The sequence below is a fragment of the Colwellia asteriadis genome (assembly GCF_039523295.1).
Lineage (GTDB): Bacteria > Pseudomonadota > Gammaproteobacteria > Enterobacterales > Alteromonadaceae > Colwellia > Colwellia asteriadis.
The window spans coordinates 1-230,686 of the sequence record NZ_BAAAFA010000003.1 but is presented as its reverse complement, the minus strand read 5'-3'; the positions used below and the strand labels follow the sequence as shown (position 1 = coordinate 230,686).

The window sequence follows — 230,686 nt, the reverse complement described above, 5'->3', positions numbered from 1 at the left end:
TATGGAGCAAGCCGCTGATTCTTTTTATGCCGAAAATCAGCAACAATCACATAACGTTGCAAGTACCTTAGTAAAGTTTACTAAATTGGCTGCGAGCTACTCTATTCATCCACAATATAATAGTGAATTATTTGTTCATTTCTGTCGTCATTCTATTGAACAAAGAGTGCTTCATTTGCTTAGTGATAAACAGTTCAGACCATTTCCCACGGGAGGTGTTGTGATTGCAATACCCCTCTTAGTTCTAATTTCAACAACGTCTGTAGATAGCCTACATCACGTTATTGAAACGCTTTTTACTCATTAACCGCTAATTAAAATCTTACTCTAAGGTACTGATAATGAATCTTTATTTTAATATATGCTCTTACAAAAAACCGACTGGCGGTCGGTTTTTTGTAAGGATTCGTCGGAATGTTTTATTGGTGCTGATGCCATTCATACCAACAATTGCATTTGCCCAAGAAGTTCCTTTGCAAACGGTTGATTTGCGTTCAGCTATTGCACAGACAATAGATATGCATCCTGAGCTAAAATCATTTGCCATTCAAGCCAAGATGTATTCTGGCTATGCTCAACAGGCAGGGGTTCAATCTAGACCACAAATTGGTTTTACCATTGAAGATGCTTTAGGTACAGGGGAGCACAGCGGCTTTAAGAGTGCACAATCAACACTTTCTATTTCTTGGTTATTAGATGGTGGATTGGTACAGAGTAAAATAAAAGCAGCTAAACAATATGGCTCTACAGTCGCTTTAGAGCGTGAAGTTAAAGCTTTGGATTTAGCTGCACAAACGGCACGTTACTTTATACAAGTTCTTGTCAATAATGAGCGATTGAAGTTAGCTCAATTTAGTCTTAAGCAAGCGAATAATTCATTTGAAGCAATAAGTAAACGCGTAAAAGCAGGGAAGTCCTCTTTAGTAGATAAATTAAAGTCTCAGGTTGAGGTAGCTAATCGTGAGTTGATAGTTGAGGATTTAACTCACGAAGTTGATGCAAGTAAGTACCAATTATTTGCACAATGGGGTGAGAAAATTAAAGGAGTAAATCAAAATAATAGGCATAAGAAAAGTATGATAGTGGGTTCATTATTATCTTTACCAAGTGTAACCAATTTTGATTCTTTATTTACGAAACTTAGACAAACCCCCTCAGTGAATCTTTTTGCAACAAAACAGCGAATTGCCCAGTCTGAGATAGAGCTTGCACGCATTGAAAGCAAACCATTATGGCAATTTTCAACAGGCTTACGTCGATATGAAACAACTGATGATTTCGGCTTAGTTGCTGGAATTTCAATTCCTTTTGGTGATGGGAATCGAAATGAAGGAAAAATAAAAGCCTTGCGAGCCTCTCAAAGTCAATTAGAAACAGAGTCGTTAGCGTTAGTTCATAAGCTCAATACTCAGTTATATGTTCTTATCGAACAATTGAAGCATAGCCAACATGTCATTCATGCGGTATCTGACAATATTATCCCTGTTTTGGAGCAAGCTTTTAAAGAGGCAGAAAAAGCATATAACGTTGGTAAATATAGCTATACCGAATGGATGAACACCCAGAAAGCCCTACTCAATGCTCAATCTGATTTGATAGCTGCTTATCAAAATGCACATTTAAAAAATATTGAAATTGAACGTTTAACCGGAACGTCCATTTTATCCATTAATAAAGACAAGAAAGAGAAATAATCATGAAACCAACATTTCAAATATTAGCCTTAATAAGCACCGTCTGGCTTGTTAGCATAAGTGCAAGCTTCCCAAGCTTTGCGGTTTCAGAGCCGAAGGTAGAAGAAACCGAACCTGAAAAAGGTCCCAACCGTGGACGAATGTTGCGTGATGGTGATTTTGCCATTGAACTCTCAATCTTTGAAACAGGCGTCCCTCCTGAATTTCGTGTATGGGCATCAACAGACGGAAAAGCAATTGATCCGTCAAAGGTTGACCTTAATGTAAAGTTGACTCGATTGGGTGATGGCATAGACGATATAAATTTCTACCAAGAAGGCGAATATCTTCGAGGTGACATGGTTATCTATGAACCGCACTCATTTATGGTTTCACTCACTGCAAAATATCAGGGTAAAACCTTCAACTGGCAGTATGACAACTTTGAAGGTCGGACAAAAATTGCTGAAGATGTAGCAAAAGCAATGGAAATCTCGACTGAAATTGTTGGTCCATCAACATTTCATGAAACAGTTCAAGTCTATGGCAAGTTAGTTCTACCTGCTGATGCAACGAGTAATGTTTATGCTCGCTTTGACGGGTTAGTTAAAAAAGTTAATGTAAAGCTAGGAGAGTCAGTTAAGAAAGGTCAATTACTACTCACGGTTGAAAGTAATGAAAGTCTTCAGTCGTACAAAGTATTTTCTGCTCAAAATGGAATTGTTAGTACCGTTAACGTTACCTCAGGCGAACAATCTAAAGGCCGCTCCCTGCTACAAATTACCAATGATGAAACATTAATTGCCCAGTTAGCTGTTTTTCCAAAAGACTTACCAACCGTGCGTCTTGGTGCAAAAACCACGATAACGATTAATGGTGTTGAAGAAAAGCAGGTAAGTACGGTTGAGAGCCGTATTCTAAAAGTCAGAGATGATCAGGCGAAGCTATTTCGTGTAGTCGTTAATAATGCTGATTCTGCGTTGTCAGAAGGAGCATTTGTTAGTGCCGCGATTGAAATTGGTTCATACGATGTACCTATGGCAGTAAAGCGCAGTGGATTACAAAGCTTCCGCGATTTTACTGTTGTATATGCCAAAGTCGGAGATGAATATGAGGTAAGAATGCTTGAGTTAGGTCGAGCTGTAGGTGAAGAAATTGAAGTGCTAAGTGGTATTTCCTTAGGCACTGAATACGTGACTGAAAATAGTTACATCCTCAAATCTGATGTTGAAAAGTCTGGCGCTTCACACGATCATTAAGGATTGATTATGCTCGAATATTTACTTAGATTTTCTATCCGTAGAAACTCAATCATTATGTTAGCCGTGCTTGCGTTAGCAGGTTTGGGTATTTGGAATTTTACCAAGTTACCTATTGATGCTGTACCTGACATAACTAATGTGCAAGTCATGATCAATACGGAAGCTCCAGGCTATACGCCACTTGAAGTTGAGCAACGGGTTACTTATCCGTTGGAGACTGCGTTAGCTGGCATACCTAACTTAGTGAGTACAAGATCAGTCTCACGTTATGGGCTGTCACAAGTGACAGCAATCTTTAGCGATGACACGGATATTTATTTTGCAAGACAGCTTGTAAATGAACGATTAGTTTCAGCTAAATCTGATTTGCCGACTGGTTTAGAGCCTGAACTTGGCCCAATTGCAACCGGGTTAGGTGAGATATTCATGTTTACTGTTGATGCTGAGCCTGAGGCACTTAATGATAAAGGTGAACGAATCACGGCTACGGACCTAAGAACTGTACATGACTGGATTATTCGTCCTCAGTTAATGCAAGTGCAAGGCGTAGTTGAAGTTAACCCTATTGGTGGTTTTAAGCGTGAAATCTTGATCGCTTTTGAGCCTAAAAAATTATTAGCTTTTGGTGTTACTCAACAAGATGTTATCCAAGCAATTGAAAATAATAATGATAATAAAGGTGCTGGTTTTATAGAAAAAAATGGTGCTCAGTGGCTGCTTCGTATTCCAGGGCAAGCAAAAACGATAAGTGATCTATCTACAATCCCTGTTAAAACGACTGACGGTAGCGTGATCCGTATATCTGACGTTGCCAATGTAAAAGAAGGGAAAGAGTTAAGAACAGGTGCAGCGACACAAAACGGTAGAGAAGTGGTGATGAGCACGGTCTTTATGCTCATCGGGGAAAATAGCCAAAAAGTCGCTAAAGCAGTTGGGTTAAGACTTGAAGAAATAAAACGAAGTTTACCGACAGGTATCACTGTTACTGCTGTTTATGATCGAACTAAGTTAGTTGAAAAAACCCTCGATACGGTAAAAACAAATCTGTTCGAAGGCGCATTGCTCGTTATTGTCGTGCTTTTCCTTCTACTCGGTAATATGCGAGCAGCATTACTTACGGCTGCTGTCATTCCTTTTGCCATGTTAATGACTATCACTGGCATGGTACAAACAAGAGTGAGTGCAAACCTAATGAGTTTAGGAGCACTTGATTTTGGCTTGCTCGTTGATGGTGCAATTATTATCGTTGAGAATTGCATGAGACGACTGAGTGCTGCCTCTTCAAATGGGCGTTCAATGGAGTTAAATGAACGTTTATCACTGGTATTTGATGCGACTAGGGAAGTTATTCGTCCAGCACTATTCGGTGTCTTCATAATTACAGCGGTGTATTTACCTATTTTTGCACTTACAGGTGTTGAAGGGAAAATGTTCCATCCTATGGCCATTACTGTCGTGATTGCTTTGTGTTGTGCAATGCTTCTATCTGTCACTTTTGTACCTGCTGCAATCGCTATTTTATTTAAAGGCCCAGTGAAAGAAAAAGAAAATATTATTATGAAATCATCACTTGCGGTGTATCGTCCTACGCTAACTTTTGCGCTTAAAATTCGTTGGTTTGTCGTGATGTTAGCTGTTGCACTTGTTGGTTATGCAGGATTTTCCGTAAATAAATTAGGGAGTGAATTTGTACCTAACTTAGATGAAGGTGATATTGCTATGCATGCCTTACGTATTCCAGGTACATCACTAACACAAGCCGTTGCACTTCAAAAAGTTTTAGAAGAAAAAATTACGCAGATGCCTGAAGTAGAACGTGTATTTGCAAAAATTGGTACAGCAGATGTTGCCACTGATGCTGTTCCTCCAAGTGTTGCTGATAATTTTATTATATTAAAACCACGTAGTGAATGGCCTGATCCTACAAAAGCTAAAGCCCAATTTGTAGAAGAGTTAGCAGCAGTAGTAGAACCCATTCCCGGTAACAGATATGAGTTCCTTCAACCAATACAAATGCGTTTTAATGAGCTACTTGCAGGTGTAAGAGCTGAACTTGCCATTAAAGTATTTGGTGATGACTTTGAAACACTAACGGCATTAGGTAAAAGCATTAACACGGCCATTGCTAACGTTGAAGGAATTGCTGATGTTCAAGTTGAGCAAACAACAGGTTTGCCAATGCTTACGATCAATCCTAATCACGAGCAATTAGCAAAATATGGCGTTAGCATTAAAGCCCTACAAGACCAGCTTGCTACGGCCTTAGGTGGAACAAGCGCTGGTAAGTTTTATGAAGGTGATCGAAGAGCAGATATTGTTGTTCGTCTTCCTGAAAATCTTAGAAGTGATGTTGATGCGTTGGCTCACTTACCCATACAAATACAAGCTGACCAGTATGTACCTTTGCAAGAAGTTGCTGAACTTGAATTAGTAGAAGGGGCAAACCAGGTTAATAGGGAAAATGGTAAACGTAGAGTTGTTGTTACCGCCAATGTTAGGGGAAGAGATTTAGGTTCTTTCGTTAAAGATATTCAAGCTTCAATAGAGAGTTCAGTTGAAGTGCCTTCAGGGTACTGGATTGAATATGGTGGCACTTATCAGAAGCTTCAATCTGCTTCTAAAAGGCTATCAATTGTCGTGCCTATTACACTGATCATGATCATTGGCTTATTATTCTTAGCACTTGGCTCTTTCAAAGATTCAATGATCATCTTTACGGGTGTTCCTTTAGCGTTGACTGGCGGTATTTTCGCTTTATTAATACGGGATATTCCCTTTTCAATTTCGGCAGCCGTTGGCTTTATCGCATTGTCAGGCATAGCAATATTAAATGGTTTAGTTATGGTGTCCTTTATCAGAGAACTTCGACGAGAAGGTGTTGCATTAGATACCGCCATTATTGATGGTGCGCTGACTAGACTTCGACCCGTATTAACTACAGCGCTGGTTGCATCGCTAGGCTTTGTACCAATGGCGCTTAACACAGGAATTGGCTCAGAAGTGCAACGCCCACTTGCTACAGTGGTCATTGGTGGGATTATATCATCAACAATTTTAACGCTATTTGTGCTTCCTGCTTTATATCGTTTATTACATAGCCACAAAGAAATCTTTACTAAAACACCCCACACAAAGGAAACTGTTAATGTTTAATTATTCCCAGCGATACGGCTTAATCAGCCTTATCGCTCTAATTTCCATATTGTTGCCCGTGGGAGCATTTGCTCATGGCGTAGATGAAACAACGCGTGCTTTTTTACAAAGCAATACTGGAGTGCAGATCATTCCATTTTTATATATAGGTGCAAAACATATGGTTACTGGGTATGACCACCTATTGTTCCTCGTCGGTGTGTTGTTCTTTTTATATAAGAGTCGTGATGTCTTGCTCTATGTCAGTATGTTTACCTTAGGGCACAGCCTAACATTACTTTTTGGCGTTATTAATGACATTCAGGTAAATGCTTATTTAATCGATGCCATTATTGGACTTTCTGTTGTCTACAAAGGTTTTGATAACTTAGGCGGCTTTAAGAAAACAATAGGTTTTACGCCTAATCCCAAAACTGCGGTACTGATTTTTGGCTTATTTCATGGTTTTGGTTTAGCTACTAAACTTCAAGAATTTCAATTACCGTCAGACGGATTAATTGCCAATTTAATTGCTTTTAATGTTGGTGTTGAATTGGGGCAGTTCAGTGCATTAGCATTTATTTTATTATTGATAAACTACTGGCGAAAGCACAATAGTTTTAATCGCTTTGCGACCAATACCAACTGCTTATTGATGAGTGCTGGGTTTATGTTGATTGGCTTTCAATTAACAGGCTACTTTATCAGCTAAACGAAATTTTACAGTCAGTTAATTAACGAAAATAAAGAATTAAGAGAAGAGAAAAACATGCAACAAACTAACACTCAAGCAGTAAATACGCAGGAAGTAACATTGACCAATAGTAAATTACTTAAATACACAATATTTAGTTTTGTTTTTGCTGTTATCACATTAATCACAGTGATATTGCCAGCAGAATATAATATTGACCCAACGGGCATGGGTAATAAGCTTGGTTTAACCGTATTTAATAATGCACAAGCAACGACTTCAACTGAGCCATCAACTACCACGAGTAAGGCTACCACTGAAACAATTGAGGTTGTTGTTCCTGCGGGAAGAGGCGTTGAATACAAATTTACGATGGAGCAATATCAAAAGTTGACTTATGAATGGATAACCGATGGCTCTGTTTTGTATTTCGATTTACATGGTGAGCCAAAAGGGGACACCACTGGGTATTTTGAAAGTTATGCCATAGCAACATCAGATGAAATGAAGGGGAGCTTTACCGCACCATTTGAAGGCTCACACGGTTGGTATTGGAAGAACACCTCAGATGCTCCTGTAAAGGTCCAATTAATAGTTAATGGTGAATATGTTGAGCATGGACTCAAATAATCATCTTTTATTATCAGTGTTTATTTAGAAAGTTTAGTGGAGTCATAAATGAAAAATTTAATCGTAATGCTATTTGTCGGTTTAATGTTAAATACAGGAATAGCATTTGCGCATGGTGATCACAAAATGAGCAGTGCAAAAGACGCGATACAAGTAGCCATCAAAGTAACGCAGAAACTCACCTTTAAGGATTTGGGCTACAAGGTTGGTAAGTTAGATGAAAGTTGGAAGGCTCTAACTACGGAAGAATTTAAGCTATATGCAGCTCAGGATAATCGCTACAAAGTCAGTGCATTTAATAAAGACAACAATAAAGTAATTTATTTCTTGATGACGATGAGTGGTGAATTGCTACAGGTTAACTCAGAAGCTAAGTTTTGAATTGTAATATTAAAAACATACATGAGCACAGAGAAATTATTTTCAGAGATTATTATGTTTAGACGTTAAGCTTCAATTTATTGGATTGCTATAAACCTCAAAGTATATTTTAAGTCGCTGACTACACTTGGCAGGCATTGATGGTTATGAATTAGTTCACGTAATGAAAACTATCTGTAAACTTTTGAGAGGGAAATATTTTAGAAGCATCAAATATCTATGATAATCGTAGTCTTATGATCGGATATTAAAGACTTTAATAGAATTAATGTTTTCTTGTAAGTGGCTACCAAGTCATTCACTTTTTTAAAATTAATTTGTTGAAAAATAGAGCTTGTTATGCGAGTATGTAATTAATTGAAATATTTTGTTGGTTAGCTGTGAATTCTAATTTCTCTAAAACATTAATGGTACTGCTAGTCTGTTTGACCTTTGTTGGTCAAGCGGTTGCGTCTACTGTTATGTCTTATCATATGATGAGTATGAAGGGAAATAGTGGGCAGGAGCAAATGCAAAATATGTCAATGATGGACCATAGTGACCATTCAATGATGAGTCATTCATCTGATGATTCAGATGAAGCAGAAGATGACTGTTGTGTGAAAAGTTGTAGTTGTTTTACTGGGGGTTGCTCAAGTATCGCTACACTAATGAAAGACACAGGTGACAGTCTCTTTATTGATTTATCATCAAAAATATTCTCATATTCAAACTTGGCTCAAAGTCAATCATCATCATCTCTATATAGACCTCCAATACTAAGCTAAATACAGAATAATTGTGCCTAAAATTTGGCTCACTTATATGAAAATTATCTGTATTAGGCTTTTTGATCTCTGCGTTTAAGTATTTTTAAGCAAAATCAAGAATAACCTAATCAATTCAAATATTAATTGATATCCCTTTGGGGGGGTTATGTTTTCCAAAAAATTCACGTTAAAGGCTGTTGCAGCCTTTACTTTAGTCATTGCTATTGCAAGTTGTTCAAAAGAAGAAGTTTCAGTGACTTCATCTAAAACACAAAATGCTAAACCTCATCCTATTCTTTTAGAGGTTTATAAGAGTCCTACATGTGGTTGCTGCAAAAAATGGGTTAGCCATATAAATGAGCAAGGGTTCGAATCAAAAGTCCATAATTATCAAAATTTTACAGCGGTTAAAGAAGAGAAAGAAATAGAGCCTCGATACCGTTCTTGTCATACCGCTATATCAAAAGATGGTTATGCATTTGAAGGGCATGTTCCTGCCAAATTTATTCATAAATTTTTAAAAGAAAAACACGCTGACGATGTTATTGGATTATCTGTTCCTGCAATGCCAGCGGGAACTCCCGGTATGGAAGTAGGGGATAAATTTCAACCTTATAAAGTGTTATTACTTAAGAAAGGGGGCGCTTATGAGGTCTATGCCAGCGTTCAATCTTATGAGGAGCAGTTTTAATGAATAAATTAAAAGATATCAGAAGTTTAAGCGTGAAATGCTGTGCAGGTATGTTAGCTCTTACAGTGCTAACTGCAAATTCTGCTGATATTCCTACTATTACTTCTAGTTCAGCCTTAACTTTTGAAAAAGCTATCAAGTCTGCGCAGAAGAATGACCCATGGTTAACGGGAAATATTCATAAGCAAGCTGCTATTGAAGCGATGAGTACAGCCGTAGGTACATTACCAGACCCAAAAGTTTCGCTTGGTTTAGCAAACTTACCTGTTAATGGGTTTGATTTCGGGCAAGAGGGTATGACTCAAGCGAAAGTGGGTATATCTCAAATGTTTCCTCGTGGGGATACATTATTGATTAAGCGAGAACAACTCAAGATTGAAAGTGAATCATTCCCGTATCAACGAAAAGATCGAGAATCCAAAGTAGCTGTTACTGTTGGTAGCCTTTGGTTGAATGCATACAGAGTTCAAGAAAGTATTGCTTTAATTGAAAAAAACAGAGCGCTTTTTGAACAGTTAGCGGATATTGCAGAAGCAAGTTATTCGTCTGCTTTAGGTAAAACAAGACAGCAAGATATCGTAAGAGCGCAATTAGAGCTTACAAGGTTAGAAGATCGGTTAGATGTTTTAGGTCAACAACAAAACCGCTTTGAAGGTATGTTGTCTCAATGGTTAGCAGAATTTTCTATTGAGAATAATTCTCAAAGTGAAACTTATGTAGATGATGATTTTCAGCTCCATAATATTGTTTTGACTAAGCAATTGCCTCAGATTGACTTAGTAAATAGCAATATAGTTCTAAATAATAGCTGGTTACGCCCTAGTGAACTGGCTAAGTATATTGCTAACCACCCTTCACTTGTTGCAGTTGAAAAGAAAATTAAATCAACAAAAACTGGAATCAAATTGGCAAAGCAAAAATACAAACCTGAGTGGGGAGTAAATGCTAGTTATGGTTACCGTGATGATGATCCAATGGGAAATAGTCGAGCGGACTTGTTCTCTGTAGGGGTTACTTTTGACTTGCCGCTTTTTACAGATAATAGACAGGACAAAGAAGTTAAGTCAGCTATTTCAAAAACAGAAGCAATAAAAACTGAAAAACTATTATTGATGAGAAAATTACTCGCATCATACTCCAGTGCCAAAGGGCGCTTACTTCGATTGAAAGATAGACAGAACTTATACAAAGACAAGCTACTGCCTCAAATCCACGACCAAGCTGAAGCTTCGTTAACAGCCTACACCAATGATGATGGTGATTTTGCCGAAGTGGTTCGTTCACGAATCGCTGTATTAAATGCGGAAATAGATGAGTTAACGCTTAATGTAGAAGAGCAGAAGTTATTACTAGAACTTAATTACCTTTTTATAGGCAGCATAGATCCTGTCGTTAGTAACAATAATATGAATTTATCAAATAATAGTGGTTTCACTGTTATTTCGGGAGAAGAAAAATGAACAACAATATTAAGCCAATAGTAATTGGCATGGTTATCGGTGGCTTTTTAACATTTGGGGTTTATAGTTTTATGGCCCCGACAAATAGTGGAGAAGCAAGCTCTGTTGTAACGGCTGAAAAGAAGCCGCTTTATTGGGTAGCTCCAATGGACGCGAACTACAAAAGAGATAAGCCAGGGAAATCACCAATGGGTATGGATTTAGTACCTGTATACGACGATGGTGGTAAAGGACCTGATGAAGGTCCCGGAACCATTCGTATCTCTCCTGATGTTGTAAATAACCTCGGTGTAAGAACGGCAATAGTTAGTTATAAATCATTGCACACCGAAATAAATACAGTTGGCTATGTTACTTATGATGAAGATAAGTTAGTTCATATCCATCCACGAGTACAAGGATGGATTGAAAAGCTATATGTTAAGGCTATTGGAGATCCTGTTAAGAAAGGGCAACCCCTTTATGAAATTTATTCCCCTGAATTAGTTAATGCCCAAGAAGAATTATTATTGGCATTAGATCGTAAAAATAGCCGATTAATTAGTGCTGCTGAAAATCGATTGTCAGCATTACAACTTCCAAAATCATCAATAGTAAAACTTAAGAAAACAAAGAAAGTACAGCAAACAATTACTTTTTATTCTCCACAAAATGGCGTGGTGGAAAATTTAAAAATACGTGAAGGATTTTTTGTTAAGCCTGGCTCTACTTTAATGTCAATTGGTGATTTATCGGAAGTGTGGGTTGAAGCTGAAGTCTTTGAACGCCAAGCGGGTCAAGTCAAAACAGGCACCCCAGTAACCATGACTCTTGATTACTTACCAGGAAAAAAATGGCAAGGACAAGTTGATTATATTTACCCAACACTAGATGCAAAAACTCGTACTGTGAAAGTACGTCTTCGTTTTAAAAATGAAGAAGGCGAATTCAAACCAAATATGTTTGCTCAAATTGCGATTCACACAACAGGTGACGAACAAGCTTTATTGATCCCTAAAGAAGCACTTATTAGAACAGGAAACCAAGATAGAGTTGTTCTCGCCTTAGGTGAGGGGAGTTTTAAATCGGTTGCAGTATCTGTAGGTCGATACGATAGCGAAAGTGTTGAGATACTTGAAGGGGTGCGTGATGGGGAAAAAGTTGTTAGTTCTGCACAGTTCTTATTAGATTCAGAATCGAGTAAATCTTCAGACTTCAAGCGAATGAATAGCGATGTTGATGAAGCGGATGCTTCAATGCCTTCTTCTGTTTGGGTTCAAGCTTCTATAGAGAGCATGATGGCAGATCATAAAATGTTAACTTTAGCTCATGAGGCGATACCTGAATGGGAATGGCCAGAAATGACGATGGATTTCATAGCATCGGACAGTGTCGATTTCTCATTACTTAGTGAAGGAATGAGTTTACATGTTGAAGTGACAAAAGAAGATAATGGTGATTATAAAATTAGCAACATCCATGTTCCTGACGACATGAGTGAAAGTGATACAAGCCAAGTAACTGAAGAAGTGTCAGATGACTCGTCAGCGACAGTTACTGGAACAATTAATTCGTTAATGATTGATCATGGAATGGTTAACATTAGTCGAACTGCTATTGAAAAATGGGGGCGACCTGCGGCTACTTTAGATTTCATTACAGGGCACAATGTTAGCCTTGAAGGACTTTCTGAGGGGATGGAAGTTAAGTTTACTTTTGAAGTGCGTGGTGAACATTTTGTAATTTTTGAAATTGCCCCACTAGGGCAAGGTGATGAACAGGGTGAAACTTCTAGATTAGAAGCACCTGTTGTTGATCATTCAAACCACTAATATAGGAGTTAGATTATTATGATTGCTTCTATAATACGTTGGTCCGTTGGTAATCGATTTTTTGTATTACTCGCTACCTTTTTACTCGTAGGCATTGGTTTATATTCTGTTAATAAAACGCCTATTGATGCACTGCCTGATTTATCTGATGTGCAAGTAATTATTAAAACAAGTTACCCTGGTCAAGCCCCACAAGTTGTTGAAGACCAGGTTACCTATCCGATGACTACTGCAATGCTGTCAGTTCCTGGCGCTGTAACTGTTCGAGGTTATTCTTTTTTTGGTGACTCTTACGTGTATGTCATCTTTGATGAAGATACAGATTTGTATTGGGCGCGTTCGCGAGTACTTGAATATTTAAGTCAAGTAGCCCCTAGCTTACCCAGCAATGCACGACCGCAATTAGGACCTGATGCTACAGGCGTAGGTTGGGTATATTTATACGCCTTAGTTGATAAAACGGGTCAACAAGACTTAAGTCAATTGCGCAGTTTACAAGATTGGTTTTTAAAATATGAATTGCAAACTGTCCCTGGCGTATCAGAAGTTACTGCACTTGGCGGTATGGTTAAGCAATACCAAGTAAGAATTAATCCTGAAAAATTAAGAGCATTTGGGATCCCTCTTTCACATATTCAAATGGCTATTAAGCAAGGTAACCAAGAGATCGGGGCATCTGTTGTTGAAATGGCAGAAGCCGAGTACATGGTTAGAGCAACTGGCTATCTCAAAAGTGTTGAAGATTTAGAGAATATACCTTTAGGAGTAAATGAAAATGGCACACCTCTATTACTAAAAGATGTTGCAGATATTGGGACTGGCCCACAAATGCGTCGAGGTATCGCTGAGCTTAACGGTGTAGGAGAAACTGTTGGTGGTATCGTCGTTATGCGCTTTGGAGAAAATGCTCAGCAAGTCATTAATGGTGTTAAAGAAAAGCTAGAGCAACTGAAGAAAGGTTTACCTGAAGGGGTTGAAATTGTTCCTGTTTATGATCGCTCTGCATTAATTGAAAGGGCTGTTGATAACTTAGCTTATAAGCTATTAGAAGAATTTGGCGTTGTGGCGCTAGTTTGTATCATTTTCTTATTTCATGTCCGCTCGTCACTAGTCGCCATTGTGAGTTTACCTGTAGGGATATTGACGGCATTTATCGTTATGCATATGCAAGGTCTTAATGCGAATATTATGTCGCTAGGAGGGATTGCAATTGCGATTGGTGCCATGATCGACGGTGCTATTGTAATGATTGAAAATATGCACAAGCACATGGAAAAAACACCGTTAACTAATGAAAACCGCTGGAAAATAGTAGTGGAGTCGGCCAGTGAAGTTGGTCCTGCTCTATTCTTTAGCTTGTTAATTATTACGGTGAGTTTTGTTCCTGTTTTTACCTTGGAAGCTCAAGAAGGGCGAATGTTTGCTCCACTTGCCTTTACTAAAACGTATGCAATGGCAGCATCAGCGGCATTAGCGATTACATTAGTCCCTGTACTGATGGGGTATTTTATAAGGGGTAAGGTTTTACCTGAGCATAAAAACCCGGTGAATCGCTTTTTAACCTTTATCTATATGCCTGCTCTAAAAACGGTATTACGTTTTCCAAAGACAACTTTAGTAGCAGCATTGGCAGTTCTTGCTATTGGTATATATCCACTTGACAAGATTGGTAGTGAATTTATCCCTCCACTTGATGAAGGTGACTTAATGTATATGCCTACAACTTATCCTGGTATTTCGATAGGGCAAGCACGTCAACTGTTACAACAAACGGATAAGCTGATTAAAACAGTTCCAGAAGTTAAAACTGTGTTTGGTAAAGTAGGTAGAGCGGAAACTGCTACTGATCCAGCGCCTTTAACAATGATTGAAACTTTTATTCAATTAAAGCCTCGTTCAGAGTGGCGAGAAGGTGTTACTACTGAGAGTTTGAAAAAAGAGCTAGATGGTTTAGTTAAGCTCCCTGGGGTAACTAATGCGTGGGTGATGCCAATAAAAACACGTATTGATATGTTAGCTACGGGTATTAAGACACCTGTTGGTATTAAAGTCGCAGGACCTGACTTATCGGTAATTCAGGACATCGGTAAACAATTAGAAGTTATTTTGAAAGATGTACCTGGAACAGCATCAGTATATTCAGAGCGTGTAGCTGGTGGGCGTTACGTTAAAGTTGATATACAACGCGCTAAAGCAGCTCGTTATGGTTTAAATATTAGCGAAATTCAGCAGGTTGTTGCTACGGCCATTGGTGGTATGAATGTCACCAAAACTGTTGAAGGCTTAGAGCGCTATCCAGTGAGTTTACGTTACCCACAAGACTATCGTGATTCGCCTGAAACATTATCTTTGCTACCAATAGTGACACCAAATGGGCAAAGGATCTCATTAGGCGATGTTGCGAATGTGCTCGTTGAAGACGGCCCTCCGGGAATAAAGTCAGAAAATGCAAGATTAAATGGTTGGGCATTTGTCGATATTGAAGGTGTGGATGTTGGTAGTTACGTTGTTGATGCACAAAAGGTTGTTGAAGATAAGCTAAAACTTCCTGCTGGCTACTCAATTGCGTGGGCTGGTCAATATGAGTATATGCAACGTGCCAAAGCTAAATTGACTTATGTAGTGCCGTTAACCTTGTTCATTATTATTATTCTACTTTATCTGAACTTCAGAAATGTTATTGAAGTGGCAATGATCATGGGAACTCTACCTTTGGCTATGGTGGGTAGTATTTGGTTGATGTATATCCAAGGCTACAACTTCTCTGTCGCTGTAGGTGTTGGTTTTATCGCGCTAGCGGGGGTTGCTGTTGAGATAGGTGTGATTATGTTGGTTTATTTGAATCAGGCTTATCACGAAATGATTAATGATCATCAGTCAAAGGATATTTCAACAACGAAGGCTGATGTGCTTCAAGCGGTGTTACATGGTGCAGGCTTACGTGTACGTCCTGTCATGATGACCGCAGCAGCTATAATCGTTGGCTTATTGCCAATATTATATGGCACAGGTACTGGTTCTGAAGTGATGAGTCGTATTGCAGCACCTATGGTTGGTGGAATGCTAAGTGCGGTGATTTTAACTTTACTTGTTCTACCTGCATTATTTTATTTGTGGCGTTCGTCATCGATTAAAAATGTTTCGAGCAAGGCATAGATCATGAAAACGTTGAAGGTTAGCCGGAAACTTCATCGGTGGTTGATGTTGTTTTTAGGCTTGCAGTTTTTGATTTGGTCGATATCAGGTGCCTATATGGTTATTTTTGATATTGACTATATTCATGGTGATAGTTTGGTGGTTAATCACCAAACTAAAGTTAATGTGGATGAAATTACTTACCCATTATCTGCATTAGCTAAGCAATATCCTGACGCAAAAAACATTGCCGTAGAAGTTTTTATAGACCAAGCCGTTTATCGTTTTACAGAGCATGACGAAAAATATGTTGTAAATGCTAGTAATGGGGAGAAGATTTCTCCCTTAAACAAAGTCGTAGCTATTAGCGCTGCAAAACACTATTACAGTGGTGATGGTGCGGTCCTTGAGTCTGAATTGATTACAGAAAATCCACCGTTTGAATTAAGCCGTCGAGCATTACCTGCTTGGCGGGTTAACTTTGATGATTTTGGCAGTCCGTCGATATATGTTTCAGCTCAAACAGGAAAGCTTGTCAGTAAGCGACATGAATTTTGGCGAATCTTTGATTTGATGTTTAGTTTGCATGTCATGGATTACGAAGAAGAAGATCCAAGTAATAAACTACTTTTTTGGTTCATACTTTTTTCTATTTTTGCGGCAATTACTGGTGGTGTATTGAGTTACTTTGTTATTTTCAAAAACAGAGCAAAAAATACATTAGATAAAAGTATGGGAGTAGCTAGATAATGTTATTCCTTAAAAAGTTACATAAGTGGCTATCCTTGTTGGTTGGCCTACAACTACTAGTATGGTTAGGAACAGGCTTATATTTTAATTTGATGGATCATCAAAAGGTTTCAGGAAATCAATATAAACAAACTCCCGTTGTTGCCCAAGTTGATATTAATAGGTTAGTTGAACCACAGCTTGTCTTATCTCAATCAAAACAAGTCGTATCGTTAAAACAAATATCACTATTAGAGCACCCTTACTATTTGTTAACTCATAATAAAGGTTTATATAGCCATTTTGACAATGACTACTCTTTGGTTGATGCGTACACCGCTGAGCCAGTCGTTATTGATGAAACTATGGTTAGAAAACTGGCCCAATCTTCCTACAATGGTAAAGGTGTGATTAAAAATGCAGTTAAATTATCACCTCCATATGAAGATATACCTCGTGAGCAAAATGAAGTGTGGCAAGTTAACTATGCTGATTATATTCAAACTAGCGTTTATATTGATGCTGGTTCTGGTCGAATAATTAAACATAGTAATGATGATAAACGGTTTGTTGATATTTTCTTTATGCTTCACTTTATGGATTATGGCACTGAAGGAAGCTTCAATAATGTTCAAATCATTTTATTTTCTCTTTTCACGCTTTTCTTTTCCTTAACTGGCTTTATTTGGACTATTGAGCTGCTCTTTAATGGTCAATACAAAGTTCGCTTTGGCAACAAAAGTCGAACTTTGGCGCTATTTGATAAAGATCTGGAGCCTATCGGGGAATTCGATTTAACTACTAATACCAACTTACTTGACGGTTTAATTGATCATGATATTGCTTTGTCATCAACCTGTGGCGGTGGCGGGACTTGTGGCCAATGTAAAGTACGTCTTGATAGCAGTGTTAAAGTCACTTCAGCAGAGCATGTACTTTTAACAAAGGAACAATTGCAACAAGGTTACAGATTGGCTTGTCAACATGATGCAACAGAAACTAAGAGGTTAACATTAATTGACGTTACTAAAGCCAAAAAATACCTTCTTGAATTAACGCATAGTGAGTTTATTAGTCCCTATATCAAAGAGTTACGTTTTACAGTGCTTGGTGGTGAGAAATTAAAATTCAAAGCAGGTGCTCATCTTCGTTTCTATATACCACCAGCTAAAGGAATATCTATACCAGCGCGTCTTCCTGACGCTTTCAAATACTATTGGCGTGATATTGAGTATTTAGAGTATGAGCATCAAGCTTGTAGTCGAAGCTATTCTCTAGCTAATGGTGATGGGCAGATTGAAGCTGGTACTAACGAGTTAAAGTTTACCGTCAAAATTCAAAATGCTCCAAATAAAAGTATATATCCCGGTGTAGGTTCTAGCTACATATGCAATTTGGGGCTAGGGCAAACAATAGAAGCGGCTGGTCCATTTGAAGATTTTCACGCTAAACCTTCAAGTAATAAAACAATGATGCTTATCGGAGCAGGCTCTGGAATGGCACCATTGAAATCATTGATTGAAGAGCAATTGTGCTTCCACCAAAAAGAAAGAAAGGAAACTAGAGGTATATATTTTTTCTATGGTGCTAGAACTGAGGAAGACTTGTTATATAAAGATGAGCTTTACAGGCTTTCTAGAAAATATCCAAACTTTTATTACTACCCTGTTTTGTCTAGGCCGCATAAGAACTGGTCAGGAGCAAAGGGGTATGTTCAAGATTTACTCACATCAAATATTAACAAAATTTGTCAAATTGATGGTGTTGAATTTTATCTATGCGGCCCACCGAATATGATGTCGGCAACGATAAATCTTTTGAAAACTAAGAATGTTGATGCAACTAATATTGCATTCGATGAATTTATATAAATTAACCTTAATCACTAACGTAGGAGAAAACCATGAAAACTAACTTTATTAAAACTGTAGGCAAAATCGCTTTGATATTAGTACCAGCAATTACTTTATCAATGAATGCATCCGCTCATGATCCGAAAATGCATGCAAAAAAAGCAGAAAAAGCTGATTGTAGCAAAATGGATCATAGCAAGATGGATATGAAAGACCCTGTTGCAGTTGCAATGATGAAAAAGTGTATGAAGCAATCAAAATCTTCAATGGAGAAAATGGATCACAGCAAAATGAAAGAAATGGATCACAGTAAAATGAAAGGAATGGATCACAGTAAAATGGAAAAAAAGGAAAATAAAAAAGCTAATAATGATGATCACCAGAACCATTAATTAAATATTAAAAGTCACTTAATTGAAGCTCGTATTAAGTGACTTTTAAAGTAAGGAATTGTTATGAAAGCTCTTAAAATTCTATTGATATTATTGCTATTGGGAGGAGCTAGTGCAGCCACTGTCATGTATTCAGGGATAGTGAATGTAGCCGCAGATGAACCTCACAGTGATATTGTTTATTGGCTTCTTGAAGAAACTAGGGAGGCATCCATAAAGAAATCGGCTCAACATATCAAAGTACCTGATTTGGAAAGTCCTGAGTTGTTGTTAATGGGAGGAGCAGATTATGAATATATGTGCTCAAGCTGTCATCTAAAACCTGGATTAGAAGAAAGTGATATGAGCATTGGGCTGTATCCTCAACCACCTAATTTAAGTATTTCGCATGAAACTCATCAACACGGTACTGATGAAGAGCTTGCAAGGCAGAATTTTTGGGTGATTAAACACGGCATAAAAGCTTCAGGGATGCCAGCTTGGGGTAAAACTCACAGTGATGAAAGAATATGGGCCATGGTTGCTTTTATTAAGCGATTACCGACTTTAACGCCTGAGCAATATCAAGTACTAACAGCCATAGATTAATGAGGAAAGACAGAAACAAAATGAAAAAAATTTCAATAATGCTAACCACAGTTTCGTTAATGTTCTTAACCATGAGTAATGTTGTAACCGCTCATAAAAGCGAAGGAAATAGTGCGAATAAACGTGATGAATTGCCTGTGCTAACAAGTAGTGCAGGTAAGGTTGTTATGCAATTTCATCAAGCTATACAGGCCAACGATAAGAGTAAAGCACGCGGATTTTTAGCTGATAATGTCATCATTTATGAAGGAGGTAGAGTTGAACGCTCAGCCGATGATTATGCAAACCACCACATGCTGGCTGACATGAAATATTTGGCTCAACTTGAAGTAAAAATACTTGAACATGAAGTAAGAGAGGTAGGACAGACAGCTTTTTCTATGTCTAGAACAAAGTTGACTGGAGAGTTTAAAGGAAAAGAAGTGAACAGTGAAGGCATGGAAAGTATGGTGCTTTTGAAAAAAGATGGGAAATGGAAAATAGCTCATATCCATTGGTCCCATTAATTTAAACTTAATAATTCAGAGGTTAAAAATGAGAAAATTTATTGCAACTTTTATTGCACTTATCATCAGTATATCGGCTGTGGCTCATGATGATAGAGATCATAGTAATAAAGACAAAAAGGCGATTGTTGATGTGATTAAAAGCATCAAGTATGGCTGGGAAAATGGTGATGGATTGCCGTTTCGACGTAACTTTTTAGATTTTGAGGGGGCACGTTATATCGAAGGAGGAGGACAAAATGCAGGGTTAGATTCGCTAGTAGAGCATCACGTAGAGCCTGAAAAGGATGCTTTGGAATACTTAAAATTGAGTTTTAGTGAAATAGAAGTTCACTTTGAGGGCGATGATAAATCTTTTGCGTGGGCAATTGCTGACACACGTATAAAGGGCAAAGTGAATAAAAGTGGCAAAACATTCGACAAAAAAGGATTTCAAACATTCTTATTTCGCAAAATAAATGGTAACTGGAAGGTTGTGCATACCCACTCGTCTAGTAGAGATAATAAGTGATAATTGTTTAAAACTACACGGCATGATGACTGGTTTGTTTAAGCCTTCAAATGAATGGAATAGGACTTTTAAGTGAAAAAAATAGAGAAGAAAAAGTACTCAGGTTTTTACGAGTTTAACGTCACTTTAGGTCCTATTGATAATTATCACACCGTTTTTTTTGAGTTGAGGTTCGGATTATGAGAATAGTTTACTTTGGCAATAATATGTTTTCTTCGTGCTTAAAATATTTAATTAAGGACGGCTTTGAAATTGAAAGAGTTTACATTAACTCGCCCGATTTTACGTCTTCGGCTATATCAAAATTGTGCGAAACACATCAAATTCCCTTATTCAAAAATAAGCCTATGAGTGAAGAGCTTGAACATTTGATTTCTATGGGTGTAGAAATGTTCATAGTAGCTGAGTATCTGCATATATTACCTGAAACAGGTGTTAAGTATGCGATTAACATACACCCATCAAGGTTGCCAAAAGGCAGGGGGCCAACTCCATTACCGTACTTATTAAAGTATCCAGAACATTCAGGTGTATCAATTCATAAGTTAACGAATGTGGTAGATGGTGGAGACGTGATTCTTCAGTCTGATGTCCCCATTCAAACAAATGAATCCATCACAACTGTAATGGTCAAAATGCATATTGAAGCTGTCAATTTGATAAAGACCTTTCTTTCGGATGTCGAATGTCATTATAAAAATGCTAAGCCTCAAACTGATTATTCATATTTTCCACGAATAGATATAGGAGAGCGGTTACTAGATTGGAAGCAACCAACATTAGACATTAACAGCAAGCTTCGCAGTTTTGGTTTTTTGGGTTTAATTCTTAAATTAAATAACCTCTTTTGGAATGCCAAACATATAGAAGCCGTGGAGTGCGTTCATCTTTATGAAGCAGGAGAGGTTATATATGAAGATGAATTTTTACTAGTTGTTAGTTCATATGACGGAATTGTTTGCGTCCACAAATATTCATTATCTTTGGTTGCATGATGCTATTGGAACTGGATGATGCAGCATGATTATTAAAATGAAACCGTTAAAGAAAGTTGCACTTACCGTTGTGGTGTTCTGGACAATTATTGTTACAACGCTAACTGTAAACTTAATCATATCATCAAAAAAAAGTGCGGTTAAAAATGCTAAAGATGATGCTTTTTCTGCAATTGAACACATTGATGCGACGATAAAACTATTAATAAGTGACTACCAAATTAACGATATGAGCTTATCAAGACAATTTGATTTAAAAGGACTTGAATCTAATAGTGGCGTCGTATCTATTGAACTTGGTATAGAGAAACCAAAAGTTTCTCTAGTCTTTGTACAAGAAAATTCAAATGTTAGTAACCAAAATACTTTTTTAGATGAATGGCAAAAAAAACTACTCGGTGTCTTAATCGATAGAAACGAGACAACTTATTTTATTGATGAGAAAGGTCAAAGCTCATTTTTAAGAGCTGTAGAGCCAAGAGCTGTAGATCAAGACTGTCAAATTTGCAGTCTAGTAGGACTTGAGAAAAAGGGTGGTTACTTTGGAGGTGTTTTTGTTTCGGTGAATATGAATCAATATCTTTCAGAAGCGTATTTACACGCATGGACTATGATTCGAAACATAGGAATAATTTGGGTATTAGGTATAGCTGCAATCATTTACGGCTATAAAAAAACCAGTAGTGCAGTAAGTAAAAAACTAAGAAGTTATGAAGAAAGTGTTTTTAATTTAGTCGATATAATAGAGAAACGAGATAGCTATACCGCTGGTCACACCCGAAGAGTTGCAAAATATGCGATGTTACTTGCTGAAGAGCTAAATGTTTCGAGTATTAAAAAAGAGCTACTTTACAGAGCATCGATGCTACATGACATAGGTAAAATATCTACGCCAGACTCTATTTTATTAAAGCCGGGTAAGTTGAGTGATTTAGAATATAAAATTATTAAAAACCATGTAACAACCAGTTATGAAATTCTCTCTAAAGTATCTATCTATAAAGATTTAGCAGAAATAGTTCGACATCATCATGAATATTATGATGGTTCTGGCTATCCCCAAGGTTTAAAAGGAGGTGAGATTCCCTTCTTATCTCAAATTCTCACGGTTGCTGATGGCTTTGATGCCATGACCACAGATAGAATTTATAAAGGTAGAAAATCTGTACAAGAAGCAATTCAAGAAATTTCTAAACTAAGTGGGCAGCAATTTAACCCTGTAATTGTTCAGTCTGCGATTAATGTCTTATCTAAGGTTAATACCGATCGCAAGATATCTCAGCTACCAGAGTCGGATTTACAGCATGAACGTTTCTCATATTTCTATAAAGATAATGTGACACATGCATACAATCAAAGGTACTTAGAGCTTTTATTGTCAAAACAAAAACAAGAATTAAAAAAATATCGGTATGCACTGCTAATTAGAGTACATAATTTTTCTAAATATAACTCAGAACATAGCTGGAATAAGGGTGATGAGAAGCTTATAGAAATTGTAAATTCTCTTCAAAAATTTGAAGAAAACCACCTTGTATTTAGGCTATTTGGAGATGACTTTATTCTGTTGCTCAAAAGGAAAATTGATTCTTCTGAAAGGGAAGAGTTATTGAGGAAAGAAGTAAAGGGAACATGCTTATATTATTCAACACGTTATATAGATTTACCAGAAAATAAATTGATAAATATGGAAGAGCTGGAAAAAATTATGCACATGCCTGAATAGATTATTTTTCTTCAAAATCATTTAAATAAAAAAGTTATGAATCTAGCACTAATGGAGTACAAAAATGAAATTTACTAAATATAAAATATATAATTACATTGGAATTATTTTTATTCCCTTGTTGCCTTCATGCATAAGTGCAGCAGAGCCAACTGTAGAAAATCAATCAAAGAGTTATCAAGATAAAAACTTTACCAGCATTCAAAAGTCACTACAGCAAATGGATAAAAATTTACAAACTTTGCCTAGCAGAGAAAACGTTAAATTAAGTACTTCAAATGCTATTGAAACAATCGGAGATAATCAGGGTGATACCGCTAGTAGCCTTAACCAAAAAATGGGGCGAAATAAAATGGGTATGATGACCAAGAAAAAAAACTGTATGGGCAGAATGTGTAAAATGATGATGAAAAACAAATCAATGATGGGGACCAAACCTTTACCAGAAAAACAAGGCTCGTTATCTACCAAGACTGATGTTTTACCTGGCTATCAAGATGCAGCACACCTATATCACCTTGGTGAAACCGACTTTTTTTTAGATTATGTATCTGAACTTGAACTGACTTCAGGGCAGGTTGAACACTTGTTTAACATAAAGCAGCAATGGGGAATTACCCAACGAGAAAAAGTTACTCTGCGTGAACAACTCGAAAAGCGTTTGTGGAAAGAGACCGCTTCAGGAATGCCTAATTTAAATGAGGTTAGAGATACTCTTTCAGAAATAGAATCTGTCAATTCAGCACTACGATTATCATTTATCGAGATGGTAGGTCAATCTGTAGACGTTTTATTGCCGCAACAAGTGGAACTTATTAAAAAAATAAATATATCAAAAGAATTTGATAGTAAGGGATAGGTCTATAATGAATTTCTTTTTTAATAAAACAGTTATTACTTTATCACTTTGGGTTACTTTATATTTCTATTGCTTAGTATCATTTGCCCAGCAAGGGAAAGATGAACATGCGAGTCACCACCCAAAGAATTCACAAATTGCATCGGTTTCACCAACTCAAAAAAATATTGTCGTAGCTAATAATGACGGTGTGAGTAACTTATCTGTTGATAGTGTTGGCCAAACACAAACCTCTGTTATGTCTAAAGGCCCAGGAATGGGTAAAAAGATGAACGGAATGATGGAGCAAATGGGAGCACCTAAGCCTAAAGATCTCTACCCTACATTAATGCGTCTATCGAAACTTCCTCCTCACTTGGCCGATGAAGTACTTCAAAAAGCCATAAATAGAATGCAAAAAGGTAATCAAATAATGGTAGACGGCTTTATGTCGTTAGCTAATGCCGATGGTCAGCAAAACTATTCTGAAATGCAATCTTCTATAGAAAAAATAGAGCAAGGTTTAAGTCAATACAATAGTGGTTTAGCTACCAAAAGGGCGATAGCAGAAGGGCAGGAACCAAGACGAGTGGCTCTTCAATGGTTTAAAAGTCAAATGAACCTATTACCAACAGTGCCTAAAAGCGAGCAATCAAATATATTCGGAATAAGCATACTTCACTTTGGTGTTATGACTATTTTGTTTTTATTTGCGTTTGTTTTTATTTGGGTATACGCCTTTAAAATGAAAAGAGCATCTGCGCTGTTAGAAGAATTAAAGGTAGCTCCAGTCAAGGAGCCTCAAGTGATAGACAATGAAAATAAGAAAGAAGTTTCTGAAAATATAAACAATAGCCCCACGTTTGATAAGTCTAGTGAGTTGAATGGAGCATTGGTTACTAGTAATGAATCTACAAATTTCGCTTCAAAGAAAAAGGGCGTTTTCAAAGGTACTGTATATGTCATCGGAATATTTAATGAAACACATGATGTAAAAACAATTAGATTGGCATCTTTAGCTGGGGAACCTCTGCCATTCAATTATGAGCCAGGTCAGTTTGTTACTTTTTCTCTCAATATCCCTAATCAGCCTAAAGTAATAAAACGCTCTTATACCATTGCCTCGTCACCCACTCAGAGAGATTATTTTGAAGTAACAATAAAGAGAGAGGAGCAAGGCTTAGTCTCTCGCTTCATGCACGATAACGTTTACATAGGAGATGCGCTTGAAATAAAAGCACCTAATGGTAAGTTCTACTTCAACGGAAATAATGAAGAGAACATTGTCTTAGTATCTGGTGGCGTTGGGATTACCCCCATGATGAGTGCTGTCAGATACTTAACCTCTACATGTTGGAAAGGAAATATCTATTTTCTTTTTTGTGCGAGAACATCAAATGACTTTATTTTCGAACGAGAATTAAGGTATTTACAATCTCGTCATAAAAACTTACATGTCTTAGTAAGCATGACACGAGTTGAAGGAACTGCTTGGATGGGACCTCAAGGTAGATTTACTTCTCAATTGGTAAACGACTTTGTTCCAGAGCTATCGGAAAAAACTGCTCACATCTGTGGGCCTCCACCGATGATGGATGCTATGAAAAACATGCTTATTGAGTTAGGTATGATGCCTGAAAGAGTGAAAATTGAAGCTTTTGGTGGTAGTACCCCTGTGAAGAAAGAAAATAAACAACAAAGTCCTATCAAGAGGAATTTAGATAAAAATACCAATATCAAAGATAAGGCAATTAATAATGGTTTTGAAGTGTCCTTTACTCAGTCAAATAAACATGCAAAAGCAGCCGAAGGAGAAAGCATTCTTGATGTTGCGGAAAATTTAGATGTTGATATTGATAGCTCTTGCAGAGCAGGAAGCTGTGGCTCATGTAAAGTCAAGTTACTCGAAGGGCAAGTAGAAATGGATGTTGATGATGGCCTAGAGGATGATGATAAAGAAAATGGTTACGTATTAGCTTGTCAATCAATACCCAAAACCCCTGTAAAGGTAGAGGTATAAAGTGATGGCAAATCAAGAACGGACAATTGTCGCCAGTTTAGTGTTACTGATGATCGTGTTATGGGGGGGATTTGTTTGGCACAGTTCACCACGTTTTCCAGGCAGTTTTAGTGGAAGCATGCTCGGAATAATAGCCGCCTTTTTGTTGTTTTTTCCTTTGATTTACCTAGTGATCAAGAGAAATAAATCAATAAAAAGCTGGGTGACCAAGAAGGTTTCTATGTCAACACTATTGGTTTGGCATATCTATGCTGGAGTGATAGGACCAATCATAGGATTACTACATAGCGCTCACCGTTTTGATAGTTTACTTGGTATTTTATTGGTGCTCTTAATGATGCTAGTTGCGATTAGTGGTTTCATTGGACGATATATACTTAGCTTAATATCGTCAAAATTAAAAGATAAGAAAAAACTAAAAGAAGAATTAAAAAATGAATTAAAAGATGAACAAATTGAACTGCATGAACGATTTTGTTCGAAACATATTAACGCTATTCCAAGTGATTTAAACTCACACTCTCCATCACTCTTTTCATCTAGTCTTGGCTTAGGTCGAACTAGCAATGAGAGAAGAATTTTGCGATTGGTCGATGCAATATCAGATATTGAATATAGCATTCGTATTCATGATACAGCGAAGCTTTGGTTCAAACGGTGGTTAAAATTTCATATATCTATTTCCATGATCTTATATGTGCTCATAATTTTTCATATAACTGCTGAAATTTATTTTGGCTTGAGGTGGTTATGATCAAATATATTTTTGGTGGAATTATAGCAGTGATTATAGCTGCGTTGGTAAGTCACTATTACCATTCGAGTGAGTTACCCGATGTAAATTGGGAAATGACCGTTATCCCTGGAGATTTAAGTGAAGCCCATTCCTTTTTAGAAGATGATTGTCAAAGTTGCCATACGCCAATAACGGGGGTTACGCGTGAAAATTGCGTTGTTTGCCATGCCAATGATACTCAAATAATCCAGCGTCAGCCTACTTTGTTTCATGTCGATATAGCCGAATGTAATTCATGTCATATGGAACATCAAGGAAAAGCAGCACGCATATCTACAATGGACCATGAGGCACTCTCTGATATAGGTTTACGTATGTTACCTGAAGATAATACCCCGTTTGATCAAGGTACGGCAGTGCAAAAACTTTTTAAAGAAATGTTAACGGATAATCGAAAAGTGGATCCGCTTCTTATTAATTCGCATGTTAGTACAAAAGAAGCGTTGCTTAATTGTGCTACTTGTCATGCTAATGATGATAGGCATTTTGGGTTGTTTTCAGATGATTGTGTTCAATGTCATAACACTGAACAGTGGTCTCTATCTTCATTTGTTCACCCATCAAACAAGTCAAACGACTGTAATCAATGCCATGAGGCACCACCTAGCCACTATATGAAACATTTTAAAAAGATATCTGCAAAGGTTGCAGGGGAGCACAAAGCACCTGTAGAAGAATGTTTTGCTTGTCACCAAAATACCTCTTGGAATGACATTAAAAAAGCTGGCTGGTATAAACATCATTAATCTTAGGAGTATGAAGTATGTTGCATAACGGTATTGCAATTTTCTTTTCATTAGTTGTAGTTATAGTTTTGTTTAATAAACGATTTCGCTTATCGCAACAATGGAGGGCGACCGTAACTCCTTTAGCCTCAATCATTGGCAGTGGATTTTTAATTGTTGCACCACTACTGCATGCCACTATGGGAAAGTGGGCATTAGCTGGAATTGTAGTTTTATCACTGTTTTCATTAGCTTTGGGAGCTACTATTCGCTTCAACATACTTCATGCTGAGCAATATTTAGTTGAAAACCCTAATGGATCTATTGCAAAGCTAGAACAGGTTGGTCAATGGTTTCTTGGAGGGGCATATGCAATATCTGTCGCTTTTTATATCAGTCTGTTTTCTGCATTTGTTTTTGACCGCCTTGGTATTGAAAATTTGTATATTGTAAGGGTTGCCACAACTGCGGTATTACTTTCGATAATGGCTGTAGCTTGGATTAGAGGTGCGAAGGGTTTAGAAGCTATAGAGCTTTATGCAGTGACCATCAAACTTTCTATTATAGTTGGTGTATTGGTTGCTTTGTTTACTTATGACATATCGACAGGTAAGGCTTGGTTTGAACATTCAGCTACTCAGAGTTTAAGTAAATTCGAAATAATTAGTATGCTGGCTGGAATGCTGATGGTTACACAAGGGTTCGAAACAACTCGTTTTATGGGGGCAGAATATTCAGCAACTCAACGTATAAAGGCAGTCAAATATTCACAAGGGATCGCAATCGTACTATATGTCATTTTTATAGGTTTAACCTGTCCAATATTTTTAGAATTTCCTATTGTTGAATTAAATGAAACTACGATTAGCCATACATTAGGCAAAGCTGTTTGGGTCTTACCTATTCTGCTTTTAATTGCTGCAACAGCAAGCCAACTAAGTGCTGCACTAGCCGATACAATCGGTGGTGGAGGTCTAGTTAGAGAGCTTCTCAAGTCTAAAATTTCTACTAATATGGGATACATGTTAGTGGTCATTTTAGCAATTATTTTGGTCTGGACTTCGAATGTTTTTGAAATAATTAACTTCGCTTCTAAAGGATTTGCTCTTTATTACTTAGTCCAGACGCTAATTACAATAATGCTATTGCTTAAATACCAGAATAAAACAGGGAGAGTATGGCTAAAAATCATTGGGAGCGCGTTCATAGCTGCTTCTCTCGTATTTGTAATTCTCTGGTCTGTACCTGCACCACATGGTTAATTGGATGATGAATGAGAGTAACCATAATTATTTTAAGGGATTGTTTGAATGCTTGATTTCAATCAATATTACCAGAATAAATATGCTATAAGTTTATAGTGAAGTAACATACTAGTGAGGATAAAACTGTCCATGGGGCAACGTTTGAATTGGCTATTTTATATTTTGATATATTTGTCTGTAAATGGACAAGTATTTGCTACAGCTATTCATTTGTGTTCTGAAATGGCCATAACTTCTAATGCACTAACATCTCTAAACAATACTGTTAATATCCATGATCATCATGATGGTGGGCACCAAGAAAAATCTGAAAGTAATCATGCTAATCATGACTCAAAAACAATGGATAATTGCCACTGTATAGATTGTGATTGTATGCCAGATTATACAGGGCAGGCAAACTCTTCATTAGTTCAAGATATTAATATATCAGGTTTTCTACCTGTAATTTCGAAGGCTAATAAAAGCTTAATTCAAAACTTTATATCGCAACCTCAATCTAACCCGTATCGCCCTCCAATATTCGCTTAATAGGGATCAGTGTGCCTATTTTTAGGTAACTGACTTCCATTAATTCAAAAAAAGTTTAGAGCACCATGAAAACTAAGATGGCTTTGACTAAAAGCAAAGTGTGTTCTTTTTGCTCTATAACTAATTCTTATTTTTTAAATTAACTCAGTGTGAGAAATAACTCACGCCTAAACAAAATATTAAGGTGATACCATGAAAAAGGTACTTCTCCAATCGGCTGTTGCAGCAGCCATTTCAATGTCTTTGATGACAACTGCTACCGCACAAGAAAGTTCTGCTTTAGACATTGGTCGTTTAGCATTGGCTGGTTACGGTGACGTAACTTATGCATACCAGCCAGATATGAAAGATGAAGAAGGCAATGATATTCAAAATAATGTTGTTGCACGGTTTGTTCCTATTTTCTTGTTTCAATTATCTGAAAAGATTCATATCGAAGCAGAGTTAGAATTTAGCACTAATGCTGAAGGGGAAACTGAAACAGAACTTGAATATGCAAATATGCATTATTTCTTTAATGATAATACCATTATTACTGCGGGTAAGTTTTTACTACCTTTTGGTCAATTTGGTGCAAATTTACATCCTAGCTGGATTAATAAAGCGGTGAGTAATCCGGGAATTTATGGCGGACATGGAGGCAACGGGTCTTTAGGTGGAGTGACTAGTATCATGAATGATACGGGAATTAATGTCGCTAATACCTGGATCTTAGGTGATGCAGGACGAATATTTACTGATTTCTACGCAGTAAGCGGACCACGCCAGGAAGAAGGAGACCATGGTGGCGGTGTCGAAATTGAATCAAAAAAAGGTGATAACAATGACTCTATGGCATTTGGGGGAAGAATAGCCTATGCGTTTTTACCTGAATGGGAAATAGGGATGTCTTATTATAGTGGGGCGTATAGTGACGATGGAGATCTAAATTATAGCGCATATAACATAGACTTTAACTGGGTTGGAAGTTACTCCAGTGTGAGAGGAGAAATCTTTGGCTCTACCGCTGAAACCGAGGGAGAGGAAGAAGGCGAAGAGGAAGGGCATGGAGAAGAGTGGGTTAAAGACTTCGATAAGAGTGGATGGTACATTCAAGGAACCTGGCAGGCTAGACAACTAGGTAAGTCGTGGTTAAACCCTGTTGAATTTGTTGTACGTTACTCTGATATTGAATCTGATTTCGATGGCAGTATTGAACATGATTTTGAAGAAGATGGAGGGAAAACCGGAAGTCGAATTTACTACGGTGTAAATTATTGGTTAGAACCTAGTGCAGTATTAAAGCTAGGTGCGGAAAGTACTTCAATTGAAAACGAAGAAGCTAGTCATACATCCGTACCTGATGACCGAATTTTCTTACAACTAGCTTTCGGATTTTAAGGAGAACCATTATGAAATCAATTAAATTTGTGTTCACAATTATTGTATTAACTACGAGTGCTTTTTCTATTAAGGCACAACACGTCAATGATCCTTCTCTAGTAGCAAAAGGAGCTAAGGTTTATAGCGAAAATTGTGCTCGTTGTCACAATGCACGTCCCGCTGAAGAGTATTCTAAGAAAGAGTGGTCAGTGGTTATTCCTCATATGAGAGCGAAAGCGCATATGACTGGCAAAGAAGCACTTGCTGTAGAAGCCTTTTTAGCCAGCACATTGACAGCGGATGTTAGAAATGCTGAAGAGTATACAAAACCTAATGCTCCCAAAAAGTCGGGAGAGGAATTGGTTACCCAATTTGGGTGTCAAGGTTGTCATCAAATCAAGGGAGAAGGTGGTAAGTTGGGTCCAGCATTAGATGGAGTCGTCGCAAGTAAAGGAGAATCGTTTGTTTTGAAAAAACTAATAGATCCGAAATTTAACAATGCGGCTTCAGCTATGCCTAAATATCCGATGAATAAGGACGATATTAAGGCAATTATAGGTTTTTTAAAGGAGTAAAAACTTAACTATAGCTGTTGAATAGTTACGGTAAACATATTGTTTTTAAATATGTTTACCGTTTAATTAAGCTGCAAAAAAGAATAGACATTTATACTCATGAAATAAGACTTAGGTCTAATACAATTAATTGATCTAAAACATGACAATTATTGGGAAATAAGCTAGTATGAGGGGTGTGAGAAATTTAAGTTATGGTAAATAAATAGTGTTCAATTTTAGAGGTGTTATAGCGATTGTTATAATTTTGTTGTTTAGTCAACAAAGTTTAGCTTCGTATGCGCCAATGGATTGTGAAAACATGAAAAAGCCCATGATTTCTGATAATAGCTCTCACATTGCTAGTCAAATGGCTATGCACGATCACAATAGCATGTCAGTAGATAAACAATCTGCACATGAAGAGTGTGATACTTGTAATGCAGGTGACTGCGTTTGCCCCAATATCGGGGGATGCTTTAGCTCTAATATATCTACCTCAACTCAGCCTATAGAACAAAGCCTTATGCATTTCGCTGATAATGGTAAGAGATTTCTTTCTCAAAACGAACATCCTGATTCAGGTGTATATCTACACCTATTCAAACCACCTATTCACATTTAATCCTTAGGATCAGTGCGTCTTAAATACGCATATCGATTCAACCTTTTTAAGCTGTTAAGTCTAATTTTGGTAGTTAATTCTCCCATTGTTAGCTATTGCATCCTAGGCTTAGCAGTTTTTTTTAATCCTTTTAGATTATGACTTGACCTGTGTCTTAGACACAGTCGTAAGCTAAACATAGGTTTTAGAAATACCCTGTTTATATATTTGAATAAGGAATGATGGGATGAAAGTATCTCAGCTTGCAAAAGTCTTGAATACCACGCCTGATACGGTCCGCTACTACAGTAGGATTGGACTTATCATGCCTATTAAGAATACTGAAAATGGTTATAAGAGTTACAACCAACAAGCTCAACAGCGACTGAAATTTATTCTTAGTGCCAGACAATTAGATTTCTCAGTTGAAGAGATCAAAGAAATCCTGTTAGTTGCTGATAATGGCAGGACAGCTTGTCCTTTGGTTCGGGAAATCGTTGAGCATAGATTGGCTGAAACAGAGAAAAAATTTAATGATGCATTAGCATTGAGGAATGTCTTAAGAAATGCAATTGATGACTGGAAGAGTAAACCTGATAAATCACCTACAGGAGATATGCTCTGTCATTTAATTCAAGGAGGTAATGATGAATAGCATAGAGAGTAGTATTAAAGACACCAAAGCTCAAGAGTTGATTATTGATGGAGCTGGGTGTGCAAGCTGTGTAGGAAAAATAGAAACAGCATTGAAAAACGTTACTGGCGTAGAAAATGCTCAGATGAACTTTGCATTGAGGACTGTTGTTGTTGATGGAGAAGTTGATTCAGAGGATCTTGTGCAAGCCATAGAATCAATAGGTTACAACGCAAGGAGTGCAGAAGATACAAGTGATGATGAACTATTAGATGAGAAGGAGATTGCAGACCAAAAATACTATACAAGTCTAATGAGACAAATGTGGATAGCCTTGGGCCTTGGCGTACCGTTAATGATTTATAGTATTGCAGGTGGCCCAATGACTGTTGAAACTACGTTGGAACGTGGTATTTGGTTATTTATAGGGATCTTATGTGCAGCCATTATGTATTTTGCAGGTAAGCATTTTTATGTTGGTGCTTGGAAATCTTTTGTAAATCATAGTGCAAATATGGATACGTTAATTGCTCTGGGAACAGGTACTGCATGGATTTATTCTATGGTAGTTGTTTTCTTTCCCATGGCTGTTCCTGAAATGGCAAGGCATGTTTATTTTGAAGCTACTGCAATGATCATCGGATTGATTGATTTAGGGTTAGCATTAGAAGTAAAAGCGCGAGGAAGAACAAGCGAAGCAATTAAGCGTTTAATTGGGTTACAAGCAAAAACAGCACGAGTAGTTCGTGATAAGAAAGAAGTTGATATTGCTATTGAGCAAGTTTTATTAAATGACATTGTTCGAGTACGCCCAGGAGAAAAAATTCCTGTAGATGGCCTAGTCATTGAGGGGCACACGTCGATAGATGAGTCCATGTTAACAGGGGAACCTATGCCTGTCGCAAAAGAAGAAGAAGATGAGGTCGTTGCAGGAACACTAAATAAGACGGGTTCAATTCTTTTTAAAGCGACAAGAGTAGGTAAAGATACTGCGTTAGCACAAATTATTAATATGGTGAAAAGAGCACAAAACTCTAAGCCACCAATTGGGCGCTTAGCAGATGCTATATCTGCCTATTTCGTGCCTGTTGTTATGATCATCTCTATTATTAGCGCTTTGGTATGGCTTAACTTCGGTCCTGATCCCGCGTTAGCCTTTGCGGTTGTCTCTGCAACCACGGTTCTAATTATTGCCTGCCCTTGTGCTTTAGGTTTGGCTACACCAATGTCAGTGATGGTCGGTGTAGGTAAGGCTGCCGAAGCTGGAGTTTTGATTAGAAATGGAGAAGCGTTACAAACAGCATCAAAAATTACCGCGATGATTCTCGATAAAACGGGGACTATTACAGAAGGTTCTCCTACGGTAACCGACATTCTCGTTGCTGATAAATCCTATACAGAAAAATATATCTTAACGATAGCCTCTAGTATTGAAAGCAGATCTGAGCATCCACTTGCACAGGCTATTGTTGATTCCGCGATAGCACAAGAGATCGATCCTGAAGATATAAGTGATTTTCAAGCTATAGCTGGACACGGTATAGAGGCAAAACTTGAAGATCATCATTTACTCTTCGGTAATCAAAAGTTGATGTTTAAAAAAGGCGTGTTTTTAGGAGAATTTGTCTCAAAAGCACAAAAATTAGCTGATGAAGCTAAGACACCAATGTACCTCGCTATAGATAATAAACTTGCAGCAATTATAGCTGTATCTGATCCAATCAAAGAAGACTCTATTGAAGCAATCAAAAGGCTACAAAACAGTGGTATCAGAGTAGTTATGCTTACTGGCGATAATAGAGCTACTGCAAATGCAGTAGCAAAAAAAGTCGGTATAAAAGAAGTGTTTGCTGAGGTCCTTCCAGAAGATAAGTCAAATAAAGTGGCGGAATTACAAGCCCAAAATGAAATCGTTGGTATGACAGGAGATGGTATTAATGATGCCCCAGCATTGGCATTGGCCAATGTTGGATTCGCCATTGGTACTGGAACCGATGTGGCAATTGAAAGTGCTGACATCACCTTGATGAGAGGATCACTTCATGGCTTAGCTGATGCAATAGCTGTCAGTAAAGCAACGCTTAGAAATATCAAACAAAACCTGTTTGGTGCATTTATATATAACGTTGCAGGAGTTCCATTTGCAGCAGGTCTACTTTATCCATTTTTTGGATTGTTATTAAACCCAGTAATTGCAGGTGCTGCAATGGCTTTCTCCTCACTAACGGTTGTGAGTAATGCAAATCGATTGAGATTGTTTAAGCCGCAAGAACATTAAAGAAAAGGAAGAAATGACATGATGATCATTAATTTATTTGGGTTGGTACTTATAGCGTTAATTATCTGGTGGTTTTGGTTATATAAACCAGCAAAAGCAATTGATTCTACTATGGAAAGTGTAACCGTTATCGTAAACAACGGTGTTTATGACCCCTCTAGAATAATAGTAGCAAAAGGTAAAGAAACGACTCTCAATTTTCTTCGAAAAGACGGGAGTCCTTGTGCAGCAACAGTCATTTTTCCTGATTTTGAAGTCAGTGAAGAGTTACCTGTTGATGAAAATAAAGCGATTGAATTACCTTCTATGGCACCGGGTCAGTATCCGTTTCATTGTCCAATGAAGATGTATAGCGGCACTTTGATCGTTGAGTAGGAATATTTGGAGGACGAACATGAGCAATAAACAAAAATCTTTTTGGTCAACACCTACAGGATGGGCAGCACTTGGTTTAATAGGGGCTGCTAGCTACTTCTTATTAGTTGAGCATCAGCAACACTTCTTTGAATATTTACCATTCTTAATTCTTTTATTGTGTCCTTTAATGCATGTCTTTATGCATGGCAGTCACGGACATGGTGACCATAAAGGTCATGAAGAAGAAGCTTCAGCACCAAAAGAGCCAGAAACATTTCAAGAGCTGACAGATAAAAATGAAGCTTACAGAGATGGGTATTTGGAAGGATTAAAAACAGGTAGAGAAGAAAGTATTAAGACGGAGAGTGACAATGAACGGTGAATCTGATTATGGCATGTGGACATTAGTGATTTTGAATTCAGCAATTTTTATCTTTTTTGCATTTAGTTTTGCAAAGCCACAAACAAAAACTGATTGGCGAACTTTAGGTGCTTTTTCTGCATTCATCGTTGCTCTATTTACAGAAATGTATGGATTTCCATTAACTATATATTTTCTATCAGGCTGGTTGACTGAAAACTATCCAGGAATAGATTTTTTAGCTCACGATAACGGTCATTTGTTGCATACCATTTTTGGCTTTGAAGGCAATGCACATTGGGATCCTCTGCATATTGCAAGTAATATCCTAATTGTTTCTGGATTTTTTATTCTTTCATCTGCATGGAACGTACTTCATCAAGCTCAAAAGACTGGCACGTTAGCTGTGTCAGGTTGGTATGCACGTTGTCGTCATCCCCAATATGTCGCCTTTATTCTAATCATGTTTGGTTTTCTACTTCAGTGGCCAACAATACCGACCGTAGTAATGTTTCCAATATTACTCGTAGTATACATTCGACTTGCCAATAAGGAAGAAGCCAAGGTTATCAGTGAATTTGGTGATGAATACTTGAACTATATGTCTAAAACTCCCGCTTGGATACCCAATTTTTCAAATAAAACACAAGGAAAATCAAATGAAAAAATTAGTTAATTTAGTCGCTGTTATAAGCATTTTGTCTACCACTATTGGTGCTTCAGCTATTGGTGCAGAGATGAAAAAAGGCATGCATAACAATATGGCAATGTCCCATGAAAATATGGAAAAAATGCATAACAACATGCTTGCGATGAAGCAGCAAATGTTATCAGTAAAGCAAGAAAGTGATCCTGAAAAGCAGCAAGAGATAATGCATAAGCATCGAAAATCTATGATTAAAATGATGCAAATAATGCACAGAAGAATGGCTGATAAGCCCATTGAGCAACAAATAAAGATGGCAGAACATCATCTTGAGATGATGAGCAATATGATGCCTAAAATGGGGTCAAGCAAAATGTCTGGTAAGAAATCAACAAATAAACACAACCACTAAAGGAGGCCGTGATGACGGATTTAGATCGTAGAGTTGGAGTTAGAGAAAATAACTTGGTCGTTAGAAACCTGAAACTATCAAATGTAACTAGTGAAAATATTGATGCTTTGATAGAAGAAATAGATCAAATGTTCGGCCTAGACGAAGTTTCATTCAATAGAAAAGAGGAAGAAATTCATTTGGCTTACGATGCTGTCAATTTGGACCTTGATGGTATAGAGGAAGTCATCAGAAAGCATGGTGTAGATATACACGATGATTGGTGGACTCATACAAAGGAAAGTTATTACAAATTTTGTGATCAAAATGTAAAGGATAATTTCAAACATGAGCCATGGAGTTGTCATAAAACTCCTCCAGGTTCAATTAAAAGAAAACGTTAATCTTAAACTTAAAAAGGAAAATATCATGTTAAAAAATATATCTAAAAAAATAGCTTTAGTTGCTTTTGCAATTGTACTTACGGGCTGTGCAAACAGTAATTTCTCACATAATTACTTAATGAGAGGTCAAGTTGTTTCATCGTCAACTGATAATATGGTTGTATGCCTTGGCTTAGATGATGGAGCAGAAGTTGGACAAGAATTAACTGCCTATCGATTTTTTGAAACAGGTAACATTGGGGAAGGAGATGAGACTGTCGAAAGAAGAAATATTGGCAAAGTTAAAATTGAAAAAATTATTAATGAACACTATGCCAAAGTAAAAGTGATAGAAGGAAATGTAAAAAAACACGATATGGTGCAATTAAACAAATAGAAAATGTAGTTTGTAAGTAATCTTGTTTTTATTCATTTAAATAGTATCGAATTAAATAATAATTCGATACTAATGACCAAATAAATAAAAGGAAAATAATATGTTAAACAAAATTTCTAAATTAGTTGTCGTTGTAGTTTTTGGCTTGATTGTTTCTGGTTGTGCAAATAGCGATTTTTCGCATAGGTATCTAATGCGCGGCCAAGTAATCTCTGTAACTGATGGGGACATATATGTTTGTGTTGGCCTAGATGATGGTGCACAGGTGGGGCAAATTTTAGAATCTTACAGTTATGTAATGAATGACGATAATGACGAAGGAGCTGATTTCTTCAAACGGCAAAAAACAGGTCAGGTAAGAGTTGAAGAACTTGTTGATGATCACTTTGCAAAAGTTAGCGTGTTAGAAGGTGTCGTTAAGAAACACGATTTAGTCTTGTTAATTCAATGATGAATATCCTATTACGTGGTACGAGTAGTTTGGTGCCACGTTTTTTTATTTTCACACCTTACTAGGAGTCTTGTTATGGAAGGTTTATTTTCATTTTTACTATTCGCTGGACTTTTTTATTTCATGATGCGTCACGGCTGTGGTGCTCATATGGCCCACGGTCATCATGAGGAAAAGAACATAAATGATTCTTTCGTAGATCCTGTTTGTGGCCGTAAAGTTGGAGATGATCAAGGTTATGGAAAACTCCAAGATGGGCACTTATATCGTTTTTGCTCTAAAGATTGTCTTGATACTTTTGACCTTGAACCTGAAAGATTTATTAAAGAGCGTAATACTAATGCAGAAAAATCAACGGAGAAAACTAATGAACCATAAGATCTCACTATCTGCATTTGGACATGCGACAAGTTCATTTATAGCCATAAGTTTTACCTTGTGCGTTATTTTTGATTTGCTCTTTCCTCAACACGCAATGTACTCAACTTGGCTAAAGTTATTGCCAGGGTTTGAATGGATAAGTTGGAAAAGTTTCTTTTTAGGTCTGCTAGAAAGCTATTTATACGGTTGGTATTTCGCATTGATTTGGGTGCCAATTTACAATTTTGTAGGAAGCAAGAGTAAATAGTTTATAAAATATAAGAATTAAACATAGGATTAACTCACACCTTAGTTGTTGATTTTTAAGGGTTTAAATTTGTTGTTGGCATTGTAGTTGCAAGAACAGAAGGACCTATGACGACATATTGACACCTGAGAAATAATCATGACCACCATAAATAATTCCCTTTTGGCCCAGATGCAGAGCATGTCTCTTGAAGCCATAGCAAAGCCACAAAACAACGATAATATTGTTAACAATACAACCAATAATTTTGGTGACTTATTGTCAAACGCCCTCAATACTGTAAATGATTTACATAAAGATGCAGGAAAGAAAACTACAGCATTTGAATTAGGGGATAGAAGTGTAACGTTAGCAGATGTAATGATTGCAAGATCTAAAGCTGGTATAGGTTCAGATGCGGCTATTCAAATTAGAAATAAGGCAATTGAAGGTTACAAAGAGATCATGAGTATGCCTGTTTGATTCTGCTTAGTATTGAAGCTAACAAGTTCATTATTCAGTACTTGGTTTTAAGTGTCTTATGAATTAACAATATATCCGAAAGGACTTTACCTTTGCTAGCATTAAACGAAAGTGAGTTATCACAAAAAATATTTGAATTTTCTAATGATGGAATTTTCATTCTTTTATTAGATGAAAATAGGATTATAGATGTGAATCCTTCAGCAACGAAAATGTTGGGTTACTCCAGAGATGAGTTACTTACAATGAGGATTTCCGATATCCATCCTAAAGAGATGGACTTGTTAGAAGAGTTTGCAAATCAAGTCTTGGCAAAAGGAGCTGGCTGGTCAAATGAATTAACGTGCAAAACCAAAAAAGGAGAGCTACTTTTTGTTGAAGTTTCTGCTTCAATGATAACGATTGATGATCAAAAATATTTGATTTCTATGGTGCGTAATATTAGTTGTCGAAAACAGATAGAAGCACAGTTGCGGATGTTTTCTTTTACAGATGGACTTACGGGGTTAGCTAATCGACGAAAGCTTGATGAGTACATGGACATCGAGTGGCGTAGAGCTATGCGTAATGAATTACCAATATCTATTATCATGATCGATATAGATTACTTTAAATTGTTCAATGATACATACGGTCATTTAGAAGGGGATAGTTGTTTAAAGGCAGTCGCTAATGTAATTCAAAATTCACTCGTGAGACCTGGTGACTTGTGTGCTAGGTATGGAGGTGAGGAATTTATTGTTCTATTGCCTAATACTGATAAAGATGGCGCTCTTCATATTACAAATATAATTGAGAAAACTTTAGCTAGTGAAAGAATTGAAAACATTAACTCTGATATCAATTCTTTTGTCACAGTCAGCATGGGAGTGGCATGTATAGTCCCCAACTCAAAAGTCACTAGCTCTCAGCTTATTTTCAAAGCTGATCGAGCACTTTATAAGGCAAAAGGGGAAGGAAGGAATAAAACTATTTGTTTTTTAGACAGTGAAAACCACTAATAAGTAAGATAGAAATTTTCAGCTACAACAATAAATAATAAAAGCTTAATTTTTTATTTCTTTATTCTTCAAATCCATCAAAAGTACGAACCAAGTGCATATTCTCAACCCCGTATAATGCCAACCTATTTTTAAGTTTAAGACGATAGTAGTGCCCCTCTTCTAGAGAGCTTGAATCTTTGGAGCAATCCACATATAGCTTTTGTAGAAAATATCCTACGGATGAAGCTCTAACTGAGCGATTTAAAACACCACCGTTCATATTAAATTCAGATATGACAGCTTCAGGATGAGGATAATCAGGGTGTGGAATAATTTCTAAGTCTACTATTCTATTCCATTGATTATCAAAAGAGTTGTATTCGTGCTCTAAAACATCTTCGTCGATATTTTCTAGTTTTCGAAACCTAGAAATGAGAAAGTCTGCAAATCTAGATTTAGATCTATCATAAGCTCTTACATGCCATCTTGAACCATTATTAATATAAGCATGAGGTACTAATAATTTACTACTAAAACCACTAGAATTTGAAAAGTAATCAACTTGAATTACTTTTTTATTATATATAGCTCTGGATAGTGGAGCTATGATATCTACTTTTGGTTCATCTATTACATCTAAAATATCATTTGGAATATACGAACGATTATTGCTTTGTACAGTTCTACCTGTTAATAAATTTAGAACCTCTGAGGACCTAAATTCGAATAAAGATTCCCAAGACTTATCTAGTGCAAAGTTTTTAGAATTAGAAGAGTGGCTGAAGTTTTGAGGGGCTTTTTCTTTATATAAAGAAATATCTCTGCTCGCAGCAGCAGTTCCTATATTAAATTTATTGATTAGATCTGACCTAGAAAATGCCCCTAAAAATTTTAAGCAAAACTCTATATAACGTAACCTCTCAAGTTGTGAAGCAGGAATATCTTCTAAATTAGCCATTTTTACATTCATCCATCTTAAATCTTAATACACCCTATATACCACAATCACTAATTAAGTACAATCATGAGATTCATAAATAAACCTCATGATCCTTAATTGTTCCATAAAAATATATTGACTGTATCGTGAGTATACAATAGTATAGTTACTGTACTAACACTGAATAATAAAAGTTCAATTAAATAAATAGTGGAGGGCAGGAATAATAATGAATAAATAGGATAAAAGTATGAAAACTAAGTTATACAATGAGAATTTTGCAGCATTATCTACTAAGCAACGAACGTTATTTACTGAGTTACTTGAGTATGCTTGCCAATCCTTAGAACCATCTAAAACAAAAAAAGAACTTGCTGAGCAACGATATATGTCGGTAGGAAAATGGCTCGCTGACAGTGATGACCCTATGTTTGAAGGTGTTGAAATTTACCCTCAAGGTAGCCAAAGGATCGGGACTACTTCAAAACCAGTCTTTAGAGCAGAGTTTGACTTGGACTTTATTTGTTATTTACCTAACGCTGAAGGAAGCCACCCAGATATATGCCGACAAAAGGTTATTGCCAGAATAAAAGAAAATGGCAACTTTGAAGATCTAGTCAGCGAACTAAACCGGGGGTGTCGATTAAATTATGCTGACGAGTTTCATCTAGACATTACTCCGGCTATTCCCGATCAAAACAATGCTAATGAATATGGCGCTATTTCAGTGCCAGATAAAAAATTAAAAGAATGGAAAGCATCTAATCCCAAAGGGTATGCGGAAGATTTTGATCTCATAGCAAAACTTGAACCCAAATACATCGGCTTTTCAGACAGAATGTTTGCTAATGCAGCACTTGAAGCAAAAAATATTGAAGAGCTACCAAAGCAAACTCTGTTTAAGGGAATACTGAGGCGAGCTGTTCAAATCATGAAGCGCCATAGAGACTTATTATTTTTTGATAATAATAACTACGATGGTAAAGCGCCAATATCAATAATTATAACAACGTTAGCAGCAAGCGCTTATAAGGAACTAGTGATTCAACAATCGTTTAATAACGAGCTTGAAGTACTGCTAACAGTTGTGGAAAGCATGACTGGTTACATTGAGACCAAGGTGGTAAATGGCAAAATTGAAATGTGGGTAACAAACCCTAAAAACCGACATGAAAATTTTGCTGAGAAATGGAATGTTGACTCCAAACGTGTTGAAGCTTTTCATTATTGGCACAGTGATTTTGTCGAAAAACTGAGAGAACTTGCCAGTGTTACCTTATTACCACTAATTAAAGAAAAATTAAATACGTTACTTGGTGAAGGCTCTTCCTCAAAAGCCATTGAAAAACACTTTGAGGTGCTTAATGAAACCAGAGAGAGCAATAATTTGTTCATCAAAAAGACAGGGGCAATCTCAACTGTAGCAACAGCAACCCCTGTTAAAGCTAATACATTTTTCGGTAAATAATGATGAAGCAATACATTAATACGGCAATAACCTTAAGCCAGCAGTTATATTTCTTAAATGCTAAGTTCCCTCAAGGGAAGGGCTTTATTAAAAAGGGGAAATTGGTTTGGCATTGCCAGTTAGATCTGGACGAATTATACGGTAGCTACAAGATTAAAGTTCTCTATGACATTAGAACTTCACCACAGGTTTATGTAATAGATCCAAATTTATATGAAATTACTGGTGGTGTTGAGCCACCTCACATTTACATTTTTAATGAGTCAACAACCAAGTTATGCCTTTACTTACCATCTTCAGATGAATGGACATCGAGCAAATTTCTTAGCGATACGATTGTCCCTTGGGCATCACTTTGGTTTATGTATTTCACTGGTTGGTTAGCTACGGGCAAATGGTACGGTGGTGGTGAGCACCCTGAACCTGATGAAAGTTTTGTTAAAGGAAAGGTTTTATAAAATGATGAGAGTATTACAAGTAGTTCTTAGTTTTTTTCTGCGATGTTTAGAGGCTTCTAGGAATCCGACTTTAAATGGTATTGCCAAAATAATCTTGATTGCATCTATAGGTGGACTTGCAGTGATTAGTGCAAATCTAAACATACCGACACCATGGGGGCCTATAACTCTGACGTTAGGAGGAGGGGATACAATATTATGCTCGATCTTACTAGTTACTTCTTTATCAATGGTTTTCTATTCAGAATATCAAGATAGAAAAGAAGCTGAAGATTCTCAATTAATTAAAATACGTCACATGGGGTTGATTGATCACAGCATAGGTGATGTTAAAAATTATATGCCGCGAAATTTAAAGCGTATTAAAGCTCAGCCTTTTGATATTGAATTTGATAATAGCCATAAGACAACCAATATTGATGAATTAAAACAACAATTAGAACAAGTAAGTCGATTACCTTTATTTATAAAGGATAGTGGACGTTCGTTGAATAACGGCAAAAAACATTTAATTTATGGTGGTGTTGCACCAGTTCCTATGCTCGCGGCAGCGGGACACCTTATTAGCAATATGCAAAATACACACGTGGCTGATTGGGAAAGAACAAAGAAAAAGTGGCATTTTAACGAAGAGTTAGATGATGGAGAAAAACTCAAGTTTGAAGTTATCGGTCAGAGTGACAATGAAGCTACCAGTATTAACCTTGGTATTTCGCTAAGTTTACCTCTGCGTTTAGATGATATATCCAATGAATTCCCCGATGCCGTGCTTTATAAGGTGATGTTGGAATCCGGAAAGCTTGGTTATGACAAGTTATGTAGTGAAGTAAAGCAAGGCAGGTTAGTTAAAAGCATCTTAGAATTTATTAATAATGATCTTAGACCTAATTATCCAAATCTAGAGCAACTTAACTTCTTTGTTGCAGCTCAAGCATCCTTTGTTTTTAGACTAGGCTCCAGTTTAAATCAAGGGCACTTACCCAAAATTGTCTTCTATCATTTTAATCCTGATCATGACGTTAAAACCCATCCTTGGGGTGTAGTGCTTAATGGAGACAATGGCTATGAGGTTGTTGCATGAAATTAGTTAAACATTTTAATGAATTTTTAATAAATGAAGTTAACTTAAATCAACACCGAGTTGATACCTTGGAAAAGCGAGTTGCAACAATAACAAGTTTTATACAAGGCAGTGATAATTTTAAATCGTCATTTATAACGGCTATTCCTCAGGGGAGTTATTCGCATAGGACGATAATTAAACCTACCGTAAAAAAAGCAATTTTTGATGCTGATGTAGTTGTCTACCTTAAACCAATTAAAGGCTGGGAGCCTAAAGACTACATTCAAAAAATTTATGAGCTATTCAATAGTTCTTCGCTATACAGAGGAAAAGCGTCAAGGCAAACACGGTGTGTAAAATTAAATTATGCTGGTGAATTTCATATTGATGTTGTGCCATGTATTCACAAAGGTGGTTTACTAGGCCATCAAGAATATGTTTGCAACAAGCTAACTAACAAACTTGAGTCATGCTCTAGTGTTGAATATAGCGATTGGGTTAAAGATAACAATAAAGTTGTTGCGAACAACAATCTAATTAAATCAATAAGACTATTTAAATATTTAAGAGATCACAAACAAACATTTTCAGTTAAGTCTATTTTATTAACGACATTGGTTACTTCGCAGGTTACCTGGACAGATAAATATTGGGGAACTGACGATTTTAAAGATCTCCCAACTACCTTTAAGAATTTCTTTAATCGACTAAATGATTGGTTAGATGAAAATGAATCAATGCCCATAGTAAACAACCCGGTAGATGATGATGAAAATTTTAATCGCCATTGGGATGAAAATAAATATCAAAATTTTAAATCTCAAGTTAGCAAATATAATTCATGGGTAAATGATGCCTATGCTGAAATGGATAAAGCCGAATCCATTAAGAAATGGCAAAAAATATTTGGAGATAAATTTGCTAAGGCTAAGTCAGTAGAAAAGAAAACAACGGCAAAACTTCCTAGTCATTGCGAAGCATTACGCTGGCCATTATCATCTTACGCATCAAAGCTAAATGTTAAGGCTGTAGTACAAAAAGATAAAACGTCAGTTGCATTAGGTGATTTGGCTTCTTATAAAGCGGTCCCGAAGTCCCATTGGATAAGATTCGTTGTTAAAGATCACTTATGTAATGAAACACAGATTTATTGGCAAGTTGTCAATAATGGCAATGAAGCGTTGGAAAGTAAGTGTCTTAGAGGTGATTTTTTTAGGGGTGCCTCTATACATAAAGAAGCTACAGCCTACAAAGGACAACACTGGGTTGAGGCTGTAGCAGTTAAAAATGGTCAATGCATCGCTAAAAGCGGCCCTGTTTTTGTCAATATAATGTAGATCTATAAGGAAATAAATTATGGTTTTTATTGAATTATTTGGAGCCGTTATTTCAGGGGCCGTACTTGGCGGTTTAGCGTACTTTCTTGTCACAGCGGGTGTATTACAGCTAACTGAACAAATTGATTTACTATCACCTGCCGTACTTTCCGTTATGCTCTTTGGATTACTTATTGGTTGGAAGTTTGACTATTCTCTAACTGTTTTTTTCGCTAATACCACCTCAGAAGTTACCAATGTCCAAAGTGCCGTGTCATCAATTACAGATAGGTTGAGGTACGTGTTTCTAATTATTGGTTACATTTTGGGTACTAAAGTTAGCTATTGGTCCGTATCAAAGTAAAGTCATTATAATAAAGGTCAACAATGAAAAATAGCAAGTTTACCCAACTCATTGCACGGTATAGAGGCGTCGATGATGCCCAGCAATACCAAGATTATATTCTTGATAATCCACAGCTCCTACTTAACGTTGCTCGTGACATCATGAGAAATGTTCCCCCTACATTTGGTGCTTGTGCAATGTTGAGTTCAATGTGGGCTGGTTATTTAAAAGACCATTACTCTATACCAGCAATGGTAGTCGCAGGGGATTTAAAAATATCAGGTAAAACCATTTTTAAATGTAAAAAGAATTTACCCGAACCGACTAAATCAGGCAAAGTGATATCTTCATCTTGGAGTGGTCATTGCTGGATAGAGGTTGATGGTTGGATTGGTGATTTATCCGTTTTTAGAACTGCTTATCAGGTAGAAGGACCAAGTGTTTTGAAAGATTTCATTATTTCATCATTTGGCCAAAATCGCGGAGCATTACTTTGTCAGCAACAGGATTTACCTCCAGGGATGAAGTATGTGCCTAAATATGTTTTAAAAGACAATCAAATTGATGGACTTATTTCTGGCCTAGCACATAGTATGAATTTAACTTAAATACCCCATTCTTTATTCATATCGATAGCGCTCCATTTGGAAGAGGCATTCTTTTCAATACTATAAGCTAAAGCTTCTGGCCCTAAAACCATCAGAGTTTTATGTCTGTTTTCTTTTGTAGGACCTTTGTTAGTGCTTTTCTTCCAATACATCCAAGTATTAAAGTAAGGTCTATCCCTTTGCTCAGTAATATCTGGACGTAATATAATTATTTCACCAGCGCTAGGCTCTCTTTTCTTAGAAGCTTTTGTAGGTATTTTACTATTTAAGTTCTCTAAAAATTCCTTTGGCATTAATTTGTTCCCAGTATTTTTACCTGTGCGAAGTGCTGCGGCTAGTTCATCGTAAAAATCACCGAAATAGGGGGTTATCCAGTAGCCAGGCTTAACTTGAAACAAAAAGAATTTCGGGTGCTCTCCTCTTAAAGTTAGCGATAAAATATAATGTGGGGTATCCCTAGTAGAAAATAAGCAATCAAAACTAATAGCACCAACAGTAATTTGAAATTGTTGCATTTCACTGCCAATCACTAGCATGTTTTTATGCAATAGTTGTAATGATGTCATTTTCATATTTTATTTAACTTAAAATATTTTAGAAGAAATTATAAAGACCAGTAGTGTTTAGAGATGGATATTATACAAATATTCATCTCTAAGATTGGATTTGCTAGCTATTGCAAGCATCCTTCAATGCTTTACCTGCCTTAAACGAAGGTACTTTAGCGGCAGCTATTTGGATCTCTGCACCTGTTTGAGGATTACGGCCTTTGCGAGCAGCTCGTTCGTTAACTTTATAAGTTCCAAAACCAACTAAAGCAACTTCACCACCTCCTGACAACTCTTCTGTTACAGATGTAAGAAAGCTATCTAAAGCACGACCAGCAGAGGCTTTTGATATGTCTGCACCTTCAGCAATTTTTTCAATTAATTCAGCTTTATTCATTTTATTATTCCTTTTAGATTAAAATTTTTACTGAGTGAATAATACTGAATTGTAAAGGAAGGGCAATAGGAAAAGTGCTCACCACTTTGAATTGTGCAGTTTAGTTTTTATAAATTAACCATAAGAACCAAAGAAATCATTTGTTGCGCCAGACCTTAATGTTTTAACTACACCTTCAATATACTCAACTTCATCTGAGCTACGTATCATTCCAGGAAAATAGCCATATAGTGTGATGTTTACTTCCTTTATTCCTTGCACGTTCATTTTTGCTATATGCCCTTCGAAGTATGGAAAAATACCAATGCTGTCATCGTTTAGTACCACGCTAACGTCATGGTCTAAATATTCATTACGACAAGTAATTTGTACTTTTGAGCGACCATCTTCACATGTACCTATATTTGCATGTTTAAACTTTTCGACTTCTGCTAATTCACTAAGGTATTTATTAAGTTTTTCATCAATAGCATTTTCAATTTCTGACATCGGCATCTCTTATTATATTTAAAATAATAATCTTATGAAAAATGCTATGTGAATTAAAGTGATATAAGGAATACTTTTAGCTAAATTTTTTCGTAAGATGGCTTTTATATTCGTACATGTACGTAAATGTTTTCGTTGACTTTCGTACAATATTTTTATAAGGTGTACGAAAGGTGTAACTTAAGTACGGTTTCATATGAAAGTGGGTTTTGCCAGGGTTTCGACAAAAGAACAAGAATTAAACCTTCAACTAAAGCAGTTGAATGATTTCGGTTGTGAAAAAATATTTTACGGCAAACAAAGTGGTGTTTCAGTTAAAAATGATGAAAAGCTGAAAGAGTTGATAGATTTTATTCGAGAAGGTGATCAAGTGATTGTTTGTCGCCTTGATCGGCTAGGCCGATCACTAAAGTCTATTTTAAATGTTATTGATAGCATCCATCATAAAAAAGCTTGTTTGAATATAATTGATGGTTCTTTAAATACAGGTAATGATAATCCTTTCTCTAATGCCATGATCAATTTATGTGGCGTATTCGCTCAACTTGAAAGAGATCTTATTAAAGCTAGAACAGCAGAAGGGCGAGCTGAAGCAAAGGCACAAGGACGACATCTTGGAAGAATGCCTGCACTATCTGATAAGCAAGCTACAGAATTATATAAAGCTAAATTAAATGGTGAATCTGTTTCCGCACTAGCTAGAAAATATAGTGTTAGTAGGGCAACAGTGCATCGAACTTTTGAAAGAATAAATAATAAAGAGAAATAGTTTGATTTAATTCAACAAGGTAGATATTAAAGCTTGTTTTAATTACTTAAACTAAATACATAACAGATCCGCCTTCAGATCATGTGATAGTATCGAAGGATATATGTAAAGGGAGTTAACATGTGGTCAGATAAAGAATCAGAAATCGATTTTTTAAATTTCAACGAAACAGCACAATCAATTAAAGATCTAATTACCGAAAAAGATTTAATGCCTATCAGTGTTGGTATTTTTGGTGATTGGGGAGCTGGTAAATCAACAATACTTGAATTAACCAAAAAGTCTTTAGAAAGCGATGAACAGGAATATATTCAAGTGCATTTTGATGCTTGGATGTTTCAAGGTTATGATGATGCTAAGGCAGCATTATTAGAAACAATTGCGTCGAAACTGATAAAGCAGGCTGAAAGCGATAAAGGCTTAACACAGAAAGCCAAAGAATTTGCAGGCCGAGTGGATAAGATACGTCTCATGGGGCTTTTGATGGATGGTGGCTCTGCTTTGGCTGGTATTCCTACAGGGGGTGGTTTTCAAAAAATCTTTGGATTGCTTAGCGATGATGAAGACGATGATATTGATGCTGAAGATCTAAAAAAAGCCGCTCAAGGTGTTCAGGATGTTGCTAAAAAGAATAAAGGACTAGTAAAGGCTAAAAAGGCATTTTCTCCACCGAAAGAAATTAAAGAATTTCGCAAAGCATATTCCGCATTACTCGAAGAGTTTGATAAGCCATTAATCGTTTACGTAGATAATTTAGATAGGTGTTCACCCTTTAATGCTATATCTACGTTAGAAGCTATCCGGCTGTTTTTATTTTTACCTAACACTGCTTTTGTAATAGCGGCTGATGAAGACATGATCCGTCTTGCTGTACCAGAATACCATAAGGGTGTTTCACAGCGTCATCAAACGGATTACCTAGATAAGTTAATACAAATACCTGTGCATGTGCCGCGTCCAGGCCCAGTTGAAATTCGTGCCTATTTAATGATGTTGATAGCTCAAGATCATGGTGTAACTAAAGAACAACTGGAAAGTTTAAGAGCTGCTTTAGAAGAGTCACTTAAGTTGTCTTGGAAGCAATCACCCATAACCATTGATGAGTTACTTGAGGTTCAAGACATCGATAACTTACCTGATTTAAGAGGTAAATTCATCGTTGCAGAGCAACTAGCCCCATTATTGGCCGAGTCCTCAAACATCAATGGTAACCCTAGAATCGTTAAGCGCCTTTTGAATCAAGTAAAAATGAGGAGAAAAACGGCCTTAAGGCGAGGGATGCAACTGAATGAAAAGACAATTACTAAACTCGTCATTTTTGAACGCTGTTTAGGAACACAAGCTACGAATAAACTTTACGAATTAATTGATCAGGAAAATGGTAAGCCAAAAATTTTGGCAGAATTAGAAGATCCAAAAATAGAGTTTTCTGACATCGACTTACCTGAGGAATGGCAAGCCGATCCTGACTTTATTGAGCAATGGTCAAATCTTTCACCTCAATTTACAGAGATTGATTTAACTCCAGCAGCGTACTTAAGTCGTGAAAGTATACCAATGGGCGCTGTTAATTCAGTTATGTCAGGAGCTGCTCAAAAGTTAGTTGATGCATTAATGAAGCAAAAAAATAGACTCAGTGGTGTAAATACCGAATTGCTCAAAACCACGCCAAAAGAAGAATATATGGCGGTAATGGATGGGTTAATTGAGAACTTTAAATCAATTGGTGACTGGAGCGAAATGCCAATAGGTATCTATGGTGCAAGATTATTGGCTCTTGAAGATCAAAAATGTAGGGCTAGTTTTCTTACATTTTTAAATAACATTCCTAAACATAAATGGATGTCTCGAATTAAAAAAGAATTAGAAGGAATTAAATAATGGGTACTTCGGCTTCATCGCTTGGACCAAATAATCAAAGTCCACTTGTTCCACCATGGGCAGAGCAAGGGGACAGCATCACAATAGAGCCTGCATCAGGTACTGATGGGGATATAGATACAGATCAGAATGGCTCGGATGGATCGCAAGATAGTGAGCAAGGAAATGACAATAATGAAATTGACAACAGTCAGGTTCAAAGTGAAATTCCCGGCCCTGCACATATAGAAGCAAAACCCAATCGTTTCGCTAGTGCCAGACAAGCCTTTGGTAAATATGCACAATCTGGCGGTGGTACTTCTCAATTACGTAAATCTTTAAAGAGCTACGCTAAGAAATCTTCTGGTGGTGGCAAAGGAACGAGTAGGCGGCTAGCAAGTGGGATCACTGCTGGTACTGGATTACTCGGTATCATGCGTGGTGATAATGTCACGGTAAATCACCAAACACTATCACTTGGTGACCTAGAAGGTTTAACTACTGATCAAGCAATTGATAAAATAGCATCACATCTTGCACCAGATAATGCTGATTCTGATGCGGTTAGAATCGCGTTAGATTATGCACTGGAAGAGGCGCTACCAGATACAAATGATTTCGAACCTGAAAGTTTTACTGATGATGTGATCCAAGAAGCTATTTCTTGCTATCTAACAGATCTTATTTTTCAGGACGTTGTAACAGGTATGGGAAGGGCTTGGTTTCATGTCGAACCCGCAAGTAAACACCATAGGATGGAAGAAGAATTAAGGGAGCTAATTAAAGTGATTGCACAAGAACAACTAGAAAATGTTACACATGGTAACCCAAGCAGTATAACAAGAGACAATATTACAAAAATTCAAATTGATGCTATTACCATGACAGTTGATGAGTGGGAGAGTTTCGATGACTAATTTTTATTTTAATAACGATCCTGCAAAACTTCCTGAGTTTTCTGAAGACTGTCACCCAGTTCAAATTTATCACACGCACCAATATGATAGTACCAAGCATAGTTTAGCTTCCAGAGCACTATTAGAAACAATACGTGGCTTAGGTGTGTACGTTGATGCTGATGCGATAGATCTAGTTACTATTGCTACTGCGGTTACCGCAGCAGATACCTTTGAACTTAGAGATAAAGCGTCAAATGCTTGGTCTAGGCAAATGCACCTGCATATCCCTGTAACAGATGAAAATATGTGGGACTTTTTGGCACCTGAGTTAAGCTCAATTTTAAATTTCTTAACTGGCGATCAGTGGGACTTTACATTCGAAAAAACAACGATGGTTATGCCAAAGCCTAAAAGAAGTGACAAAGCTAAAGCAAAAGCTAGGAGCTTAAAGGGGGTAAATGCAGTTTGCTTATTTTCTGGCGGCTTAGACAGTGCAGTAGGTGCCATAGATATACTGAATGGAGATTCTGACTATAAACCATTACTAGTAAGTCATGCTTACCGTGGTGATGGTGCTAAACAAGAAGAGATAAAAACATTGCTAACCCCGCCATTTGGCGAATTATCCTATTCAATTTCTCCGCATCTTCTTGACAGGCTGAGGGATAAAACTGATGTAACAATGCGAGGGCGCAGCTTTAACTTTCTTGCTATGGCAGTCCTTGGGATCTCTGCATTAAGAAGTGCAAATAATGACTCCAGTATCTCGACTATTATCGTGCCTGAAAATGGGTATATATCAATAAATCCACCTTTGACTCGAAGACGAATAGGTAGTCATAGCACTCGTACTACTCACCCTAATTTTTTAAATCGTTTGGAATCACTTCTAGAAGATGCTGGATTTCATGTGAAATTCGTTAACCCGTATCAATTCAAAACAAAGGGTGAAATGTTAGCAGAGTGTGCCGATCAAAAAGCAATAGAAAAGGCTATTCCGCTAAGTGTGTCATGTAGTCATTGGCACCGAGATAATAAACAGTGTGGCCATTGTGTTCCATGCATTATTAGAAGGGCTTCTGTACATCATGCTGGGTTTACAGTTGATGCGCCTTATAAAACTAAAAGACTTAAAGGCTTAATTAAAGAAAAAGATACACGTGATGATCTTCAAGCCTTATCAACCGCTATTATCAGGCAAAATAAAGCAAAAAGTTATAAATCTTGGCTACGACAAAGTGGACCTATCCCTGAAGATATAACGATAAGAAATCAATTAGAATCAACTATAGAGCGTGGCTTAAAAGAAGTTGATACATTTTTAAAATCGGAAAAATCATAATGATGGATCTGCATTGTCATGTTGATTTATATCCGGATCACCAAGAGATATTAAACAACATAAAGCAATCTAATTACTATGTTTTGTCTGTTACGACAGTGCCTTCTGCATGGGAAGGTACTGTAAAATTAACAGAAGGGTTGAAGCACTGTAAAACTGCTTTAGGGTTGCACCCACAATTGGCCCATCAAAGAAAAAATGAATTGCCGTTGTTCGACAAATTAATTGGCGAAACAAGATATATCGGTGAAATAGGGCTTGATGGTTCTAGTGGTTATAAAGATCACTTAGATGAACAATTCTTGGTCTTCAAACACATTCTAAAAAAATGTGAAGAATTTGATGATAAAATTTTAACTATCCATAGCTTAAATGCAGTTGATCAAACATTGGATTGTCTTGGTGAATTCCCAAAGTCTGGCACACCTATATTGCACTGGTTTCTAGGAACAAAGAAACAAGTATCAGAGGCCGTCGAATTGGGTTGCTACTTTTCTATTGGGCCAGCAATGCTGCAATCAGCCAGGGGGAAGAAAGTTATTTCTTGGCTACCAATAGATAGAATATTGCTCGAAACGGATGGGCCGTTTGCAAAGGTTGATGGTGAGGTTTTATTCCCTTCTAGTGTTGATATGGTTGTAGATTACTTGTCTAAAAGTTTGGAAGTAGAAAAACAAAACATTTTGGAACAACTAACTGTTAACCTTCGCTTATTAGTTTCTAAATAATAGAAATATAAGCTTAATATTTGATATGATATATACCTTCTGAAATTAGGATAAATCTTGACGGAAGCGTCATTTTGTTATATCTTTATAAACACAAGCGAAACGTGGGACTCGAATGAGTACGTTTGTGTCTACCAGAGATGGTCGCTGGCCGAGCCGTGATAATCATGTAAAAAGACCTCCACCTCCATTATATTAAAAGCAGCTATTTAGCTGCTTTTTTATCGCCTTCTTTTTCTTTCTAGCTTTCTGCCGTCAATCCTGGCATCGACTATTTTAAAAAACCTAAACCAACCTGAACCACCTACTGAATCGCTTCCCGGCCTAGGCTCGTAAGCTGAAACCACTTTAAGTCTAATATCGCTATTAGTGTGGTTTGATTTTGAAACCTCAATAAACAATCGATAGTCGGTATTATTATAATGCTCTTCTAAATAATAAAATTGTTCTCTATGCTCATTAAATGTCAATTGCATGAATACATTTTCAGAAATGACTTTCTTGATCAGATCATATATCCCTTTGGAATGCTCATAACGCTTAGAACAAAAATATCGAATTTCATGATCAGCACCATGTCCATATTCATGATCACCAAAATGCTCAGTAAAGCAATGATTACTGTACTCTAGATAGAATCGAACTGTTTTTTCAGGGTAGTCTTGAGTTGCAGCCCTTTTATATGAGAACTCTTTACCTGTCAGGTGAGCTAAATCATAGTCAGTTTCGTCAATTTTAATACTTGGCCAAATCCGCATTTATTATTTCTTCGCTTCCATGTGAGTTTCTTATTTTTATTAGGTCAATCAAAATGACGGAGCCGGATACAGTAACACATTTATGTAGTGGTATATTTACTTTTTAAAATGAGCCATCTCTTTTCTAAGCTCTTCTAACTCTATTGCCATTTCTTCATTTTGTTTTTGTTGTTCTTCAGCAATTTCAAAAGCCTTTTGAGCCTCAAGCATTAACCTAGTTTTTTCAGTTTCTAGCGCTTTTATTTGTAAATCTTTTTTATTAGCCTCTGTTTTGTGACCCGATCTATTTCGACCTTCGACATAATCATCTAATGAACCTCCTGCACGGTGAGTCATGTCTCTTTGCAGGTTTAATTTAATTGCAGCATCACTAGCATCGAAGCCAAGTTCAATAGCGATAGCAAGGTGTTTATCATAGCTATCACCAGAAAATTTGTGCCGTAGAGAATAAATAGCCTTGCCTTTAGGCCAGCCAAGTTCGGTAGTAATCTCGCTAAATATTTTAGTTATATTATCAGCAGATAGTGGTTTTAGGGTCTTAGGATTTAAAAACAGGTGGCCTTCGTATCCGACAACCTTGTTTTTATCAAGGAACACTTCCAAGTCATTTTTTATAAAAGACATTACATGCAATGTTGTCGAATACGGAAACCGAATTGGCATTGTGTTTCCTTGTTTAGCTTTAGTAGGAACAACATCAAATGTTTCCTGTAGATCTCTATCAACAATTTCTTTGTGAAACTGACCTCTTATGAGGCTACTTATAGAAACAGGTCGTACTCCTGCTTCATTAATAATCTTTACAATTAATAGTAATGATGCTCGTTCATAACCTTTGTAATTGCTAATAATATAACTATTCAGCTCATCTAGTTCATATGCATTAGCATCTCTCTTTTTTCTCCCTCTGGTATCACAATCTCTGAAAAATTTAGGATAAAGCGAGTCATTGTTTGGTTTTTCGTTTCTAGATTCAGCTATTTCTTTTTGCAATAAAGATGAGGTTATTTGATACGCATTTTTATTAGTTGGGTCATGGCCAAGGATGTTTGGATGATATGTTCCTTGCTTCTGTACCCAATAATAAAATCCATAAATAGGTATTAGATAGTCAAAATTAACTGTTTGCTTGGCAATATTCTCTTCCCCTCGATAGCGAGAATCTGCTTTAGTTTCTAATAAACACCAGTCTCTGAATTTCTTGATATGATAATCATTCATTCCAAGCCAGTTCATTTCCTTTTCTCTTGAGTTAATATATTTAAATAGCCTACGTATTGCCTTTCGATATTTTCTATGTGTTTTAACGTCCTTTTCAAGGTATATAAAAAAATCAGTTGGTGCCCATAGCACTTCCCCATTTATGTCCTGATAAATGTAATGGTCTTTCCTATCATATCTAACTTTGGTTTCAGAGATCGTTTTAATCATATTCACCTGCCAATGTAATAGGAATGCCAAAGTGCCTTTGTAAACTGAATTCAGAAGTGTTCATTTTCACGCTTAGTGCATTTCTATTACCAATAAATAAAAGGTTTTCATCTGTAGCGTTAATTACGGTATAAAGCCAAGCTTTAGATATTAGATAAAAGTTATCTAGAACAATCATGGTATTTTCATAGTGGTGGTTTTGCACTTTGTGCGCAGTTATCGCATATGAAAGGCTAATACATTCAAGCTCTTCTTTAGATATTTCAATGACCTGTTCATCTACAACGATGCTCAATAAGCACTCTCTTCCGTGAACAATTTTGGATTTGTCGAAAACTTCATGGATTGTTGAAAGTGCGCCTGAAGATACACCAAGAAAGGTATTTTGTTTGCTGAATATTATTGGGTCGCCTACAAAAAACATTCTATTCCCAACAACTACTTTTGCTGCCTTTTTCCTATTCAACCTTGCTAGTTGAATCTGCTTGTTGATGAGTTCACAAAGTAAATTACTCGTACAAATTATTTGGGCATTGATATCAAAATTTGATTTATACTCAAACCAAATGTTAGCTGTGATATTGCTTATCATTTCATGTGATTTTTCTTGTGATTCGTAGATACAAATATCTTGTAAAACTGATAGGTCTGCTGTTGGAGTACGATTAAGTTCTTTTGATATTGTTCCACTTAAAAATGATGAAGATAAATCAAATAACTTATTGTTAGTACGAAAGTTGTAACACTTTTCCAACCGAGTAATAGCATCGCTTTCTCCGGCTAAAAGTTGGCTAAAAACATTACCCGGCCCAAGAGGAGGTAATTTTCGATGATCACCAACTAAACATAGTCTCGCTGTTAAAGGGAGTTTTTTTAAAAGTTTATAAAATGTTAAAGTGTCAATAGAGTGAGCATTTTCAATGATGATTAAGGAATCGGATAATGCGCCAATTTTATTTCTTTTTGGTGCTTTGGATATGAATCGATAAATAGATTCACCCTCCAACCTAGATAGAGCAGTGACTTCATCGTTAGATGAAGAGGAAATTAACCAAACATTACCACCGTCTCTGAGTAATACATCAACTAGAGATTGAATGATAACCCTCTTACCAGAAAAAGATGCCCCATCGATTACTGATATCATATGAGTAAATGCAATTTCCAGAGCTTTTTTCTGTAAATGGTTAAAATGTATACCTAATGACTCAAGTGTGTTGTAGGTAGGAATAACATCAAACATATCAATGGTTGAATTGTGTTCGCTAGTTTTAATTCTTTTTTGAAGTAAAACATTAATACTCTTTTCAATTGCTTGATGACCTAGTATCTGAACTGTTTTATTACTTTTATTTAAACAGAGAGTTTTAAACTCAGCACTTTCCTCATTTAGGCTTGTTAAATCAAAGTTGATTTTAGCTTCCTTCAAAGCAGCCTCAATAATATCGATCGGCAAAGCCATATGGCCATGATCATTTTGCGCTGAATACAACTTTGATTCTATAAAAGATACGGCTCTTCGGGGATCATTTTTACTAATCTTATAAAGTGACCTGATAATAGAGTCTAACTCTTTCCAAGTTCGCTGTAGTGCTTTTACCGACATTATTGGATAAATTAAGTAGGGGTTTTTATCTAATAATTTTGATGCTTCTGTTCCTAGTAACTGTCTAGTAGCTTCGACAAGCTCTATAGGAAAGTGATGTGCTATAAAATATTCATTTAGCTCACTTTCACTAGATATCTTCCTCCAACTATCTAATAGATTAAACGCTAAGGTTTTTGGAATTTTTAATTTCTTATTATCGGTCAAACTTTTTACGGATGAATTTTCTAATACATTGTATAAATTACTATCAAATGTCCTGATCAATTTTTTCGCCCAATGTCGGGTAATACCAGTAAATATTGAGTTGAAAACGAGATAATCAGCTAGAACATTGAGTGGAGTGTCTTTGTCAGGTAGCGACTTTACGCTCTTTTCCACCTTAAATTGAGAGCCATAGGTTAAGTCTGTTTTGTATTCACCAGTAACATGCCAAATTTCTCCAACGATCGGAAAGCTATTAATAGAACCGAATTCAGCCACAACGACTATTTTTGACTTTTTCACCATCAATTGAAAAATTGCTGAGATGCCACGATTATCTCTAGTGCTATGAATAATGTGAGTAACAACACCAACGAGAGTAATGGCTTCTTCGTTAAATTTAATGTTTGCAAGTTTCATTACGAGCTGCTGTTTTTATCAGAATATAGTTTGGGAATGTATCTTCCCGTGGCAATGAGAAACTCTTCAGAAGCCAAATCCAAATTAATTGAATTCACCTGCCGTTGAAGTTCTTCTATTTTTTGAGTTAATTCTAAGGTAGATTCGTTTTCAGTTACCTCATTTAAAGACTCATTCCCTATTTCTTCACTATTGTTGTTGATGCTCTTTTTTTGCTTTTTAGCAAGTTTTTCAATTGGACCATTAGGGGAAAATAGTTCTTCCAAACCTTCATTAGTATCAATCGTTGACTTAGGTACTTCATGCATTCTAAAAATCTTGGTTTTATTTACTTTGCCATGATAAATGGGCACAACGGGATCTGTGTCTAACCAGTCTTGTATTTTTTTTACATTTCTTTTTGATTTCTCTTGAGAGGAAAGTTTTTTGTTACTAGTCATCGTCTTTATTTCCTGGGAAATCTATTACCGTATTAATTTCATCATTAAAGTCCCATTCAATACCGTTTTCTGTTAATAACCTTCTCAGTCTATTTAGTTCAATATTTAATTCATAAGCTTTATTTTCAGCTTGCTTAAGCAAGTTATTTTTCCACTCTAATTGCTGAGTCATTACTTCTTGAGTGCCTTTAATTTTGTTTTCTGCTGTATTCAACTCCTCTTCAAAAAATTTATTAGCTAGCCTTAGCTCAATTAGTTCATTCGCTAGTCCTTTCCTATTTGTTTCACTTATCTCAAGTTTTTCTTCCAATTTTTGAATTTTGGTTTTTTCTTTATTGCTACTCTGAATTAGTGCGGTTTCTTTTAACCGTATGAATAGGCTTAACTTTTCTTCGTTTCCTTCAACACGAATTCTTACTGTATTTGGAGCTGCTTTCCATGTTTTATCAGAGGTTTGTGATGTTGGGATTTTATATTTCTTGATAACATCTTCGCTATTCTGAGTGCCATTCCATAGTCGTAACCCACTAATACTCGTTGGAAAGTATTCCAAAACAAGCTTACCTTTTTCGTCAACTTGCTTGTGAGCATCTCTCAATTTAAAAGGTATACCGCTAACAGCCCAGTCTTCTAAAATTTTTATCTTTGATTCTAATCGTTCAAAAGCTTCTGCACGTTGAGCTTCAATTGGCTTTTTCGAATCTGTCATTTTTTGACTCCTGATGAGAATAATGACTCATTTTTTCTCATTGAACGCTCATACCCTTCAATCAAAATAGTCAAGTTAGTGATTTGTTCTTTGTCACGCATGCGCTCTATTAGCAACATCGAAAAGTCAGATTGTTTTGTTTTCAACTCCGCCAAGTCAGCTTTCATTATATCCAATTGAACTTTCTTTACTTCTTGATAAGGGCAGCCAGCGCATTCCGTAGGTTCGCAAGGCCCTTTATGCTTTTTAGCGTCCCCAGGTTTTCTATGACAGCTTGCATGAGGTTTAGGTCTATGTTTATGACCTCTGGCATCCAATACCTTTGCCATTTCTCCACTTTTTTCTTCAGGAGTTAAATCAACAAATTCTTTGCCATACGTGTCACTTGTGTAGCTGTTAAAACGAATACTATTTTGTAATACTCTATATACTTTCTTAAGGTAAGCAGTGTATTTACCTGCCATTTTTTCAGTGCCCATCAATAGGCACAGTATGTCTTTTGCTGTTGTCTCAATGCCCACTTCTTCAATGACTTTATCTAAAGCCTTATTTTCTTCTTTAATAGCAATGGTTGACTCGTTTTTTTCATTTTTTGTTAACTTAACTTTATTATGAAGTTGTTCATGTTGATCACGAGAAGCTGGCTCTGTTACGTAAACAACGGTATGGTCAGGATCAACATGACCAAGTTGATGACATAGAGCTAACAAATCAGCATTTTTATACTGATAGTGAAAGATAATGGCATAAATTCTTCTAAAAGGTTGACTGCCAGTATCTACATCACTTCTTCCAAGCGCCATTTCTAAAAACATGTTACCAGAGATCTTTGAATCTTTTCCTTTATTAAAATTAAACTTAAAGTGCTTAAAACCACCCTGTTCATTTACACCAAAATTCGGAACAACAAACAAACCATCGGCATCATTCCCTCTCCAAGAATTTTTAAGATTTATTAAGCAACGAATAGCTTTAGTACTCCCATTATTTAATGTGTACCAGCGTCTTTCATTATTTTTTTCGTTATAAAAGCTAGCTTGATACCAATTGTACTTTTTACTTTTACAACGAAAATATTGCTCTTGAATCCCTATCAATGGATCTTGGATTTCAGCTTTACGCCTCGCGTTGTACGTCTGCAATACGACATAACATGAAGAGACCAACATTGTAACTACTTCAGTGAGAGAGTAAGCACTTGGATTGTTGGTTGAAGACATTAAGCTAGATCTATGTATTGTGATCGATAATAACTTTTCTAATTCATTTACTTTTTTCGAGTTAAGTAAAAATTCAGGTAGTAGCTCCCTTTGAATATATTGATGATTCAATCCGTCCGTTAGTAGTTTATCTTTGTGAATTTTGATTTCTTTTATTAATGAAATAATTTTATTTGATGCTTCATAAAGCCATTTGTGAGACTCTCCTAAAAGATTAACAACATCCTCTAAATCTAAGTTTTTGGTTCTACTGGCTGTTTTTCCATGCTTTTTCGATAAACGAGAAGGATTTGGAAAAGGAATAAACTGAAGATGATCATCACTATCAAGTTTTGCAAACTTGTTCCATATACTGAACCAGTTACCAAAAGATTTTGAACTGGGTTGTCCGGATTCTAAAATTCCTTTTGTAGTAAAGCCTTTTTTGACAAGTATGTTTTTTGATTTAAGGTACTTAGCAACTTTTTGATAAATATTATTTGATAAATGTTGGTTCAAACTAACAGAGCCAATGCATTGTGCTAACTTAAGAACCTTCAACCCCTTCACTCGTGCTTTTCTTCTTTCGTCATCTCGTCTTAAAAAAGGCTCTAATTCATCATTTTCAATTAAGCTATCAATGAATAACTCCACTCGTTCAGAAATATTCAGCATTTTGGTAATGCCACCTACCTTCAGTTTTTCTAATAGTTCCTCAATTTGTTTATTATTTATATCTTCTAAATGAATATTTCCATTGAGACAGAGGTATTCGATAAACTGTGCAGCTATATTAAACTGAGCTATAACACCAGTTTTTGCGAAACTGATGTTATGTTTAGCCTTATTAGCGAATTTATCTACAACTTCAATCAATGCCTTTGCATAATCCTTGTGAAGTAAAATTGGAATAGGGTGTTGCCAACCCACAGCACCGGGCACCCATGTATTAGCGAGATCAATCGAGCCTTTTTGTTTTTCTCCTTCAACAGTTGCAGCGTAATGAAGTTCTGTACCTACAATGGATAGCTTTTCGTCTGTAACAACTAATAACTTAGCATTTTCTAACATTTGATCTTTATATTGAAACAATAGGTTTTGAGCAGATTCCTCGTCAATAAACTGATAATTTAAATTAGTTCTCATCTTGTATTTCACCTTTTGCTTCTTTAAATAAAACAGGGTTCACTAGCTCTACATATTTAGCTAACCCAAAAGTAAATCTCATATTTGGGGCTATATATTCATCAAAATATTCTCTGCCATGTTTATCTAGTAGGCTTTCTCCTCTGCTAATGAAGAATGATTGTTGTCTAAGTGTTAGTATGAACTCGCTTTTACCTAGTTGAACTCTGTTAAATTCACAGCCTTCTCCACTGTGGCACTTTCTACCTTTGCAAACAGAGTCCCGTTTAGATCTATCTACAGGAGAAAATATATCCATGCACGATGAACCGTCGGGTAGTAAGTACCAATCTGGAAAATCTTCTTTAGAACTATCATTCGGAGAAATGATGAGCGTTTCATCAACGTTATTTCTATTCAGGTTATATTTTTCTATCTTGGATTCTTTATGTCGAAATTGCACTGTTGTTTCTAATCGACGCTGAAAGTCTGCATTTTTCGCTTCATATTCAAGTAATGCTATAGGATGGGACAAATAGCTTGAAGTCACACTACTTGAAGCGTGATTCCTTTCACGTTGTGAGTTAATTAAGCTACCGTCAATTCCTTTTCTTAGGTTAATTTGGTGCTTTGCTAATAGCTCCATTGTAAACTTTGGTAGTGTGTAGTGGTTGCAAAATTTATTAACTGTATCGGAGCTGAGAAAGTTTAGACTTGTTGAGCTAGGTGTCTCCCAAACTGTTTTTGGAGATAGACCTAGTATTACCATATTTTCGTGATGCTGAATTAGTAGCGCCACTACATCTCGAATTTCTTTCTCATGTGGTTCTATTTTGATCTCAAAAGTAGGTTTATCTACTTTATCCTTAAAACCACATAATACGAATTCACCATCTGGAAGGCTGTCCGGTAAGTCTTTTCTGGTTAATTGGGTGATCACATCTTTATTCCATGTTGTCCTAATTACTAACCGTATAAAGCAAACAAGTAAGATATTTCGAGGGAGTAATAACCCTGAATAAAAAAAATCTCTCATTCCAGAAGATGTTTTTCCATACCAATGTTCTACAAAATCAGGGATCAGTTCATCTTTATTTGTACAGCATACTTGTTCAGATACTCCTTGTTTTGTCTGATGTCTCAGGTAAGAAGCGCAAACCAATTCTGCGGAATATTTTTCTATTAAAGCTTTACTTCTTAAGTTGATTTTATGGTGAGAGTACCCTTGTTGGTCGTCTAATACTAATTGTGTTATTTCGTCAGCGATGTGAAACTCATACTGTCCAAGCTCATCTTTATTAGTGTATTTATCGAATGATCCCAATAGTTTTTTATAAAGTGATATTTCTTGGTTTGCAGCTTTTAGTATTTGCTCAATAGGTTGTTCAATATAATTTTTAATTTCTTTTCTTAATTCAGTAGATGATAAGTGTTGTTTTTGGATAGGGCTTACTAATGGCTCACCATTCTCGTCTACTGGCTCTAATAACTTTGGCGCACTTCTTTCTTTAGATGCGTTGAACTTGGAGTTAAAGCCACAATTTTTAATCTCGATTTTATTATTTATTTTTCCTGCATATTTGTTTAAAAAAGTTCTAATAGCTTGGCTTTTAGCTGATTTTACTTGAATGCCAATAGCGTCAATAATATTTTCAAGTTCTACGAATGCTAATCTAAAATCTCTTTGTGTGAGCGCTTCAATAGGACTTTTCAATACATTTTTTAGTAATGGGGATTTAATATTTGAATTAACAATATATGTTAATGTTTGATCAAGGTTGCTTAGGGTCGTGCTCACTAAAGCGTTTTCTAATCCTTTATTTTGAAGATTTAACAAGGATTTTTGCAGAATTCCGTTTGGCGTTATCAAACTTTCGATTTTAGAAATGTTAAGTAAGTAGTCAGATTGGCGTTTTCTTCCATTGTGCTTGCGATAAATCTTGAATGACATAGTTTCAATTGCTTCATTCGATTCAATCAGGGACTCAATGTTAATTTCAGTGATCAATTTTCCATTTTTTGTTGGTATATCGCATAATCCTAAAAATTGCTTGAACAGTTCGAGAAGTTCACATGACTGTTCAGGAAAGTGTTCAATAATGATAAATTCAATATCTTTCAATCCCAGTTTAATTTGAGGGGCTGTTAGAGAGCCTACTACCTTCGATAACATCAAGTGAGCGTTAGCGAAGTCGTTGCAGTTGATCTTGTGAAGAAATTCAAATAGCAGAGGGGTTTGACTGATTATATGAGAGTGTTTGCCAGTATTTTTGCTTGAATTTTTTTTACTTTCTAATTCTAATTTCGATAAACAATAATCAACTACACCACCTGTTAATGCAAGCGATGGGATTTTAAAAGAATCAATTTTGAATGGCCGACCATCAATATTTATTGAGTATGTAGGTTTAAACTTTAATTTTCCTTTAGTGTTAAAATTAGTTTGAAAACTATTTTTTATCGCTAACAGTGAAGGAGTTTTTAGGACATCAGAAAACAATAAGCTTCTAAATAAAATACTGACCTGGTGAAGCTTTCTATTTGAATTGACAGTATGTAGAGCCTTTTCCAAAGAATAAAGAGCTTCTAATAATAACTCAGGAGTAATGTTGGATGTTTTTGAGTTTAATAACGAGATAACGGGGTTATCACTGGGCAGCTCCTTTAATTCGTTTAGCAAACTTCTGAATGAAGCAATTGTTGAATATTCTTTGGGAAAGTCCTTAGAAGTTGACTCTAGGTTAGTCAATATATCGACAAGTAGAGAATCTTCAATAAATAAACCAGGGAAGTAGTCGGGATCTACAAACACACGTTGAAAAGATCGATTAACTTGAATCTCAAATAAATCCACTTCCTGATTTGGTTGGTATATAGCTAGATTACTTATTAATGAAGGACTATAAGCTTTTTGAATAATTACATTGCTCTGATATGGTTCGCTAAAATCTTTAAAAAATGTGCGTGCGCCTCGACAGTATGCTTCAGCTTGTTTTTCGCTATAGTGGCGGATGAGCAGTAGCTCCATTGATTTAAAACCATGGATAACATCTTTTGCTGTTAAAAATTGTGGACTGCTTGTTAATAAATATATTAAAGGAGACGAAACATCTTCATTAGTGTCTATTACTTGTAATGTCTTAGATATTGATAGTCTCAGGTTATAATGTGCTAATGAATTAGTATTAGCATTCATATCATCCCATTTTGAGACATTTAAACACCCACGTAGAAAACTCCCATTGGGGGCTAACGTTTTAAAAACAGGATCTTCTTTACATAAAATGCTTTTAGTTTTATTATTCATCGGTCTTGTTGTGTTATACCTATTAATTGTTTATCACTTTAGGTTAAGTCTTTATTTTTGTAAAGTGCAGTCGGTCGGTCGGTCTGCACATATTAAGTATATAATACCTTAAAACCTTACTTGCCTTAGCAACAGCATTAGAACAAGTCATTGAACGGGGCTTATACGATAAAATTATTGTAACTCGTAGTACTCCTGAAATTGCTGAGTCTATTGGTTTTTTACCTGGCACGGAAGAAGAAAAAATGGCACCGTGGTTAGCGGCAATTACTGACTCGTTAGAAGTTTTACATCAACAAGATGAAAGTATGCATGGTAGCTTAAATTACATCATGGATAAGGCGAATATTCAGTTTAAGTCGGTTAACTTTATGCGCGGTCGCAGTATTCAAAACGCTTTGGTGTTATTGGATGAGTGTCAAAACTTAACCGCAGCTCAGCTCAAAACAATTATTACTCGTTGTGGTGAAGGTACTAAATTAGTCTGTAGTGGTAATTTAGCGCAAATAGATAGCAATTACTTAACCGCCGTCACCTCGGGGTTAACTTATATTGTTGAGCGCTTTAAAGACTTCCCAGGCAGCGCTACAGTCAATTTAAATGGTGTGGTTAGAAGTCGCTTAGCGTCTTTTGCAGAAGAAAACTTATAATTGATTATTTCTATTAAATGGTAAGTTATTCAACTAAAAGTCAGTGAACTATATCACTGACTTTTTATTTATGCTGGATAACCTCACTCTGTCATCATTACCTGTTTCATTATTCTTTGAAAGTTAAATGAAGCGATGTCTGTCTTGTTGTTAACAAAAATTAGCTTTTACGCTTTTGCTTGTTTCCTTCTAATAGCTGAATTAACCTAACAGCTGAATATAAGGGCTATAATTTTTGAGTGTTTTAGAAGTTTAAATAGGATGGATAAGTGTATTATCAGTTAAGTAAAAATACCGTTTTTAGACGTTATAATACCGCCGTGGTGGTTGCTTTTTTAGTGATTATAATTATTGCACTATCTATTTCTACCGTTCGTTACTTTAATCAACTAGCTCACCATAAAAGCGAAAGTATTGCTGAATTAAAAGATGAAGCGACACAGCTAAACAATATGTTAGAGCAAAGTGAACAGGCTGTTGAAGGCATTCAAGAGCTTGCTCAATATTACATAAAAATTCCCAGCGACATCTCAGGTAATTTACCTGCTTTATCTCAAGACGGCGAAGTCTATTTTTTAGATAAGCAACAATACGATGTTGTTAAAGAGGGCCAGCGTTTAAGCGGGAATATTACCGGCATTGGTAATATTGAAAAATTTAGTGCTGAGCAGAAGCAAGAAATAACTATGGCTTACGCATTAACACCTGCTTTTGTTGCCGCCAAAAAAACCATTAAAGAAGCAACGTGGTTTTACTATGTTTCTTTTAGCCAATTTGTCAGCATGTACCCGTGGGTAGACCGTGATATTTGGCAATTTAACAGCACTACGCTAACCAACCCGCACCATAAAGAAATGAAAAAATACACCGAGGAGACCAACCGGGCAGTATGGTCTGCGCCTTATTTAGACTCGGCGGGAACAGGTATGAATACCTCAATCGGTAAAGGGGTTTTTTATCAAGATAAACTTATTGGTGCTGTGGTTATTGATATAAGTTTAACGCGCTTGCATGCAAAGTTATCCGAGTTAGAAAGCGATGATGCGGGTATGGTTTTATATAATCAGGATGACCATATTTTACTTTTCAAGCGTAATGGAAAAAAATCATTAGCTTTTCGTGCTACGTGGGAAGACTTACTGCCAGTAGATTTAGCTGGCCTTAATGCAACGACACTTTCGACAATGGATGATGCGTCACAAGTTGGGAATTGGTTTATTGAAAAGCAATCCTTAGAACTTACGGGGTGGACGTTATTAAAGTATCAATCATATGACAATTTTATTGCCCCACTACGTAGTGATTTTGCTTTTGTATTTATTATACTTTTTGTCGCACTACTCGTGTTTTTAATGTTAGTTAATACGATGACTAAGCGCACCTTCATTAAGCCGACAACAGAGTTCATTCGCCATATTGAATATTGCTCAGAAGGAGACCCTGGAAAAGTTAAGCCTAATGCCGACTGGTTGCATTGGTTTCAAGTTGTTGAAGATATCTTTACTCAAAATCGCAGTTTATTGCTACAACTCAAAGAGCAAAATGATGTGCTCGATAGTCGTGTTATTGAAAAGACACGAGCACTACAAGAAACAAGCATGAAGCATCAGCGTGATTATGCCTCGCTACGTTCGGTAATGAATGCGATACCCGAATTGATTATTTTTAATGATCCACAGGGTTTTTTGATGGGGTGTAATAGAGCTTTCGAACAAATAGCAGCATGCTCTGAGCAATCAATGCTTGGTGCTAAGGCTGTTAATTTTATGCCTAAAGCACTTGCTAAAGAGATAAACTATCTTAACTCTGTGTATACCAATACCTACCCCCAACAAGCGCTGATTGAAGCGGGGGACTATGTTTATCAAGGTTTTTGTAATCAATTTAAAAATAACCAAGGTGAAGTGCTAGGTACTATCAGTATTTTCCGAGATGTTACCGTACAACAAGCGACTAAGTCGGCACTCGAAAAAGCTAAAGATCAAGCTGAATACGCTAACCAAGTAAAAATTCAATTTCTGGCTAATATGAGCCATGAAGTGAGAACGCCAATTAATGCCATGCAAGGTATGATGGATTTATTGCACAATACGGCTTTAGATTCACGACAGCAGCATTACTTGGTTAATGCTCAGCGCGCTTCAACAACGCTATTACATTTAATTGATGAGCTCTTAGATTTATCTAAAATTGAAGCGGGTAAAATGGTGGTTAACAATGACTGTGTTAACTTACCTGAAATCATTGATAAAGCATTGAAGCTTAATATTACCAATGTCAATGCAGAGAAAGTAAATATTCAAGTAGAGCTAGACGAGAACGTACCTAGTTATGTTATGAGCGACGAAATGCGTTTAGTACAGGTGCTGGCGAACTTGTTTAATAATGCTATTAAGTTTACTGAGCAGGGAACAATTTCGTTATTCATAGAAGCATTATCGACTAACGATGATTATAGCTTGGTTCGTTTTACTATGGCAGATACCGGTATTGGTATTGCTAAAGAAAAACAAGGCCACTTATTTGAAGCATTTAGCCAAGCAGATGACTCAATGACCCGTAAGTATGGTGGCTCAGGCTTGGGTTTATCTATTTGCCAGCATATTGTGCAACGCTTAGGGGGGACAATCACCTTAAAAAGCGAATTAGGTAAAGGAAGTGAGTTAAGTTTTAAATTGCCACTGGTGCACGTTGATGCCGCAGCGCATGAAAAAGAATGCTTCTTAAGCCTTTTTGCTGATGAACCTCTGGTAACTAGTGTTGCTGTTTGTGCCATTAAGCAAGAAACCTCGTCATCATTTCAAGCATCAATTAGTAAAATGCAAGGTCACTTTTATTACTTTGAGTCTATTAGTGAATTATGCGAAGCCAATATTAACGACCCTATTATTTTATTGGTTGATGAAGATGTTTTTAATCAACAAATGTTAACGAATAATAATCAAAAATTATTTATTCATTGCGAGAAAACCTTACAGTTGCTTTGTTTATGTCAATCGGCAATGACACCTTTAAGTAATGAAACATGCCTTCGCTTAGAGGAGCTTACTGCCCCTTATTTATTACTCGATAAACCATTATTTCGTTATTCATTAACACAAATTTTTGCTTCACTACAAAGTAATAAAGCCAAAGTGTCTGAAGTGAGTAAACAAGTTGATAGTACTCCAGACTTAAAAAACAATGCGATTGTGGATGATATTCAAAGCGTATCAATAGCCGCATTGGCGCTAGAAGCAACAGCAGAAAAAACTGCTAGTAAAGAGCGTCAAGCAACATCACAGGTAAAGCACAATTTGGCAGGTGTTGAAGTCTTATTAGTTGAAGATAACTTAGTAAACCAATTAGTTGCGAAAGAATTACTGTTAGCAATGAATGCTTCTGTAACTATTGCTGATAATGGTCAATGTGCGCTTGATTTGTTAGCTGAACAAGCATTTGATGTCGTTTTAATGGATATTCAAATGCCAGTGATGGACGGGTTAACCGCTGCAAAAAAAATTAGAGAACAAAGTTGCTTTGCTCAATTACCAATTATTGCAATGACAGCCCATGCTCGAGAAGAAGATAAACAACATAGTTTAGCGGTGGGAATGAATAGGCATATTGCCAAACCCGTTACAGCAAAAATGTTATACGACACCATTGAGGATGTTTTGCCTCAATTATAGTTAAGCCAAGCTCGGGTTAGTTCACCTGAACTCGGGTTAGCTAACCTGAGCTCGGTTTAATAAATGTTTCTCTAGCGGCTACTTTTCCTAACTTCTTCGTTAAATTTACTTGCAATAGGCCAGCTATTGACGCGAAATTTTCCTTGAATTAAGAAAAACTATCAAGCTAGAGGTTCATAAAAGTAATTTTTGCTGATATTTCAATTTGTTAAATATCTCTTAAACCGAGTTCAGGTTAGTTATTAACGTAGCGGATAAATTTAAGGTTATTGTTGAAATATATCAAAAAGCGCTGTTAATCGTTATTCGATTATCAGCGCTTTTGTTATTTTATTGTAAGGTGAGTTTGCTGCTAGGTGAAAGTGCGAAGTTAAATATGAACGCTAACTTTTATTCAGCCCTTATGAAAGGTTTTTAGAAAAAAGCTGCTCTAAACGTTTAATGGTCTCGTCTATTTCACTAACGTTGGTGGGCGCTATAAAAATAGTATCATCACCAGCAATTGTACCTAGTACACCATCACTTTTACTTAAACTATCAAGTAAACGCGCAATTAATTGTGCAGCTCCAGGACTGGTTTGAATGATGATCATCACACCATTGTGCTCGATTTCTAATACTAATTGCTTTAATGGGCTTTGTGCGGTGGGTACACCTAATTCTGCGGGTAAACAATAAACCATTTCTTGGCGTGCGTTTCGAGTACGTACTGCACCAAACTTACTTAACATACGTGATACTTTTGACTGGCTTATATTTTCAAAGCCAATTGCTTTTAAGGCATCAACTATTTCACCTTGTGAGCCAAATTGCTCTTGTTTTAGTAAGTCTTTAAATGTTTGAACTAATGCTTCTTGTTTTTGTGGACCGCTCGCCATGTTAAATTAAAACCTTTTATATTCGCTGTTTGAAATTATCTCAATCGATTAATACTAAAGTTGAGTTTTTTTAACTGTTCTATCCAATTAGTATACGTTATCGCGTCAGAAGTTAATATTAATTGTTTTTTCTTGGCTTATACTATATCTTTTGGTCGGAAAAATTTACGTAATTACTCAATTTTTATTTGTAATTGTTCACTTAGCCTTAGAGTTATCGATAAATAATTCTTTTTTAAATGAACGTTTATAATTTATTTAAATTTTGATTAGCGACTATTATCGTATTCATAATTTAAACATTGTTACAACAACCCCACTAAATTTCGGAGAAATCACATGAAAGTAGCTGTATTAGGTGCCGCAGGCGGTATTGGTCAAGCATTATCATTATTATTAAAAACTCAATTACCTGCGGGTTCAGAGTTGTCTTTATATGACGTAGCTCCAGTTGTACCTGGTGTTGCTGTTGACCTTTCTCACATCCCAACTGATGTTAAAGTTGCAGGCTTTGGTGCTGACGCACTAAATGAAGCACTAACTGGCGCAGATATCGTATTAATTCCAGCAGGTATGCCACGTAAGCCAGGTATGGACCGTGCTGATTTATTCAACGTAAATGCCGGTATCATTAAAACATTAGCTGAAGGTATTGTTGCAAGTTGCCCTAAAGCGTTAGTAGGTATTATCACTAACCCTGTAAATGGCACTGTACCAATTGTTGCTGAAGTATTTAAAAAAGCAGGTACTTATGATGCTAATCGTGTATTTGGTATTACAACATTAGATGTTATCCGCAGTGAAGCGTTTGTTGCTGAACTTAAAGGTGTTGATGTGGCTACGGTTAAAGTACCAGTTATTGGTGGTCACTCAGGTACAACAATTTTACCTTTACTTTCTCAAGTTGAAGGCGTGACTTTCTCTGATGAAGAAGTAGCAGCGTTAACACCACGTATCCAAAATGCGGGTACTGAAGTTGTTGAAGCTAAAGCGGGTGGCGGTTCAGCTACGTTATCTATGGGCGCTGCAGCAGCACGTTTTTGTATGTCTTTAGTTAAAGGTTTACAAGGTGAAGATGTTGTAGATTACGCTTATGTTGCGCTTGATAATGGCGATGCACCTTACTTTGCTCACCCTGTACGTTTAGGCGTTAATGGCGTAAGTGAAATTTTACCTTACGGTGAGTTAAGTGCATTTGAGCAAAAAGCAAAAGATGACATGTTAGCGACACTGAAAAAAGATATTCAAGAAGGTGTAGATTTTATGGCTTAATAGCCATTTAATAATGCCACAACAAAAAAGCCACTCATTGAGTGGCTTTTTTATGGCTCACAGGAAAGCCGTTAGAATAAAGTTGCATATTAGCTTAAGTATTAACTTAAGGTTAGTAATTAACTAGTGATTTCGGTTAGCAGCAATATGGGCTAACGCAATTAAAGCTTGCTTTTGTGGGCTATCAGTTAAAATATCTAGCGCATTAATGGCTTTATCAGCTTCAATTTCAGCCTGTTGCTGGGTATAACGTAATGAGCCTGTTTCTTCCATGGCTTGCAAAATAGCGTCTAAGTTGTCCATTCCATTGCCATGCTCAATAGCATCACTGATAAGCTGTTTCTGCTGTGCATTGCCATGTTCCATAGCATAAAGTAATGGTAAGGTAGGTTTACCTTCAGATAAGTCGTCACCTACATTTTTGCCCATTTCTTTGGCGTCAGCAGTATAATCCATAATATCGTCAACGAGCTGAAAAGCAGTGCCTAAAAACTTACCGTAGTCAGCCATTGCCTGTTCAATTTTTTCATCTTGTTTCGAAATAACCGCAGCTAAACGAGTCGCTGCTTCAAAGAGCTTAGCCGTTTTACAGTAAATTACCTGCATGTAGCTTGCTTCAGTAGTATTAGGATCGTTGCAGTTCATTAACTGCAATACTTCACCCTCTGCAACAATGTTTGTCGCATCCGATAAAATATCCATAATGCGCATATCATTGAGTTTAGTCATCATTTGAAATGAACGGGTATAGAGAAAGTCACCTACTAATACACTGGCACTATTACCAAAAAGTGCATTAGCGGTTTCTCTACCACGACGCATATTTGATTCGTCAACGACATCATCATGCAATAACGTTGCAGTATGAATAAATTCAATAATGGCGGCAATATCACAATGCTTAGCACCAGAATAACCTAAGGCTTTAGCAGCTAGCACCGTTAGCATAGGGCGCATACGTTTACCGCCACCATTTACGATATAAATCCCCAATTGGTTTATTAGGGTGACATCGGATTGCAGTTGTTGATATATAAGATCGTTAACCGCAGTCATGTCTGCTTGTGCTAATGTTTGTATTGCTTTTAAATCGATGTTCTTACCCATGCTACCTAGCTACTAACCATAATATTGCAATTATTTAAGACCGCAAAGTTTACACTAAAATCAAGCAGAAAGAAGTTTTCCGAAGGCATTGTTTTCATTATCTAGAAAAAAATCATTTTAAATACTAAAAAGCGTAAATTAATCATATTTACGCTTGCTCTACTCAAACTATTCGAGTAGAATTCGCGCCCTATATTTTTAAATTTAGCGTCTTAATTAATGACGCAGTACGGAGTAGCTATGTACGCGGTATTCCAAAGCGGTGGCAAACAGCATCGTGTAACCGAAGGACAAACAGTTCGTCTAGAAAAGCTAGAGCTTGAAGTAGGCGCAACAGTAGAATTTGATAACGTTTTAATGATCGCTAACGGCGACAACATCAATGTAGGCGCGCCTTACGTTGCTGGTGGTAAAGTAACTGCTGAGGTTGTAACTCAAGCTCGTGCAGATAAAGTTACTATTGTTAAATTCAAACGTCGTAAGCATTCACGCAAACAAGCGGGCCATCGTCAATGGTTCACTGAAGTGAAAATTACTGGTATTAACGGCTAATTAGGAGCATTTTGACATGGCACATAAGAAAGCTGCAGGTAGTACACGAAATGGTCGTGATTCAGAAGCGAAACGCCTAGGTGTTAAGCGTTTTGGTGGCGAATCAGTTTTAGCAGGTAACATCATTGTTCGTCAACGTGGTACTCGTTTCCACGCTGGTGACAACATGGGTATCGGCAAAGATCACACTTTATTTGCTTTATCTGACGGTAAAGTACAATTTGAAGTTAAAGGTCCAAAAAATCGTAAGTTTGTTAGCATCATCGCTGACTAATTAAAAACTTTGATTTATAAAAACCTCGCTTCTAGCGAGGTTTTTTTTTATTCCCACTATTCTAATTAGTATGTTTTACTTTCTAGAGTAGTAAAAAACACATTGATGCCTGTATATTTATTCGGTTGATTAATTGTCGTAAGATGAAATAACACCTTAGGGTTTTCTTTCACTTATATAACAGCTAATTAGATAAAAAATGTAGGTACTATTCGTATAGTTTATATTTAGCTTGTTAAATAGATTAATTTTTTGTCAGTCAAAAATAGTTTATACTAGCGCTAGTTAAAAGTTACTCCGTTATTTAGGATTGTTGAAATACCATGAAATTTGTTGATGAAGTTGAAATCAGAGTTGAAGCGGGCGATGGCGGCAACGGCTGTATCAGTTTCCGTAAAGAAAAATATATTGAATTCGGCGGCCCTAACGGTGGTGACGGTGGTGATGGTGGTGATGTCTATTTAATGGCACACGAAAGCCTAAACACCTTAATTGATTACCGCTTTGAACGTTTTCACCGCGCTAAGCGTGGCCAAAATGGTCAGAGTCGTGACTGTACAGGTAAAAGTGCTCCAGATTTAGTGCTAAATGTACCTGTAGGTACACGTGCAGTCGATCTTGACACAGGTGAGCAAATTGGTGATTTGACCCATAAAGGTCAAAAAATGCTGGTTGCTAAAGGTGGTTGGCATGGTTTAGGTAATACTCGTTTTAAAAGTAGTACCAACCGCGCGCCTCGTCAAAGAACGGATGGCACACCGGGCGAAATTCGTAATTTAAAGTTAGAGCTGTTGCTACTTGCTGATGTTGGCTTATTAGGCTTACCTAATGCAGGTAAATCGACATTAATTCGCAGTGTTTCGGCCGCTAAACCTAAAGTAGCTGATTACCCATTTACTACATTGGTGCCTAATTTAGGTGTTGTTCGTTTAGATACTCAACGTAGCTTTGTTATTGCTGATATTCCAGGCATTATTGAAGGTGCGGCTGAAGGTGCTGGTTTAGGCACTCAATTTTTAAAGCATCTTGAACGTTGTCGTATTTTATTGCACGTAATTGATATTATGCCTGTTGATGGCTCTGATCCTTTAGAAAATGCTAAAACAATTATTAGCGAATTAGAGCAACACAATGAAAAACTTGCCGGTAAGCCTCGTTGGATTGTATTTAATAAGCTTGATTTAGTACTTGAAGAAGAAGCTAAAGAAATTACTGATGCTATTCTAGCTGGACTTGATTGGAAAGGTGAAGTACACAGTATTTCAGCATTCAATAAACTAGGTACACAAGAGTTAGCACAAAAAGTGATGACCTTTATTGAAGCACTGCCAGCAGAGGAAGAAGAAGCTCCTATTGATGGCAAAACGGTTGAATTTAAGTGGGATACATACCACGAAGAAGCGCTTTCAGGCCATGGTTTAGATGATGATCTTGATGATGACGACTGGGACGAAGATGATTACGATGTTGAAGTAGAGTACCGTCAATAGACGACTTCAATAACGCTTAATTTTAAAGATTAAAACACTGATTTATTTTATGAATGAGTGTTTTTTTTTATTTAATTTTTACTTCAAGTAAATATAACTAGTGCAAGCTATTGTGAGAAGGCTAGTTCAAGGAATTTTATGACTATTTTATCTATGATTGTTGCCACAGCCAATAAAAATGTTATTGGTAAAGATAACGACATGCCATGGCATTTACCTGCAGATCTTGCTTACTTTAAACAAGTTACCTTGGGTAAGCCTATTATCATGGGGCGTAAAACCTATGAATCTATCGGTCGTGCATTACCCGGTAGACGAAATATTGTTATCTCTCGTGATGAAAAGTATATTCCACAAGGCAAAGGCGCAGAAGGGGTTGATGTGGTCACTTCAGTTGAACAAGCGCTAGCGCTGGTTGATGGCTCAAATGGCAGTGAAGCGGTCGATGAAATCATGGTTATAGGTGGTGGTGCAATATATAAGCACTGTTTGCCTGCCGCACAACGTTTATACATAACTCACATTAAAGCGGATATAGAGGGTGATACGCAATTCCCTGATTATAATGATGGTAGCTGGAAGAAAGTAAAGAGTGAGGTTCGTAGTGCCGATGAAAAAAATGCCTACAACCTAGAGTTTTGTATCTACGAAAGGTAGTGCAGCTTTTACTGCTCTTTAAGTTGTTTTGTATTCTTCCTCACTTCACTTTATATGGCAAATATTAATATAGCACTGAAAAATAAATAATATATACGTTTACTTACATATATAAGTTTGGATTGATGCGAAGACGAAGCTTGCGATGTAAGTGGCTAAAGAATTTACCGAACTATACTATTAGTATTAGTATTGGTATTCGAGCAAATGTAGAGTCTAATCGGCTAGCTGAAAATAAAATGCTCATGAATGTGATCATTCAGAACTCGGACAAGCTGAATTTATTAAAAAATTTACCGAAGATTAGTCGTAGGCGTTTATTGTAATTAAAGTCTACTCTCCGATTGTGACTTTTACCGTGACTAATTGAGAAGATACCTCTGTTATAGTTAAGAAAGGATTATCATCAGAAAAGCATTTTTCTTGGTAATCTGATACAAAGCTCAACTTAACTTTCTACTCATAATTCGAGTATTCTTGTAAAAATTAAAACCCCTTTGAATTTTGCATGAGAGTCGTCGATAATGAGGTCATGCGATTGACTTATGCATGTCTTAGTCGCTAATTCAAATGTTAACTTGAGGCATGAGTTCAATAAAAGGCATATCGGTAGCAATAACTAATCATAGTTAAAAACTAAGTCATAATGGAGAGTCCTATGGGAAGGCTAGTAAAATCTTCAACAGCAACATTATTTTTATCAATTGTACTATCTGGTTGTGGCGGTGGCGGTGGCGGTGGTGAAAGTGAAGGTGATGGGGGAAATACATTTCCAATTTCAGGCACTATTCAAGGGCTTGATGGTGAAATACATCTTATGCTTCATAAAAATGACCAAAGTTGGAATTCAGGTGTTTATAGTGGTAATGGCGTTGCTAATGTAAGCTTTACCATTGGAGAATTCGAGCAAGGAGTTAATTATAAAGTAACTGTTGAAATACAGCCTGAAAATCAAAATTGTATTGTTGAAAATAGCTCTGGTAAAGTATCAAAAGCTGTTAGTAATATCTTAATTAAATGCTCTGATCTAGCTACACAACAAACAGGCTACTTTATTGACAGCCCTGTAGAAGGCCTCAGTTATTACTCTAACACTTTCGAAGGGGTAACTAATTTTGATGGTAGCTTTGAGTACATGTCAGATGAAAGTGTGACCTTTGTTTTAGGGGGAACCGAATTTAACGTTGAGCAGCTACCCGCAGGGGCTATAGTATCTCCACTATCTCTTTTTAATACTAATAGTACTGCCGATCAACGTGTTATTAATTTAGCTCGACTTTTACAAACATTAGACGTTGATGGGAATGCAGATAATGGTATCACCTTAGATACTGAGTTAATAAACCAAGAAGCATCTATCATTAACTTTGATGTTACTTCTCAAGAATTTGGTAATGATGCGAGTATCTTAGCTTTTGTTCAAGCTGCCAACCCTAGCCAAAATATAACGGCTTTAATTGGAGCCGAACAAGCCAAAGCACATCTAGATGCACAATTAGCACTTGTTAATAGCTGTGCGCTTGATCGCACATTTGAATTGGCATCACATGAGAGTATTATTTCTACAGAGGCAGGCGTAAGACCTAAAAATATTGGTTTATCGGGCAGCACACTAACGATTAGCAAGACAGGAGCTTGTGAATTATCTGCTCCAGAAGGCTGGTCTGGCAGCTGTAATATTTCTGGGGCTAATATAACCGTCGCAGTTGGAGGAGATGCCTTGTCAGGTACGCTTTCTAATAATAGCGTAACGTTGGTCGCCATGCCCACACTTTCTGATGCAGGTCAAGGTGGTAAAGAGTATGTCTCTGTATACTTTAATGGTACGAGTAGTGTTAACTGTCCAGCGGCTGAAGTTGTATCAGGTAGTTATAGTTACGCTGGTAAAGAAGCCGCCGCAGCGTTGGATGGCTCAGGTTTTGACGTCTATGATGTTAATGGCACATTGACCCTTAGCGACGACAGTTGTGAGTTTAGTTCAACTGAAGGCTCGGGAGCATGTCAGGTCAATGGTAATGAAGTATTTGGTTTAGGGGATGCCTCAGGTCTTCGAGGCACTATTACCAACAACCAATTAACGATGTACTTTAATTCGCCAGGTAATGATGGTGAGTTAGTTGTAGGTTACTTCTCAGGGAGTCGAAATTAATACTAGGTATAGAAAAGTCACCTAGGTAATATTGAATGCCAGTCAGTTAACCTGATTGGCATTTTATTTTTAAAAATATTCTGCAATGAGGTTAACAGTAGAACAGATGTAAGCTTACCATATGTATTAAGGACTAACTCAGGTAGCTAGAGAGTTCTTTAAAAACACCAATAAAAAAGGTAAGCGTATAGCTTACCTTTTTTAGTTTCAATGCTAACAACTAACTAGTTAGTTGTTACAAAGTCTAATATGCCAATAGCCGCTTTACGACCTTGATCAATGGCGGTAACCACTAAATCAGAGCCAAGTACCATATCACCACCGGCAAATACATTTTGCTTAGTAGTTTGTAAGGCAAATTCAGAGTTATCAACCGCAATAACACGACCACGAGAGTCTAACTCAACACCAGCATCTACCATCCACTTTGGTGGGCTTGGTAAGAAGCCAAAAGCGATAACAACAGCGTCAGCTTCCATAACAAATTCAGAGCCTTCAATTGGCTCAGGGTTACGTCTACCATTTGCATCAGGTGCGCCAAGCTGGGTTTTAACAAATTTAACGCCAATAGCTACGCCTTCGTCATTAACCGCAATATCTAATGGTTGAATGTTAAACTCAAAGTTAACACCTTCTTCTTTCGCGTTTTGTACTTCACGCGGTGAGCCTGGCATGTTAGCTTCGTCACGACGATAAGCACAAGTCACTTCGGTAGCGCCTTGTCTAATTGAAGTACGAACACAATCCATTGCGGTATCACCACCACCTAGTACAATCACTTTCTTGCCGCTAAATTCAACGTAAGGTTTAACGTGATTGCTTTCTTTTTCGGTAATGCCCATTAATTTCTGAGTATTGCCAATTAAGAAGTCTAACGCATTGTAAACACCTGCAGCGCCTTCATGTTCAAAACCGCCTGTCATATCAGTGTAGGTACCTAATGCTAGGAAAACAGCATCAAACTCGTCGCTAATATCACTAAAGCTAATATCTTTACCTACTTCAGTATTTAAACGAAACTCAATTCCCATTCCTTCCAGAATTTCACGACGGGTTTGAATTACTTCTTTTTCTAGTTTGAAAGAAGGAATACCAAACGTTAATAAACCACCAATTTGCGCGTGTTTGTCAAAAACCACTGCATCGACACCATTACGGGTTAATACGTCGGCACAAGCTAAGCCAGCAGGACCAGCACCAATAACAGCAACACGCTTACCTGTTTTAATTACGTGCGATAAATCAGGCTTCCAACCTTGTTCAATTGCGGTATCGGTAATGTACTTTTCAATATTACCGATAGTCACTGCGCCAAATTCATCATTTAACGTACATGCTGATTCACATAATCTATCTTGTGGGCACACGCGGCCACACATTTCAGGTAAACTGTTAGTTTCATGACATAAGTCAGCCGCCTCAAAAATACGGTCTTCAGTGACTAACTCAAGCCATTGTGGAATGTAGTTATGTACAGGACACTTCCATTCACAATAAGGGTTACCACAGTCTAGACAGCGATCGGCTTGGCCCGCACTTTGTTCATTACCAAGTGGTTGGTATATTTCAACAAAGTTAATTTTACGATCCGCGATTGATTTTTTAGCTGGATCGATACGTTTTACATCAATAAATTGATAAACATTTTTACTCATTATTTAATTCCTCTCTCTAACCTATTTATCAATGTGATTATTGCGCTTGTACGCGTAATTCAGCACTTGAACGACTGCGATGACCTAGTAAGGTTTTTACATCAGTTGCCGTAGGTTTAATTAATTTAAATAATGGCGCGAATTTATCAAAATCATGAAGAATTTCTTGAGCGCGTAAGCTGCCTGTTTCTTCAAAATGCTGATTAATAATGCCGCGTAAATGTTCTTGATGGATAGCTAAATCACCCATAGTTAACATTTCAATTGATTCTTTATTCATACGTACATCAAGGTCGCCTGCTTCATCTAACACGTAAGCGAAACCACCTGTCATACCCGCACCAAAGTTAACGCCAATGTTACCTAAAACAGTTACGATACCGCCGGTCATGTACTCACAAGCATGGTCGCCAGTGCCTTCAATAACCGCGTGCGCACCTGAGTTACGAACTGCAAAGCGCTCACCAGCACGGCCACAGCCATAAAGCTTACCGCCAGTTGCACCATATAAACAGGTGTTACCCATAATCATGGTTTTGTTACTTTGATAATCAACACCTACCGGAGGCTTAATGGTTAACTTACCACCGGTCATGCCTTTACCGACATAATCGTTACTGTCACCCGTTAATATCATATGTAAGCCACCAGCATTCCAAACACCAAAACTTTGACCTGCAGTACCTGTTAAGTGCAAGGTAATTGGTGAGGCTGCCATGCCTTGATCGCCATGTTGACGAGCAATTTCACCTGATAAGGCAGCACCGACTGAACGGTCAGTATTTTGAATGGTAAAGCGGTATTCGCCACCACTGCTATGAGCTACTGCATCAGTTGCTGCAGCTAGTATTTTTTGGTTCAACTTACCTTCATCAAACGCGGTGTTCTCTTCGGTTTGGTAAAGGGCTGTATTTGGACCCGCCACTACAGGAGCAATAATTGGAGATAAATCAAGTTTTTGCTGCTTTGAACTAATACCGTCAATTTGTACTAATAAATCAGTACGGCCAATTAAGTCAGTTAAGCTAGCAACCCCTAAACGTGCCAATATTTCACGAACATCACGGGCAATAAATTTGAAGTAATTCATTACTTGATCAGGCAAGCCTTTAAAGAATTGCTCACGCAATACTTCATCTTGTGTTGCTACACCTGTTGCACAGTTATTTAAGTGACAAATTCGTAAGAATTTACAGCCTAGTGCCACCATTGGTGCAGTACCAAAACCAAAGCTTTCAGCACCTAAAATAGCCGCTTTAACAATATCAACACCGGTTTTTAAACCGCCATCAACTTGTAAGCGTACTTTGTGGCGTAAACCGTTAGTCACTAGAGCTTGCTGTGCCTCAGCTAAACCTAGCTCCCAAGGACAACCAGCATACTTAACTGATGTTAATGGGCTTGCCGCAGTACCACCGTCATAACCTGAAATAGTAATAAAGTCAGCGTATGCTTTAGCAACACCAGCAGCGATAGTTCCTACGCCAGGGCCAGATACTAATTTAACTGATACAACGGCTTTTGGGTTCACTTGTTTTAAGTCAAAAATTAGCTGCGCTAAATCTTCAATTGAATAAATATCGTGATGTGGCGGTGGCGAAATAAGGGTGACACCTGGTACTGAGTAGCGAAGTTTAGCAATTAAAGGCGATACTTTATCACCTGGTAATTGACCACCTTCACCTGGCTTAGCGCCTTGTGCTACTTTAATTTGCAGTACATCAGCATTAACAAGATAATGTGGTGTTACACCAAAACGGCCAGAAGCAATTTGTTTGATACGTGAATTTTTCACTGTACCAAAACGGCGTTCATCTTCACCACCTTCACCTGAGTTTGAGCTACCACCTAAACGGTTCATCGCAATAGCCAACGCTTCATGTGCCTCAGGGCTTAACGCACCAATAGACATAGCAGCACTGTCAAAGCGCTTGAACATATCATTTTCAGCTTCAACTTGGTCAATGCTAATTGGCGTACAATCATCTTTGAATGTTAATAAGTCACGAATCATCGCGATAGGGCGCTGATCAACTTCATCCGCAAATTTACGGTAATCGTTGTAGTCACCATTTTGTACCGCACGTTGTAAGTAATTAACTACGTTCGGGTTAAAGGCGTGATACTCCCCACCATGAACATATTTTAATAAGCCGCCGTGACTCATTTTTTGATGTGGTAAAAATGCTTTGCGAGCAGAGTTAACGCCATCTTGTTGAATATCACTAAAGTCAGCACCTTTAATACGACTTGGTAAGTCGCTAAAACAAAGCGACATAATGTCTTCATTTAAGCCGATAACTTCAAATAAACCGGCACAGCGGTAACTGGCAATAGTTGAAATACCCATTTTAGAGAGTATTTTTAATAAGCCTTTGTTAATACCTTCACGGTAGTTAACAATAGCATCGCGTGCGCTTAGTTTTATTTGACCTTGAGCAACCAATTGCTCAACGGTTTCAAAAGCTAAGTAAGGGTAAATTGCTGTTGCGCCTAAACCAAGTAATACTGCAAACTGATGTGAATCACGAACCGACGCTGTTTCAACAATAATATTTGAATCACAACGCAGTTGTTGATCAACTAAACGCTTTTGAATTGCGCCAACAGCCATTGCTGCAGGAACTACTAATAAGCCCGGTGCGATGTTTCTATCAGATAAAATTAAGATAACAGTGCTTTGATCACGTACTAAACTTTCTGCTTGGTCACATAAGCGTATAATAGCTGCTTCAAGCCCTTCTTCGGCTGTATAGTGTAGCGGAATAGTATCAGAGCGGTAATGCTCAGGGTCTAACTCACGTAATTGCTTTAAGCCGGTATACATTAATATTGGCGTTGAGAACAACATACGATCGGCATGGCCTGATGTTTCATTAAATACGTTATGCTCACGACCAATACAAGTGCCTAATGACATAACGTAGCGTTCACGTAATGGATCAATTGGCGGGTTAGTTACTTGCGCAAACTGTTGACGGAAATAGTCATACAAGGTACGTGTTTGGCTAGATAATACGGCCATAGGTGTATCATCACCCATTGAACCTGTAGCTTCTTGGCCATTTTCAGCCAATGTTTTAATGACTTGCTGAATTTCTTCGTAGCTGTAATTAAACATTTTATGGTATTGCGCCATTTCTTGATCAGAAAAAACACATGCGCCAATTTTGTTCGCTTCTAACTGGTCAAAGGGTACTAAGCGGCGAATGTTTTTATCAAGCCACTCACGGTACGGATGACGTTCTTTTAAATCGTTATCAATTTGGTTTGAGCTAAATAGTTTACCAGTATAGGTATCTATCGCTAACATTTCGCCAGGGCCAACACGGCCTTTTTCTACTACTTCATCTTCGCCGTAATCCCAAATTCCTACTTCAGAGGCTAAGGTGATAAAGCCGTTACGGGTAATAACATAACGGGCAGGGCGTAAACCATTACGGTCAAGGTTACAGGCAACATGACGACCATTGGTCATAACAACCCCTGCAGGGCCGTCCCATGGTTCCATGTGCATTGAGTTAAATTCGTAGAAGGCACGTAAGTCATCGTCCATTAACGGACTGTTTTGCCACGCTGGTGGCATCAATAAACGCATCGCACGATATAAATCCATGCCGCCAGCTAAAAATAGCTCAAGCATGTTATCAAGTGACGATGAATCTGAACCAGTTTGCCCAACAAATGGTGCAGCATCTTGTAAATCAGGTAACAAAGGCGATTTAAAGCGATAGGTACGCGCACGACTCCATTGACGGTTACCATTAATAGTATTGATTTCACCATTATGCGCTAAATAGCGGAATGGTTGTGCTAAATGCCATTGTGGCGAGGTATTTGTAGAGAAACGCTGATGGAATACGCAAATAGCACTTTGCATACGAATATCGGCTAAGTCTAAATAAAAGTTTGGTAAGTCTACAGGCATCATTAGGCCTTTATAGATAGTTACTAAACAAGAAAGACTGGCAACATAAAATCTGTCGTCGGTTATGCGTTTTTCAGCACGGCGACGAGCCATATATAAGCGGCGCTCTAAGTCGCGATTACGCCATCCCGGAGGAGCATCAACAAATACTTGCTCAATTGTTGGTAAATTACCTGTAGCAATTTCACCAAGTACTGAAGTATCAATAGGTACTGTACGCCACCCTACTAAAGTTAAACTCTCGTTAGCTAGCTCTTCTTCCAATACCTTTTTAGATAATGCAGCTTCGACAGGATCAGGGTTTAAGAAAATCATACCTACGGCATATTTCTTACCCAACTTCCAATTATTATCAGCGGCTACTGCACGAAAAAAGCTATCCGGCTTTTGTAACAATAAACCACAACCATCACCTGTTTTACCATCGCTGGCGATACCGCCACGATGTTGCATACGATCCAAAGCGGAAATAGCGGTCTTAATTAATTTGTGGCTGGTTTCCCCATGTTGATGGGCAATAAGTCCGAAGCCACAGTTGTCTTTTTGGACGCTATGATCATAAAGCTGCATTCTTTTCTCCTAAATAAGTTCGACTTACTCTCAGGACGGATAAAAGAAGAATAAATGCATGGAAAAAATGCATAAATAAACCTCTTTTAAAGTAAGTGGAACTTTCAACATTAACCAGTTATATAGCAAAGGTCAATCAAAATAGAGCTTTTGCTCGTAATTAATTTTCATCTTTGTTTCTTTTTGTAAATACTGAAAACAAGTGATTTTTTATAAGTTTTTGTTATTTATGGTTTTTTGTGTTTTAGGGTGTTTTTTATGATCTTTAATAGAAAAAATGATGAAACTTTATTACATTTTAGATGGATTATGGGATTAGTGAATATTAAATATTTATTCAAATTATGCTGGGTAGGGGTAATCACAAATATTAATGGCTACTCACCGTTGAAATGATCTTGAGTATTAAGTAACTTTGTTTAAAAGTAAATAAGAAAAACTTTTAGAAGGATAAATTTTAGACAATAAAAAAGCCAAGGCATAACGCGCTTGGCTTTTTACGAAAAACTAATTGTTTTTATGGTTGATACCCGCCAGGAATACCTTTTGTGGTGACGCTAACCGCATCATGAGCGTGCAGAGATTCAAGGTGGTTTATACGTAACCAGAAATCATCAAAGTGTACTGCTTGATTCATAGTATGTTGTAAACGACGTGCAGCATCTTCACAAAACATTAAGTTTTGACCATTTAGGCGAGCAAACTCTTGTTCATCTTCACGCTTTACAGCAGCCTGAACGGGGGTTTTTAGTGAGCCTTCAATTAAGTCAACTAATTCAGTGATAGGAAAGTCATCAATGCTGTTATTAAGTTTTACTTTGATTTCAGCCACTGAGCGTTGTGAATGCGGTGTTGCAACGACTCCCTCGGTAGTGCCTAACCATTCATGTACATCGTTAAGTGCTAAATCTTGTTGACTAGCAAATTTATCTTGGAATGCTTGCTGAATAAGTTGTCTAGCTAATGCCGCAGAACAAGGGCAAGTTGAAGAGTAAGGTACTTCAATTGAAAGTTCTATCGCTAACTTCCCTTGCTTTAATGAGCCGGTTAGGGTTACCGGGTAGCCTTTCCAGCCTTCTTTACCGCTTATTAATGACTTTCTGCGTAGGTGGTACTCAAAATTAAAGACTACCTTGGCTTCATCGCTGAGCTCTTGGTGGCTATTAATAAAACCATCGAGTAAGGCGACTAATGTTTGGTAATTTAATACGCTGCTCGTTGATAACTCATCAATAAGTAAGTACAAGCGCGACATATGAATACCTTTCGCTTGTGCATCATTTAAATTCACAAAAGCATCGATATGAGCTGAAACCATGCGCTCACTTTCGCCTTTTGAGGCCACCATAATAGGCATTTCAATGTTGCTCATACCTACCCAGTCTAACGTACCTTCGGTTTGGGCTGTTGTATGGTTGGCAATATCAGGCATTGATGTCGGCATTACGACTCCACTTTAAAACTAAATATGATTATTAACTATTGCACTATGTAAGTAACTAAGGAATGCAATGAGTAGAACTAAGGGCGCACATTCTAGCTTATTTTTTAATGGTAATCATTATTGTTGTAAGCACAGTGGTAAAAAATATACAAAATAATGTCAATATGGCGAAATAATAATGGAAAATCACCCTTTTCTGGGCTGATTATTCGTGTTAGCAATAAGCTGTGGTAATCCTACTGATGTTATAAACAGGCAAATAATCATACAATGCAAGTTTACTCATATTAAGTGAGGGTTATGTTACACTCTTTTTATTATTATATTAATTTGTGAGTTATTACGTGAGTACCAAGCAAGTATCTGAAACACTTAATATAGAATTACTTCAAGGCTATTTCGATACCTTAGGTAAAGAGATGCTAGAAAAAATGTATGCGTTATATCGTCAACAAACAACTATTTATTTGGCTGATATTAATAATGCTGTCACCCAAAATTCAGAATCTTTATGGCAAGAGAGCTGTCATAAAATGAAAGGAGCAGCAGCGAGTGTTGGTTTAGTTAGATTACACAGCCGCTTAGTCACGTTAGAGAAAATCACGGCAGATAGCGTAGAAAAAGAAAAGTTATTAGCCGAGCTTACGCAACAGAATAATGCCGATATGAAAGTTTTTAAGTCTTGGCTCTCAGCGTTAGATTAACGTTTATTATTTACATCACAACTTGTTGATGTGAGCTAAAACTAAAAAAGCTAGATAATTAGTCTAGCTTTTTGATTACACAGGAATACTGTTAATACATTTTAAGCTTCAAGTGTACCGATGAAGCGATATCCCTCACCATGAATTGTATTAATAAGCTCAGGTGTACTTGAGCAGCTTTCAAAGTGTTTACGTAATCGTCTTATTGTTACATCTACTGTTCTGTCATTAGAACGTAACTCTCTACCTGTCATCTCTTTGATTAACTCTTGGCGAGTGACAATTTTTCCTGCGTTGCTAATTAGTAAGCTTAACGCTCTATATTCACCACGTGGTATTGCAATGGTGTCGCCGTCAGGGCTTGTCATTTGTCTTGAGTTACTATCAAGAGACCATTGGTTAAACTTAAGGATCGTTTGTTCAGGTACTTCTGTTTTATTCTGACCAATGCGATTTAATATATTACGGGCTCTAATCGTAAGCTCTCGAGGATTAAAAGGCTTAGTTAAGTAATCATCAGCGCCAATTTCTAAACCGAGTATTTTATCAATGTCGCTATCACGGCCTGTTAAAAATATTAACCCTAACTCTTTGTTGTTAGTCAACTCTCTGGCGAGCAATAAACCGTTTTTACCGGGGAGGTTAATATCCATAATAACTAAGTTGATGTCATGTTGCTGAAGCATTTCTGTCATGCTATTGCCATCAGTGGCTTCGTGTACTGTGTATCCTTCTGCTTCAAATAAATTGCGTAAATTAAAACGTGTAACGTCTTCATCTTCAACGACAAGAATTTGATATATTTCCATTGGTAATGTGACCTAATAATTATGAAGAATAGGTTAATTAATTAAATACTATATAAAACAATTAACAATTATTTAACTATGTTAGCCAAGTCATGCTTAAAAAACAATTAGATTGGCTGATTAGTTACTATTTTATTGTACTATTGTACGCTCAATCGGGAATGTTATATCAAAATCGACCCCTTGCTGAGGTTCACTGTGCATGCTTATATGTCCAATAAGTGCTTGAGTGACTAAATTATAAACTAAATGCATTCCTAAACCGCTGCCGCCGCTGCCACGTTTAGTGGTTGTAAAGGGATCGAATATTTTATTCTTAATGCTTTCATCTATACCAACACCATTATCATGATAGTGAATATTTAGTTGGTCACTTAAACTTTGAATTTTAATGGATACTTCTCTTGTGGTTATACCGTCAAATGCATGATGAATTGAATTTAAAATAAGGTTAATGAGTATTTGATTGAGCGGCCCTGGTTTACTCGTAATAGTGAGGTTTTCAGGGCAATCTATTATTACGGTGACTTGTGCTGACTTTATTTTTGCAGATAGTGTGAGTAACACCTCATCAATAAGACCATGGACATCAAAGGTTCTGCTTTCAGCACTAGATTGGTCAACTGCAACTTTCTTAAAGCTCGAAATTAAGTTAGCCGCACGTTCAAGATTACGAAAAATAATAGCAATATTCTCTTCGCCGTCGTTAAGGAAGCGCTTTAACTCACTTGATTTTAATGTTTTATTATCAAAACGCTCTTTTATATTATTTAGGTTATCGGCTAGTAAACTTGAAGCAGTTACTCCTAACCCGATAGGGGTATTAATTTCGTGTGCAATGCCTGCAACCATATCTCCTAATGAAGCCATCTTTTCACTTTCGACGAGTTGACCTTGGTATTGATGTAGCTTCTCTAAGGTAGAAAGTAACTCTTGGTTTGAGTCTTTTAGTGCGCTAGTGCGTGATTCTACACGACTTTTAAGTTCATTGTTTTGTGATAACGCATAGTGGTGATCATCTTCTAATTTATAGATATGTTTTTCTGTAACGGTTAATAAAATGTTGATATAGCGAGCTAAAATATCAAATTCTTTATACTCTTGTTTTTTAGCTCGATTGTCATAACGCTTTTTCTGAGAGATGTTATCAATGAGTTCAGTAATACCATCAAGGGGAGTGCAGGTTTTTTTGTATAACCACAGGGCAGTTAATACCGCGATACTAATAGCGCTAATAAGTAAAAAGAGTCCAAGTAGCAATAAGCTACTAAAAAAATCATTCTTTTTAGTTAAGCTAGTTTGAAGGTAAACATAACCAACGGTTTTTTGACTACTTTTAATTTCAACAACAAGCTCTAGATATTGTTCATGATAGCGAATGGTAGTGAGTTCATCAATTTCATTTATTTTGTCTTTAATCGCAGGAAAACTGTTGTTTTTATTATAGCTTGTAAAAAAAGATACACTGTTGTCGTTTAAATCGTAGATATGTATGCGATTAATTAACGTAATGTTTTTACTGAGTTCTGTTAACTCTTTTTTTAGAGCAATATTAGTTTTTGTTGGGTCATCTTCTAAAAAAGGGCGACTTTTGTCTGCTAAAATGCTTGCCCACAACCAAGTGTTACTTTCTATTTCATTGCGTTGTTGAGTATTAATTTTTAATAACAGTAATAATGCCGTTAATCCAGCTAACGTTATAGTTAGCCCTAAAGTACTTTTCAACAATAAACTACGAAACGATTTTGTTTTCACTGAGTTTGGCATACTTAACATTATTCCTGAGAGATGAATTAATTGAATCTTATGATGCTGTTACTTTAACGTTTAGATGCATGATAAATAGTAAAACCTTGTGCTTTAGTGATGACACTTGTACAGCCAATGTATTGTTCCATAATAGGTTGGTAACGTAAGAAACTATTCGCGACTATGGTAATACTTCCTTTCTTTTTTAGATTTTTATGAATACCTGATAAAAAGGTTTCTGTTGCTTGATAATTTGTATTAACCCCTTGATGAAAAGGTGGATTTGAAACAATATGCTGATATGTGTTGGTAACTTCAGATAAGCTATTTGAAGGGAACACAGTCGCGTTTATGTTGTTTAATGCTAGTGTTTTTTCTGCCGAAGCAAGCGCTAATGCACTAACGTCTAATAAGGATAGCTCAACATTCGAATATTTTTTAGCAATAAAGCAACTTATTACTCCAGCACCACAACCAAAGTCGAGTATTTTACCTGCTAATTCTTTGGGTAAGTTACTAAGAAGTAATGCTGTGCCACTATCAAGTTTTTCTTGGCTGAATACTCCAGGCAGTGAGGCAATCGCTAATTCAATCCCGTCCACTGTTATAGCATAGTGCTTGTACCAGCTCTCTAATTTAAAAGGAACAGATCTTTTATTTTCATTCATTAATCCTGCAAATAAAAAGCAATGGCGTGCGGAATCAACTTTTTGACAATGTTCTAAAAAGTTTGCAGTTAGTTTAGGAGTTGATTGAATTCCGCCTTTTTTCTCACCAACAATCAGTATTTTTGTCTCGGCTGTTAAAAAAGGAGCGATCATCGCTAAAGTGAAATTGAGTTCGGCTTTGCTTTTAGGGAAAGCAATAATCACTAAATCGTGTTGTAGCTCACTTTCATAAACACAAGTAAAGTTATTATGAATACGACTACCGTGCTTATGAGTCAAGGCTTGATGATCAATAAAATTAGTATTGTAGCAACTTACCTTAGCACTCTCATTTAGCGTTATTAATTCATCAATAAAGCCATCTTCAGGTAAGTTAATTAATAAAGGCGTTGCTGAAGTGAGTAATTCACTATTACGTAATAAGACTTGGCTAGGGTTGCTAAGAGACATAGATAACTGGCACAGATAAAATAAAAGAAGCGTTATTACTATTCTACGATAATTTACAAAATTGGAATAGCACCGCAGTAGTCTTTTATTGAATGTCATTTTAAAAAATGCTTAAATAGCGCCGTCCCTAATTCAGGTTTAATAGTTTGGCTATTAAACCAAAGGGGCCAGAAGAGGAGCGTTAACCAGGTAATTACTATTGCGGTATTTTGAGGTAACTCAGAATATGGAGATCAAACTCCAATAATAGTAATGAGGGGGATTAACGCCGAGATAGCGAGCTTTTTGATGAGTTAGCTATCGGTTGTTTGGGCTGAATCCCAACAATTGTCACTAGTAACTATTTTATAGTTATATAAGTGGAGAGCTTCTGGCCTTTGCATAAGTGCCTAAATACATTCATTGTATTGTTGCTCTTCTTTGTAATTGCCAAGAACTCTCCGAACTATCACTGCTGTGTACAATAAACATGGCTAAACAAGAGTTCGAGAGTAATGACTTCAATTCATTCTTCAGATGTTCAAACTAATAAGGCCGTACAACACTGTGCGCTTTGGACAGCTTTAGTTACCCCTTTTAATCAGAATGGCAGCGTCGACTTTATAAGTTTGCGTGAAATTGCTCAGCATCAAGCTGCTGCAGGTAATGGTATTTTATTACTTGGTAGTACAGGCGAAGGGTTGGCGCTAACAGCTGAAGAGCAATTCTCGATTGTTGACTTTATTTGTGGTTTAGCGCTGGATACACCGCTTATGGTGGCTGTTGGTGGCTCTAATTTATCTGAGCAATTACAGTGGTTAGCACAATGTAATAGCCTACCTATTGATGCCTATTTGCTTGCCACGCCGATATACGCAAAACCAGGACCTGTAGGTCAAACACAATGGTTTAGTGCCTTATTAGATGCGGCCAAATTCCCGTGCATGCTATACAACGTCCCTTCACGGAGTGGTGTTGATATTCCCGTTGAAACCTTACAACAAATTCAAAACCACCAAAATTGTTGGGCAATGAAAGAAGCTAGCGGCGATATTAATAAGTTTTTAGCTTACCGTCAGCATTGTCCTGAAATTGATCTTTATAGTGGTGAAGATGCTATGGTGCCGTACCTTGTTTCCGGTGGTGTTAAAGGCTTAGTGTCTGTTTGCGCCAATGCATGGCCTGAAGCCACCAAAAAATATGTTGAGTGCTGCCTTTCTAAAACAGCAACGCAATGTCAAACACTTTTCCCGCTATGGCAAAATGCGGTAGACGCATTGTTTGCTGTGGCAAATCCTATTCCCGTGAAAGTGTTAATGCACCAACAAGGCGTTATTAGCCATAACACACTGCGCGCACCATTAACGGCATTAGAGTTAGCTAATAGTGATGATATTCAGCACTTTGATCAGCGCATTGCGCAGTGGCTTGCGGCTTATTCAACATAAATTAAAAATTCAGAGAAAGTGCTGCGATAAGTTCGAGTACTTTCCTTCAACATAAACCTTAAGTTTTAACGTAAATAGATATAATAATTGGAGTAGAAAATGGATTGGCAAGATGTAATTGCACAACTAGAAGCGGGTACTTTGCGAGCTGCAAGTCAAGATGAAAATGGTAACTGGCATGCAAATGTTGAAGTTAAGCAAGGTATTTTAGCAGCGTTTAAAGCAGGCGAAAATATTAGTTTTTCTGATAACTACCAAGGCTTTGTTGATAAGCATAATTTACCAGCACGTCAATTCACGCCACAAGATGGAGTACGTTTAGTACCAGGCGGCTCTTCAGTGCGTGCAGGTGCTCATGTTGCATCAGGCGTTATTATTATGCCACCAGCCTATATTAATGTTGGGGCATTTGTTGACAGTGGTACTATGGTTGATAGTCACGCTTTAATTGGTTCATGTGCACAAATTGGTAAAAACGTACATGTTTCTGCAGCGGTACAAATTGGTGGTGTATTAGAGCCAATTGGCGCTAGCCCAGTGATTATTGAAGACGATGCATTTTTAAGTGCTGGCGTTGTGGTTGTTGAAGGTATTGTCGTTAAAAAAGGCGCAGTATTAGCACCAGGCGTTTCATTATCTAAATCTGTGCCAGTATATGATTGTGTTAACCAAGTTATGCGTGAAAAAGGTGCTGAAATCCCTGAACGTGCTGTTGTTGTACCAGGTACTCGCCCAGTTAAAGGCGAGTGGGCACAAGCGCAAGGCTTAAACATGGCATGTGCACTAATCGTTAAGTACCGTGATGAGCAAAGTGATGCTTCTTTAGAGTTAGAGTCTATCTTACGCTAATTTACTGAGTATTTACTGATTATTAAGTGAGGTAATAAGCGAATCTATTTTACTTGTTACCTCTTTAAACGTGACTTTGTTATATGGTTTTTAGCTGAGTTCACTTTACTAACTGTCGAATTAACCAAACTTAACACAACATAACTAACACGACACAACCTAACATAACATAACCTAAGAAAAATTATGACAACACATCCTAGCTGGTTCGATCTTAGTATTAAAAGTGCCTTAACTGCTCATCAGTCACCGGAGCATGAACAGGCATATTTTGTTTATCAACTCGATGCTCTTAAAGCACACTTAGCTAAATTACAGCAGCAAGATGTGATTAAGTTATGGTTTGCGGTTAAAGCGAATCCATTGTCGAAAATAATTCAAACACTTGATAGTGAAGGCTTTAATTTTGATGTCGCTAGTTCCGGTGAATTAGCGCAAGTGTTAGCGCAAGGCATTAACCCTGAACGTATTTTAAATACCGGGCCTGCTAAAACCAAAAAGCAACTAAGCGCTTTTTTACAACAAGGCGTGCGCACTTTTGTGGTGGAAAGTTTAAATCAATTAACGTGGTTAAATGAAGCGGTTATCGAGCAAAAGTTAACTGATGATAAGCCAGCGGTTTTACTGCGAGTGCAATTACAATGGCAAGAAGGTGAGAAAAACCCACTTGGAGGCAATAGCCTTACGCCATTTGGTTTATCTGTTGAACAATGGCAAAGTATTCATGTTGATGATTTCCCTGCACTTAATCTTTGTGGTTTACATATTTTTCAGTGGGGCAATATGCTCAGTAATGAAAAAATGTACTCATTGTGGGGGCAAATGGTTGCACCATTAACGGGCCTTGCTAACGTCATTGGCATGGATTTGAAAATACTCGATTTAGGCGGCGGTTTAGGAATTGATTATTTAGACCAAGGACAAACGCTGTCTTGGCCACAAATTATTGAAGATTTAGCAAAAATAAAAGCACAAGCAGGTGTTGAAGAGTTATGGCTTGAATTGGGACGTTATGCTGTTGCTGAGTGCGGCTATTATGTGGTTCCTGTGGTTGATAGAAAAATGAACTATGGGCAAGAGCAATTAGTATTGTCTGCAGGGATTAATCATCTAATACGCCCAGCGATTACCGACCAACCTTTTCCGGTAACTCTCCTAAGAAGTGATAACAATGCTGCTCAAGGAGCGGAACAATTATTTGATATACATGGCCCTTTATGTACCAGTATGGATAAGTTAGGTCGCTTACCGTTACCTAATGATGTTGAAGTGGGTGATGAACTGGTTTTTGGTTATTGTGGCGCTTATGGCTTTACCGAAAGTATGCCATTTTTCTTATGTCATGAACTCGCTGCAGAATATGTTTTTCAAGATGGACAATTAACTAAGGTAAGAGCCGCCCAAGCAGCAGCCTCTTATTTAGCTTAGTTAGTGATATTTAGTAACCTTTAGTTGAGATTGAAAATGAATACCTTTACAAAAAAAGTCATGTCGGTAGGTGAAATGGCTAGCGGTGCCAAATTAACGGTACCCGTTTATTCTTTTGTTAGTGAAAATGCCAGTGGTCCTAATGTTTATATACAGGCCAATATGCACGGCGCAGAAGTGCAAGGTAATGCGGTAATATTTCAGTTACTTGAGTTACTACAACATTGCCGTTTGAATGCGAATATCACTTTAGTGCCTTACGCTAATCCTGTTGCTTGTAATCACAAAAATGGCGAATACACCTTAGGGCGATTTGATCCTATTACCGGTGTAAACTGGAATCGTATGTACCATTTTGATGAGAGTGTTATTGAACCTTTTTCTCAAAACTACATAGATGCGACCGAAGAAGACATCAATAACGATTTTAGAGCGTTAATGCTTAACGAGATTGAGCAAAAGCTAGATCATAATATTTTTGGCTTAACAACCGGTCAACGTATCGCTTATCAACTACAGCGCTTGGCTTATCAAGCTGATATAGTTTTAGATTTACACACAGGTCCTATTTCCAGTAAACATTTATATTGCCCTGAATATGCACAAGCGAGTGCGAATTATTTTGATATTCCTCACACCCTATTAATTCCTAATGATTTTGATGGGGCTATGGATGAAGCAACTTTTTGCCCTTGGTGGAGCTTGCAGCAAGCTTTTGAAAAACAAGGCCGAAAATTTACCATGGGACAAGGGCTGTTTAATAAAGAAAGTTTTACCGTAGAGCTAGGCTCACAAGAGCAAATTGACTTAGACGTCGCTAAAGACGACGCGGTAAGTATTTTAGCTTATCTACACTATAAAGGTGTGATTAGTAATGATGAATACCAACCACAAGCAATGACGCGTTATGCGTGTTACCTTAACGACTACAAAGCATTATACTCTCCAATGGGTGGCATGGTTGATTATTTAGCTGAGTTTGGTGAGGTTTTAGCGGCAGGTGAGCCATTAGCTCGAATTTTACGAATGGATAATTATGGTGATGGTGAAGCACTACATTATGTTTCACTAGATAAACCTGTTATTCCAATCTTACATTTTGCCTCTGCAAGTGTTAACCAAGGCACAGAGCTTTATAAAGTTTTTTATAATTACTTTGAGTTACCCGAAAGTTAAAATTAAGGTTAGTGTTAAAAATATAACGAAGGTGCTGCGTATAGCAGCATCTTCATCATGAACTCCATGACGGAGAAGTTATATCTTTAAGCCAAGCTGTAAAGCCGCACCATAAGTATCGTTATTACCCGCAAAACCAGCAATATCAATAGCGAGAACATCCCAAGGCGATATACCAAAACCTAAGGTATACAGATCGCCATCTACATCATTTAAGTCACTACGTAAGCCCATACGTAATTGTACACTTTCAAATAGGGTAAACTCTGCACCGAGTGCAACATATTTAGAGGGAGTGAGAGAAATAAAGTGCTCTCTATCGGCTAAATCGATTTCGGTTGCTAAGGTTAACCAACTATTTTGGTAACTAAAACCTACTGAAGTCGTTGGTTTTAAACTGAAATTAATGTTGGGATCTGTCGGCTGTATTTGTTTACTGTACTCTACTTGTCGAGAGATTAGGTTGTCGCTTACTAAAGCTGCATGCCACTGACGTTCGTCGCCCCAAGCAACATACAAACCTAAATCAACATTGAGATGACTATCATTGGTTAAGTATTCATCATTGTTTAAATCAAACTCATCTTCATTAAAGTTACTAATATTTAGTTTTCTATATAATAAATCGATACGTTGGTATTTAAGTTTACTCCCTATACTTATTTCATAATGGTTATTGTTAGTAACTTGATAGCCCAACATAACTCCCGCTTCAGCCAACGAATAACCAAGACCATTAGCGGTAGACTTTAGTTGAGTTAAATCTAAATAACCTTGATTAATGGCTTCTTCTAGTAATAAAGCATCATTATCATTGTAATTAACCACACCACCTATACGTCCAAATTGATTAGTGAATAATCCAAAACTTAAATATTTATTAGGAATAATAAGTTGAAAGTTTAAGCCGTTTCGAACATTAACAACTTTATTATCTATTGCGGCTAAATTGTGAATAATAGTATCAACACTATCATGCAAATGGTTTGTAGTACTGGCGTTATTAATATCGTTAGCCAGATTTGATAAGTCGTTTGATATTTGCTCTGCAATATCAATGACGTTGTATTGATCGCTGCCCATCCCTCCCAAGTTAAATGAGAAATAGACATCATCTTCTAACGTGTATTTGGTTAGTAGCGCGGGGTTACTTAACGAAGACGTGAAATCTTGAGTAATAGCTGTAAAACCTTGCCCAGCACGCTTTGCTGTAAAGCTGTCGGCATAACTAACCTGATAGTATAAAAGTGATAGTGTTAATAAGAGAAACTTACTAAAAAATGGTTTAGTGATTGCAGAATGATGAGCCTCATAAGATCTTAAATAATTATTGCTAATAAAAGTCATAATAAATAATTCCTTCTTATTATTATTAATAAACCCACTATTTTTGAAAGTTTATGGTGAGTTTATTAAAGCTTAGTAGAGCAATAATATATTAGCTATTGATAGGAACAGATAAAGTGATAAATATTAAGTTATTAGCTGATTTTCGATAGACACATTTTGCTGAGCATTCAGGCGAACAATGCTCTCGATACCATAGGAGAGTGATAGACCTTATTCTGTATTAATAAGGTCTGAATGGTTAGGGGGGGCTGGTGCAGTACACTTTGAACTATTGACTGGTAAATACTTAAACCGATTAGCCCCTAAAGTAAGCGAATACCATTTTTTTCAATGGCAATTTTACCTTGCTTTAATAAATGACCAACGGTTGCCTTAAACGTTTTTTTACTGACTCCTAGAGTGTTTTTAATAACTTCAGGTGAGCTTTTATCGTGCAGAGAGCTAAAGCCATTGTTGTCGGCTAGGTGGGCAAGCAATTTTTCATTAAAGTTGCTTACGGTATTTTTACTGCCACGCGTTAAAATTAAATCTAAGCGACCATCTTCACGCACTTGTTTGATGTAACCTTCAATTTTTTTACCAATACGTAATGGTTGAAAAATCTCGTTATCATACAATAAGCCCCAGTGTAAATCGTTAACAATAGCTTTAAAGCCTAGGTCTGTTTTATTACCGATAATTAAATTAACTTTATCGCCATCTTTATAATCAGCAGGCCAAATGTCTAAAAATTTGTCGAGCTTGCTTGAAGCAACAAGACGGTCTGTTACCTGATCAAGAAAAATACGTACTAGGTAGTATTTACCTACTTCCATTTTTGTGTGCTGTTGATTGTAAGGTACGAGTAAGTCCTTTGGTAAACCCCAATCTAAAAAGGCGCCCATTTTATTAACTTGCACAACTTTTAATGAAACAAACTCACCTACCTGGCCATAAGGTTTGTCACTTGTTGCCACTAAACGGTCAGCTGAGTCCGCGTAAATAAATACTTCAACAATACTGTCGGCTTGGCAGTTTTCAGGTACGTAGCGCTTAGGAAGTAGTATTTCTCCTAGCTCTCCAGCGTCAAGGTAAACACCGTTATCTCTAATTGCGATAACGCGTAAGGTATTATATTTACCAATAGTAGGGTTTGTTGTTAGTTGAGCGTTGGTCATGAAAATGCCGTGGTAGCTGAGTCTGCCGTAATTGTACCGTATATCACGCACTATACCAATATCATAACTAGCTCAGCGGTTATTATTTTAATAGCTCCCTAAGCGAATATAGTTTGTTAAGTTCGGTTATTGCTCATATTTCGCTTTCGCATTGACTTTAGTCGCTACATATTCAGAATCACGCAAGTGTAGGAGGTCGGCAATTCGTCTAATGGTATGCTCTTCTATACTGGCAAGCTCACCGTCAGCATAGGCAACTTGCCATAATAAATTAACAATATGAGTGCGCTGTGCTAATGAATAATGTTCATTGATAGCTTGAGTAAATTGAAAAAAGTCAGTGGCATTTTCACTTAATGCTAACGCAGTATCCATAATTGAATTCACGTCGTTACTTGGTAATGAAAATTGCTCTGAAATCAGTGTTTTCAATGTATCGAATTCTGCAGTGCTACGATGTTGATCTGCACGCATTACTTCACATAATAAAACTGAACACGATACCTCTAAAGAAGGTGGTGCTAGCTTTTTTTCATGATCACTTCCAACTAATGAGGCGAGAAAGTCATTGAGTTTATTTAGCATTTAAATACTCCACAAGTACGTTGTATTTTTGAGTTTACCGTTAATCGCAACCATACGCTAGAGGCTGGTTTTTTTCACGAAAAAAAAGTGATTAATCGTAATAAGTAGTAAAAAAAGCCATATGAATTTAATAGTCCACTTTGATATCTAAATTAATGTTATGTTTTCTTTTTATTTAAGTTATTAAAATATAGGGTTTTATTTTGATTTTTTGTTGGGGTTGTATAGGGGGGACTATTTTGGTGCGGATTTTGTAATACTGAGTTACATCTTTGTTAATACTTGTAACAGATAATTAGCTATTATATCAGTATTAAAATTACGTAGATAATTAATAATAATAATAAAATTCACATCAAAATTTGAAGTGTACATCACAAAATAAGGGAGCAAAAGTGGCTACTAAAAAACAAATCATAATACCTATCCTAGTCTTAGCAGCAGGTATCGCCGCGATGGCAGGGTTTGCCAGTTTAAAAAAACCACCAGAAGAAAAAGAGAAAGTCGACAATACTCCAATTGTTGCTGTTGAGAGCATTGTGGTCGCGCCAATGACCATGGAAGTACCGTCTCACGGCATAGTGACTCCTAAATATGAAACAAAGTTAGTTGCCCAAGTGACAGGAGAAATTGTTGAGCTTAGTCCTGCGTTTGTTCGTGGTGGTTTTGTTAAAAAGGATCAGTTATTAGCGCGTATTGATCCGAGCGATTATCATGCCGCATTAATTGACGCGCAAGCAACTATGGCTACCGCCCGCGCTGCATTAGAAACCGAAGTTGCACAAGGTAAAGTGGCGGAGCGTGAATGGAAGCAAATAACCGATAGTTCACCTACTGAACTGAGTTTACGTAAACCTCAATTAGCGCAAGAATTGGCCCGCGTAAAAGCTGCACAAGCATCTGTTTTACGTGCTGAGCGCAATTTAGAGCGTACTGAAATCAGAGCGCCGTTTGATGCCATGATTGATAACCGCGCAATCGGTTTAGGTTCTTTTGTTAGTATGGGGACTCAATTAGGTAAGGTTTCAGGCACTGCAACAGCAGAAATACGCCTTCCTGTCGCTGATAATCAATTACAGTTTTTAACTAATGAAGGCGCTAATGCTACAGTGAATTTAGTTGGTGTTTACGCTGGGCAGTCAACTGAATGGCAAGCTAAAATCGCTCGTGGTGAAGGTGTTATTGATGACACCAGCCGTATGAGCTATTTGGTGGCTGAAGTAAAGGACCCTTATCAGCTGAAATCTAAAACCAGTGCTGGTGTACCGTTACGTTTTGGTAGTTATGTTAATGCGCTTATACAAGGTAACCAAGTAAGCCAAGCCAGCTCAATCCCTCGTTATTTAGTGGTAAATGGCAAAGTTGCGCTGTTAGATAGCGACTCCAAATTGCATTATGCAGCGATTGATATTATTCGTGAAGAAGGTCGTAATGTTATTGTTGCTAATGGTCTTGCTAATGGTGATCAGCTGATTGTTTCTGCGTTAGATTATCCGGTTGATGGGATGAAACTCGCATTAGCAAGTGATGAAGTTACGCCGACAGCAACACCTGATGATATTGATAGTGAGCAGGCAGGCGAAAGTCAGGTTGCGAATAACAATAAAGCAGGGGAATAACTATGTCATCAACTCATGATAAGTCACCTGACATTGTTAATGGCGACGAAAACTCTTCTGCACAACCACGTGATGGTATTGATACTAATACGGGTATTATCGCTTGGTTTGCGCGCAATAGTATTGCTGCTAATTTATTAATGTTTTTTATCCTAATAGGTGGCTTTCTTACTATTAGTACCATTAATAAACAAATGTTTCCGCAAGTACAAATTAATTGGATTTCTTATAATGCCGCATACCCTGGCGCCGCTCCGCAAGAAGTAGAAGAAGGAATTACCATTAAAGTAGAAGAAGCGTTAGAGTCAGTACAAGGGCTTAAACGCGTTATTACCTACTCTAACCGTAACTATTCAAACGGTTGGTTTGAGGTTGATCTTGATTACGATCCACAAGTGGTATTAGAAGAAGTTAAATCCGCGATAGACTCTATTCCTAGCTTCCCGGCTGGTATGGAACGTATTAATGTTGAGCGTGAAAAATTTCGCCAAGAAGTGATGTACATCAGCCTTTATGGTGACTTAACTAATACAGAACTTAAAGAATTGGGTCGTAAAATTCATGATGAAATTCAGCAACTACCATTAGTTAATATCTCAGACTTTTACAGTGGTTTAGCATACGAAATATCGATAGAGGTTAGTAAAGATAAATTACGTGAATACGGCTTAAGCTTTACTGATGTGGCACAAGCGGTAAGAAGTAACTCACGTAATATGTCAGCGGGTCAAATTCGTGCAGAGAACGGTTATATAAATTTACGTGTTGAAAAACAAGCTTACCGCGGTTATGAATTTGAACGTATTCCTGTAGTTACGCTAACAGACGGCACTAAAGTACTGCTAGGGGAAATAGCAACCATTAACGATGGCTTCGAAGAAGGGCTTCAGTACTCTAAGTTCAATGGTAAAAACTCCGTAACCTTTTTTATTGGTGCGGCTGAAAACCAAAGTATGACTAGTGTTGCCGACATCGTTAAAAGGTTTGTTGAGCAAAAATCGGAAGTGTTACCACAGGGGGTTAAGTTAGAAACCTGGGTAGATATGACGTACTACCTAGAAGGCCGCTTACAGCTAATGGTCGATAACATGCAAAGTGGTGCGATATTAGTGTTTATTATGTTAGCGCTATTTCTACGCGTACGTTTAGCATTCTGGGTAATGATGGGCTTACCTGTATGTTTCTTGGGTACCTTGTTAGTGATGCCGATGGAGTTTGTTAACGTCACTATTAATGTTATTAGTTTATTTGCTTTCATTTTAGTGCTGGGTATTGTGGTTGATGATGCTATTGTCATGGGTGAAAGTGCCCATGATGAGATTGAGCAACATGGGCACTCTCTTGATAATGTTATTCGCGGTGTTAAGCGTGTAGCTATGCCTGCTACCTTTGGTGTTTTAACCACTATTGCGGTATTTGTACCTTTTGTTTTAGGCGATGGCCCCGAGTCTGCATTTGGTAAGTCGATTGGCTTTGTGGTGATATTATGTTTAATTTTCTCTTTAATAGAATCTAAACTTATTTTACCGTCGCACTTAGCGAATATGAAAGTTAAAAAATTCAACCCTAAAAACCCACTAGATAAATTAAGAGGGGTAGTCGATAAAGGGCTGAAAAATATTATCGAGAATTATTATCGCCCAAGCTTAGCGGTATGCCTTAACTATCGTTATGCGGTATTAATGTTTTTTATTAGCATTATGCTAGTCAGTGCAGGTCTATTTGCTGGTGGTATTGTTAAGTATGTTGGACAACCTAAAATCCCCCATGACTTCCCACGTATTTCAGTAGAAATGAACATAGATGCTTCAGAAAATGCGACATTACAAACAGTATTATCTATTGAGAGTATTTTGTACCGCATTGATAACGAAATAACTGAAGAGTTTGGTCAAGGTATGATTTCAGATATGCAGGTTGAACTGCGTAGCAGAACTAGTGGTCAAGTGATGGTGAAATTGGTTGACCCTGAGTTTCGTGCCATGGACACTTTTGCACTAGCAGAAAAGTGGCGTAAAGCAATACCAAAATTCCCGGGCATGAAAAGCTTAACTATTAGCGATAATCTATTTGGTGGTGGTCGAGATGATGGCGATATCGCCTTTAGATTAGAGAGTCAAAACGATGCGCAACTATTACTTGCGTCTAAAGCACTCAAAGCTAAGCTAAATACATTGAAAGGGGTAGGTGATGTAAATGATTCACGTCAAACTAGCGCCAAAGAAGTGCAGTTTGACTTAAAACCTTTAGCGTACTCTATGGGCTTGACCTTAGCTGATATCGCCAACCAAGTGGGGTACAGTTTTTACGGCTTAGAAGCACAACGTATCTTACGAGATGCAGAAGAAGTAAAAGTAATGGTCCGTTACCCTCAAGATGAACGTAGCTCAGTTGGTCATGTTGATGATGTTATGATTAAAGCGCCAAATGGTGCTGAACTACCTTTATCAGAGTTAGCTGACATTAAGTTAACTGATGGTGTTACGCGTATCCGTCGTGAAAATGGTAACCGTACGATTAATGTTTGGGCTTCGGTTGATTCTGAGCAGGTTGAGCCATATAAAATTGTTAGTGATATTGAAGAAAACTTTATTCCTGAACTATTACGTAAATACCCACTAGTGAAAAGTGAACTAACCGGTAGTATAAAAGAGGAGCAAGAAGGCCTTGGTGAGCAATTCAGAGACTTCATGATTTCATTGATGGTTATCTTCTCATTACTCGCAATACCATTACGTTCATATTCACAAGCAACTATGATCATGGTGGTAATTCCTTTTGGTATTATTGGCTCAGTGTTTGGTCACCTTATTTTGGGGATGGACTTAAACGCACTGTCAGTAATGGGGATTTTAGCTGCCGCGGGTGTTGTGGTGAATGACTCATTAGTAATGGTTGACTATGTGAACAATGCGCGTAAGCGTGGTGAAAGATTGAAAGATGCGGTTATTCATGCCGGTACTAAACGTTTTCGCGCGATATTGTTAACCTCACTAACTACCTTTATTGGTTTAGTGCCTATTGTTTTCTTTGAAACCAGTATGCAGGCGAAAATGGTGATTCCAATGGCAGTATCGTTATCATTTGGTGTTTTATTTGCGACAATAGTGACCTTGATTTTCATTCCAAGCTTGTATTTGATTATTGAAGATATTAAGCAAAAATTTAGATGGAAAAAAGGACAAGAAAGCTCAGCTGAAAAGCGTAGTAACGATAATGAAGTTAAGGCAAAAGAGCTTCCTGCTAATTAAGCTGAATACGGGTTAGAAGGCTTTATTAAACTTATAAAAAAGCCGTGATATACGTTCGTTATATCACGGCTTTTTATTATCTAACCTGATGTTCGTTCGAAAATACTTACTCTTATCGTCGGTTCATTGCTAAATAACCTGAACTCGGTTTAAGAGATGTTTAACAAATTGAAATATAAGAAAAAATTACTTTCCTTAATCTCTAGCTTGATAGTTTTTCTTAATTCAAGGCAAATTTCGCGTCAATAGCTAGCCTATTGCAAGTAAATTTAACGAAGAAGTTAGGAAAAGTAGCTGCTAGAGAAACATTTGTTAAGCCGAGATCAGGTTAAATAGCCGACTAATTAATTTGGGTTAGCGCATCGCCTGCTAGTTGTCTTATTACACTAATGCTTTTATTTTTGCTTTCCTGAGAGAGGATAAATAGTTCACTAATAAAAGCTCTGGTGTTATGAAGCTTTGCTAACCCAGGTTGGGATATATATACATCACCCCATTGGTTAAAGGGCGCAGGGGAGCTTACATTGTTAAACCAAACTTTTAGCTCTTCATTAGAATGCAAGTCTCGGTATAAAATATAAAGAGTAGCCCTTGCTAATCGGCGAGGTTCGCCATAAATATAAAAATGGTTGTTATCCGCGGTAATTTTTGCTGTTAAGGCCATTAGCATTTGATCTAACTGGCTTTTAGTTGTTTGAGGGTTGAGTGATAGCTGCATGAATAAGTCGGCGCTATGGGCTACACCATGTCGCCAGCCGATTATTTCATCAAATCCTCGATAATCATCTAAAGAGATAATGTAAGTTGTTGTGCTTTTAATCAGGTGTTCTCGCTGATTATTATTTAAGAAGCTTGACTTCCTATCTGAGCGAGCAAGCTCTGAAAGCGTGAGGACAGCAAAACTCTTATGAAGCGCTGAAGTACCTTTTGTCGTGATTAATACATCAATTAACGTATGAAAAAGTGATGATCTTGTTGGGGTATCTAGCTCGTCATTTCTTAACCACTGGCTTAGAGCAGAAAATGCAATGCTATCTCTAATCGTTGGATCTGAGTGCGCCAAACATTGACTTAGCTGCAATGCTAGTTCATTGCGCTGAGCGTTATCTTTTACGGAGAATTGCTTTTTTTGTAGTTGGTAAAGCTTTAGGCTACTAAACTCTTTCGTTACACATGAGGTTGAACTGGCATTGCTTGATGGTAAGTATGATAGAAAAGTAAAAGTACAGCAGAGTATAATTAGTATCTTTTGTAGTTGCATAAATGAATTGTTTAAAAAAGGTTAACGATGAGTTCAGGTTAATACTATTTGCACTGAAATGGCAAGTTAACAGATAATATTCCTCTGGCTTATAGTTTCAGCCATTGCAAATAATAACATTCATCTACTTTTTCAATAGAGCGAAGCGAATAATGAATTTACTCAACAAACACTTAGGTTTTTCTTTGAATCTGCTGGCGATAGCACTTTTTATTCCCGGCATTTTATTACCCATGTTTTCTTTAGCGATGGAGGTGAACGCACAAGTTGCCAATGCGAGTTTGACATCTGAGTTAATTAATAAAGAAGTTTCACTGGTACAAACGGTACAAGAGTTATGGCATGGAGAGCGCTTTCTAGTCGCTATATTAATCTTCCTTTTCTCTATTTGTATTCCATTAGTAAAGTCTTCATTAATGAGCTGGGCGTATTTTCAGAAAAACACACACGTTGAAAAGAAAATTTATAACTTTGTGAGTGTGATAGGTAAGTGGTCTATGGCTGATGTATTTGTTGTCGCAGTCTTTTTGGCTATGCTCTCAACAAATCATAGTGAAACAGCTAACCGCACAGCGTTAGAGCTTTTTGGTTTTAAAATGGATTTAGTTATTTCAAGTGAAACTCTCTCAGCTGTAGGGGTCGGCTTTTATTATTTTACAGCGTATTGTTTGCTGTCATTACTCGCAAGTCAAATCAGTCAGGCTAGTATCGTTAAAAGTTCAGGTAATATTGATTAATATCAACGGAGGCATTAGGGAATTGCTAAGGTAAATGCTATCATCTAAACAATAGTAAGTATCATTTGCTCTTCGTTTTATTGTGATAAGTAAACTCAATATTCCTTAGCATCACGTATTAGAATAAAAAAATCATGACCTTAGCAGAACTACCTAAAAATAAACTAGCGAAAATTAGCGCCTTACCTAAAGATGCGATACTGGCAGCTCAACTGCTTGAGCAAGGTTTTAGTATACGCACGGCTATTTCACTTGCCCATAAAGCGCCCTTTAATGGACCAATGGCATTTAAGTTACATAACACAAAAATCAGTATTCAACGCTCAGTCGCTGAGCAAATTAGCGTAGATTACTTATAATGACTAAACCTCTTCATTACGCCTTAGTTGGTTTTGCTAACTCAGGTAAAAGCACGCTATTTAATTTATTAACTTCAGCTCAATCGGGACAAAGCCAGAAGATCGCCAAACAAAATGTTGGAAACTGGTCTGGCGTTACTGTTTCGGCTAAAAAAACGGCGTTGGATATCGCCGGAACCGCTGCACTTCTTTCTGATTTACCGGGGTTAAGTTCACTTAATCAGCATGCTGAGCAAGGTGAAGATTTAACCATTTCGCAAGATTTTTTACAGCAAAACGCTATAGACTTTTTAGTCAATGTGGTTGATGTTAACCAATTAACTCGTCAGCTTTATTTGACCACGCAGTTACTTGAGCTTAACGTACCAATGATTGTGGTGTTGAATAAAACCGATAAACAAGCATTGAGTATTGATATAGCAACGCTGTCTGATGAGTTAGGTTGTCCTGTTATTACCACAAGTGCGCAAGATAAAAAGAGTTTAAAGCAAATTCAACAAGCACTTAATGACTTATCTGAGAGTAAAAAACTCACCAGCAGCATAGAAAGCAGTAATCAAGTAAAAAGTCACCAGTCCGAGAAGGGGAAACCAGAAAGCCTAGGAGCTATTCAGGCAAGACATGATTACATTACTGATGTGTTAAGTCGCTCTAGTATTTGTATCGATAATAGTGTCTCGTTGTCAGATAAATTAGATAATATTGTGTTGCACCCACTTGCAGGCATTCCAATATTTTTAGGCATGATGTATTTACTGTTCATGTTTGCTATTAATGTTGGTAGTGCTTTTATTGACTTTTTTGATATTTTAAGCGGCACATTATTTGTTGCTTACCCGTTACATTTTCTTGCTCCTTTAGAGCTACCACAGTGGCTACTTACCATTGTTGAAGGTATTGGCAGTGGTATGCAAACTGTTGCTACGTTTATACCGGTTATTGCTTGTTTATTTATTGGCTTGTCATTACTCGAAAGCTCTGGGTATTTAGCGCGCGCTGCTTTTGTTGTTGATAGTGTTATGCAAAAAATAGGGCTACCGGGAAAAGCATTTGTCCCACTGATTGTTGGCTTTGGTTGTACTGTTCCGGCGGTTATGTCAGCGCGAGTGCTCGATAGTGAGCGAGAGCGAATTACTACCGTGATGATGGCACCATTTATGTCCTGTGGAGCTCGTTTGCCTGTATATGCATTGTTTGCCGCGGCATTTTTTCCTGATAACGGGCAAAACTTAGTTTTTCTTTTATATCTTATTGGGATAGCCGTTGCTATTTTTACCGGCTTTTTATTGAAAAAAACCGTGTTGTCGGGAAACAGTTCTTTAAATGTAATGGAGCTCCCGAACTACGCCTTTCCTTCTTTAAAGAGTTTAATGGTACGTGTATGGCAAAGAACATATGGTTTTGTCACAGGTGCAGGTAAAACCATTGTTATCGTGGTGTGTTTATTGAATTTTTTAAACTCTGTTGGTACCGACGGGGAATTTGGTCATCAAGATAGTGAGTCTTCTATTCTAAGTGCGGGAGCTAAATTGGTGATGCCAGTACTCGCTCCTATGGGAGTCGAAGAAGATAACTGGCAAGCTGGCGTTGGGATTATTACGGGCATATTTGCCAAAGAAGTTTTAGTCGCAACCTTTAATAGTTTGTATTCATCTGCCCATGATGCAGACGATGGCGCACCTTCGTTAACACAAAGCTGGCACGATGCCACAGCAAGCATTAAAGAAAACTTATTAGGTATTGCACCAGATGATCCTCTTGGTATTCAAGTTGGGGATTTGAGTGATTTAACGATTGTGGCTCAAGAACAAGAAGTTGAGTTAACTACTTATGAACGCATGCAAATAGCTTTTGTTAGCCAGCTGGGCGCTTTTAGTTATTTATTGTTTATTTTACTTTATACGCCGTGTGTTGCAGCGATGGGCGCTATAAAAAATGAAGTGGGTACACGTTGGGCAACATTTGCAGGGCTCTGGAGTTTGATCTTAGCTTACTTAATGGCAACACTATGCTACCAGATAGGTAATTTTACAGAGGCACCATTAATAGCAAGTATTACTATTTTTATTGCCTTAGCGGTATTTTACGGTATTTATTTATGGCTTAAACATCAAGGTAGTAAAGTACTGACAATAGCGGTTAAGGTTAGTTATTCTTAATCGAGTTCAGGTTAATTGAGTTTTAAAGATAACTATCATAGAAGTATCGGTGAATTTATAAACGAGATAACTGCTTGCCAAATATACAATAAAATATTACTTTTAAGCTGCTGTATTTACTAAAAATGCAGTGGCTACTAAAGGATAATATATGTTTAATCATCGTAATAACCCAAGATCTCAAACAACTTCTTTTAAAGGCACAGCCTTATTTACTTTTGCTCTATGCTTTTTATTAAGTGCATGCGGTGGCTCTTCCACTAGCCCTGAAACCAAAAAAAAAGAAGAAGCCGTTGCTGAAGTGGTTGTGCAACCTCAATCTACATGGCTGGTCTCTGAACAAGAATATAAACTTGTTGATATTAATACGCCTAAGCTCCTTTCTGTACAAAGTTACTGGCCAAGTAATAGGGACATTCCTGCTGATTTTTTTAAGGTATTAACTGTACTTATTCCCCCAATTGATAAGTTGTTTTCGCAACAGTACTTTGCTTTTTCAGACCTTAATACCCAAGAGCCTCAATTTAAATCTATCATTTTTAAACCATTAGGCCTTAATAACTCACTGGGCTTAGTTGAAGGAGAAATTGATTATCAATTAGGAAGTGACGGTTTATTACACCTATCATTTTTAGAAAACTCTCCCTTTCAAACATCGGACTTATTACAACCTATAGTGTCGTTAATTTATCAAAGTGAACGTGCTAAATATCGTCAAGAAAGCCAAGAGGGTCAACGCAGCTTTGAATACTTAGTTAGTCATGGCTTAACCTTGCACTTTATTCAACAAGCACTTTCAGATGAAGCAAACCTTCCTCTAACTCAGTTTGCTAACGAAAAAGTGAAACAGCAAGTACTAGCACAAGTAAAAGCAAGTTTAGATAATAATATTACCTTAACTCATGATTTTTTAGCTGAGCATGAAAATGCTATTGGTTATTACTTAGTTGAGCAGCATTTGCATAATTATATTGGTAGCACAGCAGCAAATAGCTTTAGCGTGCCAAGCGAGTTATTTATACCTTGGTTGAATAATGACAGTCCTAATAATCAAAAAACGACAACCTTTGTACGTACTGGTGACGTTGACGATCAAATTGCAGTAACTGAGTTATCTCGTCAAGGAAATCTGTTTATTGGTAGCTACTTTTTAGAAGGTTATAATCATGAAAAGCTGATTGCGTTAACGTTTGATGATGGCCCCTCAGAATACACTCAAAAAATACTTGATGTACTTAATGAAGCTAAGATACCGGCAAGTTTTTTTTGGCAAGGAAAGAACTTATCACCATATCAATCGCTTATTAAACAGACGATTAAAGACGGTCATACGGTTGCCAACCATAGTTGGAACCATACGAATGGTACTACGCTTTCAGTTGATGCTTTATGGCAACAGCAAGTCGTTAAAACGAATAATGAATTTCAACGCTTATTTAATATTACGCCAAGGTTTTATCGCCCGCCTTATGGTGAAATAACTGATGAGCAGGTGCAGAGTTTGACAGAACATGGTATGAAAGTACTGTTATGGTCAGTTGACTCAAGAGATTGGAACTCGTCGATTAATACCGTTGAATATATTGAAAGTGAAATAATTAATAATCAACACGAAGAAGTGATTACCTTAATGCACGATGCCGGCGGTAATAGACAAAATACGGTGGACTCTTTGCCCGCTATTATCAAGCATTATCAATCACAAGGTTATCGTTTTGTTAACTTGGAAACGCTCTTAGGGATTAGCGATAAACACTAATCTTTCAGCTAACCGAACGTAAGGTAGGATTAAGTGAAAAGCAGTAACCTGAACTCAAGTTGCTCAGGTTACTTTGTTGGATTATAGCTTAGTAGGTAACCTGGTTATTCAGCGTATTTGAGTAATTCAGGCTCAGCTTCACAAACCAATTTAAATAACTGAAACTGGCTTTTAACACGGTCTAAGTTATGGTTTTCACGATCAACATGGAAGTAGTGATCGCCTTCTAAATGGTCGGTTAAAAAGCGTACGCCAATGATGAATGGTAGTAGCTTTGCGCCAATGATAAGACTTTGCTTTTCAAGTGGTGTTAAAGTGTCACCAAAAGCCTCTTTATAGTTGGTAATTAACGCTTCAAAAATGTCATATTTAAACACCATTTCTTCCGTGCTGGTATCATCTTCAGCCAAGTTACTGCAACAAGTTCTAACCATATCGCCAAAATCGTGCATAAGTAACCCAGGCATACAAGTATCTAAGTCAATAACAGCGCAAGGCACGTCGCCTTTGGCGAAGAGTAAGTTATTAATTTTAGTATCGTTGTGTGTTACATGCAGTGGTAATTTTTGACTAATTTCTACCACGCTATTAATAAAATCTTGTTGTGAAAGACAAAAATCAACAATATCTTGGCATTGTGCCAATCTATTATGAGTGTTGTTAGCAATTGCTGTACTTAATTGGCTCATTCTAAAGCTAATGTCATGAAAATCTTTAATAATTACAGATAACTCTTCAGCTGAAAAGTCACTTAGTGCACAGCTAAATTGCGCGAATGATCGCGCTACTAAAGCGGCTTGCTCAGGAGATGACACTTCCTCTAACGTATAAGAGTCACTAATAAATTCCATTAAGCGCCAATAGTTACTGCCAATTTTAATGGTGGTGTCGCCGTTTTTAGTTAAAAGCTGTTGCGGTACGGCTAATGGGTATTCACCTTGGTTATTTTTTTCAGCTAAATGCGTATTGATTTTTTGAGCATTTTCACTTAACTCAACGGTTTTAGTAAAAATATCGTGGTTGATTTGTTGTAAAACAAACTCAAATTCAGACGTAGTAAGTTTGTAAGTACTATTAATATGGCCATTACCTAGTGAGGTAACTTCGACGTCAGAGAAGTCAAAATCGTAGTTGTTTAATACCGTATCGATATCCGTGTGTAGTGATGACTTGTTAATATCCATAATTCTCTTCGTTATACTTATTTTTTTATAAAATAATCACAATTGTTCATTGGTCTTAAATTGCCGTAAGTGGGGGGGAATTAGCGCATAATGGCTTTATAACGAATGAAATTGCTTGTGAACAAGCAAAAACGCGTTAATTTTACGACAAAATTAGCGCGATACTATACGTGTTTTATTTAAAAATAGCAGTAACTTTTTTGTCGACTAAAGCAGCATCTTGCGGGTAGGTTAGTCCAAACCATTGTTCTGTTGAACAAAGTACATGAACATTTTTTTGCTGTTGCTTAATTTGTTTCATCACAACGGTTGGTAGGTAACATTCTTGCTTCAAATATTTTTGTGATAAGGCGCTCTTTGTTTGTGAGTGCTCGCTCAGCATAATACGTATTTCATTTTCTAGTAACGCAAAAATATCACAGTTAAATAACCAGCAGTTCATTGATATTAAGCTGTTGTCTTTTAATACAGTATGCTCATTATTATTGATTCTTCCTACAAGGGTATTATTTATTAGTTGAATATCTTCACATTCTTCAATGCCCTGTAAGGTGCTGTGTGGTGATACTTGGCATAACCCTCTATTAACACCACCAAATTCCGATAAAGTACTCTTAAGTTGATATGCAACCATAGCATGATCGTTAGGCTGAGATTTTGCTTGTGTGAATAGCAAGTTAAAGGCTTGCGCGCCGTAATAGTCATCGGCATTGATCACCGCAAAAGTCGTTTTAATTAACTTATGGCAACACCATAGCGCATGTGCGGTACCAAGTGGCTTGGTTCGCTCTGTATTAACTTGGCAACCTTGGGGCAACGTAGATAAAGATTGATGAACTGTATGTGCTTTAATCGTGTTAGGTAATCGGGGAATTACTTGACTAGTCAGGGTTTGTTCTAGCTCTGGGCGTATGATAAATACCACATCAGTAAAGCCTGCCTGTGCTGCATGAATAATATTATATTCCATTAAGGTGAGCTTGCGCTCACCAAATTCGGCCAGTTGTTTGTTACCGCCAAAGCGACTGCCTAAACCAGCCGCTAAAATAACTAAAGTGCTCATAAGAACCTTAACTTACAATAGCCAATGGCTTCGCGCTTTGCCAAACACCGCGAGTAAAATCAGGAATATCTTTTGAATTACTTCTATCGGCAACAGAATCAGCGCTTAATGGGGTGATAACTGACCATGCGGCAGCATCATAAACATCTTGATCAAGAGGCTGACCATTACGTAAGCAGTACACCATGCGCCATAACATCAAGAAATCCATACCACCATGGCCGCCGTTACGCTCTGCTTCTGCACCCATTCGTGTCCATAATGGGTGATCATAACTGTTTTGCCATTTTGCCATGTCATGATCCCAGCGGTGAAAATTAGTTGGACTTGGCTTACGGCCTTGCTGACCATTTTTTTGCCATTGGCTTACTGCCAGTTCATAGTCTTTTTGGTATTGTGCTTTAATTGCAGCAGGTGCATTTTCTAAGGCAATACGGTTAGGGAAACCTGCAAATGTGCCATTGGTACCTTGAATATAATTATGACGAGAATAAGGGCGAGGGCTAGTGGTATCATGCTGAACCATAATAGTTCTACCTTTTATCGTTTTAATGACACTAGTATTCATATCACCAGCAATATAATTGAGCTGATTACGTTGGTGATCACCACTGAATTCTTTTGCAGCATAGGCTTGTCGTCCTAATGCTGGCGAGCTGGTTGAGGTTATATAATCAAAACGATCGCCACGGTTAATATTCATATACTGAGCAACGGGGCCTAAACCGTGGGTAGGATATAAATTACCATTAGTTTTTGCATGCCATGCGGTGCGCCATGAACCCGTTTTTTCTGTGATTTCTTTCATTTGCCAGCGAAGCTCATGAATATAGGCGGCTTCGCCATGTAATAAGTCGCCAAATAACCCCTGACGTACCATATTTAAGACCATGAGTTCATCTCGCCCATAACAGACGTTTTCCATCATCATACAGTTTTTCTGGGTGCGTTCAGCGGTATCCACTAGCTGCCAACATTCTTCAACGGTGGTTGCAGCCGGTACCTCGACAAATGCATGCTTGCCGCTTTCCATCGTATCGACACACATTGGTGTATGCCAGCGCCATGGCGTTGAAATAATAACAATATCAATATCGTCACGATCAAGCATTTTTTTATAAGCTAATGCTGAGCCAGTATAACGAGATGGTTTACTGAACCCGTTTTTTACAACAGTAGCAATAGAGTTATCTAAAACCTTTTCATTAGTATCACAAATTGCTTTGATTTCGACACCGTCAATATGGCAATAATGTTGAACATGACCTGAGCCCCGTTCACCAACACCAATAAAGCCAATACGTACGACATCCATTTTAGGTACTGTTAAGCCCATCACCGACTTGCCTTGTGCTAGCGGATTAGTTAACGATGTTGATTTGGTGCTTTGTGAAGTACAGCCTGTCGTTGCGCTGGCGGCAACACCTGCTGCGGTTATTGCAGCAACAGACTTTAAAAAATGGCGACGGTCTTGAGTCATAACGCTATTCCATAATAGAGAAAATAAGAGGTTGATATCTTATATACGATGTCTCAATAATGATGGCAAGTTTGAGGCTGTTATTTACTTAAGCCACAGCGGCATGAATTGTAAACATAACGTTAAGCTATTGCTGGTAATCTTTACTCATAACAAGAGGTTTATTAAGTTATTGGTAGCGTTAAAGAAAAGCAAGCACCAGATAAATTATTTTGGTTGCTGGCTGTTATGCTACCTTGGTGCCAGTCCATCACTTTAGTACATATTGCTAAGCCTAAACCAAAGTGACCTTGTTCACGTGAACGATCGGCATCAAGTTTAACAAAAGGCGTGAAAATAATATGAAGCTTACCGGCTTCAATGCCTTTACCATCATCTTCAACGGTAATAATTAGCTGTTTGTTAATACTGTTAATAGTAATTAATACTTCTGTTTTAGCGTAACCTATCGCATTACTAATTAAGTTAACTAGTGCGCGATGAAACCAGTGGTAGTCAACAGAGTAGTTAATTCTTTCAACGGTTGGTGTGAACGTCAAGGTTACATTTTTTTGCTGTGCTAGCACTTGGCAATCATTTTTAGCTGAGTTGATTAACATAACCATATCTGTTGTTTGCTTTTTCAAAGATAAGGCATGTCGCTCCATTGATGCATAATCTAAAAAAGCACTGGTCATATCTTCCATGCGCGTTAATTCAGTGTCCATGCGTAGTAAATAGGTGTCTTTTTTCTCTATACTTTTACTATCGATCGCCGCTTCTATACCAAAGCGTAAACAGGCCATTGGCGTTCGTATATCGTGAGATAAGCTACGGGCGAGAATTTTATTGTCAGCGACTAGCTTTTCTATTTGGGCTGCCATACGGTTGAAGCTTTTTTCTAGCATTTTTATATAAGAAAAACGGCTGGTGGCTACACGTGCTTCAAGCTGTCCAGCACCAATTTTAGCGGCCGCAGTATTTAATAAATACAACCGTCTGGTTAGCGGTAATAACCATAAAATTAATATACCGCAAATACCAAGGTATAAGATCAGTGTTAACACAAAATTAAAAGAGCTATCTTGTTCTTGTTCGATAGGAAAATTGAGCTGCAGTAAAAACTCAGGGTGATGAGTCAGCGCTTTTAATAAATACTGATCATCATCATTGGCGAGTAGTACGCCGCCTTGTTGTGATAATTCAGCGATTGCTGTTTTTGGTAAGGCTATCGATTTACTGGGCGCTAAACTGACACGTATTTGGTATTTTTTTTCGAAGTGATCAAGATGGCTATTTAGCTCTGTTTTAGTTAACGCGTTAAGATCGCTACTTAAACCATCAATAATTTGTCGATAGAGTAATGTTGTTGGTTCATCGTGGTTAAGGTTAGTCTGTGACTCGGTTAATTCAACAATTTTATCTAGCCCCCAACCCATAAAAAATAACGAGCCTACTACGGTAAAAATAATACTTAAATAGAGCTGGCGCATAATTAGCGCGAACTCTTGATATTACTATCGTTTTCAGTTGTGCTGTTGTCGTCATCCCATGCGTCGCTAACAAATAAATAACCTTTCCCCCAAATAGTTTTAAACTTTTTAGGCTTTTGTGGATCGTCATTAAATAACTTACGTAAGGTAGACAGCATGACATCGAAACGTCTATCTAAACCATCATATTCACGTTTTTTTAAGGCTTTAAATACCGAATCACGATCAACAACGGCTCCAGCGTGTTGGGCTAAGTATGTTAAAAAAGCAAACAAACTGGTTGAAAGGTCCACTTCGTTACCTTGATAAATAACTCGTTTAGCCTCTTCATTAATAACCAATTGACCAAAAGTTAGTACATTATTTAGCTCGGGGGTATTATTTTGGCTGTGACTCAATTGCCTGTTAATGCGTGCGAGTAGCGCTCTTGGGCGAACAGGTTTAATAACATAGTCATCAGCCCCAGCTTCTAAGCCAATAACTTCATCAAACTCATCAGCACGAGCCGTTAGCATAATAATTGGCATTTGTTGGTGTTCACGTATTAGTCGACATACTTCAATGCCATTTAGTCCAGGTAACATCACATCAAGTAATACTAAATCAATAATATTTTCTTTAACGGCTGCTAATACCAAGTCGCCACGAGCAACATGAATAACATTAAAACCTTGCTCATTAAGGTATTCACAAACCCAACTAGCTAGGCTGATATCGTCTTCTACTAGCAAAATATTATGTTTCATCATTGTACCTTTATCTTTTAAGATAATTATTAAAATAAGCGCCAGCGACGTTTACGAGCATTACTCTTATGAAGCCAACTTACCTTGATTTCGGTTTCGGCAACCACTTTATTATCACTGATATTACGTAGTTGATAATTAATGTTTTTATTTGAAACAAAATCAATGGCAATGTCAGCACTATCATGTTCATGCCAACAAACTATATGCTTTTCTATACCTTCTTGGTATAAACATAACGACTGTTTACTGTCTGATTGCCATGAAATATTAACCTCAGCAAAGCAATCACGACCTTGGCGTAATGTTACGCATTGCTCGGGCAATACACTAAATTGTGTTGTTGACGGTATATATTTTAGCTGAGTAGCCTGCAAGGCTGCCTCAGTGTTATTGCCATTTTCCGTTGGCTGTTTTTGCTCCATTGCTTGTACAGGGTAAAGCACACCATAGAGTAGTAATACACTAATAATACGGTTGGCTTTAAAATACATACTGTACCCCAACCATTACTTGGGTGATAAAGTTTCTATCAACCAATGGACTGTCTTTTATACTTGGCGAGTAAATACTTTGTGTTACGCCACCATTAAAAGACCAGCTGGCTGATAATGGGTATTGTGCGTAAATTTCTAGTTGTGCCCTAACGGCTGAATCAGCGGTAAACTCAGGGCGTTGTGGTGTTGCTTCTACTGATTGAATACCATAATAATAATTAACAATATTGTCTTGGTAATAGGTTAACCCTGCACCTAAATATATATCCCAATTACGATAAGGTAATAGGTAACTATAAAAGCTATCAATAATAACTCCGGTGACATCTTCGCCAAAGGCATCGTCCCCAGAGTGTGCTGCGGCAATATCAAGGCTAAAAATAGCGTTCTCAAAAAAGTGTGAGTAACGCAGCGCAACACCACCAGTAGAGTCGCGTTCTCTAAGCCCAGAAAAAAGTACTGGGTTGGCATTGAGATACTCAACCAAATCGTTAGGATCAAAACCATTTAGATAAGACTTTGCGAGAATATCAAGTTGCCAATTATCCTGTACGGTTATTTGGTAACCAAACTCTGCTCCTTCAAGTACGGCAGATGATCGCCTTTGGTTACTTTGTAAGAAAAAGCCCTTATATGAAAGATCAATATATAAAGCTGGTTGGATAAAGTGAACAAAATCAGTTTGTTTTACATCTTGTAGTGTACTTTGTTGATAAAAAGCTGAAAAGTCGACAATGAGCTGCCACTCAAAACTATCTTTAACAATAGGTGCGTTGGGGTTTACTGCTGTATTAGTATCGCTAGCGAATGCGGTATTGCTCAATGTTAATACGCTTATCAATAGGGCGAATAAAGCTAGTGATGAGCGATAGAAAGGGCGCAACAACGGCGTTAAAAAACTACAGCGTTTAATGAGAAACATAGCAGGGCAACAGGGTTAATAACAAACGTAACACCATGTTACCATAATGTTACTATTTGATGCTTAACCGCTTTGCGCTTAATTGTTTAAAAAATGTAAGCGCTAATGTAAATAACCTGAGCTCGGCTTAACAAATGTTTCTCTAGCAGCTACTTTTCCTAACTTCTTCGTTAAATTTACTTGCAATAGGCCAGCTATTGACGCGAAATTTGCCTTGCTTATCATATGAAAAAAAGAAAAACTATCAAGCTAGAGGTTCATAAAAGTGATTTTTGCTGATATTTCAATTTGTTAAGCATCTCTTAAACCGAGTTCAGGTTAAATAGCGTTAGTGATTCTCTAAAAAGTCATGGTTAAACCCACATAAGGAAATATGCCAATGTCTTCTTCACCCGAAATATTATATTGTACTAAGGTATCGTCATCTTCGGGATCATAGTAATAACCAGATACATTCTCTTGTGCCATGGCGTTAATCATCGCCATAGTCCATTTCGCATCATAGCCCCAGTAAGTGGTTTTATAATTCGCTTCTAAATCAAGGCGGTGATAAACCGGTAATGTTTTTGAATTTAGTTCGCCATAGTTTGGCAGAAAATGTCCCTCATGGTCGGGGTTATCTCTTAGCCCAGTGATGGGCGTATATTTTGCGCCACTACGTAAGGTAAAACGCAAACCAAAGTCCCAATGTTCGTTGAGCTGATAATTAGCAACCACATTGGCAACCAGTGGTGTATCAAGGTAATAATCGCTGGTTATATTGGTTAAGTCATCGGTACGTTCACTTTGAGACCAGCTCAGAGATGCCCAGCCAAACCAGCCATTATGACGTTCTCGCCTTACTAACCATTCAATACCTTGCGCATTACCTGAGGTATCGCTAGTGTAGTGTAAGTCATTATCGGTTACAGCAATGTCTGTATTTGTTTGCGTATGCTCATCGGTTGAGCGGGGTAAATCGGTGAGTGATTTATGGTAAATATCTAAAGAGGTGAACCATAAATCATTGAAATCATAATCAACACCCAGTGAGTAATGTATAGCCGTGGGCGACTTTATATTAGGGTTACCAAGTTTTTTTAAGGCGGTATCAACATCAGGAAATCGGCTATAGGAGCCTGCTTTAGCCTTGATAGTGACCTGATTATTAACAAACCAGTCTAGGGCAATACGCGGATGAACAAAGCTTTGCTCGGTATAGTCATTACGCTCAGCGCGTAACCCCACAGTTAACAGCCAGTTCGGGTTAATCGCCCAAATCTCATCTAAATATATCGCAATATTTTGATCAGACAATGAGGCATTATCTTGTATTCTGTCACCTTTGTATTGATTACAGTCTGCATCGTTTTCAGTACAGTAATAGGGGATCAAATCAAAATCATAATCAACATCGGTTTTGCTATAATCAATACCAAAGCCTAGCTTATGGTTATCAAACCAAGCGACTTGATAGAAAAATCGTACATCAAAGCTATTTTCATCGACATTAACAAACTGCCCTTGACCAAACTTTTCTTCAGTACTTTTTGCCGTGTGGCCAGCAACCAGTTGCATAATTTTTTGCTCATCGCCGTAAAACTGCCAGGCTAAGCTTTGCGTATCAAAACTGGTGGTCATTTTGAAATCACCAATCGTGTCGGGATCTATTCTACCTTGCTCTGATTGCTCAGAAATATTAACGCCGCCGGTATCACTGGCACCTGAGGCGGTAAACGTGAGCTTGTGCGAATCGCCTAGTAACCATTGGTATTTAGCTTGGTAATCATCACTAATTGGCGCTTTGAAAACGGTATAACCTTCATCTTCTTCACCTTCAGGCAAAAACAAATGAATTTGGCTACGACGATACGATAAATAAAAGGCGCTATTTTCAGTCACGCTACCTTCGGTCATAAAACCACTTTTGAGCATACTTAGGTCAACCGTGGTGGTGAAGTCTTGGTGACGAGGATCGCGTAATTGCACATCAAAAATCCCCCCCGTTGCATTGCCATATTGGCTACCAAAAGCGGCGGCATGTAAGTCAAAGTTTCTAATTAAATTTTCATTAAAAATACTATCGCCAAACAAGTGAAAAATATAACCTGCGGGAATATCATCTATATAAAAAGCATTATCATCGGGGGATGAGCCACGCACCGCAGGCGAGCCAGTATCGCCACCGGCATAAACAATGCCCGGTAAGCTGTAAACTGCGCTAAGCGGATCGTTACCAATACCTGCAACGCTTAACAATTGCTCTGTTTGCTCAGTCATTTCACTGTTAGCTTGATTACGCCTACCTAGTACGTTAATCACTTCAACATCACTTACTTGTTTAGCTTTACTTTGCTCGGTTTTATTTTCTGCTGCGCCTTTTTCTTGGTGCACCTTATCAAAGGCTAAAGTTGAGCTAGAGATTAAAGCGCAAGTCATGGCAATTGATAGTGTTGAAAAGGGGCTGTTCGGCATTTTTAGCCTACTGTTAAGCGATGCCAATAACGTAGAGGTTAAGGTATTAGCTTTCATGTTTATTCCCTGTAGTAATTTTTATGGCTTATTGCTCACATGTTTAATTAGGGAATATTGTGGCTTACAAAGCTGTGTGAATCAGTAACGCAAGTGTGCAGAAAGTGTGTGGTGAGTGTCAGAAAGTGTAAGAGTGAACGTTATTAACTTTCTAGGAAGTCAGCTTAATAGGAAGTTAGTTTAATAGGAAGTTAGCTTAATTTATTGTGCTAGCGCATGTAAAAGTGTTATTTGAGTTGACTTGTCAGCATGTCTACTTATGCTTGAGTAATCTTTAATAAGTAACTTTTTCTATCCGTAATGCTGTTTGTATTCACTTAAGGGGTTTTATCTCTATGACTTTATCACCTAACGCTACCCAAAAAAACAAGCCACACTTTAACTGGCAAGACCCTTTATTACTTGACTCATTATTATCTGAAGACGAGCGTTTAATTCGTGATAGCGCTCAGCAGTTTTGCCAAGAAAAGTTGCAACCACGTATTTTACAGGCCAACCGCCAAGAGCATTTTGATGTGGGTATTATGCAAGAATTTGGTGAGCTGGGTTTTTTAGGCGCAACCCTTGATGAAAAGTATGGTGGCGCTGGCGTAAGTCATGTCAGTTATGGGTTGATTGCTCGTGAAGTAGAGCGTGTAGATAGTGGTTATCGCAGTGCCATGAGCGTGCAATCGTCTTTGGTTATGCATCCAATTTATGCTTTTGGCAGTGAAGCACAAAAAATGAAGTATTTACCTAAGCTCGCCACCGGTGAATTAATTGGCTGCTTTGGTTTAACTGAGCCTAATTCAGGATCAGACCCTGCCAGTATGGCATCTAAAGCGGTAGCCGTTGATGGCGGTTATCAACTTAACGGCAGCAAAATGTGGATAACCAATTCACCTATTGCTGATATTTTTATTGTCTGGGCAAAGCTTGATGGCGTGATCCGAGGCTTTATTTTAGAAAAAGGCATGGCAGGGCTATCGACTCCTAAAATTGACGGTAAGTTTAGCTTGCGCGCGTCAATTACCGGTGAAATTGTGATGGACAATGTTTTTGTTGCTGCTGAAAACCTATTGCCAGATGCCAAAGGCTTATCAGGACCTTTTTCGTGTTTAAATAAAGCGCGTTACGGTATTGCGTGGGGCGCATTAGGTGCTGCAGAGTTTTGCTGGCACAGTGCTCGGCAATATACTTTAGATAGAGAACAATTTGGTAAACCGCTCGCGGCAACACAATTAATTCAAAAGAAACTCGCCGATATGCAAACTGAAATCACCACCGGCTTACTTGCCTGTGTTCAAGCAGGCAAGTTAATGGATGCTAATAGCTTAGCCCCTGAAGCTATTTCACTGATCAAGCGTAACTCTTGTGGTAAAGCGTTAGCTATAGCACGTGAAGCGCGTGATATGCATGGTGGCAACGGCATTAGTGATGAATTTCATGTTATGCGCCACGTGATGAATTTAGAAGCGGTGAATACCTATGAAGGCACCCACGATATTCACGCGCTTATTTTAGGTAGAGCTCAAACGGGATTACAGGCGTTTTTTTAACTGCCTTTACTGGGATGGATTAAGGTGTTTAATCATAAACATACCATCCCAGTGCTTGTTCCAGTTGTTCACAGGAATGAGTGCATTATACTCATGCCCAAACATCATCATACCTTGTGCTCTGTCACTGTTAATATTTTTATAATCAATAAACAGCGCCGAGTTGTGGTCGCGTAACTCATCTTTATTGTTAGTAGCGCTATTGAAATAAGGCAATAATGCAGTTTCTAGGCGTTGCTGTTGCTCCGTGTTAGTTAATTCAGGAAGTGGGATAACCGATAAGTCTCTAAACTCTCTATAACTACCTTGAATGCCAGAAAAGTGCGCGATATAAATTTCATCGGCATAACGCTTATCAAGCAGGCTACCTAAATTGTCGTATCGACTTTGAAAGGCTCCTTGTCGGTTTAAGTGAATATAATGACCCCAAACAATCACTTTTTTATTTGGGTAAGCGTGGTCGATTAACCATTGAACGTTATCTGCCATTGGTAAATCATGTTCGTCATGGCGGCGACTACCCCACATTACTTCCGCTATTCTAATAATGCCGTGAATTAAACGGGCTACATATTGAGCTGACTCATAACCCGTTTCGAGCGTGTTTATGTTATTGAGTTGATCATAAAGCCAATAGCTTTGTTTAATGTAGTTATCTTGCAAGTTTTTATCGGTTAATGATGATTGTCGCTCAATAATTTCTTGGCTATAACGTTTATAAAACCGCCAATCAAATTTCAGGTCTATGCTTGAATTTATCGTGCTGGGCACTGCAGCATGGCTTAAAAATTTTTTACTCTGTGTTTCAATAAAGTTAACCGCATGTTGACGGCTTAACTCTCCACTTAATCGACCGTCAAAGCCTGCTAATACCAAGGGGGGGTTGTCTTCTCTTTTACTATCAATATAGTCAAATAACTCAATGAAACTTTCATCGCTCGCATACATATAAAAAATGTTACCAGGGGCGCTCTTTTTAATTGCTGTTTTTTTGTTTTGCCATATTTGTTGAACATCAAATAGTCCACTTTCTAACAACAATACTTCAAACCCTTGATGCTGGTGTAAGTATTGAACTATTCGGCTTTTAAGTGCAAAGCCTTCTTGTTCACCATGAGTTAGCTCATCAATAAATACAATACGTTTGTCGCTAATAGCTTCACCAAAGGGCGCTAAGTCATCAAAGTTGTCAGTACGTTTAATATCAACTTTGTTAACCTGATTAATGATGGGGGAAAGCTGATGTTCACCAACGATTTCAGCGAATGTTTCAGCGATAAAAAATGTCATTATGACTAGCACAAAGGTAAGTTTATTCATCATTAATCCTTAGGTATTTTCACTTGGTTTTTTATTTAACATTCTGTTTAAGGTTTGGTCTTTATTAATAAAGTGATGCTTTAACGCTGCGCCCACGTGCAAGGCGACAAGCCCTGTAAACAAATACCCTAATAAACCGTGCAGTGTTTTACCTAAGCTGCCTAATAGTTCGTTATAAGGGGTCACTTGTTGTTCGCTGTTCAAATTCTTTGGAATGATATGCCATTCAAATAGTGAAAACCCATAGCCAGCAAACCCAGAGTAAACCATACCAGATAAAGGCATTAGCATAAGAAGTGCTAATAAAAATAAGTGAACAAAATTAACTAACTTGGCTTGACTAGTACCTTTACTTGCCGACTCCCAAACATGTTTTTTTCGCCAAAAAAGTCGAGCGATAATTAATAACAAAGCAATTAAGCCAAATGATTTGTGCCAATGGTATAAAGCGTAGGTTTCGGTGTTAGCCATATATAAACCCACAAGGGTAATAGCAATAATAACGAACGCCATTACCCAGTGAAAAGTACGTGTTATTGCGATATTTGAAGTAGCCATAAATATTCTTGCTGTCTGAATGAAAAGTAAAAGCACGATAAGAATAAATGAACTTTGCTACTAGTGTCTTGGGGTGAAAGTCTTTATTTTGTGACCAGTGACCAGTGACCAGTGACCAGTGACCAGTGACCAGTGACCAGTGACCAGTGACCAGTGGTTTTAAAATGGAATAACAGCTTAGTTACTGAGTTAAGTAAAATCGACTTTAGCGAGTTGTTATTTTTTGAACGATTATGCGTGCACTAGTGTTTTAATGGTGTGTTTCAGTTTTTTACTGATATTGATAGTTTGTTGGTTGTCTAACGTGATTTGACTGGTGCCTGAGCCGTTAGTGCTAAGCTGAATTATTTTGCTCAGGTTAACAATATGACTTCGGTGAACTTGCATGAATTGTTGCTCGGGTAAGTTAGCTAACATGCCTTTTAATGGTGTTCGCAAAATGTATTGCGTGTTTTGGCAAATAATATCGACGTAATTTCCTGCTGCACTGATTAAGTAAACCTCGTCAAAAGGTAAGGTTATTGTTAATCCTAAGTGTTCAACGTTGATGCCAGTAATTGCCACTTTATGTTTTTCGATAGTATTGTCAGCGTGAACTAATTGCGTATTACAATGCTTTAGTGGCTCACTCACGGGGTGGGTATGGATACTAGTTGTGTTATTCGTATTGTTTTCATCAGCATTGCTTTCATTGGTATTACTTTCAGATACCGAAGGCGTTGATGTTGAGTTAAGTTTTTGCTGGAACAAACTTAAGTACCAACAAAGTGCAATTAAAACAAAAGTAATACTATATTTAGGGAAGTAAGCAATAACATGAGGTATTACGGAGTCTACACGCCAATTCGCATTATCAGTGACAAAATAAATAACCTCTCGGGTAAATGTCGCTAAAAATATACTCAATAAACCGACGATAATAAAACTAGTTATTAGTGATTTTCGTTGCTTTAACCACGCTAAACTTGAAATCGTTAACGGTGTATAAGCTAACCACATTCCCCACTCTTTAAGCCACCATGTTAGTGAATCTACAAAGTCATATTGCTCAGTAAATAAATACTGACGCCAAAAAATACAATAAATATTAAAGATAATAAAATACGCTGCCCAGCCAATATAGGTATTTTTAATTAAAGAGTTCATTGGATTTATTTTAGGTTGTGTTTAAGTTGAGTAGAGGTTGAACTGATGGAGTCAGCATTAGTAAATATTGCGCGTTACCATAACAATTGAGCTTATAAATGTGAATAGTGATTTAAGTCGTTAGTGATTAAAATTAAAGAAAAAAGCCCCAGGTTACACACTACTCGCCGCGATTAAAACGCTTTTAGCTCGAACAAAAGTTAACCGTGAAGGTCAACAGCTCCTAATAATCGGCTTTAGATAAGTGTTTGCTTGCTGAGCTTTATTCGCCTTTATGATAAGCTCTGTAACTTATCTCTTACTCATGCCTGCCGATAAAAACTATGAAATATTATACAATTATTTTGCTTTTACTTTTTGTTAATGCCTGTAGTAATAATGACTGGCGTACTGCCAGTAGAGAGCCTGCTGGCATAGCACCAGTGCCAAGTGAAGAGAGCCGCGCAGTTATTGAGTTTTATGCTGCCGATGCGTTTAGTTGGCGTGGTTGGTTTGCCGTGCACCCGTGGATTGCCATTAAAGAAGAGCAAGCGAGCGAGTACAGTGTTTATGAGGTAACGGGCTGGCAAGTTAAACGAGGGTTGCCTGCTATTCGAGAATATCAAACGCCGACTCCTGATCGGTACTGGTTTGGCGCTAAACCTGAGTTATTACTTTCCATTAAAGGCGACAGGGCTAAAGTGCTTATTCCTAAAATTAAAGCGGCTATTGCGTTATACCCTTGGATGAATGAATACAGTGTTTTTCCTGGCCCTAACAGTAATACTTTTGTTGCTTGGGTTGGGCTGCAAGTACCAGAGCTTGAGTTAGCACTACCATTTAATGCTATTGGCAGCGGTTACGCTAAATAAGCAGAGCCTACACATAAACCTAAGCTAGCGTAGTCATTAAAATTGGAGTTTATAGCGTAACTTAATTTGCTTAGGCGTTACGGTAACTAATACTTAGTACTTCATAAGCTTGTCGGATTTCAATAAAGTCTTGCGCGCAGCCGCCTTTATCAGGGTGAGTTAGTTTGACTTTCTTTTGATAAGCTTGACGAATATCTGTCCACGGGCTATTTTTTGAAAGTCCTAGAGTTGCTAACGCGCTAGATACTTTATCGGCCGCATTATATCTTTGCCAAAAACCGCTAAAAAGCGTGTCGATTTCTTCAAGGGTTACGCTGGTTAAATTTTGCCAATCTAAATAGTAGTGCGCCAATTTTTTATCGCGGCTAGCCTCATCTTCACTAAGGCTTTTTTGTATCACAGCGGTATTGGTGTCACCGTTTTTTATAACATTAGGGACAATATAAATTTCTAATGGAAAAATTTTTAATAAAAAGCCTTCGTTGTTAATCTCTTGTTGAATTTGATAAAGCGCATTCATAATAAAAAAATTCTTTTGAAAAATAGCAATTTGCTCATCTACATTCTTATTAATAAGGGCTAACAAGTCTTGTTGACATAAGTTGATCAAATCAATCAAAGAGCACGTTTTTTTTTGTTTTCTTAAATACTCCAATATTGGCATAATTAAAGGGTTGACCATTACTACTATCCTCTTAAATTGGCTATTGCCTTAATAACTTAACATACCGCTCTAGCGAAGGAGCAGTTAAGCATAATAATACCTACATAAGCTTGAAAAATAATTGTTTGACCTAATTATATTGTTCAAGGGGTGATTTTTGTCTAAATCGTAGCGTTGAATGCGCAGACTAACACCTTACTTCAAGGTGCCTTAAATGGCTTAACACAGCTTTAAAGGATTAAACGTGCAGCAATTGTTGATAAAGGTATTGTTACTCCTGTGTATCAGTACCAGTGCATTATCGGTTAATTTTGCTTTAGCGATACCGCTATCTAACGCGCTGCAATCTATCTATTCTGCTTTAAGTCATATTGATAATACTGCAAACATGAACCTTAAACGTCTTGATAAAAAAAGATATGTTAGCGAAGGTAGTGAACAATATAAGCAAGTAACTCAAGTCAATGCTAAGCCGTCATTCCACCTCGTTAAGTATGCGAATAAGCCACTTAGTTATTACATTTGGCAGCAAAACCTTAAATATTTTTCGCACAAGCTTATCTGGCAAGCTCAGCAATTATTACAGCAAGCAATAGTGCGTGATTACCAAATATTAGAGATTGTAGCTCATCAAGTTAAAAGCCTATTAAGCGATACCTATTTAGTTATATACGCTTTATACCAACCAGAAAAATCATTCCAACTTAGCTAAAGCCTACCGTGATCACGGTTAACGCCTGACGTTAATCGTTAAATCTATTGCGGCCTCTCGTTTACAGCAGAGGCTTATGTGTCGTGTGCTTTTTTAAAAGCCGCGCCTGCCATTTTATTTTTATTAAGTTGTGACTATTGTGGAACATTTTTTATATATAGCACTTGCACCGTGGCTGGTGTTTGTTGTCTTTGGGATTTTAGCGAATTTGTTAATTAAGTGGGCTAAAAAGCGTCGTGGTATTGCCGTGGCTTTTGGTATTTTGGTGCAGATGTTTACACCTGATCCTATGGTTGAAAATACCATTAAAGTGATTCAGGTCGAGCGCAGAATAGTAAAAGAAGAAGCAAGCGATAAAGTTAGTGCTAAAAAGCAATAATAGATAAGCGATGTTTTTTACTGCTTTTAGTATGAACTTTAATTATTAACTAATAACTCTGCATACCTGCCTCAATTTATATAAAGTGCAGCCGATAATGTTATTAACTTACATGAAAAATCGCATCAGCTTGTTTCTTATCTAAACGGTAAAACTATGACGAATAATATTGGTAGCACTATTAGCAAGGCAGCGAATACGCTTAATAATCGTTTAAATGATAATAAAGCGATGGAACTACGTATTCACCGTCAAAGCACACGCGTTGATAACGAATTAACTCCGTCCTCAGTAGTAGCGGGTGTACAAGTAATGATTTCTGAGCAAGGACAGCGTCAGTTAACCCAAGAACAAGTACCAGCAGACAAGGTCGAGTTGGGTAAAGCTATTGCCAAGCAACTTAACCAACAAGCCAGTGACTCGCTAGAGCAATCAGCAGAGCCTGATGACCCACTGGAAAAGCTAATTGCCGAACTTAAAGAAAAGATTGAGGAAATAATGCGTGAGTTAACAAAGCTGTTAAATGATGACACCACGACAGCACAGGAACAAGCAAAGCAATTGAGCCAAGAATTAATTGAACTAAACGGGCAACTGTTAGCGTTGATGGAACAAAAACTAGAGCAGGCTAAAACAGGTTAAATAACCGGATTCTTTGTTAAAGCGAGTTCAAAAGTTAATATTAAGCAACTTTATGGGCATGATCTTGAATAACCTTTAAACAGAAATTTAAAGATAGCCCTGTCTTTTTACGTAAAGCTGTGGATGCTTTGGTAAAATCCCCAGTCAATATCAAGTGATTAATCTCTTCATTAAAATGCTGAGACCACTCTATTGAATTTGACGACATTAACATATTCATCTTTGCGTTCATTTCGGTAAGCTTTTTAATTACCACAGCAAATGCCATAGCGATAATAATTAGTAATAATACCTCAAAGTTCATCTATAACTCTCTGAATCGTTTAGTAACTCGCTAAAAATTTTATTTTACGTTGCTAAGGGGGAGTAGCAAAGTGTTTTAACTCTCGGCATGACATTATATTTGCTGCTATTTAATACTGTGATTGGTATTTTTTAGCGCGAGTTGTGATATTTAGTATTGTGCTTTTATAGTATTTTTTGACGTTAATCCTCTTGTGAATACTCGAGTTAAAGCATGTTTAGTTGCGTAGAAACCTTAAAGTAAGTTCGCTCCGGTATAAGTGAAAGTGGCGAAATAAGGTGGTTGTTGCTCCAGTAAACTAATGGTAAGAAAAACTAGGACCTCTATAGTGGATAACTATAATTATCAACTATAGTGGATAACTATAATTATCAACTATAGTTATCCACTATAGACATTCACTTTAACTAAGGAAAAGTTAATGAATTTCAATAAAATACGTGTTAGATATACAGCCGCATTTTGTACTATTGCAGCCTTTTTTATCATTTTATTATTACTGAATTATCGCTTGATTATTAAAACTGAGCAGAGTTTGATGATTTTTGGTGAAAACTTTAACCCTGCAGTTTCTGCAGTACTTAATGCCGATAGAGACTTGTATCAAGCAAAAGTTGCTGAGCAAAATGCCTTGGCTGCTTTCGGTGCTGAAAAAAGTGTCATTGACGTTGATTATAAAGACTACCAAGAAAACGCTCAGCAAGCTTACGATAGAATGAAAAAGTATCAACAGCTTATGGCGGCTTACCCTGATTCTTTACTGAAATTACAACAGTTCGATTCTGCTTTCAAAGACTGGCGGGGCGCTTCTGAGCAGGTATTTAATTTAATTCATGAGAACAATATTCAGGCGGCTCAAAATCAAAGTGCAGGTCCAGCTAACGAAGCTTTTCAGCGCTTGCGTGAAGTTTACAATATCGCTGGTGAAGAGGCTGATATAACCAGCGCTAATGTTAGTAAGCAAACAATCGACTCGGTTACTCAAAGCCTAACGGTTATTAGTATTATAGGGGCTATTGTGGTCATTTTAACGGTCTTTGCCGGGATTGCTGCCCCTAAAGCAATGGCGGATGCATTAGATAACTTAACCGCAAAAATAAAGAATTTAAATAGTGATGATGGCGACTTTACCAAACGTATTAATTCTAAAAGAAAAGACGAAATAGGTGATGTTGCTAGAGAATTTGATTTGTTGATTGATAGTTTATCAAGTCTGATTCGTTCTATTGTTGAGCAGTCGAGCCAAGTTATTGATGGCGTAGCTCAGCTGGATGCTGGGGCGAAAAATGTTAAAAACACCAGTGAAGAGCAATTGTCATCTGTTGATATGATAGCCACCGCGGTTAACGAAATGTCTTATGCTATTAAAGAAGTTGCTCAAAATGCTCAGTTAACCTCGGATGAGCTGGAAGTTGTGAATAATTTAACTGCTGAAGGAAGTAAAATAACCTCGGAAGCCGTAGCAGAAATCAACCATTTATCGGCTACCGTTGAACAGGCGGCTGAGGTTATTTCGAACCTATCAGAAAACTCTAAAGATATAGCATCAGTGTTAGATGTTATTAGAGGGATTGCAGAACAAACAAATTTATTGGCATTAAATGCTGCCATTGAAGCGGCAAGAGCGGGTGAGCAAGGGCGGGGTTTTGCTGTTGTTGCGGATGAAGTGCGTACGTTAGCAAGCAGAACGCAGCAATCTACTGAAAGTATTCAGCAAATGATAGAAACTCTGCAAAAGGGTGTGAAAGAAGCAGTGACATCAATTAATAAAGGAAGCTCAAGCACACAAGCTAGTGTTGAATTATCACAGCGCACACTAACAGCATTACAACAAATTAGTGATGCGGCTACTCGAGTAGTTGATGTGGCAGCACAAACTGCAACAGCGACCGAAGAGCAGAATCAAGTGGCGGCAGATGTTAGTAAAAACATTACCACCATGTCGGATCAAACTAAACAAAATCATCAGGTTGCCGAAGAAAATGGTAACTTAGCTGGTTCAACTATGGTACTTGCCACTAAACTAAGCGACTCAGTAACGCGGTTTAAGCTAGATTAATTAGTTATTTATATTGTTATTTATATTGTTATTTATGCAGTTATTTATGTAATTATTTATGGAGTTATTTCGACTGTAACTTTAATGATAACTGCGACAATTTGTCATATTTCCTTTTTATTAATGCTATTTATAATAGCGCTTAGCTTTCATTCATAAAAAGGACACAAAATGAAAAAGGTATTGAAAACAAGCCTGTTGGCAAGCTCTTGCATATTTACGGTAGCTGTTCAGGCGCATGTTGGCGTAGCTTCAGGCCCTCACTTTGCCAATAAAACGAGCATTATCGAACTGAGTATTCCTCACGGGTGTACTGATAAAGTTTCTGGCTCTGAAGATACAGTACGTATTGTCGCTAAAGTGCCATCAAGTATTACCTCTGTTCATGCCATTGACGCTGTTTTTGGTCAAGCAACCGCTGTGTTTGTTGACGGTGAACATAGTTATAACGAAATAACTTGGGTGAAAACACCAGGCACTGAACGTGATAGTGATACTCAATATTATAAAGTGGCTTTTCGAGGTAAATTACCAGATGCAACATTTAGCACAGTATTTATTCCAACGACTCAATACTGCATTAATGATATTGAGCAGGAAATTTCTGTTAGTTGGGATGTTGAAAGCAGTGGTCATGATCATCACGGTGGCGGAGAAGGTAACCCTGCACCATCATTAATGGTAATGCCAGCACGTACGCCAGGCTGGAATCAGTATACAACAGGTGCTGACCAGCATTTGCATGATATGAGTATATTTAACGATGCAGAAATTGTGTGGTGGGATGATGCTGCATTCAGTAGCAATGTTGTCACTCAAGAATTGATTGAGGCAGAAGGTAAAGCTGCACTCAGTGAAATTCACGATAATGCGAGTTTTTGGGTGAAGTACTAAGGAGCAATAATGAAATATATTTTTCTTATTATCGCTACGCTTTTACTGACAGCTTGTAATGATAACGATAGCCCTAACTCTGAACCAAGGGTAATAGAGCAACCAGACACCACGACAGAAAAACCATCAGCATTAGAAGTAGCAGGATTAATACCGCAAAGTAAAACACATACTTTGTTGACTCCTAATATGAGTGAATTACCAAAAGAGTTATTGGTACCGCAACTCAATTAAACGGTTATATTAAAAAACCAAAAAGCTGCTTTTGTATTGAAGCAGCTTTTTGGGTTGTACTGGTTGTACTGTTGGAACTATAGCTGTTTCTTTAACTCATATAATAAATCTAGCGCCTGTTTTGGGCTCAAATCATCAACATTCAGCTCATGTAATGATGTGATTGCTGGATGCTCGACGGGTGTTAATAACAACTGTTCAAACGTTTCACTTTTTTCTGGTAATAATGACGGTGGTTGTTGGCTTTCTAATTCGCTTAATCGTTGTTTAGCTCGGTTAATTACCGCTTTAGGTACGCCCGCTAATTGCGCTACTTGTAAGCCAAAACTCTTACTTGCTGCGCCTTCTTGTACTGCATGCATAAAAATAATACTGTCGTTATGCTCTACCGCATCTAAATGAACATTGGCCAAAGTATCTATTTGCTCGGCCAATAAGGTTAATTCAAAATAATGGGTAGCAAATAAGGTTAACGCTTTGGTTTTTAAGGCCAGCATTTCAGCACATGCCCACGCGAGTGATAAACCATCGTAGGTACTGGTACCACGACCTATTTCATCAAGTAGTACTAAGCTTTTGTCGGTGGCGTTATGCAAAATATTAGCGGTTTCGGTCATTTCAACCATAAAGGTTGAGCGACCACTGGCTAAGTCATCAGAAGCACCGATACGGGTAAAAATACGATCTACTAAACCAATAGTTGCACTATCAGCGGGGACAAAGCAACCAACATGTGCCAGTAACACAATTAAGGCAGTTTGGCGCATATAGGTTGATTTACCGCCCATGTTAGGACCCGTAATCACTAACATTTTACGTTGCTCAGTTAACAACACTGGGTTAGCAATAAATCTATCTGCTGTCATTTGCTCAACCACAACATGACGACCCCCTTCAATATTAATACCTGTTTGCTTAACTAGCGTTGGCTTTACATAATTAAGTGTCACCGCACGCTCGGCAAACGTGGTTAATACGTCAAGTTCGGCAATGCTTTGACTTAATTGTTGCAGTGTTGCTAACTCAGGCAACACTTGGTCAAACAGCTCTTGGTATAAGCGTTTCTCTAACGCTAAAAACTGGCTTTGAGCGTTAAGCACTTTATGCTCATGCTGTTTTAATTCTTCAGTAATAAAGCGTTCGTTATTTTTAAGGGTTTGTCGGCGAATATAATCTTCAGGTACATCGTTGGCAGCGCTACGGCTAATTTCAATAAAGAAACCGTGCACTTTGTTGTAACCTACCTTTAATGATTGAATTCCGGTGCGTTCTTTTTCACGCTGTTCAAGTTCGGCTAAAAATTGGGTTGCGCCATCGCTTAAATCACGTAATACATCTAGCTCATCATGATAGCCAGCAGCAATCACGCCACCATCACGAATTAGCACTGGTGGGCTTTCAATAATCGCATGCTCTAATAATGCTTGCAGTGTTGGCATAGGTTGGCTTTGCTGTGCCAACGTTTTTAAATAAGGAGCTTGGCTCTCGTTTAGTGCTTCTTGTAAAGACGGTAGTTGTTGTAACGCATGGCGTAAACGTGCAAAGTCGCGTGGACGAGCAGAGCGTAGTGCAATACGAGCAATAATTCGCTCAACATCACCAAGGCCTTTAAGTAGGCCATGAATAGGCTGGGCTAAGTCAGTATTAATAATATCGGCAACAGTGTCTTGACGGCTGTTTAAAACAGTTAAATCGCGTAAAGGAAAATGCAACCAACGTTTTAATAAGCGTGAACCCATTGGCGTGGCCGACTTGTCTAAAATAGCGGCGAGGGTGTTTTCAAAACCCCCTTGTAAATTTTGCGTAAGCTCTAAATTACGGCGAGTGGCTGCATCAAGTACAACGCCTGTATTTGCTGATTCGCTAATAATGGCTCTAATATGCGGCAGTGCAGTACGTTGAGTATCTTTAACGTATTGAAATAAGCAACCTGCTGCACAAAGCCCTAAGTGCTTATCTTCAACGCCAAAGCCAACCAGTTCTTTAGTATTAAATTGCTGATTTAATAGATTAATGCTGGTTTCTAAATCAAACTCCCACTCAGGGCGACGACGTAAGCCTTTTTGCTGAGCAATTAAGTCAACGTTAGCCATAGACTCTGGGTAAAGTAACTCAACTGGCGATAAACGTTGCAGTTCAGCCTGTAATTGCTCATTGGTTTGTGGCTCAGTGAGTACAAAGCGGCCACTGGTCATATCTAAGTAGGCTAAACCAAACGCTGGTGTAGAGTTACTTTTTTTAGCAAGGTGCGTGGTTTTTTTATCAACAATGGCAACAATTAAGTTATCTTGCCGGTCGGCAAGTAGCGCTTCATCACTGACCGTTCCTGGGGTAATCACCCTAACCACTTTACGCTCAACCGGGCCTTTGCTAGTAGCAGGATCGCCAATTTGCTCACAAAGCGCAACTGACTCACCTAAGGCGACTAGCTTGGCTAAGTAATTTTCAACGGCGTGATAAGGCACACCCGCCATTGGTATTGCATTACCACCTGTTTTGCCACGGGCGGTGAGTGATATATCTAATAAATCGGCAGCTTTTTTGGCATCATCAAAAAATAATTCGTAAAAGTCTCCCATACGATAAAAGATCAAAATATGCGGGAATTCAGCCTTAATTGTTAAGTACTGACGCATCATTGGAGTGTGGTGATCTAAATTAGCTACAGGGGGTTTTACATTGGCATTCATGTTGATAAAAGAGCTCTTATGGTAAGTGATAAATAATCACAAAAGACGGCATAGGTTATGCGGTATATCGTTGTGGGTAGAATAACAAAACAAACAAAAAACCTCTATTGGTAAAATAGAGGTTTTAAAAATTGAGCCGTTTAATTGTCGTCTGTTGCGTTAGAGACAATCGCTAATTTAGACTTGTTACTAACTTGCCGCTCTAGTTAACCATGCACAGTAAAGTGACCAAGCAATTACCCACATAACCAACGCGATGGCGATATCGATAACACGTTTCACTTTCGGTCTACCTAAGTATGATGAAAGTTTCGCTGCGCCAGTCGCTAAACATGAAAACCACACCACTGACCCTAAAATAGCACCAATTAAGAAATATACTTTGGCATCACCTGTGTATTGTCCACCAACACTGCCAATAACCATTACTGTATCTATATAAGCGTGAGGGTTTAAAAAAGTTACCGCTAAACTGGTAACAATAACCAGTTTTACCGACTTTTTATTAACAATATAATCGTCAGTGGCACCTGTTTGTTTTATGGCTGACTTCATTGAAAGTAAGCCATAACCAGTTAAAAATAAAATGCCGCCCCAAGTAAGTAAAGTAAACAGCGTGTCGCTACTCGATAAAATTAAACTGCCACCTAATACACCTATTGAAATAAGTATTGCATCATAAAGCATAAATAATGCTGCGGTAGTTTTATGATGATTTTTACTGATCCCTTGGGTTAACAGCATTGAATTTTGGGTGCCAATAGGTGCAATCATGCTTAAAGTTAAGGTAAAACCTTTTGCTAATATTAATAAACTCATAACGGTGATCTCAGTAGCCTAATGGCTAACTTTAGTAACGGGATAAATAATGTTGGCTAGTGTGCAGTAAAGTTTGTTATAAATATAATTAATGATTTTTATAGTACATAAGTTTTTCTTATGTTGTTTATGGCTTAAATTCGAGTTAAAGGTAAATGAGTAATGAGCAGTTTTGATTATAAATTATTAGCAGCACTTACCGATGTTATTGAACTGCAAAGCTTTGAATTGGCGGCTAAAAAACTCTTTGTTTCACAGTCAGCCATTTCTCAGCGCATTAAAAGTTTAGAAGAATATATTGGTCAACCGGTACTCATTCGTAGTCAACCTATTGAGCTGACCGCAGCAGGGGAGCAGTTAGTTAATCACTTTAAAAAAGTTAAACAACTTGAAAATGAACTAGCACCAGTATTATCGCCAGACAAACCCTTAAAGCCGTTAAAAGTATCGTTAGCAGTTAATGCCGACAGTATTGCCACTTGGTTTATTCAAGCGATTACACCGGTACTAAAAAATAACCGAGTTGAATTAAACTTAATGATTGAGCATGAAGAACGAACATTAGACAAGTTACGCACGGGTGAGGCGATTGGTGCGGTAAGTGTTATAGAAAAGCCACTAAAAGGCTATCGCTCATTTCGGCTCGGAAAAATGGAATATTGCTTAGTCGCTAATACACACTTTAAGAATAAGTATTTTAAAAAAGGGGTAAATACAGAGTCATTAAAAATGGCTCCAGCAATTAGCTATGATCACAAAGATGACATGCATGTACGCTTTATTGCGAAACACTTTAAGCTAGCAGCAAGTGAGTATTATTGTCATAGCGTTAGATCATCTGAAGCATTTGTTGAGTTAGCCAAACAAGGAGTTGCTTATTGTTTGTTACCTAAATTGCAAATTGCGAACGAACTTGCCAGCGGTGAGCTGATTAATTTATTACCTGACAATGAGTTGATAGAAACCTTATATTGGCATAGTTGGGTTTTAGTAAAAGGCATTAATAAAAGTATTTCCCAGCAAATAGTCAAAGTTGGTCAGCAACAATTGGCTAGTTAACCCACCTTAAAACCCACTTGAAAATCAGTACTGATTATTACTGATTAGTACTGTATATTTTTTAAAAAACCGCATTAGTAACTTTTTTTAATAAAAATAAAAAAAGTTATCTACTCCTTTAAATGCCTTAAATTTCAACTAATTAAAAGTATCGGTTATTTTAAAAAACCTAAGCAATAAAAAAAAATTATAAAAAACTTGATACTGTACGCACTTACAGTATACTGAGCGCATTAAAACGAAATAACACAACTGCTCACGGAGTAATTTATGAAAGACGATAAAGAAAAAGCACTATCTGCTGCCTTAAGCCAAATAGAACGTCAATTTGGTAAAGGTTCAATCATGAAGCTTGGTGATAACCATACCATGGACGTAGAAACTATTTCTACAGGCTCATTAGGGTTAGACATTGCTTTAGGTGCTGGCGGTTTACCATTAGGTCGTGTCGTTGAAATTTATGGTCCTGAATCAAGTGGTAAAACTACCTTAACACTTGAAGTTATCGCCGAAGCACAACGTAATGGCAAAGTATGTGCGTTTATTGATGCCGAGCATGCACTTGATCCTATTTACGCTGAAAAATTAGGTGTAAATATTAGTGATTTACTTGTATCGCAACCTGATACTGGTGAGCAAGCGTTAGAAATTTGTGACATGTTAAGTCGTTCAGGCGCGGTTGATATTATTGTAGTTGACTCTGTGGCTGCATTAACGCCAAAAGCAGAAATTGAAGGCGACATGGGTGACTCACATATGGGCTTACAAGCACGTATGTTATCGCAAGCAATGCGTAAATTAACGGCGAACTTGAAAAAGTCTAACACTATGTTAATTTTCATTAACCAAATTCGTATGAAAATTGGTGTCATGTTTGGTAACCCTGAAACCACTACAGGTGGTAACGCATTAAAATTCTATGCTTCAGTACGTTTAGATATTCGTCGTATTGGTGCGGTTAAGAATGGTGACGAAATAGTCGGCAATGAAACACGTGTTAAAGTGGTTAAAAACAAAATTGCTCCACCATTTAAGCAAGCTGAATTTCAAATTCTTTACGGTCAAGGTATTAACAGTCTTGGTGAGTTAATTGAGTTAGGCGTTAAAAACGGCTTTGTTGAAAAAGCGGGTGCGTGGTATAGCTGTAATGGCGAACGTATTGGCCAAGGTAAAGCTAATGCCGCTAAATATTTAGAAGAGCATCCTGAAATGGCCAAGGATGTTGATACTAAGTTGCGCGATATGTTTTTATCGAAAGCGTTACCTGTAGTAGAAAGCCCAGAAGTGACAGAGCAAGAAGAAGACTTTTTAGCTGAGTAGTTAATAATTGTAGGCTTAATAGCCCTCATAGCACTAAACCAGTCACATCATATCTTAATAACGCAGCTTTAGACGTAAAGCTGCGTTTTTTATTGCTAGCCTTAAATTAATCGCACAACCTCATTTTACTAATCATATACTATTAATCATTTAGTCGTCTGTTCTCACTTCCTCATTACTCAGTTTTACCTAGGTTATATTGACTTAGACGTTTAAGCTGCCGCAGACGCCATCTTTAATTTAATTATAAGTTAACCTGAGAACGGCTTAATAAATGCTTCTCTAGCTGCTATTTTTCCTAACTTCTTCGTTAAATTTATTGGCAATAGGCCAGCTATTGACGCGAAATTTACCTTGCTTATCATATGAAAAGAAGAAAAACGGTCAAATCGATAATTGGTAATGTGATTCCTTCTTATATTTCAATATATTAAGGGTTATTTACCGAATTCAGGTTAAGTTAGTGAATACTGTGATGGTTGTTTGCTTTATACAGTTTTATATTACGATAGTGTTAGTGGTTATAGACGTCTATACGTTTAGATGTTGACATAGCTAGCAATCTAAGTAACATTGCATTATGTCGTCATTGTGTACTTTAGTTAGTGCTGTTTTATCTTAAATAGGTGTCCTTATGCCCATTAAAATACCCGATCAATTACCTGCATTATCTGTACTCGCGAATGAAAATATTTTCGTGATGTCAGAAAACCGTGCTGCGAGCCAAGAAATTAGACCTATGCAGGTGGCTATTTTAAATTTAATGCCTAATAAAATTGAAACTGAAGTACAAATACTACGAATGCTGGCTAATACGCCACTGCAAATAAACGTTGAGTTTGTTCGTATTCACGCAAACGAATCTAAAAATACGCCAAAAGAGCATTTAGAGAACTTTTACTATTTGTTCGATGATATTAAGCATAAACAATACGATGGCTTAATTATTACCGGCGCGCCATTAGCATTAATGGATTATAGTAAAGTGACCTTTTGGGACAAAATATGCGAAGTTTTTGACTGGGCTGAAAAAAATGTCACTTCAACCATGTTTTCTTGTTGGGCAGCACATGCCGCTTTATATCACCATTACGGTTTGAACCGTCATTTACGACAACAAAAATTGTCAGGGGTTTATCAGCATTACCCCTTAGTACCAACCGAAGAGTTAACCCGAGGTTTTGATGAGAGCTTTAATGTGCCACACTCACGTTATGGTTATATTGATGAAACCGATTATCAAAAAATTGATGATTTAACTATTTTGGCGCAGTCTGATGAAGCTGGCGTTTACTTAGTTGCAAGTAAAGATAAACGACAAGTGTATTTAACCGGTCACCCAGAATACGACACAGTAACTTTACATGAAGAATACCTTCGAGATTGTAAGAAAAGTAGCTCAACGGAATTACCAGTAAATTACTATCAAGACAATAATGTTAACAACAAACCGATGAGTTCATGGCGAAGCCATGGTTGTTTATTATTTACTAATTGGCTTAATTATTATGTTTATCAGATAACGCCATATCAGCTAGATGCTGATAATATGAGTGCTACTTGGAAAAATAAAACAGCAGAGTAAAAGTAGCTCAGTAGCATAAACTAAATAAAGCGGTGAATAAGCTATGCTTGACACGCTATTCAGAATTAAGAACACGATTACTTTGGATTAGATATGAAAAACCATCCCTCATTTGCATTATTTGAAGAGCAATTAGCTAATAACATCCTTATTCTTGATGGTGCTATGGGCACTATGATCCAAGCGTACAAGTTTGAAGAGCAGGATTTTCGCGCAGAGCGTTTTGCTGATTGGCATACCGATGTAAAAGGCAATAACGATATGTTAGTGCTAACACAACCTGAGGTGATTAAAGCAATCCATCTTGAGTATTTAGAAGCCGGTGCCGATATTCTTGAAACTAATACGTTTAATGCAACCACTATTGCCATGGCCGATTACGACATGGAAGAGTACAGTGCTGAAATTAACCGTGTTGCAGCACAAATAGCGCGTGAAGCAGCAGACGAATACAATAAGAAAACGCCAGATCGTCCGCGCTTTGTGGCAGGCGTTTTAGGTCCAACAAACCGCACTTGTTCAATATCTCCTGATGTAAATGATCCTGCGTTTCGTAACGTTACCTTTGATGAATTAAAAGATGCTTATATCGAGTCTACCTTAGCGTTAATTGAAGGGGGCAGCGATATTATTCTAATCGAAACTATTTTCGATACCCTAAATGCTAAAGCGGCTATTTTTGCAGTAGAAACAGTATTTGACCAGCTAGGGCAACGTTTACCTGTGATGATTTCAGGAACGATTACCGATGCCTCAGGTCGTACTTTATCGGGGCAAACAACCGAAGCATTTTATAATTCTTTACGCCATGCTAAGCCAGTATCATTTGGCTTAAACTGTGCGTTAGGCCCAGTTGAACTTCGCCAATACGTTGCTGAATTAAGCCGTATTTGTGATGTTGCTGTTTCTGCTCACCCTAATGCAGGCTTACCTAATGCTTTTGGTGAGTACGACTTTACTGTAGAAGACATGAACACCCATGTCGCCGAGTGGTCTCAATCAGGCTTTTTAAATATTATTGGTGGCTGTTGTGGTACAACGCCTGCTCATATTCGAGGTATGGCTGAAAGTGTTGCTAATGTTAAACCGCGTACAATTAAGCCGCGAGAAATTGCTTGTCGTTTGTCGGGGTTAGAAGCATTAACCATTCAAGAAGATAGTTTGTTTGTTAACGTAGGCGAGCGTACCAACGTAACAGGCTCTGCTATGTTCAAGCGTTTAATCGTTGAAGAAAATTATGAGCAAGCAATTGCTGTTGCACTACAGCAAGTAGAAAACGGCGCACAAATTATTGATATTAATATGGATGAGGGCATGCTCGATTCAAAAACCGCGATGGTGCGCTTTTTGAACTTAATTGCTGGCGAACCAGATATCGCTAAAGTGCCAATTATGATTGACTCTTCTAAATGGGACATTATTGAAGCGGGTTTAAAGTGCATTCAAGGTAAGGGCATCGTTAACTCAATTAGCTTAAAAGAAGGGGAAGAAAACTTCCGTCAACAAGCTGAGTTATTGCGTCGCTACGGTGCGGCGGTTATTGTGATGGCGTTTGATGAAGAAGGCCAAGCCGATACGCGCGAACGTAAATATGAAATTTGTCATCGTGCTTATCACATTTTGGTAGACGAAATAGGTTACCCAGCAGAAGATATTATTTTTGATCCTAATATTTTTGCTGTCGCCACTGGTATTGAAGAGCATAATAATTACGCGGTAGATTTTATTGAAGCCGTTGACGACATTAAGAAAAACTTACCGCATGCGATGATTTCTGGTGGCGTTTCTAACGTTTCGTTCTCGTTTAGAGGTAACAACCCTGTGCGTGAAGCTATTCACGCAGTGTTTTTATACTACGCCATTAAAAATGGTATGGACATGGGTATTGTAAACGCAGGCCAATTAGCCATTTATTCAGACTTGCCTGAGAAACTAAAACAAGCCGTAGAAGATGTTATTCAAAACAGTGATGACGGCGCCACCGAACGTTTACTAGATATTGCTCAAGAATACCATGGTCAAGCGGGTGGCCAAGTTGCTAAAGCTGATTTAGCTTGGCGTGAGCTACCAATTAGTGAACGCCTCGCTCATGCCTTAGTTAAAGGTATTAATGAATTTATTATTGAAGATACTGAAGAAGCCCGCTTAGCCGCCGAAAAACCTCTCGATGTTATTGAAGGACCGTTAATGGACGGTATGAATGTTGTTGGTGATTTATTTGGTGCGGGTGAAATGTTTTTACCACAAGTGGTAAAATCAGCACGTGTTATGAAACAAGCGGTTGCTCATTTAAATCCTTTTATTGAAGCGGCTAAAACCGAAGCAAGCAGTAACGGTAAAGTATTATTAGCAACGGTAAAAGGTGACGTACACGATATTGGTAAAAACATTGTTGGGGTTGTTTTACAGTGTAATAACTATGACATTATTGATCTTGGCGTTATGGTTTCTTGTGAAGAAATTTTACGAGTTGCCAAAGAAGAAAACGTCGATATTATCGGTTTATCAGGTTTAATTACGCCGTCATTGGATGAAATGGTACATGTTGCTAAAGAGATGAAGCGTACTGGACTTAAATTACCTTTATTAATTGGCGGTGCAACAACATCTAAAGCGCATACCGCAGTTAAAATTGAACCACAATACGACGAGCCTGTTGTTTATGTTTCTAACGCTTCGCGCGCGGTTTCTGTTGTTAGTAACTTATTATCAAAAGAACATAAAGCGGCATTTTTTGAAAGTACTAAAGAAGAGTACGTGCGTGTTCGTGAACGCCATTATAAAAAAGGTCCTCGCTCTAGTTTAATTAGCCTTGAAGATGCTCGAGCTAACGCGACAAAAATTAATTTTGACGATTACACTCCGAAGAAACCGAATAAACTCGGTGTTACTGTGCTTGATGATATTGATTTAAATGAGGTAAGAAAATATATCGATTGGACGCCATTTTTCATGACATGGCAACTATCAGGTAAATACCCACTTATTTTAAAACACGAAGTAATTGGCACTGAAGCAACTAACTTATTTAATGACGCTAATGCGATGCTTGACGATGTTATTAACAATAAGAAAATTTGTGCAAGAGCTGTTTTCGGGTTATTCCCAGCAAACAGTGTGCAAGATGATATTGAACTTTACACCGATGAAAGCCGCAGTGAAAAGTTAATGCGTCTACATCAGTTACGTCAGCAAAGTAAAAAACCAGCAGGGCAGTTTAACCGTTGTCTTTCTGATTATATTGCACCCGTTGATTCGAATATTGAAGACTATATTGGGGCGTTTGCGGTCTCAGCAGGTTTTGGTGTTGAAGAGTTAGTGAAGGTTTATGATGCAGATCACGATGCTTACAACTCTATTTTATTGAAAGCGGTTGCTGACCGATTAGCTGAAGCGAGTGCTGAATATTTGCATGAAAAAATCCGTAAGGAATACTGGGGCTTTGCACCCGATGAAGACTTAGATAACGATGCGTTAATTCGCGAAAGCTACCAAGGAATTCGTCCTGCACCAGGTTATCCTGCTTGTCCTGAACACACAGAAAAAGGTTTATTGTGGGAGTTACTCAATGTAAAAGAAAGCATTGATATGGACCTTACTTCAAGCTATGCAATGTGGCCAGGTGCTGCGGTGAGTGGTTGGTATTTCTCTCACCCAGAGTCAAAATACTTTGCGGTAGCGAAACTAGCAAAAGATCAGGTGTTAGATTACGCTGCGCGTAAAGGGATGACAATAGAGCAAGCCGAGCGTTGGTTATCTGCCAACCTCGATTACGAGCCAGAATAACCACAAGCTCGCTCGAGTTATTCTATTAAATAAACTTAAAAGGCTTCATTATAGTAAATAATGAAGCCTTTTTTGTGAGCTATAAGCTTATAAAACAATGCGATTATGAAAGCTGGGCAGGTATTTTATGCTCCTGAATTTAATCGCTATTAGTTAATACTTAACTTGACTGATATAAGTCTGTTTGCGGTACAACAAACTTATCATGGAATTTGGCTGATAAAACACCTTTACGACGAGCAAGGGCTACTTGGAGTTTTTTAGCAACTTTAGCGATAGCTACATACAACTGCTTATCGGACGCGTTAACGGTAACTTGTTCTCCTTCATACAGGGTTGTTACTTCAAGTTTTTGCTGATGCGGCTCAACGGTAATGGTTGAATTTAGCGTCATTATTGACGGATAATGCTTAGAGATTTTTGCAAACTTATTCTCGATAGACTGCTTGATACCTTCAGTGATTTCAACGTGGTGTCCAGAAATTTTAATTTTCATAGTCGTACCTCTTTAATTATCTTTCACTTGTTTTTAACTCTGTTTACATCTTCATATTCCTCCTTCATTCATAAAAATGCAACAATAAAATGTTAGTTAATTGCAATTAAATGTAACCTGAGAATAAGGTGTTTTTTTCGGTTGATTTAGCTAAAAATTAGCGTTAAATTGGAAGAGCCTCGGCAATAAAAAAGGGAAAATAACGAGGTTATTTTCCCTTAATATTAAATTGTTTTATTGCCTGATTATTACTTCATTATTGCTTCAAGCTAATAAATTAACCTGGTTTTTTAAAGTGACGATCGAAAAAATCAATAATCGTATTGTTTAAATGCACTTTTACTTTTTTACCGCGCATGCTGTGTTTACTGCCAGGGTAAGTCATTAATTCAAATATTTTATTCTCATCTTGCATTGCTTTGATTAATTTTGTGGTGTTGGTAAATAGCACATTATCATCAGCCATTCCATGATAAACCATTAGTGGGCCATTTAAACCTGAAATGTAAGGGAATACGCTGCTTTGCTCATAGCCTTGAGCGTTCACTTGAGGGTGGTTTAAATAGCGTTCAGTGTAATGAGTGTCATATAATAGCCAATCGGTAACAGGTGCGCCGCTAACGCCTGCTTTAAAGTAATCGCCAGCTTTAAACATGGTCATTAATGCCATATAACCACCGTATGAGTGACCATAAATACCAATACGTTCTTTATCTACGTACGGTAGAGTATGTAAAAATTTAACACCGGTAATTTGGTCGTTAACTTCAATATCACCTAACTTTTCATAAATAGGAAACTCAAAGGCAGTACCACGATAGTTTGAACCACGGTTATCAAGTTGGTACACAATGTAACCTTGTTGCACCATGTATTGAATCATATCTGCGCCTTGCCATTTGTTAGTAACGCGCTGAGCATGAGGACCGCCGTACACCTTAACAATTACTGGGTATTTGGTACCCGGTTGCATGTTCTTTGGTTTGTAAAGTTTATAAAATAAAGTTGCTTGACCGTCATCTGATTTCAATGAGCCAAATTCAGGCATAACAATGTCGTTGTAGTAAGGTGCTACAGGGTGGTTGTTAGTCACTTTGTTTTCAGCTAGCCAAGTAATGTGCTTACCATTTTTCTCGTGTAAACTGACTTGCGTTGGTGTTTCTATGTTCGAGAAGCTATCAATAAAGTTGCCACCTTTTGCAGCAAAGCTAATGCTGTGAAAGCCATTACGTTTTGTTAAACGTTGTACTTGCTCTGGTGATTTTCCAGCAAGTGGTACTTTATATAAATGACGCTCTAATGGGGTGTCTGCTCGACCAGTGAAATAAATCCAGCCATTCTTTTCGTCAACATATTTTAATGAATCAACAACCCAAGAACCTTTAGTAAGTTGCGCAATAAGCTTACCGTTAAGGTCAAAATGGTATAAGTGTTTGAAGCCATCGCGCTCTGATGCCCAAATAAAAGATTTGTTATCTTTTAAAAAATATAAGTCTTTATGTAGGTTTAACCAATGCGTTGACTGTTCGGTTAATAAGGTTTTTTGCTTACGCTTTTTAAGGTTGTAGGTCTTTAAAATCAGTTCTTTTTGATCTCTACTTTGCCACTGATAAGATAAGTTTTCGCTATCGGCTAACCATTTTACTCTAGGGATATAAATATCCTTGTTGTCACCAGTGTCAATAAAGCGTGTTTTTTTACCTTTAATATCAGTAACTGCAAGCTGAATATGCACATTATTAGTGCCAGTGGCAGGGTAACGTTGTTCAATTAATTCAATGTTCTCAGCGTAGATTTCGTTGCGAATAACGGTTTGTACCGGTGATTCATCAACACGTAAAAAAGCGAGGTGTTTTTCATCAGGTGACCACCAATAGCCCGTCATTCGTCCCATTTCTTCTTGGGCAACAAACTCACTCATGCCATTTTTGATAACGCCACCGCCATCTTTGGTGAGTTGACGTTCATTATTCGAACTTATATGGCGGACATAAAGGTTTTGCTCTCGAATGTAAGAAACATAATTTCCTTTTGGAGAGAATTTTACATCGGTTTCAAAGCCTTCAGTTTGCGTTAAACGTTTCGAGGTTTTAGTGGCAATGTGATAATAATAGATGTCACCATTTAGTGGAAATAGCAAGGCAGTGCCATCTGCCGAAAACTGATATTCCATAATACCAAAGCCATACATTCGTTGGCGCTCACGACGTGCTTTCTCTTCGTCAGATAAGGTTTCAGTACCACTAAAAAGGGCTTGTGAGTCAACCAACAGCTTGTTTTCTTTGCTCGCTAAATTGTACTCCCATAAGTCGTAACGGTGTAAATCATCGGCTTTACCTTGTAAATAGGTCACGCGATTACCATCAGGTGAGAATTTTAATGACTTGGGTGTTTGCCCGTTTAATGAAGGCGCGCTGAAAATTCTTTCTATAGTTAATTTTTTTTCGCTTTCAGCAGTAATGCTGGCTGATGTTGCTAACTCATTAGATTCAGCAGCATAGGCACTTAATGGTAATATTAAAGAGCAAGTTAGAGTGAGTAGTGCTTTTTTTACAGTAAATTTCATAAATAGATTTCAGTTTTTAAATGTTTGATGAATATTGTTATTTTGCAAATAGCTGCTTAGTATTTTAGCTCGGGAGCCGTTATAGTTAAATCACTTCAAGGGCATCACTTAGCTTTCTTACGCCAATAACTTCCATATCAGGAATGGGTTGCTTTGGCATATTATTAAAAGGCACTATAGCACGCTTGAAGCCATGTTTAGCGGCCTCATTAATACGTTCTTGTCCACTTGGAACTGGGCGTATTTCACCCGAAAGACCCACTTCGCCAAAAATAACTAAGTCTTGCGGCAGTTCAGTGTTTTTAAAGCTTGATACTAATGCCAAAATTAAGGCTAAATCAATACTTGTTTCGGTCACTTTAACGCCACCGACAACATTGACAAAAACATCTTGGTCGTTTAGTTGCAAACCACCATGTCGATGTAATATTGCGAGTAACATTGACAACCTGTTTTGATCAGCGCCTACGGCAACACGTCTTGGATTACCTAATGCGGAATGATCAACCAGCGCCTGAATCTCAATTAATAATGGCCGCGTTCCTTCCCATAATACCATAACGACACTGCCGGGTGTTTGCTCATCACTTCTGCTGAGAAAAATAGCTGACGGGTTTTTAACTTCTTTTAAACCGGCCCCAGTCATGGCAAATACACCTAGCTCATTGACAGCACCAAAACGGTTTTTATTACCACGTAAAGTACGGTAACGAGAGTCGGCGGTACCTTCAAGCATAATAGAACAATCAATACAGTGTTCTAGTACTTTAGGGCCAGCCAGTGAACCATCTTTGGTTACATGGCCAACCAGTAACATCGCTACGTGATGCTGCTTAGCAAAACGGGTTAAATACGCGGCGCTTTCTCGAACTTGTGAGACACTCCCCGGCGCTGATTGAATATCACTCATGTGCATTACTTGAATTGAGTCAATAACCATAATGCGCGGCTTTTCTTTTGCGGCGATATTACAAATATTTTCGACGCTAGTTTCAGATAACATTTGCAATTTATTGGTAGGTAGCCCTAAGCGTTTTGCTCGCATAGCTACCTGCTGCAATGATTCTTCACCGGTAACATACAGTGCTGGCATTTGCTCAGCTAAAGTACACATGGTTTGTAATAATAAGGTACTTTTACCTGCGCCAGGCTCTCCACCAATTAAAATGGCACTGCCAGGTACAATACCGCCGCCAAGTACGCGATCAAACTCGCTAAAAGCAGAGCTAAAACGAGGTAAGTCAGTTAAATCTATTGAATCTAAGGTTTGTACTTTGGCTTCTGTAGCACCCGCAAAACCGGCAAAGTTACCGCCGCGAGCTGGCGCTTTAGCTTGTCTAAACTCTGAAATGGTATTCCAAGCTTTGCAGTCGGTACATTGCCCCAACCAGCGAGCGTATTCTGAGCCGCAATCAGTACAAACATAAGCTGTTTTTGTTTTAGCCATGTTAATCCTTTATTTTCTTTTATTATGCGAAGTAGCTGGTGTAATATTTGCTTAGTTAATAATCGTTATATTTTTGACGATTATTAATGACTTATTGACAGCAAATTATAATGATTTTACTGTCATTGTCTAAGTTAAATAGTTGTGTCTATCTCCGTAGTTAAAATAATTAATAAGAATTTCTATGAATAAAGATTTTTCCAAGCACCAATCGCTTATCGATGCTTTTCGAGGCCTTGCTAATAAAGCTAATTTTGATACTAAATTTGCAGCTGCCGCAGGACACATCCCCAAAACCGAAAAGTTTCTGCTAAAAATGGAATTAAAGCGCTTGGGCAGCCCCTGTACCCGAGGTATAGATTTGCGTGGTTTGGTTGATGGAGAATGTCAGCTATTTGACTATCAAGGGCAAAGCCATTTTCTAGATGATATTGCTATTCGAGTATTTGAAGAACATGCTGAAATTTATGGCGGTTATACCTTTGGCGTTTATGAGGCGGTAAAAAACACCGAGAATAATTTTCGCAATATTTACCAAGCAGAACAATGGAGTGCTGATAATGCGCTTGCGCAAACACAAGTGCCTTCGCCAACCAATGTTATTGATAAAACACAATATCCTGCCAGCTTATATTACTTTGATAATTACCCTAATAGGGCTGAAGAGCGGATGAACTTCGCTATTGCGATTGAAATTACGCTAAACAATAAACGTGTTATAGAAGCTACTAGTGTAGATATTAGTGTCACAGGCCTAAAAATTAAGTTAATTAACCAAGCCCCGATGTCAAACGGTGATGTAGTAAATGTTTTTTTTACCGGCTTTGAGCAAGATTTTCAATTTACTAAAGACAGTGTTTTTAGTTATCAAGTTCAGAATGTTTTTTGCGATAAAGCTATGCAACTTGTTGGACTAAAGCGTATAGATGAAGATGAAAATAGTTTCTCTCGTTTTTTACATGGCTATATTCAAGGGCATAAACGCCGATATAAAGTGAATTTAGATAATACTATTAACGCATTACAGGCGAGAATATTTGAGCAATTCACGTTATTAAAAATTAATGAATTGCCTGTATTCATGGCCAAGGATAATAAATCTTTCTTACCTCGTTATGCATTAACTACCGTTAATAATCAAGATTGTTATCATTATTGGCGTGATGAGAGAAAAAATTCCACCTTAAATTTTTTAATTACTGAAGAGCGCTTTTCGCGCATGCAAACAGCTCAAGAGCAAGGGCGTAATTTACTTGTTTTTAGCTTTGTTCATATACACCAAGGAGCAAAATTCTTTTATTCGATGGATGATCAGCAAAGAATGAGTGATGAAGACTTCTTTGTGAAATTTGTTGCTTTTGCTGCGTCGAAAGCTTCTTTTGCTATTACCGCTTTAAGCTATCGTGAGGTTACGTCTAACCAAGGCTACTCTCCTTATACCACGGCAAATATTGAAACTAAGCAGCAAAGTTACCTTAATTTACCATTAACACCCGAGGTGGAAGAAAAAATTGCCCAACTGCCTTTAGTTGTTTCAGCGTTAGATTTAACGAGTGAAGCGCGTGTTGATGAATATAAACAGTTATCTTATGAGGGGATTGACCTCGCTAAATTAAAGTTGTTTGGACATAAACGTTTAACTAGCGCGATAACCGTAGATGAAATAGCTATTAACTATGGTAAACAACGTCAAGAATTGCGTTTTAAATATAAAACCCCAGCAATTATAGAATGTCAGTCTGTTAAGTGGTCTGGTGTTTCTGCCGACTTTTCAATGTCGGGTTTGAAGATTGAACTTGATGCGCCCGCAATGCTATCGGCGGGCGACATAGTGTCACTAAGTTTTCCTGATTTGCAAAAAATTACGTCGGCATTTGATCTTAACGCACTCCCTTATAAAGTGGTGCGTATTAATAAAGAAAAAACCACGGTGAACTTACGTGTATTAGTAAAAGAACATCAACATATTGGGCGCTCTTTCTTTAAACTATTGATTGAGAAAAATAAGCATAAACTCACCCCAGATGAATATGCAATGCTTACTCCCGGTTTGTCATCAGCGCTAAGGACCCTGTATGCGGTTAATTTATCGATACCATGCGCTATGGTGCAAACCAGCGGTAGCCGCTATAAAGTAGAAGCCCTCGTTTTAGGTAAATATGCACATCAAAATGCCCCGAAAAGTGAACAAAACTTATTAAGTAGCATGCTGGAGTTAAGTGACCAAGCTAATCGTTATAACCTCTATCCCTTGCTTAGTAACTTGCAAATAATGAATTTGTTAGATCAAAAGCTAAAGAAGATACTGCCGGGAGATAAGTCAGTTAATGAGTTGGCTTATATTACCATTAACCCTAACGTGGAGCAGGTTGATAAAGCGGTATCTGTTAGGTTGGCTAGTGAGTTTGAAACACCTGAATTAAAGCGATTTTTCATCAAGAAAGCGTTAATGCGTGGTCAATTTTATGCCTTAGAAGTCAGGTTGTCTCGTAGTATGGAGCCACAAATAGAGCATTTACATGCTGAGCTTAGCTATATAAGCGCATACGCTATACATAGAGGAAAACAGCTAGAGCAAGAGATATTTAGTGTGGCAGGCTTAGTGCAACTGTGTGATATGACTCAAGAAACTTTGTTAAGAAATCAATTATTGGCGATAGCTTAATGCATAAAGCTATTATGGTTGAATAATGTGTGCTTAACAATAAAAGCTAAGCGCACATTATTAATTTCAGCCTATGGCTAAGCGTTATGCCAACCAGTGTAGCAAACAATCTAAACCTTGATGGTTTATGCTAGCATCTGCTTGGGCTAAAACAATGGGTTTAGCATGAAATGCAACACCAAACGACGCTGCAGCCATCATCACTAAATCATTAGCGCCATCACCCATAGCAACGGTTTGTTGGTGCGGAATTTGATATTGCTCACTTAAAATGGCAAGTGAGTCAGCTTTAACTTGTGCATCGACCACTGAGCCGAGTACCTTACCCGTTAACTTACCATCCACAATCTCTAAAGTATTAGCAAAAGCAGCATCTAAGTGTAAAGTATCTTTTAGGTGGTCGGCAAAATAAGTAAAACCGCCTGACGCTATCGCAATGCGCCATTGATGTTTTTTAAGCTCAGTAATAAGCTTTTCTAAGCCAGCCATTAGCGGAATATCTTGGGCAACAGCGGCTAAAATACTTTCAGGGGAGTTAGCTAAGGTTGCTACCCGTTGATGTAAGCTTTGTGCAAAATCAAGCTCACCTAACATGGCACGCTCGGTTACTTCAGATACTTGCTCGCCCACACCCGCTAATTTAGCTATTTCATCAATACATTCTATTTCTATGGTGGTTGAGTCCATATCCATTACCAGTAATCCGGGCTCTGCTAAACAAGGCACATTTTGTAATAATGCGGCCTCAATCTTATTTTCTAAAGCAAATTGTGCAACAGCTTTTCTTGCTTGATCAAAGTCTGAGCAGGTTACATAAAAACGATAACTGGTTAAGTTATTACGGGTATTCGCTTGGTGAAGGGCTGTTATCGAAAGAACAGCGTAGCTTTGTAGCGCTAATAATTGTTGTAAGCTGGTTTGCGAAAATACAACAAGTTCAATAGATTGAGTTGTTGGTGTTGCATTTACTTCAATAAGATCGATAGCTTGCTCATTAAGACTAAAACTAACCGGTAGGTTAATTGGCTGCTGTGATAAATACTGTTCAAGTGAAAGGGGTAAAACATTGGCAGAAAAAGACACGTTAACTCTCTTTTATAGGTATAAGTAAAAATAATAAACTTCACATCAGTTAACAATCTCACTATAGTGACACTATCAACTTGTTATATAGTTATTTTGATTTTTTATGAAGCAAGCCGAACAGCCTTTATACCCTAAATTATCGTCGATTTATAATAAAATTCTGCAATTAGCTAGTGCTATTTTGCTTATAGTCGTGCTGATGAACATGTGGCAGGCAACAGGTATTAAAAATCGAGATAATTTAGCGGAGCATTTTAACTACATTGCTAAACAGCAGTTACAGCAAGCTTCGGTAGGGACCGCCACCATAATGGCGCAAGAATATGACGGTAATCAACGTAATAAAGAGACCTTACAAACTTACATTAATGGCTTGAATGAAGTAGATTTTATTAAACAAGTGCACCTGTATGACCCTACTGGTTTACTTATAGCGTCTAGCCAAATAATTAACACTAACAATAATAACCCCCTTATTGAGCAAGATAACGAGTCTGCAGAAAATCAAGATGAAAGACTGGTAAATACAGCACAACAAGCAAAAAGTATTAATGACTTATATGGTATTACCTTAGGGGAAAATAATACGAGTGATCGGTATACCCCTTTTGTGCAAGAAATACGAACAGATAAATTACTAGGCTATTTGCGCTTTACCATTGAGCAGTCTTACTTGACTGATATTCTTGCCAAGGCGGATGAAGACCAACAGGCGCTGTTTCGATTAATGCTATTGTTAGCTGGTTTTGTTGGTTTTTTATTAACACGCGGCTTTAATCGCTTTAGTCGCCGTAGTTACCGTTTGAAAAAAGCTATTGAACGTGAGAAAAAGATAATTGCCCAGAGCCAACAAAGTAGTGATGTTAATAGTGCTGATGTTAATAAGCCTGCTTTAAGCGCTGCTAGCAGTTCAAGCGAAAATATTAGCGCGAGTAAGAGGGAAGGTTAGTCATACGTACAAAGAGTTAATTAGCAGCCTCTATGTCAGTTAATACAAGCTATTTGCTAAAAAACATGTCGTCTAGGTTTTTTTCTAGTTGCGTAGCTATTACTTCAGCACTTTCAGCTCTGATCTCACTCAACACCTGAAACACATTAATAATATGGACTGGACTATTAGGCTGACCGATAACACCACCTGCTTCAATACTGATTGGCATTGAAGGTGCATCAGTCTCTAAAACTAAGCTTTCAAGAGGTAAGCGCTTTATTGCATTGATGGTTTTTTTGGCTCTGGGGTAAGTAATAGTGCCCCCAATACCGAGTTTAAAACCTAAATCAAGATAGCTTTTAGCTTGCTGATAACTACCAGAAAAACCGTGAATAATCCCCGCTTTTGATAACTGATATTTTTTCAGCCTCGGGACTATTTTATCGTGTGATTGCCTATGGTGAATAATCACGGGCAATTGCTCTGCTTTGGCTAAATTTAGTTGAAAATCAAAAAACTGATATTGCTTAGCCCAGTTATCTTCAATTGATTGACCATGCTCTGGGGCTTTTTTAGCAATAGCGCCATCAAGGCCGGTTTCACCAATAGCGATAATATCGCTGCGCGTTTGCGCTACTTTATTAGCAAGCTGTTCGAGGTGGATATCGGTTAACTTATCTAAAAACCAGGGATGAATGCCTAAACAAGGGTAAAGAGATACCTGTGTTTTTTCCTTAGGATGCTGCTTAGGAAGCGCTAAAACGCTATCAAAATTAGCAGGAAGTATTGCGGGAATAATAATGCGGTTAATAGCAAGTTGCCGACATTGTGTTAACAGCGTCGGCAACTGTGCGGTAAATACTTTATCGTCTAAGTGGCAATGGCTATCAGTAAATTTCATCTATTCACTACCCTTAGGGCTGTTAAGCTTTCTTGAAAGCTCAACAGCTTTTAGTCGCTTTTACATGCGATCCATGACTTCAATGCCTAAAATATCTAGGCCTTGCTTAAGTGTTTTAGCGATTAACTGACAAAGTGCTAAACGAGACTCTTTTACCTCAGTTGCAATGCCGTCTTTAAGAATAGGACAGGCTTCATAAAAGCTCATATAAAGACTCGCTAATTCGTATAAATAATTACATAGCAAGTTTGGCGTGCCTTCACTGATCACCGCATCAACAACATCTTCAAGTTGTAACAGTTTTAACGCTAGGGCTTTTTCTTGTGGCTCAACAATATTAATTTTTGCGTCACTGCTTAATGCGTCAGCTTTTGAATTTTCTGCCTTTGAAAATATGCTTTGAATACGTGAGTAAGCGTACTGTAAATAAGGTGCTGTCGCGCCTTCAAAACTTAACATTGTTTTCCAGTTGAAAATATAATCACTGGTACGGTTTTTCGATAAATCGGCAAACTTAACTGCGCCAATACCAACTTTTTCTGAGATAACCTTTAAGTCATCGTCATTAATTTCAGGGTTCTTTTCTTTAATTAAGGCGCTGGCACGAACAATGGCTTCATCAAGCAATTCAGCTAACTTAATGGTTCCACCAGTACGGGTTTTAAATGGCTTACCATCATCCCCCATCATCATGCCAAATGGACAATGCTGGTAACCAACACTTTCAGGTAAGAAGCCAGCTTTACGGGCAACTATTTCTACCTGCTTAAAATGCAGTGATTGGCGTGCGTCGGTGAAAATAATAATGCGATCTGCGGCTAATTTACCACTACGGTAACGACAGGCAGATAAATCGGTGGTGGCATATAAGAAACCGCCACCTGATTTTTGTACAATAAAGACTGATGGCTCGCCATCTTTGTTAGCCATTTCTTCAATAAAAACTACTTTAGCACCTTGGTCTTCAACGGCAATTTCTTTTGCCATTAATTCATCAATCACAGTTGATAAGTCATCGTTGTAGGCGCTTTCACCCATAATATCAGCACGTTTTAATGACACATTTAGCTTAGCGTAAATCTCTTCGCTATGAGTGATAGAGATATCAATAAATTGCTGCCAAAGCTTGGCACATTGCTCGTCACCACTTTGCAGTTTAACCACATCAGCGCGTGCTCTATCAGCAAAACCTTCTTCGTTATCAAAACGAATTTTTGCTTCACGGTAAAAATTTTCTAAATCGGCAAGGGCGGTTTCAGCCACTTCATTACCCGCAAGTTTGTCGCTTAAATGCGCGATAAGCATACCAAATTGTGTGCCCCAATCGCCCATATGGTTTTGGCGAATAACCTTATCACCGCGAAACTCTAATGCGCGTACTACCGCATCACCAATAATGGTTGAGCGTAAATGACCTACGTGCATTTCTTTGGCTAAATTAGGCGCAGAGTAATCTACTACTACCGTTTGTGGAGTGGCACGCTGTGTTACCCCAATAAATTTATCTTGCGCTACGTTAGCAAGCTGCGCTGCTAACCAGTTTTGGCATAGGTGAATATTGATAAAACCAGGGCCTGCTAGCTCAACTTTACTCGCAATACCGTTTAAGTCTAACTGTTCAACTACTTTAGTGGCTAATTCACGAGGATTGGTTTTTAACTTTTTAGCTGCACCCATGACGCCATTAGCTTGGTAATCACCAAATTCAACACGGTTAGATAAACTAATGGCAGGATTAGTATCGGCAGGCAAACCCGCTTCAGTCATTGCTGCACTAACTTTTTCAGAGAGGATCTGTTTAATATTCATATTATGTCTCGTTTATTTTCTACTTAGCTCGGTAGGTTTCTCTAGTAACTGAGGTAAACAAGCGATACGCGTAAACTCATCCATGGGGCTTAACATAAGCATCCATGCTTATGAAAATCGCTGTTACTACCATCAGTAACTCGGCTGAAAAACTCTACGGTGCTATATTGTTATCAGAGCTAGCACAGAGCAAATTTTATTTCTTAACGCTTCCATATTGGCAAGCTCGGTTTTGCAAACTAAATTGGATTTTAGCAAAGCGGGCAATGAATTTTATCAGGGAGCTTAGTGTCCTAAGTGACTTGATAAAATTCAGACGACAATGCCGCAAAAATTAGTGTTCACGTGTCGAGTGAAACTTAATATCTGGATGGCGCTCTTGCGCTAACGACAAGTTAACCATAGTAGGCGCAATATAAGTTAAGTTATCACCGCCATCTAACGCTAAGTTATCACCCGCTTTCTTTTTAAATTGCTCTAAAGTGCGTTCATCATCACAAGTACACCAGCGTGCAGTTGCAACACTAATTGGCTCATAAATCGCTTCAACTTTATATTCTGTTTTAAGGCGCTGCACGACTACTTCAAACTGTAATACACCAACCGCGCCAACAATCATATCGTTGTTAATAAAAGGTCTGAATACTTGTACCGCACCTTCTTCAGATAGTTGTATTAAGCCTTTTTGTAGTTGTTTCGCTTTTAAAGGATCGCGTAAGCGAATGCGGCGGAACATTTCTGGAGCAAAGTTTGGAATGCCACTAAACTTCATCATTTCACCCGAAGTAAAGGTATCACCAATTTGAATACTACCGTGGTTGTGTAAACCGATAATGTCGCCTGCAAAAGCTTCTTCAACATTAGAACGATCGCCAGCCATAAAGGTTACCGCATCGGCAATTTTTACATCTTTGCCTAAACGTACTTGCTTCATTTTCATGCCTTTTTCATACTTGCCTGAACAAATACGCATGAAAGCAATACGGTCACGATGTTTTGGATCCATGTTGGCTTGAATTTTAAAAACAAAGCCTGAAAACTTTTCTTCTTCGGCGTGAACTTTACGTAAATCTGTTTCGCGAGGTAGTGGCTTAGGTGCCCATTTAGTTAAGCCATCTAGCATGTGATCAACACCAAAGTTACCTAATGCCGTACCAAAAAATACTGGCGTTAATTCGCCAGCTAAAAACTCGTCTAAATCAAATTCGTGTGATGCACCTTGCACTAGCTCAAGCTCTTCACGTAAATCATCGGCATAACTGCCAACCGCGGTGTCTAGCTCAGGGTTATCCAACCCTTTGATGATACGAACTTCTTGAATAGTATGACCTTGGCCAGACTGGTATAAAAAAGTTTCATCAGTTACTAAATTATAAACGCCTTTAAATTCTTTACCCATGCCAATTGGCCAAGTAATAGGAGCACATTTAATTTTAAGTACGTCTTCAACTTCATCCATCACTTCCATTGGGTCACGCACATCGCGATCCATCTTGTTCATGAAGGTAATAATTGGCGTATCACGTAAACGCGTGACTTCCATTAATTTAATGGTTCGGGCTTCAACACCTTTGGCAACGTCAATCACCATTAGGCAAGAGTCAACCGCTGTTAAGGTGCGGTAGGTATCTTCAGAGAAGTCTTCATGACCAGGGGTATCTAACAGGTTTACTAAACAGTCATTATAAGGAAACTGCATTACTGAGGTGGTAATTGAAATACCACGATCTTTTTCCATTTCCATCCAGTCTGATTTTGCATGCTGACCAGATTTTTTACCTTTTACCGTACCTGCTTTTTGTAGCGCTTGACCGAACAAAAGAACTTTTTCAGTGATGGTGGTTTTACCCGCATCAGGATGAGAAATAATAGCAAAGGTGCGACGAAGATCGACTTGCTTTTGTTGAACTGACATGCAGGAACCCTTAAATGAAGACGTTAAAATAGTAGCAATAATAAACTCGACATTATAACGAATTTAGCTCACTAAAGTCATTCAAAGAGTGAGAAATATCTGCTTTATAGTGAAATTAATACCAAGCCGCTTTCTATAATTCAATTATTTATAGCTAACTATTTGCTACAACATGTTATTTTGGACAGAAAAGACCTAGAAAATCACAAGTTATTGACGTAAGGTTAATGTGGGTTTTCTAAAGAGCTATTTATATGAATAAAAATCAGGATGGCTTTAATTTTCTTCTAGCCGGTATTTTTTTATTATTGCTAGGTATTGTTTATAGTACTTTTTTAGCACTGCATCATGAATTTGCTCCTGTTGTCACATACAGTGTTGCTTGCGTATTATTATTGGCTGCTTATTTTAGTAAGTATCTAAACATTGGCTACGATATTCGTCAAGCGTCAAGTTTGGTCGCTTTTGTTATTATTGTCGTTAGCGGTATTGTTTTTCCAAACGATCTTGAATCCATTGAAGAAATGTATTTATTGATCCCTCTGATTTTTTTATTTGTTTTACCTGGCTCCATGTGGCCTATTTTTATTGCTTTTGGTTTATTAAGCGCTTACTTACCCTCAATGGCAGATCATGAATTATCTGATCTTATTGAAGATGGGTTAGAGCTTATTGTTATTAGCTCATTTGCGACCATCATGACCTATTTTCAACAAAAGTCCTTAAAGCAAATGGAGCACTTTAAACTTGACAGTTATACAGACTATTTAACCGGATTGTTTAACCGTAAAAAGTTCATGGAGTATATGACTATATTTCAACAGCGACATAAAAAAAATGAGCAGTCAGGTTTCGCATTGTTAACTTTTGATTTAGATGACTTTAAAAAGATAAATGATCAATTAGGGCATTTAGCGGGTGATCAAGTGTTAAGGCAAATGGCAATAAGGTTAGATAAAATAAGCCATGGTAATGCTATTGCTTTTAGAACAGGTGGCGATGAGTTTGCTTTTATTCTGAGCAGCGATGATAAAAACACCTTATCACAACAAAGCCAATTGTTAGCGCAGCAATTAATTGCTTTTTCTGAGCAAGCTTATCGAGTATCTACTAAAAAGTTTTTCGTTTCATCGAGTATTGGTATTGCTTTGTACCCACAAGACGCTGTTGAAATTGAAACCTTATACAGTAATGCTGATTTGGCGATGTATAAGTCAAAAGAAAAGGGGCGTAATTGTTACTCGTTTTATGACACCCGAATTATGGAAGCCGCAACACGACGTTATGAACTTGAAGATGCTTTAAAAACAGCGATAGTAAACAATGAATTATTTTTACTATATCAACCTAAAGTTTGTTTAAGCACTGGTAGAGTTCATTCAGCAGAAGCGTTAATCCGCTGGGAGCATCCTAAGTATGGTTTAATTAGTCCCATGGAGTTTATTCCTATTGCTGAAGCTAGTTTAGCGATTATACCTATAGGACAATGGGTACTCGAACAAGTTTGCTTGCAAAGTGCTAGGTGGCAAGCTTATCCACACCTAACCAGTATTGCTGCTAACGTTTCGTCGGTGCAGTTAACCGATAGTAACTTTATCAATGTTGTTAAAAGTGCTCTGGCAAATGCTAACTGTGCTGGTGAGCGTTTAGAGATAGAACAAACAGAAAGCTGGTTTATGGATGACCCTGATAATAACGTTAAAATTTTAAGCGAAATTAAAAAACTAGGTGTTCAGTTATCACTCGATGACTTTGGCACAGCGTACTCATCATTGAGCCAGCTAGGTAGGTTACCATTAGATATTTTAAAAATAGATAAGAGCTTTATTGACGATTGTGTGCATAACGATCGCGACCATATGATAGTGCGTACTATTATTCAGCTAGGCCATAACTTAGGTATGAAAATAGTCGCTGAAGGGGTTGAATATGAAGCACAGCGGGAGTTACTTGAGTTGGAAGGCTGTGAGTTTTATCAAGGCTATTTATATGCTAAACCTGTAACGGCGCAAGAGTTTGAAGCCTTGTTAGTTGCAGAGTATTAGTTGTAGCTTGTTAGTTGCTGAGTGTTAAACGCTTTTGTATGTTTTTCAGATTTCAGATTTCAGATTTCAGATTTAGATTCAGGTTCTAAGCTTAGGTTTTAGATTTTAGGTAAGAATGTAAAATCGGCTGAACCTAAAATCGACTGAACCTAAAATCACAAGGCCCGACACTGTATATTTACAGCATAAGGCTAGCTTAAGGAAACTTGTATTGAAACTTTAAATCAACAGGTTAGCGACATTACAATAGCGTCTTCATAACCAAAGCCGCTACTACTTGGGTAGTAGCCAGTACGACGATTAACTTCAATAAAGCCAGCATTCATATAAAGCATTTGCGCACTAATATTTTTAGCGCGTACTTCTAGCCATACTTTAGTGGCGCCTTGAGCTTTAGCTTGCGCTAAAAATTGCCATAACAACTGTTTGCCATAACCATTGCCTTGTTCGTTTGGTGTTACACAAATGTCCATTAAGGTCGCTTCACCTAAAATGTACTCACCAACATAAAAACCAATAATTTCGCTGCAGTCTTGTGTGTTGCTTACTTGAGCATATTCACCAAAATAGCGACCGCCGATACAACTATTAAAGGTTTTTTCACTCCAAGGGTGCGAGTGACATGCTTCTTCTATCGGCATAAGTACCGACATATCGTCCGTGTTAATATTATTAAAGCGCAGTATGTTAGTTTTAGTGTTTTTTGTCATAATTTAATGAGCTTATAAAATTTCCGTATTAAGAGTGTGCCACAGTGCTTTTTTTAATGTCGGGGAGTTAGCTATTTCGTTAATGCTTGGTGTGAATAGTTGGTTGTCGCGATAAGTTATCTCAGCAGTTTTATCTTCTTGGTTTACTGAAGCATTAGCGTCATTACTGAAAAAGAACCAATTAAATAACCCTAAGTTAAGGCTTTGCTCTTGTTGAGTTACTTCACCAATACTCAAGTCTATTGCTAAGAGAATATCATTAAAACAGCGGTTGTTAGTTAATGACTCTAGGTTGGGCATTTTGTAGTGAGTCGTTACTTGTGCATGGTTTTGCTCTGTTTTTTTAGTACGCTTTTGCCAAAGCGATATTCCCATTTCGGTTAATTGATCAAATTGTCGAGTGTTAATAGCCATAAATAAAGCTTATCAATGTGCCTGAAAAAGAGTGAAAAGTAAGGTTAATTATGGGGTGTATCATGACAGATTAAGGCGTTAACGTATAGCGTTCGAGCAATAAGTCAAAATGCGGCTATTAAGCGCAAAGCGATAAAGTGGTGTTAGCTAGAAATAAAGTAGAATTTTAAAGGGACTTTTGCAAGACGCCAAGTGAAAGAACAAGGAAAAATAAAAGAAAAATCAAGTAAATTAATGTATTAAGAAGATTAAAGTATTAGTAATGGATAAATAAATCTAGGGGAAGTATAAGAATATACAGAAGAGAAAATGGCAGGGGTGGAGAGACTCGAACTCCCAACCATCGGTTTTGGAGACCGCTGTTCTACCAATTGGAACTACACCCCTGCAACAGATTCGAATTATACTGATAGCGAACCAAAGGTAAAGCTTAAAATTAGCTTTTTTTTATAATTGACGACTGTTCGAACAAATAAGCAACAAAGCGGCTTTAAAGTATGCGTTTTACACTCGGTGCCGAGTGTTCTTTTGCTTTGCTGCGGTTAGTTTGCGTAAAAAACAAAATCTCTCTTCATTGGGGTAGGGGTAAACATCTTCATAAATACCGTTGGCGACTTGTTGTTGACAATGCTGCCAATAACTTGCTGTTAATAAATCTTCATGGTGAATTTTAAATGCTTTGAGGTAACGTGGATTGGCTAATGCAAAGGTCGCGAGCTCCTCAGGAAACATATCACCGGGCAAAACACTATACCAAGGCTCAGCAGCATATATTTGTTCGGCGGTCACTGCTTTGGGTTTCACACGAAAGTTAATTTCATTCATATATGCTATTTCATCATAATCATAAAAAATCACGCGACCATGGCGGGTTACACCAAAGTTTTTTAATAGCATGTCGCCTGGAAAAATATCGGCACATATTAATTGTTTTATTGCATCGCCATAACCTCGTAGTGCTTCATTAATGGCCGAGTCATTTTTATTAGCGAGTGCATCCGCTAAATATAAGTTTAATGGCGTCATTCTGCGCTCTATATATAAGTGCGCAATGATAATTAACTCATTTTCGTAGCGTATTAATGAGGGAGCTACTTGCATTAACTCGGCAAGTAATTGCTCATTAAAACGCTCTTTAGGAAAGGCGACTTCAGAGTATTCCATGGTATCAGCCATGCGGCCAACACGGTCGTGCAGTTTTACGAGGCGGTATTTATCTTTAACGTCTTGCCTTGACATGCTTTTACTCGGAGAGAACTTATCTTTAATAATTTTAAAAACATAAGGGTATGAGGGCAGAGTAAATACCGACATCACCATGCCTTTAATACCTGCGGCTAATTCAAACTTGTCTTCACTGTGAGTTAAGTGATGTAAAAAATCACGATAAAATTCCGTTTTACCTTGTTTATGAAACCCAATGGCCGAATACAAGTCTGCTTTGGTTTTATGGGGCATTAATCCTTGAAGAAAGTTCACTAGTGCATAGGTGTGTGTGCAATCAACAAAAAAGTAAGCGCGCGCAAAACCAAAGACTATTGCCATACTTTCACTGCTGGTTAATAGCGCATCTAAATATAAGCCGCCTTTTTCATTATTGAGTACCGCAATAATAAAAGGGGTTTCACCTGCTGGTGATAATACTCGGCCAATTAAATATGCACCTTTGTTGCGGTAGAAAGTGAAGTTGAGAATATCAAACCGTAATTCGGAGAGTTGATAACGTGTTTTTCGTGCTTGTTTCTTAAAAGCACGAATAAGCGTTTCTACATCACGATTTAAATCTTCAAAAGGAATCGTGGTTTTATGGCTATTCATAATATGGCAAATAGTAGCCTTTAAGCCTGATTTTTCTGGTTTGTAGCTAGTGTAAATACTTGGTGAGGGCAGTTGTTCTAAGCGTTTTGCAGTACTTTTTACAAAAATATAATCATTATGGTAGTACTTACGCTCGAATAAGTTGCAAAAAACAGAGTTGTAAAAGGTTTCGGCTAACTCAGGTTGTTGATGGCGTGCTAGTAAAGCTAAATAATGGCGTTTTACTTGTAACCATAACTCGCTATCAAGATTTTTTATTGAAAAGTCATGCTGTAACACTGTTAAGGTTTCTTGAACGCGTTGTTCGTAATAGGTAGTTCTTTCTTTGGCTGCTTGTTGTACTTCACGCCATTGGCATTGTTGAAAGCGCTGTTGGGCTGAGCGAGTTAACTCGGAGAAAATTTCAATATGCCGATTAAAACTTCGCATAATATGAGAAGCTATATCGAGAGATAGTTTATCCATCATCAGTCACACTCGTTAATTATTATGTTATAGCGCTAACCTTCATAAAAGAGAGCAGCATAGGTGAAAATAAGCATACGCGAAAATAAATGCGAGTGTAGCTACTTTTGCTAAATGTTAGTTATCACGAGTAATAATATGACGAATAGCAACTTTACTTTACAGTTAGCACCGCTATTAGTGAAATAGCGAGTCACAATCGCTTATTTAACTTGCTATCAGTGGCGCTCAGCTCTAAAATTACGCATTTTTTAAAATGAGTAATTGTCCCCATTATGCGTGTTTCTGACTTTTCTTTTGATCTTCCTGAAGAGCTTATTGCTCGTTACCCAAAAGCCGAGCGCACCGGTAGTCGATTAATGACACTTAATGGCAATTCTGGTGATATTACTGATGGTCGTTTTATTGATATTGTCGAGCAATTAAATGCTGGCGATTTATTAGTTTTTAATAATACTCGAGTGATTCCTGCGCGACTTTTTGGTCAAAAGAGCAGTGGTGGTAAAGTTGAAGTATTAATTGAACGTATTGTTGATCAACACACAGCACTTGCGCACATTCGTGCAAGCAAATCACCAAAAGTTGGCAATGAAATATTATTAGGTGCAATTGAAGGTGCCGATCACAGTGGTAGCTTAATTAAAGCCACTATGATGGCGCGACATGGTGCTTTGTTTGAACTGAAGTTTTCAGAAGAACAATCGGTGCTTTCAGTATTAGAAAATATTGGCCATATGCCTTTGCCACCTTATATTGATCGCCCTGATGAAGATAGCGATAAAGAGCGTTATCAAACCGTTTATAATGAAAAGCCCGGCGCGGTTGCAGCGCCAACTGCAGGTTTGCACTTTGATGAAGCTTTATTAGCGCAAATTAAAGCCAAAGGTGTTGAGTTAGCGTTTGTTACTTTGCATGTTGGCGCAGGAACTTTTCAACCTGTGAAAGTTGATGAAATCGCTGACCATGTAATGCACGCTGAGTATGTAGAAGTATCTGATGAAGTGGTTCAACAAATTTCCGCGACTAAAGCTCGCGGTGGTCGTGTTATTGGTGTTGGTACAACCTCAATGCGCTCGTTAGAAAGTGCTGCTAAAGTTTCGGCCGAAAAAGGCACTGAACTACAAGCATTTTATGGTGATACCGATATATTTATTACACCAGGCTATAACTTTCGCGTGCTTGATGCCCTAGTGACTAACTTTCATTTATCAGAATCAACGCTACTGATGTTAGTAAGTGCCTTTGCAGGTTATGAAAATATTATGAAAGCATACCAACACGCTATAACAGAGCAGTACCGTTTTTTTAGTTATGGTGATGCAATGTTTTTGACTAAGCAAGACAAGCAAGACCTGTTAAATAAATAGAATTAACATTAACCGTAATAGCTTAATAGTGGTTATTACGATGAAAATATGCCGCCGATCTGTTTCGTTGGTGGGCTAGGAGAAAAAATGAAATACGAATTATTGAATAAAGACGGTAAAGCTCGTCGAGGTCGTTTGACCTTTGACCGTGGCGTAGTTGAAACCCCTGCATTTATGCCTGTAGGTACTTATGGCACCGTAAAAGGTATGAAAACTGAAGAAGTTGACGCTACTGGCGCTCATATTATTTTGGGTAACACTTTTCATTTAATGCTACGCCCTGGTACCGATATTATTGAGCAGCATGGTGGTTTACATGGTTTTATGAACTGGGATAAACCAATTTTAACTGACTCAGGTGGTTTTCAGGTATTCAGCTTAGGCAAAATGCGTAAAATTACCGAAGAAGGCGTACGTTTTAGCTCGCCAGTGAATGGCGAAAAAATTATGCTGACCCCTGAACGCTCAATGGAAGTACAACGTTCATTAGGCTCAGATGTGGTGATGATTTTTGATGAATGTACGCCATATCCTGCAACGCACAAAGAATCAAAAGACTCAATGGAGTTGTCACTACGTTGGGCACAACGCTCAAAAGACGCTCATGGTGATAACCCATCAGCATTGTTCGGTATAGTGCAAGGTGGTATGTATGAAGACTTGCGTGAAGTATCAATTAATGGCTTAAAAGCGATTGAGTTTGACGGTTATGCGATTGGCGGTTTATCAGTAGGCGAGCCAAAAGAAGACATGGTACGCATATTAGATCATACCGCGCCCTTGATACCTGAAAATAAGCCCCGATATCTGATGGGAGTAGGCAAGCCTGAAGACTTAGTTGAAGGTGTACGCCGTGGTATTGATATGTTTGATTGCGTAATGCCAACGCGTAATGCTCGTAACGGTCACTTATTTGTGAATACTGGCGTGATTAAAATTAGAAATTCAAGCCATAAAACTGATACTGGCCCGTTAGATCCTACATGTGATTGTTATACCTGTAAGAATTATTCACGCGCTTACTTACACCACTTAGATAAGTGTAAAGAAATACTCGGCTCACAATTGAATACCTTACATAATTTACATTTCTACCAAAAAGTAATGCAAGGTTTGCGTGATGCGATAGAGCAAGGTAAATTAGACGCCTTTGTTGAAGAATTTTATGCACTACGCGGCTTACCCGTGCCTGAGCTGGCTGCGGGTAGTGAACAAGTTTAGTTATTAATTAAGACAATATTCATTTTAAAAGTAATAAGAAGAGGAAGTTATGAGTTTATTTATCAGTTCAGCCCATGCGTCAGCAGGACAAGCACCAGCTGGTGGTGGTATGGAAATGATCATCATGTTAGCGGTATTTGGTTTAGTCTTTTATTTTATGATTTACCGTCCACAAGCTAAGCGTGTTAAAGAGCATAAAGGTTTAATGTCATCATTAGCTAAAGGTGATGAAGTACTTACACAAGGTGGTTTAGTGGGTAAAATCATTAAAGTATCAGATGAAAAAGATTTCATCGTTATTACTATTGCTGAAAACACTGAAGTAACTGTGCAAAAAGGCGCAATTACAGCAGTACTTCCAAAAGGCACCATGAAGTCTTTATAGTGTCACCTTCGTTGCTTGGCTTTACTTTATAGTAAAGCCAAATGACAGAGTTAAAGCCTATAAACGTAAATAGCTATTTGAGTTAACTTTATTCGCTAACTCAAAGCTCGCAATAGTTTAGGTGAGGTGGCTGTTATTCCTCATTTGAAAAGAAATAAATAAAAAGGACCGATTGTGTTAAACAAATACCCTTTATGGAAAACACTGATGGTAGCGCTGGTCGTTGCTTTAGGGGCGCTTTATGCCGCACCTAACTTATACGGCGAAGATCCCGCGGTACAAGTATCAGGTCTACGTGGCGTAGAAGCCAGCGCTGAAACATTAGCAACGATAAAATCAACATTACAACAAGAAAATATCGAATTTGCTAATATCGAATTAGAAAATGGTCAAGTACTTACTCGCTTTAAAAATACTGAAGCTCAACTTAAAGCACGTGATGTTTTAGATGACGCCTTAGGTAGACAATATTCAATCGCTTTAAATTTAACCCCACAAACCCCTGAATGGTTAGCTGCTATTGGTGGTACACCAATGAAGCTTGGTTTAGATTTAAGCGGCGGCGTTAGCTTCTTAATGGAAGTTAACATGAGCGAAGCCATCAATAAAGCCAAAGTGGGCATGGTGGGTGATTTTCGTGGTGATTTAATTAATGAAAAAATTCGCTACCAAACGGTAAAAGAAGTTAACGATGATATTGTGGTTATCTTCCGTAAAGTTGAAGACTTAGAAGCTGCCCAGTCACTATTTAAAAAGAATTACCGTGATTTAGTGTTAGCAGCTGATGAAGATACACTAACACTTACCGCGAAAATGACTGACGAAAAGCTTAAAGAAATTCGTGAGTATGCTCTTCAACAAAACATTACTATTATTCGTAACCGTGTTAATGAGTTAGGTGTTGCAGAGCCTTTAGTACAGCGCCAAGGCAAAAAACATATTGTTATTGAATTACCAGGTGTTCAAGATACGGCTAAAGCGAAAGAAATTTTGAACGCTACGGCAACTATCGAGTTTAGACTGGTTGATACTGAAGGTGATTTAAATCAAGCCTTAAATGGTCGCGTACCCGCTAATGCTATTTTACTAAGAGATAAAAACGGTCAACCGACCTTACTTAAAAAGCGTGTAATGTTAACTGGTGATCATATCACTGACGCTAAATCTGGTTTTGATGAGTATTCACGTCCACAAGTTAATATTTCACTAGATAGTGCTGGCGGCAGTAAAATGTCTAACGGTACTAAAAGTAATGTTGGTAAGCCAATGGCCACAGTATTCATTGAATACAAGCCAACAGATAAACGCGATGGTGAAGGTAATATTATCTTTGAAAAAGTAGAAGAAATTATTTCTGTTGCTACTATTCAATCACGTCTAGGTAAAACTTTCCGTATTACTGGTGCAAGCAGCCCAGCTGAGGCGCACAACTTAGCACTACTATTACGTGCTGGTGCTTTAATTGCGCCAATTACGATTGTAGAAGAGCGTACTGTTGGACCAACATTAGGTGCTGAAAACGTTAAGTTAGGCTTCCAAGCGATTGTGTTAGGTTTTGCTTTAGTTTTCATTTTTATGATTATTTACTACAAAGCGTTCGGTGTTGTCGCTAACTTTGCCCTAGGCGCTAACTTAGTATTGATTGTTGGTATAATGTCACTTATTCCTGGGGCTACCTTAACCCTACCAGGTATGGCAGGTATTGTATTGACAGTTGGTATGGCGGTTGATGCCAATGTTCTGATATTTGAGCGTATTCGTGAAGAAATCCGCGAAGGTAAAACTATTCAGCAAGCTATTCATCAAGGTTATGAGTCAGCATTTTCAACCATTATTGATGCCAATATTACCACTTTAATAGCTGCATTGATTTTATTTGCTGTCGGTACAGGCCCAGTGAAAGGTTTCGCGGTAACATTATCAATTGGTATTATTACCTCAATGTTTACCTCTGTTGTTGGCTCAAGAACCATAGTGAATGCTATTTGGGGCGGAAAGCGTCTTAAAAAGCTTTCTATATAAAGACAGGGATTTAAAAAATTATGCAAATTTTACAATTGAAAAACACTGTCGCGTTCATGAGTTACCGTAAGTATGCCTTCATTTTTAGCGTATTACTGATGATCGCCTCTATCGTGTCTTTAGCCACTAATAAATTAAACTTTGGTTTAGATTTTACTGGCGGTACCTTAATTGAAGTAGGCTTTGAAAAAGCGGCTGATTTAGAAGCCTTACGTACAGTCATGGAAACTAATGGCTTTGCTGATGCTAAAATTCAGTTTTACGGTAGCTCGCGCGATGTTGTTATTCGTTTAGGCTTACGTGAAGATGTTAAAGCAGAAATGCTGGGCAACGAAGTTTTAGAGATACTACAATCGAGCACAGGTCAAACTGTTGATATGCGCCGTATAGAGTTCGTTGGTGCAAGTGTTGGTGATGAGCTAGCAGAGCAGGGTGGCTTAGCAATGCTAACCGCGCTTATCTGTATTCTTATTTACGTTGCCTTTCGATTTGAGTGGCGCTTTGCTATCGGCTCTGTTGTCGCTTTATTTCACGATGTACTACTAACGTTAGGTCTATTCTCTGTTTTACAGTTAGAGTTTGATTTAACGGTATTAGCAGCGATATTAGCGGTTATAGGTTACTCGCTTAACGATACCATTGTTGTATCAGACCGTATTCGTGAAAACTTTAGAAAGATTCGTAACACAGAGCCTGAAGACGTAATTAATATCTCACTAACGCAGACTTTGAGTCGTACTTTTATTACTTCAATAACAACCTTGCTAGTATTGGCGGCACTATTCTTTAAAGGTGGTGCGTTAATTCATGGTTTTGCCACAGCATTGTTATTTGGTGTTTTTGTTGGTACTTACTCATCAATTTATGTGGCGTCGTTTGTTGCGTTAGCATTAGGGATTTCTCGTGATGACTTAATCCCAGAAGTGATTGAGAAAGAAGGCGAAGATCAAGAAGCTATGATGCCTTAATACGCACAGCACTTTTAACAAAATAGTTTCCTAAAAAACCAAGTCTTGTACTTGGTTTTTTATTACCTCACTGACAGTATTTATAAGTTCTACCGTGACTTCTTTACGCTTTAGTACCGTTATTTCTTGTAATAACAAAGACTTTGTTTTTTCTGTAAGCTTAAATTTACTATTTAAATAGTAACAATTTCCAAGGGAAATATCGCTTGTGTAACTCTTTGTGTAATAATACAGTTATGGTTACATGTTGTGGAGGCTGTTATGGCCCATGAGGAACGAAACAAAATGCTAAATACTACTGATGCTAAACTTGATAATACAACGGAAGATAATAAATCTACGCTTGAACTTCTAGCTGATGCTAACCATCAAATTGAAGAGCTTAAACTACAAATTGCTTGGTTAGAGCGCTCTTACGAGTAATTAGTATTAGATTTGATAATGAGTTTTGTGCTCGTTATATTACGTCTTACTATGGCTTAGCTAAGCCTTAACTGGCTTTAATTAAGTTAGCTAATTTTAGTTAAGTTTAGTTAAGTGAATTTGAAAAGCAGAAATATAAATTTATATTTCTGCTTTTTTGATCTCATTGAAGTATTTTAGCTGTTTTGTATGTAGCTCTACTTGAAATATTACATCGTTATTTAACTTTGCTGCGATAATGCTTTTGCCTCGTAAGCGTATAAATAGCGAATTAGTAAAGATAAGGCATTTTCATCATGGCTAGATCGTGCTATTTTTCAGACAATAAATTTTTATCGTATTAGTAAAGGAAACCCTACTATGCCAAAGGCTAGTGATATAAAGAAAAATGCTGCAATAGAGTACAATGGTAAAGTACTTATTGTGAGAGATATTACCCGTTCTGTACCACAAGGTAGAGCAGGGGGCAGTTTATACCGTATGCGTTTATACGATGTGGTAACAGGCGGAAAAGTTGATGAAACTTTTAAAGCTGAAGATATGCTTAACCTAGCAGACTTAAGCCGTCGTCCTTCAATGTTTTCTTATATTGATGGTGACGAGTATGTTTTCATGGATAACGAAGACTATACTCCATATAACTTAAATAAATACAGCATTAGTGATGAAGTATTGTTTATCAATGAAGCAACCGAAGGTTTATCAATTATCATCGTAGATGGCACGCCAGTTGGTGTTGATCTTCCAGCAAGTGTTGAGTTAGTTATTACCGAAACAGATCCTTCTATTAAAGGAGCTTCGGCTAGTGCAAGAACAAAACCTGCTATTTTATCTACAGGGTTAACAGTACAAGTTCCTGAGCACATTTCTACTGGCGATACAATTAAAGTAAATACCACAGATCATAAATTTATGGGTCGTGCAGATACTAAGTAATAAATTGTAATGGTTATTTTTAATGCCCGCTTTGCGGGCATTTTATTTTTTACGATTTGTCATCGTAAACGTTGAGTGATAAGCATGACTAGCGAATGACTAAGTAACCTGCTCTCGACTTAACAAATGTTTCTTTAGCAACTTTTTTCCTAACTGCTTCGGATACAGAAAAGTAGTTTTTGCCGATATTTCAATTTGTTAAATATCTCTTAAGCCGAGCTCAGGTTAAGTAATAATACTGATAAAGTTATCGCATAAAAATAAGGTGAAAATGTATGTATGATATTGGCAGCCCAGGTGTCACTTGGGGCGATAAAGAAAAAAAACAGTGGTTTAACAAGCAAGTGATTAAACGCTCATATCACGATGAGGTTTTACTGAAAGTATTACCATTAGCGTCACTTTTTGATGTTGAGCAATATGGCGCGTTAACCATTGATAAAGCTCGCTATCCGTTATATGCCATTAAAAGTAAAAACTGGCAAGCCGATAAAAAAACGGTGTTAGTGACTGGTGGCGTTCATGGTTATGAAACCAGTGGTGTGCAAGGGGCAATACGTTTTGCACAAACGCAGGCTCAAGATTATCAAACATTGTTTAATGTTATTATTTTACCATGTATCAGCCCATGGGGTTATGAAACGATTAATCGTTGGAACCCAAAAGCAATTGATCCTAATCGTTCATTTTATGCAAATAGTCCTGCAGAAGAGTCTGCTGCTGCGCTGAACTTAATGCAGTCATTAGACACTGAAATTTATCTGCATATTGATTTACATGAAACTACTGATACCGATAATTCAGAATTTAGACCAGCGCTCGCAGCACGTGATGCTACAGTGCATGACAACTGGAATATTCCTGATGGCTTTTATTTAGTCGGTGACAGCACTAAAACGCAAGCAGACTTTCAAAAAGCGGTTATTACTGGCGTTGAAGCGGTTACACATATTGCTCCTGCAGATGATTCAGGCAAACTTATCGGTGTAGATATTGAGCAGCACGGCGTTATAAACTATGCCGCGCGTGAACTTGGTTTATGTATGGGGTTAACAGATGCAAAATTTGTGACTACAACCGAAGTTTACCCTGACAGCCCAAATGCCGATGATGAAAACTGTATTCTTGCGCAAGTGGCAGCAATTACCTCAGCGATAGCGTATGCTAAAAACAATTAAGATTATTTTTTATCGTTAAGCTTATCTGCGTTAAGTCGGCTTGCTTGAGTCGACTTTTTAATAGTGCAATGAACTTAATAGCCCAGCTTTCAGTATATATTTTAAGGTGTGTAGCATTTCAATGCCGATAACATTTGTTGATAGCCTTGCCAATATTAGTCAGCGTGATTGGCAAGCGCTTAATTGCTCTAATTCACCTTTTTTAAGTTATGATTTCTTTCATGCTTTAGAAAAAAGCCAGTCGGCTACTGCTGAGCAAGGATGGCAGCCTCATCATATGGTGGTTAGCCAAAGGGCAGAGTCATTAAAGCATGCTAGTTCCAATATAAGCCCAGCGATTAATGTTGACGATAACTCAGACGCTAAAACTAATGTTACCGCCATATTACCCTTATACCTTAAGTCACACTCATGGGGGGAGTATGTGTTTGACTGGAGTTGGGCACAGGCCTATGACGATCACAACATTCCTTATTACCCTAAATTGGTTGGCACCATTCCATTTACTCCAGTTACCAGCCCTAAATTATTAGGGGATTTAACACTGCATGATACTTTTTCATTATTAAGTGAGCATTGCCAGCAGCACAATATTCACAGTTGGCATTTACTTTTTTGTCAGCAAAACCAGGTGACGCAAAGCGATGCTAATACCGCTGAAGCTTTACCAGACGACGTGTACTTACGCCATACGGTTCAGTTTAATTGGTTTAATCGTGATTACACCAGCTTTGATGATTTCCTAAGCCGCTTTAATGCGCGTAAACGAAAAAACACCCGTAAAGAAAGAGCGTCTATCGCTCAGAAAAATATTACTATTAAGCGGGTTAACGGCGCTGATATTACCGAGCAACAGTTAGAGTTTTTCTATTTAAGTTATCAATTAACTTATTTAAAAAAGGGTCACCAGCCACATTTGAGTTTAGCTTTTTTTCAACAGGTGCTATCAAGCTTAGCCGACAACATTTTATTAGTGATTGCTAGTCGCGATCAGGTAGCAAACGAGAATAATAAAAATAATGTTGAAGTTGAGAATATTGCCTGCGCTTTATTCTTCTTTGATGACACCCATTTGTACGGCAGGTATTGGGGTTGTACAGAGCCAATTAAAAACTTACATTTTGAGCTTTGTTATTATCAAGGAATAGAGTTTTGCATTGAGCATAAATTACAATGCTTTAACCCAGGTACTCAAGGAGAACATAAAATTCAGCGTGGCTTTGAACCCGTATTAACGCATTCATATCATTGGGTTAAACACCCTAGCTTTCAGCCGAGTATAAAAGACTTTTGCCAGCGAGAGCGTGAACATATGCAGGTTTATTTACAACAATGTCAGCAAGCGCTGCCGTTTGCTCAGGTGGCTGGCAGCTAAGTGGTCACAGGTTACAGATGCTTAGCAATAACAACGTAGTAAAAGGAATGTTATGGAACTTACCTATTCACAAGCTTGTGAAAATAATAAAACCGCAATTTTAGAGGTATTACAGCGAGTATTTTTACAGAGTAAACAAGTACTCGAAATAGGCTCAGGTACTGGGCAACATGCACTTTATTTCTCTGCGAATTTACCGCAGCTTACTTGGCAACCGAGTGATTTATTAATCAATCACCCCAGTATTATTTATCGTCAAGAAAACGAGGGCAGTGCTAATTTATTACCGCCACTGTTACTGGATTTGAATGAGCCTTGGCAAGCTAGTGCGTCGTTAACCAAAAAGGTTGACGGTATTTTTACCGCAAACACTTTGCATATTGTAAGTTGGGTGTTAGTCGAAAAGTTCTTTGTTGGCGTCGCTGAAAATTTAAGTGCGGGTGGAACCTTGTGTATTTATGGCCCTTTTAATTACCATGGGCAATATACCAGTCAAAGCAATGCTGATTTTGATCTTTGGCTAAAAGATCGTGATAGTAACAGTGCCATTCGCGACTTTGAAAAAATTACAGAACTTGCCAGCTCTGTTGGGTTATCGCTTATTGAAGATAATACAATGCCTGCGAATAATCGTTTATTGGTTTTTAAGCTGCAATAACGTAATTTATTCAGCTAAGGTGAGTTAGGGTAAACTGAGTGTTAAAGCTTAAACTATTGCAAGGTGATCATAACCATATCGGTATTACCCGCCTGATCTTGCACTATAATTTGCTGCTTGCCTTGCTCAACCTTAGCACCACCAGTAATAGCACTTGAAAATTCATGGTTGATACTTTCATTGTTCTCACTTTGATAACGAAACTCACCGTTAATGTACCAGCTTTTTTTACCACTACCGCCCACCGTTTTAAGCACTATACTAGGAGCTTCACCGTTCTTACCAGATCTTCGATAAATACTATTGTTTTCAATGCCGACAATATTAAGCGTCGCACTACTTGATAATAAAGTCTCTGCACATTGCTCGTCACTTTGAGGAATAAGCGTGCTACGCTGATAACGTTTACTGAGCCATGGCTCAAGAACCTTTGGCCATAACGCTACTTGTTTACGCTCTTTGGGGTTCACTAAGCAGTCAATTGACACCCGACGCTGGTTGTTAGGGTTAAGCCAGTAGTTAAAAAGCCCGTTTTGCCATGCGTCACTATCAGCGCTATGCCATGTTGGGGGAATTACTTGATCAATAATCCATGCTTGATGTTTTTGTTGGCAAAAGGCTTTGTTGTCCTCTGAATATTTAGTGCCTAATGGCCAACAAATCATTTCAGCAGTTATATTATCTGGCTTAATGATTTCTTGCGGGCTATTTGGCAATTGGTCCGCCACTTTAAATAGCAAAGGCCCTGCGGTTATACCGCCATAATGACCGGGCATTGCTGTGCCATCGGGCCGCCCTAGCCAAACACCAATAGTATATTTTTTATTAACGCCTATTGCCCAAGAGTCTCGATAACCATAACTGGTGCCCGTTTTCCATGCCAAGGTGTTATGGCTGTTTGCCTTGCTAAGTCTTGCCGCTAGCGTATTAATGCTATCAGGACGCTTAATACCTGAAAGTGTTTTTTGAATTACCCATGAACTCGCGGGGGATAATAACTGTCGGGTTACTTTGGGTTGAGCGAGTTGTTCTTGTAAATAACGTAATTGATGCACTTTTCCTTGGTTAGCCAGCGCTGAATATTGTTGTACTAATTGTGCTAACGATGTTCCCGCACCGCCTAATATCACCGCAAGGTTTGGTTGATTATCAGGAATAGATAAATGTAATCCGGCGTTGTCTAATTGACTAACAAAGCGGTTAACGCCATAGCGATCAAGTAAATCTACCGCTGGCATATTTAATGAGCGTTGTAATGCGCTGTGAGCCGATACTGGCCCATTGAAAGCACCATTAAAGTTGGCGGGGCGGTATTGTCCTTTATTTCTTGGTACATCAGCCAACAATGAATGGGAATGAATTAACCCGTCATCTAAGGCTAAACCATATAAAAAAGGCTTTAAGGTTGAGCCCGGTGAGCGTGTTGCTTGGATCATATCAACATAACCAAAACGTTTGCTATTGGCAAAGTCTGCAGTGCCTAAGTAAGCTTTGACTGTTGAGGTGGTATTGTCGACCACCAACACTGCAGCGGAGCTTTTTTTGGGTAAACGTACCATGTAGGCATTCACTAGCTCTTGTAAGCCTTGTTGTAATTCAGTATTGATCGTGCTTTTAATGACAGACTGAGTTGGTGATTGATTCAGTAACCGTCTGGCAAGTAATGGTGCTAACTGTTGGGGTTTAAAGCTGGCGCTATAGACTTGTTCGAGTTTAGCGTCCTTGATCTCGCTTTGAGACCAAACGCCAAAGTCGGCCAGACGTTGTAAAACTTTATCGCGCGCCCGTTGAGCTGCTTCATTATGTAAATCAGGACGATAGCGCGTTGGCGCTTGTGGTAATACTGCTAATAGTGCCGCCTCGGCGTGAGTGAGTGTTGAAGCTGGTTTATTTAAGTAGGTATAACTGGCTGCTTGTACACCTTCAATAGTGCCGCCAAAAGGCGCAGTGTTGAGGTATATTTGTAAAATTTGTGATTTTTCTAAATGCCATTCTAGTTGTAGCGTACGTAATACTTGCTGGAATTTACCGGTAAAGCTACGGGCATGAGGGTGCAATATACGCGCAACTTGCATCGATAAGGTTGAGCCACCAGAAATAATTTTCCCCGCGCTAATATTTTGATAACTTGCACGTAATAATGATAAAGGGTTAATGCCATAATGCTGCCAAAACCAGCGATCTTCATAGTTAAGTAAAGCTTCAATATACAAAGGCGATACTTGCGATAAGCTGATTGGGTAGCGCCAAATGCCATTATTATCGGCAAAAGTACGTAACAGTCTATCGTTTTCATCAACAACAACGCGAGCAAATTGCTTTTTTGTTTGTTTACTTTGGTTTTGTGCTGAGCCGTCATTCAAGCGGTTATGAGCTGTTGAATGATAGACGGCATGCGGTAAATTCAGTGGGTAGCAATAATCAAGGATGATTGCGCTTGTGGTGAACAATAATAAAAAGCCACTAAATAGCAATGCTAAGCGTAGATTTTTATTGAAAATTAAGTGTGTTTTGAGTGATAACAACCAAACTTTTGGGCGGTATTTTTTCCACCCAGATCTCGGTTTTTTGAGATGCTTTAGTGTTTTATGGTTGTTATCACTAGCTGTCATGAACAATGTCTACTTCTTATTAGCCTGAATGTCAGACTACTTACGTTTAGGCTGACTAACATTGATGTCAGGTGTTGCATTGCCAATACCACGTAGTTCAGGTCTATACATATCTTCAACCAATGAAGAGGGTACTTTATAAGTTCCTGGCGTTACCGCTCGGGCTAAATAGAATAGCTGTACGGTATGACCTTGATAAACTTCTAAGGCTGCGACAAAGCGATCGTCTCTAAATTCTTGATGCTTTAACGGGCTTTGTTGCTGCCAATGGCTAATGCTTTTGCCGTCAACCATAATTTCATCAAGTTTAATGCTATGAGCTAAGTTTTGATTTTCTAGCTCAAAGCCTGCAGGAAGTAAATCAATAACCATAGCATCAGGTGTTCTTTGTTTAGCGTTAACGGTTAGGTTAACTAAAAACAACTCACCAACAGTAACGTTTTTAATTGAAATTTCTTTGCCTTTTAGCGTAAGCCAGCGACGTTGTATTGCCAGACCGTTAGCACTTTCAGCAGGGGCTTTTTTGCTATAACCGTTAAGGCTAATACTTGCTAGTAGCGGTGTTTCATTAGTTGAGGTAATACTGACAGGTGTTTGTAAACTACTTGCTGGTAATGGCTGACTATAAGCGCCCGTTTGACTTAAGCTTGCGGTGGCCGCGTTAAGTAATAAATCAGCAGACCAAAGCTTATTGTTTACCTGATTATCTTTCAGTGATAACCCAGCTAAAAATAATGCATTGCGCTCTTGAGTGCTAAAATATTGTCGCTGATTAACTAACTCAGCCAAGGTAAAGCTTAAAGCGATGGCTTGCTCTGGGCTTTGTTTATGTTTGAGCATTAAGTGGATCATCATTGCTAAATCACGGACTTGGCTACCGTAATCAGCTAAGTAACGCGTTCTTTTTTTGGGCAGGTTTTTTAGCGCACTTGCGAATAAAGTATTACTACGCTTTTTATCGCCCATATTTGCCAATGCCAGTGCCAGTTGTATTTGTGATAAACCGCTACGAGCCTCTTTAGCATGGTTACTAGCAAGGCTACGTAACGTCCCTAAAGGTGCTTGGTTGACTCGTGACAATACATAAGCGGCATACGCTTTATAAGCAAAGTTGTAATGCTTGGCGTCATCGCTCCAGCGCTCGTTATAAAAACGACCTGAATGAGCAAGGTAGCGCTGTAATCGCTTTAATGTGTCAGCCAATAACGCTTCAGGAACATTGACCCCCATATCACGAGCATTTAATAAAAAATCGCCGACATAAGCGGTTAACCAATGCTCTTCCTCTGAAGTATTACTCCATAAGCCATAACCGCCATTACTTAATTGTAAGGTTGCTAAACGCTCAATTCCTTTATTAATCATCGCTAAGCGTTCACTTTCACTCACGCTTTTTATGCCCATTAACTTTTGTTTGTCGGGGCTGGCGAAAATGAGCGGGTAAACTCGACTGCTGGTTTGTTCTAAACAGCCGTATGGATACAGCATTAAATGGCTTAACTGATTTTGTAAGTTAATATCAGCGCGGTTGGCTATAGATACAGAGGCTTGGAGTGTTTCTGGAATTAAGCTATTTACCTGTGCTAAATCAAGTGACAACTGCTCACCTTGCATTAACACCTTTTGTGTTTTAGTTAAGGTTGCTGGGTAAGCGGGGCGTAAACCAAGTTGCCATTGCTGATTAATACCCTCGTTAAGTTTTTCTCCAGTAACGGCCAAGTTAAACTGTGCTTTTCCGCTGGCTGCTTGTGCTGTTACTTGATAAGTTAGTGTTTCTTTTATGCCATTGGATAAGGTTATTGTTTGGCTGTTATTAAGCGCTTTTACGGCACCAGAGGCGCTAAAATTAACCTGGAGTACTTGTTCGGCGCCACTGAGGTTAGTAATATCTAACGCGATAGTGGTTTTATCGCCCATAGCTAAAAAGCGTGGCATGGCAATTTGGGTGACTACAGGAGCGGCAATCGTAATGTTTTGCTCTGCATGGCCAAATTCATCATCAGTAAAAGCAACAGCCATCAATTTTAATTGACCATTAAAGTCTGGAATATCTAATTCAATCTCAGCTTCACCAGCATCGTTAAGAGTAACTAAACCACTAAAGAGTGACACAATTTGCACATCTGACTGTGGCGCTTTACCGCCACGAGTTAAATCACTGTCGCCACCAAAGCGTAAGTTGGCTTTTTCTGCTTGGCTTATTTCAATCACCTTATGATAAACATCACGTACATCAACACTGTATCGACGTTGGCCAAAAAATGCGTTGAAAGGATCAGGCGTTTTAAAGTCGGTGATACTGAGTACGCCAACATCAACCGCTGCTAAGGTAACAAAAGCTTTGCTAGATTTATTGATATTGTTGGTAGCGTTTTGCGCATGGGCAACGTTAACTTTTACCGTTAACTTTTTATTCGGTAAGGATTTTTCTGGCGCATCAACGCTAATATTTAGTTGTCGACTACTGCGCTCTAGCGGTAAATGTATTAAGCCAAAACTACGCTTAGGGGTAATACTTTTAATGTTATTACCAGCTTGTAAAACAACAGCACTAATATAGAGGTTATGTTGTTGCCACGCTTTTGATAGCGGAATCTCAACAATAGCACCTTCACTAGGAATACTAATACGCTGCATCCATAGCGGAGCGTCACCTTCTACCATAATAATGGCTTCGCCTGCTTGCGGCGGAATAACTTTGACCTTAACAGTATCGCCTGCGGCATAAGCTGCTTTATCTAGCGCCATAGTGATTTTGTCTGGTTTAGCAGCGCCACTGCCATTTTGTGCTTGTTGCCAATTTTCATACCAGTTAGTACCAGCATAAAACTGTTTGCTAGTTAAGAGGTTATTAGCGGGATCTCTAACCTCTAGACGATAACGACCCCATTCAACAGGAAATTGTACTTGCGCACTTTCGTTCGCTTTAATATTAACGGTGGTAGTTAGCTCAACAAATTCTTTATCGTTCCACTGGTAGTGCCAACCTTGATTGTCGGTGTAAACCCAAAAGTAACGACGGTCTTCTCTAATGAGTTTGACATCCAGATTATTGGCAGCATATTTTTTACCGTCGAGAGAGGCTTTGATAATGTCAAAGCTTACCTTTGAGTTAGCTTCAGGGTTGTTATTACCAAAACTGCTACGAATGCCTAGTAGTTTCTCTTGAGGCCAAACTAAACCTGAATATGCTCGTGAAACGGGACGTCCACCAGACTCATATAAACTACTAATAAATTGTACTCGTAGCGGGCTGTTAAGCTCTGACAAGTTGTCATTAAAGCTAATACTCCCTCGTCCGTTGGCATCAAGTTCAATATCACTTAATTGACTACGGCTATTAAAGGTAACCTCTTGGCTATTACCAAACTCAAATAGCGGTAAACTTACTACTGGGTTACGCCATTGAGAAACATTAACTTCGGTTGATAAACGGTTACCAGACGCTGGTGCGCCATATAAATATTCCCCTAAAATATCAACCGTTAAGGGTTTGCTTTTTGTACTTACTACGCGCTTATCTTCATTTTTGGGGTTGAAGGTTAGTTTTAAACGCTCAGGTAAAAACTCTTCTACTTTAAAGTCAAAAGTGAATATTTCATCGGTTATGCTAGCAACATTTAGTTGCCAATTACCCACTTGAGCGCTCTTGGGAATTGACCACGCGTGGTGATAATAGCTTTGCTCATTACCAGCCCATTTAAAGGTTTTTACTTGCGTGCCGTCAGGGCTAATAATGGTTGCGGTTAAAATGCTATTTGAGATCAAACCACCATCTTTATTGCGTAGTAAGGCATTAAAGTTAATTATTTCGCCAGGGCGGTACAAATCACGTGGTGCGTAAATAAATAGTGTTTGTGGTTTACTTGGACGTAGCCCTAAGTCAAATTCAGATAGATCTAATGCTGGTTTATGGATTTCGATTACCGAAAAGTGTTGCTCACTTTTTGCAATGATCAGCGAAGCGAAGTTAAGGTTACTGGTAAATGAAGCTTGACCGCTAGGTGAGGTTAGTCCTTGTTGTAGTATTTCTCCTTGATTATTTAATAAGCTGATTTCAACTTGCGCTAAGGCTTTACCCGATGTTAATGATGATGCAAAAACGTCTATCTGATTATCATAAAAGCGCGCATGTAAGCCAATATCGGTAACAGAGAACCACATCATTTGTTGTTTATTATAAGTGCCAGCCTTGGTCATAACCGCTAAGTAAATTCCTGGGTTTTCAAGAGCTGTAATACCCGCGATATCAATACTGCGTTCTACGCGAGTATTTTTAGGCGCGTTTAACTCGTATCGGCCAGTATAAGCTAAATCACCAAACTGAGTGACACGCTCAACTCCCCAGTAGTGGCGGTTGTATTGCATTTCATCTAAAAATCGTTGTTGATCTTGCTCTCGAATGCGGTAGAAATTTATATCAACCGAGTCGGTATTAACGCTAACAACAGGTAAACCATTGCCTAACCCTTGGGTTAAAAAGGCGCCAGTGGTATTAAAGTTAATGCTGGCAGTGAGACTATTGGTTGTTACTTCATGGCTTTGTACTTGCTTTAACCTTTGACCATTTGCAGCAACAAGCCCTTGATAAATGGTAATGTCATAAGTTTTTTCTGGTTCAGTATAGGAAAACCACGCGACTTTTCCTGACTTAGAAAGCACCCAAGCACCGTCAATAACGCCAGATTTTTTGCGACTGATATTGAAATACTTTTGATGATCTTTTGCGGGATCTAAGGGGACAGATAAAGTAACGGCAATGGAGTTTTTACCATTACGGCTACGTTCAGAGACATCAAGTACCGTTAATGGCACATTAGCGTAATCTTGCTGTACTTGCTGAAGATTAAAGGTGGCTTCAGGTATAGGACTGTTTTTAGGGGACGTTGTTGTAGAGTTTCCGTCCTGAGAGGAGATTTCAGGCTTCGTTGCAGTACTTGACGCTGGTGATTGGTCATTGTTGCAACCTGCTAATGTCAATAGCGCTAACATTAACGTTATTAGTAAAGCTTGTAATGTTGAGGGGATGGTCTTCATGTCATAGTCCTTTAAGCTTAAGTAATACCTGCTGGTACTTACTTTTATTGGGGCTGATTATAAAGAAATGCTGATGGTAAAGTAAGCCTAACAAGTGAAAGTGGCAAGGTGATGGGCGAATAATGATGAAATATGGCAATGTTTATTTGTTAGAAGTAAGTTTGAAGCTTAATAAGAATGCTAACGTTAACTTTTTATTTATGTAATCTGTTAAATTCAACCTAGAACAAAGCGCCAGATAAAAATTAATTCCTTATTTTATCTGACGCGATATTTATTTTACACTTTTAATAAAGCTATATCGTATCTAGCATAAGTATGCTTGATATATGTTGCTCTGGTGCCGGTTTGCTGTATAGATAGCCTTGTATTATATTGCAGCCATGTTCTAGTAAAAATGACATCTGTGCTTCGTTTTCTACCCCCTCAGCTACAATTTCTAGCTCAAGGTTTTGTGCCAGCATAATAATAGCAGAGGTAATTTGGGCTTCTCGATAGTTGTTGGGTAACTTGGCAATAAAGCTAGCATCAATTTTTATAATATCAATTGGTAAGCGAGTTAAGTAACTTAACGAAGAAAAGCCAGTACCAAAGTCATCTAGGGCTATTTTTATCCCCATTTTCTTTAATTCTTGTAAAATATTTGCGGCATTGTCTAATTGCTTAATGAAGCAGCTTTCGGTTACTTCTATCTCGAGTAACTCTGGTGGTAGCTGACTAATTGATAAAATTGACTTTACCGAAGCAATGAGGTCGCCTTGATGAAAGTGCAATGGTGATATATTTACTGCAATACGACCACAGTTTACGCCGTTATCTAGCCAAGTTTTACGTTGTTGGCATGCTTGTGCTAATACCCAGTTGTCTACTTCAGCAATTAAGCCTAACTCTTCGGCCATAGGAATAAACTGTGCTGGCGATACTTGCCCCAGTGTAGGGTTAGACCAGCGTAATAAAGTTTCAACACCATGTATTTCATCGTTAAGAATATTTTTTTGTAACTGATAATTTAATATCAGCTCATTGTTTTTTAACGCTAAACGAAAGTGATTTTGCATTAAAGAACGCTCTAATGATTGTGCATTCATTGCTGGAGTAAATAGCTGAAATGAGTTTCGACCAATGTCTTTCGCGCGATACATGGCAATATCAGCGTTTTTGAGTAGCTCTGTTTCATTGGTGCCATCGTCAGGGTAAACGGCAATACCAATAGAGGTTGTCACTTGTAAAGTGTGTCCGTCAATATGATAAGGCTGACGAACTTGATCAATAACGCGCTGACAAATTTTGCTGATATGTGAAACTTCTTTGATTTCAGTGAGTAATAGCGTGAACTCATCGCCTCCTAAGCGTGCAACGGTGTCGCCTTCTTTGATACTGTCGGTTAAGCGTTTAGCGATGCTTTGTAATAATTGATCGCCAACACGGTGACCATAGTTGTCATTAATATCTTTGAAATAGTCTAGATCAATAAAGAATAGTGCCACTTTTTCTTGATTTCTATGTGCTGATGCGAGTGCAATGTCAATGCGATCGTAAAACAATCTGCGGTTAGGGAGCTGGGTTAATTCATCATAAAAAGCGAGGTTTTCAATACGCTTTTCAGCCATTTTTCGGTCGCTAATATCGCTGAAAATAGCAGCGAAAGTCTGATTTTTTTGTTTGCTTTCACTGATTTCTATGATGGTTAACCATTGTGGATAAACTTCTCCATTTTTACGTTTATTCCAAATTTCTCCTTGCCATACTCCTTCGGTGAGTATCGTTTGCCATAGTTCGTGATAAAAGCTTGCACAATGCAACCCTGAGCTAAGTATGTTGGAACGTTTACCAATAACCTCATCTGCTTGATAGCCAGTAACCTTAGTAAAGGCAGGGTTGACTGACATAATTGAGCCATTAGCATTAGTGATCATAATACCGTCTAAAGATGCTTCAATAATTTTTTCAGCAATTAATAGGTGTTGCTTCGATTTTTTTAATGCCACATCACGTTGTTGTACAATTTGATGAAGCTCTTCTACATAAGCAAGCTCTATATCTGACATGATATTGTCCATTGTTAACAGGCCAATTATCTCATCATGACTATTACATACGGCAAGGTGACGTATGTTGTTATTAATAAGATGTTGATACGCTGAATAAAGCGAAGTATTACTGTTAACTGTTTGCAAAGGGTAGTTAGCATAGTGCCAAGCACTATCATTATTATATTGTACGCCAGTTAATATTGTCAGTAAGTCTCGTTCAGTAACTATGCCGTATTGCTGCCTTTGGGTATGGTAAATTAGTGCGGCCGAGCGTTGCGTGTTTTTCATATGTTGCGCAACACAATTAAGGCTATGCTGCTGATTAAGCGACTCGGTTATTTTTTTATAGCTGTTAGCTACTTTTTTCGCTTGTAAGTAATGCTCAATACCTTGGCTTTTTATAACGTCACTTTGACTAACGATACCGATAGGCGAATTATTATTATCGACTACGATAAAATGCCTAATTGCGTGACTACGAAATTTAGCAGAAAGCTCATGCACCAATAAGTTTTGTTGTATGGTAAGCACAGGAGTGCTCATTAGTTGGCTAATTTCAGTAATAAAGGTTTTATTTTCATTAAAATTAATTTTACGGCAATCGGCCTCGGTCCATATACCTATTGCTTTACCATTATCTATAACTAAAATTGAACTGATGTTTTTCTGACGCATTCTACTAGCGGCTTTATATATGGGAGTATCAGCAGTACATGTAAGAATATTCATTTGCATGATATCTTTAACAAGTAAAGTACTACGAGAAATCGTATGGCTATGCAAAGCAAACCTCTGTTAACGTGTGTGGGGTAGCTGGGGTTATATTATTTTTCTGGGGCAATGATTTGAATAATACTGCTAAACTAACTTGAGAATATAACTCACTTAAGTTGCTATTTTTTAATGTTAGCAATATTGAGCTGTATTCTCTTTTTAGCGAAGTATCAGCAAATACTTTAACTATTATTTAGGTTATTAAATAAATTGCCACTAGTGTCCAAACAGTAACAAAAATCATTACCGATTATGATGATCTAGCTCAGGTTTTTATGAAATAGTTGTAACTTTGTCGATTAAGTTTTTGTGAGTACTTATCATTTCACGTTGCTGATTTTTCAAGTGTTACGGCAATAGACTTATAAGTTGGCGTGCCACAATCATCAGCCGTGCTTTCAAGTGGTACTAGTGGATTAGTTTCAGGGTAATAAGCGGCAAGGCAGCCACTCGGGATTTGATAAGGAATCACTTTAAAGTGCTGGACACTACGCTCAATACCATCACTAGAAACCGTTTTTATTGTAACGCTATCACCTTCTTTTAGGTGTTGTTTTTCCATATCTTCAGCATTAGCAAATACAACACGCCTTTCGCCATACACGCCACGATACCTGTCATTCATGCCATAAATTGTAGTGTTATATTGGTCATGAGAGCGCAAGGTTTGCAGAGTAAATACTAAAGATTTTGTGTATTGTTCAGCAACTTCAAACGCTAGTTGTTCAGGTAATGCAGTGTGAGAGAACATTGCTTTACTGGTAGCAGTATTCCATTGACGAAGCGCAGCTGGATTTTGTAAATAGAAACCGCGCTTTTCTTCAATGCGTTGATTGTAATCAGTAAAGCCAGGTATCACCGCAGAAATTTCATCTCTAATTAAGCCATAATCATTGGCTAAATTAGACCATGGCACAATACTTTCACCTAAGGTTGCGTTAGCTATACCTGCGACAATGGCGGTTTCAGACTTAAGTAAAGGACTGGCGGGTTCGTTTTGACCACGCGAACTATGTACCATGCTCATTGAGTCTTCTACGGTAATACATTGTTCTCCGCTGCTTTGGTTATCAATTTCAGTACGACCTAAACAAGGAAGAATAAGGGCTTTTTTACCGGTAACAATATGGCTACGATTAAGTTTGGTACTGATATGTACCGTTAAATCGCAGTTTTTTAGCGCTTGATAGGTACGCTCTGTGTCAGGAGTTGCCGCAGCAAAGTTACCACCTAAGCCAATAAATACTTTGGCTTGTTTAGCTAACATGGCATGAATAGATTCAACCGTATTAAAACCGTTACTTTTAGGTGGTGTGAAATGATAACGTTGTGCTAACGCTTCTAGAAATGCAGAACTAGGTTTTTCATTAATCCCTACAGTACGGTTACCTTGTACGTTAGAGTGCCCGCGCACAGGGCAAGCACCAGCGCCAGCTTTACCTATATTACCGCGTAATAATAAAACATTAATAAGCTCTTGTACGGTGGCAACCGAATGCTTGTGCTGAGTAATACCCATTGCCCAAGTAAAAATAACCTTGTCGCTATGGGCATAAATATCGGTCATTAACTCAATATCAGCACGAGTCAGTGCGCTTTGTTGTAATATCTTCCCCCAAGAGGTACTTTCAACCGCTTGCTTATATTCTTCAAAACCATGGCAATGACGAGCTATAAAGTCATTATCTAGCATAGTGCTGTTGGTTGTCGCGCGTTCAAATAAGCTTTTAGCTATACCACGTAAAATTGCCATATCGCCACCTAAACGCGGCGTAAAATAATGCTGACTAATCGTGGTGCTACTAAAAATGAGCATTTCTTTTGGGCTTTGTGGGTCAGCAAAGTGTTGTAAGCCTTTTTCTTGTAAGTTATTAATGGCGACTATACGTGCACCGCGCTTACTGGCCTTGCGTAAGGTTCCTAACATGCGTGGGTGATTTGTTCCGGGGTTTTGGCCAAAAACAAAAATTGCATCAGCAAGCTCAAAGTCATCAATAGTAACCGTGCCTTTGCCTGTGCCTAAACTACGAGTAACACCTATGCCTGAGGCTTCATGACACATGTTAGAGCAATCGGGGAAATTATTAGTACCATATACACGACCAAATAATTGATACAAATATGCAGCTTCGTTACTCGCTCGACCTGAGGTGTAAAAGAGTGCTTCGTTAGGAGAGGCAAGTTGTTGTAAATTTTCAGCAATAAGTGAGAATGCTTCATCCCAGCTAATAGGGTGATAATGGTCATCACGAGCATCGTATAGCATTGGCTCAGTTAAGCGACCGCTTTTCTCTAGCGAATGGTCGTCCCATTGCTGTAATTCGGTGAGTGAGTGCTGAGCAAAAAACTCATCGCTGGTACGTTTTCCTGTAGCTTCCCAGGCAATGGCTTTTACGCCGTTTTCACAAAAATCAATTTTTCCAGCTTTTTTCTCATCGCCCCACGCGCAACCTGGGCAATCAAAGCCACCAGGCTGATTTGCTTTAAGGAGTGTTTTTACCCCTTGAGCAGATTTTTCTGTTTGAATTAAATGCTTAGCAGAGCTTTTTAATGCGCCCCAGCCTCCAGCGGGGTGAGGGTAAGGTGAACCATTTTTTGATGATGTTGACATAAAAACCTCGAGTGCTAAGTAAAATAATTAAAGAATAAGTTAAATAAAAGTGTAAGTTAAGCAAACCGTTTAAGCTGGCGATTACAAAAGCTAAAAAGCACCAGACCTGTTTGCTGTGCAGAGTTTACCGCTAAGTTAGTTGGCTGCGCTAATGTTACTAGCGTTAATATGCCTGCACGCGCAGCTTTTGCAACAAGGTCATGACTACAACGGCTGCTTAGGATAATAAATCCTTGTTGGTAGGTATTGGCCTGTGCCAAGCAACCAATAAGTTTATCTAATGCTGAATGGCGACCGACATCTTCACGATAAGCTAGTGGCTTACCTAATAAATCAAAGTAAGCAGCGCAGTGATTACCGCGTATACCATGGTGTTGTTGCTGTAACTCGTTTAAGCACGATCTCGCGTTAATTATGGTTTGTTCATTAGGAATATTCGCTAACTTACTTGTTTTGGTGGTACTGACTGCGGTGGTGTTTTTATTGCTGGCGTTGAGTGTGGTTAACAGCATTGCTTCATTGATAGACTCGAGACCACATAAACCGCAGCCCGTTGGCCCAGCTAAAGTACGGCGGCGCTTTTTAAGGCGGTGCTCTGCTCGAGCCGATACGATTAAATTTACTTGTTTCCCGAGTGACAATGGCTCAATGATTATGTCGGTCACTTCACTGATGTTTTCAATAAAACCTTCGCTAAGAGCAAAACCTAAAGCAAAGTCTTCTAGGTTATTGTCTGAGACCATCATTACCGATTGACTAATACCATTAATACAAACCGCTAGGGCTATTTCACAAAGCTGTGCTTGCGCTAAACTCACTTCTTTCTCTTGAGCAGGAAGTGTAGTAGCTGTTGTGACTGTTTGTTTTAGCTGGCTCATAAGTTATCAGTGTTGGTCTTAATGACGATAAATATTAAATGGCAGTAATATGCTGCGCAGGTAGATAAATGAGAGTATATCACCAGCTAAGGATTGAAGATAACAGCTAAGGTTATATTGATTATTGGTGACTGTGATTAAGGCACTAACGGTAGTTTATTGTTGTTTTAGTTAATGGATAACGTTGAGATAAAAAGAATAAGAAATAGTGTCGTAAGTAAGAGTTAATTAACGAGTAGATATAAAAAAGCTAGTTCATGATGAACTAGCTTTTAAAAATAGAGTGTCTAAGCTAATTAGTAGTTATGGTATAAACCAAACTCTTCATTAATTTTGATATTTTGTTTATTAGCCCAAGTGTAATATTCTTGATCTTCAAGCTCACTTGCTGCTTCTTTATCTAATAAAATAATAGCGTTTTCATGAAGCTGTAACGCAGAGGCAGGACATACCGCTGATAAAGCGCCAGTTACCATGTCTTTCACTGCTTTCGCTTTGTTTTTACCCGTTGCCATTAAAATTACATAACGAGCGTCAAGAATAGTTGCGATACCCATAGTCATTGCTAATGTTGGCTGAAACTCATCAGCAGCGAATAAACGGCTGTTGTCGTCAAGCGTTTGTTGCGTTAGTGTTTTAATACGAGTACGTGATGCTAAGCTTGAAGTAGGTTCGTTAAAGCCAATGTGACCATTAGCACCAATACCTAAAATTTGTAAATCTACACCGCCAGCTTGTTTGATTTTTTCTTCGTATGCTAAGCCTTGCTCTCTTGGGTTTTCACCTTGATTACAAGTGGGTAAAAAAGTTTGGCTTTTATCAATATCTACATGATCAAATAAGTTTTCGTTCATGAAATGACGGTAGCTTTGTACATTAGTACCATCAATGCCAAGATATTCATCTAAGTTAAAGCTTGTGGTGTTTTTAAAGCTTAATTCACCAGCTTTATGCTTGTTAACTAATGCTTTATATAAGCTAATTGGGGTGCTACCTGTCGCTAAACCAAGTACAGGGTTAGGCTTTTTATTAATTAGCTCTGCAACCCACTGCGCTGCGCTATCAGCAACTTGCTGTGCATCATCAAAAATAATAACTTGCATGTTTGTTTCCTTAGAGAATTAGAATAAATAAAAGAGCACAGCATCTGTGTCGATATTCACTTTATTATTATAATGCATAGGCATAACAATAATAAAAAGTAGTATTATTTTGTAACTTTACCACAAAAAAAGCCAAAACATGGCAATATTTTTTATTATAACTGGTTTTTTTGCCTTTTTTGATCTAAAAATTACTAATGTTGATGAGGTAGATAAAATAAGCGTTACTTGGCGTTTGTTACTTAAAGGGGGGGAATTAAACAGGCAGATTACAATTTATAGTAATTACTTCATATGACACTTCTGGTAGACTCCCTTACTATTCGTTATTTTTACTGAGCACTTAACTTTCAATGAATTCAGCAACGTCTTTTACCAGCAAGTTTACTTTAGATAAAGCCCATTATAACGAGTGTTATAGTCAATCAAGTACCTTGGTTCACAATAAAAAAACTTACTTTAAGGCGAATACCTTAACCTTGTTTGGTTTAGTTATTTTACTTTTTACACCCGTTAACCCGTATGCCGCTTGGTTTGTTATTGCATTAGGTATTTTAGAAACGGTAAGTGTTTATTATCACCAACCTTGGTGGGTTATGCGTCAAATGTTAAGTAAGGCGTCAGGAAGTGACGTTAATTTAACGCTAGATGATAAGGGCATATTAACAGAGTCTTTTCATGTAAATAGCCGTATTTTATGGTCAGATATCACGGCTATTAAAGCGACTGAACTTGGCTTTGTCGTTTTCTTTACCTTAACAACAAATGCTAAGGGCAAGAAAATATCAGGTAAAGGTATTAGCAGTAAAAGCTATATTTCTAAAAGCAGCTTAACCACAGAGGCAATAAGCTTTTTAAATAGTAAACATCGCATTGATGATAGCGCAAGTCAGGACGACCAGTAGTTACAGATATGATTAAAGCGTCTTCTACTAAGTTCACTAAAATAAAACACGGTTCGTTCTTTGTACTGTGTTGGGCGCTGTTATTAGCTTGTGCTCCTCATGATATTTCAGCCCTGCTTGATTACGTAGGCTTTAGCTTTTTAGGGTTTACGGGCGCTCTTTTCGCTAATTCAACTGGCGCTGGCGGCGGCGTGGTTTTTATTCCCATGTTTAATCAACTTAATTTTACCGACGCACAGGCGATTGCAACGAGCTTTGCAATACAGTGCTTTGGTATGACTGCTGGAGCGGTTACTTGGTGGCATCATTATAAAGTAGAAAAAACAGAGTTACGCTTATGGCAAGGATTTAAACGTATTATTGCCGTTGTTAGTATTGCCGCTGTTGTTGGTTTAAGTAGTGTTTTTTATTTTGCCTTACCATCTCCTAGTTCACTTCATTACAGCTTTAGCTGGTTTTCATTGCTGTTAGGGTTGTTTATTGTTGCAACTATTTATTTAATTAAGCCAAGAAAAGAGCAGAGCCAGCTACAGGTTTTTGATTATGTTTTTATGATTGCTATTGGTCTTTTTGGCGGCGCAATTACCGCTTGGCTTAGTGTTGGTGTTGGTGAAGTATTAGCGATTTATCTTATTTTGCGACGTTTCGATATTAGCATGGCCGTGGCAAGTGCTGTGGTGGTATCAGCAATAAGTGTTTGGGCTGCTATTGGACAAGTTCATCATGACGTTTATTGGCAAGTTGTTTTATTTGCAGGCCCAGGAGCGTTATTAGGGGGGTACTTCGCTAAAACATTAGTGGGTTACTTATCAGCGGTTAAGTTGAAGCTTTTTTTTGCTGCTTGGTTACTAATAAGTGGCACGGTTAGTTTGTTATAAAAACCAGTTTAGTTAAAAAGCTAATGCGAATTACTCTCAAATAGATTGACACTGTGATGTCTGCTTGTCACAATTTAACAAATTTTTTAGGAAAGCGTACGTTATGTTAAAAAAAATAATTATTGGTGCCTTGTTATCTGTGAACTTAATGGCAGTAGCAAGTGAAGAAGTGAACGTTTATTCTTATCGACAACCTTTTTTGGTTAAACCATTGTTTGACCAATTCACTGAACAAAGTGGTATTAAAGTAAACGTAGTTTTTGCCAAAAAAGGCATGGCAGAACGTTTAGCTGGAGAAGGCAAGTACAGCACAGCCGATGTATTATTAACAACAGATATTAGCCGTTTAATTGAGCTGCGAGATAGAGATTTAGTGCAAGTAGTAAACTCTGACATACTTGCTAATGCTATTCCTGAACAATTTCAAGCGAAAGACAACACTTGGTTTGCTTTAACCACACGTGCTCGTAATATATATTCAGCAAAACGTTTAGGTAATATTGACTTTAACTACGAAGACCTTGCGGATGAAAAGTATAAAGGACGCTTATGTATGCGTAGTGGTAAACACCCTTATACTGTGGCACTTGTTTCTTCAATGATCAGCGAGCACGGTAAAGAATACACTTTACAGTGGCTACAAAAGCTTAAAGCCAACTTAGCAAGAAAACCACAAGGTGGCGATCGCTCACAAGTGCAAGCAATACATCAAAACTTGTGTGATGTTTCATTAGGTAATAGTTATTACTTTGGTAAGATGTTACAAGATGAAAAACAAAAAGCATGGGCTGATGCGGTAAATATTAATTTTCCTAATCAGAAAAACCGCGGTACTCATGTCAATATTTCGGGTGTTGCCATGGCTAAATACGCACCTAACACTAAAAATGCTCAAGCATTGATGGAGTATTTAGTATCTAAACCCGCTCAAGAGTTGTACGCCCAAACTAATATGGAATACCCAGTACGCAAAGATGTTGAGATTTCACCATTAGTCGCTTCGTGGGGAGAGTTTAAAGCCGATACTTTAGCGCTAGAAGATATTGCAAAGAATCGTAAAACAGCCATTATGTTGTTAGATCAGGCTAAATTTGATTTGTGATAGCACTGAATAATAGTAAAACATGGACGTTTTTTAGCTTTTTAATTGCACTGGTATTGATAGTGCCAGTGCTGGTTATGTTGGTTGGAGGTGTTAATGCTTCAACCGAGTTGTTTAGTCATTTATGGCAAACAGTTTTGCCTACCTACCTCAAAAACACTTTATTCTTAGGCTGCTTAGTAGTTGTGCTCTCACTTTTTTTTGGTGTCAGCAGCGCTGCTATAATCACCTACACAAATATTGTATTTAAGAAGCAACTACGTTGGCTATTAATGCTGCCGTTAGCAATGCCTGCTTATTTAATTGCCTATATTTATACTGATTTATTTGATTATGCTGGACCAGTACAGCGCTCCCTACGTGCGTGGTTTAACTGGCAGAGCCCGAACGATTATTGGTTTTTTGATATTAGAACACTACCAGGTGCAGCTGTAATGCTTGCGCTAGTGTTATTTCCTTATATTTATATGTTAACTCGCGGCGCTTTTGAGCAGCAAGACCAAAACCTGATCAGGGCAAGTCGCACTTTAGGTTTTAGCTTAAGACAAAGTTTTTTTCGTGTCGCTTTGCCTCTTGCTCGTCCTGCAATAGCAGTAGCAGCCAGCTTAGTTTTAATGGAAACTTTAGCTGATTTTGCCACCGTGCAATACTTTTCAGTGAACACGTTAACTACCGCTATTTACGATACTTGGTTAGGCTATGGTGATTTAGCTGCGGCAAATGCTTTAGCGAGTGTGTTAATGCTACTAATACTTTTTGTTGTGTTGGCAGAGCAAAAAAGTAGAGCAGGGCTGCGTCATCAAAGTACTCGGCCTAGTTTTACAAGGGAGTTGATCCAACTCTCTATTACACAGCAATTATTTGCATCAATACTTTGCTGGAGCTTAGTTATACTTGGCTTTTTATTACCATTCGTATTATTGATTTCTATGGCACTTGAGTATAGTACTGCCGCGCAATTAACGGTTTTACTTGAAACCGGTGTTAATAGTATAAAAATTGCTGTGATAGCCGCGACTATTACGGTTATTCTTGCGTTGTTTTTTGGTTTGTATCAACGCTTACATCAGCATAAATATCGTGCCATGCCACAGCAATTATCAGGGCTAGGTTATGCAGTACCTGGAACCGTTTTAGCGATGGCGCTTTTGTCTACATTTGGGCCAATAGATCACTGGTTAAATAGTTTGTTAGAGCAATTTGGTTTACCTGAGCCAGGGTTGATTCTATCGGGTACATTATTTGCAATAATTTTTGCTTTTGTTGTACGCTTTTCTGCGGTTGCTAATGGGACAATTGTTAGTGGTATTAAGCAAATACCTCATTCGTTAGATTATGCGCCTGCAACATTAGGTGCAGACTTAAAACGTACTTTATTTAAGGTTCACCTACCGCTATTAACGCCTGCTATTATGGTGGCGTGGTTACTCGTTTTTGTGGAAGCAATGAAAGAATTACCAGCCGTTTTATTATTAAGGCCCTTTAATTTTGAAACCTTAAGTAGTCAAATCTATCAACTCATTTCAGATGAAATGCTTGAACAAGGTGCGCTAGGCGCCATTCTTATTGTTGTTTTTGGTTTACTTCCTATAGTACTGCTAAACACTAAAAAGGAAACCTCATGAGTTCGCTATTAAGTATTAAGCAACTGTCAGTGGTACTACAAAATAGTACTATTTTATCGAAATTAGATTTGTCTCTTGCTCAAGGAGAAATTCTTGGTTTAGTGGGGGCTAGTGGTTGCGGAAAAACTACGTTACTTAACACTATTGCTGGCTTTCTCAAACCAAGCCAAGGTGTTATAGATATTGATGGTAATGTTATTGTTGATGAGAGTCGGTACCTTGCAGCAGAAAAGAGGCACATAGGGGTTATTTTTCAAGATTATGCTTTATTCCCCCATTTAACAGTAAAGGCAAATGTAGCTTTCGGTATATCCCACTTACCTAAAACTGAGCAGAACCAACGCATTGAACAGTTATTAGCCATATTAAAGCTTAGTGAGTTAAGTGAAAGTCACATACATCAGCTATCTGGTGGTCAACAACAACGTGTTGCAATAGCAAGGGCATTAGCACCTCAACCTAAATTATTATTACTCGATGAGCCTTTTTCTAATATTGATGCACGTTTGCGTAATGAACTTATGCTTGAAATTAGGCAATTATTAAAGCAAGTCAATACAACTGCTATTTTTGTGACTCACAATAAAGATGAGGTGTTTACCTTTGCTGATAAAATGGCTGTGATGGCTGAGGGAAAGTTATTACAATTTGATTCACCAGCTACTATTTGCCAGCAACCTAATAGTTACCAAGTTGCTGATTTTCTTCAACTGGGGAGTTGGTTGCCTTGTCAACTAAGCAATAATGAAGTAAAAACCTTGCTAGGCGTATTGCCTTATAATAATGAGCAATCATTACTTGGCGAAGGTGAGCATAAATACAGTTTGCTAGTTAAACCGTCACAGCTTAATTTACAAAGCGATAGTGTAAAGGTTAATGCTCAAGTTGAATATGTTAGCGTAACAGAGCAAGGTTATCATTATCACTTTAGTAGTTTAGTTGATGGTGATTTAAGCTTTACTAAGTTAAGCCTATATAGTGAAGAAGTTTTAGAGTTAAAACAGCAGGTTGAGCTTTCTATCAATAGCCATAAACCTTTGGTCTATGGCATTGGTTGATTAACCACCAACTGTTACAGCTGAGTTACAAGTCATAACAGTCTTTAGTTGTCGTTATTTTATACTAAAAATATAAAGTAACGCGGTTAAGGAGTGTACCAATGACATTTAATCAAACCATTATTGATGATGTAACACTACATAATACAGTATCTTTAGATCCTAAAATAAGTCGTATATTACTGATAGAAAGTGATTTTTATTTATCAAGTTCTTTTCAACGAGGTTTAGTTGAACAAGGGTATGATGTTGCACATGTAAGGTATAGCGACTTACTTGACCCTAAATTAAAGTCAAACATCATTGGGTATAAACCCGACGTTGTTATTCTTGATTCGAGTTATAGCAATCAGCCAACTTTGAAGGTTATTAGAGATCTGAGAAACTTCTTCGATAACTGCTTAGTTGTGCTCTCTTCAAATAGCAGTGAGCATGAAGAAGTAGAAGCGTTTCAGCTAGGCGCTGATGAGTATCTAATTAAGCCGGTATCTTCTAAAATATTAACGGTAAGAATTACTGCTTTATTAAGACGAAAAAAATATAGTCATAAACAGCTCCATGTTGATGATATTAGTTTGGCTGACTTGTGCTTAATCCCCAGATCTCAAAAATGTTTAGTTGATAATAAACCGATAAAATTAACGGGTTTTGAGTTTTCTTTACTAAAATTATTACTACTTAACCAAGGCGCTATTCTGTCAAGAGATGCTATATATGCAGAGCTACTTGGGCGAGTTTATAATGGTAGTGAAAGAACAGTCGACGTAAGAGTCTCGCAATTAAGAGAAAAATTATTGTCGGCTAATATGAAAAAATGCCAAATAGAAACCGTTTGGGGTAAAGGTTATATGTTAAGTTTAGTCGCAGCTTAATAGCCCCTTAGGGAGAGGCTAAAATCTATAGCTAGTGCCAAACAGTGCAATATTATTAGCTTTTACATCACTTAATATTGCACTTTGGTTGTTAGTTGCTTCAATAAGTACTATCCCACCAGAAATTTGCCAGCTTGATGAAATATTATAATTACCCATAAAACTATACTGAGTGCCTTGGTGGTTATTCAAGAAAGTATTATTAGGTAACCAAGTTCTTTGCTGGTTATTTAGGGTTATTAAGTTATCTTGATAAATGTTAGTAGACATTGAAATATCAAAATTATCAGAGCTTTGTATCGTGAGCTCACTATTTAAATAAAAATCACTATATTGTTCCTGTAGTGATACCGCAGCAGGAGCACGTTGATTATTTGAATTACTATAATGTGTTTCAATCTCAAGCAGACCGTAATGAAACGTTATGTTTTGTTCAAAGTCTTGTTGGTGAAGTATTACGTTATCAACTTGAGATATTGATTTTTCTAACGGACTTTTCTCTTGAGTGTAGATGATGCTTTCAATGCTTTTATTTTCATTCGCGCTCACATGATATGAACATAAAATACAAATTAGCATTAATGTTAACTTCATTACGCACCCACCCAGTTAAAATTTTTATAACATAACTATAGTCAAATAATATGATGACAAAGGAATATTTTTATAAGATTAAGGGCGTTTTTATGACATTTTTTTAGCATTGATTATTTTTTGTTAGCACAGCAATAACTTAATACAATCGGTGTTACCTTATTCGTAATTTTTTCTGTATACTGCGATTTTTATAATTTTACTTTTCGGTATTGGAGTTGCTATTTGTTAGCTATATTACGCTTTTTTCTAATGACACTAGCACTTGTGCTGATATGTATTGTATCAATATTTTACTGCCTCATACGGCCATTCCATCGCGATAACGTTTACCATACAGCTAAATATTTAGGGAAAGTACCTAAGTTACTTGGTGTGACTATTGAAGTTAGAATGCCTGAATCAGTAAAAAATATTGGGCCTGTGGTTTATGTTGCTAACCATCAAAATAGTTATGATTTATTTACCATGAGTAACGCGGTACAACCAGGTACTGTGAGTGTTGGTAAAAAAAGTTTAAAATGGATCCCATTTTTTGGGCAAATGTATTGGCTTACAGGCAATATTTTAATAGATAGAAATAACACTAATAAAGCAATGAGTACCATTGCAATTACGGCCGAAAAAATTAAAAGCAAAGGTTTGTCTATTTGGTTGTTTCCTGAAGGAACCAGAAGTAGAGGACGAGGACTGCTACCCTTAAAAACCGGTGCGTTTAGAACAGCGATTCAGTCTCAGGTTCCTATTGTTCCAATTTGCGGCAGTAACCAACATGGTACAATCAAATTAAACCGTTGGAACAATGGCAAAATCATTATTGAATTTCTCGACCCTATATATATTAGTGAAGAGAGTCGCGATAGCCTTAGACACACTGCCAATGCAGTGCATTCGTTAATGAATGAAAAAATTAAAGAGTTATCTGAAGAAGCAAAAGCGTTTCAAGATAATTAATCGAAACTTATAACGTTAATACGCCCCAATATTAGGTATAAACATATGAATGAAGAACTGCAAGAATGGTTTGCTCATACTGAAGCGCTTGTGACAGAGTTACTTGAAGATGGCACTAATGATGAGGTTTACCACTCTATTGAGCATCACTTTGCGAGTACAGACTTTGACCTACTTGAAAAGGCCGCTATTGCTGCATTTAAATTAGGCTTTGAGGTAGATGAGCCTGAAGAGGCTGAATTAGAAAACGGTGATAAGGTTTTTGCTTTTGATATTGCTACAGAGCAGATGTTAGATATCGATTTGTTGAAAGCTGAAACCAAGACTATGTTTGAACTAGCACAAAAATGTGGTGTTGACTACGATGGCTGGGGTACATACTTCGAAGAATAGGGCTTAGTTATATGTACAAATAAAAGTGATATTTATTTGTACATATGTATTAAAGTAGCTACTATTAGCCTTAATATTTTAAAGTAACTACTTATATTCTAAAGATTTTAGAGTATGATAGTGTATAAATAATATAAAACTCGTCGGAATTAAAGGATTAATTACCATGGAATGGCTTCAATCAATACTTTCAAAAGAAATTCTCATTCTTTTTGTGTCAGTTATCGCAATGATAGGTGTTTTTATTTTTGCGGCTCGAAGAGCGCACTTAAATCACTTAAAGCGGATGAAAGAAATTAATAGTACATTTAACCCCGAAGATAAATCGCTAACCTAAAGACGTAGATCATACTTACTATGCTGAAGGATTTGAATTGGTCGACTTCCAATGTTTTTGATATAAAAGTACTTCTTCTCGTGGTATCGCTGCTGAATAAAGCCAACCCTGTGCAACTTCTATATTTAATGAGTTTACCCAGTCTAGCTCTGCTTTTGTTTCTATGCCCTCAGCAATAACGGTATAGCCTAATTGATGAAACAAGGTGGTAATGTGTCGGTATAATATTTTGCCACTTTGTGTTTCACAACCTTGTAAGAATTGTCGATCAAGTTTAGCAATTTCGATAGGTAACGTTCCTAGCATTGATAAACTTGAGTAACCTGTACCAAAGTCATCTATGGCTGTCTGAATTCCTTGAGCAGCTAATAACGATAAGTGCTCTATCACTATATCTGTTTTCTCTAAGTAACTCGACTCAACAACTTCTAATTTAACCTGTTCTGAGAAGTCAGCAAACTTTGCGCATATATTATCTATATTGTGACGCTTGTAGAGTATGTTTGGGTTAAGGTTTAGGCTTATGTTGGGGTAAAATTTTTGAGTATTCCAATATTGTAAATCTATGGCGACTTGATCAATTACCCAGTTATCAACAATATGTCCTAATTTATGGTCATTAAGAATATCTAAAAAATAAGGACCATATAACTTTCCATCCGCCTTCCTTAAGCGTAGTAATGCCTCATATCCGTAGATTTGGTTGTTTTTTAAGTTTATTTGAGGCTGATAATGTAACTCGAGATCGCTATTCGCTAGATCTGTCAGGACATTATTTAATGCTTTGAGTGAACTCTTATTTTTTTGTTGGTGTTTAATAAATATATTTTCATTGTCTTGATCTATTTGAGAGCTAATACCGAGTGTTCTTTCAAGTTTATCTACCGCGGTATAAGGGCTGTACTTTTCCTGACTTAACTTAACAAAGGGATAATAAATTAAAGTGTTACAGACGATAAGTAGTACTTGGTAAAGTACTAACATTGTATTTTCACTGAGTAACCAAGCATTAAAAAATATAGGTGTCATCCAGCTCATTTCTACGCTACTAACGGTAAAAACTTCAGCTGTTAATAATTGATAAGAGAGTAAAAAATTAAAGGTCGGTGCGAGAAAAAAAGGAATTAAATAAATAGGGTTAAGGATAATAGGTAAAGCAAAAATAATAATTTCGCAAAAATTAAAGAGAGTAAAAGGCAAAGATATTTTAATAATTGCCTGCTCATGTGACTTAACTCTTCGTATTAACACAGCAAGTATTAGCCCCCAAAAACAACCTGTTCCTCCTAATAATACAAATACATCATAAAAATTCTTATTGTTTAGTCCAGGAACTATGTCGTTACCTAAAATAGAGGCATTAACAAATACATGAAAAGCATTATCCCCGTGAATACCAAAAAACCACAAACCATGAATAATCCACATACGCCATAGCATTTGGCTGGTGTTTGCGGCACTTTCGAATTTGGGCAGTAAGAATGAGGAAAACTCATGCCCAACAAGATCAATTATTGGCATTAATAAAAATAAGGACAAAAAACTTAATGTGAAAGGGGTTATGAGTAAGAGATGTTTACGTAGGAATAAGCTTATAGAAGGCATCTCGCTGAAAATTGGCCGACATAAGCCAATAAATAATTTTAGGAGGTAACACGAAATAGCTGGAATAATTAACGAGTACACACTGGCGCTGTCGGGCATTAAAATAAAATGTTCAGGTGCTTTTCGGATGTATTGCGCATGAATAGAAAAGTTAGTCAGTGCTAATATGCTACCAACAATAGTATTAACACCTAAGTTTTTTGATAGAAAATAACTGAAAGAGATAACAACCGCTGCAGGAAATAGCTGGCTAATAACTTCACTGCCAAAGCTTAATGTTGAAATTAATAAGTGGTTTTCATCTAGAAGTGATAAATTCAGTAGTACCGTTTTTATTAACGTTATTAGTGCAGCAATAACAAAGTAAGGGAGCAGCGCAATAAAGGCCTCCCTTAAAGATAAGAAAAAGCTATTATTAGAGAATTCGACAGCTTTATTTTGAACTTTTTTGATAGTAGCTAAAATAATAATACTCGTTTAAATAAGGTAGCTATTACTCAATATAAGCTGAAATTAGTTTGAGTGCGCTATTTATTTTTCACGTTATTAAAATTTTCTCGTTTTTAAAGCTGCTAACTTTATAATATTAAATGCTGGTAGTGGAGTCCCTAACAATGAGTTCAGGAGTATATAGTTTAGTGAGTGCATTATTGGCTTTTTGATTTCTAACTTGCGATATAAGTAAGTTTGCTGCGTTTTCAGCAATTTTTCTATTCGGTTGGTTTGCTGTGGTCAGCTTAGGCCATGCTTGTCGTGAAAACGGGCTATTCTCAAACCCTGAAATAGCTAACTGCTCAGGAATACTGATATTCATTAGTCTTGCTGCAAATAAGGCACCAGCGGCAATCTCATCGTTACATGAAAAAATAGCGCTGGGGTGAATGTCTTTTTCTGGAGCCATTAATATCTTTACAGCGTCAACCCCCGAATCAAAAGAGTACTCACCTTCAATAACCAACTCTTGATTAAACTCAATGTTGTTGTCTTTCAGTGCTTTACGGTAGCCTTTATAACGCTCAATGGTTGACATATGCTCTGCATCACCAGCAAGAAAAGCAATACGTTGATGGCCCACATCAATGAGGTGCTGAGTAATCGTGTAAGCGGCATCGCGGTCATTAACCATAATGCAAGGAGTTAACTGATCAGGAGCAACATCTCCAGACATAATACGCACCACTTTAACATCTAATGCCAGCATAGCATTGACAAAATCAGGCATTTCAGAAAAAGGAGGAGTTAATACCAAGCCAGCAACGCGGGCTTGCTTGACCATAGTTACAACTTCATCAGTAATATGTTCTTTTTTAGCATCACAAGGATGAATGAATAACTCAAAACCCTGCTCTTTACAGGCGGTTAAAATACCCTCTTGGGTGTCAATAACATAATAAGCGTTGGGATTACAATAAACATAACCTATGCTAAATGATTTTGTGCCCGCTAAATTTCTAGCCGAGAGGTTAGGCTTATAATTTAAAGCGGTAACGGCTAACAGTACTTTTTCTTGTGTCGCTTTTCGCACTGAGGGTTCGTTGTTTATGACGCGAGATACAGTTTTGATCGATACGCCAGCCTGCTTGGCTACGTCATTAATTGTCGCTTTCATTGATATTATTAGCCTTTATTCTTTTTATTATTATGTTGTTTTTTTAAACTAAACTCTAGTTAAAGCTGAACCTTAATTACACAGGCGGTAACATTTTCTATAAAGTCGCCTTATAACAAGGGAAATAGAATAAACCTTTAATTGATAAATATCATCACTTATAAGAGGTGCTTTCTTATCTTTTAGCTTTGGGTTATCGTTAATCATATTAACGATTGACAGCGCTGTCATTATTTAATAGGGTAGCATAAATTTCATATAATCACACTTGTTAAATAGAGCGAAAACTCTAACCATGAGTGTATATAACAATAATAAATGTGTGTAACGCATTAAGCTAAACCGTTAATTTACACGGATGTTATTAATACGTAACTTGCATTTGTGTAAGTTTAACCATTAAATCAATCAATTTTAAATTAGGGTCCACTATGTCCGCTCGTCAAACATTAGCTAGTTGGAAAAAGTTGCAACAACTTGCTCAAGAAAAAAAATCTCAACATATGAATACCCTGTTTGCCGAAGATGGCGAGCGTTTCAATAAATTCTCAATAGAGCTACCTAACTTATTACTTGATTACTCAAAAAACCTAATAGATAGCGAAACGCTTGATACTTTACTCACGTTGGCACAAGAAACAGAAGTGTGCGAGTGGCGTGCGAAAATGTTTGGCGGCGATAAAATAAATAAAACAGAAGATAGAGCCGTATTACATACAGCTTTACGTCGTAAAAGTGATGAGCCGTTAATCATTGATGGCGAAAACGTAACTCAACACGTGCAAAAACAATTAGCTGAAATGGAAGTTTTTGTTGATAAAGTACGTCAAGGTCATTGGTTAGGTTACTCAGGTAAACGCATTACTGATATTGTTAATATTGGTGTAGGTGGCTCAAACTTAGGCCCACAAATGGTGACCGAAGCACTAAAACATTATAGTGACGGTAGTGTTAACGTACATTACGTATCCAATGTTGATGGCGCACAAATTGTTGAAGTTTTAAGACCTTTAGATCCTGAAAAAGTTATGTTTATTGTTTCATCAAAAACATTTACAACAACAGAAACCATGACAAATGCCCGTACTGCGATGAAGTGGCTTACTAGCGCATCTTTTGATGAAAAATCTATCGCGAAACATTTTGTTGCGGTAACCGCAAACAAAGAAAATGCGATGAGTTTTGGTATTGAAGAGCAAAATATCTTTGATATGTGGGACTGGGTTGGTGGTCGTTTCTCATTATGGTCAGCTATTGGTTTAGCTATTGCGCTTGATTTAGGCTTTGATAAATTTAAAGAGTTACTTGATGGTGCCCATGAAATGGACCAACATTTCATTAATGCACCATTGAAAGATAATATGCCGGCAATTATGGCGTTGATTAGCGTATGGAATACTACATTCTTAGGAGCACAATCACAGGCTATATTACCATACGACCAAACATTGCATATGCTAACGGCTTACTTACAGCAAGCAGAAATGGAAAGTAATGGTAAGTCTGTCACTTGGGATGGTGTTGATGTCGATTATGCTACAGTACCTTCTATTTGGGGCGAACTCGGTATTAACGGGCAGCATGCTTTTTACCAGTACTTACATCAAAGTAATAATGTTGTGCCAGCTGACTTTATTGGTTCAGTAGAGAGTGTTACTCCAGTGCAAGGGCACCATGAAACCTTAATGGCTAACTTTTTTGCGCAAACACAAGCATTAATGGCGGGCGTAAATGAAGAGCAAGTTCGTGCTGATCTTAAAGCTAAAGGACGTACGCCTGAATATATTGACCAAGTTGCACCACATAAGGTTCATAAAGGTAATCGCCCAACAAATACCATATTAATGAAGCGCATAGATCCTAAAACTATTGGTAGTTTAATTGCCGCATATGAGCATAAAATATTCGTGCAAGGTATTGTTTTGCAAATATGCTCATTTGACCAATGGGGTGTAGAACTAGGCAAAGGCTTAGCTGCTGAGATTCAAGACGAGCTTGAAAGCGGTAATATTGCTAACGGACATGATTGCTCAACAAAAAGCTTATTAAAGTTTTATTTATCGACCAAATAGCAGTTTAAGTTGTTTTGTATTGATTAAATAACCCATGTATATACAAAAGCCCCTTAGCGATTCAAAGTTGTTACTTTGAATCGCTAAGGGGCTTTTTTGTCTTAATGAATATAGAATTAGTGAATTTTTATTCTCTCTTTTTGAATTGTTAGTCGTTAAGTGTGTTTTTGTGTGTTTTTTTTGTTCAAAAATAAACTATTTTGCAGTCTAATACAGGTTTGTAACAAAAAAAAGTTCTTGTTAAAACCCTTTTAAATCAGTATCTTTTGTTGATTTATGTTGTTTTTATGCAAATATTTGTTAATTTATTCTAGCCAAATGAACTAATAAAAGGTAAGGTTTTAGTTATCTCATGACAGCGTTGTCATTAAAGGCGAATGCAAAGATTTGAGATTTAGTGAAATAATCATACTAGATATAAAAAAATATTTTAAAAACAAAACGTGTGTAAGGGAAAGTCGATGTCATCAAAAACATTTAAAAAAGGTTTCTTAGCGAGTTCAATCGCTATGGTTTTAGCTGGTGTATCAGCACAAGCTAGCGCGGCTGATGAAGCAGCTGCTGCAGTAAATAAAGACGAAGTTGAAGTAATTCAGGTTACTGGTATTCGTGGTTCATTAAAAGCATCATTAAATGCTAAGCGTTTTTCTAACGCTGTGCTTGATGCGGTATCATCAGAAGACATTGGTAAATTCCCTGATGGCGATGTTGGTGAATCATTAGGTCGTATTCCTGGTGTTGCTGTTAACCGTCAATTTGGTCAAGGTCAGCAAGTTTCTATTCGTGGTGCTTCTGCACAATTAACACGTACTTTATTAAACGGTCACACAGTTGCATCAACTGGTTGGTACGACCAACAAGATATTGACCGTAGCTTTAACTACACTTTATTACCTCCTGAGTTAGTTGGTGGTATTGAAGTATACAAGTCATCACAAGCAAACATCGTTGAAGGTGGCGTTGGTGGTACAGTTATCGTTAAAACTCGTAAGCCTTTAGATTTAGAAGCTAATACATTATTCGCAAGCGTTAAAGCTGATTACGGTACTGTGTCTGAAGAAGCAGATCCTGAAGTTTCAGGTTTATACAGCTGGAAAAATGATAGCGAAAGCTTTGGTGTTTTAATCGCTGGCTCTTTCTCAGACCAAACATATCAACGTAACGGTATTGAGTCATTAGTTGGTTGGGGTGACATTGTTCCTTCAACGTTTGAGCAAATGCGTGAGCGTACAGCGCTTAACCTTGCTGTTCAGTATGCACCAACTGATGAACTAGAGTTCGGTTTAACAGTAACTAGCTTAGAACTAGATGCTGATAACTTAAACACTTCTATGTTTACTATGTTCCAAGATGACAAAAATGCTAGCTGTGAGCAAACAAATGCTGACGGTACATGTACATTCTACCGTCGTCCAGGTACTGGTGCTAATCCAGGTTGGACACAAACATGGGCTCGTTCAACAGGTATGACTTCAGACACTTACGATTTCGATTGGAAATATGAAGCAGAGAACTTTACGTTATCAGGTCGCGTAGGTAACACTAAATCTGAAGGTGGTACTAAACTTACTGCTAACTACGGTAACTTTATCGGTACTCCTGCTGACTTTAAGGGTACTTACGATGCAACTGGCGATGTAATTGCTATTGATATTGCTAATAAAGTATTTGGCGCTGAAGACTTTAATGGTGATTTAGCATCAGCTGGTTGGGCACTTAAAAAGCAACCTAACTCTGATGAAGAAACTTATGTAAACATTGATGTAGAAGTTCCTGTTGACTTAGGCGCTATTAGTGCTGTTAAAGCGGGTTTCCGTTATGCAGATCACTCTGTTGCACAACAAACATTAAATGCTAACTCTTCTGGTATCGTTGGCCAAGACGCTTCAGCATTCTACTCAGGTACTATGACATCAGGCGCTGGTTTTGTATTACCTAAGCCAAATTTTGATGCCATGATTTCTGACTCTTATCAGTTTATTGATAGCTATTCAGAAGCTAAAGACGGCTACGGTACTGTTGATGAAGAAAACTTAGCTGTTTATGCAATGGCTGATTTTGATGGTGACGGTGTTCGTGGTAACTTCGGTATTCGTTATGTAACAACTGATGCATCATCATCTTACTATGACTTAGATGCTCAAGGTAACTACGCTGATACATTATCAACTGATACTCAAGACTACAGTGAAGTATTACCAAGTGTAAACGTTGCATTTGATTTATCTGATGACGTGATTTTACGTACGTCAGCGGCGCAAGTTATGTCTCGTCCTAACTACACAGATATGTTCTCTAGTTATGCATTACCTGGTTACAATGACGGTACTGCAGGTAACGAGCGTGTTCAACGTGGTAACGTAGGTTTAAACCCGTTTAAAGCATTCCAATCTGACTTAGGTGTAGAATGGTACTTCAGTGAAGACGGTATGTTCAGTGCAACTTACTTCTTAAAAGAAGTAAATTCATTTGTAACAACTGTTCAGGTTCTTAACCAACAAATTGGTATTGAAGATCCTAACCTTGCTGCTGCTGGTGAAAGTTCTTGTGGTGTAGGCGTTTACGATTGTTGGACACTTATCAACAAAGAAAACGCAACTGGCGGTAAGATCAAAGGTATGGAGTTCCAACTTCAAGACGCATTTAGCAACGGTTTAGGTTACTCTGTAAACTACACTTATGCTGACGCAAGCTCTCCTGCAAGTAACTACCCTGATCAAATAGGTGTTTTCTCAGATTCATCTAAGCACACTGTTAACACTGTAGGTTACTACGAGAATGATTTCTTATCAGCTCGTTTAGCGTACAACTGGCGTTCAGAGTACATGATTCGTGAGTCTGGTTTCTACGGTCAACGTCAACACAAAGACTACGGTACATTAGACTTTAGTGCTACTTGGTCTGCAACTGATTACTTAGATGTAACATTTGAAGCAGTTAACATCCTTGAAGAAGATAGTGTTCAAGTGGGTATTGCAAGTGGCGATGCACAGGTTAAACCTGAGCTTAGACATGGCTACCCAGCGTGGAGCTTTGAAGGCGAAGCACGTTATAAAGTGGGTGTAGCTGTTCGTTTCTAAACGATAGTTAATAACTACTTAATAAAACCCAGCCTCGGCTGGGTTTTTTTATATAGAAACTGCTGTATTATCAGTACAATAAAAAATGATAATTTAATAGGATGATAGCTATGCAGAATATTGTCATTGTGGGTGGTGGAACAGCGGGCTGGTTAGCTGCAAACCATTTAGGTAAAAAATTTAATCATAATGATGCAGTCACTGTTACTTTGATTGAATCTCCTGATATAGCACCTATTGGTGTTGGGGAAGGAACTGTTCCTCATATTAGAAAAACCTTATCTAGCTTTGGTATTAGTGAAACTGAGTTTATTCGTGAATGCGATGTTACCTTTAAACAATCTATTAAGTTTGTGAATTGGATGGATAAAGCAAAGCATGGCAGCGATAATTTTTTTCATCATTTGTTTGATGCTCCCAGTAAGTTTGGTGATGATTTAACGCCATATTGGCTTAATCATGGAGCAGAAAAAGCATACGCAGATATGGTTTCTCCACAGCATAGTGCTTGTGAAAAGCAAAAAGCCCCTAAGTCTATTACGACCCCTGAATATGAAGGAACACTTGGTTATGCTTACCATTTGAATGCAGCTAAATTTGCTAATTTATTACGAAAAAATGCCGTTGAAAACTTTGGCGTTCAGCATATAAAAGCAAATGTTTTGGAGGCAGAGTTACATGAAAGTGGTGCTATAGCAGCACTGATTACTAAAGAAAGTGGTAGGTTGGCCTATGACTTTTATATAGATTGCAGTGGTTTTGAATCATTGCTACTGGGTAAAGCTTTACAAGTTCCTTTTATTGAAAAGTCTAAAGAGTTATTAGTAAATTCTGCATTGGTAGTTCAAGTGCCTACTCAAGAGAATGATGAGATTCCGCCTTATACCGTTGCAACAGCACATCAAGCTGGCTGGATCTGGGATATTGCTTTGATTAATAGACGTGGGGTTGGTTTTGTTTATTCTAGCGATCATATGAGTGATGAAGAAGCAACAAACAAATTAGATCGTTATTTACATGGTAACCCTACAGGGCTGAAGTATCGAAAAATTCCAATGAAAGTTGGACACAGGGAAAAATTCTGGCATAAAAACTGTGTATCATTAGGATTAGCGCAAGGATTTTTAGAGCCGCTAGAAGCAACCTCTATTTTGTTAACTGATTTTGCTGCAGGCTTTTTAGCCGATCGTTTTCCACAATCCTTCGAACAAACATCTGAACTAGAACAACGATTTAATCATGTGATGGGTTACGCTTGGGATAGAGTTATTGACTTTATTAAATTACATTATTGTATTTCAGATAGGGAAGATTCACAGTTTTGGTTGGACAATAAAAAGTCAGAAACTATTCCTGATACACTTAAAAAGCGATTAGCATTATGGCAACACTTTAGCCCTCAAAGAGAAGATTTTTTTAGCAAATTTGAAATATTCGATTACGATAATTATTTATATTTGCTTTATGGGATGCACTATCAAAGTAAGTTGTCAGCATTATCATCGCAGTATCATAGTGCCGCCAAAGAACATGCTTTACGTATAAGTACTATTTCAGAACAACTTAATCAAAAGCTGCCAGGTCATAGAGAGTTAATTAATAAGATCAAAAAATATGGTTTACAGGCTCTCTAACCGTGCATAAAAAAGCCCAAATCATAAGTATTGGGCTTTATTGTGGTGTGTCAGTGATACGTTTTTATAGAGGTAGTGAGTTGTGTTTACTTACTTTTAGGCCATTTATCCCCATAAACTTTAGCAAGTTGCTCGTTATGAACTGAAAATTGTTGACTGACATGCTGACAATAGTTAATGATTTCTGCGGTAGGCGCGACTTTTATATGTTGCTCTGGCTTTGTCACTGTTGTTGGAAAGTGACCTTTTCCAGCAAATAAGCAATACCAGCTAGGTGCAAAGTAGGTTAACTCAGCATTGTGACGTGTTAATTCCGCTTCGAAATCTCCGCCTTTTGTGTGCCATGCATTAAGTAGCGCGTTCAAGCGAGGTGAGTTGTTTGTGTTATCGCGATTATCACACCAATATTGGCTATCAGTGCGTGAGTTTAGGCGATAATGAGCAACAATATAATCTTTTATACTCTCAAATACTTCATTTAGCTGGGAGTTGAAAATATTTTGTTGGCCTGCGGTATCACGTTGTTCGGTAAACATTTCTTCGTAATGACTAATAAATAGTTCGACAGTATGCTGAATTAACATCAGTGCCGTTGCTTCTAACGGTTCAATAAAGCCTTGTGATAGACCTACAGCTAAAACATTTTTGTGCCAATGATGTGTTAACCTACCGAGGCGCATAGGGATAACTCTAGCCTCATAACCTTCGCAGCTTTTACCTATATGGGCTCTAAGCTCTTTTTCTGCTTCTTCATCAGTAATGTATTTAGATGAATAAACATAGCCATTGCCATAACGGTTACTTAACGGGATATTCCATGCCCAGCCTGATGAAAGGGCTGTTGATGTTGTCTGTGAGGGAATATCTTGTGTACAGTCTATTGAAGACTGAATGGCAACCGCTCTATCATTGAATAAGCTGTCACTATAATCTACAAAGTCAACGTTAAGTGCTTTGCTGATTAACCGCGCAGCAAAACCTGTACAGTCGATAAATATATCAGCATTTTGTTCGCCATTAGCTTTTGTTATAAGGCTAGCAATTTCACCGCTGTTGTTGAGTGTGACATCATCAACGGTATCAACTAAATGTTTTACCCCCATTGAAAGTAGGCGTTCCTTTAAGAAGTTACCGACCAGTGCCGAGTCAAAATGGTAGCCATAATCCATTTCGTCTCTTAATTGTTGAGCGGCGATTGGACTTTTAAAGTTTTTGGCTAAATAAGACTGTAACCAGTAATCATCGGGGTGAGCGGGTACATCGATGCCATCTCGTCTTAAACGGGCGTTATGCATAAAAGCATTGCCTGTTTTCCAGTCGGCTTGAGAATAAAAAGGGTGAATGTAAGCGGAAAAGTCAGCGTAGGCGGGGTCATCTTTGCTAGTCCAGCCGGGAAAGCTAATGCCGCATTTATAGGTGGCATTACATGCAGGCATCCATTCTGCTTCCTTTATGCCTAGGTAATTGAAGAATAACCGTAAGGCAGGGGTTGAACCTTCACCAACCCCTATTTTATTGATGACATCAGACTCAATAAGTAATATTTCAGTGCCTTTATCAGCCCATGCCTTCTGAATAAGACTTGCAGCCATCCATCCTGCGCTGCCGCCACCAAGAATTATTATTTTTTTAGGTTGTGCTGACATTCACAATTCTCTCTATTTCGCTTCGAATGCGTTTTGCTTTATGGTTAGGCGTGTTATTTGATGTAAAGAGGCTAAGTGTGCGTAAATTAGTGGTAATAACCCTTTAGTGCGTAGATCTTCAAATTCTTCAGTAGATAATGCGTTTAGCGCTTTTTCATCAATCAAATAGATACCGTTAAGTAAGAAAGGCTCTTGTTCACTAGTAAGTTTCACGTTGAGTTGTTTTGAAGCCAGTAACCTTTTCTTCGCAAAGATATCAATTATTGCTTGAGTTTGTTCGGTAAACTCGGCAACGCTTAGTAATGCTTGAGTTCTTTGTTTTAAAAATTCAGTTTGCTCGCCTTGCTCGTCAAATAAAGCATCACCAGTTTCAGTATTAACAAATACACTCTTTTCATCAATACATACAACGACTTCATCACTATTCTCATTGGTTTGTATTAATGAAAATGGCGCATTATGAAAACCTAACGGTGCTACAGCACAAGACCATTTTTCGTCTTGACAATACAAGTTAACGCCTGAGCGTATTCCCATCATGGCAACACTGATAAACTGCCCCGTTTCTTCATTTTTTACAAAAACAATAGGGAACTCTGTTGATAATGGAATGAAGTCTTGTACCGTGACAGGAATAAGTTGTTGTTCTTTAAAGCGAGAAACATTATTGTTTTTTTTAATTTTTACATTGGCATGTAATTTGTTATTTAAAGGGATCATGAAAGGTACTCCAGTATTATCTTTATAGTTATTTATTGGGTTGTTTTTAGGTGTTAAATGCATCAAAGCATATTAACAACAGAATGAATAGTTACTTCGTTGTTATACTCGCAAATGATGAAATAGAAAGCCGTCCTTGATTGATATCACCACAATAGCTTTCATTAGAAACCAAGTTAGCGCTATGTAATATATTGGCAGGGTATATAATTAAGCGATTAGGCTGAGCATCAATGGTTAACACTTGCTCAAATAAGCTCGTTGATTGGGTAATATAGCTAGTGTGCTCTTCTGGGCTTTGTGTTACTTTCTCTAACATTTCGGGGACAACGGCTTGGTGCTGCTGAGTAAAGGCAATTAAGTTTTTAGGTTTATAACGATAAAAGCTTGTACCGCCTAATGCTTGACCTGATAAATAATGAACGAAAGCGTAATCGTCATCATTACATGAGTCAACATGCGGCATTTTTTGGTTAGCACTCAGATCAGTTGGTGGGCAAGTGACTAAAGATAACAAACTTTTATTCAAGCTTGATTGATACACAGCATCAGGCTTAATTTCTTTTAATAGGATGTTGTCAAAAAAGGCCTTTAACAATCGAGTATAAGGTGCAGGCATTTTATCTCGCATACCAGGAAATAGCGTATTGTCTGAAAACATGGGGTTAAAATAGGCAATGTTGTGCGCGAAATGCATAATAGCGTCACTATTAAATAAGAAATTATCAATGACCAATACCGATACATCGCTATCAGAGATTGTAACTTTATTTAAAGTGTAATCAGGGTTTACTCTTAGATTTTTCATGCTATTCATCGTTAGTGTTCTTATTTTAGCAATACTTGTGTGCGCATACTCGCAATGTTGAATAAATCATCATTTTGATAAATCAATATACTCAGGTTTGACAGCGCTGTCAAAAATAGAGATAGTGAGCCAAGTTATAATATTAATAATAAACTATTTCGCCGTGAATCAACTCGGACAAAGGCCTTTTAAAATGCATATAAAAAAGATGAATAAAAAAATCTTAGCGTTAACTATTGCTGCTAGTTTTACCTTGCTAGGGTGTGAACAACCCATTAATAGCCAACAGGCTATTATACCTGCAGCAGAGCAACTAAAAATACTGCATAGCGCCACACAAATAGATGTTGATAATATTGCCGAAAATTTGCAGGTTAAGTACCGCTTGAACACCAATATCCCTAGTGAACATTGTGATAGCGCTATTGAAAACGGCACTTGTTATGAAGCTGAGCTAAGCTTTAATGCATCAACAATTATTAACGCAAAAGATTGGTTCATTTACTTTAGTCATATTGCACCTATTCAATCCTTTGAAAGTGATGAGTTTTCGATAGAGCATATTAATGGCGACTTACATCGTATTAGCTTGCAAAATGGTTTTTCTGGCTTTAAAGCGGGTGAAATTAAAACAGTTTCATTTCGTGCTCAATTTTGGATGTTGGCAGAGTCAGATGCAATGCCTAACTATATTGTGAGTGCTCAAAACTTAAAACCGCGTGTTATTGAAAGTACTATACCAGTGATTGACCCTGAAACAGGGTTAGAAACGCTCACTCATATTGAATTAGCAAATGATCTTGATAAGCATTTTAAGCGGACTGTGAACGATAATACCGTACGATTAACAAGTGAAAACTTATTCGAACGTAACGCTGCGGCTAATCTCACCAGTGAAAAAAATAAAATTGCGGTTACTAATGCCATTATTCCAACACCTAAGTCCGTTACGGTTGATGCCAAAAATGCCTTTTTGAATATCGATCAAGGGTTGGCGATTCATTTAGGTAATGTTGATAAAGCTCAAGTTGCTTCAGCGTTGAGTCGTTTAACAGCTTTAGGTATTGCTGAAAATAAGCAAGGATTACCATTACATTTAAGTATTAGTGAGAATAAAGATAAATTATTGGGTAGCTACAGCCTTAATATTACCGATAAAGACATCAAAATTGTTGGTGTTGATGCGAATGGCGTTTTTAACGGCATTCAATCTTTAGCAAGTTTGGTGACTTTAGGTGAAACACGTCTACCTTTATTAAATGTTGATGATGAACCGCATTATACCTTTCGCGGTATGATGGTTGATGTTGCACGTAACTTCCATTCTAAAGAGTTCATTTTATCGTTACTGGACCAAATGGCTGCGTATAAGTTAAATAAGCTACATTTACATTTAGGTGATGATGAAGGTTGGCGTTTAGAGATTCCAAGCCTACCAGAGCTTACCGAAGTAGGCAGCAAACGTTGTTTTGATATTCAAGAAACAAGCTGTTTAATGCCGCAACTAGGCGCAGGTGTTGACCCCACAAGTTCTGTTAATGGTTACTATAGCGTTGCTGATTACCAAGAAATTCTAGCAGCAGCCACAGCGCGTCATATTCAGGTTATTCCATCATTAGATATGCCTGGACATTCACGTTCATCAGTAAAAGCGATGAATGCGCGTTATAAAAAATATCAAGCTTTAGAAGATGAAACTAAAGCCAAGCAGTTCTTATTAGATGACTTTGAAGATACCACTAAGTACTCCTCAGTGCAGTTTTATGGTGATAACACCATTAATGTTTGTCTAGAGTCATCATACGACTTTATTACTGAAGTCATGAAACAAGTTAAAAAAATGCATAATGATGCAGGTCAACCATTAACACGCTATCACATCGGGGCTGATGAAACAGCAGGCGCTTGGATAGACTCACCTGCTTGTCAGCAATTTATTGCTAACAATGATAAAGGTGTTACTAGCATGAAAGAGCTTAGCGCTTATTTTATTGAGCGCGTTGCGGGTATATTATCTGATTTAGATATTGAAACTGCAGGCTGGAGTGATGGTATGGAGCATACGCGTAAAGAGAATATGCCTGCTATTGTGCAAGCAAATGCGTGGGATGCTTTATTTTGGGGAGGGCATGACAAGGTTCACGCATTAACTAATCGTAATTGGCAAATGGTGTTATCAAGTCCTGAGGTTTTATACTTCGATCAACCTTATGAAGCAGATCCTAAAGAGCATGGCTATTACTGGGCTTCACGGGCAACCAATACTGAAAAAATCTTCCAATTTATGCCAGATAACTTACCGGCTCATGCTGAATTTTGGACAAATAGAGAGGGTAATGCCTATATTGCTGACGATACTAAAGTTCCATTAGCGCCAGGACAAAAATTTTATGGCATTCAAGGGCAGTTGTGGGGAGAAAATACTCGTACTGGTGCTATGGGTGAGCATAAAATTTACCCGCGCTTACTTGCGCTAGCGGAGCGTGCATGGTACTCAGCTTCATGGGCTGTGCCTTATGATTATCAAGGTAAAAAGTACAGTCAAGAAACTAACAATTTTACTGATGAAATGCAGGTTTCACGTGATAACGCGTGGGCTTTATTTGCCAATGTGCTCGGTCAAAAAGAGTTTGAAAAACTCGAACTTGCAAATATTGATTACCGCCTACCAACCGTTGGTGCTGTTATTAAAGATGGTAAGTTATTCGCAAATGTTGCCTTCCCAGGTTTAACTATTGAGTATAAAGTAGGTAAAGGTGATTGGCTGACTTATGTTGAACCTGTGGTAGTGAAAGGTCCTGTTATGGTCCGTAGTCGTAGCATTAATGGTCTTCGTGCTAGTAGAACAACCAGTGCTTTATCAAAGTAGCCAAATACAATAAATGCGAAACATCAGCTTTAATAACGGATGTTTCGCATTAGAAGTAATAAAGTCTTTCCGCTCTTTATTTTACAGTGTTATTCACATAGAGTGAGTACCTCGAACAGTAATTGTTACGGGAAATTTCCACCAAGGTTATGACTTTTCACTCAGAAAGGTTTATATTTTTTACGAATAATAAAATGACATTAATAAAGCGGCGGCTAAGAGAAGCAAGATTCACCGCTTATTTTTTTGTATAATTTAATTAAAATTGTTGATTTTATAAAAAAGTAAATGACAACGCTGTCATTTGTGGCTAAGATTAAAAGCATCAAAAATTGAACAATATTCTTTTCAAAAAATAAGTATTAATTCAGTATTACTGAATAATCATTAAATAAACGAAAAGTATATCTATGAGCACAAGCATAAATTAAGAGGCTGGTATGCTGACAAGCAGTGATAATAACAATGAGCTATTTTTAGGCATTGATGGTGGTGGTAGTAAATGTAAAACCATCATTATGAATAAAAATAATGAAGTCCTTGGTACGGGGATATCTGGACCGGGTAACCCACTTCACGGTTTCGAACAAGCAACCAACTCTATTACAGAGTCAGCTAAGTTAGCGTTAGAAGATGCAGGCTTGGCTCACATTGAATTAAATGAGCTTAATGCTGGTGTTGGTTTAGCTGGGGTAAATTTACCGGTATTATTTGACCAAATGGCGGCCTGGAAACACCCGTTTAAGCAAATGTATTTAGCAACTGACTTGTTAATAGCCTGTTTAGGGGCGCACCAAGGTAGTGATGGTGCAGTAATTATTACAGGTACTGGTTCATGTGGTTTTTCTTGTATTGATGATGAGTACTCTATTTTAGGTGCTCATGGTTTCCCACATGGCGATAAAGGTAGTGGCGCGTGGTTTGGTTTACAAGCAGCTAAAAATGTATTGTTATCAATTGATGGCTTAGTGGAGCCAACAATTATGAATGATGTGCTATTAAATAAGTTGAACTGTAAAGATGATACTTGCCTAGTGGAAGCTATTGCCGGTAAAAAAGCGACTTATTATGCACAACTTGCTAACTTAGTATTTGATGCCGCAGAGCAGGGCGATAAAGTCGCACTGGATATTGTTAATGAAGGTGCAGAATATATTAATAGTATGGCACGCAGTCTAAAAGCTAAAAACCCTCCTCGCATGTCTATGATTGGTGGTTTAACCCCAAGATTGAAATCATGGCTTGCTAAAGAAATTCAAGCTGAGTTATCTGAGCCTTTAAGTGCACCAGAAGTAGGCGCGGTACTGTTTGCAAGACAAGAGTACGCCAAACAAGTAGCGAAGCAACAGCAATCAGCGTAATCTTACGTTAAAAACGATTTATTGCTGTAATTTCTTTAGACAAATATAGGAAACCCTATGACTTCAGTTCGACTTTATGCGCCACGCTTATTTGATGGTGAAAATTTTATCAATGAGCAAGTGCTTACATTAAGCCAAGGTAAGATAACGGCTATCGATCAAGAAACATCACATTTTGATGTTAAGGCATCAGGTTTAGTTGTTCCAGGTTATATTGATTTACAAGTTAATGGTGGCGGAGGCGCATTGTTTAATGACTCACCATCTGTTGAAAAGCTGAAAACCATTATGGCTGCCCATGCCAAATATGGTACTACTGCGATGATGCCAACCTTGATCACTGACAAAGTGGAAGTGATGGCGCAAGCCGCTGATGCTATTGCTCAAGCAATTAATGAAAATGTTGCAGGGATTGTTGGTGTGCACTTTGAAGGACCACACTTGTCTGTTGCAAAAAAAGGTACGCATTGTGCGGAGTACATTCGCCCTATTTCTGAGGCTGAATGGCAAGTGTTATCACGCCAAGATATTGGTCAAGTTATTGTTACCTTAGCGCCTGAAACTGTAGCACCTAACGATGTGAAACGTATGGTCGATTTAGGTATTAAAGTATGTATTGGTCACACCAATGCCGATTTTGAAACATCACAAAAGTCTATTGATGCTGGTGCTAGTGGCTTTACACATTTATTTAATGCTATGTCAGCATTTCAAGGGCGAGAGCCAGGTGTAGTTGGTAGCGCATTTTTAAATGACAATACCAGTTGTGGTTTAATTGTTGACGGGTTTCATGTTGACTATGCAAGCTGTCAAATAGCAATAAAAACTAAACCGCGTGGAAAAATATTCTTAGTGACAGATGCTATGCCACCGGTAGGTACAGACCAAACAGAATTCGCTTTATATGATCGCACTGTATATGTTGATAACAGAAAGTTAACTTCTACTACGGGTGAGCTTGCGGGATCCTCTTTAGATATGGCAAGTGCCGTTAAAAACACTCATTTGGGTTTAGGTGTTGAACTTGGTGAAGCCGTTCGCATGGGGAGTTTGTATCCTGCTGAATATCTGTATCAAGGACAAGAGGTTATCCGCGGCAAACTACAAGTGGGTAAACAAGCTGATTTTGTTATTTTAAATGATGACTTAACAGTAGATGAAACCTGGGTATCAGGTGAAAAATTCAATTAATTAAACGACTTATTTGTACTAAATGAGAAAGTTTTAGGACAAATAAGTTACTTAAACAAAAAATTCAAGCGATAATTATAACAATAACGCAAGTTAACGAGGAAGTTATGGAAATGTCTTTAACCGAAGAAAAAAAACAGAGTAATGCTCTACCCATGGTAATAGTTGCCGGACTATTCTTTATTTTAGGTTTTGCTACGTGGCTTAATGGCTCGTTAATGCCTTATCTACAACAAATACTACAACTGACTCCTTTTCAGGCGTCATTAATTATTTTCTCTTTCTATATTGCAGTAACGTTTACGGCACTACCTTCAGCGACTATTATTCGTAAAGTTGGTTATAAGAATGGTATGGCATTAGGTATGGCAACTATGATGGTCGCTGGCTTGTTGTTTATTCCAGCCGCTAAAACCCAAATATTTGCCTTATTTTTATTTGCTCAGCTAGTGATGGGTGCAGGTCAAACTTTATTACAAACAGCGGTTAACCCTTATGTTGTTCGTATTGGGCCAGAAGAATCAGCTGCTGCACGTATTTCTATCATGGGCATTATGAACAAAGGTGCAGGTGTTGTTGCTCCTATTGTATTCACCGCGCTTATTTTGAGTGGTTTTACTGACACAGTTGGCACTGAATTATCACAAAATCAAATTGATGACATGGCTAATAGCTTAATTCTTCCTTATTTAGGTATGGCATTATTTATTGGTTTATTAGGTTTTGCCGTTAAAAAATCACCTTTACCAGAGTTAGAGCAAGACGCTGATGATCAAACAGAAACTAAAGGCCAACTTAAAGAAGCATTAGCGCACCCTAACTTAGCGTTTGGTGTTATCGCTTTATTCTTATATGTAGCTGTTGAAGTTATTGCGGGTGATACTATTGGCTCTTTTGCCTTAGCGTTAAAGGTTGAAAAATACAGCGTGATGACCTCTTATACTATGGTTTGTATGGTTATTGGCTATATTTTAGGTATTGCTTTAATTCCTAAATTTATTTCTCAAGAAGCCGCATTAACCGCTTCAGCGATTTTAGGTGTGGTATTAAGCTTAGGTATTGTCTTTGCTGATAATAACTCATTCGCTATTGCTAATGGCTTATCGTTCATTCTTGGTGGTGTGCAACTACCCGATCCACTGATGTTATTAGCATTCCTTGGTTTAGCCAATGCTATCGTTTGGCCTGCTGTTTTCCCACTCGCCTTATCTGGGTTAGGTAAATTAACAAGTGTTGGCTCTGCTTTATTAGTAATGGGTATTGCTGGTGGCGCTTTTGGCCCAATGTTTTGGAGTATCGCAAGTGGTTCAAGTGGTACTGCTGAAGCAGCACAAAGTGGCTATATTGTGATGTTACCATGTTATTTATTTATTTTATTTTACGCGGTTAAAGGTTGTAAAATGAAGTCTTGGAAATAGTTATTCATTTATCAGGCTTGCTTTTGATGTAGCTTACAGCTAGATAAATCATCTAATACCGCAAGAAAAACCATCGTGTATTAAACGGTGGTTCAAAAGGCCCTCTTATTGTTATTCAGTAAGAGGGCCTTTTTTATTCCTTTAAAAATATAGGCTTAATCGGTTTTTATAGTTTAGTTATATATTATTCTCTTTTGTTGTTTAAAACGTGACTATCTGGTTGTACCAGATGTTGGTATGCTGGTACAACCAGATTGATATCTAACCAGTTGCTAGGTCAGACCAGATGTTTTTTATCTTAATAATCAATAAAAATTAATAATTATTCTAAAAGAAAGGATGCTAATAATGGGTGAGGCTAAACGAACAGTGACGGTTATTTATTGTAGTGATGGAGAGCTAGAGCTATTTAGAGAAACTCAAAGATTCGCATTGAATTTTTATGGTGACATGATTATTCCTGAGAGATATAAGCGTGGAAAAACAATTGTAGCCGTTTGTGAAGGAGAGGTTGAAATACTAAACAGTATTGGTGATCGCCTTATTGCAGAGTACTGGCCTTAAAGGTTAATCAGCTGCTTAACCACTTCATTACAACAGAAAAAAACCAACAAAAAAGGTGATTATGTTAATCACCTTTTTTGTTGGTTTTAGCTTGGGGCTGTAAGTACTATCTCATAGTGAAGAGAGAGTACCTATATTAGCTACTTTGTGTTGAGCTGCTCAGGGGTGTAGTTTGCTTTTTCATGCTTTTGTCCTGCTGCTTCAGCAAGCTCTGTCGGCATGTAATTCTCATCATGCTTAGCAAGTACTTCACTCGCTTCTACACTCAAACCCGTTGGTGGATGCTCGGCTAGCGTACCGTTTGCAACAATACCTTGGCCTTCTCGAAATAAATCGGGCAATATCCCTTCATAATAAACAGTAACGACAGGGTCTCCTTCATTAAATACAATAGGCATTACCATATCACTCAGTTGAAATGATACCTTTAGGCTTTCAGGGTCGCGTTTAACGCTACCAGGGACCACTAAGCCACCAATACGTATACGTTGACCAATAACCGGTTTAATCCCCGTCTCCTTCTTACCCGAAGTAATCTCGGAGGGGGTGTAAAATAAATCAATATTCTGACTTAAAGCGTAAAGCACTAAGCCTGCAATGGCGCCAATACCGATGAGTACAGAGCTGACAATTGCTAAGCGTTTTTTACGACGTGGGTTCATGAGATAGTACCTTTAATTAAAGTTAAATAGGGTTAACCTGCGGCTGAGTCGTCTGTCTTTGCTGCTTTTTTTCGCTGTTCACGACTTTTACGTAGCTTATCTTCTCGACGCTTATGTTGCGCAATATGGTTTATAATTCTTTTATGCCCCGCTTTTGAATCTATTACTAATAACGTTAGTAATAAAGCGGTAGCACCGAAAGATAGCCATACGTAAAAGCCGTATCCTCCCATGCTGATAAAGTCACTAAAATGAGTAAACTGCATTATTTGCTCTCCAATGTAAGTTTGCTACTACTGTGTTTTTTGTTCTACTAACTCACGCACCCAAGGACGAATACTGTTGCGAGCTAAAATCTCATTGCGAAAACGTAAACAGATAATCACACCGACCAATAATGAAAAACCAATAAAGCAAAAAATAAATGGCCAGAGCATATCAAGTGACATTGATGGCTTTCCTAGTTTGCTGACGGTTGAACCTTGGTGAAGTGTATTCCACCATTCAACAGAATATTTAATAATTGGAATGTTGATAACACCAACTAAGGTTAAAATTCCCGCTGCTTTGCCGGCTAAATTTTTATCTTCAAATGCGCTATGTAAGGCAATAACCCCTAAATATAAAAACAATAAAATTAATTCAGAGGTTAAACGTGCATCCCATATCCACCAAGTGCCCCACATAGGTTTACCCCAAGCAGAGCCTGTAATTAAAGCAATTGCAGTAAAAGCTGCACCAACAGGTGCCATTGCAGCTGCCGAGGCATCAGCAAGCCTTACTTGCCAAACTAAGCTACTAAAAGCGGCAATAGCCATAGAAACATAAATACCCATTGAAAGTGAGGCTGCAGGAACATGTACGTAAAATATGCGAAAACTATCACCTTGTTGATAATCGGCAGGGGCAAATAAAAGCGCCCATACTAAGCCAATACTTAAAAATATTGCAGCAAGGTAACTAAACCAAGGCAGCAATTTATTTGTAAGGTGATAAGACACTTCAGGGTTTGCATAAGGGTGTAACCATTTCCACATTAATTAGTACTCACTTTTAGTGCGGCACCTACGGCAAAAGGTGCAAGAGTTAAAGAGCCAAAAAATAGCGCGGCAATTATAGCAAGTTGTCCGCTGTAGGGTAAACCAAGCGCTGCGGTATCAATGGCGCTCGTTGCAAAGATTAATACAGGAATATAAAGCGGTAGCACTAATAAGCTGAGTAAAACACCGCCTTTTTTTATACCAACAGTTAATGCCACGCCTATAGCCCCCAATAGACTTAAAACGGGCGTACCTAAAAACAAGGTTATTATTAACGCTCCGTAACTGTTTTCATCCAAATGCAGTAATACTGCTAATAATGGAGCCATTAGTATTAACGGCAAACCGGTAATTAACCAATGAGCCGTGATTTTTGCCAGCACTAAAATAAATATTGGATGTGGACTTAATAGCATTTGCTCTAAGGAGCCGTCGGTGAAGTCAGCTTTAAATAAGCGATCTAACGATAAAAGTGTTGCTAGGAGGGCTGCAACCCAAATAATGCCTGGTGCAATGCGGCTTAAAGTATTTGCCTCTGGGCCAATACCTAATGGAAATAACGTGATAACAATCACAAAAAATAATAACGGATTGATAATATCGTCACGGTGGCGCAATGCGATGGTTAAATCGCGTTTTAACACTAATGAGAAAGCGCGACGATAAGAAAGCTGTTTACTCATGGGGAGCAGGTTATTGTCTTTATTATTGGGAGTTGATGTTGCTAATGTCATTTGTCGATTTCTCTGCGTTAATCAAAAGCAATATCGTTGCTGTAATCTAAAGTGATTTTTTTAAGCTGGGTGTTAGCTAATGCACTTAAATCTTGGTGGGTCGTAAGTATAATGCAACCGCCGCGTTGAGCGTGTGCTAAAAAAAGTGCCTCTAAATCACTAACACCTTGCTTATCAATTGCGGTAAAGGGCTCATCTAAAATCCAAATGGGGGCGTTGCTTTGGTATAACCTTGCGAGTGCGGTTCTGCGATGTTGTCCAGCGCTTAAATTAGAAGCTAAATTATCTTCAAAGCCCATTAAATTTACGTTGGTTAATGCTTGAGCTTGACCGTCAGCGTTGTCACCGTGCAATGCAATATTAAAATTTAGGTTTTCCTCTACGGTCATTTCGCCTTTTATTCCTGATAAGTGACCAAAATAAAGTAAATTTTGTTGATACTCTTCACGGTAACGAGTAATAGCCTGTAGGTTTTCTTTGTTATGAGTAGCAGTTGACTGAAAAAGTACTTGCCCTTCGTATGGCTGCGATAAACCAGTAAGTATACGTAATAAACTGGTTTTTCCTGAGCCATTAGGACCTTCAACTTGTATAATGTCCCCGGCGAAAACATCAAAAGATAAAGCATCAAACAATAACCTGTCTTGGCGAATACAAGTTAAGTTTTTAGCGCTGAGTAACAGTGATGCTTTTGGTGTTGTTGATGGAGTCACGTTAATTTTTCTTATTAGTTAATGCTAATGCTCGGTTAACACTTTTTATCGATGTAATTGCCACAGTAATTGTTATTGTACATTATATACTTGAATAATTTTGTGCTTATTTTTCATCAAGCTTACATATATATTAACGGTTTTTTCTCTGGTAATTATTGATGTAGATCGCATAATCACTGTGAGTAATATCTTATCATAGGCACTATGGTTGTAACCTTATAAAGTTGTAACATTATGAAACAACTTGCAGGGGGAATTTACATTAATATTTCGCGCAATTAAATGTTAGAATATTTTAGTGATTTTTAACCAGCAGCCTATAAGTATTTTACTATCTTTTACTGGTAGTTGTTTGTTGAGTAAATATTTTTTAGTAGAGCGGAGAGAGCAATGCTACCTAATGTAGTACCTGAAGTAATTCCTAGGCTGATACCTGAGCTTGGTCATCTAGCCTTAATCATCGCGTTAGCTTTTGCGCTGTGTTTAAGTGTTATCCCTTTAATTGGTGTTCATAGCTCAAATAAAAGCTCATTAAAAAAGCTAATGAGCTACGCCAAGCCACTAACGTTTGGTATGTTTATTTTCACCAGTATTAGCCTTTTTATTCTGGCGTATAGCTTTGTTATTGATGACTTCTCCGTTAAATATATTGCTGGCCACTCTAATACTCACCTTCCTTATTATTTTAAAATTAGTGCTGTATGGGGTGGACACGAAGGTTCACTGTTACTCTGGGTTTTCTCCCTTACGGCCTGGACCGCCGCCGTTGCCAGGTTTTCCAGTGCAATTGAAGAAGAGTTTATTGCTCGCGTTTTAGCGGTAATGGGCATGATAGCGGTTGGTTTTATTGCTTTTACGGTGCTGACTTCAAACCCATTTGAACGCTTATGGCCCAATGCGCCATTAGAAGGGAGAGACTTAAACCCATTATTACAAGATATTGGTTTGATTATTCACCCACCATTACTTTATCTTGGTTATGTTGGCTTTGCCGTTGCCTTTGCTTTTGCTGTTGCAGCCCTAATGATGGGTAAAATGGATGCTGCTTGGGCACGTTGGTCACGCCCTTGGACTGTTGGCGCTTGGATGTTTTTAACATTAGGTATTGCCCTAGGAAGCTGGTGGGCGTATTACGAACTTGGCTGGGGCGGTTGGTGGTTTTGGGACCCTGTTGAAAATGCCTCATTTATGCCTTGGCTTGTTGGTACTGCTCTTATTCACTCATTGGCGGTTACCGAAAAGCGTGGCACGTTTAGAAACTGGACCATATTATTGGCAATTTTTGCCTTTGGTTTAAGCTTACTTGGCACATTTTTAGTACGCTCTGGTGTGATTACCTCGGTTCACTCTTTTGCCGCTGATCCATCAAGAGGTGTTTTCATTTTAATGATTCTAGCTTTTGCAATGGGTGGGGCATTAACGCTATATGCCTTTAGAGCACGTACTGTTGCCAGCTTCTCTCGCTTTGCCTTTTATTCACGTGAAACTGCATTATTACTTTGTAATGTGATTTTAGTGATTGCCGCAGTAACGGTATTATTGGGTACGCTTTATCCTTTATTAGTTGACGCACTAGGTTATGGAAAAATCTCGGTAGGTCCTCCATATTTTAACGCGGTATTTGTGCCTATTATGAGCATGCTCTTTGTTATTATGGGGATTGGACCAATGATTCGCTGGAAAAAGGCGAAAAAAGGCGAACTGCGTAAGCATTTAGTTAAACCGTCAGTTTTTAGTATTGCCTTTGGCTTGTTGTTTCCTGTTGTTTATGCCGGTGAGTTTAATATTCTGGTTGCTATGGGTATGACATTAGCAATGTGGGTTTTCTTAGTGGTGGTAAAAGAAGTACGCAACCAATTGAAAGCGTCAGGAAAATTATCTATTAGCCACTTAGGCATGGCAACAGCACACGCTGGTATTGCTATTACTATTGTTGGTGTAACGCTTGTTTCAAGCTATGAAAGTGAAACTAACGTAAAGTTAGGGCTTGATGAAAAAGTTACTATTTCAGGCTACCAAATTGAATTCAAAGGTATTAAGCAGGTTGAAGGGCCAAACTATAGTGCAGAGCAAGGTCAAATCAATGTTTATAAAAATGATGATTTTGTAGCGTTATTAAAACCTGAACGCCGATCTTATCGTGTTCAAACAATGGGAATGACAGAAGCGGCTATCGATCCTGGTTTATTCCGCGATGTTTATGTTGCTTTAGGTGATCCGATTGTTATTAATGGACAACATGACGGTTCTTGGGCTGTACGTGTACACTATAAACCCTTTGTACGCTGGATTTGGTTAGGTGCTATTTTCATGGCACTTGGTGGCGTGCTGTCTATGCTTGATAAACGCTATCGTCGCCGAAAAAGCAACACCGCTAAAGAGCCTGTTGTAGCCGACTTACTTACTCAACCTGTTTCAAATAATACCAAGGCTTAATGAATAATGAATAAACTCATTCGTTTTTTACCCCTTATATTAGTGATTGCATTGGGCGTGGTTTTATATCGAGGGTTATCATTAAACCCACAAGAAATGCCGTCAGCGCTGGTAGGTAATAGTATGCCAACCTTTAATTTATCGACATTAAATAATGCAGACAAACGGGTAACACAGGCCGACTTATTAGGTGATATTGTACTCATTAACGTATGGGCAACGTGGTGTCCAACCTGTAAGTATGAACACCCTTATTTGGTTGATGTGGCTAAAAACCCGAAAGTGAAGCTTTATGGTTTAAATTATAAAGACGATCGCGTAGCTGGACAGCAATGGCTTGTTGATTATGAAGACCCGTATATTTTCTCAATATTTGATGAAGAAGGTACGCTCGGTTTAGATCTTGGTGTTTATGGCGCACCTGAAACTTTTGTTATTGATCACCATGGTGTTATTCGTAAGCGTTTTGCTGGTGCTATTGATACACGCGTTTGGCGCTCCGAGTTTGAGCCGCTTATTGAACAGCTTATTGTTGAAAAGCAACAAGGGAAATAAACCATGCTATTTAAAAAAACACTCATTGTATTGTTAACCGTTGTGGCCTACTTCTGTGCAAGCTTTAGTAGCTCTTTATCAAATCAAGCCTATGCTAGTCCGATGGATACCTACGAATTTCATGATGAAGTGACTAAAATACGCTTTCAAGCACTTACCAAAGAGTTACGCTGCCCTAAATGTCAAAATCAAAACTTAGCTGACTCTAACTCACCCATTGCTGCTGATTTACGTAATGAAGTGTATGAATTGTTGATGCAAGGTAAGGCCGATATTGAAATTGTTGACTTTATGGTGAAACGTTACGGGGAATTTGTTTTATATCGCCCTCGTGTTTCACAGTTAACTTATGTTCTATGGTTTGGACCCGCGGTATTAATATTGTTTGGCGCAATTGTTGTCACTGTTATTGTTAGAAGAAAGCCTGTGGCAGAGAAAGATATACAACTCAATGCTGAACAGCAAGACAAACTCAAACGCTTTCTTAAAAAATAACCCAGCACCTATTAAAATAAGTAGAAAATATTATGGAATTAGCTTTAATCCTTTTGGCACTATTCGCCTTATTGTTACTGGTGGTTTGGTTACCGTTTTTTAAGCAAACCAAACAAAAAAATACCGACAACGCTAATGTGCGTGATGAAACCAATGTACGTTTATATCATGAGCATAAAAAAGAAATAGAAAAAGACTTTCAAGACGGCGGTATTGATGATGAAAACTATCAATATCTACTAGCTGAGCTTGACAGTAGCTTGTTACAAGACATTGAAGCAAGCGAAACTAGTGCTGATATTGCCACCGGAAAAGAAAAAAACTTTTCGGTGATCTGGCCTATAGCATTGAGCGTGTTCATTCTTACCTTTACGGTTGGATTTTATTTAAAGCACGGTCACTTAGAGCAAATAACCCAACCTGCGATTAATGATGCTCATCAAGGTATGAGCGCTGAGCAACTACAAGCACAACGCCAAAAAGAAACGGTCGCTTATATTAAAAAATTACAGCAGCGTACCCAAGAAAATGCAGATGATGCTGAAGCTTGGTATAACTTAGGGCAAACCTTTGTCGTTGTTGGTGAGTTTGATGCGGCAATTAAATCATTTGAGCAAGTCATTCGTATTGAAGGAGAGCATGCTGATTTACTGGGAGCGATTGCTCAGGCACATTATTATAAAAATGATCAACAGATTAATGAAATAGTGCAGCATTATATTGATAAATCATTAGCTTTAGATGCTAACGACGCTTCAACCAATATATTACTTGGTATGCATAATTTCTTAGGTGAAAATTACCCGCAAGCAATTAGCCATTGGCAGCGTGTTATTGATGCTAATAAGCAAGGCGTTAATATTGCGGCATTAAAAGAAGCGGTAGCTGAGGCTAATAACCGTATGGGGCTATCAGGTAGCTCACAAGCTGATAGTGGCGATAAAAGTAATGATAGCCCAAGCTCAAAGCTTGATTCAGCAGACGGACCACAGTTGAATGTATCGGTGAGTTTATCTGAAAATATTTCAGCTAAGCTTGCCCAAGGTGAAGATCGCGTAGTATTTGTTTATGCGATACCAACTACGGGTCAGCGTATGCCATTAGCGGCAGTTAAAATTAAGTTAAGTGACTTGCCAACGGTTATCGTGCTTAATAACTCGCAAGCAATGAGCAGCGCGAATACCTTAGGCAGTGTTGAGCAAGTAAATTTATTTGCAATAGCATCTAAGTTAGGCGGCGTTGGCATAAAGCCGGGTGATTATAAAGCAGAGAAAAAAGACGTTGCTGTTAATAGTACAGGCACTATTTCATTAGTGATAGATAGCTTGGTTGAGTAACGCTTTGAGTCTCTATTAAGTGCAGCTAAGCGGCTTATTATAATACGCTGTATATTGCGCATAACGACAACGTGAGTAAATTGATCTACCAGGGGTAATGCCCATCAAGATCTAATTTATTCACGTTTTTTTATTCTATAAGAAAAAATTATTATGGGACCCGCGCAGAGCACTACTATTACATTGCGAGGTTAACTAACCTAGGAGTGAGGTAGTACACTCATCTATAACTAACCCGCTAGATCCAATGCCAAAGAGTAATCAAGCTATACTCTTCTCGTTAAATAAAGTTTTAACTTCATTTATACCTTGTACTATTTTTACTTGTCATTTTTAGGTACTTAACTATACTGTCTTTATATACAGTTATCGAGTGCGTAAAATGACAAGTCAGCGTAAAATTATTCATATTGACATGGATTGCTTTTATGCCGCTGTTGAAATGCGGGATTTCCCTGAATATAGAAATATCCCTTTAGCTGTTGGTGGAGATGGACCACGTAGTGTTTTATCTACGTGTAATTATTTAGCAAGACAATACGGTGTTCGTTCAGCATTACCTGCAAGTAAAGCAAAGCAGCTTTGCCCTGAACTTGTTATTGTTCACGGGCGTATGAAAGTTTATCAAGAAGTCTCCTCTAAAATCAGAGAGATATTTGCTCGCTACACTTCATTAATTGAGCCGCTGTCGCTAGACGAAGCTTACCTTGATGTAACCCACTGCAAGCACTTTAATGGCTCAGCGACACTTATTGCTAATGATATTCGCCTTGCTATTTTTACTGAATTACAGCTAACGGCATCTGCCGGTATTGCTCCTATTAAGTTTCTCGCTAAAATAGCCTCTGATTTAAATAAGCCAAACGGACAGTATGTTATTACGCCTGCGCAAGTTGATGGCTTTATCGATAATATGCCCCTCAAAAAAATTCCAGGTGTTGGTAAAGTGAGCGCAGAAAAACTAAAGTTAAGTGGTTTAACTTTAGGGCGTGATGTAAAAGCGTTAGATGAAGCAAGCCTTATTCAAAAATTTGGTAAATTAGGGCACTCACTCTGGCATAAATGTCATGGTCGAGATAATCGTGCAGTAGAAACCACTAGGGTAAGAAAGTCCGTTGGCGTTGAAAGAACTTTTGCGGATGATATTCATGATGTTAAAACGCTAAATCATTACATGAACAATAAATTAATTCCTGAGCTTAAGCTTAGAGCAGAGAAATATTTATTAACAAGAAACATTAGTAAACTGGGAGTTAAGGTTAAGTTTAAAGATTTTCACCAAACGACGAAAGAATTTAAGTTTCACCAATTTGATGAATTAGTTTTTAAAACTTTACTGGAAGAAGGGCTGGCAAGAGGTCAGGGCAAAGCGGTACGTTTGTTAGGCGTTCATATTGGCTTAGGGGATAGTATTCAACAAGAGCAGCAGCAAATAGAGTTTGAGTTGTTATAGTTTAATCACACAAAAACAATAAGCTGTAGTCGCTCAGCCATTCACTATGTAAATGACTGATTAACGCTACCTAATAATAACCCCAAGTCATTTATGAGGCTGTTTCTGCGACTTTAGGGTCGCTAGGTAACATGCCCTTGAGTAATAAGCCGAAAATATCAGCCCCCGTAATAATACGCTTTGTTTCACCCCAAATTAATAGCACGTCATGTTCAATAACCCCATCAAAGTTTTTATCAATAGAGGTGTTACTTTTCATCAATAACATTGCTTCATTTAATGGTGTCGTTTCGTCAGTGATAACTACCGGGCGATGACAATAATGATATGGATCGAAGCTTTCTTGTTGGTACAATGCAGCACGAGAAAAACCGTCAGCATCTAATACTAACAGCGGCTCACCTTCTTCATTGGTTAAAATCACCCAACTGTGGTTGGTATTATTCACTAGCTTTAAAAAAGCATCGTCAGGGCTCTGTGTAATTTCAGGAATAATAGGTAAATCTAATTTAGTGGGTAGGGCGATAATTGATTTAGGATCAATTACTTCTCCCTCTTGTGTTACATGTATTTCATCTAACGCAAAAAAGTTTAATGCGCCTATACCTTCAACATGGTTTAAGTCAGCTTCTTCTGCGGTGATATGTTGCTTAATAATATTACGTAGCTCACTTTCTTCTAAATAAGTAATACCTTCTTTACCTAACCAGCCATCTAATATAAGCGCGGTTGGTCGTGCAACAGGATAAAATAAAAACTGATAGAAACGAATAACTGGTGCCAGCATATTTCCCATTTTTAAGGCGTTTCGTGAAAAGTAAGCTTGAGGGGTAATTTCACCAATAATCGTGATAGCAATGGTTGAAAATAAAAAGGCGCTAATACCAGTAAGTACCGAGTCAGATAACATAGTGAGCAATACGTTAATACCTACATTACCCCATAAAATGGTTGCCAGTAAAAAATTAGAATCATCTCTTAGCTGTAAAACCTTAATGGCTGCCTTGTTACCTTTTTTAGCTTCAACCTCTAAATGTAAGCGGCTGATTGAAAAAAAAGCGAGATTGAGCCCTGAGAATATTGCAGATTGCGTGATACAAAATGCGATGGCACACCATAAAATGATGTCTGTAGACATATATTTTCCTAAATGTATTTAATAGAACGTGTTTCAGGCATCAACTTAAGCTTAAATTACCCGAAATGAAAGTAAAATAAACTGCTATGCTAACTAATTAGTTGGTTTTTAATCAGTACACTTACCTAAAATGAAAAGGCTTTCAAAATGAAAATTGCTATTTTATCACGAAATAAAAAACTCTACTCTACTCGTAGACTCGTTGAAGCAGCTAGAGCAAGAGGGCATGAAGTTGATGTGATTGATACGCTACATTGCTACATGGATATTACCAGTAATAAGCCAACAGTAAGGTATCATGGTGAAGAGCTGCCCAAATACGATGCTGTTATTCCTCGCATTGGTGCTTCAGTTACTTTTTACGGTACAGCCGTTGTTAGGCAGTTTGAGATGATGGGCACCTTTATCGTGAATGAGTCAGTGGCTATTAGCCGTTCACGTGATAAGTTACGTTCAATGCAATTGTTATCGCGTAAAGGGGTTGGGTTACCACGCACAGGGTTTGCTAACAGACCTGACAACATTAAAGACCTAATTAAAAATGTGGGTGGCGCTCCTGTAGTAATTAAATTACTTGAAGGTACGCAAGGCATTGGTGTGGTGCTTGCTGAAACCGCTAAAGCGGCTGAAGCAATTGTTGAAGCATTTATGGGCTTAAGTGCGGATATTTTGGTGCAGGAGTTTATTAAAGAAGCTGGCGGTGCTGATATTCGGTGTTTAGTGGTCGGCGGTAAAGTGGTTGCGGCCATGAAGCGTCAAGGTGCTGAGGGTGAGTTTCGCTCTAACCTACATCGTGGTGGCAGTGCTGAACTTGTTAAGCTAACAAAAGAAGAACGAGCAACCGCAGTTATGTCGGCTAAAGTTATGGGATTAGGTATGTGTGGTGTTGATATTTTACGTGCCGAGCGTGGCCCTGTTGTTATGGAAGTTAACTCCTCGCCTGGCCTAGAGGGGATTGAGAACGCAACTAACAAAGATGTTGCAGGTATGATCATTGAATATATTGAAAAGCATGCTAAAGAAGGTAATACCAAAACCAAAGGAAATGGTTAGTCTCTTATGTTTAATGCCGACTTAATGTCGACAAAAACGCTTAGTTGCCACGCAGCTAAGCGTTTTTTATTGGCGAGTCATGCGTCATATGAGCTAATCTGAGTTCAGGTTAAATATAATAAATTATAACAACATTGAATTTACTTGCAAAACCCTAGTTATTAGCGCATAAATCGACCTTATTATTTTAAGCTCTGTGTAATATGTAAGTATTTTTAACCTGGGCTGGCGTTTATTTATTATATTGGAGTGAAAACATGATCAGAACAATGTTGATTTCCCCATCATCTTCAGTAGAGATGGGCGGTGAAGAATTGTTAGCTCAGTGGGAAAATAGCACTGATACATTGCTTTGGATTGATCTTGATAACCTTGATCGCACTAAAGAAAAAGCACTATTAAATCAATTAGGCTGCCACCCTCTAGCAATACAAGATGCGCAGCGTGATAGACACCCGCCTAAAGTTGAGCTATTTAGTGATTACATTTTTCTACTTTATCGCGGTTTTGTTGAAAATGATGACAGTTTGAAATTTGAGCATTTACAAGTCAGCATGTTTATCGGTCATCGTATTTTAATTACTAGTCACCCTAAAAGCTCAATTGCTATTAATAGTTTATTCAATAAAACCAGTGCAAAATACTTACAGCGTAGCCCTATGCACTTAGCGTTAAAAATATTTCATAGTAGCTGTGGTAATTACCTTAAGCAGTTATTCACATTTGAAGCTAACCTAGAAAAAATTGAAGATGAATTTCAATTAAGTGGTAACGACCAAATGATGCGAGAGATCACATCATATCGTTCTCAATTAGTTAAAATCAGAAGAACCTTTAATTACCACGTGACCATTGGAGATACGCTTAAAGTATACCTTGAAGATGAGGAAACTGCGTTAATCACCGCAGACGAAGTACATACCTTAACCGACTTAAGAGAGCGGTTAGATAGGTTATTGAGCCTTTCACAAATGTATTATGATATTTGTGGCGACTTAATTGATGGCTATATGTCTATCACTTCACACCAACTTAATGCCACTATGCGTGTACTCACAGTAATCACAGCGTTATTTGTCCCATTAACCTTTTTAGCGGGCATTTATGGGATGAACTTTGAGAATATACCGGAGCTAAAATTTGAAAATGGTTATTACATATTGCTCGGTGTTATGACGGTAACCTCGGTAGCTTTGATTGCGTTCTTTAAACGTAAGCGCTGGTTATGATACAGTGAAATAGGTGAGTGTTTCTTGAGGGAACATTGCTATATTCAACAACAATTATTATTAATTACTCGCCAAGCGCTTTATAATGCCAACATGGTTATTTAGCTAAAAAGGGGGAGAGTTTGAAACAAACCGCACTCCATTGCGCCGTTGGCTTATTAGCACGGTGAGAGCACTCACAAGCAGAGCTAACCCAAAAACTATTAACACGCGAGTTTCTTCAAGCAGATATTGATAAAGCTATTGAGAGACTACTAGAAAAAAACTACCTTAGTGATGAGCATTTTGCACTAAGTCGCTATCACTATCGTGTTAATCGAGGTTACGGTTGGTATTACATTGCTAATGAATTAAAACAAAAGGGCGTTTGCACAACAATCATACAAAATTTGCGTGAAAGTTGTGAAATTGATTGGTATCTTCAAGCCGAGCTTGCGTATAATAAACGCTTTGCTATGAAAGATGCTGTTGATGAGCACATAGATGACAGCCTAGATAAAAAACTAAGCATAAGCTTATGGAAAAAGACAAAGCCAAAAAAATTCGTTTTTTGCAATACCGTGGTTTTTCAACCGATGAAATAATTGCGGTAATAGAATGATAATTAAATAAATCGATTTGTAGAGTATCTCATGATTAAAAGCACCGCCGAAGTCCGTCAGGCATTTTTAGATTTCTTTGCCACCAAACAACACCAAATAGTTAAAAGCAACTCATTAATACCCGGCAACGATGCCACGCTATTATTTACTAATGCTGGTATGGTGCCATTTAAAGATGTTTTTTTAGGTGCTGAAAAACGCAGTTATACCCGAGCAACGTCAGCACAGCGCTGTGTACGTGCTGGTGGTAAGCATAACGATTTAGAAAACGTTGGCTATACTGCGCGCCACCACACTTTTTTTGAAATGTTAGGTAACTTCAGTTTTGGCGATTACTTCAAAAATGATGCGATTAGCTATGCTTGGGAGTTTTTAACAACCGTATTAGGGCTTCCAAAAGAGAAACTTCTGGTAACCGTTTATGAAACGGATGAAGAAGCATATGCTTATTGGAAAGATATCATTGGCATACCAGCAGAAAAAATTATCCGTATTGGTGATAAGTCGGCGGGTAAAAAATACGAGTCAGATAACTTCTGGTCAATGGGCGATACTGGCCCTTGTGGCCCTTGCTCTGAAATATTTTATGATCACGGTGAAGATATTTTTGGTGGTCCTCCTGGATCGCCTGATGAAGACGGTGATCGTTTTATTGAAATTTGGAATATTGTTTTCATGCAGTTCAACCGCCAGGTTGATGGCACAATGGAACCATTACCTAACCCGTCTATTGATACAGGTATGGGGTTAGAGCGTATTTCAGCGATTATGCAAAATGTGCATAGCAACTATGAAATTGATATTTTCCAAGCGTTAATTAAAGATACTGCGAGCTTACTTAGCTGTAATGACCTAGACCATAAATCATTACGTGTTATTAGTGATCATATCCGTTCATGTAGTTTTTTAATTGTTGATGGCGTTATTCCGTCAAATGAAGGACGCGGTTATGTATTACGTCGTATTATTCGTCGTGCTATTCGTCATGGTCATAAACTAGAGGCGAAAGGGCACTTCTTCCATAAATTAGTGTCTTCACTGATTGCCCAAATGGGTGATGCGTACCCTGAGCTAGTTCAGCAACAAGCGACTATTGAAAAGTTATTACGTATTGAAGAAGAGCAGTTTGGACGTACGCTTGATCGCGGTATGGTGCTACTTGAAGATATTCTAACTAATTTACAGGGTGACACTATACAAGGTGATGACGTCTTTAAATTATATGATACTTATGGATTTCCAGCTGATTTAACTGCTGATATTGCTCGTGAGCGACAATTAAATATTGATCACAATGGCTTTGATATTGCTATGGGACAACAGCGCGAACGTGCCCAACAAGCGAGTCAATTTGGTACTGACTATAACCTGCAACTTAAGTCTGATCAGAAAACAGAATTTAAAGGTTATGACAATAACTCTGCTTCAGCGACTATTGTTGAACTTTTCAATAACACAGACCAAGAAGCGGTTAGCGAGTTAAAAGCAGGTGAGCAAGGGATTGTTATTCTTGACCATACGCCATTTTATGCTGAATCGGGTGGTCAAGCAGGCGACAGTGGCTTCCTACATCTTGATGGCGGTTACTTTGAAGTTAAAGATACCACTAAGCTAGGTAATGCATATGCGCACAGAGGTATTGCGCATACTGATATGGGCTTGAATCGTCGTGTTAAAGCTGAGATTGATGTAGAACGCCGTGCGGCAATTGTTAAAAACCATACCGCAACACATTTATTACACGCGGCTTTACGTAAAGTTTTAGGTGAACATGTTGGGCAAAAAGGCTCGTTATGTGATAGTGAAAAATTACGTTTTGACTTCTCTCATTTTGAAGCGGTAACTGCCGATGAATTAAAAGCGGTTGAGCAACTTGTTAACGATGAAATACGTCGAAACCACTTAAAACAAACTGAATCAATGTATATTGAAGAAGCTAAAGAAAAGGGTGCGATGGCCTTATTTGGTGAAAAGTATGATGATGAAGTACGGGTAGTGACTTTAGGTGACTTTTCTATTGAGCTTTGTGGTGGTGTTCATGTTGAGCGCACCGGTGACATCGGTTTACTGAAAATAGTTTCTGAGTCAGGCATTGCAGCAGGTGTTCGCCGTATTGAAGCGGTAACGGCTATTGAAGCTCTAAACTTTGTTGATAAGCAAGCAGAGTCACTATCGAATATTGCCAGCCTAGTAAAGAGTGATGTTGCAGGTGCTCCAGGGAAAGTAGAGCAGCTAATTAGTCGCTCTAAACAACTTGAGAAAGAAATCGCACAGTTAAAGCAAGAATTAGCAGCACAAGCAGGCTCTGACCTAGTAAATAACGCGATTAATATTCATGGTGTTAATGTACTGATTGCTGACTTAAATGGCGTAGAGAGCAAAGCACTACGTGGCATGGTAGATGAACTTAAAAATAAAATGCAGTCAGGCATAATCATGCTTGCTACGGCTAATGAGGGTAAAGTTGGCTTAATTGCTGGTGTTACTAAAGATTTAGTAGGTAAGGTTAAAGCCGGCGAATTAGTGAATATGGTTGCCTTACAAGTCGGCGGTAAAGGGGGCGGTCGCCCTGATATGGCACAAGCTGGCGGTAGTCAACCTGAAAACATCACTGCAGCTCTAGCGAGTGTTGAAGCTTGGTTATCAGATAAGCTTGCCTAAAAATATTATGTTGATAAAAGGTTTTTATTAATGTCTTGATTGTAAAAAAGAAGCTTCGGCTCAATGCCGATCAGTTAAGAGAATGATCGGTTGACCGATCCAAACGATCATGCAAAATCCGTAGTTAGGAAACTAACTACGGATTTTTTTTGTGAATATTGAACAAGCATTACAGACCACACTTGAAG

At 37.8% G+C, this 230,686-nt stretch carries 188 protein-coding genes, 1 tRNA gene, 2 pseudogenes and 1 riboswitch (1 of these 192 cut by a window edge); of the genes and pseudogenes, 124 read left to right on the top strand and 67 right to left on the bottom strand.

What is annotated here, in order from left to right:
* The 42 genes from ABD005_RS05835 to ABD005_RS05630 form a co-directional block, all read left to right on the top strand.
* Positions 1 to 307, top strand: the final stretch of a protein-coding gene (locus ABD005_RS05835; protein WP_343816103.1) for a M56 family metallopeptidase. Its footprint begins 599 nt before the window's first position; only the last 307 of its 906 coding nucleotides appear in the window; its start codon lies beyond the left edge, outside the window; the stop codon is at positions 305 to 307.
* Between the two features lie 34 nt (positions 308 to 341).
* On the top strand, positions 342 to 1,694 hold the full coding sequence (locus ABD005_RS05830; RefSeq protein ID WP_343816100.1) for a TolC family protein: 1,353 nt from the start codon (positions 342 to 344) through the stop codon (positions 1,692 to 1,694).
* Positions 1,695 to 1,696: 2 nt separating this feature from the next.
* Positions 1,697 to 2,932: an efflux RND transporter periplasmic adaptor subunit gene (locus ABD005_RS05825; RefSeq protein WP_343816097.1), complete on the top strand. Its 1,236-nt coding sequence runs from the start codon at positions 1,697 to 1,699 to the stop codon at positions 2,930 to 2,932.
* Positions 2,933 to 2,941: 9 nt separating this feature from the next.
* Positions 2,942 to 6,088, top strand: coding sequence for an efflux RND transporter permease subunit (locus ABD005_RS05820; RefSeq protein ID WP_343816094.1), 3,147 nt, complete (start codon positions 2,942 to 2,944; stop codon positions 6,086 to 6,088).
* Positions 6,081 to 6,779, top strand: coding sequence for a HupE/UreJ family protein (locus tag ABD005_RS05815; RefSeq protein ID WP_008128610.1), 699 nt, complete (start codon positions 6,081 to 6,083; stop codon positions 6,777 to 6,779). The genes ABD005_RS05820 and ABD005_RS05815 overlap by 8 nt, the downstream gene beginning before the upstream one ends.
* A 57-nt stretch (positions 6,780 to 6,836) precedes the next feature.
* A complete protein-coding gene (locus ABD005_RS05810) occupies positions 6,837 to 7,391 on the top strand; it encodes a hypothetical protein (protein ID WP_008109960.1) in 555 nt (184 codons plus the stop codon).
* A 48-nt stretch (positions 7,392 to 7,439) separates the two neighbouring features.
* The gene (locus ABD005_RS05805; protein WP_343816089.1) at positions 7,440 to 7,772 is read left to right on the top strand and encodes a DUF6488 family protein; all 333 of its coding nucleotides are present in this window, start codon (positions 7,440 to 7,442) and stop codon (positions 7,770 to 7,772) included.
* A gap of 380 nt (positions 7,773 to 8,152) precedes the next feature.
* Entirely contained in the window at positions 8,153 to 8,539 is a 387-nt protein-coding gene (locus ABD005_RS05800) for a CopL family metal-binding regulatory protein (protein WP_239104490.1), read from the top strand.
* Positions 8,540 to 8,687: 148 nt separating this feature from the next.
* On the top strand, positions 8,688 to 9,212 hold the full coding sequence (locus ABD005_RS05795) for a DUF411 domain-containing protein (RefSeq protein ID WP_343816083.1): 525 nt from the start codon (positions 8,688 to 8,690) through the stop codon (positions 9,210 to 9,212).
* Positions 9,212 to 10,672, top strand: a complete 1,461-nt coding sequence (locus tag ABD005_RS05790; RefSeq protein WP_343816081.1) for a TolC family protein — start codon at positions 9,212 to 9,214, stop codon at positions 10,670 to 10,672. The genes ABD005_RS05795 and ABD005_RS05790 overlap by 1 nt, the downstream gene beginning before the upstream one ends.
* Positions 10,669 to 12,483, top strand: a complete 1,815-nt coding sequence (locus ABD005_RS05785; RefSeq protein WP_343816079.1) for an efflux RND transporter periplasmic adaptor subunit — start codon at positions 10,669 to 10,671, stop codon at positions 12,481 to 12,483. The genes ABD005_RS05790 and ABD005_RS05785 overlap by 4 nt, the downstream gene beginning before the upstream one ends.
* A gap of 18 nt (positions 12,484 to 12,501) precedes the next feature.
* On the top strand, positions 12,502 to 15,639 hold the full coding sequence (locus ABD005_RS05780) for an efflux RND transporter permease subunit (protein ID WP_343816076.1): 3,138 nt from the start codon (positions 12,502 to 12,504) through the stop codon (positions 15,637 to 15,639).
* A 96-nt stretch (positions 15,640 to 15,735) separates the two neighbouring features.
* Entirely contained in the window at positions 15,736 to 16,368 is a 633-nt protein-coding gene (locus ABD005_RS05775; RefSeq protein ID WP_343816382.1) for a PepSY domain-containing protein, read from the top strand.
* Positions 16,368 to 18,218, top strand: coding sequence for a 2Fe-2S iron-sulfur cluster-binding protein (locus tag ABD005_RS05770; protein WP_343816073.1), 1,851 nt, complete (start codon positions 16,368 to 16,370; stop codon positions 18,216 to 18,218). Before ABD005_RS05775 ends, ABD005_RS05770 begins: the two co-directional genes overlap by 1 nt.
* A gap of 32 nt (positions 18,219 to 18,250) precedes the next feature.
* Positions 18,251 to 18,592, top strand: a complete 342-nt coding sequence (locus ABD005_RS05765) for a hypothetical protein (protein WP_343816070.1) — start codon at positions 18,251 to 18,253, stop codon at positions 18,590 to 18,592.
* 63 nt (positions 18,593 to 18,655) lie between these two features.
* Positions 18,656 to 19,180, top strand: a complete 525-nt coding sequence (locus ABD005_RS05760) for a c-type cytochrome (RefSeq protein WP_154904274.1) — start codon at positions 18,656 to 18,658, stop codon at positions 19,178 to 19,180.
* A gap of 20 nt (positions 19,181 to 19,200) precedes the next feature.
* On the top strand, positions 19,201 to 19,686 hold the full coding sequence (locus tag ABD005_RS05755; RefSeq protein ID WP_343816063.1) for a YybH family protein: 486 nt from the start codon (positions 19,201 to 19,203) through the stop codon (positions 19,684 to 19,686).
* Between the two features lie 28 nt (positions 19,687 to 19,714).
* Complete coding sequence (locus tag ABD005_RS05750; RefSeq protein ID WP_008113896.1) at positions 19,715 to 20,197, top strand: YybH family protein; 483 nt, start codon at positions 19,715 to 19,717, stop codon at positions 20,195 to 20,197.
* Between the two features lie 179 nt (positions 20,198 to 20,376).
* The gene (locus tag ABD005_RS05745) at positions 20,377 to 21,192 is read left to right on the top strand and encodes a methionyl-tRNA formyltransferase (RefSeq protein WP_343816058.1); all 816 of its coding nucleotides are present in this window, start codon (positions 20,377 to 20,379) and stop codon (positions 21,190 to 21,192) included.
* Between the two features lie 25 nt (positions 21,193 to 21,217).
* The gene (locus ABD005_RS05740; RefSeq protein ID WP_343816055.1) at positions 21,218 to 22,918 is read left to right on the top strand and encodes an HD domain-containing phosphohydrolase; all 1,701 of its coding nucleotides are present in this window, start codon (positions 21,218 to 21,220) and stop codon (positions 22,916 to 22,918) included.
* Between the two features lie 64 nt (positions 22,919 to 22,982).
* On the top strand, positions 22,983 to 23,777 hold the full coding sequence (locus ABD005_RS05735) for a hypothetical protein (protein WP_343816052.1): 795 nt from the start codon (positions 22,983 to 22,985) through the stop codon (positions 23,775 to 23,777).
* 7 nt (positions 23,778 to 23,784) lie between these two features.
* Entirely contained in the window at positions 23,785 to 25,776 is a 1,992-nt protein-coding gene (locus ABD005_RS05730; protein WP_343816050.1) for a 2Fe-2S iron-sulfur cluster-binding protein, read from the top strand.
* Between the two features lie 4 nt (positions 25,777 to 25,780).
* Positions 25,781 to 26,530: a hypothetical protein gene (locus ABD005_RS05725; protein WP_343816047.1), complete on the top strand. Its 750-nt coding sequence runs from the start codon at positions 25,781 to 25,783 to the stop codon at positions 26,528 to 26,530.
* Positions 26,527 to 27,318: a cytochrome c3 family protein gene (locus tag ABD005_RS05720; RefSeq protein ID WP_343816044.1), complete on the top strand. Its 792-nt coding sequence runs from the start codon at positions 26,527 to 26,529 to the stop codon at positions 27,316 to 27,318. The genes ABD005_RS05725 and ABD005_RS05720 overlap by 4 nt, the downstream gene beginning before the upstream one ends.
* Positions 27,319 to 27,335: 17 nt before the next feature.
* The gene (locus tag ABD005_RS05715; protein ID WP_343816041.1) at positions 27,336 to 28,559 is read left to right on the top strand and encodes a hypothetical protein; all 1,224 of its coding nucleotides are present in this window, start codon (positions 27,336 to 27,338) and stop codon (positions 28,557 to 28,559) included.
* Positions 28,560 to 28,784: 225 nt separating this feature from the next.
* Positions 28,785 to 29,093, top strand: a complete 309-nt coding sequence (locus ABD005_RS05710) for a hypothetical protein (RefSeq protein WP_343816038.1) — start codon at positions 28,785 to 28,787, stop codon at positions 29,091 to 29,093.
* A 192-nt stretch (positions 29,094 to 29,285) separates the two neighbouring features.
* Positions 29,286 to 30,473 carry a hypothetical protein gene (locus tag ABD005_RS05705; protein ID WP_343816035.1) on the top strand — a complete coding sequence of 396 codons (1,188 nt, stop codon included), beginning with the start codon at positions 29,286 to 29,288 and terminating at the stop codon, positions 30,471 to 30,473.
* A gap of 11 nt (positions 30,474 to 30,484) precedes the next feature.
* Positions 30,485 to 31,030 (top strand): c-type cytochrome, encoded by a 546-nt coding sequence (locus ABD005_RS05700; RefSeq protein WP_343816032.1) that lies wholly within the window; start codon positions 30,485 to 30,487, stop codon positions 31,028 to 31,030.
* A gap of 301 nt (positions 31,031 to 31,331) precedes the next feature.
* The gene (locus ABD005_RS05695) at positions 31,332 to 31,634 is read left to right on the top strand and encodes a hypothetical protein (protein ID WP_343816029.1); all 303 of its coding nucleotides are present in this window, start codon (positions 31,332 to 31,334) and stop codon (positions 31,632 to 31,634) included.
* Between the two features lie 226 nt (positions 31,635 to 31,860).
* Complete coding sequence (locus ABD005_RS05690; protein WP_343816027.1) at positions 31,861 to 32,268, top strand: MerR family DNA-binding protein; 408 nt, start codon at positions 31,861 to 31,863, stop codon at positions 32,266 to 32,268.
* Positions 32,261 to 34,525 (top strand): heavy metal translocating P-type ATPase, encoded by a 2,265-nt coding sequence (locus tag ABD005_RS05685; protein WP_343816379.1) that lies wholly within the window; start codon positions 32,261 to 32,263, stop codon positions 34,523 to 34,525. Before ABD005_RS05690 ends, ABD005_RS05685 begins: the two co-directional genes overlap by 8 nt.
* 18 nt (positions 34,526 to 34,543) lie before the next feature.
* Positions 34,544 to 34,900 carry a cupredoxin domain-containing protein gene (locus tag ABD005_RS05680; protein WP_008109738.1) on the top strand — a complete coding sequence of 119 codons (357 nt, stop codon included), beginning with the start codon at positions 34,544 to 34,546 and terminating at the stop codon, positions 34,898 to 34,900.
* 19 nt (positions 34,901 to 34,919) lie between these two features.
* Positions 34,920 to 35,264, top strand: a complete 345-nt coding sequence (locus ABD005_RS05675; protein ID WP_343816024.1) for a DUF2933 domain-containing protein — start codon at positions 34,920 to 34,922, stop codon at positions 35,262 to 35,264.
* A complete protein-coding gene (locus tag ABD005_RS05670; protein WP_343816021.1) occupies positions 35,254 to 35,919 on the top strand; it encodes a methyltransferase family protein in 666 nt (221 codons plus the stop codon). Before ABD005_RS05675 ends, ABD005_RS05670 begins: the two co-directional genes overlap by 11 nt.
* Positions 35,903 to 36,301: a hypothetical protein gene (locus ABD005_RS05665; protein ID WP_008109744.1), complete on the top strand. Its 399-nt coding sequence runs from the start codon at positions 35,903 to 35,905 to the stop codon at positions 36,299 to 36,301. Before ABD005_RS05670 ends, ABD005_RS05665 begins: the two co-directional genes overlap by 17 nt.
* Before the next feature lie 11 nt (positions 36,302 to 36,312).
* Positions 36,313 to 36,684 (top strand): cation transporter, encoded by a 372-nt coding sequence (locus tag ABD005_RS05660; protein WP_343816018.1) that lies wholly within the window; start codon positions 36,313 to 36,315, stop codon positions 36,682 to 36,684.
* A gap of 25 nt (positions 36,685 to 36,709) precedes the next feature.
* The gene (locus ABD005_RS05655) at positions 36,710 to 37,060 is read left to right on the top strand and encodes a hypothetical protein (protein WP_008109746.1); all 351 of its coding nucleotides are present in this window, start codon (positions 36,710 to 36,712) and stop codon (positions 37,058 to 37,060) included.
* Between the two features lie 100 nt (positions 37,061 to 37,160).
* Positions 37,161 to 37,511, top strand: coding sequence for a hypothetical protein (locus ABD005_RS05650; RefSeq protein ID WP_008133179.1), 351 nt, complete (start codon positions 37,161 to 37,163; stop codon positions 37,509 to 37,511).
* A 75-nt stretch (positions 37,512 to 37,586) separates the two neighbouring features.
* Positions 37,587 to 37,889 carry a YHS domain-containing protein gene (locus tag ABD005_RS05645; RefSeq protein WP_343816011.1) on the top strand — a complete coding sequence of 101 codons (303 nt, stop codon included), beginning with the start codon at positions 37,587 to 37,589 and terminating at the stop codon, positions 37,887 to 37,889.
* On the top strand, positions 37,852 to 38,139 hold the full coding sequence (locus ABD005_RS05640) for a DUF5676 family membrane protein (RefSeq protein ID WP_343223283.1): 288 nt from the start codon (positions 37,852 to 37,854) through the stop codon (positions 38,137 to 38,139). The genes ABD005_RS05645 and ABD005_RS05640 overlap by 38 nt, the downstream gene beginning before the upstream one ends.
* 138 nt (positions 38,140 to 38,277) lie before the next feature.
* A complete protein-coding gene (gene fliE, locus ABD005_RS05635; protein ID WP_343816007.1) occupies positions 38,278 to 38,601 on the top strand; it encodes a flagellar hook-basal body complex protein FliE in 324 nt (107 codons plus the stop codon).
* A gap of 92 nt (positions 38,602 to 38,693) precedes the next feature.
* Positions 38,694 to 39,602 carry a sensor domain-containing diguanylate cyclase gene (locus ABD005_RS05630; RefSeq protein WP_343816004.1) on the top strand — a complete coding sequence of 303 codons (909 nt, stop codon included), beginning with the start codon at positions 38,694 to 38,696 and terminating at the stop codon, positions 39,600 to 39,602.
* Between the two features lie 61 nt (positions 39,603 to 39,663).
* On the opposite strand, the gene ABD005_RS05625 is transcribed toward ABD005_RS05630, so the two are convergent.
* Positions 39,664 to 40,542 carry a BrxR family transcriptional regulator gene (locus tag ABD005_RS05625; protein ID WP_343816001.1) on the bottom strand — a complete coding sequence of 293 codons (879 nt, stop codon included), beginning with the start codon at positions 40,540 to 40,542 and terminating at the stop codon, positions 39,664 to 39,666.
* 232 nt (positions 40,543 to 40,774) lie between these two features.
* Between ABD005_RS05625 and ABD005_RS05620 the strand changes: the two genes are divergently transcribed.
* Genes ABD005_RS05620 through ABD005_RS05595 form a run of 6 tightly spaced genes read left to right on the top strand, consistent with a single transcriptional unit; the run spans position 40,775 to position 45,783 of the window.
* On the top strand, positions 40,775 to 41,992 hold the full coding sequence (locus ABD005_RS05620; RefSeq protein WP_343815998.1) for a nucleotidyltransferase domain-containing protein: 1,218 nt from the start codon (positions 40,775 to 40,777) through the stop codon (positions 41,990 to 41,992).
* On the top strand, positions 41,992 to 42,450 hold the full coding sequence (locus ABD005_RS05615; protein ID WP_343815995.1) for a type II CBASS E2 protein: 459 nt from the start codon (positions 41,992 to 41,994) through the stop codon (positions 42,448 to 42,450). The genes ABD005_RS05620 and ABD005_RS05615 overlap by 1 nt, the downstream gene beginning before the upstream one ends.
* A gap of 1 nt (position 42,451) precedes the next feature.
* A complete protein-coding gene (locus tag ABD005_RS05610; RefSeq protein WP_343815992.1) occupies positions 42,452 to 43,531 on the top strand; it encodes an SAVED domain-containing protein in 1,080 nt (359 codons plus the stop codon).
* Positions 43,528 to 44,850, top strand: coding sequence for an SMODS domain-containing nucleotidyltransferase (locus ABD005_RS05605; protein ID WP_343815988.1), 1,323 nt, complete (start codon positions 43,528 to 43,530; stop codon positions 44,848 to 44,850). The genes ABD005_RS05610 and ABD005_RS05605 overlap by 4 nt, the downstream gene beginning before the upstream one ends.
* A gap of 19 nt (positions 44,851 to 44,869) precedes the next feature.
* Complete coding sequence (locus tag ABD005_RS05600) at positions 44,870 to 45,193, top strand: hypothetical protein (protein WP_343815985.1); 324 nt, start codon at positions 44,870 to 44,872, stop codon at positions 45,191 to 45,193.
* A gap of 23 nt (positions 45,194 to 45,216) precedes the next feature.
* Complete coding sequence (locus ABD005_RS05595) at positions 45,217 to 45,783, top strand: hypothetical protein (RefSeq protein WP_343815982.1); 567 nt, start codon at positions 45,217 to 45,219, stop codon at positions 45,781 to 45,783.
* On the opposite strand, the gene ABD005_RS05590 is transcribed toward ABD005_RS05595, so the two are convergent.
* From ABD005_RS05590 to ABD005_RS05580, 3 genes are all read right to left on the bottom strand, one after another.
* Positions 45,780 to 46,355 carry a DUF6037 family protein gene (locus tag ABD005_RS05590; protein WP_343815979.1) on the bottom strand — a complete coding sequence of 192 codons (576 nt, stop codon included), beginning with the start codon at positions 46,353 to 46,355 and terminating at the stop codon, positions 45,780 to 45,782. The genes ABD005_RS05595 and ABD005_RS05590 overlap by 4 nt on opposite strands.
* A gap of 97 nt (positions 46,356 to 46,452) precedes the next feature.
* Positions 46,453 to 46,728, bottom strand: a complete 276-nt coding sequence (locus ABD005_RS05585) for an HU family DNA-binding protein (RefSeq protein ID WP_343815976.1) — start codon at positions 46,726 to 46,728, stop codon at positions 46,453 to 46,455.
* A 114-nt stretch (positions 46,729 to 46,842) separates the two neighbouring features.
* Entirely contained in the window at positions 46,843 to 47,223 is a 381-nt protein-coding gene (locus ABD005_RS05580; protein WP_343815973.1) for a hypothetical protein, read from the bottom strand.
* A 190-nt stretch (positions 47,224 to 47,413) separates the two neighbouring features.
* On the opposite strand from ABD005_RS05580, the gene ABD005_RS05575 reads away from it, so the two are divergent.
* From ABD005_RS05575 to qatD, 5 genes are all read left to right on the top strand, one after another.
* Positions 47,414 to 47,986: a recombinase family protein gene (locus ABD005_RS05575; protein ID WP_343815970.1), complete on the top strand. Its 573-nt coding sequence runs from the start codon at positions 47,414 to 47,416 to the stop codon at positions 47,984 to 47,986.
* Between the two features lie 120 nt (positions 47,987 to 48,106).
* The gene (locus tag ABD005_RS05570) at positions 48,107 to 49,867 is read left to right on the top strand and encodes a KAP family P-loop NTPase fold protein (RefSeq protein WP_343815967.1); all 1,761 of its coding nucleotides are present in this window, start codon (positions 48,107 to 48,109) and stop codon (positions 49,865 to 49,867) included.
* Positions 49,867 to 50,763, top strand: coding sequence for a hypothetical protein (locus tag ABD005_RS05565; protein WP_343815964.1), 897 nt, complete (start codon positions 49,867 to 49,869; stop codon positions 50,761 to 50,763). Before ABD005_RS05570 ends, ABD005_RS05565 begins: the two co-directional genes overlap by 1 nt.
* Positions 50,756 to 52,087 (top strand): Qat anti-phage system QueC-like protein QatC, encoded by a 1,332-nt coding sequence (gene qatC, locus ABD005_RS05560; RefSeq protein WP_343815961.1) that lies wholly within the window; start codon positions 50,756 to 50,758, stop codon positions 52,085 to 52,087. Before ABD005_RS05565 ends, qatC begins: the two co-directional genes overlap by 8 nt.
* Entirely contained in the window at positions 52,087 to 52,815 is a 729-nt protein-coding gene (gene qatD / locus ABD005_RS05555) for a Qat anti-phage system TatD family nuclease QatD (protein ID WP_343815958.1), read from the top strand. Before qatC ends, qatD begins: the two co-directional genes overlap by 1 nt.
* Before the next feature lie 221 nt (positions 52,816 to 53,036).
* On the opposite strand, the gene ABD005_RS05550 is transcribed toward qatD, so the two are convergent.
* From ABD005_RS05550 to ABD005_RS05520, 7 genes are all read right to left on the bottom strand, one after another.
* Entirely contained in the window at positions 53,037 to 53,573 is a 537-nt protein-coding gene (locus ABD005_RS05550) for a hypothetical protein (RefSeq protein WP_343815955.1), read from the bottom strand.
* 96 nt (positions 53,574 to 53,669) lie between these two features.
* Positions 53,670 to 55,004 (bottom strand): hypothetical protein, encoded by a 1,335-nt coding sequence (locus ABD005_RS05545; protein WP_343815952.1) that lies wholly within the window; start codon positions 55,002 to 55,004, stop codon positions 53,670 to 53,672.
* Positions 54,997 to 57,234 (bottom strand): ATP-dependent DNA helicase, encoded by a 2,238-nt coding sequence (locus ABD005_RS05540; RefSeq protein ID WP_343815949.1) that lies wholly within the window; start codon positions 57,232 to 57,234, stop codon positions 54,997 to 54,999. Before ABD005_RS05540 ends, ABD005_RS05545 begins: the two co-directional genes overlap by 8 nt.
* A complete protein-coding gene (locus tag ABD005_RS05535) occupies positions 57,234 to 57,674 on the bottom strand; it encodes a hypothetical protein (protein WP_343815946.1) in 441 nt (146 codons plus the stop codon). The genes ABD005_RS05540 and ABD005_RS05535 overlap by 1 nt, the downstream gene beginning before the upstream one ends.
* Positions 57,667 to 58,383, bottom strand: a complete 717-nt coding sequence (locus tag ABD005_RS05530) for a hypothetical protein (protein ID WP_343815943.1) — start codon at positions 58,381 to 58,383, stop codon at positions 57,667 to 57,669. Before ABD005_RS05530 ends, ABD005_RS05535 begins: the two co-directional genes overlap by 8 nt.
* A complete protein-coding gene (locus ABD005_RS05525; protein WP_343815940.1) occupies positions 58,380 to 60,728 on the bottom strand; it encodes a hypothetical protein in 2,349 nt (782 codons plus the stop codon). The genes ABD005_RS05530 and ABD005_RS05525 overlap by 4 nt, the downstream gene beginning before the upstream one ends.
* Positions 60,718 to 64,014 (bottom strand): hypothetical protein, encoded by a 3,297-nt coding sequence (locus ABD005_RS05520; protein ID WP_343815937.1) that lies wholly within the window; start codon positions 64,012 to 64,014, stop codon positions 60,718 to 60,720. Before ABD005_RS05520 ends, ABD005_RS05525 begins: the two co-directional genes overlap by 11 nt.
* Before the next feature lie 110 nt (positions 64,015 to 64,124).
* Here ABD005_RS05520 and ABD005_RS05515 point away from each other — a divergent pair.
* Both ABD005_RS05515 and ABD005_RS05510 read left to right on the top strand, forming a co-directional pair.
* A pseudogene (locus tag ABD005_RS05515) lies at positions 64,125 to 64,664 on the top strand (PhoH family protein); the annotation flags it as partial.
* Positions 64,665 to 64,933: 269 nt separating this feature from the next.
* On the top strand, positions 64,934 to 68,335 hold the full coding sequence (locus ABD005_RS05510; protein ID WP_343815934.1) for an ATP-binding protein: 3,402 nt from the start codon (positions 64,934 to 64,936) through the stop codon (positions 68,333 to 68,335).
* A 401-nt stretch (positions 68,336 to 68,736) separates the two neighbouring features.
* Here the strand turns inward: ABD005_RS05510 and argR are convergent, their stop codons facing one another.
* Entirely contained in the window at positions 68,737 to 69,213 is a 477-nt protein-coding gene (gene argR / locus ABD005_RS05505; RefSeq protein WP_215980775.1) for a transcriptional regulator ArgR, read from the bottom strand.
* Between the two features lie 339 nt (positions 69,214 to 69,552).
* Here argR and mdh point away from each other — a divergent pair, with 339 nt between their 5' ends.
* Entirely contained in the window at positions 69,553 to 70,485 is a 933-nt protein-coding gene (gene mdh, locus ABD005_RS05500) for a malate dehydrogenase (protein ID WP_215980776.1), read from the top strand.
* Positions 70,486 to 70,608: 123 nt separating this feature from the next.
* Here the strand turns inward: mdh and ispB are convergent, their stop codons facing one another.
* Entirely contained in the window at positions 70,609 to 71,580 is a 972-nt protein-coding gene (gene ispB, locus ABD005_RS05495) for an octaprenyl diphosphate synthase (protein ID WP_215981061.1), read from the bottom strand.
* Between the two features lie 252 nt (positions 71,581 to 71,832).
* Between ispB and rplU the strand changes: the two genes are divergently transcribed.
* The 5 genes from rplU to ABD005_RS05470 all read left to right on the top strand — a co-directional run bounded on the left by rplU (position 71,833) and on the right by ABD005_RS05470 (position 76,714).
* Complete coding sequence (gene rplU / locus ABD005_RS05490) at positions 71,833 to 72,144, top strand: 50S ribosomal protein L21 (protein WP_215980777.1); 312 nt, start codon at positions 71,833 to 71,835, stop codon at positions 72,142 to 72,144.
* 16 nt (positions 72,145 to 72,160) lie between these two features.
* On the top strand, positions 72,161 to 72,418 hold the full coding sequence (gene rpmA / locus ABD005_RS05485; protein WP_215980778.1) for a 50S ribosomal protein L27: 258 nt from the start codon (positions 72,161 to 72,163) through the stop codon (positions 72,416 to 72,418).
* A gap of 323 nt (positions 72,419 to 72,741) precedes the next feature.
* Positions 72,742 to 73,908 carry an Obg family GTPase CgtA gene (gene cgtA / locus ABD005_RS05480; RefSeq protein ID WP_215980779.1) on the top strand — a complete coding sequence of 389 codons (1,167 nt, stop codon included), beginning with the start codon at positions 72,742 to 72,744 and terminating at the stop codon, positions 73,906 to 73,908.
* Positions 73,909 to 74,046: 138 nt separating this feature from the next.
* Positions 74,047 to 74,565, top strand: coding sequence for a type 3 dihydrofolate reductase (folA, locus tag ABD005_RS05475; RefSeq protein WP_343815926.1), 519 nt, complete (start codon positions 74,047 to 74,049; stop codon positions 74,563 to 74,565).
* A 658-nt stretch (positions 74,566 to 75,223) separates the two neighbouring features.
* Positions 75,224 to 76,714: a hypothetical protein gene (locus ABD005_RS05470; protein WP_343815923.1), complete on the top strand. Its 1,491-nt coding sequence runs from the start codon at positions 75,224 to 75,226 to the stop codon at positions 76,712 to 76,714.
* A gap of 224 nt (positions 76,715 to 76,938) precedes the next feature.
* Here ABD005_RS05470 and ABD005_RS05465 read toward each other — a convergent pair whose 3' ends face one another.
* From ABD005_RS05465 to folE2, 3 genes are all read right to left on the bottom strand, one after another.
* Positions 76,939 to 78,369, bottom strand: a complete 1,431-nt coding sequence (locus ABD005_RS05465) for an FAD-dependent oxidoreductase (RefSeq protein WP_215980781.1) — start codon at positions 78,367 to 78,369, stop codon at positions 76,939 to 76,941.
* Positions 78,370 to 78,406: 37 nt separating this feature from the next.
* Positions 78,407 to 82,867, bottom strand: a complete 4,461-nt coding sequence (gene gltB / locus ABD005_RS05460; protein WP_215980782.1) for a glutamate synthase large subunit — start codon at positions 82,865 to 82,867, stop codon at positions 78,407 to 78,409.
* Between the two features lie 517 nt (positions 82,868 to 83,384).
* A complete protein-coding gene (gene folE2 / locus ABD005_RS05455) occupies positions 83,385 to 84,311 on the bottom strand; it encodes a GTP cyclohydrolase FolE2 (protein ID WP_215980783.1) in 927 nt (308 codons plus the stop codon).
* Between the two features lie 344 nt (positions 84,312 to 84,655).
* Here folE2 and ABD005_RS05450 point away from each other — a divergent pair, with 344 nt between their 5' ends.
* A complete protein-coding gene (locus tag ABD005_RS05450; RefSeq protein WP_343815915.1) occupies positions 84,656 to 85,015 on the top strand; it encodes an Hpt domain-containing protein in 360 nt (119 codons plus the stop codon).
* A 101-nt stretch (positions 85,016 to 85,116) separates the two neighbouring features.
* Here ABD005_RS05450 and arcA read toward each other — a convergent pair whose 3' ends face one another.
* The 3 genes from arcA to ABD005_RS05435 all read right to left on the bottom strand — a co-directional run bounded on the left by arcA (position 85,117) and on the right by ABD005_RS05435 (position 88,691).
* Positions 85,117 to 85,824, bottom strand: coding sequence for a two-component system response regulator ArcA (arcA, locus tag ABD005_RS05445; protein WP_215980785.1), 708 nt, complete (start codon positions 85,822 to 85,824; stop codon positions 85,117 to 85,119).
* Positions 85,825 to 85,956: 132 nt separating this feature from the next.
* Complete coding sequence (locus ABD005_RS05440; protein WP_343815911.1) at positions 85,957 to 87,591, bottom strand: sensor histidine kinase; 1,635 nt, start codon at positions 87,589 to 87,591, stop codon at positions 85,957 to 85,959.
* Between the two features lie 53 nt (positions 87,592 to 87,644).
* Positions 87,645 to 88,691: a methyltransferase gene (locus ABD005_RS05435; protein ID WP_343815908.1), complete on the bottom strand. Its 1,047-nt coding sequence runs from the start codon at positions 88,689 to 88,691 to the stop codon at positions 87,645 to 87,647.
* 163 nt (positions 88,692 to 88,854) lie between these two features.
* Positions 88,855 to 89,069: riboswitch (Lysine riboswitch) on the top strand.
* A 116-nt stretch (positions 89,070 to 89,185) separates the two neighbouring features.
* On the opposite strand from ABD005_RS05435, the gene dapA reads away from it, so the two are divergent.
* From dapA to ABD005_RS05415, 4 genes are all read left to right on the top strand, one after another.
* A complete protein-coding gene (gene dapA / locus ABD005_RS05430) occupies positions 89,186 to 90,118 on the top strand; it encodes a 4-hydroxy-tetrahydrodipicolinate synthase (protein ID WP_343815905.1) in 933 nt (310 codons plus the stop codon).
* A gap of 99 nt (positions 90,119 to 90,217) precedes the next feature.
* Entirely contained in the window at positions 90,218 to 90,967 is a 750-nt protein-coding gene (locus ABD005_RS05425; protein WP_215980789.1) for a 2,3,4,5-tetrahydropyridine-2,6-dicarboxylate N-succinyltransferase, read from the top strand.
* A gap of 186 nt (positions 90,968 to 91,153) precedes the next feature.
* Complete coding sequence (locus ABD005_RS05420) at positions 91,154 to 92,395, top strand: PLP-dependent decarboxylase (protein ID WP_343815902.1); 1,242 nt, start codon at positions 91,154 to 91,156, stop codon at positions 92,393 to 92,395.
* A gap of 36 nt (positions 92,396 to 92,431) precedes the next feature.
* Entirely contained in the window at positions 92,432 to 93,571 is a 1,140-nt protein-coding gene (locus tag ABD005_RS05415; protein WP_343815899.1) for a succinylglutamate desuccinylase/aspartoacylase family protein, read from the top strand.
* 78 nt (positions 93,572 to 93,649) lie between these two features.
* Here the strand turns inward: ABD005_RS05415 and traF are convergent, their stop codons facing one another.
* The 3 genes from traF to ABD005_RS05400 all read right to left on the bottom strand — a co-directional run bounded on the left by traF (position 93,650) and on the right by ABD005_RS05400 (position 96,663).
* Positions 93,650 to 94,918 (bottom strand): conjugal transfer protein TraF, encoded by a 1,269-nt coding sequence (gene traF / locus ABD005_RS05410; RefSeq protein ID WP_343815896.1) that lies wholly within the window; start codon positions 94,916 to 94,918, stop codon positions 93,650 to 93,652.
* A 305-nt stretch (positions 94,919 to 95,223) separates the two neighbouring features.
* The gene (locus ABD005_RS05405) at positions 95,224 to 96,078 is read right to left on the bottom strand and encodes a CvfB family protein (RefSeq protein ID WP_215980793.1); all 855 of its coding nucleotides are present in this window, start codon (positions 96,076 to 96,078) and stop codon (positions 95,224 to 95,226) included.
* 126 nt (positions 96,079 to 96,204) lie between these two features.
* Positions 96,205 to 96,663: a tellurite resistance TerB family protein gene (locus ABD005_RS05400; protein WP_343815892.1), complete on the bottom strand. Its 459-nt coding sequence runs from the start codon at positions 96,661 to 96,663 to the stop codon at positions 96,205 to 96,207.
* Between the two features lie 395 nt (positions 96,664 to 97,058).
* On the opposite strand from ABD005_RS05400, the gene ABD005_RS05395 reads away from it, so the two are divergent.
* On the top strand, positions 97,059 to 98,282 hold the full coding sequence (locus ABD005_RS05395) for an efflux RND transporter periplasmic adaptor subunit (protein WP_343815889.1): 1,224 nt from the start codon (positions 97,059 to 97,061) through the stop codon (positions 98,280 to 98,282).
* 2 nt (positions 98,283 to 98,284) lie between these two features.
* Positions 98,285 to 101,533, top strand: a complete 3,249-nt coding sequence (locus ABD005_RS05390) for an efflux RND transporter permease subunit (RefSeq protein WP_343815886.1) — start codon at positions 98,285 to 98,287, stop codon at positions 101,531 to 101,533.
* A gap of 340 nt (positions 101,534 to 101,873) precedes the next feature.
* On the opposite strand, the gene ABD005_RS05385 is transcribed toward ABD005_RS05390, so the two are convergent.
* Positions 101,874 to 102,794 (bottom strand): DUF2785 domain-containing protein, encoded by a 921-nt coding sequence (locus tag ABD005_RS05385; protein WP_343815883.1) that lies wholly within the window; start codon positions 102,792 to 102,794, stop codon positions 101,874 to 101,876.
* Between the two features lie 152 nt (positions 102,795 to 102,946).
* Here ABD005_RS05385 and ABD005_RS05380 point away from each other — a divergent pair, with 152 nt between their 5' ends.
* From ABD005_RS05380 to ABD005_RS05365, 4 genes are all read left to right on the top strand, one after another.
* On the top strand, positions 102,947 to 103,531 hold the full coding sequence (locus ABD005_RS05380) for a paraquat-inducible protein A (RefSeq protein ID WP_343815880.1): 585 nt from the start codon (positions 102,947 to 102,949) through the stop codon (positions 103,529 to 103,531).
* Between the two features lie 134 nt (positions 103,532 to 103,665).
* A complete protein-coding gene (locus ABD005_RS05375; protein ID WP_215980799.1) occupies positions 103,666 to 103,890 on the top strand; it encodes a FeoA family protein in 225 nt (74 codons plus the stop codon).
* Positions 103,890 to 106,049 carry a ferrous iron transport protein B gene (feoB, locus tag ABD005_RS05370; RefSeq protein WP_343815876.1) on the top strand — a complete coding sequence of 720 codons (2,160 nt, stop codon included), beginning with the start codon at positions 103,890 to 103,892 and terminating at the stop codon, positions 106,047 to 106,049. Before ABD005_RS05375 ends, feoB begins: the two co-directional genes overlap by 1 nt.
* Before the next feature lie 151 nt (positions 106,050 to 106,200).
* Positions 106,201 to 107,808 carry a polysaccharide deacetylase family protein gene (locus ABD005_RS05365; protein WP_343815874.1) on the top strand — a complete coding sequence of 536 codons (1,608 nt, stop codon included), beginning with the start codon at positions 106,201 to 106,203 and terminating at the stop codon, positions 107,806 to 107,808.
* A 104-nt stretch (positions 107,809 to 107,912) separates the two neighbouring features.
* On the opposite strand, the gene ABD005_RS05360 is transcribed toward ABD005_RS05365, so the two are convergent.
* From ABD005_RS05360 to ABD005_RS05325, 8 genes are all read right to left on the bottom strand, one after another.
* Positions 107,913 to 108,992 carry a phosphotransferase enzyme family protein gene (locus ABD005_RS05360; protein WP_343815871.1) on the bottom strand — a complete coding sequence of 360 codons (1,080 nt, stop codon included), beginning with the start codon at positions 108,990 to 108,992 and terminating at the stop codon, positions 107,913 to 107,915.
* A 175-nt stretch (positions 108,993 to 109,167) separates the two neighbouring features.
* Entirely contained in the window at positions 109,168 to 110,055 is an 888-nt protein-coding gene (locus ABD005_RS05355; protein ID WP_343815868.1) for a nucleotidyltransferase family protein, read from the bottom strand.
* A 7-nt stretch (positions 110,056 to 110,062) separates the two neighbouring features.
* Positions 110,063 to 111,535: a Gfo/Idh/MocA family protein gene (locus ABD005_RS05350; protein WP_343815865.1), complete on the bottom strand. Its 1,473-nt coding sequence runs from the start codon at positions 111,533 to 111,535 to the stop codon at positions 110,063 to 110,065.
* A gap of 164 nt (positions 111,536 to 111,699) precedes the next feature.
* On the bottom strand, positions 111,700 to 113,007 hold the full coding sequence (locus ABD005_RS05345) for a sensor histidine kinase (RefSeq protein ID WP_343815862.1): 1,308 nt from the start codon (positions 113,005 to 113,007) through the stop codon (positions 111,700 to 111,702).
* Positions 113,008 to 113,009: 2 nt separating this feature from the next.
* Positions 113,010 to 113,753 (bottom strand): response regulator, encoded by a 744-nt coding sequence (locus ABD005_RS05340; protein WP_425544883.1) that lies wholly within the window; start codon positions 113,751 to 113,753, stop codon positions 113,010 to 113,012.
* 29 nt (positions 113,754 to 113,782) lie between these two features.
* Positions 113,783 to 114,247 (bottom strand): DUF3019 domain-containing protein, encoded by a 465-nt coding sequence (locus ABD005_RS05335; RefSeq protein ID WP_343815856.1) that lies wholly within the window; start codon positions 114,245 to 114,247, stop codon positions 113,783 to 113,785.
* On the bottom strand, positions 114,237 to 115,073 hold the full coding sequence (locus ABD005_RS05330; protein WP_215980807.1) for a MipA/OmpV family protein: 837 nt from the start codon (positions 115,071 to 115,073) through the stop codon (positions 114,237 to 114,239). The genes ABD005_RS05335 and ABD005_RS05330 overlap by 11 nt, the downstream gene beginning before the upstream one ends.
* A 438-nt stretch (positions 115,074 to 115,511) precedes the next feature.
* Positions 115,512 to 117,683: a TonB-dependent receptor gene (locus tag ABD005_RS05325; protein ID WP_343815851.1), complete on the bottom strand. Its 2,172-nt coding sequence runs from the start codon at positions 117,681 to 117,683 to the stop codon at positions 115,512 to 115,514.
* Between the two features lie 335 nt (positions 117,684 to 118,018).
* Here ABD005_RS05325 and ABD005_RS05320 point away from each other — a divergent pair, with 335 nt between their 5' ends.
* Complete coding sequence (locus tag ABD005_RS05320; RefSeq protein ID WP_343815848.1) at positions 118,019 to 119,221, top strand: acyl-CoA dehydrogenase; 1,203 nt, start codon at positions 118,019 to 118,021, stop codon at positions 119,219 to 119,221.
* A gap of 6 nt (positions 119,222 to 119,227) precedes the next feature.
* Here ABD005_RS05320 and ABD005_RS05315 read toward each other — a convergent pair whose 3' ends face one another.
* The 3 genes from ABD005_RS05315 to ABD005_RS05305 all read right to left on the bottom strand — a co-directional run bounded on the left by ABD005_RS05315 (position 119,228) and on the right by ABD005_RS05305 (position 122,245).
* Positions 119,228 to 120,544 carry an erythromycin esterase family protein gene (locus ABD005_RS05315; protein ID WP_343815845.1) on the bottom strand — a complete coding sequence of 439 codons (1,317 nt, stop codon included), beginning with the start codon at positions 120,542 to 120,544 and terminating at the stop codon, positions 119,228 to 119,230.
* Between the two features lie 6 nt (positions 120,545 to 120,550).
* Positions 120,551 to 121,099, bottom strand: a complete 549-nt coding sequence (locus ABD005_RS05310) for a cytochrome b (protein ID WP_343815842.1) — start codon at positions 121,097 to 121,099, stop codon at positions 120,551 to 120,553.
* Between the two features lie 231 nt (positions 121,100 to 121,330).
* A complete protein-coding gene (locus ABD005_RS05305) occupies positions 121,331 to 122,245 on the bottom strand; it encodes a LytTR family DNA-binding domain-containing protein (RefSeq protein ID WP_343815839.1) in 915 nt (304 codons plus the stop codon).
* 323 nt (positions 122,246 to 122,568) lie between these two features.
* On the opposite strand from ABD005_RS05305, the gene ABD005_RS05300 reads away from it, so the two are divergent.
* Positions 122,569 to 123,096: a DUF3750 domain-containing protein gene (locus ABD005_RS05300; protein WP_215980814.1), complete on the top strand. Its 528-nt coding sequence runs from the start codon at positions 122,569 to 122,571 to the stop codon at positions 123,094 to 123,096.
* 70 nt (positions 123,097 to 123,166) lie between these two features.
* Here ABD005_RS05300 and ABD005_RS05295 read toward each other — a convergent pair whose 3' ends face one another.
* Positions 123,167 to 123,778, bottom strand: coding sequence for a DNA-J related domain-containing protein (locus ABD005_RS05295; RefSeq protein ID WP_343815836.1), 612 nt, complete (start codon positions 123,776 to 123,778; stop codon positions 123,167 to 123,169).
* 226 nt (positions 123,779 to 124,004) lie between these two features.
* Between ABD005_RS05295 and ABD005_RS05290 the strand changes: the two genes are divergently transcribed.
* The 3 genes from ABD005_RS05290 (at position 124,005) to ABD005_RS05280 (ending at position 125,493) form a co-directional block, all read left to right on the top strand.
* Complete coding sequence (locus ABD005_RS05290; protein ID WP_343815833.1) at positions 124,005 to 124,472, top strand: hypothetical protein; 468 nt, start codon at positions 124,005 to 124,007, stop codon at positions 124,470 to 124,472.
* Between the two features lie 139 nt (positions 124,473 to 124,611).
* A complete protein-coding gene (locus tag ABD005_RS05285; protein WP_343815830.1) occupies positions 124,612 to 124,851 on the top strand; it encodes a hypothetical protein in 240 nt (79 codons plus the stop codon).
* A 156-nt stretch (positions 124,852 to 125,007) separates the two neighbouring features.
* The gene (locus tag ABD005_RS05280; RefSeq protein WP_343815827.1) at positions 125,008 to 125,493 is read left to right on the top strand and encodes a hypothetical protein; all 486 of its coding nucleotides are present in this window, start codon (positions 125,008 to 125,010) and stop codon (positions 125,491 to 125,493) included.
* 40 nt (positions 125,494 to 125,533) lie between these two features.
* On the opposite strand, the gene ABD005_RS05275 is transcribed toward ABD005_RS05280, so the two are convergent.
* Entirely contained in the window at positions 125,534 to 125,797 is a 264-nt protein-coding gene (locus ABD005_RS05275; RefSeq protein WP_215980819.1) for a hypothetical protein, read from the bottom strand.
* Between the two features lie 421 nt (positions 125,798 to 126,218).
* Between ABD005_RS05275 and ABD005_RS05270 the strand changes: the two genes are divergently transcribed.
* The 3 genes from ABD005_RS05270 (at position 126,219) to ABD005_RS05260 (ending at position 128,984) form a co-directional block, all read left to right on the top strand.
* The gene (locus ABD005_RS05270) at positions 126,219 to 127,856 is read left to right on the top strand and encodes a methyl-accepting chemotaxis protein (RefSeq protein ID WP_343815824.1); all 1,638 of its coding nucleotides are present in this window, start codon (positions 126,219 to 126,221) and stop codon (positions 127,854 to 127,856) included.
* 171 nt (positions 127,857 to 128,027) lie between these two features.
* On the top strand, positions 128,028 to 128,750 hold the full coding sequence (locus ABD005_RS05265) for a DUF1775 domain-containing protein (protein WP_343815822.1): 723 nt from the start codon (positions 128,028 to 128,030) through the stop codon (positions 128,748 to 128,750).
* 9 nt (positions 128,751 to 128,759) lie between these two features.
* Positions 128,760 to 128,984 carry a hypothetical protein gene (locus tag ABD005_RS05260; RefSeq protein WP_343815819.1) on the top strand — a complete coding sequence of 75 codons (225 nt, stop codon included), beginning with the start codon at positions 128,760 to 128,762 and terminating at the stop codon, positions 128,982 to 128,984.
* Between the two features lie 77 nt (positions 128,985 to 129,061).
* On the opposite strand, the gene mutS is transcribed toward ABD005_RS05260, so the two are convergent.
* Together mutS and ABD005_RS05250 are read right to left on the bottom strand one after the other, a co-directional pair.
* Positions 129,062 to 131,674 (bottom strand): DNA mismatch repair protein MutS, encoded by a 2,613-nt coding sequence (mutS, locus tag ABD005_RS05255; RefSeq protein ID WP_343815817.1) that lies wholly within the window; start codon positions 131,672 to 131,674, stop codon positions 129,062 to 129,064.
* 189 nt (positions 131,675 to 131,863) lie between these two features.
* A complete protein-coding gene (locus tag ABD005_RS05250) occupies positions 131,864 to 132,493 on the bottom strand; it encodes a LysE/ArgO family amino acid transporter (protein ID WP_343815814.1) in 630 nt (209 codons plus the stop codon).
* A gap of 162 nt (positions 132,494 to 132,655) precedes the next feature.
* Between ABD005_RS05250 and ABD005_RS05245 the strand changes: the two genes are divergently transcribed.
* The 4 genes from ABD005_RS05245 to metH all read left to right on the top strand — a co-directional run bounded on the left by ABD005_RS05245 (position 132,656) and on the right by metH (position 140,243).
* Positions 132,656 to 133,552 (top strand): LysR family transcriptional regulator ArgP, encoded by an 897-nt coding sequence (locus tag ABD005_RS05245; RefSeq protein ID WP_343815811.1) that lies wholly within the window; start codon positions 132,656 to 132,658, stop codon positions 133,550 to 133,552.
* Positions 133,553 to 133,822: 270 nt separating this feature from the next.
* Positions 133,823 to 134,872: a recombinase RecA gene (recA, locus tag ABD005_RS05240; RefSeq protein WP_215980837.1), complete on the top strand. Its 1,050-nt coding sequence runs from the start codon at positions 133,823 to 133,825 to the stop codon at positions 134,870 to 134,872.
* 634 nt (positions 134,873 to 135,506) lie between these two features.
* Entirely contained in the window at positions 135,507 to 136,457 is a 951-nt protein-coding gene (metA, locus tag ABD005_RS05235) for a homoserine O-acetyltransferase MetA (RefSeq protein ID WP_343815808.1), read from the top strand.
* Between the two features lie 93 nt (positions 136,458 to 136,550).
* Positions 136,551 to 140,243 (top strand): methionine synthase, encoded by a 3,693-nt coding sequence (gene metH, locus ABD005_RS05230; RefSeq protein WP_343815805.1) that lies wholly within the window; start codon positions 136,551 to 136,553, stop codon positions 140,241 to 140,243.
* Between the two features lie 160 nt (positions 140,244 to 140,403).
* Here the strand turns inward: metH and hpf are convergent, their stop codons facing one another.
* From hpf to radA, 3 genes are all read right to left on the bottom strand, one after another.
* Positions 140,404 to 140,739: a ribosome hibernation-promoting factor, HPF/YfiA family gene (gene hpf, locus ABD005_RS05225; RefSeq protein WP_215980840.1), complete on the bottom strand. Its 336-nt coding sequence runs from the start codon at positions 140,737 to 140,739 to the stop codon at positions 140,404 to 140,406.
* 277 nt (positions 140,740 to 141,016) lie between these two features.
* Positions 141,017 to 143,305 (bottom strand): S9 family peptidase, encoded by a 2,289-nt coding sequence (locus tag ABD005_RS05220; protein ID WP_343815803.1) that lies wholly within the window; start codon positions 143,303 to 143,305, stop codon positions 141,017 to 141,019.
* 85 nt (positions 143,306 to 143,390) lie between these two features.
* The gene (gene radA, locus ABD005_RS05215; RefSeq protein ID WP_215980843.1) at positions 143,391 to 144,752 is read right to left on the bottom strand and encodes a DNA repair protein RadA; all 1,362 of its coding nucleotides are present in this window, start codon (positions 144,750 to 144,752) and stop codon (positions 143,391 to 143,393) included.
* Positions 144,753 to 144,936: 184 nt separating this feature from the next.
* Here radA and ABD005_RS05210 point away from each other — a divergent pair, with 184 nt between their 5' ends.
* Positions 144,937 to 147,417 carry a PilZ domain-containing protein gene (locus ABD005_RS05210; protein ID WP_343815799.1) on the top strand — a complete coding sequence of 827 codons (2,481 nt, stop codon included), beginning with the start codon at positions 144,937 to 144,939 and terminating at the stop codon, positions 147,415 to 147,417.
* Positions 147,418 to 147,501: 84 nt separating this feature from the next.
* On the opposite strand, the gene serB is transcribed toward ABD005_RS05210, so the two are convergent.
* Positions 147,502 to 148,500 carry a phosphoserine phosphatase SerB gene (gene serB / locus ABD005_RS05205; protein ID WP_343815796.1) on the bottom strand — a complete coding sequence of 333 codons (999 nt, stop codon included), beginning with the start codon at positions 148,498 to 148,500 and terminating at the stop codon, positions 147,502 to 147,504.
* A 106-nt stretch (positions 148,501 to 148,606) separates the two neighbouring features.
* Here serB and ABD005_RS05200 point away from each other — a divergent pair, with 106 nt between their 5' ends.
* A complete protein-coding gene (locus ABD005_RS05200) occupies positions 148,607 to 149,452 on the top strand; it encodes a hypothetical protein (RefSeq protein WP_343815794.1) in 846 nt (281 codons plus the stop codon).
* Between the two features lie 49 nt (positions 149,453 to 149,501).
* Here ABD005_RS05200 and ABD005_RS05195 read toward each other — a convergent pair whose 3' ends face one another.
* From ABD005_RS05195 to prfC, 3 genes are all read right to left on the bottom strand, one after another.
* Positions 149,502 to 150,335 (bottom strand): TatD family hydrolase, encoded by an 834-nt coding sequence (locus tag ABD005_RS05195; protein ID WP_343815791.1) that lies wholly within the window; start codon positions 150,333 to 150,335, stop codon positions 149,502 to 149,504.
* Between the two features lie 60 nt (positions 150,336 to 150,395).
* The gene (argS, locus tag ABD005_RS05190; RefSeq protein ID WP_343815788.1) at positions 150,396 to 152,144 is read right to left on the bottom strand and encodes an arginine--tRNA ligase; all 1,749 of its coding nucleotides are present in this window, start codon (positions 152,142 to 152,144) and stop codon (positions 150,396 to 150,398) included.
* 334 nt (positions 152,145 to 152,478) lie between these two features.
* Positions 152,479 to 154,059 carry a peptide chain release factor 3 gene (gene prfC / locus ABD005_RS05185; RefSeq protein ID WP_343815785.1) on the bottom strand — a complete coding sequence of 527 codons (1,581 nt, stop codon included), beginning with the start codon at positions 154,057 to 154,059 and terminating at the stop codon, positions 152,479 to 152,481.
* Between the two features lie 254 nt (positions 154,060 to 154,313).
* Here prfC and ABD005_RS05180 point away from each other — a divergent pair, with 254 nt between their 5' ends.
* Positions 154,314 to 156,104, top strand: a complete 1,791-nt coding sequence (locus ABD005_RS05180; RefSeq protein WP_343815782.1) for a putative bifunctional diguanylate cyclase/phosphodiesterase — start codon at positions 154,314 to 154,316, stop codon at positions 156,102 to 156,104.
* Positions 156,105 to 156,328: 224 nt separating this feature from the next.
* Here ABD005_RS05180 and rimI read toward each other — a convergent pair whose 3' ends face one another.
* The 4 genes from rimI to aceK form a co-directional block, all read right to left on the bottom strand.
* A complete protein-coding gene (rimI, locus tag ABD005_RS05175; protein WP_343815779.1) occupies positions 156,329 to 156,814 on the bottom strand; it encodes a ribosomal protein S18-alanine N-acetyltransferase in 486 nt (161 codons plus the stop codon).
* A 12-nt stretch (positions 156,815 to 156,826) separates the two neighbouring features.
* On the bottom strand, positions 156,827 to 157,228 hold the full coding sequence (locus tag ABD005_RS05170) for a DNA polymerase III subunit psi (RefSeq protein ID WP_343815776.1): 402 nt from the start codon (positions 157,226 to 157,228) through the stop codon (positions 156,827 to 156,829).
* 310 nt (positions 157,229 to 157,538) lie between these two features.
* A tRNA-Trp gene (locus ABD005_RS05165) sits at positions 157,539 to 157,615 on the bottom strand.
* Between the two features lie 117 nt (positions 157,616 to 157,732).
* Positions 157,733 to 159,514, bottom strand: coding sequence for a bifunctional isocitrate dehydrogenase kinase/phosphatase (gene aceK / locus ABD005_RS05160; RefSeq protein WP_343815773.1), 1,782 nt, complete (start codon positions 159,512 to 159,514; stop codon positions 157,733 to 157,735).
* Positions 159,515 to 159,786: 272 nt separating this feature from the next.
* Here aceK and queA point away from each other — a divergent pair, with 272 nt between their 5' ends.
* The 10 genes from queA (at position 159,787) to ABD005_RS05110 (ending at position 170,044) form a co-directional block, all read left to right on the top strand.
* On the top strand, positions 159,787 to 160,878 hold the full coding sequence (gene queA, locus ABD005_RS05155) for a tRNA preQ1(34) S-adenosylmethionine ribosyltransferase-isomerase QueA (protein WP_343815770.1): 1,092 nt from the start codon (positions 159,787 to 159,789) through the stop codon (positions 160,876 to 160,878).
* Positions 160,879 to 160,965: 87 nt separating this feature from the next.
* The gene (gene tgt, locus ABD005_RS05150; RefSeq protein ID WP_343815767.1) at positions 160,966 to 162,099 is read left to right on the top strand and encodes a tRNA guanosine(34) transglycosylase Tgt; all 1,134 of its coding nucleotides are present in this window, start codon (positions 160,966 to 160,968) and stop codon (positions 162,097 to 162,099) included.
* A 49-nt stretch (positions 162,100 to 162,148) separates the two neighbouring features.
* Entirely contained in the window at positions 162,149 to 162,484 is a 336-nt protein-coding gene (yajC, locus tag ABD005_RS05145) for a preprotein translocase subunit YajC (protein ID WP_215980856.1), read from the top strand.
* A gap of 174 nt (positions 162,485 to 162,658) precedes the next feature.
* Positions 162,659 to 164,506 carry a protein translocase subunit SecD gene (gene secD / locus ABD005_RS05140; RefSeq protein ID WP_343815764.1) on the top strand — a complete coding sequence of 616 codons (1,848 nt, stop codon included), beginning with the start codon at positions 162,659 to 162,661 and terminating at the stop codon, positions 164,504 to 164,506.
* 20 nt (positions 164,507 to 164,526) lie between these two features.
* Positions 164,527 to 165,474 carry a protein translocase subunit SecF gene (secF, locus tag ABD005_RS05135; protein ID WP_215980858.1) on the top strand — a complete coding sequence of 316 codons (948 nt, stop codon included), beginning with the start codon at positions 164,527 to 164,529 and terminating at the stop codon, positions 165,472 to 165,474.
* Positions 165,475 to 165,759: 285 nt separating this feature from the next.
* Positions 165,760 to 165,897 (top strand): hypothetical protein, encoded by a 138-nt coding sequence (locus tag ABD005_RS05130; protein ID WP_343815760.1) that lies wholly within the window; start codon positions 165,760 to 165,762, stop codon positions 165,895 to 165,897.
* A gap of 360 nt (positions 165,898 to 166,257) precedes the next feature.
* Complete coding sequence (gene efpL / locus ABD005_RS05125) at positions 166,258 to 166,833, top strand: elongation factor P-like protein EfpL (RefSeq protein WP_343815757.1); 576 nt, start codon at positions 166,258 to 166,260, stop codon at positions 166,831 to 166,833.
* Positions 166,834 to 167,108: 275 nt separating this feature from the next.
* Positions 167,109 to 168,011 (top strand): M14 family metallopeptidase, encoded by a 903-nt coding sequence (locus ABD005_RS05120; RefSeq protein ID WP_343815754.1) that lies wholly within the window; start codon positions 167,109 to 167,111, stop codon positions 168,009 to 168,011.
* A 121-nt stretch (positions 168,012 to 168,132) separates the two neighbouring features.
* The gene (locus tag ABD005_RS05115) at positions 168,133 to 169,386 is read left to right on the top strand and encodes a GNAT family N-acetyltransferase (RefSeq protein WP_343815752.1); all 1,254 of its coding nucleotides are present in this window, start codon (positions 168,133 to 168,135) and stop codon (positions 169,384 to 169,386) included.
* 52 nt (positions 169,387 to 169,438) lie between these two features.
* Positions 169,439 to 170,044: a DUF938 domain-containing protein gene (locus tag ABD005_RS05110; protein WP_343815749.1), complete on the top strand. Its 606-nt coding sequence runs from the start codon at positions 169,439 to 169,441 to the stop codon at positions 170,042 to 170,044.
* A gap of 53 nt (positions 170,045 to 170,097) precedes the next feature.
* Here ABD005_RS05110 and pbpC read toward each other — a convergent pair whose 3' ends face one another.
* From pbpC to nagB, 6 genes are all read right to left on the bottom strand, one after another.
* Positions 170,098 to 172,656 (bottom strand): penicillin-binding protein 1C, encoded by a 2,559-nt coding sequence (gene pbpC, locus ABD005_RS05105; RefSeq protein ID WP_343815746.1) that lies wholly within the window; start codon positions 172,654 to 172,656, stop codon positions 170,098 to 170,100.
* Between the two features lie 36 nt (positions 172,657 to 172,692).
* Entirely contained in the window at positions 172,693 to 177,693 is a 5,001-nt protein-coding gene (locus ABD005_RS05100) for an alpha-2-macroglobulin family protein (protein ID WP_343815743.1), read from the bottom strand.
* Positions 177,694 to 177,989: 296 nt separating this feature from the next.
* On the bottom strand, positions 177,990 to 180,509 hold the full coding sequence (locus ABD005_RS05095; protein WP_425544882.1) for an EAL domain-containing protein: 2,520 nt from the start codon (positions 180,507 to 180,509) through the stop codon (positions 177,990 to 177,992).
* 316 nt (positions 180,510 to 180,825) lie between these two features.
* Entirely contained in the window at positions 180,826 to 183,111 is a 2,286-nt protein-coding gene (locus ABD005_RS05090; protein ID WP_343815741.1) for an FdhF/YdeP family oxidoreductase, read from the bottom strand.
* A 56-nt stretch (positions 183,112 to 183,167) separates the two neighbouring features.
* A complete protein-coding gene (gene fdhD / locus ABD005_RS05085; protein ID WP_343815738.1) occupies positions 183,168 to 183,989 on the bottom strand; it encodes a formate dehydrogenase accessory sulfurtransferase FdhD in 822 nt (273 codons plus the stop codon).
* 296 nt (positions 183,990 to 184,285) lie between these two features.
* Positions 184,286 to 185,092 carry a glucosamine-6-phosphate deaminase gene (gene nagB, locus ABD005_RS05080; RefSeq protein ID WP_215980868.1) on the bottom strand — a complete coding sequence of 269 codons (807 nt, stop codon included), beginning with the start codon at positions 185,090 to 185,092 and terminating at the stop codon, positions 184,286 to 184,288.
* Positions 185,093 to 185,445: 353 nt separating this feature from the next.
* On the opposite strand from nagB, the gene ABD005_RS05075 reads away from it, so the two are divergent.
* From ABD005_RS05075 to ABD005_RS05050, 6 genes are all read left to right on the top strand, one after another.
* Entirely contained in the window at positions 185,446 to 185,997 is a 552-nt protein-coding gene (locus tag ABD005_RS05075) for a YcxB family protein (protein WP_343815735.1), read from the top strand.
* An 8-nt stretch (positions 185,998 to 186,005) separates the two neighbouring features.
* Positions 186,006 to 186,875 (top strand): sulfite exporter TauE/SafE family protein, encoded by an 870-nt coding sequence (locus ABD005_RS05070; RefSeq protein WP_343815732.1) that lies wholly within the window; start codon positions 186,006 to 186,008, stop codon positions 186,873 to 186,875.
* Between the two features lie 103 nt (positions 186,876 to 186,978).
* Complete coding sequence (locus ABD005_RS05065; protein WP_343815729.1) at positions 186,979 to 187,977, top strand: extracellular solute-binding protein; 999 nt, start codon at positions 186,979 to 186,981, stop codon at positions 187,975 to 187,977.
* Entirely contained in the window at positions 187,974 to 189,602 is a 1,629-nt protein-coding gene (locus ABD005_RS05060) for an ABC transporter permease (protein ID WP_343815726.1), read from the top strand. Before ABD005_RS05065 ends, ABD005_RS05060 begins: the two co-directional genes overlap by 4 nt.
* Positions 189,599 to 190,660 carry an ABC transporter ATP-binding protein gene (locus tag ABD005_RS05055; RefSeq protein ID WP_343815723.1) on the top strand — a complete coding sequence of 354 codons (1,062 nt, stop codon included), beginning with the start codon at positions 189,599 to 189,601 and terminating at the stop codon, positions 190,658 to 190,660. The genes ABD005_RS05060 and ABD005_RS05055 overlap by 4 nt, the downstream gene beginning before the upstream one ends.
* A 101-nt stretch (positions 190,661 to 190,761) precedes the next feature.
* A complete protein-coding gene (locus ABD005_RS05050; RefSeq protein WP_343815720.1) occupies positions 190,762 to 191,532 on the top strand; it encodes a response regulator transcription factor in 771 nt (256 codons plus the stop codon).
* Between the two features lie 18 nt (positions 191,533 to 191,550).
* Here the strand turns inward: ABD005_RS05050 and ABD005_RS05045 are convergent, their stop codons facing one another.
* Positions 191,551 to 192,126, bottom strand: a complete 576-nt coding sequence (locus ABD005_RS05045) for a hypothetical protein (RefSeq protein WP_343815717.1) — start codon at positions 192,124 to 192,126, stop codon at positions 191,551 to 191,553.
* A 225-nt stretch (positions 192,127 to 192,351) separates the two neighbouring features.
* Here ABD005_RS05045 and ABD005_RS05040 point away from each other — a divergent pair, with 225 nt between their 5' ends.
* The 3 genes from ABD005_RS05040 (at position 192,352) to ABD005_RS05030 (ending at position 193,810) form a co-directional block, all read left to right on the top strand.
* A complete protein-coding gene (locus tag ABD005_RS05040) occupies positions 192,352 to 193,080 on the top strand; it encodes a 1-acylglycerol-3-phosphate O-acyltransferase (protein ID WP_343815714.1) in 729 nt (242 codons plus the stop codon).
* A gap of 45 nt (positions 193,081 to 193,125) precedes the next feature.
* A complete protein-coding gene (gene rraB, locus ABD005_RS05035; protein WP_215980877.1) occupies positions 193,126 to 193,473 on the top strand; it encodes a ribonuclease E inhibitor RraB in 348 nt (115 codons plus the stop codon).
* A 166-nt stretch (positions 193,474 to 193,639) separates the two neighbouring features.
* Positions 193,640 to 193,810 carry a hypothetical protein gene (locus tag ABD005_RS05030; protein ID WP_215980878.1) on the top strand — a complete coding sequence of 57 codons (171 nt, stop codon included), beginning with the start codon at positions 193,640 to 193,642 and terminating at the stop codon, positions 193,808 to 193,810.
* Between the two features lie 18 nt (positions 193,811 to 193,828).
* Here the strand turns inward: ABD005_RS05030 and ABD005_RS05025 are convergent, their stop codons facing one another.
* Together ABD005_RS05025 and ABD005_RS05020 are read right to left on the bottom strand one after the other, a co-directional pair.
* Positions 193,829 to 195,796: an EAL domain-containing protein gene (locus ABD005_RS05025; protein WP_343816376.1), complete on the bottom strand. Its 1,968-nt coding sequence runs from the start codon at positions 195,794 to 195,796 to the stop codon at positions 193,829 to 193,831.
* A 205-nt stretch (positions 195,797 to 196,001) separates the two neighbouring features.
* Positions 196,002 to 197,024 (bottom strand): LacI family DNA-binding transcriptional regulator, encoded by a 1,023-nt coding sequence (locus ABD005_RS05020; RefSeq protein WP_343815709.1) that lies wholly within the window; start codon positions 197,022 to 197,024, stop codon positions 196,002 to 196,004.
* Positions 197,025 to 197,455: 431 nt separating this feature from the next.
* Between ABD005_RS05020 and pgi the strand changes: the two genes are divergently transcribed.
* The 3 genes from pgi (at position 197,456) to ABD005_RS05005 (ending at position 203,810) form a co-directional block, all read left to right on the top strand.
* Complete coding sequence (gene pgi / locus ABD005_RS05015) at positions 197,456 to 199,096, top strand: glucose-6-phosphate isomerase (protein WP_215980881.1); 1,641 nt, start codon at positions 197,456 to 197,458, stop codon at positions 199,094 to 199,096.
* A gap of 461 nt (positions 199,097 to 199,557) precedes the next feature.
* Positions 199,558 to 202,176, top strand: a complete 2,619-nt coding sequence (locus ABD005_RS05010; protein ID WP_343815704.1) for a TonB-dependent receptor — start codon at positions 199,558 to 199,560, stop codon at positions 202,174 to 202,176.
* Between the two features lie 104 nt (positions 202,177 to 202,280).
* Positions 202,281 to 203,810: a tryptophan halogenase family protein gene (locus ABD005_RS05005; RefSeq protein WP_343816374.1), complete on the top strand. Its 1,530-nt coding sequence runs from the start codon at positions 202,281 to 202,283 to the stop codon at positions 203,808 to 203,810.
* A gap of 86 nt (positions 203,811 to 203,896) precedes the next feature.
* Here ABD005_RS05005 and ABD005_RS05000 read toward each other — a convergent pair whose 3' ends face one another.
* The 3 genes from ABD005_RS05000 to ABD005_RS04990 form a co-directional block, all read right to left on the bottom strand.
* Positions 203,897 to 205,456 (bottom strand): tryptophan halogenase family protein, encoded by a 1,560-nt coding sequence (locus ABD005_RS05000; RefSeq protein WP_343815701.1) that lies wholly within the window; start codon positions 205,454 to 205,456, stop codon positions 203,897 to 203,899.
* Positions 205,457 to 205,468: 12 nt separating this feature from the next.
* Complete coding sequence (locus ABD005_RS04995) at positions 205,469 to 206,176, bottom strand: SapC family protein (RefSeq protein ID WP_252738950.1); 708 nt, start codon at positions 206,174 to 206,176, stop codon at positions 205,469 to 205,471.
* 91 nt (positions 206,177 to 206,267) lie between these two features.
* Complete coding sequence (locus tag ABD005_RS04990; protein WP_343815698.1) at positions 206,268 to 206,984, bottom strand: DUF6445 family protein; 717 nt, start codon at positions 206,982 to 206,984, stop codon at positions 206,268 to 206,270.
* A gap of 208 nt (positions 206,985 to 207,192) precedes the next feature.
* Here ABD005_RS04990 and ABD005_RS04985 point away from each other — a divergent pair, with 208 nt between their 5' ends.
* The 5 genes from ABD005_RS04985 (at position 207,193) to ABD005_RS04965 (ending at position 214,387) form a co-directional block, all read left to right on the top strand.
* Positions 207,193 to 209,853: a family 20 glycosylhydrolase gene (locus ABD005_RS04985; protein WP_425544885.1), complete on the top strand. Its 2,661-nt coding sequence runs from the start codon at positions 207,193 to 207,195 to the stop codon at positions 209,851 to 209,853.
* Positions 209,854 to 210,293: 440 nt separating this feature from the next.
* Complete coding sequence (nagK, locus tag ABD005_RS04980; RefSeq protein WP_343815692.1) at positions 210,294 to 211,214, top strand: N-acetylglucosamine kinase; 921 nt, start codon at positions 210,294 to 210,296, stop codon at positions 211,212 to 211,214.
* Between the two features lie 57 nt (positions 211,215 to 211,271).
* Positions 211,272 to 212,405, top strand: coding sequence for an N-acetylglucosamine-6-phosphate deacetylase (nagA, locus tag ABD005_RS04975; RefSeq protein WP_343815689.1), 1,134 nt, complete (start codon positions 211,272 to 211,274; stop codon positions 212,403 to 212,405).
* Positions 212,406 to 212,512: 107 nt separating this feature from the next.
* Entirely contained in the window at positions 212,513 to 213,823 is a 1,311-nt protein-coding gene (nagP, locus tag ABD005_RS04970) for an N-acetylglucosamine MFS transporter NagP (RefSeq protein WP_425544881.1), read from the top strand.
* Between the two features lie 348 nt (positions 213,824 to 214,171).
* The gene (locus ABD005_RS04965; protein ID WP_343815686.1) at positions 214,172 to 214,387 is read left to right on the top strand and encodes a TIGR02922 family protein; all 216 of its coding nucleotides are present in this window, start codon (positions 214,172 to 214,174) and stop codon (positions 214,385 to 214,387) included.
* 140 nt (positions 214,388 to 214,527) lie between these two features.
* Here ABD005_RS04965 and ccmE read toward each other — a convergent pair whose 3' ends face one another.
* From ccmE to ccmA, 5 genes are all read right to left on the bottom strand, one after another.
* The gene (gene ccmE, locus ABD005_RS04960; protein WP_215980890.1) at positions 214,528 to 215,049 is read right to left on the bottom strand and encodes a cytochrome c maturation protein CcmE; all 522 of its coding nucleotides are present in this window, start codon (positions 215,047 to 215,049) and stop codon (positions 214,528 to 214,530) included.
* A 32-nt stretch (positions 215,050 to 215,081) separates the two neighbouring features.
* A complete protein-coding gene (gene ccmD / locus ABD005_RS04955; protein WP_215980891.1) occupies positions 215,082 to 215,315 on the bottom strand; it encodes a heme exporter protein CcmD in 234 nt (77 codons plus the stop codon).
* Between the two features lie 27 nt (positions 215,316 to 215,342).
* Complete coding sequence (locus ABD005_RS04950) at positions 215,343 to 216,086, bottom strand: heme ABC transporter permease (RefSeq protein ID WP_215980892.1); 744 nt, start codon at positions 216,084 to 216,086, stop codon at positions 215,343 to 215,345.
* Positions 216,086 to 216,772 (bottom strand): heme exporter protein CcmB, encoded by a 687-nt coding sequence (gene ccmB / locus ABD005_RS04945; RefSeq protein WP_215981066.1) that lies wholly within the window; start codon positions 216,770 to 216,772, stop codon positions 216,086 to 216,088. The genes ABD005_RS04950 and ccmB overlap by 1 nt, the downstream gene beginning before the upstream one ends.
* Before the next feature lie 68 nt (positions 216,773 to 216,840).
* Positions 216,841 to 217,536 carry a cytochrome c biogenesis heme-transporting ATPase CcmA gene (gene ccmA, locus ABD005_RS04940; protein WP_343815680.1) on the bottom strand — a complete coding sequence of 232 codons (696 nt, stop codon included), beginning with the start codon at positions 217,534 to 217,536 and terminating at the stop codon, positions 216,841 to 216,843.
* 429 nt (positions 217,537 to 217,965) lie between these two features.
* Between ccmA and ABD005_RS04935 the strand changes: the two genes are divergently transcribed.
* The 5 genes from ABD005_RS04935 (at position 217,966) to dinB (ending at position 223,815) form a co-directional block, all read left to right on the top strand.
* Entirely contained in the window at positions 217,966 to 219,975 is a 2,010-nt protein-coding gene (locus ABD005_RS04935; RefSeq protein WP_343816367.1) for a heme lyase CcmF/NrfE family subunit, read from the top strand.
* A gap of 6 nt (positions 219,976 to 219,981) precedes the next feature.
* On the top strand, positions 219,982 to 220,530 hold the full coding sequence (locus tag ABD005_RS04930; protein ID WP_343815677.1) for a DsbE family thiol:disulfide interchange protein: 549 nt from the start codon (positions 219,982 to 219,984) through the stop codon (positions 220,528 to 220,530).
* 3 nt (positions 220,531 to 220,533) lie between these two features.
* Entirely contained in the window at positions 220,534 to 221,025 is a 492-nt protein-coding gene (locus tag ABD005_RS04925; RefSeq protein ID WP_343815674.1) for a cytochrome c-type biogenesis protein, read from the top strand.
* A gap of 32 nt (positions 221,026 to 221,057) precedes the next feature.
* Positions 221,058 to 222,362 carry a c-type cytochrome biogenesis protein CcmI gene (gene ccmI / locus ABD005_RS04920; protein ID WP_343815671.1) on the top strand — a complete coding sequence of 435 codons (1,305 nt, stop codon included), beginning with the start codon at positions 221,058 to 221,060 and terminating at the stop codon, positions 222,360 to 222,362.
* A gap of 382 nt (positions 222,363 to 222,744) precedes the next feature.
* Entirely contained in the window at positions 222,745 to 223,815 is a 1,071-nt protein-coding gene (gene dinB, locus ABD005_RS04915; protein WP_343815668.1) for a DNA polymerase IV, read from the top strand.
* 91 nt (positions 223,816 to 223,906) lie between these two features.
* On the opposite strand, the gene ABD005_RS04910 is transcribed toward dinB, so the two are convergent.
* Entirely contained in the window at positions 223,907 to 224,953 is a 1,047-nt protein-coding gene (locus ABD005_RS04910; RefSeq protein ID WP_215980898.1) for a DUF21 domain-containing protein, read from the bottom strand.
* A gap of 147 nt (positions 224,954 to 225,100) precedes the next feature.
* Here ABD005_RS04910 and rimK point away from each other — a divergent pair, with 147 nt between their 5' ends.
* From rimK to alaS, 5 genes and pseudogenes are all read left to right on the top strand, one after another.
* Complete coding sequence (gene rimK, locus ABD005_RS04905; protein WP_215980899.1) at positions 225,101 to 226,006, top strand: 30S ribosomal protein S6--L-glutamate ligase; 906 nt, start codon at positions 225,101 to 225,103, stop codon at positions 226,004 to 226,006.
* Positions 226,007 to 226,263: 257 nt separating this feature from the next.
* Positions 226,264 to 227,235 carry a magnesium transporter CorA family protein gene (locus ABD005_RS04900; protein WP_343815662.1) on the top strand — a complete coding sequence of 324 codons (972 nt, stop codon included), beginning with the start codon at positions 226,264 to 226,266 and terminating at the stop codon, positions 227,233 to 227,235.
* Between the two features lie 230 nt (positions 227,236 to 227,465).
* Positions 227,466 to 227,609, top strand: a pseudogene (locus ABD005_RS18185) (RecX family transcriptional regulator); the annotation flags it as partial.
* Positions 227,610 to 227,752: 143 nt separating this feature from the next.
* A complete protein-coding gene (locus tag ABD005_RS18180) occupies positions 227,753 to 227,836 on the top strand; it encodes a hypothetical protein (protein ID WP_425544884.1) in 84 nt (27 codons plus the stop codon).
* 31 nt (positions 227,837 to 227,867) lie between these two features.
* Positions 227,868 to 230,498: an alanine--tRNA ligase gene (gene alaS / locus ABD005_RS04895; protein WP_343815659.1), complete on the top strand. Its 2,631-nt coding sequence runs from the start codon at positions 227,868 to 227,870 to the stop codon at positions 230,496 to 230,498.
* Positions 230,499 to 230,686: the final 188 nt, after the last annotated feature.

What these genes read in the sequence shown, in the direction of transcription:
- ABD005_RS05655 (WP_008109746.1), top strand. Translation starts at nt 36,710, where the DNA reads ATGTTAAAAAATATATCTAAAAAAATAGCTTTAGTTGCTTTTGCAATT.
- ABD005_RS05540 (WP_343815949.1), bottom strand. Translation starts at nt 57,234, where the DNA reads ATGAAACTTGCAAACATTAAATTTAACGAAGAAGCCATTACTCTCGTT.
- nagP (WP_425544881.1), top strand. Translation starts at nt 212,513, where the DNA reads ATGGAAATGTCTTTAACCGAAGAAAAAAAACAGAGTAATGCTCTACCC.
- dapA (WP_343815905.1), top strand. Translation starts at nt 89,186, where the DNA reads ATGACTTCAATTCATTCTTCAGATGTTCAAACTAATAAGGCCGTACAA.
- alaS (WP_343815659.1), top strand. Translation starts at nt 227,868, where the DNA reads ATGATTAAAAGCACCGCCGAAGTCCGTCAGGCATTTTTAGATTTCTTT.
- ABD005_RS05295 (WP_343815836.1), bottom strand. Translation starts at nt 123,778, where the DNA reads ATGGTCAACCCTTTAATTATGCCAATATTGGAGTATTTAAGAAAACAA.
- ABD005_RS05200 (WP_343815794.1), top strand. Translation starts at nt 148,607, where the DNA reads ATGAAGCAAGCCGAACAGCCTTTATACCCTAAATTATCGTCGATTTAT.
- ABD005_RS05300 (WP_215980814.1), top strand. Translation starts at nt 122,569, where the DNA reads ATGAAATATTATACAATTATTTTGCTTTTACTTTTTGTTAATGCCTGT.
- ABD005_RS05525 (WP_343815940.1), bottom strand. Translation starts at nt 60,728, where the DNA reads ATGAGAACTAATTTAAATTATCAGTTTATTGACGAGGAATCTGCTCAA.
- ABD005_RS05250 (WP_343815814.1), bottom strand. Translation starts at nt 132,493, where the DNA reads ATGAGTTTATTAATATTAGCAAAAGGTTTTACCTTAACTTTAAGCATG.
- mutS (WP_343815817.1), bottom strand. Translation starts at nt 131,674, where the DNA reads ATGAATGCCAATGTAAAACCCCCTGTAGCTAATTTAGATCACCACACT.
- ABD005_RS05785 (WP_343816079.1), top strand. Translation starts at nt 10,669, where the DNA reads ATGAACAACAATATTAAGCCAATAGTAATTGGCATGGTTATCGGTGGC.
- ABD005_RS05830 (WP_343816100.1), top strand. Translation starts at nt 342, where the DNA reads ATGAATCTTTATTTTAATATATGCTCTTACAAAAAACCGACTGGCGGT.
- rraB (WP_215980877.1), top strand. Translation starts at nt 193,126, where the DNA reads ATGAATGAAGAACTGCAAGAATGGTTTGCTCATACTGAAGCGCTTGTG.
- ABD005_RS05385 (WP_343815883.1), bottom strand. Translation starts at nt 102,794, where the DNA reads ATGCAACTACAAAAGATACTAATTATACTCTGCTGTACTTTTACTTTT.
- ABD005_RS05760 (WP_154904274.1), top strand. Translation starts at nt 18,656, where the DNA reads ATGAAAGCTCTTAAAATTCTATTGATATTATTGCTATTGGGAGGAGCT.
- ABD005_RS05375 (WP_215980799.1), top strand. Translation starts at nt 103,666, where the DNA reads ATGACCTTAGCAGAACTACCTAAAAATAAACTAGCGAAAATTAGCGCC.
- ABD005_RS05350 (WP_343815865.1), bottom strand. Translation starts at nt 111,535, where the DNA reads ATGACTCAAGACCGTCGCCATTTTTTAAAGTCTGTTGCTGCAATAACC.
- traF (WP_343815896.1), bottom strand. Translation starts at nt 94,918, where the DNA reads ATGACTTTTATTAGCAATAATTATTTAAGATCTTATGAGGCTCATCAT.
- ABD005_RS05050 (WP_343815720.1), top strand. Translation starts at nt 190,762, where the DNA reads ATGACATTTAATCAAACCATTATTGATGATGTAACACTACATAATACA.
- ABD005_RS05660 (WP_343816018.1), top strand. Translation starts at nt 36,313, where the DNA reads ATGACGGATTTAGATCGTAGAGTTGGAGTTAGAGAAAATAACTTGGTC.
- ABD005_RS05345 (WP_343815862.1), bottom strand. Translation starts at nt 113,007, where the DNA reads ATGCGCCAGCTCTATTTAAGTATTATTTTTACCGTAGTAGGCTCGTTA.
- ABD005_RS05795 (WP_343816083.1), top strand. Translation starts at nt 8,688, where the DNA reads ATGTTTTCCAAAAAATTCACGTTAAAGGCTGTTGCAGCCTTTACTTTA.
- ABD005_RS05775 (WP_343816382.1), top strand. Translation starts at nt 15,736, where the DNA reads ATGGTTATTTTTGATATTGACTATATTCATGGTGATAGTTTGGTGGTT.
- ABD005_RS05715 (WP_343816041.1), top strand. Translation starts at nt 27,336, where the DNA reads ATGTTGCATAACGGTATTGCAATTTTCTTTTCATTAGTTGTAGTTATA.
- ABD005_RS05535 (WP_343815946.1), bottom strand. Translation starts at nt 57,674, where the DNA reads ATGACTAGTAACAAAAAACTTTCCTCTCAAGAGAAATCAAAAAGAAAT.
- ABD005_RS05690 (WP_343816027.1), top strand. Translation starts at nt 31,861, where the DNA reads ATGAAAGTATCTCAGCTTGCAAAAGTCTTGAATACCACGCCTGATACG.
- ABD005_RS05585 (WP_343815976.1), bottom strand. Translation starts at nt 46,728, where the DNA reads ATGAATAAAGCTGAATTAATTGAAAAAATTGCTGAAGGTGCAGACATA.
- metH (WP_343815805.1), top strand. Translation starts at nt 136,551, where the DNA reads ATGAAAAACCATCCCTCATTTGCATTATTTGAAGAGCAATTAGCTAAT.
- ABD005_RS05575 (WP_343815970.1), top strand. Translation starts at nt 47,414, where the DNA reads ATGAAAGTGGGTTTTGCCAGGGTTTCGACAAAAGAACAAGAATTAAAC.
- hpf (WP_215980840.1), bottom strand. Translation starts at nt 140,739, where the DNA reads ATGAAAATTAAAATTTCTGGACACCACGTTGAAATCACTGAAGGTATC.
- yajC (WP_215980856.1), top strand. Translation starts at nt 162,149, where the DNA reads ATGAGTTTATTTATCAGTTCAGCCCATGCGTCAGCAGGACAAGCACCA.
- ABD005_RS04925 (WP_343815674.1), top strand. Translation starts at nt 220,534, where the DNA reads ATGCTATTTAAAAAAACACTCATTGTATTGTTAACCGTTGTGGCCTAC.
- ccmB (WP_215981066.1), bottom strand. Translation starts at nt 216,772, where the DNA reads ATGAGTAAACAGCTTTCTTATCGTCGCGCTTTCTCATTAGTGTTAAAA.
- argS (WP_343815788.1), bottom strand. Translation starts at nt 152,144, where the DNA reads ATGAATATTAAACAGATCCTCTCTGAAAAAGTTAGTGCAGCAATGACT.
- metA (WP_343815808.1), top strand. Translation starts at nt 135,507, where the DNA reads ATGCCCATTAAAATACCCGATCAATTACCTGCATTATCTGTACTCGCG.
- ABD005_RS05725 (WP_343816047.1), top strand. Translation starts at nt 25,781, where the DNA reads ATGGCAAATCAAGAACGGACAATTGTCGCCAGTTTAGTGTTACTGATG.
- ABD005_RS05730 (WP_343816050.1), top strand. Translation starts at nt 23,785, where the DNA reads ATGAATTTCTTTTTTAATAAAACAGTTATTACTTTATCACTTTGGGTT.
- ABD005_RS04910 (WP_215980898.1), bottom strand. Translation starts at nt 224,953, where the DNA reads ATGTCTACAGACATCATTTTATGGTGTGCCATCGCATTTTGTATCACG.
- rimI (WP_343815779.1), bottom strand. Translation starts at nt 156,814, where the DNA reads ATGACAAAAAACACTAAAACTAACATACTGCGCTTTAATAATATTAAC.
- ABD005_RS05680 (WP_008109738.1), top strand. Translation starts at nt 34,544, where the DNA reads ATGATGATCATTAATTTATTTGGGTTGGTACTTATAGCGTTAATTATC.
- ABD005_RS05220 (WP_343815803.1), bottom strand. Translation starts at nt 143,305, where the DNA reads ATGAAATTTACTGTAAAAAAAGCACTACTCACTCTAACTTGCTCTTTA.
- ABD005_RS04950 (WP_215980892.1), bottom strand. Translation starts at nt 216,086, where the DNA reads ATGTGGAAATGGTTACACCCTTATGCAAACCCTGAAGTGTCTTATCAC.
- ABD005_RS05605 (WP_343815988.1), top strand. Translation starts at nt 43,528, where the DNA reads ATGAAATTAGTTAAACATTTTAATGAATTTTTAATAAATGAAGTTAAC.
- ABD005_RS05340 (WP_425544883.1), bottom strand. Translation starts at nt 113,753, where the DNA reads ATGAAACATAATATTTTGCTAGTAGAAGACGATATCAGCCTAGCTAGT.
- ABD005_RS05710 (WP_343816038.1), top strand. Translation starts at nt 28,785, where the DNA reads ATGGCCATAACTTCTAATGCACTAACATCTCTAAACAATACTGTTAAT.
- ABD005_RS05755 (WP_343816063.1), top strand. Translation starts at nt 19,201, where the DNA reads ATGAAAAAAATTTCAATAATGCTAACCACAGTTTCGTTAATGTTCTTA.
- ABD005_RS05720 (WP_343816044.1), top strand. Translation starts at nt 26,527, where the DNA reads ATGATCAAATATATTTTTGGTGGAATTATAGCAGTGATTATAGCTGCG.
- ABD005_RS05305 (WP_343815839.1), bottom strand. Translation starts at nt 122,245, where the DNA reads ATGAACTCTTTAATTAAAAATACCTATATTGGCTGGGCAGCGTATTTT.
- ABD005_RS05815 (WP_008128610.1), top strand. Translation starts at nt 6,081, where the DNA reads ATGTTTAATTATTCCCAGCGATACGGCTTAATCAGCCTTATCGCTCTA.
- rimK (WP_215980899.1), top strand. Translation starts at nt 225,101, where the DNA reads ATGAAAATTGCTATTTTATCACGAAATAAAAAACTCTACTCTACTCGT.
- secF (WP_215980858.1), top strand. Translation starts at nt 164,527, where the DNA reads ATGCAAATTTTACAATTGAAAAACACTGTCGCGTTCATGAGTTACCGT.
- tgt (WP_343815767.1), top strand. Translation starts at nt 160,966, where the DNA reads ATGAAATACGAATTATTGAATAAAGACGGTAAAGCTCGTCGAGGTCGT.
- ABD005_RS05565 (WP_343815964.1), top strand. Translation starts at nt 49,867, where the DNA reads ATGGGTACTTCGGCTTCATCGCTTGGACCAAATAATCAAAGTCCACTT.
- ABD005_RS05195 (WP_343815791.1), bottom strand. Translation starts at nt 150,335, where the DNA reads ATGAAATTTACTGATAGCCATTGCCACTTAGACGATAAAGTATTTACC.
- ABD005_RS05770 (WP_343816073.1), top strand. Translation starts at nt 16,368, where the DNA reads ATGTTATTCCTTAAAAAGTTACATAAGTGGCTATCCTTGTTGGTTGGC.
- ABD005_RS05675 (WP_343816024.1), top strand. Translation starts at nt 34,920, where the DNA reads ATGAGCAATAAACAAAAATCTTTTTGGTCAACACCTACAGGATGGGCA.
- ABD005_RS05765 (WP_343816070.1), top strand. Translation starts at nt 18,251, where the DNA reads ATGAAAACTAACTTTATTAAAACTGTAGGCAAAATCGCTTTGATATTA.
- ABD005_RS05170 (WP_343815776.1), bottom strand. Translation starts at nt 157,228, where the DNA reads ATGGCTATTAACACTCGACAATTTGATCAATTAACCGAAATGGGAATA.
- ABD005_RS05625 (WP_343816001.1), bottom strand. Translation starts at nt 40,542, where the DNA reads ATGGCTAATTTAGAAGATATTCCTGCTTCACAACTTGAGAGGTTACGT.
- ABD005_RS05420 (WP_343815902.1), top strand. Translation starts at nt 91,154, where the DNA reads ATGACAACACATCCTAGCTGGTTCGATCTTAGTATTAAAAGTGCCTTA.
- ABD005_RS05470 (WP_343815923.1), top strand. Translation starts at nt 75,224, where the DNA reads ATGGGAAGGCTAGTAAAATCTTCAACAGCAACATTATTTTTATCAATT.
- arcA (WP_215980785.1), bottom strand. Translation starts at nt 85,824, where the DNA reads ATGGAAATATATCAAATTCTTGTCGTTGAAGATGAAGACGTTACACGT.
- fdhD (WP_343815738.1), bottom strand. Translation starts at nt 183,989, where the DNA reads ATGAGCCAGCTAAAACAAACAGTCACAACAGCTACTACACTTCCTGCT.
- ABD005_RS05210 (WP_343815799.1), top strand. Translation starts at nt 144,937, where the DNA reads ATGAATAAAGATTTTTCCAAGCACCAATCGCTTATCGATGCTTTTCGA.
- radA (WP_215980843.1), bottom strand. Translation starts at nt 144,752, where the DNA reads ATGGCTAAAACAAAAACAGCTTATGTTTGTACTGATTGCGGCTCAGAA.
- ABD005_RS05120 (WP_343815754.1), top strand. Translation starts at nt 167,109, where the DNA reads ATGTATGATATTGGCAGCCCAGGTGTCACTTGGGGCGATAAAGAAAAA.
- queA (WP_343815770.1), top strand. Translation starts at nt 159,787, where the DNA reads ATGCGTGTTTCTGACTTTTCTTTTGATCTTCCTGAAGAGCTTATTGCT.
- ABD005_RS05270 (WP_343815824.1), top strand. Translation starts at nt 126,219, where the DNA reads ATGAATTTCAATAAAATACGTGTTAGATATACAGCCGCATTTTGTACT.
- ABD005_RS05735 (WP_343816052.1), top strand. Translation starts at nt 22,983, where the DNA reads ATGAAATTTACTAAATATAAAATATATAATTACATTGGAATTATTTTT.
- ABD005_RS05335 (WP_343815856.1), bottom strand. Translation starts at nt 114,247, where the DNA reads ATGTATTTTAAAGCCAACCGTATTATTAGTGTATTACTACTCTATGGT.
- ABD005_RS05380 (WP_343815880.1), top strand. Translation starts at nt 102,947, where the DNA reads ATGAATTTACTCAACAAACACTTAGGTTTTTCTTTGAATCTGCTGGCG.
- nagA (WP_343815689.1), top strand. Translation starts at nt 211,272, where the DNA reads ATGACTTCAGTTCGACTTTATGCGCCACGCTTATTTGATGGTGAAAAT.
- ABD005_RS05745 (WP_343816058.1), top strand. Translation starts at nt 20,377, where the DNA reads ATGAGAATAGTTTACTTTGGCAATAATATGTTTTCTTCGTGCTTAAAA.
- ABD005_RS05435 (WP_343815908.1), bottom strand. Translation starts at nt 88,691, where the DNA reads ATGTCTCTTAGCAACCCTAGCCAAGTCTTATTACGTAATAGTGAATTA.
- ABD005_RS05260 (WP_343815819.1), top strand. Translation starts at nt 128,760, where the DNA reads ATGAAATATATTTTTCTTATTATCGCTACGCTTTTACTGACAGCTTGT.
- ABD005_RS05650 (WP_008133179.1), top strand. Translation starts at nt 37,161, where the DNA reads ATGTTAAACAAAATTTCTAAATTAGTTGTCGTTGTAGTTTTTGGCTTG.
- ABD005_RS05020 (WP_343815709.1), bottom strand. Translation starts at nt 197,024, where the DNA reads ATGAAAGCGACAATTAATGACGTAGCCAAGCAGGCTGGCGTATCGATC.
- cgtA (WP_215980779.1), top strand. Translation starts at nt 72,742, where the DNA reads ATGAAATTTGTTGATGAAGTTGAAATCAGAGTTGAAGCGGGCGATGGC.
- ABD005_RS05440 (WP_343815911.1), bottom strand. Translation starts at nt 87,591, where the DNA reads ATGCCAAACTCAGTGAAAACAAAATCGTTTCGTAGTTTATTGTTGAAA.
- ABD005_RS05110 (WP_343815749.1), top strand. Translation starts at nt 169,439, where the DNA reads ATGGAACTTACCTATTCACAAGCTTGTGAAAATAATAAAACCGCAATT.
- ABD005_RS05695 (WP_343816029.1), top strand. Translation starts at nt 31,332, where the DNA reads ATGAAAAAGCCCATGATTTCTGATAATAGCTCTCACATTGCTAGTCAA.
- ABD005_RS05405 (WP_215980793.1), bottom strand. Translation starts at nt 96,078, where the DNA reads ATGACCAACGCTCAACTAACAACAAACCCTACTATTGGTAAATATAAT.
- ABD005_RS05360 (WP_343815871.1), bottom strand. Translation starts at nt 108,992, where the DNA reads ATGGATATTAACAAGTCATCACTACACACGGATATCGATACGGTATTA.
- ABD005_RS05665 (WP_008109744.1), top strand. Translation starts at nt 35,903, where the DNA reads ATGAAAAAATTAGTTAATTTAGTCGCTGTTATAAGCATTTTGTCTACC.
- ABD005_RS05245 (WP_343815811.1), top strand. Translation starts at nt 132,656, where the DNA reads ATGAGCAGTTTTGATTATAAATTATTAGCAGCACTTACCGATGTTATT.
- ABD005_RS05750 (WP_008113896.1), top strand. Translation starts at nt 19,715, where the DNA reads ATGAGAAAATTTATTGCAACTTTTATTGCACTTATCATCAGTATATCG.
- ABD005_RS05065 (WP_343815729.1), top strand. Translation starts at nt 186,979, where the DNA reads ATGTTAAAAAAAATAATTATTGGTGCCTTGTTATCTGTGAACTTAATG.
- ABD005_RS05685 (WP_343816379.1), top strand. Translation starts at nt 32,261, where the DNA reads ATGAATAGCATAGAGAGTAGTATTAAAGACACCAAAGCTCAAGAGTTG.
- ABD005_RS05315 (WP_343815845.1), bottom strand. Translation starts at nt 120,544, where the DNA reads ATGATGAATAAACTTACCTTTGTGCTAGTCATAATGACATTTTTTATC.
- qatD (WP_343815958.1), top strand. Translation starts at nt 52,087, where the DNA reads ATGATGGATCTGCATTGTCATGTTGATTTATATCCGGATCACCAAGAG.
- ABD005_RS05805 (WP_343816089.1), top strand. Translation starts at nt 7,440, where the DNA reads ATGAAAAATTTAATCGTAATGCTATTTGTCGGTTTAATGTTAAATACA.
- ABD005_RS05325 (WP_343815851.1), bottom strand. Translation starts at nt 117,683, where the DNA reads ATGAAAGCTAATACCTTAACCTCTACGTTATTGGCATCGCTTAACAGT.
- ABD005_RS05550 (WP_343815955.1), bottom strand. Translation starts at nt 53,573, where the DNA reads ATGCGGATTTGGCCAAGTATTAAAATTGACGAAACTGACTATGATTTA.
- prfC (WP_343815785.1), bottom strand. Translation starts at nt 154,059, where the DNA reads ATGTCAGTTCAACAAAAGCAAGTCGATCTTCGTCGCACCTTTGCTATT.
- ABD005_RS05180 (WP_343815782.1), top strand. Translation starts at nt 154,314, where the DNA reads ATGAATAAAAATCAGGATGGCTTTAATTTTCTTCTAGCCGGTATTTTT.
- ABD005_RS05545 (WP_343815952.1), bottom strand. Translation starts at nt 55,004, where the DNA reads ATGATTAAAACGATCTCTGAAACCAAAGTTAGATATGATAGGAAAGAC.
- ABD005_RS05610 (WP_343815992.1), top strand. Translation starts at nt 42,452, where the DNA reads ATGATGAGAGTATTACAAGTAGTTCTTAGTTTTTTTCTGCGATGTTTA.
- ABD005_RS05355 (WP_343815868.1), bottom strand. Translation starts at nt 110,055, where the DNA reads ATGAGCACTTTAGTTATTTTAGCGGCTGGTTTAGGCAGTCGCTTTGGC.
- rplU (WP_215980777.1), top strand. Translation starts at nt 71,833, where the DNA reads ATGTACGCGGTATTCCAAAGCGGTGGCAAACAGCATCGTGTAACCGAA.
- ABD005_RS04930 (WP_343815677.1), top strand. Translation starts at nt 219,982, where the DNA reads ATGAATAAACTCATTCGTTTTTTACCCCTTATATTAGTGATTGCATTG.
- ABD005_RS04985 (WP_425544885.1), top strand. Translation starts at nt 207,193, where the DNA reads ATGAATAAAAAAATCTTAGCGTTAACTATTGCTGCTAGTTTTACCTTG.
- fliE (WP_343816007.1), top strand. Translation starts at nt 38,278, where the DNA reads ATGACCACCATAAATAATTCCCTTTTGGCCCAGATGCAGAGCATGTCT.
- ABD005_RS05580 (WP_343815973.1), bottom strand. Translation starts at nt 47,223, where the DNA reads ATGCCGATGTCAGAAATTGAAAATGCTATTGATGAAAAACTTAATAAA.
- ABD005_RS05700 (WP_343816032.1), top strand. Translation starts at nt 30,485, where the DNA reads ATGAAATCAATTAAATTTGTGTTCACAATTATTGTATTAACTACGAGT.
- ABD005_RS05530 (WP_343815943.1), bottom strand. Translation starts at nt 58,383, where the DNA reads ATGACAGATTCGAAAAAGCCAATTGAAGCTCAACGTGCAGAAGCTTTT.
- ABD005_RS05590 (WP_343815979.1), bottom strand. Translation starts at nt 46,355, where the DNA reads ATGAAAATGACATCATTACAACTATTGCATAAAAACATGCTAGTGATT.
- feoB (WP_343815876.1), top strand. Translation starts at nt 103,890, where the DNA reads ATGACTAAACCTCTTCATTACGCCTTAGTTGGTTTTGCTAACTCAGGT.
- ABD005_RS05645 (WP_343816011.1), top strand. Translation starts at nt 37,587, where the DNA reads ATGGAAGGTTTATTTTCATTTTTACTATTCGCTGGACTTTTTTATTTC.
- pbpC (WP_343815746.1), bottom strand. Translation starts at nt 172,656, where the DNA reads ATGACAGCTAGTGATAACAACCATAAAACACTAAAGCATCTCAAAAAA.
- ABD005_RS05070 (WP_343815732.1), top strand. Translation starts at nt 186,006, where the DNA reads ATGATTAAAGCGTCTTCTACTAAGTTCACTAAAATAAAACACGGTTCG.
- ABD005_RS05075 (WP_343815735.1), top strand. Translation starts at nt 185,446, where the DNA reads ATGAATTCAGCAACGTCTTTTACCAGCAAGTTTACTTTAGATAAAGCC.
- ABD005_RS05055 (WP_343815723.1), top strand. Translation starts at nt 189,599, where the DNA reads ATGAGTTCGCTATTAAGTATTAAGCAACTGTCAGTGGTACTACAAAAT.
- ABD005_RS05275 (WP_215980819.1), bottom strand. Translation starts at nt 125,797, where the DNA reads ATGAACTTTGAGGTATTATTACTAATTATTATCGCTATGGCATTTGCT.
- ABD005_RS05820 (WP_343816094.1), top strand. Translation starts at nt 2,942, where the DNA reads ATGCTCGAATATTTACTTAGATTTTCTATCCGTAGAAACTCAATCATT.
- aceK (WP_343815773.1), bottom strand. Translation starts at nt 159,514, where the DNA reads ATGATGGATAAACTATCTCTCGATATAGCTTCTCATATTATGCGAAGT.
- ABD005_RS05130 (WP_343815760.1), top strand. Translation starts at nt 165,760, where the DNA reads ATGCTAAATACTACTGATGCTAAACTTGATAATACAACGGAAGATAAT.
- ABD005_RS05780 (WP_343816076.1), top strand. Translation starts at nt 12,502, where the DNA reads ATGATTGCTTCTATAATACGTTGGTCCGTTGGTAATCGATTTTTTGTA.
- ABD005_RS05705 (WP_343816035.1), top strand. Translation starts at nt 29,286, where the DNA reads ATGAAAAAGGTACTTCTCCAATCGGCTGTTGCAGCAGCCATTTCAATG.
- ABD005_RS05000 (WP_343815701.1), bottom strand. Translation starts at nt 205,456, where the DNA reads ATGTCAGCACAACCTAAAAAAATAATAATTCTTGGTGGCGGCAGCGCA.
- ABD005_RS05520 (WP_343815937.1), bottom strand. Translation starts at nt 64,014, where the DNA reads ATGAATAATAAAACTAAAAGCATTTTATGTAAAGAAGATCCTGTTTTT.
- ABD005_RS05810 (WP_008109960.1), top strand. Translation starts at nt 6,837, where the DNA reads ATGCAACAAACTAACACTCAAGCAGTAAATACGCAGGAAGTAACATTG.
- folE2 (WP_215980783.1), bottom strand. Translation starts at nt 84,311, where the DNA reads ATGCCGACATCAATGCCTGATATTGCCAACCATACAACAGCCCAAACC.
- ABD005_RS05400 (WP_343815892.1), bottom strand. Translation starts at nt 96,663, where the DNA reads ATGCTAAATAAACTCAATGACTTTCTCGCCTCATTAGTTGGAAGTGAT.
- ABD005_RS05100 (WP_343815743.1), bottom strand. Translation starts at nt 177,693, where the DNA reads ATGAAGACCATCCCCTCAACATTACAAGCTTTACTAATAACGTTAATG.
- ccmE (WP_215980890.1), bottom strand. Translation starts at nt 215,049, where the DNA reads ATGAACCCACGTCGTAAAAAACGCTTAGCAATTGTCAGCTCTGTACTC.
- pgi (WP_215980881.1), top strand. Translation starts at nt 197,456, where the DNA reads ATGTCCGCTCGTCAAACATTAGCTAGTTGGAAAAAGTTGCAACAACTT.
- recA (WP_215980837.1), top strand. Translation starts at nt 133,823, where the DNA reads ATGAAAGACGATAAAGAAAAAGCACTATCTGCTGCCTTAAGCCAAATA.
- ABD005_RS05010 (WP_343815704.1), top strand. Translation starts at nt 199,558, where the DNA reads ATGTCATCAAAAACATTTAAAAAAGGTTTCTTAGCGAGTTCAATCGCT.
- ABD005_RS05425 (WP_215980789.1), top strand. Translation starts at nt 90,218, where the DNA reads ATGGATTGGCAAGATGTAATTGCACAACTAGAAGCGGGTACTTTGCGA.
- ABD005_RS04900 (WP_343815662.1), top strand. Translation starts at nt 226,264, where the DNA reads ATGATCAGAACAATGTTGATTTCCCCATCATCTTCAGTAGAGATGGGC.
- argR (WP_215980775.1), bottom strand. Translation starts at nt 69,213, where the DNA reads ATGGCGAGCGGTCCACAAAAACAAGAAGCATTAGTTCAAACATTTAAA.
- ABD005_RS05265 (WP_343815822.1), top strand. Translation starts at nt 128,028, where the DNA reads ATGAAAAAGGTATTGAAAACAAGCCTGTTGGCAAGCTCTTGCATATTT.
- ABD005_RS05365 (WP_343815874.1), top strand. Translation starts at nt 106,201, where the DNA reads ATGTTTAATCATCGTAATAACCCAAGATCTCAAACAACTTCTTTTAAA.
- ABD005_RS05415 (WP_343815899.1), top strand. Translation starts at nt 92,432, where the DNA reads ATGAATACCTTTACAAAAAAAGTCATGTCGGTAGGTGAAATGGCTAGC.
- ABD005_RS18180 (WP_425544884.1), top strand. Translation starts at nt 227,753, where the DNA reads ATGGAAAAAGACAAAGCCAAAAAAATTCGTTTTTTGCAATACCGTGGT.
- gltB (WP_215980782.1), bottom strand. Translation starts at nt 82,867, where the DNA reads ATGCAGCTTTATGATCATAGCGTCCAAAAAGACAACTGTGGCTTCGGA.
- ABD005_RS05620 (WP_343815998.1), top strand. Translation starts at nt 40,775, where the DNA reads ATGAAAACTAAGTTATACAATGAGAATTTTGCAGCATTATCTACTAAG.
- ABD005_RS04990 (WP_343815698.1), bottom strand. Translation starts at nt 206,984, where the DNA reads ATGAAAAATCTAAGAGTAAACCCTGATTACACTTTAAATAAAGTTACA.
- ABD005_RS05310 (WP_343815842.1), bottom strand. Translation starts at nt 121,099, where the DNA reads ATGGCTACTTCAAATATCGCAATAACACGTACTTTTCACTGGGTAATG.
- ABD005_RS05615 (WP_343815995.1), top strand. Translation starts at nt 41,992, where the DNA reads ATGATGAAGCAATACATTAATACGGCAATAACCTTAAGCCAGCAGTTA.
- ABD005_RS04995 (WP_252738950.1), bottom strand. Translation starts at nt 206,176, where the DNA reads ATGATCCCTTTAAATAACAAATTACATGCCAATGTAAAAATTAAAAAA.
- ABD005_RS05595 (WP_343815982.1), top strand. Translation starts at nt 45,217, where the DNA reads ATGAAAAATAGCAAGTTTACCCAACTCATTGCACGGTATAGAGGCGTC.
- ABD005_RS05030 (WP_215980878.1), top strand. Translation starts at nt 193,640, where the DNA reads ATGGAATGGCTTCAATCAATACTTTCAAAAGAAATTCTCATTCTTTTT.
- ABD005_RS05790 (WP_343816081.1), top strand. Translation starts at nt 9,212, where the DNA reads ATGAATAAATTAAAAGATATCAGAAGTTTAAGCGTGAAATGCTGTGCA.
- ABD005_RS05320 (WP_343815848.1), top strand. Translation starts at nt 118,019, where the DNA reads ATGACTTTATCACCTAACGCTACCCAAAAAAACAAGCCACACTTTAAC.
- ABD005_RS05825 (WP_343816097.1), top strand. Translation starts at nt 1,697, where the DNA reads ATGAAACCAACATTTCAAATATTAGCCTTAATAAGCACCGTCTGGCTT.
- ABD005_RS05600 (WP_343815985.1), top strand. Translation starts at nt 44,870, where the DNA reads ATGGTTTTTATTGAATTATTTGGAGCCGTTATTTCAGGGGCCGTACTT.
- ABD005_RS05640 (WP_343223283.1), top strand. Translation starts at nt 37,852, where the DNA reads ATGCAGAAAAATCAACGGAGAAAACTAATGAACCATAAGATCTCACTA.
- nagK (WP_343815692.1), top strand. Translation starts at nt 210,294, where the DNA reads ATGCTGACAAGCAGTGATAATAACAATGAGCTATTTTTAGGCATTGAT.
- ABD005_RS05465 (WP_215980781.1), bottom strand. Translation starts at nt 78,369, where the DNA reads ATGAGTAAAAATGTTTATCAATTTATTGATGTAAAACGTATCGATCCA.
- ABD005_RS05740 (WP_343816055.1), top strand. Translation starts at nt 21,218, where the DNA reads ATGATTATTAAAATGAAACCGTTAAAGAAAGTTGCACTTACCGTTGTG.
- ccmD (WP_215980891.1), bottom strand. Translation starts at nt 215,315, where the DNA reads ATGCAGTTTACTCATTTTAGTGACTTTATCAGCATGGGAGGATACGGC.
- qatC (WP_343815961.1), top strand. Translation starts at nt 50,756, where the DNA reads ATGACTAATTTTTATTTTAATAACGATCCTGCAAAACTTCCTGAGTTT.
- ABD005_RS05090 (WP_343815741.1), bottom strand. Translation starts at nt 183,111, where the DNA reads ATGTCAACATCATCAAAAAATGGTTCACCTTACCCTCACCCCGCTGGA.
- efpL (WP_343815757.1), top strand. Translation starts at nt 166,258, where the DNA reads ATGCCAAAGGCTAGTGATATAAAGAAAAATGCTGCAATAGAGTACAAT.
- ccmI (WP_343815671.1), top strand. Translation starts at nt 221,058, where the DNA reads ATGGAATTAGCTTTAATCCTTTTGGCACTATTCGCCTTATTGTTACTG.
- ABD005_RS05570 (WP_343815967.1), top strand. Translation starts at nt 48,107, where the DNA reads ATGTGGTCAGATAAAGAATCAGAAATCGATTTTTTAAATTTCAACGAA.
- ABD005_RS04965 (WP_343815686.1), top strand. Translation starts at nt 214,172, where the DNA reads ATGGGTGAGGCTAAACGAACAGTGACGGTTATTTATTGTAGTGATGGA.
- mdh (WP_215980776.1), top strand. Translation starts at nt 69,553, where the DNA reads ATGAAAGTAGCTGTATTAGGTGCCGCAGGCGGTATTGGTCAAGCATTA.
- ABD005_RS05115 (WP_343815752.1), top strand. Translation starts at nt 168,133, where the DNA reads ATGCCGATAACATTTGTTGATAGCCTTGCCAATATTAGTCAGCGTGAT.
- nagB (WP_215980868.1), bottom strand. Translation starts at nt 185,092, where the DNA reads ATGCAAGTTATTATTTTTGATGATGCACAGCAAGTTGCTGATAGCGCA.
- folA (WP_343815926.1), top strand. Translation starts at nt 74,047, where the DNA reads ATGACTATTTTATCTATGATTGTTGCCACAGCCAATAAAAATGTTATT.
- ABD005_RS05045 (WP_343815717.1), bottom strand. Translation starts at nt 192,126, where the DNA reads ATGAAGTTAACATTAATGCTAATTTGTATTTTATGTTCATATCATGTG.
- ABD005_RS05670 (WP_343816021.1), top strand. Translation starts at nt 35,254, where the DNA reads ATGAACGGTGAATCTGATTATGGCATGTGGACATTAGTGATTTTGAAT.
- ABD005_RS05390 (WP_343815886.1), top strand. Translation starts at nt 98,285, where the DNA reads ATGTCATCAACTCATGATAAGTCACCTGACATTGTTAATGGCGACGAA.
- ABD005_RS05280 (WP_343815827.1), top strand. Translation starts at nt 125,008, where the DNA reads ATGACGAATAATATTGGTAGCACTATTAGCAAGGCAGCGAATACGCTT.
- dinB (WP_343815668.1), top strand. Translation starts at nt 222,745, where the DNA reads ATGACAAGTCAGCGTAAAATTATTCATATTGACATGGATTGCTTTTAT.
- rpmA (WP_215980778.1), top strand. Translation starts at nt 72,161, where the DNA reads ATGGCACATAAGAAAGCTGCAGGTAGTACACGAAATGGTCGTGATTCA.